This window comes from Phenylobacterium zucineum HLK1, assembly GCF_000017265.1.
In the GTDB taxonomy this organism is placed as follows: Bacteria; Pseudomonadota; Alphaproteobacteria; order Caulobacterales; family Caulobacteraceae; genus Phenylobacterium; species Phenylobacterium zucineum.
In genome coordinates, this window is record NC_011144.1 from 214,237 (window position 1) to 430,603 (window position 216,367).

The 216,367-nt window shown below is 72.0% G+C and carries 226 protein-coding genes, 1 other RNA gene and 2 pseudogenes (2 of these 229 running past the window's edge); 119 read left to right on the top strand and 110 right to left on the bottom strand.

Going from position 1 to position 216,367, the window contains the following annotated elements; genetic code table 11:
- Positions 1 to 690, bottom strand: partial view of a LytTR family DNA-binding domain-containing protein gene (locus PHZ_RS21400; RefSeq protein WP_012520778.1) — the 5' portion only. The gene continues 78 nt to the left of window position 1, outside the view; only the first 690 of its 768 coding nucleotides appear in the window; it begins with the start codon at positions 688 to 690; its stop codon lies off the left edge, out of view.
- A gap of 371 nt (positions 691 to 1,061) precedes the next feature.
- Between PHZ_RS21400 and PHZ_RS01185 the strand changes: the two genes are divergently transcribed.
- Positions 1,062 to 1,898 (top strand): terminase small subunit-like protein, encoded by an 837-nt coding sequence (locus tag PHZ_RS01185; protein ID WP_041372942.1) that lies wholly within the window; start codon positions 1,062 to 1,064, stop codon positions 1,896 to 1,898.
- Positions 1,899 to 1,986: 88 nt separating this feature from the next.
- The gene (locus PHZ_RS21405) at positions 1,987 to 3,072 is read left to right on the top strand and encodes a hypothetical protein (RefSeq protein WP_049758093.1); all 1,086 of its coding nucleotides are present in this window, start codon (positions 1,987 to 1,989) and stop codon (positions 3,070 to 3,072) included.
- A 262-nt stretch (positions 3,073 to 3,334) separates the two neighbouring features.
- Here PHZ_RS21405 and PHZ_RS22520 read toward each other — a convergent pair whose 3' ends face one another.
- Positions 3,335 to 4,315, bottom strand: coding sequence for a hypothetical protein (locus PHZ_RS22520; RefSeq protein ID WP_148216757.1), 981 nt, complete (start codon positions 4,313 to 4,315; stop codon positions 3,335 to 3,337).
- Between the two features lie 84 nt (positions 4,316 to 4,399).
- Between PHZ_RS22520 and PHZ_RS01210 the strand changes: the two genes are divergently transcribed.
- Entirely contained in the window at positions 4,400 to 5,251 is an 852-nt protein-coding gene (locus tag PHZ_RS01210) for a DUF4238 domain-containing protein (RefSeq protein WP_041372946.1), read from the top strand.
- Position 5,252: 1 nt separating this feature from the next.
- Here PHZ_RS01210 and PHZ_RS22525 read toward each other — a convergent pair whose 3' ends face one another.
- On the bottom strand, positions 5,253 to 5,876 hold the full coding sequence (locus tag PHZ_RS22525) for a hypothetical protein (protein ID WP_148216758.1): 624 nt from the start codon (positions 5,874 to 5,876) through the stop codon (positions 5,253 to 5,255).
- Between the two features lie 267 nt (positions 5,877 to 6,143).
- Entirely contained in the window at positions 6,144 to 8,459 is a 2,316-nt protein-coding gene (locus PHZ_RS01220; RefSeq protein WP_012520780.1) for a PAS domain-containing sensor histidine kinase, read from the bottom strand.
- 130 nt (positions 8,460 to 8,589) lie between these two features.
- Here PHZ_RS01220 and PHZ_RS01225 point away from each other — a divergent pair, with 130 nt between their 5' ends.
- From PHZ_RS01225 to PHZ_RS01255, 7 genes are all read left to right on the top strand, one after another.
- Positions 8,590 to 9,138, top strand: a complete 549-nt coding sequence (locus PHZ_RS01225; RefSeq protein ID WP_148216759.1) for a hypothetical protein — start codon at positions 8,590 to 8,592, stop codon at positions 9,136 to 9,138.
- Positions 9,139 to 9,145: 7 nt separating this feature from the next.
- Positions 9,146 to 9,538 (top strand): metallopeptidase family protein, encoded by a 393-nt coding sequence (locus PHZ_RS01230; RefSeq protein ID WP_236611922.1) that lies wholly within the window; start codon positions 9,146 to 9,148, stop codon positions 9,536 to 9,538.
- Between the two features lie 106 nt (positions 9,539 to 9,644).
- The gene (locus PHZ_RS01235; protein ID WP_012520783.1) at positions 9,645 to 9,980 is read left to right on the top strand and encodes an endonuclease domain-containing protein; all 336 of its coding nucleotides are present in this window, start codon (positions 9,645 to 9,647) and stop codon (positions 9,978 to 9,980) included.
- Positions 9,981 to 10,149: 169 nt separating this feature from the next.
- Positions 10,150 to 11,277, top strand: coding sequence for a ferritin-like domain-containing protein (locus tag PHZ_RS01240; protein ID WP_012520784.1), 1,128 nt, complete (start codon positions 10,150 to 10,152; stop codon positions 11,275 to 11,277).
- A gap of 173 nt (positions 11,278 to 11,450) precedes the next feature.
- Complete coding sequence (locus PHZ_RS01245) at positions 11,451 to 11,972, top strand: lipocalin family protein (RefSeq protein ID WP_049758094.1); 522 nt, start codon at positions 11,451 to 11,453, stop codon at positions 11,970 to 11,972.
- Between the two features lie 56 nt (positions 11,973 to 12,028).
- Entirely contained in the window at positions 12,029 to 12,484 is a 456-nt protein-coding gene (gene mmcB, locus PHZ_RS01250) for a DNA repair putative endonuclease MmcB (RefSeq protein ID WP_012520786.1), read from the top strand.
- On the top strand, positions 12,485 to 12,772 hold the full coding sequence (locus PHZ_RS01255) for a GIY-YIG nuclease family protein (RefSeq protein ID WP_012520787.1): 288 nt from the start codon (positions 12,485 to 12,487) through the stop codon (positions 12,770 to 12,772). It abuts the gene before it with no gap.
- A gap of 323 nt (positions 12,773 to 13,095) precedes the next feature.
- Here the strand turns inward: PHZ_RS01255 and PHZ_RS01260 are convergent, their stop codons facing one another.
- The 3 genes from PHZ_RS01260 to PHZ_RS01270 form a co-directional block, all read right to left on the bottom strand.
- Positions 13,096 to 13,446 carry an MmcQ/YjbR family DNA-binding protein gene (locus tag PHZ_RS01260; protein WP_041372949.1) on the bottom strand — a complete coding sequence of 117 codons (351 nt, stop codon included), beginning with the start codon at positions 13,444 to 13,446 and terminating at the stop codon, positions 13,096 to 13,098.
- 16 nt (positions 13,447 to 13,462) lie between these two features.
- Positions 13,463 to 14,020, bottom strand: coding sequence for an ActR/PrrA/RegA family redox response regulator transcription factor (locus PHZ_RS01265; RefSeq protein ID WP_012520788.1), 558 nt, complete (start codon positions 14,018 to 14,020; stop codon positions 13,463 to 13,465).
- An 85-nt stretch (positions 14,021 to 14,105) separates the two neighbouring features.
- Positions 14,106 to 15,476: an ActS/PrrB/RegB family redox-sensitive histidine kinase gene (locus PHZ_RS01270; RefSeq protein ID WP_012520789.1), complete on the bottom strand. Its 1,371-nt coding sequence runs from the start codon at positions 15,474 to 15,476 to the stop codon at positions 14,106 to 14,108.
- A 54-nt stretch (positions 15,477 to 15,530) separates the two neighbouring features.
- Here PHZ_RS01270 and PHZ_RS01275 point away from each other — a divergent pair, with 54 nt between their 5' ends.
- The 3 genes from PHZ_RS01275 (at position 15,531) to PHZ_RS01285 (ending at position 18,324) form a co-directional block, all read left to right on the top strand.
- A complete protein-coding gene (locus PHZ_RS01275) occupies positions 15,531 to 16,142 on the top strand; it encodes an SCO family protein (protein ID WP_012520790.1) in 612 nt (203 codons plus the stop codon).
- A gap of 162 nt (positions 16,143 to 16,304) precedes the next feature.
- A complete protein-coding gene (locus PHZ_RS01280; protein WP_041372951.1) occupies positions 16,305 to 17,576 on the top strand; it encodes a polyhydroxyalkanoate depolymerase in 1,272 nt (423 codons plus the stop codon).
- Between the two features lie 10 nt (positions 17,577 to 17,586).
- Complete coding sequence (locus PHZ_RS01285; RefSeq protein ID WP_012520792.1) at positions 17,587 to 18,324, top strand: M48 family metallopeptidase; 738 nt, start codon at positions 17,587 to 17,589, stop codon at positions 18,322 to 18,324.
- A 26-nt stretch (positions 18,325 to 18,350) separates the two neighbouring features.
- Here the strand turns inward: PHZ_RS01285 and PHZ_RS01290 are convergent, their stop codons facing one another.
- Positions 18,351 to 20,339 (bottom strand): transglycosylase domain-containing protein, encoded by a 1,989-nt coding sequence (locus PHZ_RS01290; RefSeq protein ID WP_049758096.1) that lies wholly within the window; start codon positions 20,337 to 20,339, stop codon positions 18,351 to 18,353.
- A 311-nt stretch (positions 20,340 to 20,650) separates the two neighbouring features.
- On the opposite strand from PHZ_RS01290, the gene PHZ_RS01295 reads away from it, so the two are divergent.
- Positions 20,651 to 20,992: a CC_3452 family protein gene (locus tag PHZ_RS01295; RefSeq protein ID WP_041372952.1), complete on the top strand. Its 342-nt coding sequence runs from the start codon at positions 20,651 to 20,653 to the stop codon at positions 20,990 to 20,992.
- Between the two features lie 76 nt (positions 20,993 to 21,068).
- Here the strand turns inward: PHZ_RS01295 and PHZ_RS01300 are convergent, their stop codons facing one another.
- Entirely contained in the window at positions 21,069 to 22,709 is a 1,641-nt protein-coding gene (locus PHZ_RS01300; RefSeq protein ID WP_012520795.1) for a calcium-binding protein, read from the bottom strand.
- 453 nt (positions 22,710 to 23,162) lie between these two features.
- Between PHZ_RS01300 and PHZ_RS01305 the strand changes: the two genes are divergently transcribed.
- The 7 genes from PHZ_RS01305 to sugE all read left to right on the top strand — a co-directional run bounded on the left by PHZ_RS01305 (position 23,163) and on the right by sugE (position 29,285).
- Positions 23,163 to 23,717: a F0F1 ATP synthase subunit delta gene (locus PHZ_RS01305; RefSeq protein ID WP_012520796.1), complete on the top strand. Its 555-nt coding sequence runs from the start codon at positions 23,163 to 23,165 to the stop codon at positions 23,715 to 23,717.
- A gap of 5 nt (positions 23,718 to 23,722) precedes the next feature.
- Positions 23,723 to 25,255: a F0F1 ATP synthase subunit alpha gene (atpA, locus tag PHZ_RS01310; protein WP_012520797.1), complete on the top strand. Its 1,533-nt coding sequence runs from the start codon at positions 23,723 to 23,725 to the stop codon at positions 25,253 to 25,255.
- Positions 25,256 to 25,287: 32 nt separating this feature from the next.
- Positions 25,288 to 26,160 carry a F0F1 ATP synthase subunit gamma gene (locus PHZ_RS01315; RefSeq protein ID WP_012520798.1) on the top strand — a complete coding sequence of 291 codons (873 nt, stop codon included), beginning with the start codon at positions 25,288 to 25,290 and terminating at the stop codon, positions 26,158 to 26,160.
- An 18-nt stretch (positions 26,161 to 26,178) separates the two neighbouring features.
- Entirely contained in the window at positions 26,179 to 27,714 is a 1,536-nt protein-coding gene (atpD, locus tag PHZ_RS01320) for a F0F1 ATP synthase subunit beta (RefSeq protein ID WP_012520799.1), read from the top strand.
- A gap of 6 nt (positions 27,715 to 27,720) precedes the next feature.
- Positions 27,721 to 27,984: an ATP synthase F1 subunit epsilon gene (locus PHZ_RS01325; protein ID WP_012520800.1), complete on the top strand. Its 264-nt coding sequence runs from the start codon at positions 27,721 to 27,723 to the stop codon at positions 27,982 to 27,984.
- 178 nt (positions 27,985 to 28,162) lie between these two features.
- Positions 28,163 to 28,876 (top strand): hypothetical protein, encoded by a 714-nt coding sequence (locus PHZ_RS22945; protein ID WP_012520801.1) that lies wholly within the window; start codon positions 28,163 to 28,165, stop codon positions 28,874 to 28,876.
- Positions 28,877 to 28,958: 82 nt separating this feature from the next.
- Positions 28,959 to 29,285, top strand: coding sequence for a quaternary ammonium compound efflux SMR transporter SugE (gene sugE / locus PHZ_RS01335; RefSeq protein WP_012520802.1), 327 nt, complete (start codon positions 28,959 to 28,961; stop codon positions 29,283 to 29,285).
- Between the two features lie 16 nt (positions 29,286 to 29,301).
- Here the strand turns inward: sugE and PHZ_RS01340 are convergent, their stop codons facing one another.
- From PHZ_RS01340 to PHZ_RS01375, 8 genes are all read right to left on the bottom strand, one after another.
- Entirely contained in the window at positions 29,302 to 30,063 is a 762-nt protein-coding gene (locus PHZ_RS01340; protein WP_012520803.1) for an alpha/beta fold hydrolase, read from the bottom strand.
- A 72-nt stretch (positions 30,064 to 30,135) separates the two neighbouring features.
- Positions 30,136 to 30,624 (bottom strand): RNA pyrophosphohydrolase, encoded by a 489-nt coding sequence (locus tag PHZ_RS01345; RefSeq protein WP_041372954.1) that lies wholly within the window; start codon positions 30,622 to 30,624, stop codon positions 30,136 to 30,138.
- Entirely contained in the window at positions 30,621 to 31,751 is a 1,131-nt protein-coding gene (locus PHZ_RS01350) for a divergent polysaccharide deacetylase family protein (RefSeq protein ID WP_083771003.1), read from the bottom strand. The genes PHZ_RS01345 and PHZ_RS01350 overlap by 4 nt, the downstream gene beginning before the upstream one ends.
- A gap of 60 nt (positions 31,752 to 31,811) precedes the next feature.
- Entirely contained in the window at positions 31,812 to 33,206 is a 1,395-nt protein-coding gene (locus PHZ_RS01355; RefSeq protein ID WP_012520806.1) for a S41 family peptidase, read from the bottom strand.
- A 76-nt stretch (positions 33,207 to 33,282) separates the two neighbouring features.
- Positions 33,283 to 34,131, bottom strand: coding sequence for a murein hydrolase activator EnvC family protein (locus tag PHZ_RS01360; RefSeq protein WP_012520807.1), 849 nt, complete (start codon positions 34,129 to 34,131; stop codon positions 33,283 to 33,285).
- Positions 34,131 to 34,595: a 23S rRNA (pseudouridine(1915)-N(3))-methyltransferase RlmH gene (gene rlmH / locus PHZ_RS01365; protein WP_012520808.1), complete on the bottom strand. Its 465-nt coding sequence runs from the start codon at positions 34,593 to 34,595 to the stop codon at positions 34,131 to 34,133. Before rlmH ends, PHZ_RS01360 begins: the two co-directional genes overlap by 1 nt.
- Before the next feature lie 22 nt (positions 34,596 to 34,617).
- The gene (locus PHZ_RS01370; protein ID WP_012520809.1) at positions 34,618 to 34,953 is read right to left on the bottom strand and encodes a cupredoxin domain-containing protein; all 336 of its coding nucleotides are present in this window, start codon (positions 34,951 to 34,953) and stop codon (positions 34,618 to 34,620) included.
- A complete protein-coding gene (locus tag PHZ_RS01375) occupies positions 34,950 to 35,474 on the bottom strand; it encodes a DUF4142 domain-containing protein (RefSeq protein ID WP_041372956.1) in 525 nt (174 codons plus the stop codon). Before PHZ_RS01375 ends, PHZ_RS01370 begins: the two co-directional genes overlap by 4 nt.
- A gap of 129 nt (positions 35,475 to 35,603) precedes the next feature.
- On the opposite strand from PHZ_RS01375, the gene PHZ_RS01380 reads away from it, so the two are divergent.
- Complete coding sequence (locus tag PHZ_RS01380; RefSeq protein ID WP_012520811.1) at positions 35,604 to 36,320, top strand: RNA polymerase sigma factor; 717 nt, start codon at positions 35,604 to 35,606, stop codon at positions 36,318 to 36,320.
- Between the two features lies 1 nt (position 36,321).
- Here the strand turns inward: PHZ_RS01380 and rsfS are convergent, their stop codons facing one another.
- The 9 genes and pseudogenes from rsfS to rplU form a co-directional block, all read right to left on the bottom strand.
- Complete coding sequence (gene rsfS, locus PHZ_RS01385; protein WP_012520812.1) at positions 36,322 to 36,783, bottom strand: ribosome silencing factor; 462 nt, start codon at positions 36,781 to 36,783, stop codon at positions 36,322 to 36,324.
- A gap of 36 nt (positions 36,784 to 36,819) precedes the next feature.
- A complete protein-coding gene (locus PHZ_RS01390; protein ID WP_012520813.1) occupies positions 36,820 to 37,479 on the bottom strand; it encodes a nicotinate-nucleotide adenylyltransferase in 660 nt (219 codons plus the stop codon).
- Between the two features lie 9 nt (positions 37,480 to 37,488).
- Positions 37,489 to 39,048: an aldehyde dehydrogenase family protein gene (locus PHZ_RS01395; protein ID WP_012520814.1), complete on the bottom strand. Its 1,560-nt coding sequence runs from the start codon at positions 39,046 to 39,048 to the stop codon at positions 37,489 to 37,491.
- Between the two features lie 91 nt (positions 39,049 to 39,139).
- Positions 39,140 to 40,276 (bottom strand): glutamate 5-kinase, encoded by a 1,137-nt coding sequence (gene proB / locus PHZ_RS01400; protein ID WP_041373783.1) that lies wholly within the window; start codon positions 40,274 to 40,276, stop codon positions 39,140 to 39,142.
- Complete coding sequence (gene obgE, locus PHZ_RS01405; protein ID WP_012520816.1) at positions 40,264 to 41,304, bottom strand: GTPase ObgE; 1,041 nt, start codon at positions 41,302 to 41,304, stop codon at positions 40,264 to 40,266. The genes proB and obgE overlap by 13 nt, the downstream gene beginning before the upstream one ends.
- Positions 41,301 to 41,870: a biotin transporter BioY gene (locus tag PHZ_RS01410; RefSeq protein WP_012520817.1), complete on the bottom strand. Its 570-nt coding sequence runs from the start codon at positions 41,868 to 41,870 to the stop codon at positions 41,301 to 41,303. Before PHZ_RS01410 ends, obgE begins: the two co-directional genes overlap by 4 nt.
- Before the next feature lie 73 nt (positions 41,871 to 41,943).
- Positions 41,944 to 42,489 carry a GNAT family N-acetyltransferase gene (locus tag PHZ_RS01415; protein WP_012520818.1) on the bottom strand — a complete coding sequence of 182 codons (546 nt, stop codon included), beginning with the start codon at positions 42,487 to 42,489 and terminating at the stop codon, positions 41,944 to 41,946.
- 141 nt (positions 42,490 to 42,630) lie between these two features.
- On the bottom strand, positions 42,631 to 42,906 hold the full coding sequence (gene rpmA, locus PHZ_RS01420) for a 50S ribosomal protein L27 (RefSeq protein WP_012520819.1): 276 nt from the start codon (positions 42,904 to 42,906) through the stop codon (positions 42,631 to 42,633).
- A gap of 217 nt (positions 42,907 to 43,123) precedes the next feature.
- Positions 43,124 to 43,594: pseudogene (gene rplU / locus PHZ_RS01425) on the bottom strand (50S ribosomal protein L21); the annotation flags it as partial.
- A 279-nt stretch (positions 43,595 to 43,873) separates the two neighbouring features.
- Here rplU and PHZ_RS01430 point away from each other — a divergent pair.
- Positions 43,874 to 44,536: a hypothetical protein gene (locus PHZ_RS01430; protein ID WP_041372958.1), complete on the top strand. Its 663-nt coding sequence runs from the start codon at positions 43,874 to 43,876 to the stop codon at positions 44,534 to 44,536.
- Positions 44,537 to 44,545: 9 nt separating this feature from the next.
- On the opposite strand, the gene PHZ_RS01435 is transcribed toward PHZ_RS01430, so the two are convergent.
- From PHZ_RS01435 to PHZ_RS01440, 3 genes are all read right to left on the bottom strand, one after another.
- Positions 44,546 to 45,172 (bottom strand): DUF2726 domain-containing protein, encoded by a 627-nt coding sequence (locus tag PHZ_RS01435; protein ID WP_012520821.1) that lies wholly within the window; start codon positions 45,170 to 45,172, stop codon positions 44,546 to 44,548.
- 66 nt (positions 45,173 to 45,238) lie between these two features.
- On the bottom strand, positions 45,239 to 45,412 hold the full coding sequence (locus PHZ_RS22950; protein ID WP_012520822.1) for a hypothetical protein: 174 nt from the start codon (positions 45,410 to 45,412) through the stop codon (positions 45,239 to 45,241).
- A 52-nt stretch (positions 45,413 to 45,464) separates the two neighbouring features.
- Positions 45,465 to 45,887 carry an MAPEG family protein gene (locus PHZ_RS01440; protein WP_012520823.1) on the bottom strand — a complete coding sequence of 141 codons (423 nt, stop codon included), beginning with the start codon at positions 45,885 to 45,887 and terminating at the stop codon, positions 45,465 to 45,467.
- A 137-nt stretch (positions 45,888 to 46,024) separates the two neighbouring features.
- Here PHZ_RS01440 and PHZ_RS01445 point away from each other — a divergent pair, with 137 nt between their 5' ends.
- From PHZ_RS01445 to PHZ_RS22955, 7 genes are all read left to right on the top strand, one after another.
- A complete protein-coding gene (locus tag PHZ_RS01445; protein WP_012520824.1) occupies positions 46,025 to 46,930 on the top strand; it encodes an EamA family transporter in 906 nt (301 codons plus the stop codon).
- Between the two features lie 63 nt (positions 46,931 to 46,993).
- Entirely contained in the window at positions 46,994 to 47,194 is a 201-nt protein-coding gene (locus PHZ_RS01450; RefSeq protein WP_041372960.1) for a hypothetical protein, read from the top strand.
- Between the two features lie 138 nt (positions 47,195 to 47,332).
- Positions 47,333 to 47,590, top strand: coding sequence for an alkylphosphonate utilization protein (locus PHZ_RS01455; RefSeq protein ID WP_201765286.1), 258 nt, complete (start codon positions 47,333 to 47,335; stop codon positions 47,588 to 47,590).
- Positions 47,591 to 47,671: 81 nt separating this feature from the next.
- Entirely contained in the window at positions 47,672 to 48,097 is a 426-nt protein-coding gene (locus tag PHZ_RS01460; RefSeq protein WP_012520826.1) for an OsmC family protein, read from the top strand.
- Between the two features lie 61 nt (positions 48,098 to 48,158).
- On the top strand, positions 48,159 to 48,425 hold the full coding sequence (locus PHZ_RS01465) for a hypothetical protein (RefSeq protein WP_012520827.1): 267 nt from the start codon (positions 48,159 to 48,161) through the stop codon (positions 48,423 to 48,425).
- A 195-nt stretch (positions 48,426 to 48,620) separates the two neighbouring features.
- The gene (locus PHZ_RS01470; protein ID WP_012520828.1) at positions 48,621 to 49,010 is read left to right on the top strand and encodes a glycine zipper 2TM domain-containing protein; all 390 of its coding nucleotides are present in this window, start codon (positions 48,621 to 48,623) and stop codon (positions 49,008 to 49,010) included.
- A gap of 213 nt (positions 49,011 to 49,223) precedes the next feature.
- Positions 49,224 to 49,382, top strand: coding sequence for a hypothetical protein (locus PHZ_RS22955; RefSeq protein ID WP_183280645.1), 159 nt, complete (start codon positions 49,224 to 49,226; stop codon positions 49,380 to 49,382).
- A gap of 21 nt (positions 49,383 to 49,403) precedes the next feature.
- Here the strand turns inward: PHZ_RS22955 and mtgA are convergent, their stop codons facing one another.
- A complete protein-coding gene (gene mtgA / locus PHZ_RS01475) occupies positions 49,404 to 50,120 on the bottom strand; it encodes a monofunctional biosynthetic peptidoglycan transglycosylase (RefSeq protein ID WP_012520829.1) in 717 nt (238 codons plus the stop codon).
- 74 nt (positions 50,121 to 50,194) lie between these two features.
- Here mtgA and PHZ_RS01480 point away from each other — a divergent pair, with 74 nt between their 5' ends.
- Complete coding sequence (locus PHZ_RS01480; protein ID WP_041372962.1) at positions 50,195 to 50,860, top strand: nitroreductase; 666 nt, start codon at positions 50,195 to 50,197, stop codon at positions 50,858 to 50,860.
- On the opposite strand, the gene PHZ_RS01485 is transcribed toward PHZ_RS01480, so the two are convergent.
- Complete coding sequence (locus PHZ_RS01485; protein WP_012520831.1) at positions 50,857 to 51,828, bottom strand: WD40 repeat domain-containing protein; 972 nt, start codon at positions 51,826 to 51,828, stop codon at positions 50,857 to 50,859. The genes PHZ_RS01480 and PHZ_RS01485 overlap by 4 nt on opposite strands.
- Positions 51,829 to 51,964: 136 nt before the next feature.
- On the opposite strand from PHZ_RS01485, the gene PHZ_RS01490 reads away from it, so the two are divergent.
- From PHZ_RS01490 to PHZ_RS01505, 4 genes are all read left to right on the top strand, one after another.
- A complete protein-coding gene (locus tag PHZ_RS01490) occupies positions 51,965 to 52,405 on the top strand; it encodes a biopolymer transporter ExbD (RefSeq protein WP_012520832.1) in 441 nt (146 codons plus the stop codon).
- A 123-nt stretch (positions 52,406 to 52,528) separates the two neighbouring features.
- The gene (locus PHZ_RS01495; RefSeq protein ID WP_041372963.1) at positions 52,529 to 52,870 is read left to right on the top strand and encodes a hypothetical protein; all 342 of its coding nucleotides are present in this window, start codon (positions 52,529 to 52,531) and stop codon (positions 52,868 to 52,870) included.
- 108 nt (positions 52,871 to 52,978) lie between these two features.
- Positions 52,979 to 54,091, top strand: coding sequence for an alanine dehydrogenase (ald, locus tag PHZ_RS01500; RefSeq protein WP_012520833.1), 1,113 nt, complete (start codon positions 52,979 to 52,981; stop codon positions 54,089 to 54,091).
- Positions 54,092 to 54,193: 102 nt separating this feature from the next.
- Positions 54,194 to 55,081, top strand: coding sequence for a dienelactone hydrolase family protein (locus PHZ_RS01505; protein ID WP_012520834.1), 888 nt, complete (start codon positions 54,194 to 54,196; stop codon positions 55,079 to 55,081).
- 37 nt (positions 55,082 to 55,118) lie between these two features.
- Here the strand turns inward: PHZ_RS01505 and PHZ_RS01510 are convergent, their stop codons facing one another.
- Positions 55,119 to 55,982 (bottom strand): bifunctional regulator KidO, encoded by an 864-nt coding sequence (locus PHZ_RS01510; protein ID WP_012520835.1) that lies wholly within the window; start codon positions 55,980 to 55,982, stop codon positions 55,119 to 55,121.
- Positions 55,983 to 56,151: 169 nt separating this feature from the next.
- On the opposite strand from PHZ_RS01510, the pseudogene PHZ_RS23500 reads away from it, so the two are divergent.
- Positions 56,152 to 57,009, top strand: a pseudogene (locus PHZ_RS23500) (XdhC family protein); the annotation flags it as partial.
- Positions 57,010 to 57,032: 23 nt separating this feature from the next.
- Here the strand turns inward: PHZ_RS23500 and PHZ_RS01515 are convergent.
- Genes PHZ_RS01515 through moaA form a run of 6 tightly spaced genes read right to left on the bottom strand, consistent with a single transcriptional unit; the run spans position 57,033 to position 60,945 of the window.
- Complete coding sequence (locus tag PHZ_RS01515) at positions 57,033 to 58,223, bottom strand: molybdopterin molybdotransferase MoeA (RefSeq protein WP_012520837.1); 1,191 nt, start codon at positions 58,221 to 58,223, stop codon at positions 57,033 to 57,035.
- Complete coding sequence (gene moaC / locus PHZ_RS01520; protein WP_041372966.1) at positions 58,220 to 58,687, bottom strand: cyclic pyranopterin monophosphate synthase MoaC; 468 nt, start codon at positions 58,685 to 58,687, stop codon at positions 58,220 to 58,222. The genes PHZ_RS01515 and moaC overlap by 4 nt, the downstream gene beginning before the upstream one ends.
- On the bottom strand, positions 58,684 to 59,229 hold the full coding sequence (moaB, locus tag PHZ_RS01525; RefSeq protein ID WP_012520839.1) for a molybdenum cofactor biosynthesis protein B: 546 nt from the start codon (positions 59,227 to 59,229) through the stop codon (positions 58,684 to 58,686). The genes moaC and moaB overlap by 4 nt, the downstream gene beginning before the upstream one ends.
- The gene (locus tag PHZ_RS01530) at positions 59,226 to 59,681 is read right to left on the bottom strand and encodes a molybdenum cofactor biosynthesis protein MoaE (RefSeq protein WP_012520840.1); all 456 of its coding nucleotides are present in this window, start codon (positions 59,679 to 59,681) and stop codon (positions 59,226 to 59,228) included. Before PHZ_RS01530 ends, moaB begins: the two co-directional genes overlap by 4 nt.
- Entirely contained in the window at positions 59,678 to 59,917 is a 240-nt protein-coding gene (locus PHZ_RS01535) for a MoaD/ThiS family protein (RefSeq protein ID WP_041372967.1), read from the bottom strand. Before PHZ_RS01535 ends, PHZ_RS01530 begins: the two co-directional genes overlap by 4 nt.
- A gap of 2 nt (positions 59,918 to 59,919) precedes the next feature.
- Positions 59,920 to 60,945 (bottom strand): GTP 3',8-cyclase MoaA, encoded by a 1,026-nt coding sequence (gene moaA / locus PHZ_RS01540; RefSeq protein WP_012520842.1) that lies wholly within the window; start codon positions 60,943 to 60,945, stop codon positions 59,920 to 59,922.
- Between the two features lie 31 nt (positions 60,946 to 60,976).
- On the opposite strand from moaA, the gene PHZ_RS01545 reads away from it, so the two are divergent.
- Both PHZ_RS01545 and PHZ_RS01550 read left to right on the top strand, forming a co-directional pair.
- On the top strand, positions 60,977 to 61,549 hold the full coding sequence (locus tag PHZ_RS01545; RefSeq protein WP_012520843.1) for a nucleotidyltransferase family protein: 573 nt from the start codon (positions 60,977 to 60,979) through the stop codon (positions 61,547 to 61,549).
- Positions 61,550 to 61,653: 104 nt separating this feature from the next.
- Positions 61,654 to 62,160: a DUF2231 domain-containing protein gene (locus PHZ_RS01550; RefSeq protein WP_012520844.1), complete on the top strand. Its 507-nt coding sequence runs from the start codon at positions 61,654 to 61,656 to the stop codon at positions 62,158 to 62,160.
- Between the two features lie 4 nt (positions 62,161 to 62,164).
- Here the strand turns inward: PHZ_RS01550 and PHZ_RS01555 are convergent, their stop codons facing one another.
- The 3 genes from PHZ_RS01555 to PHZ_RS01565 are packed head-to-tail and all read right to left on the bottom strand — an operon-like array spanning position 62,165 to position 64,571.
- A complete protein-coding gene (locus PHZ_RS01555; protein WP_012520845.1) occupies positions 62,165 to 62,962 on the bottom strand; it encodes an enoyl-CoA hydratase/isomerase family protein in 798 nt (265 codons plus the stop codon).
- Between the two features lie 11 nt (positions 62,963 to 62,973).
- A complete protein-coding gene (locus PHZ_RS01560) occupies positions 62,974 to 63,765 on the bottom strand; it encodes an SDR family oxidoreductase (RefSeq protein WP_012520846.1) in 792 nt (263 codons plus the stop codon).
- 32 nt (positions 63,766 to 63,797) lie between these two features.
- Positions 63,798 to 64,571 (bottom strand): SDR family NAD(P)-dependent oxidoreductase, encoded by a 774-nt coding sequence (locus PHZ_RS01565; RefSeq protein WP_012520847.1) that lies wholly within the window; start codon positions 64,569 to 64,571, stop codon positions 63,798 to 63,800.
- Between the two features lie 263 nt (positions 64,572 to 64,834).
- On the opposite strand from PHZ_RS01565, the gene PHZ_RS01570 reads away from it, so the two are divergent.
- Genes PHZ_RS01570 through PHZ_RS01580 form a run of 3 tightly spaced genes read left to right on the top strand, consistent with a single transcriptional unit; the run spans position 64,835 to position 67,446 of the window.
- Positions 64,835 to 65,185 carry a c-type cytochrome gene (locus PHZ_RS01570; RefSeq protein ID WP_012520848.1) on the top strand — a complete coding sequence of 117 codons (351 nt, stop codon included), beginning with the start codon at positions 64,835 to 64,837 and terminating at the stop codon, positions 65,183 to 65,185.
- A 10-nt stretch (positions 65,186 to 65,195) separates the two neighbouring features.
- Positions 65,196 to 66,080 (top strand): siroheme synthase, encoded by an 885-nt coding sequence (locus PHZ_RS01575; protein WP_012520849.1) that lies wholly within the window; start codon positions 65,196 to 65,198, stop codon positions 66,078 to 66,080.
- A gap of 43 nt (positions 66,081 to 66,123) precedes the next feature.
- Entirely contained in the window at positions 66,124 to 67,446 is a 1,323-nt protein-coding gene (locus PHZ_RS01580) for a dipeptidase (RefSeq protein ID WP_041372970.1), read from the top strand.
- A gap of 28 nt (positions 67,447 to 67,474) precedes the next feature.
- Here PHZ_RS01580 and PHZ_RS01585 read toward each other — a convergent pair whose 3' ends face one another.
- From PHZ_RS01585 to PHZ_RS01605, 5 genes are all read right to left on the bottom strand, one after another.
- A complete protein-coding gene (locus PHZ_RS01585) occupies positions 67,475 to 69,151 on the bottom strand; it encodes an MFS transporter (RefSeq protein ID WP_012520851.1) in 1,677 nt (558 codons plus the stop codon).
- Between the two features lie 93 nt (positions 69,152 to 69,244).
- The gene (locus tag PHZ_RS01590) at positions 69,245 to 71,611 is read right to left on the bottom strand and encodes a PAS domain-containing hybrid sensor histidine kinase/response regulator (RefSeq protein WP_012520852.1); all 2,367 of its coding nucleotides are present in this window, start codon (positions 71,609 to 71,611) and stop codon (positions 69,245 to 69,247) included.
- A 102-nt stretch (positions 71,612 to 71,713) separates the two neighbouring features.
- Entirely contained in the window at positions 71,714 to 72,901 is a 1,188-nt protein-coding gene (locus PHZ_RS01595) for an acyl-CoA dehydrogenase (protein ID WP_012520853.1), read from the bottom strand.
- A 63-nt stretch (positions 72,902 to 72,964) separates the two neighbouring features.
- Positions 72,965 to 73,648 (bottom strand): Fe2+-dependent dioxygenase, encoded by a 684-nt coding sequence (locus PHZ_RS01600; RefSeq protein ID WP_012520854.1) that lies wholly within the window; start codon positions 73,646 to 73,648, stop codon positions 72,965 to 72,967.
- A 96-nt stretch (positions 73,649 to 73,744) separates the two neighbouring features.
- Entirely contained in the window at positions 73,745 to 76,033 is a 2,289-nt protein-coding gene (locus tag PHZ_RS01605) for a TonB-dependent receptor (RefSeq protein WP_012520855.1), read from the bottom strand.
- Positions 76,034 to 76,228: 195 nt separating this feature from the next.
- Here PHZ_RS01605 and PHZ_RS01610 point away from each other — a divergent pair, with 195 nt between their 5' ends.
- A complete protein-coding gene (locus PHZ_RS01610; RefSeq protein ID WP_041372972.1) occupies positions 76,229 to 76,414 on the top strand; it encodes a hypothetical protein in 186 nt (61 codons plus the stop codon).
- A 34-nt stretch (positions 76,415 to 76,448) separates the two neighbouring features.
- Here the strand turns inward: PHZ_RS01610 and cysQ are convergent, their stop codons facing one another.
- Both cysQ and PHZ_RS01620 read right to left on the bottom strand, forming a co-directional pair.
- Positions 76,449 to 77,219 carry a 3'(2'),5'-bisphosphate nucleotidase CysQ gene (gene cysQ / locus PHZ_RS01615; RefSeq protein ID WP_012520856.1) on the bottom strand — a complete coding sequence of 257 codons (771 nt, stop codon included), beginning with the start codon at positions 77,217 to 77,219 and terminating at the stop codon, positions 76,449 to 76,451.
- Positions 77,220 to 77,237: 18 nt separating this feature from the next.
- A complete protein-coding gene (locus PHZ_RS01620; protein WP_041372973.1) occupies positions 77,238 to 77,435 on the bottom strand; it encodes a DUF3553 domain-containing protein in 198 nt (65 codons plus the stop codon).
- Positions 77,436 to 77,499: 64 nt separating this feature from the next.
- On the opposite strand from PHZ_RS01620, the gene chpT reads away from it, so the two are divergent.
- From chpT to PHZ_RS01635, 3 genes are all read left to right on the top strand, one after another.
- A complete protein-coding gene (gene chpT, locus PHZ_RS01625) occupies positions 77,500 to 78,159 on the top strand; it encodes a histidine phosphotransferase ChpT (RefSeq protein WP_012520858.1) in 660 nt (219 codons plus the stop codon).
- Between the two features lie 73 nt (positions 78,160 to 78,232).
- On the top strand, positions 78,233 to 78,631 hold the full coding sequence (locus PHZ_RS01630) for a response regulator (RefSeq protein WP_012520859.1): 399 nt from the start codon (positions 78,233 to 78,235) through the stop codon (positions 78,629 to 78,631).
- Positions 78,631 to 79,446 (top strand): CheR family methyltransferase, encoded by an 816-nt coding sequence (locus PHZ_RS01635; protein WP_012520860.1) that lies wholly within the window; start codon positions 78,631 to 78,633, stop codon positions 79,444 to 79,446. The genes PHZ_RS01630 and PHZ_RS01635 overlap by 1 nt, the downstream gene beginning before the upstream one ends.
- A gap of 81 nt (positions 79,447 to 79,527) precedes the next feature.
- Here PHZ_RS01635 and PHZ_RS01640 read toward each other — a convergent pair whose 3' ends face one another.
- From PHZ_RS01640 to nepR, 4 genes are read right to left on the bottom strand one after another with little or no spacing between them, the layout of a single operon-like run.
- The gene (locus tag PHZ_RS01640) at positions 79,528 to 79,665 is read right to left on the bottom strand and encodes an entericidin A/B family lipoprotein (protein WP_012520861.1); all 138 of its coding nucleotides are present in this window, start codon (positions 79,663 to 79,665) and stop codon (positions 79,528 to 79,530) included.
- 51 nt (positions 79,666 to 79,716) lie between these two features.
- The gene (gene phyK / locus PHZ_RS01645; RefSeq protein ID WP_041372975.1) at positions 79,717 to 81,450 is read right to left on the bottom strand and encodes a sensor histidine kinase PhyK; all 1,734 of its coding nucleotides are present in this window, start codon (positions 81,448 to 81,450) and stop codon (positions 79,717 to 79,719) included.
- 16 nt (positions 81,451 to 81,466) lie between these two features.
- Complete coding sequence (locus PHZ_RS01650; protein WP_012520863.1) at positions 81,467 to 82,063, bottom strand: sigma-70 family RNA polymerase sigma factor; 597 nt, start codon at positions 82,061 to 82,063, stop codon at positions 81,467 to 81,469.
- Positions 82,063 to 82,251 carry an anti-sigma T factor NepR gene (gene nepR / locus PHZ_RS01655; protein WP_041373790.1) on the bottom strand — a complete coding sequence of 63 codons (189 nt, stop codon included), beginning with the start codon at positions 82,249 to 82,251 and terminating at the stop codon, positions 82,063 to 82,065. Before nepR ends, PHZ_RS01650 begins: the two co-directional genes overlap by 1 nt.
- A gap of 229 nt (positions 82,252 to 82,480) precedes the next feature.
- Between nepR and phyR the strand changes: the two genes are divergently transcribed.
- Positions 82,481 to 83,281: an anti-anti sigma factor/receiver protein PhyR gene (phyR, locus tag PHZ_RS01660; protein ID WP_012520865.1), complete on the top strand. Its 801-nt coding sequence runs from the start codon at positions 82,481 to 82,483 to the stop codon at positions 83,279 to 83,281.
- Between the two features lie 92 nt (positions 83,282 to 83,373).
- Here phyR and PHZ_RS01665 read toward each other — a convergent pair whose 3' ends face one another.
- The 4 genes from PHZ_RS01665 to PHZ_RS01680 form a co-directional block, all read right to left on the bottom strand.
- Entirely contained in the window at positions 83,374 to 83,694 is a 321-nt protein-coding gene (locus PHZ_RS01665; protein ID WP_041372977.1) for a hypothetical protein, read from the bottom strand.
- 10 nt (positions 83,695 to 83,704) lie between these two features.
- Positions 83,705 to 83,938, bottom strand: a complete 234-nt coding sequence (locus PHZ_RS01670) for a hypothetical protein (RefSeq protein WP_041372978.1) — start codon at positions 83,936 to 83,938, stop codon at positions 83,705 to 83,707.
- Between the two features lie 432 nt (positions 83,939 to 84,370).
- The gene (locus PHZ_RS01675; protein WP_187149094.1) at positions 84,371 to 84,799 is read right to left on the bottom strand and encodes an OmpA family protein; all 429 of its coding nucleotides are present in this window, start codon (positions 84,797 to 84,799) and stop codon (positions 84,371 to 84,373) included.
- A gap of 106 nt (positions 84,800 to 84,905) precedes the next feature.
- Positions 84,906 to 85,247: a YMGG-like glycine zipper-containing protein gene (locus tag PHZ_RS01680; RefSeq protein ID WP_012520867.1), complete on the bottom strand. Its 342-nt coding sequence runs from the start codon at positions 85,245 to 85,247 to the stop codon at positions 84,906 to 84,908.
- Between the two features lie 147 nt (positions 85,248 to 85,394).
- Here PHZ_RS01680 and PHZ_RS01685 point away from each other — a divergent pair, with 147 nt between their 5' ends.
- From PHZ_RS01685 to PHZ_RS01695, 3 genes are read left to right on the top strand one after another with little or no spacing between them, the layout of a single operon-like run.
- Positions 85,395 to 85,742, top strand: a complete 348-nt coding sequence (locus tag PHZ_RS01685) for a hypothetical protein (RefSeq protein ID WP_041372980.1) — start codon at positions 85,395 to 85,397, stop codon at positions 85,740 to 85,742.
- Positions 85,743 to 85,761: 19 nt separating this feature from the next.
- Positions 85,762 to 86,628 (top strand): diacylglycerol/lipid kinase family protein, encoded by an 867-nt coding sequence (locus PHZ_RS01690; protein WP_012520868.1) that lies wholly within the window; start codon positions 85,762 to 85,764, stop codon positions 86,626 to 86,628.
- A gap of 3 nt (positions 86,629 to 86,631) precedes the next feature.
- Positions 86,632 to 87,426: a metallophosphoesterase family protein gene (locus tag PHZ_RS01695; RefSeq protein WP_012520869.1), complete on the top strand. Its 795-nt coding sequence runs from the start codon at positions 86,632 to 86,634 to the stop codon at positions 87,424 to 87,426.
- A 9-nt stretch (positions 87,427 to 87,435) separates the two neighbouring features.
- Here PHZ_RS01695 and PHZ_RS01700 read toward each other — a convergent pair whose 3' ends face one another.
- The 3 genes from PHZ_RS01700 to PHZ_RS01710 form a co-directional block, all read right to left on the bottom strand.
- Positions 87,436 to 87,618 (bottom strand): DUF1328 domain-containing protein, encoded by a 183-nt coding sequence (locus tag PHZ_RS01700; protein ID WP_012520870.1) that lies wholly within the window; start codon positions 87,616 to 87,618, stop codon positions 87,436 to 87,438.
- Between the two features lie 69 nt (positions 87,619 to 87,687).
- Positions 87,688 to 88,077, bottom strand: coding sequence for a hypothetical protein (locus tag PHZ_RS01705; protein ID WP_012520871.1), 390 nt, complete (start codon positions 88,075 to 88,077; stop codon positions 87,688 to 87,690).
- Positions 88,074 to 88,379 (bottom strand): glycine zipper domain-containing protein, encoded by a 306-nt coding sequence (locus PHZ_RS01710; protein ID WP_012520872.1) that lies wholly within the window; start codon positions 88,377 to 88,379, stop codon positions 88,074 to 88,076. The genes PHZ_RS01705 and PHZ_RS01710 overlap by 4 nt, the downstream gene beginning before the upstream one ends.
- 141 nt (positions 88,380 to 88,520) lie before the next feature.
- Here PHZ_RS01710 and PHZ_RS01715 point away from each other — a divergent pair, with 141 nt between their 5' ends.
- Positions 88,521 to 89,936: an HWE histidine kinase domain-containing protein gene (locus PHZ_RS01715; RefSeq protein WP_148216761.1), complete on the top strand. Its 1,416-nt coding sequence runs from the start codon at positions 88,521 to 88,523 to the stop codon at positions 89,934 to 89,936.
- Between the two features lie 181 nt (positions 89,937 to 90,117).
- On the opposite strand, the gene PHZ_RS01720 is transcribed toward PHZ_RS01715, so the two are convergent.
- Positions 90,118 to 91,329, bottom strand: coding sequence for a CaiB/BaiF CoA transferase family protein (locus tag PHZ_RS01720; RefSeq protein ID WP_012520874.1), 1,212 nt, complete (start codon positions 91,327 to 91,329; stop codon positions 90,118 to 90,120).
- 89 nt (positions 91,330 to 91,418) lie between these two features.
- Between PHZ_RS01720 and PHZ_RS01725 the strand changes: the two genes are divergently transcribed.
- The 4 genes from PHZ_RS01725 to PHZ_RS01740 all read left to right on the top strand — a co-directional run bounded on the left by PHZ_RS01725 (position 91,419) and on the right by PHZ_RS01740 (position 95,243).
- The gene (locus PHZ_RS01725) at positions 91,419 to 92,099 is read left to right on the top strand and encodes a fumarylacetoacetate hydrolase family protein (RefSeq protein ID WP_012520875.1); all 681 of its coding nucleotides are present in this window, start codon (positions 91,419 to 91,421) and stop codon (positions 92,097 to 92,099) included.
- The gene (maiA, locus tag PHZ_RS01730) at positions 92,099 to 92,737 is read left to right on the top strand and encodes a maleylacetoacetate isomerase (RefSeq protein WP_012520876.1); all 639 of its coding nucleotides are present in this window, start codon (positions 92,099 to 92,101) and stop codon (positions 92,735 to 92,737) included. The genes PHZ_RS01725 and maiA overlap by 1 nt, the downstream gene beginning before the upstream one ends.
- Entirely contained in the window at positions 92,737 to 93,351 is a 615-nt protein-coding gene (locus tag PHZ_RS01735) for a carbonic anhydrase (RefSeq protein WP_012520877.1), read from the top strand. Before maiA ends, PHZ_RS01735 begins: the two co-directional genes overlap by 1 nt.
- An 89-nt stretch (positions 93,352 to 93,440) precedes the next feature.
- On the top strand, positions 93,441 to 95,243 hold the full coding sequence (locus PHZ_RS01740; RefSeq protein WP_012520878.1) for a M2 family metallopeptidase: 1,803 nt from the start codon (positions 93,441 to 93,443) through the stop codon (positions 95,241 to 95,243).
- 164 nt (positions 95,244 to 95,407) lie between these two features.
- Here PHZ_RS01740 and PHZ_RS01745 read toward each other — a convergent pair whose 3' ends face one another.
- On the bottom strand, positions 95,408 to 96,361 hold the full coding sequence (locus PHZ_RS01745; RefSeq protein WP_012520879.1) for an isopenicillin N synthase family dioxygenase: 954 nt from the start codon (positions 96,359 to 96,361) through the stop codon (positions 95,408 to 95,410).
- Between the two features lie 125 nt (positions 96,362 to 96,486).
- Between PHZ_RS01745 and PHZ_RS01750 the strand changes: the two genes are divergently transcribed.
- From PHZ_RS01750 to msrA, 4 genes are all read left to right on the top strand, one after another.
- On the top strand, positions 96,487 to 98,346 hold the full coding sequence (locus PHZ_RS01750; protein ID WP_012520880.1) for a monovalent cation:proton antiporter-2 (CPA2) family protein: 1,860 nt from the start codon (positions 96,487 to 96,489) through the stop codon (positions 98,344 to 98,346).
- A 117-nt stretch (positions 98,347 to 98,463) separates the two neighbouring features.
- Positions 98,464 to 99,171 carry a CoA transferase subunit A gene (locus PHZ_RS01755; RefSeq protein WP_012520881.1) on the top strand — a complete coding sequence of 236 codons (708 nt, stop codon included), beginning with the start codon at positions 98,464 to 98,466 and terminating at the stop codon, positions 99,169 to 99,171.
- 4 nt (positions 99,172 to 99,175) lie between these two features.
- Positions 99,176 to 99,829, top strand: coding sequence for a CoA transferase subunit B (locus PHZ_RS01760; protein WP_012520882.1), 654 nt, complete (start codon positions 99,176 to 99,178; stop codon positions 99,827 to 99,829).
- An 87-nt stretch (positions 99,830 to 99,916) separates the two neighbouring features.
- Positions 99,917 to 100,486, top strand: a complete 570-nt coding sequence (msrA, locus tag PHZ_RS01765; RefSeq protein WP_012520883.1) for a peptide-methionine (S)-S-oxide reductase MsrA — start codon at positions 99,917 to 99,919, stop codon at positions 100,484 to 100,486.
- Between the two features lie 7 nt (positions 100,487 to 100,493).
- Here msrA and PHZ_RS01770 read toward each other — a convergent pair whose 3' ends face one another.
- The gene (locus PHZ_RS01770) at positions 100,494 to 102,026 is read right to left on the bottom strand and encodes an ArnT family glycosyltransferase (protein WP_012520884.1); all 1,533 of its coding nucleotides are present in this window, start codon (positions 102,024 to 102,026) and stop codon (positions 100,494 to 100,496) included.
- Positions 102,027 to 102,235: 209 nt separating this feature from the next.
- On the opposite strand from PHZ_RS01770, the gene PHZ_RS01775 reads away from it, so the two are divergent.
- The 3 genes from PHZ_RS01775 (at position 102,236) to aguB (ending at position 106,625) form a co-directional block, all read left to right on the top strand.
- On the top strand, positions 102,236 to 104,608 hold the full coding sequence (locus tag PHZ_RS01775; protein ID WP_012520885.1) for a TonB-dependent receptor: 2,373 nt from the start codon (positions 102,236 to 102,238) through the stop codon (positions 104,606 to 104,608).
- A gap of 140 nt (positions 104,609 to 104,748) precedes the next feature.
- Positions 104,749 to 105,747, top strand: coding sequence for an agmatine deiminase family protein (locus PHZ_RS01780; RefSeq protein ID WP_041373793.1), 999 nt, complete (start codon positions 104,749 to 104,751; stop codon positions 105,745 to 105,747).
- On the top strand, positions 105,747 to 106,625 hold the full coding sequence (gene aguB / locus PHZ_RS01785) for an N-carbamoylputrescine amidase (protein WP_012520887.1): 879 nt from the start codon (positions 105,747 to 105,749) through the stop codon (positions 106,623 to 106,625). Before PHZ_RS01780 ends, aguB begins: the two co-directional genes overlap by 1 nt.
- A gap of 49 nt (positions 106,626 to 106,674) precedes the next feature.
- Here aguB and PHZ_RS01790 read toward each other — a convergent pair whose 3' ends face one another.
- Complete coding sequence (locus PHZ_RS01790; RefSeq protein WP_012520888.1) at positions 106,675 to 107,460, bottom strand: acid phosphatase; 786 nt, start codon at positions 107,458 to 107,460, stop codon at positions 106,675 to 106,677.
- An 18-nt stretch (positions 107,461 to 107,478) separates the two neighbouring features.
- Positions 107,479 to 108,363, bottom strand: a complete 885-nt coding sequence (locus PHZ_RS01795; protein WP_012520889.1) for a MaoC/PaaZ C-terminal domain-containing protein — start codon at positions 108,361 to 108,363, stop codon at positions 107,479 to 107,481.
- 161 nt (positions 108,364 to 108,524) lie between these two features.
- Here PHZ_RS01795 and PHZ_RS01800 point away from each other — a divergent pair, with 161 nt between their 5' ends.
- On the top strand, positions 108,525 to 109,325 hold the full coding sequence (locus PHZ_RS01800; RefSeq protein ID WP_041372982.1) for a SapC family protein: 801 nt from the start codon (positions 108,525 to 108,527) through the stop codon (positions 109,323 to 109,325).
- A gap of 118 nt (positions 109,326 to 109,443) precedes the next feature.
- On the opposite strand, the gene PHZ_RS01805 is transcribed toward PHZ_RS01800, so the two are convergent.
- Entirely contained in the window at positions 109,444 to 109,836 is a 393-nt protein-coding gene (locus PHZ_RS01805; RefSeq protein WP_041372984.1) for a hotdog family protein, read from the bottom strand.
- A 144-nt stretch (positions 109,837 to 109,980) separates the two neighbouring features.
- Between PHZ_RS01805 and PHZ_RS01810 the strand changes: the two genes are divergently transcribed.
- The 6 genes from PHZ_RS01810 to hisG all read left to right on the top strand — a co-directional run bounded on the left by PHZ_RS01810 (position 109,981) and on the right by hisG (position 118,320).
- Positions 109,981 to 112,113, top strand: coding sequence for a protein-disulfide reductase DsbD family protein (locus PHZ_RS01810; RefSeq protein WP_148216762.1), 2,133 nt, complete (start codon positions 109,981 to 109,983; stop codon positions 112,111 to 112,113).
- A gap of 32 nt (positions 112,114 to 112,145) precedes the next feature.
- Positions 112,146 to 112,772, top strand: a complete 627-nt coding sequence (locus tag PHZ_RS01815; RefSeq protein WP_012520892.1) for a redoxin domain-containing protein — start codon at positions 112,146 to 112,148, stop codon at positions 112,770 to 112,772.
- Positions 112,773 to 112,794: 22 nt separating this feature from the next.
- On the top strand, positions 112,795 to 114,360 hold the full coding sequence (gene pgi / locus PHZ_RS01820) for a glucose-6-phosphate isomerase (RefSeq protein WP_012520893.1): 1,566 nt from the start codon (positions 112,795 to 112,797) through the stop codon (positions 114,358 to 114,360).
- A gap of 380 nt (positions 114,361 to 114,740) precedes the next feature.
- Positions 114,741 to 116,222 (top strand): histidine--tRNA ligase, encoded by a 1,482-nt coding sequence (gene hisS, locus PHZ_RS01825; protein ID WP_041372986.1) that lies wholly within the window; start codon positions 114,741 to 114,743, stop codon positions 116,220 to 116,222.
- Positions 116,222 to 117,373 (top strand): ATP phosphoribosyltransferase regulatory subunit, encoded by a 1,152-nt coding sequence (locus PHZ_RS01830; protein ID WP_012520895.1) that lies wholly within the window; start codon positions 116,222 to 116,224, stop codon positions 117,371 to 117,373. Before hisS ends, PHZ_RS01830 begins: the two co-directional genes overlap by 1 nt.
- Entirely contained in the window at positions 117,370 to 118,320 is a 951-nt protein-coding gene (hisG, locus tag PHZ_RS01835; RefSeq protein ID WP_012520896.1) for an ATP phosphoribosyltransferase, read from the top strand. Before PHZ_RS01830 ends, hisG begins: the two co-directional genes overlap by 4 nt.
- 285 nt (positions 118,321 to 118,605) lie before the next feature.
- Here hisG and PHZ_RS01840 read toward each other — a convergent pair whose 3' ends face one another.
- The gene (locus PHZ_RS01840) at positions 118,606 to 119,052 is read right to left on the bottom strand and encodes a copper chaperone PCu(A)C (RefSeq protein WP_012520897.1); all 447 of its coding nucleotides are present in this window, start codon (positions 119,050 to 119,052) and stop codon (positions 118,606 to 118,608) included.
- 147 nt (positions 119,053 to 119,199) lie between these two features.
- The gene (locus PHZ_RS23735; RefSeq protein WP_041372987.1) at positions 119,200 to 119,565 is read right to left on the bottom strand and encodes a DUF2946 family protein; all 366 of its coding nucleotides are present in this window, start codon (positions 119,563 to 119,565) and stop codon (positions 119,200 to 119,202) included.
- Positions 119,566 to 119,671: 106 nt separating this feature from the next.
- Between PHZ_RS23735 and PHZ_RS01850 the strand changes: the two genes are divergently transcribed.
- Positions 119,672 to 121,471 carry a cation:proton antiporter domain-containing protein gene (locus PHZ_RS01850; protein WP_012520898.1) on the top strand — a complete coding sequence of 600 codons (1,800 nt, stop codon included), beginning with the start codon at positions 119,672 to 119,674 and terminating at the stop codon, positions 121,469 to 121,471.
- A 533-nt stretch (positions 121,472 to 122,004) separates the two neighbouring features.
- Positions 122,005 to 123,198 carry an OmpA family protein gene (locus tag PHZ_RS01855; RefSeq protein ID WP_041372989.1) on the top strand — a complete coding sequence of 398 codons (1,194 nt, stop codon included), beginning with the start codon at positions 122,005 to 122,007 and terminating at the stop codon, positions 123,196 to 123,198.
- A 99-nt stretch (positions 123,199 to 123,297) separates the two neighbouring features.
- Here the strand turns inward: PHZ_RS01855 and PHZ_RS01860 are convergent, their stop codons facing one another.
- Positions 123,298 to 123,768 (bottom strand): winged helix-turn-helix transcriptional regulator, encoded by a 471-nt coding sequence (locus tag PHZ_RS01860; RefSeq protein ID WP_012520900.1) that lies wholly within the window; start codon positions 123,766 to 123,768, stop codon positions 123,298 to 123,300.
- Positions 123,769 to 123,846: 78 nt separating this feature from the next.
- Here PHZ_RS01860 and putA point away from each other — a divergent pair, with 78 nt between their 5' ends.
- From putA to PHZ_RS01885, 5 genes are all read left to right on the top strand, one after another.
- A complete protein-coding gene (gene putA / locus PHZ_RS01865) occupies positions 123,847 to 126,966 on the top strand; it encodes a bifunctional proline dehydrogenase/L-glutamate gamma-semialdehyde dehydrogenase PutA (RefSeq protein ID WP_041372991.1) in 3,120 nt (1,039 codons plus the stop codon).
- A 70-nt stretch (positions 126,967 to 127,036) separates the two neighbouring features.
- Complete coding sequence (locus tag PHZ_RS01870) at positions 127,037 to 128,818, top strand: SLC13 family permease (RefSeq protein WP_041372993.1); 1,782 nt, start codon at positions 127,037 to 127,039, stop codon at positions 128,816 to 128,818.
- Between the two features lie 244 nt (positions 128,819 to 129,062).
- Complete coding sequence (locus tag PHZ_RS01875; protein ID WP_012520903.1) at positions 129,063 to 130,922, top strand: ribonucleoside-diphosphate reductase subunit alpha; 1,860 nt, start codon at positions 129,063 to 129,065, stop codon at positions 130,920 to 130,922.
- Between the two features lie 94 nt (positions 130,923 to 131,016).
- Positions 131,017 to 131,775: a lipid A-modifier LpxR family protein gene (locus tag PHZ_RS01880; protein WP_187149095.1), complete on the top strand. Its 759-nt coding sequence runs from the start codon at positions 131,017 to 131,019 to the stop codon at positions 131,773 to 131,775.
- Positions 131,776 to 131,846: 71 nt separating this feature from the next.
- Positions 131,847 to 132,041 carry a hypothetical protein gene (locus PHZ_RS01885; protein WP_041372996.1) on the top strand — a complete coding sequence of 65 codons (195 nt, stop codon included), beginning with the start codon at positions 131,847 to 131,849 and terminating at the stop codon, positions 132,039 to 132,041.
- A 32-nt stretch (positions 132,042 to 132,073) separates the two neighbouring features.
- Here the strand turns inward: PHZ_RS01885 and PHZ_RS01890 are convergent, their stop codons facing one another.
- Positions 132,074 to 132,745 (bottom strand): glutathione S-transferase family protein, encoded by a 672-nt coding sequence (locus PHZ_RS01890; protein WP_012520905.1) that lies wholly within the window; start codon positions 132,743 to 132,745, stop codon positions 132,074 to 132,076.
- Between the two features lie 106 nt (positions 132,746 to 132,851).
- On the opposite strand from PHZ_RS01890, the gene PHZ_RS01895 reads away from it, so the two are divergent.
- Positions 132,852 to 133,904, top strand: coding sequence for a ribonucleotide-diphosphate reductase subunit beta (locus PHZ_RS01895; RefSeq protein ID WP_012520906.1), 1,053 nt, complete (start codon positions 132,852 to 132,854; stop codon positions 133,902 to 133,904).
- A gap of 427 nt (positions 133,905 to 134,331) precedes the next feature.
- Here PHZ_RS01895 and bla read toward each other — a convergent pair whose 3' ends face one another.
- Positions 134,332 to 135,177, bottom strand: a complete 846-nt coding sequence (bla, locus tag PHZ_RS01900) for a subclass B3 metallo-beta-lactamase (protein WP_012520907.1) — start codon at positions 135,175 to 135,177, stop codon at positions 134,332 to 134,334.
- Between the two features lie 124 nt (positions 135,178 to 135,301).
- Between bla and PHZ_RS01905 the strand changes: the two genes are divergently transcribed.
- Complete coding sequence (locus tag PHZ_RS01905) at positions 135,302 to 136,177, top strand: LysR substrate-binding domain-containing protein (RefSeq protein ID WP_012520908.1); 876 nt, start codon at positions 135,302 to 135,304, stop codon at positions 136,175 to 136,177.
- Here the strand turns inward: PHZ_RS01905 and PHZ_RS23510 are convergent.
- The 4 genes from PHZ_RS23510 to PHZ_RS01925 all read right to left on the bottom strand — a co-directional run bounded on the left by PHZ_RS23510 (position 136,174) and on the right by PHZ_RS01925 (position 140,861).
- Positions 136,174 to 137,181, bottom strand: coding sequence for a helix-turn-helix domain-containing protein (locus PHZ_RS23510; RefSeq protein WP_049758100.1), 1,008 nt, complete (start codon positions 137,179 to 137,181; stop codon positions 136,174 to 136,176). The two genes, PHZ_RS01905 and PHZ_RS23510, sit on opposite strands and share 4 nt — an antisense overlap.
- Before the next feature lie 79 nt (positions 137,182 to 137,260).
- Entirely contained in the window at positions 137,261 to 138,247 is a 987-nt protein-coding gene (locus PHZ_RS23515) for a helix-turn-helix domain-containing protein (RefSeq protein WP_041372998.1), read from the bottom strand.
- Positions 138,248 to 138,429: 182 nt separating this feature from the next.
- Positions 138,430 to 139,401, bottom strand: coding sequence for a zinc metalloprotease HtpX (gene htpX, locus PHZ_RS01920; protein WP_012520911.1), 972 nt, complete (start codon positions 139,399 to 139,401; stop codon positions 138,430 to 138,432).
- A gap of 77 nt (positions 139,402 to 139,478) precedes the next feature.
- Positions 139,479 to 140,861: a putative bifunctional diguanylate cyclase/phosphodiesterase gene (locus PHZ_RS01925; RefSeq protein ID WP_012520912.1), complete on the bottom strand. Its 1,383-nt coding sequence runs from the start codon at positions 140,859 to 140,861 to the stop codon at positions 139,479 to 139,481.
- Between the two features lie 148 nt (positions 140,862 to 141,009).
- Between PHZ_RS01925 and PHZ_RS01930 the strand changes: the two genes are divergently transcribed.
- A complete protein-coding gene (locus PHZ_RS01930) occupies positions 141,010 to 142,302 on the top strand; it encodes a dicarboxylate/amino acid:cation symporter (RefSeq protein ID WP_201765265.1) in 1,293 nt (430 codons plus the stop codon).
- 45 nt (positions 142,303 to 142,347) lie between these two features.
- Here the strand turns inward: PHZ_RS01930 and PHZ_RS01935 are convergent, their stop codons facing one another.
- On the bottom strand, positions 142,348 to 143,607 hold the full coding sequence (locus PHZ_RS01935) for a dicarboxylate/amino acid:cation symporter (protein ID WP_012520914.1): 1,260 nt from the start codon (positions 143,605 to 143,607) through the stop codon (positions 142,348 to 142,350).
- Between the two features lie 107 nt (positions 143,608 to 143,714).
- Here PHZ_RS01935 and PHZ_RS01940 point away from each other — a divergent pair, with 107 nt between their 5' ends.
- From PHZ_RS01940 to PHZ_RS01970, 7 genes are all read left to right on the top strand, one after another.
- Positions 143,715 to 145,163, top strand: a complete 1,449-nt coding sequence (locus tag PHZ_RS01940; RefSeq protein WP_012520915.1) for an AMP nucleosidase — start codon at positions 143,715 to 143,717, stop codon at positions 145,161 to 145,163.
- A gap of 58 nt (positions 145,164 to 145,221) precedes the next feature.
- Positions 145,222 to 145,995 carry a tyrosine-protein phosphatase gene (locus tag PHZ_RS01945; protein ID WP_012520916.1) on the top strand — a complete coding sequence of 258 codons (774 nt, stop codon included), beginning with the start codon at positions 145,222 to 145,224 and terminating at the stop codon, positions 145,993 to 145,995.
- A 223-nt stretch (positions 145,996 to 146,218) separates the two neighbouring features.
- Complete coding sequence (locus tag PHZ_RS01950) at positions 146,219 to 147,655, top strand: MFS transporter (protein ID WP_236611859.1); 1,437 nt, start codon at positions 146,219 to 146,221, stop codon at positions 147,653 to 147,655.
- Between the two features lie 224 nt (positions 147,656 to 147,879).
- Positions 147,880 to 148,056: a Flp family type IVb pilin gene (locus PHZ_RS01955; protein WP_012520918.1), complete on the top strand. Its 177-nt coding sequence runs from the start codon at positions 147,880 to 147,882 to the stop codon at positions 148,054 to 148,056.
- 93 nt (positions 148,057 to 148,149) lie between these two features.
- Positions 148,150 to 148,668, top strand: coding sequence for a prepilin peptidase (locus PHZ_RS01960; protein ID WP_012520919.1), 519 nt, complete (start codon positions 148,150 to 148,152; stop codon positions 148,666 to 148,668).
- Between the two features lie 36 nt (positions 148,669 to 148,704).
- Positions 148,705 to 150,096, top strand: coding sequence for an aminopeptidase (locus tag PHZ_RS01965; protein ID WP_012520920.1), 1,392 nt, complete (start codon positions 148,705 to 148,707; stop codon positions 150,094 to 150,096).
- Positions 150,093 to 150,929 carry a C40 family peptidase gene (locus PHZ_RS01970; protein ID WP_012520921.1) on the top strand — a complete coding sequence of 279 codons (837 nt, stop codon included), beginning with the start codon at positions 150,093 to 150,095 and terminating at the stop codon, positions 150,927 to 150,929. Before PHZ_RS01965 ends, PHZ_RS01970 begins: the two co-directional genes overlap by 4 nt.
- Positions 150,930 to 150,939: 10 nt before the next feature.
- On the opposite strand, the gene PHZ_RS01975 is transcribed toward PHZ_RS01970, so the two are convergent.
- A complete protein-coding gene (locus tag PHZ_RS01975) occupies positions 150,940 to 151,614 on the bottom strand; it encodes a c-type cytochrome (RefSeq protein WP_012520922.1) in 675 nt (224 codons plus the stop codon).
- A gap of 125 nt (positions 151,615 to 151,739) precedes the next feature.
- Here PHZ_RS01975 and PHZ_RS01980 point away from each other — a divergent pair, with 125 nt between their 5' ends.
- A complete protein-coding gene (locus PHZ_RS01980; RefSeq protein ID WP_012520923.1) occupies positions 151,740 to 152,498 on the top strand; it encodes a 3-deoxy-manno-octulosonate cytidylyltransferase in 759 nt (252 codons plus the stop codon).
- Positions 152,495 to 153,355 (top strand): prephenate dehydratase, encoded by an 861-nt coding sequence (locus tag PHZ_RS01985; RefSeq protein ID WP_012520924.1) that lies wholly within the window; start codon positions 152,495 to 152,497, stop codon positions 153,353 to 153,355. The genes PHZ_RS01980 and PHZ_RS01985 overlap by 4 nt, the downstream gene beginning before the upstream one ends.
- Positions 153,356 to 153,403: 48 nt before the next feature.
- Here the strand turns inward: PHZ_RS01985 and nudC are convergent, their stop codons facing one another.
- Together nudC and PHZ_RS01995 are read right to left on the bottom strand one after the other, a co-directional pair.
- On the bottom strand, positions 153,404 to 154,330 hold the full coding sequence (gene nudC / locus PHZ_RS01990) for an NAD(+) diphosphatase (RefSeq protein WP_012520925.1): 927 nt from the start codon (positions 154,328 to 154,330) through the stop codon (positions 153,404 to 153,406).
- Between the two features lie 47 nt (positions 154,331 to 154,377).
- Positions 154,378 to 155,376: a calcium-binding protein gene (locus PHZ_RS01995; protein WP_012520926.1), complete on the bottom strand. Its 999-nt coding sequence runs from the start codon at positions 155,374 to 155,376 to the stop codon at positions 154,378 to 154,380.
- Positions 155,377 to 155,549: 173 nt separating this feature from the next.
- Here PHZ_RS01995 and yghU point away from each other — a divergent pair, with 173 nt between their 5' ends.
- Positions 155,550 to 156,428, top strand: a complete 879-nt coding sequence (yghU, locus tag PHZ_RS02000) for a glutathione-dependent disulfide-bond oxidoreductase (RefSeq protein ID WP_012520927.1) — start codon at positions 155,550 to 155,552, stop codon at positions 156,426 to 156,428.
- A 7-nt stretch (positions 156,429 to 156,435) separates the two neighbouring features.
- On the opposite strand, the gene PHZ_RS02005 is transcribed toward yghU, so the two are convergent.
- Both PHZ_RS02005 and PHZ_RS02010 read right to left on the bottom strand, forming a co-directional pair.
- Positions 156,436 to 156,843 (bottom strand): OsmC family protein, encoded by a 408-nt coding sequence (locus tag PHZ_RS02005; RefSeq protein ID WP_012520928.1) that lies wholly within the window; start codon positions 156,841 to 156,843, stop codon positions 156,436 to 156,438.
- Between the two features lie 88 nt (positions 156,844 to 156,931).
- Positions 156,932 to 157,300: a glycine zipper 2TM domain-containing protein gene (locus tag PHZ_RS02010; RefSeq protein ID WP_041373003.1), complete on the bottom strand. Its 369-nt coding sequence runs from the start codon at positions 157,298 to 157,300 to the stop codon at positions 156,932 to 156,934.
- A 178-nt stretch (positions 157,301 to 157,478) separates the two neighbouring features.
- On the opposite strand from PHZ_RS02010, the gene ffs reads away from it, so the two are divergent.
- The 8 genes from ffs (at position 157,479) to PHZ_RS21425 (ending at position 164,496) form a co-directional block, all read left to right on the top strand.
- Positions 157,479 to 157,577: signal recognition particle sRNA small type (ffs, locus tag PHZ_RS22020), an RNA gene on the top strand.
- A gap of 315 nt (positions 157,578 to 157,892) precedes the next feature.
- The gene (locus PHZ_RS02015; RefSeq protein WP_012520930.1) at positions 157,893 to 159,710 is read left to right on the top strand and encodes a DNA polymerase III subunit gamma/tau; all 1,818 of its coding nucleotides are present in this window, start codon (positions 157,893 to 157,895) and stop codon (positions 159,708 to 159,710) included.
- Between the two features lie 37 nt (positions 159,711 to 159,747).
- Positions 159,748 to 160,071, top strand: a complete 324-nt coding sequence (locus PHZ_RS02020; protein ID WP_012520931.1) for a YbaB/EbfC family nucleoid-associated protein — start codon at positions 159,748 to 159,750, stop codon at positions 160,069 to 160,071.
- On the top strand, positions 160,071 to 161,213 hold the full coding sequence (locus PHZ_RS02025) for a M23 family metallopeptidase (protein ID WP_012520932.1): 1,143 nt from the start codon (positions 160,071 to 160,073) through the stop codon (positions 161,211 to 161,213). The genes PHZ_RS02020 and PHZ_RS02025 overlap by 1 nt, the downstream gene beginning before the upstream one ends.
- A 13-nt stretch (positions 161,214 to 161,226) precedes the next feature.
- On the top strand, positions 161,227 to 161,829 hold the full coding sequence (gene recR / locus PHZ_RS02030; protein ID WP_012520933.1) for a recombination mediator RecR: 603 nt from the start codon (positions 161,227 to 161,229) through the stop codon (positions 161,827 to 161,829).
- Between the two features lie 76 nt (positions 161,830 to 161,905).
- On the top strand, positions 161,906 to 163,126 hold the full coding sequence (locus PHZ_RS02035) for a DNA recombination protein RmuC (RefSeq protein ID WP_041373005.1): 1,221 nt from the start codon (positions 161,906 to 161,908) through the stop codon (positions 163,124 to 163,126).
- A 49-nt stretch (positions 163,127 to 163,175) separates the two neighbouring features.
- The gene (locus PHZ_RS02040; protein ID WP_012520935.1) at positions 163,176 to 163,685 is read left to right on the top strand and encodes a peptide deformylase; all 510 of its coding nucleotides are present in this window, start codon (positions 163,176 to 163,178) and stop codon (positions 163,683 to 163,685) included.
- 10 nt (positions 163,686 to 163,695) lie between these two features.
- Positions 163,696 to 164,496: a class I SAM-dependent methyltransferase gene (locus PHZ_RS21425; protein WP_049758102.1), complete on the top strand. Its 801-nt coding sequence runs from the start codon at positions 163,696 to 163,698 to the stop codon at positions 164,494 to 164,496.
- On the opposite strand, the gene PHZ_RS21430 is transcribed toward PHZ_RS21425, so the two are convergent.
- From PHZ_RS21430 to PHZ_RS02055, 3 genes are read right to left on the bottom strand one after another with little or no spacing between them, the layout of a single operon-like run.
- Entirely contained in the window at positions 164,497 to 165,021 is a 525-nt protein-coding gene (locus PHZ_RS21430; RefSeq protein WP_049758103.1) for a TonB-dependent receptor, read from the bottom strand. It abuts the gene before it with no gap.
- Positions 165,018 to 166,931 carry a TonB-dependent receptor gene (locus PHZ_RS02050; protein WP_148216764.1) on the bottom strand — a complete coding sequence of 638 codons (1,914 nt, stop codon included), beginning with the start codon at positions 166,929 to 166,931 and terminating at the stop codon, positions 165,018 to 165,020. The genes PHZ_RS21430 and PHZ_RS02050 overlap by 4 nt, the downstream gene beginning before the upstream one ends.
- A 59-nt stretch (positions 166,932 to 166,990) precedes the next feature.
- Positions 166,991 to 167,311 (bottom strand): hypothetical protein, encoded by a 321-nt coding sequence (locus PHZ_RS02055; RefSeq protein WP_012520938.1) that lies wholly within the window; start codon positions 167,309 to 167,311, stop codon positions 166,991 to 166,993.
- A gap of 110 nt (positions 167,312 to 167,421) precedes the next feature.
- Here PHZ_RS02055 and fmt point away from each other — a divergent pair, with 110 nt between their 5' ends.
- The 3 genes from fmt to PHZ_RS02070 are packed head-to-tail and all read left to right on the top strand — an operon-like array spanning position 167,422 to position 169,510.
- Positions 167,422 to 168,348, top strand: a complete 927-nt coding sequence (gene fmt, locus PHZ_RS02060; protein ID WP_012520939.1) for a methionyl-tRNA formyltransferase — start codon at positions 167,422 to 167,424, stop codon at positions 168,346 to 168,348.
- Complete coding sequence (truA, locus tag PHZ_RS02065) at positions 168,348 to 169,085, top strand: tRNA pseudouridine(38-40) synthase TruA (protein ID WP_041373007.1); 738 nt, start codon at positions 168,348 to 168,350, stop codon at positions 169,083 to 169,085. The genes fmt and truA overlap by 1 nt, the downstream gene beginning before the upstream one ends.
- Before the next feature lie 35 nt (positions 169,086 to 169,120).
- Complete coding sequence (locus tag PHZ_RS02070) at positions 169,121 to 169,510, top strand: hypothetical protein (RefSeq protein WP_041373009.1); 390 nt, start codon at positions 169,121 to 169,123, stop codon at positions 169,508 to 169,510.
- Here the strand turns inward: PHZ_RS02070 and dapE are convergent.
- Positions 169,498 to 170,640, bottom strand: a complete 1,143-nt coding sequence (gene dapE / locus PHZ_RS02075; protein WP_012520941.1) for a succinyl-diaminopimelate desuccinylase — start codon at positions 170,638 to 170,640, stop codon at positions 169,498 to 169,500. The two genes, PHZ_RS02070 and dapE, sit on opposite strands and share 13 nt — an antisense overlap.
- Before the next feature lie 44 nt (positions 170,641 to 170,684).
- Between dapE and PHZ_RS02080 the strand changes: the two genes are divergently transcribed.
- The 3 genes from PHZ_RS02080 to gloA are packed head-to-tail and all read left to right on the top strand — an operon-like array spanning position 170,685 to position 172,181.
- A complete protein-coding gene (locus PHZ_RS02080) occupies positions 170,685 to 171,143 on the top strand; it encodes a cupin domain-containing protein (protein ID WP_012520942.1) in 459 nt (152 codons plus the stop codon).
- A 4-nt stretch (positions 171,144 to 171,147) separates the two neighbouring features.
- Positions 171,148 to 171,624, top strand: a complete 477-nt coding sequence (locus PHZ_RS02085; protein WP_012520943.1) for a cupin domain-containing protein — start codon at positions 171,148 to 171,150, stop codon at positions 171,622 to 171,624.
- A 35-nt stretch (positions 171,625 to 171,659) separates the two neighbouring features.
- On the top strand, positions 171,660 to 172,181 hold the full coding sequence (gloA, locus tag PHZ_RS02090; protein WP_041373012.1) for a lactoylglutathione lyase: 522 nt from the start codon (positions 171,660 to 171,662) through the stop codon (positions 172,179 to 172,181).
- Positions 172,182 to 172,190: 9 nt separating this feature from the next.
- Here the strand turns inward: gloA and PHZ_RS02095 are convergent, their stop codons facing one another.
- The 4 genes from PHZ_RS02095 to argB are packed head-to-tail and all read right to left on the bottom strand — an operon-like array spanning position 172,191 to position 175,526.
- Entirely contained in the window at positions 172,191 to 173,120 is a 930-nt protein-coding gene (locus PHZ_RS02095; RefSeq protein ID WP_041373014.1) for a DUF481 domain-containing protein, read from the bottom strand.
- On the bottom strand, positions 173,120 to 173,938 hold the full coding sequence (gene dapD / locus PHZ_RS02100; RefSeq protein WP_012520946.1) for a 2,3,4,5-tetrahydropyridine-2,6-dicarboxylate N-succinyltransferase: 819 nt from the start codon (positions 173,936 to 173,938) through the stop codon (positions 173,120 to 173,122). Before dapD ends, PHZ_RS02095 begins: the two co-directional genes overlap by 1 nt.
- The gene (locus tag PHZ_RS02105) at positions 173,938 to 174,600 is read right to left on the bottom strand and encodes a pyrimidine 5'-nucleotidase (protein WP_012520947.1); all 663 of its coding nucleotides are present in this window, start codon (positions 174,598 to 174,600) and stop codon (positions 173,938 to 173,940) included. Before PHZ_RS02105 ends, dapD begins: the two co-directional genes overlap by 1 nt.
- The gene (gene argB, locus PHZ_RS02110) at positions 174,597 to 175,526 is read right to left on the bottom strand and encodes an acetylglutamate kinase (RefSeq protein ID WP_012520948.1); all 930 of its coding nucleotides are present in this window, start codon (positions 175,524 to 175,526) and stop codon (positions 174,597 to 174,599) included. Before argB ends, PHZ_RS02105 begins: the two co-directional genes overlap by 4 nt.
- 112 nt (positions 175,527 to 175,638) lie before the next feature.
- Here argB and PHZ_RS02115 point away from each other — a divergent pair, with 112 nt between their 5' ends.
- Positions 175,639 to 176,910 carry a Xaa-Pro dipeptidase gene (locus PHZ_RS02115; RefSeq protein WP_012520949.1) on the top strand — a complete coding sequence of 424 codons (1,272 nt, stop codon included), beginning with the start codon at positions 175,639 to 175,641 and terminating at the stop codon, positions 176,908 to 176,910.
- Positions 176,911 to 176,983: 73 nt separating this feature from the next.
- On the opposite strand, the gene PHZ_RS02120 is transcribed toward PHZ_RS02115, so the two are convergent.
- The 12 genes from PHZ_RS02120 to PHZ_RS02175 all read right to left on the bottom strand — a co-directional run bounded on the left by PHZ_RS02120 (position 176,984) and on the right by PHZ_RS02175 (position 188,424).
- A complete protein-coding gene (locus tag PHZ_RS02120; protein ID WP_012520950.1) occupies positions 176,984 to 178,126 on the bottom strand; it encodes an acyl-CoA dehydrogenase family protein in 1,143 nt (380 codons plus the stop codon).
- A 63-nt stretch (positions 178,127 to 178,189) separates the two neighbouring features.
- Complete coding sequence (gene yihA, locus PHZ_RS02125; RefSeq protein ID WP_012520951.1) at positions 178,190 to 178,831, bottom strand: ribosome biogenesis GTP-binding protein YihA/YsxC; 642 nt, start codon at positions 178,829 to 178,831, stop codon at positions 178,190 to 178,192.
- Positions 178,832 to 178,833: 2 nt separating this feature from the next.
- Positions 178,834 to 180,630: a membrane protein insertase YidC gene (gene yidC, locus PHZ_RS02130; RefSeq protein WP_012520952.1), complete on the bottom strand. Its 1,797-nt coding sequence runs from the start codon at positions 180,628 to 180,630 to the stop codon at positions 178,834 to 178,836.
- 32 nt (positions 180,631 to 180,662) lie between these two features.
- The gene (gene rnpA, locus PHZ_RS02135) at positions 180,663 to 181,037 is read right to left on the bottom strand and encodes a ribonuclease P protein component (protein WP_083770791.1); all 375 of its coding nucleotides are present in this window, start codon (positions 181,035 to 181,037) and stop codon (positions 180,663 to 180,665) included.
- 148 nt (positions 181,038 to 181,185) lie between these two features.
- Complete coding sequence (gene rpmH / locus PHZ_RS02140) at positions 181,186 to 181,320, bottom strand: 50S ribosomal protein L34 (RefSeq protein WP_012520954.1); 135 nt, start codon at positions 181,318 to 181,320, stop codon at positions 181,186 to 181,188.
- A gap of 137 nt (positions 181,321 to 181,457) precedes the next feature.
- Positions 181,458 to 182,207, bottom strand: a complete 750-nt coding sequence (gene map, locus PHZ_RS02145) for a type I methionyl aminopeptidase (RefSeq protein WP_012520955.1) — start codon at positions 182,205 to 182,207, stop codon at positions 181,458 to 181,460.
- Positions 182,208 to 182,225: 18 nt separating this feature from the next.
- Entirely contained in the window at positions 182,226 to 183,206 is a 981-nt protein-coding gene (locus PHZ_RS02150) for an NADPH:quinone oxidoreductase family protein (protein WP_012520956.1), read from the bottom strand.
- Complete coding sequence (locus PHZ_RS02155) at positions 183,206 to 184,252, bottom strand: alpha/beta hydrolase (RefSeq protein ID WP_012520957.1); 1,047 nt, start codon at positions 184,250 to 184,252, stop codon at positions 183,206 to 183,208. The genes PHZ_RS02150 and PHZ_RS02155 overlap by 1 nt, the downstream gene beginning before the upstream one ends.
- Before the next feature lie 3 nt (positions 184,253 to 184,255).
- Complete coding sequence (locus tag PHZ_RS02160) at positions 184,256 to 184,876, bottom strand: TetR/AcrR family transcriptional regulator (RefSeq protein ID WP_041373016.1); 621 nt, start codon at positions 184,874 to 184,876, stop codon at positions 184,256 to 184,258.
- 91 nt (positions 184,877 to 184,967) lie between these two features.
- The gene (locus PHZ_RS02165) at positions 184,968 to 185,792 is read right to left on the bottom strand and encodes a DUF72 domain-containing protein (protein WP_012520959.1); all 825 of its coding nucleotides are present in this window, start codon (positions 185,790 to 185,792) and stop codon (positions 184,968 to 184,970) included.
- 151 nt (positions 185,793 to 185,943) lie between these two features.
- Positions 185,944 to 187,599: a M28 family metallopeptidase gene (locus PHZ_RS02170; protein ID WP_012520960.1), complete on the bottom strand. Its 1,656-nt coding sequence runs from the start codon at positions 187,597 to 187,599 to the stop codon at positions 185,944 to 185,946.
- A 57-nt stretch (positions 187,600 to 187,656) separates the two neighbouring features.
- Positions 187,657 to 188,424, bottom strand: a complete 768-nt coding sequence (locus PHZ_RS02175) for a TetR/AcrR family transcriptional regulator (RefSeq protein WP_012520961.1) — start codon at positions 188,422 to 188,424, stop codon at positions 187,657 to 187,659.
- Positions 188,425 to 188,606: 182 nt separating this feature from the next.
- Here PHZ_RS02175 and PHZ_RS02180 point away from each other — a divergent pair, with 182 nt between their 5' ends.
- From PHZ_RS02180 to PHZ_RS02200, 5 genes are all read left to right on the top strand, one after another.
- Complete coding sequence (locus tag PHZ_RS02180) at positions 188,607 to 190,043, top strand: efflux transporter outer membrane subunit (RefSeq protein ID WP_049758105.1); 1,437 nt, start codon at positions 188,607 to 188,609, stop codon at positions 190,041 to 190,043.
- Positions 190,044 to 190,094: 51 nt separating this feature from the next.
- Positions 190,095 to 191,213 carry an efflux RND transporter periplasmic adaptor subunit gene (locus tag PHZ_RS02185; RefSeq protein WP_236611860.1) on the top strand — a complete coding sequence of 373 codons (1,119 nt, stop codon included), beginning with the start codon at positions 190,095 to 190,097 and terminating at the stop codon, positions 191,211 to 191,213.
- Positions 191,210 to 194,338 (top strand): efflux RND transporter permease subunit, encoded by a 3,129-nt coding sequence (locus tag PHZ_RS02190; protein ID WP_012520964.1) that lies wholly within the window; start codon positions 191,210 to 191,212, stop codon positions 194,336 to 194,338. The genes PHZ_RS02185 and PHZ_RS02190 overlap by 4 nt, the downstream gene beginning before the upstream one ends.
- Before the next feature lie 68 nt (positions 194,339 to 194,406).
- Positions 194,407 to 195,273: a hypothetical protein gene (locus PHZ_RS02195; RefSeq protein WP_012520965.1), complete on the top strand. Its 867-nt coding sequence runs from the start codon at positions 194,407 to 194,409 to the stop codon at positions 195,271 to 195,273.
- A 61-nt stretch (positions 195,274 to 195,334) separates the two neighbouring features.
- Complete coding sequence (locus tag PHZ_RS02200) at positions 195,335 to 196,429, top strand: alkaline phosphatase family protein (protein ID WP_012520966.1); 1,095 nt, start codon at positions 195,335 to 195,337, stop codon at positions 196,427 to 196,429.
- Between the two features lie 3 nt (positions 196,430 to 196,432).
- On the opposite strand, the gene PHZ_RS02205 is transcribed toward PHZ_RS02200, so the two are convergent.
- Positions 196,433 to 197,422: a threonine ammonia-lyase gene (locus PHZ_RS02205; RefSeq protein ID WP_012520967.1), complete on the bottom strand. Its 990-nt coding sequence runs from the start codon at positions 197,420 to 197,422 to the stop codon at positions 196,433 to 196,435.
- A complete protein-coding gene (locus tag PHZ_RS02210) occupies positions 197,419 to 197,838 on the bottom strand; it encodes a VOC family protein (protein WP_041373018.1) in 420 nt (139 codons plus the stop codon). Before PHZ_RS02210 ends, PHZ_RS02205 begins: the two co-directional genes overlap by 4 nt.
- A 144-nt stretch (positions 197,839 to 197,982) precedes the next feature.
- On the opposite strand from PHZ_RS02210, the gene PHZ_RS02215 reads away from it, so the two are divergent.
- Both PHZ_RS02215 and PHZ_RS02220 read left to right on the top strand, forming a co-directional pair.
- Positions 197,983 to 199,269 (top strand): adenylosuccinate synthase, encoded by a 1,287-nt coding sequence (locus PHZ_RS02215; protein ID WP_012520969.1) that lies wholly within the window; start codon positions 197,983 to 197,985, stop codon positions 199,267 to 199,269.
- A gap of 83 nt (positions 199,270 to 199,352) precedes the next feature.
- Complete coding sequence (locus tag PHZ_RS02220) at positions 199,353 to 200,162, top strand: response regulator (protein WP_041373020.1); 810 nt, start codon at positions 199,353 to 199,355, stop codon at positions 200,160 to 200,162.
- On the opposite strand, the gene rpoH is transcribed toward PHZ_RS02220, so the two are convergent.
- From rpoH to PHZ_RS02235, 3 genes are all read right to left on the bottom strand, one after another.
- Positions 200,159 to 201,055 carry an RNA polymerase sigma factor RpoH gene (gene rpoH, locus PHZ_RS02225; RefSeq protein WP_086003998.1) on the bottom strand — a complete coding sequence of 299 codons (897 nt, stop codon included), beginning with the start codon at positions 201,053 to 201,055 and terminating at the stop codon, positions 200,159 to 200,161. The genes PHZ_RS02220 and rpoH overlap by 4 nt on opposite strands.
- 207 nt (positions 201,056 to 201,262) lie before the next feature.
- Positions 201,263 to 202,243, bottom strand: coding sequence for an RluA family pseudouridine synthase (locus PHZ_RS02230; RefSeq protein ID WP_012520972.1), 981 nt, complete (start codon positions 202,241 to 202,243; stop codon positions 201,263 to 201,265).
- Complete coding sequence (locus tag PHZ_RS02235; protein WP_012520973.1) at positions 202,233 to 202,550, bottom strand: ferritin family protein; 318 nt, start codon at positions 202,548 to 202,550, stop codon at positions 202,233 to 202,235. The genes PHZ_RS02230 and PHZ_RS02235 overlap by 11 nt, the downstream gene beginning before the upstream one ends.
- A gap of 65 nt (positions 202,551 to 202,615) precedes the next feature.
- Between PHZ_RS02235 and PHZ_RS02240 the strand changes: the two genes are divergently transcribed.
- The 3 genes from PHZ_RS02240 (at position 202,616) to PHZ_RS02245 (ending at position 205,946) form a co-directional block, all read left to right on the top strand.
- A complete protein-coding gene (locus tag PHZ_RS02240; RefSeq protein ID WP_012520974.1) occupies positions 202,616 to 204,274 on the top strand; it encodes an alkaline phosphatase D family protein in 1,659 nt (552 codons plus the stop codon).
- Between the two features lie 534 nt (positions 204,275 to 204,808).
- Complete coding sequence (locus tag PHZ_RS22960; RefSeq protein WP_183280739.1) at positions 204,809 to 204,961, top strand: hypothetical protein; 153 nt, start codon at positions 204,809 to 204,811, stop codon at positions 204,959 to 204,961.
- An 82-nt stretch (positions 204,962 to 205,043) separates the two neighbouring features.
- A complete protein-coding gene (locus PHZ_RS02245; protein ID WP_041373022.1) occupies positions 205,044 to 205,946 on the top strand; it encodes a terminase small subunit-like protein in 903 nt (300 codons plus the stop codon).
- A gap of 270 nt (positions 205,947 to 206,216) precedes the next feature.
- On the opposite strand, the gene PHZ_RS22535 is transcribed toward PHZ_RS02245, so the two are convergent.
- The 5 genes from PHZ_RS22535 to folE all read right to left on the bottom strand — a co-directional run bounded on the left by PHZ_RS22535 (position 206,217) and on the right by folE (position 209,963).
- Positions 206,217 to 206,471 (bottom strand): hypothetical protein, encoded by a 255-nt coding sequence (locus tag PHZ_RS22535; RefSeq protein ID WP_148216765.1) that lies wholly within the window; start codon positions 206,469 to 206,471, stop codon positions 206,217 to 206,219.
- Positions 206,472 to 206,804: 333 nt separating this feature from the next.
- Entirely contained in the window at positions 206,805 to 208,124 is a 1,320-nt protein-coding gene (locus PHZ_RS02250; RefSeq protein WP_012520976.1) for a glycosyltransferase, read from the bottom strand.
- Between the two features lie 8 nt (positions 208,125 to 208,132).
- A complete protein-coding gene (locus tag PHZ_RS02255) occupies positions 208,133 to 208,759 on the bottom strand; it encodes a LysE family translocator (protein ID WP_012520977.1) in 627 nt (208 codons plus the stop codon).
- 7 nt (positions 208,760 to 208,766) lie between these two features.
- Positions 208,767 to 209,159, bottom strand: a complete 393-nt coding sequence (hisI, locus tag PHZ_RS02260; protein WP_012520978.1) for a phosphoribosyl-AMP cyclohydrolase — start codon at positions 209,157 to 209,159, stop codon at positions 208,767 to 208,769.
- 174 nt (positions 209,160 to 209,333) lie between these two features.
- Positions 209,334 to 209,963 carry a GTP cyclohydrolase I FolE gene (gene folE / locus PHZ_RS02265; protein WP_012520979.1) on the bottom strand — a complete coding sequence of 210 codons (630 nt, stop codon included), beginning with the start codon at positions 209,961 to 209,963 and terminating at the stop codon, positions 209,334 to 209,336.
- 174 nt (positions 209,964 to 210,137) lie between these two features.
- Between folE and cysS the strand changes: the two genes are divergently transcribed.
- The 6 genes from cysS to thrS all read left to right on the top strand — a co-directional run.
- Positions 210,138 to 211,550 carry a cysteine--tRNA ligase gene (gene cysS, locus PHZ_RS02270; protein ID WP_012520980.1) on the top strand — a complete coding sequence of 471 codons (1,413 nt, stop codon included), beginning with the start codon at positions 210,138 to 210,140 and terminating at the stop codon, positions 211,548 to 211,550.
- Positions 211,550 to 212,116, top strand: coding sequence for an SRPBCC domain-containing protein (locus PHZ_RS02275; protein WP_148216766.1), 567 nt, complete (start codon positions 211,550 to 211,552; stop codon positions 212,114 to 212,116). The genes cysS and PHZ_RS02275 overlap by 1 nt, the downstream gene beginning before the upstream one ends.
- 88 nt (positions 212,117 to 212,204) lie before the next feature.
- A complete protein-coding gene (locus PHZ_RS02280; RefSeq protein ID WP_012520982.1) occupies positions 212,205 to 214,439 on the top strand; it encodes an arylsulfatase in 2,235 nt (744 codons plus the stop codon).
- A 1,071-nt stretch (positions 214,440 to 215,510) separates the two neighbouring features.
- Positions 215,511 to 215,960 carry an iron-sulfur cluster assembly scaffold protein gene (locus PHZ_RS02285; protein ID WP_012520983.1) on the top strand — a complete coding sequence of 150 codons (450 nt, stop codon included), beginning with the start codon at positions 215,511 to 215,513 and terminating at the stop codon, positions 215,958 to 215,960.
- A 71-nt stretch (positions 215,961 to 216,031) separates the two neighbouring features.
- On the top strand, positions 216,032 to 216,289 hold the full coding sequence (gene yidD / locus PHZ_RS22025) for a membrane protein insertion efficiency factor YidD (RefSeq protein WP_012520984.1): 258 nt from the start codon (positions 216,032 to 216,034) through the stop codon (positions 216,287 to 216,289).
- Positions 216,286 to 216,367 carry the start of a threonine--tRNA ligase gene (gene thrS, locus PHZ_RS02290; protein ID WP_012520985.1) on the top strand. 1,895 nt of this gene lie beyond the right edge of the window, so the window shows 82 of its 1,977 coding nt (coding positions 1-82); its start codon is at positions 216,286 to 216,288; its stop codon lies beyond the right edge, outside the window. The genes yidD and thrS overlap by 4 nt, the downstream gene beginning before the upstream one ends.

Sequence of the window (216,367 nt, forward strand, 5' to 3'; positions counted from 1 at the left end):
CAGCTCGATCAGCGTCCGGTCGCCCTCGCGGCGCAATCCGCGGACCTCCCGGCGCGCGACCCACCAGCGCCGGTGCGCCTGAAGGCCGAGCTGCGGCGGCAGGATCTGCATGGCTTCGCTGAGCTGCATGGAGATGAGGGTCGACCCCCGCCGGGTGTGGACCATCAGGTAGTGGTCCTGGGCCTCGAGGGCCAACAGGTCCCGCCCCAGCCGCTCGGGCACGCGCGCGAAGAACCGGTCGGCGGCCCCGTCCTCCGCCGGCGGCGCCGGCCTGCGGGGCGCCAGAGACGGCCACAAGGCAAGCGCGGCGATGACCAGCTGGACCGACGCGACCGAGAGATAGAGCGACGCCAGGCGTCCCGGCGGGGTCGAGCGCGCGAACACGACCTCGAGCGCCCAGGCCGTGACGAACATCATCGGCACGGTCGAGACCGCCCCCAGGACGATGACGGCGGCGACGGTCGGCAGGCGGGCGAACGCCGCCGCCGGGCGCAGGATCTGCAGGGTGGCGAGCGCCAGCCCGTAGCCCGCCGCCACCAGGGCGAACCAGAAGGCGTAGCGCTCCGGGGGCGCGAGCGACTGGAACGAGCCGAACGGCCCGGCGAACCCCAGGAACACGCCCAGCGCGATCGCCCCGCCGAGGCTGGCGAAGCGCGGGGAGGTCCAGGCTCGAAGGACGGTCGATGGCATCTTGCGCGGCTGGCGAAAGGCGAAACGCTATGCGCCGGGCCCGGCGTTGTCGAGCGGGCCGGATGCGCGCGCCTTCCCCCACCTCCGCCGTCATCCTCCGGTCGCCCGACAGGGCGATCCGGGGGACCCATGCGGCATGGGCGGCTCCGCCGGCGCGCTCGCGCGCCCCGGCCCCTCTCCCCGCCCTCTCCCTCTCGGCCCTCTCCCTCTCCGCTGCGCGGGGGGGAGAGGGGGCGACGGCGCCGCCTCCACACCTCGTCATCCTCCGGTCGCCCGAAAGGGCGATCCGGGGGACCCATGCGGCCTGGGCGGCCCCGCCGGCCTCCACAATCGTTCTTGCTTTGTTCCGTTATCCGTGATACAGATCCATCATGCCCGCCGCCCTCCCGGACCGCGCCGGCCTGATGGCCCGGATCGAGGCGCTGCTGCGCAAGGGGGCGACGCGGGAATGGCTGGCCGCCCAGCCCGACCTGCCCTGCCGCCGGACGGTGCTCAACTGGGCCCTGGCCGATCCGAACTTCCGCTGGCGGCTGGACGAGGCCCAGCGCGCCGGCGCCGCGGTGCGCGCCGAGGCCCGCAAGCTCCACGGCTACACCTACGACAAGGCCGAGGCCTTCCTGCGCCGCGTGCGCCTGGGCGAGCGGGTCGGCGACCTCGTCCGCACGCCGGGGATGCCGACCCGCGAGGCCCTCGACCGCTGGCGGCGCGAGCATCCCGAGTTCCGCCAGGCCCTGACCGAGGCGACGCGCTTCGCCCGCTTCGACCGCCGCCGGGCGCCGCGCTATTCCGAGGCCATGAGCGACCGGGTGATCCTGGCCCTGATCCGCGGCGCGCCCGTCCGGCGGCTCGCCCGCGAGCCGGGGATGCCGGGGCCCACCACCCTGGCCGCCTGGCGCCGGCGCCATCCCGAGTTCGACGGGGCGGTGCGCATCGCGCTCTTCGCCGCGCACCGGGCGCGGATGAAGGCCCGCCGCGTCACCGAGGACGAGGCCGTGGTGGACGCGGTCTGCCTGCACATCTTCTGCGGCGGCACGCTGCACAGCGCCTCGCAGCAGCCCGGCCTGCCCCGCGCCGGCGCCCTCTACAAGGGGATGAAGCGCGACCCCGCCTTCGCCGCCCGCGTCCGCGAAGCCTACGCGGACCGCGACTTCTTCCTCCTGGGCAAGGCGAGGGGCACGGGCCCGAACGCACGGGGGTATCCGGGGTGAGGGGCTGCCCCTGAATGAAAGGCGCCCAAGCTTGACTTTGCGACTTTTCCGGGCTGGCCTCGGCCCTGTTCAATGACCGCGGGACCCGATGAGGCGCGACTACAAGGAATGGCTACACCGCCAAGGTTACGGTGACGGCACGATTGTCGCTCAGCTTCACCGCGTGGGCCGCGTCGAGGAACACTACGGTGATCTGGACGCTCATTTTGAGCGCGACCGGCTGCGCAGTCTCATAGAGACGCTGACCTATTCGACCGAAGATCAGCGGCGTGGGCGCCCGAACCCGACGAAGATCCCGTTCGTAGGCAACGTCCGCAACAATCTGGCGTCCTACAAGAGCGCGGTGCTCTGGTACCGGCGCTTTCGCGAGAGCGGCGCAGCCTCGCGGGCGCCGGCGGATGGCGCGTCGATCGGGGCGCCGGCGTCACCTTCTTCAGGGACCACGCGCTCCCTCCGGCGCGCCGTCCAGTCCGACGCCGCGCCGCGAGGAACCGCCCGCACCGTCTTGGCTCCGCGTGTCGGCCCTCGCACTCTGGTGGACTTCAACCTGAACGGCCGCGACGCGTTGGAAGCGATCATCGCCAGTTCCCAGTATCGGACCATCGCTCAGGCGGTCGCTTCGCTGACGCTCTTCTCTCATCCGCGGACGGTTCGTCAGACGGGTGGCCGCGCTCTGTTCCCGGCGATCCGGAATCCGCGCCGCGTCGGACAGATCGACACCCACAATGGCAAGCGCGTTCTGCTGGACGACAACAAGAGCGCGACGGATGCCTTCCTATGGGCCAACGGCTTGTCTCGGCGTGGCCCCGACACCCAGTTCAACCACGTGTATGCGACGAGCCTCGATCCCGAGGCCTACACCGCCTTGCCCAACATCTGCATGACGCCGGCATTCATCGCCAAGCTCACCGACACGAGTGAGGACGTCCGCAATCTCCTTCGCTATCGCAGTTACCAGCTCTACGAGTGGACGCCGGCCGGCCACGAGCCGCCGGAACGGCCTGAAGACTACGAGGCTCTCGAATGGGCTGCGCCGCTCCCTCCGGTTGAGGACGTCCGCGCCGCGATTACCGCGGCCATGGCGACCAAGCAGAAGGACCGCACTGTTGTGGCCGTGCGTCAGCTCGGCTGGCTCTTCAGTGAAGGCGACCCCGCCGCAACAGCGGCCGAGTAGCGCCGACTGCGGAGGGCGGTGCAGGCCCCATGGACGTGGGAGGCCACATGGGCTCTGCCGCCATTCATGCAGCTTCGGCCGCCTTCGCCGGCCGCGTCCGCCAAGCTTACGCCCACCGTGACTTCCTCCTCCTGGGCAAGGCGAGGGGGACGGGCCACACGCGCCGGGGTGTCCGGGGAGAGGGGCGGGGGCGGCAAGCGCCAGGAACGGAAGTTGGCTCACCTTCGGCTTGTGGACGTTGAGCCGAGCCGGTGAGGCCAAGCTAGGCTAGGAATTGCCGGCGATGCAGATTGATGAGGGGCGCGGCGTTCGTCGCCCGTAGATCGCCAACCTGTTCGTCGTAATCGAAGTCGATAGCCCGCTCGTCAGCAAGGCTCCAGCGGGACCCGACCTTGGCCACTGCCATCATTCCTTCGGTCTCCGCGGGCATGGAGGTGGCCGTGCGATAGGTCTCGACAGCCGCGCCAATCACACTCAGGCATTCCGTCTCCAAGCTGGCCAGCGCGTCCCTGGCGGCCTTGTGGACGTACGACGCCCCTTCGACGTATTCCCGTGCAAGCGGTAGCCACGCCACGCGACCTTTGTTGTCGGCCCGAGCCTCCAGCTCAGCGACAAGGGCCGGGTCAGCCTTGGCCACGTCCCCTATCGACGCTGGCCGCAGCCCGACGGTGTAGGTGGTCCGCATCACTTCCTTGCCTTCATGGGGAACCCAAGCGTTGCCCTGATTCCAGCCCTTCACAGGAAGAGACAGGTGGAGGACATGATTGCGCATTGCCTCCAGCGCCCTGACGCCGAGGAATTTGGCGCGCTGTTCTTCGGCAGCGCGTTCAACTGCGGCGATGGCCGAGGCCGGAAATGGCCTGCCGCAGGCCTTGGCCGCTCGCTGCCGCCGCTTAAGTATCCGCGGCAGATGCTCAGCATACATTTCGCCGCTCGCCAGAAGGTTTACGAGCTGACGATCAGCTTCGCGTCGCCGCCGCTCATAGTCCAGCCGGGACCGCGGACGCGTGACCATGAAGTCAACAAGCGTGCTTGCGTGGGCCTTCTCCAGGCTCAGGTAGTTCCGGACCAGAACGTCGTAGGCTTCCTCCAGCTCGATGATGGCCGTCAGGTCATCCGCGCGATGGGCTAGATCCTCGTATTCAGCACGGCTGATCGGATGTGGCATTGTTCCGAACACGCGCGCCGAAATGACGTACCCGGACGACGCCCATGTCGGTGCCTCAACCTCATCGTCACTCATCCCTCCGGGGCTCCACCAGCTTGAGAAACAGCGTTCCGTCACAATATCCACACTTCTCGACAAAGCAGAGCTTCCGGCACCGGCATGCGCAACCACTATGTCCCGCAGTTCTTGCAGCGCCCATGGACAGGAGCGGACGGCGCCTTGCAGGTCTTCCGGATGAAAGCCGGGCGCTTCGAAACCTTCCGCCAGGTTCCCAAAGGGAATGGTTACGAGGAGGACATGCTGTCCCTTACCAAGGACACGGTCGCCGGCATGGACAAGCACGCCATCGAGAAGGTCGTGCTGCAATCCATTGACAACGAAGCCAGCAAGGTTCGCGACAAGCTGGAGGCCGGCCAGTTGACCTCGCTCACGCTGGAAGAACGCTCCGCGTGGGTGCGCTTCATCATGTCTCTGCAACTGCGCCAGCCGAGCAACGTCCTCTACCTGCGGAACGAGTCCGAGTCCGTCCTCAGAAAGAACCTCGCGGAGGCGCCAGAGGAATATGAGGCCCTCGCCGGACAGAGCGCGCCAGCGACGCTGGAGGAATGGACCGAGCAGATATTCCCCGGGGCCATCGAGAACTTCGGCTTGTCCTTCTTTCACGAGTTGCTGAACGATCCCGGCGTCGGCAACAAGCTCCTGCGCCTGCGTTGGTGGGTCTACGACTTCAACGCGTGCAGCAACCACCTCCTGCTAGCTGACAACCCGTGCGTATTCGCCGGTGGGATTGACCATCCCAACCTGGCGGTGGTCCTACCGATTTCACCGCGCAAGGCCTTCTTGGCCACGCGCGGGGAATTGGGGGCGCGGGCGATCAGGGAAGCGGACCCGAAGGTGCTTGTCGGTCGCCTCAACGACGCCAGCGTGAAGCAGGCGAAGGAGCGCGTGTTCGCGCGGGATGAGTCGCCCCGACGCTTCATCGAGAACCGGTGGCCCTCTGTCGTAGCCTAGGCTAAGCCGCAGCCGGCTCCTTCTTGCGGTTCCTGGCCTTTTCCAGCGCGTCGCTGCGCTCGCCCGAGAACAGGAACGCCGCCAGCGGCTTCTCGACTGCAAAATACGCGGAATGGGAGCCGACTACATGGGCTGCGCAGCGGATGTTGCCGGGCACACGACCAAGGAGGGGAACGATCCTGCCGAACATCTCGTCCGTCCTGACGGACCTTCGCTCGTCGCCTCGGAACGGCTCTAAGTCCAGCAACATCGACTTCTGTTCCCCCGGTTCGAGGATGTACGGTGGGCTGTGAGAGTCCCTGCGGGAACCGTTGGTCTGTATGGCAAATTGATGCCGGGCCCACTTCGGTCCGAGGCGGCGCAGCCACCCTGTTCGCCATCCAATGGACATGACCCGAACGGGGCGTTGGCCAATATTGGTCACGGTGACGTTGATGACTTCTTCGGCCATCTCCGGGTGGCCAGGAACAAGCAGGAGGCGCAGCCCAGCAGTCACCGTCACGCGTGCGGCCCGTTCGGACAGTACGACCCACAGAGATACGATCACCGCCGCTGAGGTCGCGATTGCTCCGGCCACCTGCCCGAGAGCCGCAACCTTCGTCCAAAGGAGTGTCTCTGGGTCCATGCGTCAATTCTCTCTAATCTCTGACGGACGATATCGCTGTGATAGCGACGGTTGAAGCCGGTGAGCGTCGGAACTGGCGAGTGGCCGAAGAGCGGGCCTTCCGAAACGCCGAGATGAGGTCAGCAGCGGCCCTTCACCGCCTGACCACCCCCCCCCTGGGTCCCCCGGATCAGCCTTTGGCTGACCGTGGGATGACGGCGGGAGGGGCGGGGCGGGGGGCTGGCGGCGGCGCGTGGGCGCGGCGGGCGGCGGCGGGGCGCAGGCGCCCTAGAGCGCCAGTTCGCGTTGGGCGGTGACGGCTTCGGCGCCTTCGGGGAGGTGGCAGGTGAAGCGGGCGCCGGCGCCGGGCTCGCTTTCGAGGGCGACCCAGCCGCCGTGGAGCTCGGTGAGCGCCTTGACGAGGGCCAGGCCCAGGCCCGGGCCGCCGCGCTCGCGGCCGATGAACCGGTCGAAGATGTGCGCCTGGACGTGGAAGGGGATGCCGCGGCCGGTGTCGGAGACCTGGAGCTGGATCTCGCCCAGCGCCTTGCGGGCGGCCAGGGTGATCGTGCCGCCGGCGGGGGTCTGGGTGAGGGCGTTCTCGACCAGGTGGTCGAGGATCTGGGCCAGCCGCTTGGCGTCGCCGCGGATCAGGCCGATGTCGTCGGGCCGCTCGATGACCAGCGAGACGCGGGCCGCCTCGGCCGGCTTCAGCCAGCGGCCGGCGACGCCGATCATCAGCTCGGCCACGTTCACGTCGGCGAGGTCGAGGGCCATCTCGTCGGCGTCGATCTGGGCCATGTCGAGCACGTCGTCGATCGAGCGGGCGAGCTGGGTGGCGGCCGACTTGACCGACGCGGCGTGGGCGCGGGCGCGCTCGGGCAGCGCGTCGCCGGAATGCTCCAGCAGCTCGGAGTAGCCGATGATGGTGGTGAGCGGGGTGCGCAGCTCGTACGACACGTTTCCGACGAAGTCGCGCTTCAGCCGCTCGGCCTCGGAGAGGGCGGCCTCGCGGTCGGCCAGGGCGCTCTCCAGCCGGCGCGCGTCGGTCACGTCGGTGAAGGCGATCAGGGTGGCCCCGTCGGGCAGGGGCCGCGAGCGGTACTCGACGATGCGGTCGTCGGAGGTGCGCGCCTCGCCGGTCATCGGCGTGCGGGCGCCGGGGTCGGGATCGCCGACCCGGCCCTTCAGCTCGCGCCAGAAGCCGAGGTCGTGCAGCTTGGGCACGCAGAGCTGGACCACGGCCTCGAAGTCGGCGGCCTCGAGCTGGTCGTGGCCGATGCCCCAGAAGCGCTCGAAGCTCTCGTTGTGCAGGCGCAGGCGCCCGTCCGAGCCGAACACGGCGACCGCGTCGGACAGCTTGTCGAGGGTGGCCTGCTGGACCTGGATCAGGGCGTTGTACTGGGCCTTCAGCTTCAGCTCGCCGGTGATGTCGGCGAAGAGGACCAGCATGCCGCCCATGGGGTGCGGCTGGCGCACCACGCGCAGGGTGCGCCCGTCGGGCAGGCTCCACAGGTCGTCGGGCTCGGCGCCCAGCTTCTCGTAGCGGTCGAGCTCGGCGGCCTTCCACTTGGCGTAGTCGGCGGTCTCGGGCAGGCGGCGGCGCTGGCGCAGGCGGTCCAGCACCTCGCCGTGGGTGGGCCGCTCCTCGAGCCAGGCGGGCTCGATGCCCCACAGCTCGGCGAAGGCGGTGTTGTGGAAGATCAGCCGCTTGCCCTCGCCGAAGATGGCGACGGCGTCGTCGATGCGGTTCAGCGTCTGGTCGTGGGCCTCGATGTTGCGCTTGAGCTGCTCGCGCAGCTCCTCGACCTCGGTGACGTCGTCGGTCCAGACGGCGACGCCGCCGCCCTCCAGCGGCTGGGCCACGATGTGGAAGGCGCGGCGGCGGCCGTCGAAGGCGAGCCAGCGGACCGCCTCGCGCCGCTGGCCGAGGTTGGCGGCCTCGCTGGCCACGGAATCGGCGCCCCGGTCGAAGGCCGCGCCCCGGCGGGCGGCCTCGTCCAGCGTCTCGGCGCCCACGGCGCGCAGCCAGGCGGCGTTGACCCAGACGGGCGAGCCGTCGGCGGCCGCGATCCAGGCGGGGCAGGACCGGGTGTGCAGGAAGGCGGCGAAGCGCGGGGCGGTGGGCAGGCCGGCGTCCTCGCCCAGCATCCCCGACAGCCGCAGCCAGGCCAGGGCGCCGGCGGCCCGGCCCTCGACCGTGACCACGCCGGCCTCGCCCTGGACCTCGAAGGCGCAGGCCTCGCCCCGCTCGAACAGGGCGCGCAGGCGCCGGGCGTGATCGGGATCGGCGCGCATCAAGGCGTTGAGCACCGCCTGGGGCTCGCCGGCGGCAAGGCCCAGGGCCTCGGCGCAGACGGCAAGGCTCTCCTCGCCCGAGGCCAGCAGGGCCTGGCCGTCCTCGACCGCGAGCAGGGCGGAATCGAAGGCCTCGGCCGAGGCCTGGGCCGCCTCGGCGCGGATCTGCATGGACCGGATCTGGGCCGCCAGCGCCTCGAGCCGGGCCTGGTCGGCCCGGCGCTGGGCCAGGGCCCACAGCACCGCCGAAAGCGCCAGGCACACCGCGCCGGCCGCCGCCGCCAGGATCAGTTGGTCCGCGCTCATGGCCTCCCCGGCCCGAATCACCCGGCCCGAGCTTACGGCATGGAGGGCCGGCTGTGGCGAGCGGGCCTGCCCGAAATGTGGGGGCGCGGGGAGGTGTCGCAGGCGGCCCGCGGCGTCTAGAATGGCGGCGATGACGATCCTGTACCCCGTGGCGACCAACGCCGAGCAGGCGCTGTCGCGGCCGCTGGGCCGGGCCGCCCGCGAGAGCGAGGCCCGCCGCCGCGCGGGCGGGGCGGTGGCCTTCACGACCGACCCGGCGGGCCCGGCCTTCCCGACCCGCGAGGCGGCGATTGAGGCCTACGGCGAGCGGCTGGAGCCGGCCGAGCCCGCCGACCGCTTCTGCCAGCTGACCCAGCAGGTGGCGGCCGAGGCGGGCCGTGCGCCCGCCCCGGTCGAGCCGGCGTTCGAGGACGGCCGCCGCTGGCCCGCGCCCGGGCCGGCGCCGCGCACCGTCTGGCGGCTGACGGTCTCGTACTGGCGCATCCCCACGGCCGAGCGGCCGCTGGACCCGCCCCAGGCCCGCCAGGCCCGGCGCGGCAAGCAGGCGCTGGAGCCGCAGACGCTGCAGGCCATCGCCCGCGCCCCGCTGCGCCCCGTCAAGCCGCAGCAGCCGCTGGACATCGGCCTCTTCGAGGTCCGCCCGCCGGAGGCGCCCCATATCGTGATGCCCGATGAGTGACGCCGTCATGGGTCGCGCGCCCTCGCTGGACGACCTGGCCGAGATCGCCGAGCGGGCGTTCGCCGAGCTGCCCGAGGGCTTCCGCCGGCTGGCGGGCGAGGTGGTGTTCCGGGTGGACGACTTCCCCGAGCCCGAGGTGCTGGCCGAGCTGGGCATCGAGGACGCCTTCGAGCTGACGGGCCTCTACCAGGGCGTGGACCTCTCGCGCCGCTCGGTGCTGGACGGCTCGGCGCACCCCAGCCGGGTGTTCCTCTACCGCCGCCCGATCCTGGACGAATGGGCCGAGCGCGGCGACGTGACCCTGGAGGAGCTGGTGACCCACGTCCTCGTCCACGAGATCGGCCACCACTTCGGCCTCTCGGACGACGACATCGACGCGATCGAGGACGCGGCGGAGTAGTTCCTTATTTGTTCCGCCGCTGCTAGTCTCCTTCTCCCCTTGTGGGAGAAGGTGTCAGCCGCAGGCTGACGGATGAGGGGTCGCACCGACCCCGGGGAGCCGAGCGGTGACGACGGAGCGGGCGCGGCGTCTGCGCCGTGAAGCGACGGCCGGCGAGCGCCGCCTCTGGGCGCTGTTGCGGGACCGCCGTCTGCAGGGACTGAAGTTCCGCCGGCAGTTTCCGGTCGGACCCTATGTGCTGGACTTCGTCTGCCTTCGGCATCGCCTGGCCCTTGAGGCGGACGGGCCTCTGCACGATCCGGAGCGGGACGCTCGGCGCGACGCGTGGCTGGCGGCTCGGGGATTTCGCGTCATCCGCTTCGCCAATGCCGAGATCACCCGGGATCGAGTGCACGCGGCCGTGATCGCGGCCATTGAGCCAGGTCCTGGCGGAGAGGTCTGAGAGACCCCTCATCCGACGCCCTTCGGGCGCCACCTTCTCCCGCAAGGGGAGAAGGATTATAAAATGACGCCCCCGTCATTTTGTTTGACTGAACGCCGGTCCCGCCGCATGCTTCCGGGAAGACGACGGGGGCATCGTCGCGCGTATTGAGGTGGAGGAGCGAGAAGACATGGCCGCCGACGGCAACATCACCAAGGACATGATCTACGACGCCGTGGCTCCGGACGACTTCGAGTCGATGCTGGAGCTGGACCGGTACAACGCCCGCTCGACGGCGTTCGACAAGATCATCAGCGCCACCCACGACCACTTCTGGGATCCGCTGGACGCCAAGTACATCGACTTCTCCACGCCGTTCGACATGGAGAACGAGATGATCCTCCCCGAGGACATGGTCGTCTCGCTCCAGACCAAGTACGTCTCGGACCGCCTGTCCGACCGCAAGGACCGCGTGCGGTTCGTCAACCAGTTCGCGCTGCGGACCTTCTCCTCGATCCTGCACGGCGAGCAGGGCGCGCTGAACCTGTCGGCCAGCCTGTGCCACGTGCTGAAGGACCAGGGCGCCCAGGAGTACGCGGCCAACCAGACCCGCGAAGAGGCCCGCCACGTCACGGCCTTCGCCAAGTACATCAAGGCCCGCTGGGGCCGGCCGGTGGAATGCGGCCCGACCCTGAAGGCGCTGCTGGTCGAGATCATCAACAGCCCCGAGGTCTACAAGAAGATCATCGGCATGCAGATGCTGGTCGAGGGCCTGGCGATGGGCGCCTTCGCCACCGTCTTCAAGCTGACCAACGACCCGCTGGCGCGGCAGCTGACGCAGCTCGTCATGACCGACGAGGCCTTCCACCACAAGTTCGGGAAGATCTGGGCCGACCGGACCATCCCGCACCTGACGGAAGCCGAGCACGAGATCATCGAGACCTGGGCGGCGCACTGCTTCCAGACGCTGCTGTTCAACCTCGTGGGCCCGTCGCAGCAGCGCAGCCTGTACGAGGAGTTCGGCCTCGACCCCGACCGGGTGATCGCCGAGCTGGCCGAGATCATCACCGACGAGAGCCGCCGCGAGGGGATGAAGGAGCAGACCAACATCTTCCGCGTGCTGGTGAAGACGCTGGTCAACGCCGGCATCATCACCGACCGGACGCGGGCGTTCTACGCCATGTACGTCGACCTCGACGAGCTGAAGGCCGAGGGCGACTCCATGGTCGGCGACGAGATCGCCGAGGAGGGCATCAAGTTCCTCCAGGAGATCAACTTCAAGGACCGCGCCAAGCAGGTCCTGATCGCCGCGGAATAGACCCTCCGCCAGGGGGGCTGCGGGCGCCCGCCGGCCGAGGAGGCCGGCGGGCGTTCGCGTTTCTGCAACAGAAGCGCCCAACATTGGCCAAGAGGACGTTGCGTCTATATGTAGCGCCCGCGGCCGCCGCCCGGCCGTTCATATCCATTCGAGACGCGGGTATCGGTCCCGGCATGATCCAGCGCCTGATCCTTGCGGCGGCCGCCGCCCTCGCCATGGCCGCCCTGCCCGTCGCCGGCCCGCTCCACGCCGCCGAGCCCGTCCAGAAGGTCGAGCTGACCAAGATGATGGGCCGCTGGTACGAGGTGGCCCGGGTCCCGAACAAGCTGCAGAACGGCTGCGAGGCCGGCGCCTCGGACTGGACGCCCCAGGCCGGCGGCTTCGCCGTGGTCCAGCGCTGCTGGAAGGAGAAGGGCGGCCAGACGACCTGGAAGGCCAAGGCCACCGCCGACCCGTCGAACACCCGCATCAAGATGACGTTCTTCGGCGGCCTGGTGAGCCAGGACTACAAGGTGCTGGAGCACCGCGTGGACCAGGGCTGGCTGATCCTGGCGACCGCCAACGGCAAGTACGTGTGGCTGATGTCGCAGAAGCCGACCCTGCCGGCGCAGGTGAAGGCCCAGGCCGTCGCCCGCATCAAGCAGCTCGGCTTCGACCCCAACCGCCTCGAGTTCCCGGGCCCGCCGGAGACCTGAGGCCGCGACCGCCGGCCGCGCTTGCCTCCGGAACGGAGGCGGAACAGAGTGCCGGGATGGACGTCTCCGTCACCGTCGTTTCCGTCTCGCGGCCCGAGACAACCGCCAGCGTCACCCGCGGGGCGGCGCGGTTCCTGACCGCGCTGGGCTATGCCCCGCTGGCGGAGGTGACCCTGCCGAACGGCCGGCGCGCCGACCTGATGGCGCTGGGCCCCAAGGGAGAGATCTTCATCGTCGAGGTGAAGTCGGGCGTGGAGGACTTCCGCACCGACCAGAAGTGGCACGAGTACCTGCCCTACTGCGACGCCTTCGCCTTCGCCGTGGCGCCCGAGTTCCCGCGCGAGATCCTGCCGGACGAGCCGGGACTGATCGTCGCCGACGGCTTCGGCGGCGCCATCCTGCGCGAGGCGCCCGTGGCCCCGCTGGCCGGCGCGCGGCGCAAGGCGCTGACCCTCGCGTTCGGACGGCTGGCGGCCATGCGCGCCGGCGGCGCGGAGGCGTTCACGCTGTAGGTGGCGGGCTACGTCTACATCCTGGCGAGCGCGCCCTACGGGACGCTCTACATCGGCGTGACGAACGACATCGCCTTTCGGGTCTGGCAGCACCGCGAAGGGGCCGGGAGCGAGTTCTGCCGCAGGTACGGCGTCCATCGGCTGGTCCACTACGAGCTGTTCGACGACATCTCGAACGCCATCCACCGTGAGAAGCGGCTGAAGAAGTGGCCTCGGCGCTGGAAGATCAACCTGATCGAGGCGGGCAATCCGACCTGGCGCGACCTCTACGAGACGCTGAACCTGTAGGCGCCGCTTGGGTCCCCCGGATCGCCCTGGCGGGCGACCGGAGGATGACGGATCAAGGATGGGCGTCACTACAGCTCGTCATCCCACGGTCAGCCGAAGGCTGATCCGGGGGACCCAAGCGGCGGATCGTTGGGGCGCTGGCTCCTGCCGGGCCGGGGCCGGCGAAGCCGTCTTTTCGACACCAAGAGCACCAAGGGCACGAAGATCACCAAGAGGGGGCTCGGCGTCTTCGTGAGCTTGGTGGTCTTGGTGGTCGTGGTGTCGGATTGGTGAGCCGCCGCTGGCGCGGCGTCTCGGGGGCGCCATCCGGTTCTGGCTCTCCGCTACGCGGGAGCGGAGGCGGCCTGTTCAGCGGCGAAGGCCCGGCTGATCTTCTTGGGGACGACCTGGGTCCAGGCTTCGCGGGCGAGGTCGGCGGCTTCGGCGGGGGCGAGGGCGGAGAGGTCGACGAAGGACCAGCGCAGGGCCCCGGCGACGTAGGGGCTGAAGACGTCGGGGCGGGCCTCGAAGAGGAGCTCCTGGTGGTTCCTCTCCAGCTTCATGATCACCCGCCCGCGCCAGGTCTGGACGAAGCCCTTCCTGCCCACCCGGAACATGGGCTCGCCGTACCAGACGTCCTCCTCGGCGCCGGGAAGGGGCAGGGCGGCGGCGCGGATGTCGTCCCAGGTCGCCATGGCCGGCCGTCCGCGCCTAGCGGGGCGCCCGCTTGGCGAGGATCCGCTGCAGGGTGCGGCGGTGCATGTTCAGCCGCCGGGCGGTCTCGGAGACGTTGTGGTTGCAGAGCTCGTAGACCCGCTGGATGTGCTCCCAGCGCACCCGGTCGGCGCTCATCGGGTTCTCGGGGGGCGCGGGGGCGTCGCCGCCGCGGGCCAGCAGGGCGCGGGCCACGTCGTCGGCGTCGGCGGGCTTGGAGAGGTAGTCCACCGCCCCGGCCTTCACCGCCTGCACCGCGGTGGCGATGTTGCCGTAGCCGGTCAGCATGATGATCTTGGCGTCGGGGCGGGCGTCGCGCACCGCCTCCACCACCTTCAGGCCCGAGCCGTCCTCCAGACGCATGTCGAGCACGGCGTAGGCGGGCGGCTTGGCCCGCACCGCGGCGATCGCCTCGGCGACGCTGCCCACCAGCGTGGGCTCGAATCCCCGCTGCTCCAGCGCCCGGCCCAGCCGGTTGCGGAGCGGCGCGTCGTCGTCGAGCACCAGCAGGGACTTGTCGGGAAGCGCGGAAATATCGGCGGAGAGATCGGTCATACTCAAATCCCGGCGGGCTCCCTCACTGTGCTCTGCGGCAGTCTGTCGCACCTCAACGCATCAGGGCAAGCTTGGCTGCCGCCGTTCAGCCGGCCTCGATGGTCGATCGCGCCCAGCGCGCGGTGACGACCGCGCCGCGCGGCCGTCCGTTCTGAAACGACACCCGGGCGCCGGTTCGTTCCAGCAACGTTTTCGCGATGAAGAAGCCCAGGCCCATGCCGACGTGGCCGGTGCGGCCGCCCTCCACCCCCGGACGGCTGGTCACATAGGGCTCGCCCAGCTTGGCGATGATCTCGGGCGCGAATCCGGGGCCGTCGTCGCGCACCTCCATCGAGACGGTGTCGGCGTCGAAGCGGGCCGTGACGAGGACCTCGGAGGCGGCGAAGTCCACGGCGTTCTCCACGAACGAGGTCATGGCGTGGGTGATCTCGGGCAGGCGGCGGATGTCGGGCGCCTTCACGCCCTTGGCGCCGGTGACGATGGCCTCGACCCGCACGTCCTTCACCGCGGCGTGGGGCTCGATCACCTCCTGCACGAGCTGGCGCAGGGAGAGGCGCTCGTGGACCTCGTCGGAATGGGCGTCGGGGGTGGCGGTGAGCCGCCGCAGGATCTCCCGGCAGCGCTCGGCCTGGGCCATCAGCAGGTCGGCGTCCTCCTTCACCTGCGGCGTCGGCGCCTCGCGGGCCATCTCCTTGGCGACGATGGAGATGGTGGCGAGCGGGGTGCCGAGCTCGTGCGCCGCGGCCGCCGCCAGGGTCCCGAGGGCCGAGAGCCGCTGCTCCTTGGCCAGCACCGCCTGGGTGACGTCGAGGGCCAGGGCCATCCGCGCGGCCTCGGCGGCCGACTGGCGCACGTAGCTGGCGATCAGCGCGATGCCGGCGATGTTGGCCAGGCCCGCGGCCAGCCGGTACTCGAGCGACATGCGCGGGCCGGGCGCGGCCGCCGGGGCCGGCAGGGACACGCCGGCCAGCGCCAGGGAGGCGAGGGCGGCCAGCCCCGCGAGCAGCAGCGTGTGGCGCAGGGGCAGGGTCGCGGCCGCCAGGGTCACCGGCACGATCAGGAGGACGACGAACGGGTTCGCCGTGCCGCCCATCAGGCCCATGAAGATCGCGATCTGGAGGATGTCGAAGGCCAGGTGCGCCGTGGCCTCACGGTCGCCCAGCACCCGCTGCAGGGGCGAGGCCACGCCGGTGAGCAGGTTGACGAAGCCGCCGACGCCGATCGCCAGCGCGGCGAGCGCATAGGGGCCCGGATAGTCCAGCAGCAGGCCCAGGGCGAGGAGCAGCGCCGTCTGGCCGGCGATCACCAGCCAGCGCAGGGTCACCAGGGTGCGCAGCCGCAGGTGGCTGCGGTTCACCGCGTCGGCGTCCCAGACGCCTTGCACCCCGTTCGCCGCCGCCCTATCGAGGCGATGGGGGGCCGGGATCGCCGCCGTCTGCGCGCGCGCGTTCGCCATGGTCCTCCTCAGGCCCGCCCGCCGCGGCCGGGCCGCAAGACAAGGGAAGCTCGCATGTCCAGGCGCGTCCTCGCGCTCGTCGCGGTCTTGGCTCTGGCGCTCGCCATCCTCACCGGTCTCGCCGTCCGTAAAGGTGTCCTGGGTCCGGAGGAGCAAACCGCCGCCGTGGGCGGGGCGTTCCAACTGGTGGACCAGACGGGCGCCACGGTCGACGAGGACGTGCTGAAGGGCAAGTGGAGCGCGGTCTTCTTCGGCTTCACCCACTGCCCCGACGTGTGCCCGACGACGCTGTTCGAGATGGCCGAGGTCGAGCGCCTGATGGGCGAGAAGGCCGGGACCCTGCAGACCGTGTTCATCTCGGTGGACCCCGAACGCGACACCGTCCAGCAGGTGGCGGCCTATGTGAAGAACGACGCCTTCCCCAGGCGCCTGATCGGCCTGACCGGCACGCCGGAGCAGGTGGACCGGGCGGCAAAGGCCTATCACGTCTACTACCAGAAGGCCGGCGAGGGCCCGGACTACCAGGTCAACCACGCCTCCTACACCTATCTGATGAGCCCCAAGGGCCGGTTCGTCTGCGTTCTGCCCTACGACCTCGGCCCCGAGCAGGTCGCGGCGAAGATCGAGACCGCCATGCGGGCGGGTCCGAACGCGACGAGCTGCTGAGGCCTTCGCCGGCGTCGGCGGCGCGCCCTTCCCACCATTCGCTCTTCAGCCCGCCGACGGGAGCTTCGGCGAATGGTCCCCCCTTCCCGCTTCGCGGGACGGGCAGGGTGGAGCCAATTAACGCTTCACATGTTATGCTGCGGCGCACAAAAAGGGGGCCTGATGCTCTACACCCTCTATGAGGCCGGCTACTACGCCTCGACCCCGCTCCGTCTGGCCGCCCTGGCGACCCGGCAGTTCTGGGGCTCGCCGCTCAATCCGGCCGCCGACACCGAGCTGGGCCGGCGGCTGTTCGCCACCTCGGACCTGATCACCAACCTGACCCGGCGCTACGGCAAGCCGGCGTGGGGGATCGACCAGGTCGAGATCGGCGGGCAGGACGTGCGGGTGCGGCCGGTCAGCGTCTGGTCCAGCCCCTGGGCGAAGCTGACCCACTTCGTGCGCGACATGTCCGACCTGCGGCGGGCGGGCCGGCGCGAGCTGGAGCCGGCGGTGCTGATCGTGGCGCCGCTCTCGGGGCACTACGCCACCCTGCTGCGCGGCACGGTGCAGGCCTTCCTGCAGGACCACGAGGTGTTCGTCACCGAATGGGCGAACGCCCGCGACGTGCCGGTGCTGGAAGGCCGCTTCGACCTCGACGACTACATCGACCACATCCGCGAGATGCTGCGCGTGCTGGGCCCGCGCCCGCACGTGGTGGCGGTCTGCCAGCCGGGGCCCGCGGTCCTGGCGGCCGCCGCGCTGATGAGCGAGGACGGCGAGGAGAGCCGCCCGGGCTCGATGACCTTCATGGGCTCGCCGATCGACGCGCGGCTGTCGCCCACGGTGACCAACCGGCTGGCCGAGGAGCGGCCGTTCGCCTGGTTCGAGAGCAACATGGTCTACACCGTCCCCGGGCCCTATCCGGGGATGGGGCGGCGGGTCTATCCGGGCTTCGTCCAGCTCGCGAGCTTCATGTCGATGAACCTCGAGAAGCACCAGGAAGCCCACCTGCGCTACCTGCAGCACCTGATGGACGGCGACGGGGATTCCGCCGACAAGCACCTGGAGTTCTACGACGAGTACCTCTCGGTGCTGGACCTGACCGAGGAGTTCTACCTCCAGACCGTCGACGTGGTGTTCCAGCGCTACCTGCTGCCGAAGGGCGAGTTCTTCCACCGCGGCCGCCACGTGCGGCCCGACCGGATCGCCGACATCGGCCTGATGACCGTCGAGGGCGAGAACGACGACATCTCCGGGATCGGCCAGACCCAGGCGGCCCACGACCTGTGCTCGGGCATTCCGGCCGAGCTGAAGGAGGACTGGGTGCAGCCGCACGTCGGCCACTACGGCGTCTTCAACGGCAAGCGCTTCCGCGAGGAGATCTACCCGCGGGTGAGGGCGTTCATCCGCCGCATCGAAGAGGGCTTCGACAGGACCCGGGCGGCTGCCTAGATAAGGGGCGATGAGTCCCTTCGGCCGAGCCTTCACCGACGGAGACCGGCTGGAGGTGGCCGGGGCGGTCGTGCGCCTGCGCGTGAACCGCCGCGCCCGCCGCGTGTCGCTGCGGCTGGACCGGGCCCGGCGCGAGATCGTCGCCACCGCCCCGAGCCCCCGGCGCCTGGCCGAGGCCGCCGCCTTCGCCAACGACCGCGCCGCCTGGATCGCCGAACGCCTGGCCGAGCTGCCGGCCACGGCGCCCGTCGGGCCGGGCCTGGAGCTGGAGGTGTTCGGCGAGGCGGTGCGGCTGGAGGCCGGGACCGGCCGCGCCCGCTGGCTCGCCCCGGAGGACGGCTCCACGCCGCGCATCGTCGCCATGGGCGAGGGCGAGGGTTACGCCCGGGCGGTGATCCTGGTGCTGCGCCGCCGGGCCCTGGAGGTGCTGACCGAGCGCACCGCCTGGCACTGCGGCCGCCTGGGCGTGGCGGTCCCCAAGGTGACGGTCACCGACACCCGCTCGCGCTGGGGCTCGTGCCGGCCCGCGGTGGGCCGGCTGCCGGCCTCGATCCGCTATTCCTGGCGCCTGGCGCTCGCCCCCTTCGAGGTGGCCGACTACGTGGCCGCCCACGAGAGCGCGCACCTGCTGGAGCTGAACCACGGCCCCCGCTTCTGGGCCCATGTGCGGGGCCTGGTGGGCGACGAGCGCCGCCACCGCGAGTGGCTCCGCGCCGAAGGCGCCCGGCTCCACGCCTTCGGGCGGTGACGGACGCGTCCTAGAACAGCGGCTCCCTAGAACAGCGGTTCCTCGCGGGCGCGGCGGGGCGGGGCCGGCTCGTCGAACTCGGACGGCGGGGTCTCGTCGCGGCGGCCGCCGAAGAAGTCGGTGACCCCGTCGATCAGGTCGCCGATGGGGTCCGGCTCGGGCGGCGGCGGCAGGTCGCTGCCGGGGATCGGCTGGACCGCCAGGCGCGGCAGGGCCGCGGTCATGAAGTCCTTCCAGATGCCCGCGGGCGCGCCGCCGCCGGTCACCCGGCGCATCGGGGTGTTGTTGTCCTTGCCGACCCAGACCGCGGTGACGAAGCCGCCCGTGTAGCCGACGAACCAGGCGTCGCGGTAGTCGCTGGTGGTGCCGGTCTTGCCGGCGATGTCGTAGCCGGGGACGTTGGCCCTGGCGCCCGTGCCCTGCAGGATCACCTGGCGCATCATCTGGTTCATGTAGGCGAGCGCCGGCTGGCCGATCACCGCCTGGCGCGGCGCCTGGTCGACGCTGTGGTCGTAGAGCACCCGGCCGCTGGAGGTGCGGATGCGCTCGATCCCGTAGCCGCGGGCCAGGAAGCCGCCGTTGGCGAAGGGGGCGAAGGCCTGGGCCATCTCCAGCGGGCTGACCTCGACCGCGCCCAGCGCCATCGAGGGGTCGAGCTGGATGTTCGAGGTGATGCCGAGCCGGCGGGCGGTGGCCGCGACGTTGGAGGTGCCGACCTCGTTGGCCAGGCGCGCGGCGACGGTGTTGATGGACTCCTGCAGGGCGGTCTGCAGCGTCATCGGGCCGAGGTAGCGCTGGGTGTAGTTGCGCGGCTCCCAGTTGCCGATCTTGATCGGCTCGTCGACGACCGGGGTGTTCGGCGTGCGGCCCGCCTCGACGGCGGTCAGGTAGACGAACGGCTTGAACGCCGAGCCGGCCTGGCGGCGGGCCATGGTGGCGCGGTCGAACTGGGTCTGCAGGTAGTTGGTCCCGCCGACGTAGGCGCGCACGCGGCCCTCGCCGTCGATCGAGACGAGGGCGCCCTGCTCGACGCCCTGGTCCTTGGCCGCCTCGACGCCCCGCTTGAGCGCCTGCTCGGCGGCGGCCTGCAGCGGCAGGTCGAGGGTGGTCTCCACGACGAGGTCCTCGGTGGGCTCGCCCACCAGGCTGCGGACCTGGTCGTCCACCCAGTCGGTGAAGTACTGCGCCCGCTGGTTGGCCAGCACGGGATTGACCCGCACCTTGGTGCGGATGGCGGCCTCGCGTTCCTGGGGCGTGATGAAGTCCGCCTCGACCATCTTGTCGAGCACGACGGTGGCGCGGCGGGCGGCGCGCTCGGTGGCCGAGACCGGCGAGTAGCGCGAGGGGCCCTTCATCATCCCGGCCAGCAGGGCGGATTCGCCCAGGGTCAGCTTCTCGGCCGGCTTGCCGAAGTAGCGCTGGGAGGCGGCCTCGATGCCGTAGGCGCCGGCGCCGAAGTAGACCCGGTTCAGGTAGAGCTCGAGGATCTGCTTCTTCGAGAAGCGGGCCTCCAGCCAGACCGCCAGGATCAGCTCCTGGGCCTTGCGCCGGTAGTTCTGCGACGGCGTCAGGAAGAGGTTGCGGGCGAGCTGCTGGGTGATGGTCGAGCCGCCGCGCAGGGGGCCGCTCTCGCGGCGCATGTTGTAGAGCTGGCTGCGGACGATGCCCCAGGGGTTGAAGCCGAAGTGCCAATAGTACCAGCGGTCCTCGATGGCGATGAACGCCTCGGGCACGTGCTCGGGCAGGCGGTCGAGGTCCACCGGCGGGGCGTACTGGCTGCCGCGCACGGCGACGAGCGCGCCCGAGCGGTCGAGGTACGACACCGACGGCTGGCGCTTGACGTCGTAGAGGGTCGAGGTGTCGGGCAGGTCGACGGCGAAGACGGCGAAGAACGCCACCAGGAAGATCAGCCCCCAGACGCCCAGCACCAGGGTCCAGTAGATCAGCGCCTGCAGGGGCGAGCGTTTTCCGCGCGGCGGCCGGGGCGCCCGACCGCCCCCTCCGGCATTGGCCATTTCTTGCGTCGTCCTAACCGATTGCGGCCGCCCCAGCCCCGGCGGGCGAGCCATAACCCAGCGGCACGGAACGCCCAACAAGGTTTATGGGACATGAACGCCGCAGGCGCCCGCAGCGGCCCAGCTCTGCATTCCCGCATAGCGGCGTTGCGCAAATAGCGGTTGCGCGAGCGATCTTAACACCGTTATCTTTACGATGCTCAGTTCGTCGTGGGCCGTCGGGGGGGATACCGGCGGCCGACCCACGCGGCGGAAGGGGCCGGCGCCACGAGCAGGGCGCCGCATCTCCCCGAAACGCTGGAGGGCTCTCGATGAAGCTCCGTACGACCCTGGCCGCCTGCGCGGCCCTCACCACCCTCGCGGCCGGCTCGGCCTTCGCCGCCGAAGCCGTGACCGCCAAGCTGCAGGCCCCGGTGGCCGAGAAGACCAAGTTCATCGCCGGCGGCGCCATGTTCACCTGCGAAGGCGACGCCTGCGTGGCCGCGGCCCCGACGTCGCAGACCTTCGCCACCTCGACCTGCAAGACCATCGCCGCGAAGGTCGGCGCGGTGGCCTCGTTCGAGGGCCGCAAGGCGCTGGACGACGGCCGCCTGGCCCAGTGCAACGAGAAGGCGCTGGCCAAGGCCGACGGCGCCCAGCTGGCCAAGCAGTAAGCACTCCCAGCAGCTCTCTAGTCGAGCTCTGTTGCAGACTGGCCCGCCGGCTCGCCGGCGGGCCTTTTTCTTGCGCCTACTGGAAGATCCAGGCCGAGGCGCCGAGCGCCGCGGGCGCGACGTGCTCCACCTGGAAGACGTAGTTGGCCCAGACGGGGTCGGGACCCTCGGCGTCGCGGTCGAACAGCACCTTGGTCCCGCCCGCGCCGTCCTCGATCAGCCGCAGGTGGCCGTCGGCGAACGGATCGGTCCCGGCGTAGCCGATGGCGTCCAGCATGCCGCGCAGGTCGATGACGTCGGCGCCGGGCTCGAAGTCGGCGATGCGCGCCGGGGCCCAGTTCTCGGCCTCGAACACGAACCGGTCGGCGCCCGCCCCGCCCGAAAGCACGTCCTCGCCGCGGCTGGAGACCAGGGTGTCGTTCCCCGCCCCGCCGGTCAGGGTCGAGCCGGGCCCCGGCGAGACGATCAGCTCGCCCCCGGCGGCCGGCGGTTCGGGATCGGGACCCGGATCGGGCTCGGCAGGCGCCGAGCCGCCGCCGCCCGCCAGCGCGTCCCAGGTCAGGCCGTCGGCCGAGACCCCCTGCAGGTGCAGGACGTAGTTCGGCCATTCCTGGCCGTCGGCCGCGCCGTCGCGGTCGAACAGCAGCTTCGTCCCGCCCGCGCCGTCGTCCAGGAACCAGACGAAGCCGTCCGCCACCGGATCGGCGCCGCCGTAGGCCGCCTCCAGCGCCGGGAAGTCCAGCCGGTCGGTCCCGAGGGCGAAGTCGGCGACGACGTGCGGCGCCCAGGGCTCGCTCGGCAGGACGATGACGTCGGCCCCGTCGCCGGCCGTGATGGTGTCGCCGCCGGCGCTGGCGGTCAGGGTGTCGTTCCCGGCCCCGCCGGAGAGGGTGGCGTAGGGGCCGTCGGCCGCGATCGCCTGGCCCTCGCCGCCGGTGGGCGCGGACCCCCCGCCCTCCCGGATCGTGACCTCCAGCCAGGACATCCGCTCGTCGCCGTCGCCGTCCTGGGCCCAGTAGGTGAGGCGGTCGACCGCGCCCGCGGGCGCGTCCGCGCGCGCGGCATAGCTGTAGTCGCCGGCCGCGTTCACGCTCAGGGTCCCGTAGGCCCCTTCGAACACCAGCCGGCCCGAGGCGTCGGGCGTGGCGTCCCAGGCTCCGCCGCTGGCGTCGCCGATGCGGGTGATCCCGCCGAAGCCGTCGGCCGTGAAGCTGTCGGCCGTCCCGTCCGCGACGAGGTTGCCGGACGCGGTCCCGCCAGCCGCGGCGGCGGCCGCGTCGGGCGACAGGGCCACGGCCTCGTCGTCGCGGATCTGGACCACGAGGTCGGCCTCGGCGCGGTCGCCGTCGGGATCCTCGAGGACCACCTCGTAGCCGAGGATCGTGCCGTAGCGGGTCTGCGAGCCGCCGCCGCTGTCGATGGGCCCCGTCAGGCGGTAGTTCACGCTCACCGAGCCGTTGCCGGGCTCGAAGCCGGTGACCGACAGGACGGCGAAGCCGAGGTCGACCGAGCCCGGGGTGAAGACGCCGCCGCGGATCGCCGCGTAGCCGCCGACGGTGAGGTTCTCGATTCCGTCGGGCGAACTGACCGTGAAGGTCCAGCTGCTCTGGGTGCTCGCCCCGCCGGGGTTCGTGCCCTCAGGCAGGCCCGCCTCGCTGACGAACAGGTGTCCGCCGGGCGGGACGGGAAGGTTGATGCTGGGAACGGCGCCGGCCATGGCTCAGGCCTCCCCGTGCGCGTGGACAGTGATGGGCAGGGTGAAATGCGCCCGGGCCGGCCGGCCGCGGTCGCTGAAGGGGCGATCGACGAACATCGAGGAACTCCGAGAACTGCCCGGCGGCGCGCCCCGACTGACGCGCACGCACGGGGCCGCGGGGCTCCGATCCCGCGGCGGCCAACTCCAACCTCCGGCCCCGGACCAATGTTCCTGCGGCGCAGGTTCACAGGGACGTGTGCAAGGTGACGCTGCGGCGCCCGCGCGCGCATAATCGCCGCCCTTTCGGCCCCCTCGGTTGCAGCGCAAAAGATCGCGTGCTAACTGGCGCGCGGCTGTCGGTCAGGGGTCTTCGAGGCTCTTGGCTCACTGTGCTTTTTTTCAAGCACTTTCAGGCCTTTAGGCCGCGGCGGAAGCTCCGCTGGCGGCACGTGACACGCACCGGGCGAGTTTCAAGTGGCGGATGACTCCAAGTCTTCGAATGTGGGTTCCAGGTACGCCCAGGCCCTGTTCGACCTCGCAAGCGAGCAGAAGGAGGTCCCGGCCGTGGAGGCCGACCTCAAGTCGCTGAAGGCGGCGATCGCCGACAGCCGCGACCTGCGCGTCCTGCTGGCCTCGCCGGCGTTCGGCGCGGACGACAAGCGCAAGGGCCTCTCGGCCATCGCCGACAAGGCGAAGTTCAAGCCGACGACCAAGAAGTTCCTGGGGCTGCTCGCGGCGAACGGCCGCGCCGCGGCCCTGCCCGAGGTGATCTCGGCGTTCGAGCGCCTGGCCGCCGAGGCCCGCGGCGCCGTCTCGGCCGAGGTCACGACCGCCCTGCCGCTGTCGTCGGCCCAGGCCAAGGGCCTCGCCCAGGCGCTGCGCCAGGCGCTCGGCAAGGACCCCGAAATCACGACCCGCGTCGATCCCGCCCTGCTGGGCGGCATCAAGGTGAAGGTCGGTTCCCGCCTCTTCGACGCTTCGCTCCGTTCGAAGCTCGACTCCCTGAAATTCGCCCTCAAGAGAGCGTAAAGCCCATGGATATCCGCGCCGCCGAAATCTCGGCCATCCTGAAGTCGCAGATCGCCAACTTCGGCGAGGAAGCCGACGTCTCCGACGTCGGTTCGGTGCTGTCGGTCGGCGACGGCATCGCCCGCGTCTACGGCCTCGACAACGTCCAGGCTGGCGAGATGGTGGAATTCCCCTCCGCCGGCGTGAAGGGCATGGCCCTGAACCTCGAACGCGACAACGTCGGCATCGTGATCTTCGGCGAGGACCGCGCCATCCGCGAGGGCGACGAAGTCCGCCGCCTCGGCGAGATCGTGGACGTGCCGGTGGGCAAGGGTCTGCTGGGCCGCGTCGTGAACCCGCTGGGCGAGCCGATCGACGGCAAGGGCCCGATCCAGAACGTGGCCGAACGCCGCCGCGTGGACGTGAAGGCCCCGGGCATCATCCCGCGCAAGTCGGTGCACGAGCCAGTGCAGACCGGCCTGAAGGCCATCGACACCCTGATCCCGGTCGGCCGCGGCCAGCGCGAGCTGATCATCGGCGACCGCCAGACCGGCAAGACGGCCGTGGCCGTCGACACCATCCTGAACCAGAAGCAGGTCAACGCCGGCGGCGACGAGAGCCAGAAGCTCTACTGCATCTACGTGGCCATCGGTCAGAAGCGCTCGACCGTCGCCCAGATCGTGAAGACCCTCGAGGAGCGCGGCGCCCTCGACTACACCATCGTCGTGTCGGCCACGGCCTCCGAGCCGGCCCCGCTGCAGTTCCTGGCCCCGTTCGCCGGCTGCGCCATGGGCGAGTGGTTCCGCGACAACGGCATGCACGCCGTGATCATCTATGACGACCTGTCCAAGCAGGCCGTCGCCTACCGCCAGATGTCGCTGCTGCTGCGCCGTCCGCCGGGCCGCGAAGCCTATCCGGGCGACGTCTTCTACCTGCACTCCCGCCTGCTGGAGCGCGCGGCGAAGCTGAACGAGGACAACGGCCTGGGCTCGCTGACCGCCCTGCCGATCATCGAGACGCAGGCCAACGACGTGTCGGCCTACATCCCGACCAACGTGATCTCGATCACCGACGGCCAGATCTTCCTCGAGACCGACCTGTTCTTCCAGGGCATCCGCCCGGCGGTGAACGTCGGCATCTCGGTCTCGCGCGTGGGCTCCTCGGCCCAGATCAAGGCGATGAAGACCGCCGCCGGCCCGATCAAGGGCGAGCTCGCCCAGTACCGGGAAATGGCCGCCTTCGCGAAGTTCGGCTCGGACCTCGACGTCGCCACCCAGCGCCAGCTGGCGCGCGGCGAGCGCCTGACCGAGCTCCTGAAGCAGCCGCAGTACTCGCCGCTGGCGGTGGAGGAGCAGGTCGTGTCGGTCTACGCCGGCACCCGCGGCTACCTCGACAAGATCCCGACCGCCCAGGTCGGCCGCTTCGAGTCCGAGCTGCTCAGCTACATGCACGCCAAGCACCAGGACATCCTGGACGAGATCCGCACCAAGAAGGACCTCGGCCCGGTGGAGGATCGCCTGAAGTCGGCGCTCGCCGCCTTCGCCGACTCCTTCGCCTGAAGCTGACCGGACCCGGGAGCGAGTAGCAGGCGATGGCCAGCCTCAAGGAGATGCGCAATCGGATCGGAAGCGTGAAGGCCACGCAGAAGATCACGAAGGCGATGCAGATGGTGGCGGCGGCGAAGCTGCGGAAGGCGCAGGACGCCGCGCAGAACGCGCGTCCGTACGCCCAGCGGATGGCCTCGGTCATCGCCAACCTCGCCGCCGGCGTGTCCGGCGACGGGGCGCCCAAGCTGCTGGCGGGCACCGGCTCGGACCGGCGCCACCTGGTGGTCGTGGCCACCTCGGACCGCGGCCTGGCCGGCGGCTTCAACTCGGCCATCGTCCGGGCGGCGCGCGAGCGCATCAACGCCCTGTCGGCCGAGGGCAAGGACGTCCGCGTCATCACCATCGGCCGCAAGGCCCGCGACCAGCTCCGCCGCCTGGCCGGCGAGCGCCTGGTCGCCACCTACGAGGCGGGCTCGAACCCCTCGCTGGCCGTCGCCGAGGAGGTTTCGGCCCGGATCCAGGAGATGTTCGAGGCGGGCGAGGTGGACGTGGTCCACCTGGTGTTCTCGAGCTTCAAGTCGGTGGTCACCCAGCAGCCGACCGTGCGCCAGCTGATCCCGGCCGAGGTGGCCGCCGGCCAGGCGCCGCTGGACCTGAAGGGCGCGACCTACGAGTACGAGCCCGACGAGGAGCAGATCCTGGAGACGCTGCTGCCGCGCAACGTCACCACCCAGCTGCTCTCGGCCACGCTGGAGAACCAGGCCGGGTTCTACGCCGCGCAGATGACGGCGATGGACAACGCGACCCGCAACGCCGGCGACATGATCGCCAGCCTCACCCTGCAATACAACCGTTCACGCCAGGCGCAGATCACCAAGGAGCTGATCGAGATCATCTCCGGCGCCGAAGCGCTCTAGTCACCGAAAGAGCCCGATATGTCTGAAGCTGCTGTCGCCAAGAAGCCCGCTCGCCGCGCTCCGGCCAAGAAGGCCGCCGGCTCCGCCCCGGCCGCCGCCCAAGGTGTCGCCACCGGCAAGATCGTCCAGGTCATCGGCGCCGTCGTCGACGTCGAGTTCGAAGGCCACCTGCCGGCGATCATGAACGCGCTCGAGACGAGCAACACCGACCAGCGGACGGGCCAGCCCTTCCGCCTGGTGCTCGAGGTCGCCCAGCACCTGGGCGAGAACACCGTGCGCACCATCGCCATGGACACCACCGAGGGCCTGACCCGCGGCCAGCCGGTGACCGACACCGGCGCCTCGATCAGCGTGCCGGTGGGCCCGGCGACGCTCGGCCGCATCATGAACGTCATCGGCGAGCCGATCGACGAGGCCGGCCCGATCAAGACCACGGAATACGCCCCGATCCACCGCGAGGCCCCGAGCTTCGCCGAGCAGTCGACCTCGGCCGAAGTGCTCGTCACCGGGATCAAGGTCATCGACCTGATGTGCCCCTACACCAAGGGCGGCAAGATCGGCCTGTTCGGCGGCGCCGGCGTCGGCAAGACCGTGACGATGCAGGAGCTGATCAACAACATCGCCAAGGCGTACGGCGGCTACTCGGTGCTGGCCGGCGTGGGCGAGCGGACCCGCGAGGGCAACGACCTCTACCACGAGATGATCGAGTCCAACGTGAACGTGGACCCGAAGAAGAACAACGGCTCGACCGAAGGCTCCAAGTGCGCCCTCGTGTACGGCCAGATGAACGAGCCGCCGGGCGCCCGCGCCCGCGTCGCCCTGACCGGCCTGACCCAGGCCGAGTACTTCCGCGACGTGGAAGGCAAGGACGTGCTGCTGTTCGTCGACAACATCTTCCGCTTCACCCAGGCGGGCGCCGAGGTGTCGGCGCTGCTGGGCCGCATCCCCTCGGCCGTGGGCTACCAGCCGACGCTGGCCACCGAGATGGGCAACCTGCAGGAGCGGATCACCTCGACCAACAAGGGCTCGATCACCTCGGTGCAGGCCATCTACGTGCCCGCCGACGACCTGACCGACCCGGCGCCGGCCACCTCGTTCGCCCACCTGGACGCCACGACCGTTCTGAGCCGCGACATCGCCGCCCAGGCCATCTTCCCGGCCGTGGACCCGCTGGACTCCACCTCGCGGATCATGGACCCGCTGGTGATCGGCGAGGAGCACTACCAGGTCGCCCGCCGCACCCAGGAGATCCTGCAGCAGTACAAGGCGCTGAAGGACATCATCGCCATCCTGGGCATGGACGAGCTGTCGGAAGAGGACAAGCTGACGGTCGCCCGCGCCCGTAAGATCCAGCGCTTCCTCTCGCAGCCGTTCCACGTGGCCGAGCAGTTCACCAACACGCCCGGCGCCTTCGTCGAGCTGAAGGACACCATCCGTTCGTTCAAGGCCATCTGCGACGGCGAGTACGACCACCTGCCGGAAGCCGCCTTCTACATGGTGGGCACCATCGAGGAGGCCGTCGCCAAGGCCGAGAAGCTGGCGGCGGAAGCGTAAGGTCCGATGGCCGACAAGCTCCACTTCTCGCTGGTCTCTCCCGAGCGCGAGCTGTTCTCGGGTCTCGTGGACCAGGTCGACGCGCCGGGGTCGGAAGGCGACTTCGGCGTGCTGGCCCATCACGCCCCCTTCATGACCACCCTGAAGGAAGGCCAGGTCCGCGTGTACGTCGACGGCAAGGTGACGGTCTACGAGGTGCGCGGCGGCTTCGCCGACGTCACCCCCGAAGGCCTGACGATCCTGGCCGAGCACGCGCAGGAAGCGGCCTAGGCAGGTCGCGCAAGGCCTCGAAAGCGGCGCCTTCGGGCCTTGCCTCCGGCGCCTGCCTAAGGTTTGATGCCGCCCGACCGCCGGGCGCGCCCGGACGGGGGGATGCAGCCCGTCGTCCGCCGCGCTCACCATTCGTAAGCGTGCATTCCCGAGCGCGGGGATGAAGGGGGAACCGTCCATGCGTATCGCCATCTCGAGCCTGATCCTCGCCGCCGGCCTGGCCACGGCCGCCCACGCCCAGGAGCCCGCGGCGACCGCCCAGGCGACGCCGGCCCCAGCCGCCCAGGACCCGGCGACCGCCGCCCAGCCTGCGCCCGCGACGACCCCGGCCCCCGCGGCCGAAGCGCCCGCGCCGGCCCAGTCTCCGGCCCAGTCTCCGGCCCAGTCTCCGGCCCAACCCCCGCCCCAGCTGCCGACCACCGGCGACGGCGCCGTGCTGATCTCGGTGATCCAGAACGTCTGCGTCCCGGCCGTGCGCGGCCAGAACCTCGGCGACCTGGCCAAGGCCCAGGGCTTCAAGCAGAACCGCCGGGACCAGACCTGGGCCAAGCCGCTCGGCGGCCACAAGGCCTATCAGGTCGTCCTCTATCCGCAGGGTTCGAACCAGGACGTCTGCTTCGGCGAGATCCGCTTCGCCCACGGCCAGGAAGAGCCGATCGTGTCGGCTCTGAACATCTGGTCGTTCGTGCAGCAGCCGCCGCTGGACCCGACCGCCAACTACACCCAGCCGGTGGACCCGGACGGCCTGAAGCGCGTGCGCCGCTCGTGGGAGCACGTGTCCTCGAACCAGTCGATCGGCCTGAACATCTCGACGGTGCGCAAGCCCGACGACACGCCGGTGAACAAGGCCTACGACCTGGCCACCTTCCAGTACCAGGAACGCAAGTTCTAAGAGCTGCCCGCGCGCCGGGGACGACCCCGGCGCGTCTCCTTTCCCGGGAGGACGACCTCCGTCGCAAGAAGGAGGCCAGCCCATGGCCTGGGTCATCCTGTTCGTCGCCGGCCTGTTCGAAGTCGCCTGGGCCGTGGGGCTCAAGTACACCGAGGGCTTCACCCGGATCGGCCCCACGATCTTCACCGCCGTCAGCCTGGCCGCCAGCATGGGCCTCCTCGGCATGGCGGTCCGCAGCCTGCCGCTCGGCACGGCCTACGCCATCTGGACCGGCATCGGGGCCCTGGGCACCGTCATCCTCGGCATCGTGCTGTTCAAGGAGCCGGCCACGGTCGCGCGGCTGTTCTGCGTGGGCCTGATCCTGGCCGGCATCGTCGGACTGAAGCTGGTGACCAAGGACGCGGGCTAGGGCCCGTCCCAGGCCTCTAGGCGGCGGCGCGGGCCTGCCCCTCCAGCCAGTCCAGCGCCAGGTCCGCCACCGCCTCCCAGCCCGGCTCGGCGGGCAGCCAGTGGCTCATCTGCGGCATCTCGCGGTAGGCGGCGCCGATGCGCTCGGCCGTCCGGCGCGCCGTCGCCGGCGGGTGCACCACGTCCTGGCCGCCGGCCACCACCAGGCCGGGGGCGGGGAGGGGCCCCGGTCCGACGCTGGTGGTCATGAACGGGTCCAGCCACCAGTTCAGCACCTCGCGCAGGGCCCGGGCGCTCTCGGGCCCCACCCGCGCCAGCACCTGTTCGCGGTAGGGGCGGGGAACCCGGTCCAGGCTGTGGCGGCGCATCAGGGCGCGGTCCGGGGCGACGGCGCCCGAGAAGAACGGGTCCAGCAGGTTCACGCCCACCGCCGTGATCGCCTCCTCGACGGAGGAGCCCGCCACGCCCCACGGCGGCGAGGGCGCCAGCAGCACCATCGCCCGCGGGCGCACGCGCCGCGCCGCCATCTGGCAGACGAGGCCGCCCATGGAATGGCCCACCAGGACCGGCGGCTCGTCCAGGCGCTCGCAGAACCGGACGAGGTCGGCGGCGTAGTCGGCCATCGAGGCGCCGGCGACGCCCTGCATCGCCGCATGGCCGCCGTGGCCGCGCAGGTCGGGCGCCTCGACCCGCCAGCCGCGGGCCTCGAACGGCGCACGGAAGCGCTCGAACGCCCAGCCGCCGCAGAAGGCGCCGTGCGCCATCACCACTGTCGTCATTCCGCCTCGCTCCCCCCGGAGCTCTCGTCCGGGGCGCAGTCTAGACGGAAAGGCGGGAGCGCGGGGAGGGTTTCAGCCGCCGCCGTGGCGGGCGGCCAGCGGGGCGAAGGCGCGGGCCACCTGCTCGTAGGCCTGCCGCTTGAACGGCACGACGAGGTCCGGCGCCTCGGCCAGGTATCCCCAGCGCCATTCCTCGAACTCGGGCTCGTGGTGGGCGGCGAGGTCGAACTCGGACTCCTCGCCGTCGAAGCGGAAGGCGAACCACACCTGGCGCTGGCCCTTGAAGCCGCGCCAGGCCTTGGGCCCGCCCATCCCCTCCGGGAAGTCGTAGACGATCCAGCCGTCGGTGCGGCCGAGGTAGGCGATGCTGACCGCGCCGGTCTCCTCGGCGAGCTCGCGGCGGGCGGCGGCCTCCAGCTCCTCGCCGTCGTCCACCCCGCCCTGCGGGAACTGCCAGTTGTAGGGCGGGGCCGCGCCGGCGCGGCGGCCCAACCACACGCGGCCGTCGGGATGGAAGAGCACCACGCCGACATTGGGACGGTAGCGGGATAGGTCGGTCATCTCCGGGCCATGAGCGCCGAGGCGGGGGCCAGCTGATAGCCCCTCTGCTCCACCTCGTTCGCCCAACGCGCCACGGTCTCCAGGGTCACCGGATAGGCGAAGCCCGAGCCCAGCGCCTGGCCGCGCTGCAGGGCGCCGGCCTCGAGCGCCAGGAGCTGCTGGTCGATGGCGCCGGCCGAGAGCTGGTCGTCGATCACCCGCTCGGCGGTGGCCCGGGGCACGTTCCCGCCCCGGCGCGCGGCGGTTCCGTCGTCGACGAAGGCCAGGCCCCGGGCCCGCAGCGAGGCGGCCAGGGCCTCGTAGGCGCGGTCGTCGGCGAGGAAGCGGGAGCCGAGATAATTGGTCAGGCCGAAGTAGCCGCTGGCGCGCGAGAGGATCCACTCCAGCTTCTTCGCCGTCTCGGGCGGCGAGGCGTCGGTCATCAGGGTGTAGGGGCCGGGATCGTTGTCGGGATAGTCCAGCGGCTCCAGCGGGGTCTCCAGCAGCACCTCGTGGCCGTGGGCGCGGGCCATGTCGATCCAGCCCTGCAGGCCCTCGGCGTAGACCACGAACGAGAGCGTGATCTCGGGGCGCAGGGTCTCGATGGCCTGGCGGGTGGCGCGGGCGTTGAGGCCGAGGCCGCCGACGACGAGGCCGATCTTCGGCCGGCCGTTGGAGGTGAAGGGCCGGGCGTAGACCTCGGCCGGCGTGCGCCCGTCCTGGGCGATGATCGGCAGCGGGCCGCCGGGGCCCGGGGCGAAGAAGCCGGCGATCGGCGCGGCCGGCAGGGCGCCGCCGGCCAGGGCGCGCACCGGCGGGGCGGCCGGGGCGTTCCAGCCGGTGGCCGCCAGCGGGGCCAGCGGTCGCTCGGACAGGCGCACCACGTCGGGCTGGACGACGAGCGGGCCCTGCGCGGGCCGCAAGGCCTCGCGCCAGCCGGGCGGGGCGGCGTGGAAGGCCGCGTCCAGCGGCAGGCGGGCGTGCGGGGCGCCGCCCTCGAACGGGCCCATCAGCGCGACCAGGGCCACCGCCGCCCCCGCGAACAGCGCCGCGGCCGCGGCCACGCCGGCGAGCGGGCTCTTCAGCAGGCCGGCGAGGTCCGGCGCCGGAAGCTTGAAGGCGGGAGGCTTGAACTGGGGCAGTGCGATGTTCGCCACGCGCGGGAGGCTCCTTCCGGGGGAGCCTCCCGCACCATGGTTAACGGGCCGCTACTTCTGGGTGACCGACGGCGGCGGCTTGACGGCGGCGACCTTGTCCTTGGCCACGATGCCGGCGAGCTTGGCCTGCGGCTTCGGCAGCTTGGGCGTGGCCGCCACCGAGCCGAACTTCAGCACGTCCATGGCCCGGGCGATCTGGAAGTCCTTGGCCTCGTCGAAGCTCTCGGGCGGGGCCTCGGCCGGCTCGTGGGCGCCGCGGCGGGCCTTGCCCTCGTCGGCGTTCAGCGCGTTGCGGAACGAGGCCTCCGAGAACTGGTAGGCGCGGTTGGCGATGGCCTGGGCCTCCTCGCGGGTCGAGGCGACCTCGAGGTCGGGCTCGATGCCGGTCTGCTGGATCGAGCGGCCGGACGGGGTGTAGTAGCGCGCCGTCGTGAGCTTCAGCGCCCCGTCGATGCCGCCGCGCAGCGGGATCACGGTCTGGACCGAGCCCTTGCCGAAGCTGGTCAGGCCGACGATCTCGGCGCGCTTGCGGTCCTGCAGGGCGCCGGCGACGATCTCGGCCGCCGAGGCCGAGCCGGTGTTGATGAGCACCACGATGGGCAGGCCGCCGGTGATGTCGCCCGGCCGGGCGTTGTAGCGCTCGACGTCGCGCGGGTCGCGGCCGCGCTGGCTGACGATCTCGCCGCCCTCCAGGAACAGGTCCGAGACGCCGACCGCCTGGTCGAGCAGCCCGCCCGGGTTGTTCCGCAGGTCGAGGATCAGCCCCTTCATGGCGGGGTTCTTCATGCGGAGCTGGTGGAAGGCCTCTTCCGCCTCGTCCGTGGTCTTCTCGTTGAACGCCGAGACGCGCAGCAGGCCGTAGTCGCCCTCCATCCGCGCCGTCGCCGTGCGCGGCTTGATGACCTCGCGCACCAGCTTCACGTCGAACGGGTCGGCCTTCTCGCGCGCGATGGTCAGGGTGACCGGATCGCCGGGCTTGCCGCGCATCTGCTTGACGGCCTCGTTCACCGACAGGCCCAGCACGCTCTCGCCGTTGACGGCGGTGATGTAGTCGCCGGCCTTGATCCCGGCCCGGGCGGCGGGGGTCTCGTCCATCGGCGAGATCACCTTGACCACGCCGTCCTCGCTGGTGACCTCGATGCCCAGGCCGCCGTACTCGCCGCGGGTCTGGTCGCGCATGTCGTCGAAGTCGGAGGCGTCGAGATAGCCCGAGTGCGGATCCAGGGAGGTCAGCATGCCGTCGATCGCGGCCTGGATCAGCTTGGTGTCGTCGACCTCCGTCACGTACTGGTTCTCGACGGTGTTCAGCACGTCGCCGAACAGGCCGAGCATCCGGTACGTCTTGGCCCGCGGCTGCGCCGAGGCGATCGCCTGCTGGCTCACGTAGGCCATGGATCCGGCGCCCAGGATGAACGCGGACGCGCCGATCAGGAGGTACTTTCTCATCGCCTTCCTCAGGCTCCCTAGGCGGCCAGCGCCGCTGTTCTGTGTTCAGGCCCCGGACGCCCCTCTAAAGCAGCGCTCAGCCCGCCCTTTTGTTCAACCACCGGCCCGGATCGACCGGAGAGCCCTGCTCCCGAACCTCGAGATAGAGCTCGGACGTGGATTGTCGACCTTCCGCCGCCCATCCGACAGGCTGCCCCGCCGCGACGGATTGTCCGACCTCGACCGACGTTCTTTCGAGACCAGCAAGCACGAGATGATAGCCGCCCGCCAGCCTTAAAATAAGGATGACGCCCCAGCCTTTCACCGGGCCGACGTACTGGACCACCCCGTCGCCGGGCGCCGCGACCCGGGCGCCGCGGGGCGCGGCCAGGGTCACGCCATTGGCCTGTCCGCCGCCCGCGAGCGGCTCGCCGAAGCGGCGCACGATCGGCCCGGGCGTCGGGGAGAGCAGTGTCGCCGGCGCCTTCAGCACGCCCGGCGGCAGGGTCGCGACGGGACCGCGCAGCGCCAGACCCGCCTTCGACTGCGGCTCGGGCAGGGACTCGGCCTGCAGGCTCTCGCGCTCGAACAGCGCCTCGGACTGCACGGCCGCCAGACGGCGCTGGCGCATCACCTCGCCCGCGTCCTTGGCGTAGCTGCGGGCGCGGGCCTGCAACTCGGGCGTCACCGCCTTGACCAGGATGGCGGCGCGGACGGCGTCCTTGGCGTCGTCGGGCGAGACGAGCAGCGCCGGCGGCGGGTCGCGCCGCAGCTGCTCCAGCACCGACAGCATCCGGGCCAGCCGGTGGCGGTTGCGGGCCTGTTCGGCCGAGATCTCGGTCTCGGCCAGGTTCAGCCGGGTGAGCTGGTCGGTGGTCGCGGCGAAGGCCACGGCCGAGAGCGCCGCCGCCGCAAGTCCGCCGAAGATCAGGATCCGCCCGCGCATCAGTCCCTATGATACGGCGATCCGGCCAGAATTGAGACCGCCCGATAGACCTGCTCGGCCAGCATGGCGCGGGCCAGGGCGTGGGGCCAGGTCTGGGGGCCGAACGCCAGCTTGCCGTTCGCCTGGGCGACCAGCGCCGGGTCGAGCCCGTCGGCGCCGCCGATCAGGAACACCAACCGGCGCACCCCCTGGTCCCGCAGCCGGCCGATCTCCTCGGCGAAGGCGCGGGAGGGCCGCGCCGCCCCCCGCTCGTCGCAGGCGATCACGTGGGCGTCGGAGAGGTGCGCGCGCAGCGCCTCGGCCTCGGCCGCCTTGCCCGGCTTGCGGCTCTCGACCTCCACCACCTCGACAGGGCCGAGGCCCAGCGCGCGGCCGGCGTTGGTCGCCCGCTCGACGTACAGCTTCACGAGCTCGGTCTCGGGCGAGCGCGCGAGGCGGCCGATCGCGACGATGCTGATCCTCATGGGGCGTTCATAGCCCCATTCGCTAGCCGACCGTCAGGGCCGCCGTCATCCCGGGGTGGTAGCGGCAGTAGACGGCCGCGCGGCCGGCCTTGCCGACCGGGGCGCGCTTGCGGGCGCCGGCGGGCAGGTCCACGTCGAAGCGGCCGTCGCGCGCGGTGGCGGTGTGGGGGACGGGGTCGCGGTTGACCCATTCGATGGCGTCGCCGGGACTCACGCCGGCCGGCATCGGCCCGAACGCCATCCGGCGGATGGTCACCACATGCACCTTGGCCTGGGCCGCCGCCGCGGGCGCGGCGACGGCGGCCGCCAGTCCGCCCAGCAGGCGGCGGCGCGTCGCCGGCGTCACGGCCCCCATCATGGCCGGACCGCCTTCGAGAGCTGCTCGGCGTGGCCCTGGTGCTCGCGGAACAGCGCCAGCCCGGTCTGCAGCAGGTCCTTCAGCTCGGCGTTGCGGGCGCCGGGGATCAGCGTGCCCTGAAGGGCGCCGTTGACCGTCTGGTGGAAGGCGACCTCGTTGCGGACATAGGCCTGGTCGAAGGCGGCCCCCTGCAGGGCCGACATGGCCTTCAGCTTCGCCTGGGCGTCGGCCGTCAGCGCCTGGCTGGTGGGATTGTCCTGCGGCGTCACGCCCAGCTTCTTCACGAGCGCGAGCGCCTGCCGGTTCACCGCGGCGTGGTCGCGGACCATGGTCTCGGCGAAGGCGCGGACGGCGGGGTCCTTGGACTTCTCCAGCGCCTGCCGGCCCGCGGCGATGTCGAGCTCGCCGGCGGTGTAGGCGATGTGGGCGATCTGGGCGTCGGTGGGCGCGGGCGCCTGAGCCGCGGCGCCGCCGGACGAGAGCAGCGTCGCGGCGGCGATCAGGGCGAGGGTTCTGGACATGAGGGTCTCCTTGCGGGCCGCGGAGCCCAATCGGCCCGCCGGCGCCGATTGGATGGCGCCCGGCCGGCGAGGTTCCCGGGAACCTTGCGGCCTGCGCCGCATCCGATGAGAGTGACCCAGGAGCGCGCCATGACAGCCCAACCCCATCACCTCGACATGGGGGCCCCGGACATGGCGGCCCTGAGCGAGGTCGAGCTCGTCGGCCGGGCGCGCGGCGGCGATGCGGCCGCCTTCCGGGCCATCATGCAGGCCAGCAACCAGCGGCTCTTCCGGACCGCGCGCAGCATCGTGCGCGACGAGTCCGAGGCCGAGGACGTCGTGCAGGAGGCCTATGCGAAGGCGTTCCAGCACCTCGACGGCTTCCGCGGCGAGGCCCGGATCCTGACGTGGCTGACCCGGATCGTCGTCAACGAGGCGCGCGGCCGGCTGCGCAAGCGCCGCACGATGGTGGACCTGTCCGCGATCGAGCAGGCCCAGGGCGAGGCCGGGCGGGTGGTGATGTTCCCGGGCGCGCTCGCCGCGGGCGATCCCGAGCGCGAGGCGGCCAGGGCCGAGATGCGCCGGCTGCTGGAGCGGGCGCTCGACGGCCTGCCCGAGCCCCTGCGCCTGGTGTTCATCCTGCGCGAGATCGAGGACTGCAGCGTCGCCGAGACGGCGCAGGCCCTCGGCGTGCGCGCAGAGACGGTGAAGACGCGGCTGCACCGGGCGCGCCGGCAGCTGCGCCGCACGCTGGACGCCCAGCTGGCGGCGGCGGTCACCGAGGCCTTCCCGTTCCTCGGCGCCCGCTGCGCGCGGATCACCGAGGCGGTGGTCGCCCGGCTCCGGGCGGCGGGCCTGGCGGCCTAGATCAGACCGCGGCGCGGTTCGCCGGCGGCTCGACCGACCAGATCTTCTCGAGATTGTAGAAGGCGCGCACTTCGGGCCGGAACAGGTGGACGATCACGTCGCCCGTGTCGATCAGCACCCAGTCGGCGTGGGGCAGGCCCTCGACCCGGCACTTGCCGTAGCCGGCCTCCTTCAGCGCGCGCAGCAGGTGGTCGGCCATGGCGCCGACATGGCGCTGCGACCGGCCCGACGCCACGACCAGCGCGTCGGCCACGGGGCTCTTGCCCTTGAGATCGATGAGTACGACGTCCTGGGCCTTGTCCTCGTCGAGGCGGGCCAGGATCAGGTCCTCCAGGGCGCCGATGCGACCCTGGTCGTCCGATGAGGGCTCGGCGGCGGACGCCTGTCCCTCGTGCGCCGTAGGCGCAGGTTCACGTTGCAGCGGGGTAGCTCCTTTGTGTCCTCGCTCGCCGGACCCTATCACGGGCCCGCGGCCGGGTCAGCCGCTCTCACGAACACGTCAAGAGTTTGGGCTGTGGAGGCGTTCGCGCAAGGCCGTGGACGACTGGAAGTTGAAGCGGCCGAAGAGGAAGACCCAGGCCGGCGGCTTCAGCAGGGGCAGGATCGGCGCCTCCAGGGGCGAGCGGCGGGCGTGGGCGAAACGTCGCGCCGCGGGCGAGAAGCGGCTCTTCAGCGAGATCCAGGGCCGCGAGACCACGGCCACCGGCACCTCGCGCATGATCTGGGTCCAGCCGCGCCAGCGGTGGAAGGTCGACAGGCTGTCGGCGCCCATGATCCAGACGAAGTGCACGCCCGGGAAGCGGGTCTTCAGCGAACGGATGGTGTCGATGGTGTAGGCCGAGCCCAGCCGGCTCTCCAGGTCCGAGACGATCATCCCCGGGCCGGCGGCCAGCTCGCGGGCGAGCGCCATGCGCTCGGCCAGGTCGGCCGTCTCGCGGCCGGACTTCAGCGGGTTCTGCGGCGAGACCAGCCAGACCACCCGGTCGAGGTTCAGGCGCCGCTTGGCGGTCTCGGCGACGTGGGCGTGGCCCTCGTGCGGCGGGTTGAACGAGCCGCCGAACAGCCCGACGCGCATGCCGTGCTCCAGCTCGAAGCCGAGCTTCAGCGCCCTCGGCCGGCCGGCGGCGGGCGCCCGGCGGGCCGGACCTGCGAACCACATGGCCAGGGGTCAGCTCCCGCGCGGCGGGGTCGGCGCGCCCCCGCGGTCGAGGTGCGGGTCGGCCTGGGTCACGCGCGTGCGCACGGAGAACACGCCGTCGCCGGCCAGCACGCCGCCGCGGGCGAACAGGCGCCCGTTCTCCCAGTTGGACAGGCCGAGCTCGGGCTTCTTCAGCGCGTACTGGCCGTCCACCCAGCGGGTGAAGCCGTCGCCCACGAACGGGGCGTCCACCGCGGCGAAGAAGCGGGCGTGCGCGGCGGGGTCCTCGCTGATCAGGGCGGCGACGAAGCGCGGGCTGTGAGCGTTGAAGAGGGCCGCGGCCTCGGCCAGGTCGGCGACGATCCTCAGGCTGACCTCGGGGGTCTCCTCCCACTCCCACTCGCGGCCGAGCTCGGCGTCGGCGAGCGGCTCGACCAGCGGCTCCTCGCGCGGGCCCTCGGCGCGGACGACCACGCCGCGGCCGGCGCGCCAGGCCTCGGGCAGGCGGGACAGGTCCTGCTCGGCCACGTGCAGCTTGCAGCCCCGGCGGCGCTCGCCGGCCTTCCGCAGGGCCTCGAGGAAGACGGGGACCAGCTCGTCGGCGCGGGCCTCGACGATGCAGCAGGTGTTGAGCGTGTTGCAGACCTTGCGGTCCAGCGAGTGGTAGGCGGCGGCGAAGAAGCGGTCGGCGTCGGCGGCGGCGTCGGCCACCATCCAGGCCCCGCCCGTGCCGTGAAGGCTGACGGGCGTTCCGGCCTGGCGGGCGATGGCGCCCAGCTGGGCCACCGCCGCGCCCGAGCCGCGGGCCACGGCCAGCGACAGGCGCGGGTCGGCGAACATGGCCCAGCCGGCGGCGTGGGCGGGGGAGTCCACCAGCGCGGCGCAGCCCTCGGGCAGGCCCGCCTCGGTGATCGCCGGGTCCAGCGCCTCGGCCACGATGGCGCGAGCGGTGCCGAGCGCGTCCGAGCCGATGCGGAAGACCACGGTGTTGCCCGCCCGGATCACGCCGGTGGCGTCGGCGAAGACGTTCGGCCGGCCCTCGAAGACGAAGCCCACCACGCCCAGGGGCGCGACCACCTGCTCGACGGTCCAGCCGGGGTGCTCGACGCGCTCCAGCACCCGGCCGCGGGCGGCCTCGGCGCCGGCCCAGGCGCGCAGGCCCTCGATCATGTCCCGGCGCATGGCGTCCGAGACGGCCAGCCTGGTGGTGGAGCGGCCGCGGGCCCGGGCCTGCTCGACGTCGCGGGCGTTGGCCCCGGCGATCGCGGCCCAGACGGCGTCGTCGGCGAGACGGGCGGCGAAGGCCTCGAAGAAGGCGGTGACGGCGGCGTCCGGGACCTCGCCCATGCGCGCGAAGGCGGCGGCGGCCCGGCCCACGGCGCCCGCGGCCGTGGCCTGCTCGGCGGCGGGCACGTGCAGCAGGTCGCCGCTGTCCTGCACGACCAGCAGCCGGTCGCCGGCCCTGAACGCGGCGGCGAGCTGCGGGCTCACATGCGCGACGCGGTCGCCGCCGAACGGGATCGCCTGGCCGGGAGTGAGGGACTCCAGCCGGCCCGCCGTCCGCCTCGATGTTCCGCCGTCGTCCACCATGGGCCCCATTTGCTCAAGGTGAGCACTTCCTAGGCGTCTTTCCCGGGGTCAGCAAATGGCCTTCCGCCGGGCGTCGTAGATGACGCGGCGCTCAGGCCTCGGCGTGGGCCGCCAGCGCCAGGTCGTCGGCGTGGACCAGGGGGCCGGAGGTGTAGCCCAGGACGCCCTCGATCGCCTCGCTCTTCAGCCCGCAGATCCGCTCGGCGTCGGCGGCCTCGTAGCGGACCAGCCCGCGGGCGATCTCGCGGCCGGCCTCGTCGCGGACGAGCACCGCATCGCCCTTGTCGAAGCGGCCCTCCACCCGGCGCACGCCGGCGGCCAGCAGGCTCTTGCCCCGGCGCACCGCCTGGGCCGCGCCGTCGTCCACCACCAGCGCGCCGGCCGGGGCCAGGGAGCCGGCGATCCAGGCCTTGTAGGCGGCGGCCGGCGTGGTGGCGGGCTCGACGACCGTGGCGCGCTCGCCGCCCTCGACGGCGGCCAGGGGGCGCGTCCGGCTCCCCAGGGTGATCACGGTGGCGCAGCCGCCGGCCGCGGCGATCCGCGCCGCCGCGATCTTGGTGGCCATGCCGCCGGTGCCGACCCCGCCCTCGGCGTTCGCCCCGCCGGCCATCGCCTCGACCTCGGGCGTCAGGCGCGGCACGCGCGGGATGTGGCGCGCGGCCGGGTCCTTGCGCGGATCGGCGGTGTAGAGGCCGTCAACGTCGGACAGCAGCACGAGGACGTCGGCGCCGACCAGCTGGGCCACGCGGGCGGCCAGGCGGTCGTTGTCGCCGTAGCGGATCTCCTCGGTGACGACGGTGTCGTTCTCGTTGATCACCGGCACGACGCCGAGGCCGAGCAGGGTCTCGACGGTGGCCCGGGCGTTCAGCCAGCGGCGGCGCACCTCGGTGTCGTCGCGGGTCAGCAGCACCTGGGCGCAGGCCGCGCCGTGCGGCTCGAAGGCCTCCTCCCAGGCGCGCATCAGGGCCGACTGCCCCGCGGCCGCGGCGGCCTGCTTCTCGGGCAGGGTCAGGGCGCGCCGGGCGAGGCCCAGGCGGCGGCGGCCCAGGGCCACGGCGCCCGAGCTGACCACCAGCACCTGCTGGCCGCGGGCGCGCATCCGGGCGGCGTCGGCGGCGAAGTCGGCGAGCCAGTCCGCGTGCGGGGCGCCGTCCGGCCCCACCAGCAGGGCCGAGCCCACCTTGACGACGACGCGCCGGGCCTGCCCGAGGCCGCTCACGGCGTCCAGCCCTCGGAGGGCCCCGCCGCCTCTTCGGCCGCCGCGCGCTTGCGCTCGCGCACCAGGGCGAAGGCCTCGCGCAGCAGCTCGGTGACGTTCTCGCCGGTGAAGCCCGAGACGAGGCGCACGTCCATCCCCGCGGCCTCCGCCAGCTGCGCCTGCTTCTCGGCGCGGGTCTCCTCGTCCAGGGCGTCGATCTTGTTCAGCGCCAGGATCTCGGGCTTGTCGGCCAGGTCCGCGCCATAGGCCTCCAGCTCGTGGCGGACCGTCCTCCACGCGCCGACGATGTCCTCCTGCGTGCCGTCCACCAGGTGGATCAGCACGGCGGTGCGCTCGATGTGGCCCAGGAAGCGGGTGCCGATGCCGGCCCCCTCGTGGGCGCCCTCGATGAGGCCAGGGATGTCGGCCAGGACGAAGCGTTCGCCCACGGACAGGTCCACAACGCCGAGGTTGGGGGCCAGGGTGGTGAAGGGATAGTCGGCGATCTTCGGCTTGGCGGCGCTGGCGGCGGCCAGGAAGGTCGACTTGCCGGCGTTCGGCAGGCCGACCAGGCCCACGTCGGCGATCAGCTTCAGGCGCAGCCAGATGGCGCGCTCCTCGCCGGGCAGGCCGGGGTTGGCGTGGCGCGGGGCCTGGTTCACCGGGCCCTTGAAGTGGGTGTTGCCGAAGCCGCCGTTGCCGCCCTTGGCCAGCAGGTAGCGCTTGCCCGCCTCGTCCATGTCGACGATCAGGTTCTTGTCCTCGTCCAGCACCTCGGTGCCCACGGGGACCTTCAGCACCACGTCCTCGCCCGCCGCGCCGTGGCGGTTGCGGCCCATGCCGTGGACGCCGGTGCCGGCCTTGAAGTGCTGCTGGTAGCGGTAGTCGATCAGGGTGTTGAGGCCCTCGACCGCCTCGATCCACACGTCGCCGCCGCGGCCGCCGTCGCCGCCGTCGGGGCCGCCGTACTCGATGTACTTCTCGCGCCGGAACGAGACGGCGCCGGCGCCGCCGTTGCCCGAGCGGACGTAGATCTTCACCTGGTCGAGGAACTTCATGCGTCAGCCCTTAGCGCGGCGTGGCGGGCGAGGGCCAGCGCCACGAGGCGGACGAGGCCCGCCGCGGCGAGCGACTTGAGGGCCGCGCCCGGCAGGAAGGGCAGGACGCCGGCGACGAACGCCTCGCGCGGGGGCAGCCGCTCGAGGAGCCCGAGCCAGCCCACCGCCAGCACCACGGCGTGGCCCACGAGGAAGATGGCGAAGAGGCCGGCGACGTCCTGCCGCCGGGCCGCGGCGTGGCCCGCCAGGGCGCCGGCCACGGCCATGCCGAAGAGGTAGCCCTGGGCCGGCCCGAACAGCGCCGCGGCCCCGCCCTCGCCGTCGGCCAGCACCGGCGCGCCCAGCGCGGCGGCGGTCAGCCAGATCAGCACGGCCCGGAGCGTCAGCGAGCCGCCGAGGACCGCCGCCAGCACGAAGAGGGCGAGGGTCTGCAGGGTCAGCGGGACCGGCTGCATCGGGATCGCGGCCTGCGAGGCGAGCGCCATCACGCCCGCCCCGCCGGCCACGGCGGCGAGCCGGGCCCAGAACGGGGCGGTCGTCAGGCGAAGGGGAAGGGCGGCGGTCATGGGCCTGCAGCGGATAGCACGGAAGCTGATCTCTCCTCTCCCCTCGCGAAACGGGCGGGAGAGGAGGACGCCGTCACGCCAGCCAGACCATCTTGCGGCTCGGGACCTTCTCGCCGCGGGCCAGGCAGTCCTGCAGCTCGACGTCGCCGGTGTAGAGGAAGCCCGCCTTCACCAGCACCTGGGCCGAGGCCCGGTTGTCGGCGAAGTGGCCGGCCCAGACGACCGCCTTGCCCCAGTCCCGCCGGGCCCAGTCGAGCGCCGCCGTGGCCGCCTCGGTGGCGTAGCCGCGGCCCCAGAAGGGACGGCCCAGCCAGTAGCCGAGTTCGGGCCGGCGCGGCTGGTGCTGCCGAAAGCCCAGCATGCCGATCACGCCGAACTGGCGGTGCTCGATGGCGAACACGGCGTCGGTGCGCGGGTCGAGGGCCTCGCACCGGGCGAGGAACGCCTCGGCGTCGGCCAGGCCGTAGGGGTGGGGCATGCGCGCGATCATCCCGGCCACGCCGATGTCGTTGGCGAGTTCGGCGATCGCCGTGGCGTCGGCCTTCACCGGACGCCGCAGGATCAGGCGGCCCCTCCCGTCGGCCGTGCCGATCGCGGGCGCCACTTCCAAAGCGCACATGTCTCTAACCCTCCCGGCCCCTTCGTCGCGAGGAGCCAAAACGAAAGCGGGGAGCCCGGCTGACCGGACTCCCCGCTAGGATCGTCTTCTCCGGTCCGCCTTTAAGTGGAGAGGGCGGAACCGGATGGAAGGAGGTTCCGCCTATTCGGCAGCCATCACCTCGTTCGCCGGCACCACCGTCGCGTAGGTGCGGTTGTCGCGCTTGGTGACGAATTTCACCGCGCCGGTCGCGAGCGCGAAGAGGGTGTGGTCCTTGCCCATGCCCACGTTCTCGCCCGGCCAGAACTTGGTGCCGCGCTGACGCACGATGATGCCGCCGGCGTTGATGGCTTCGCCGCCGAACTTCTTCACGCCGAGACGGCGGCCCGCGGAATCGCGCCCGTTGCGCGAGGAGCCGCCGGATTTCTTGTGAGCCATAGCTCGCTCCTGTTCTCTCTAGAGGCCCGGCCGATTACTCGGCGGCGCCTTCGTCCTTCTTGGCGGCCTTCTTGGCGGCCGGCTTCTTTTCGGCGGCGGCTTCAGCCTTGGGGGCGGCGGCCTTCTTCGGCGCGGCCTTCTTGGCTTCGGCTTCCACCGGGGCGTTGGTCTCGGCCGACGCCATGGCTTCCTTCACCGCCGGATCCTCGACGACTTCCTTGGCGCTCTTGGCCTTGGGCGCGGCCTTGGCCTTCGGCGCCGGGGCGGCTTCGGCCTTGGCGCCAACGGGGGCCTGGAACGTCAGGCCGCGGGCGCGGGCGTCGAGCTCGGCCTTGGTGGTCAGGTCCACCTTGCCGTCCCACTTGGCTTCCTTGCCGTTGGCGGCGATGGCGGTGACGCGCAGGACGCTCTCGAGCTGGCGGTGGCCGCGGGTGCGGCGGTAGCCCTGGCGGCGGATCTTCTTGAAGATCTTCACCTTGTCGCCCTTGCGGGTCTCGATCAGGGTGGCCGCGACCGAAGCGCCGGCCACGGTGGGCGCGCCCACGGTGACAGCATCGCCGTCGCCCAGCATCAGAACTTCGCCGAACGCGACGTTCGCGCCAGGTTCGCCTTCGAGCTTTTCGACCACCAGCAGGTCGCCGGGCTGGACCCGGTACTGCTTGCCGCCGGTCTTGATCACCGCGTACATCGTCTCGCGCCTTTGTATTTCTTCTTGATTGAAAGCGTGTTTGCGCCCCCGAGCGGGCTCGGGAGCGAGGAGGCGCGGTTATACAGAGAGGCCGTGGAGAGTCAACGGCGCGGATGGCGCCCGCGCGCACGGAACGAGAACCTGTTTCACCTGGAGTCCTCCCGCGCGGCCGAAGCCTCCAGCCCCGCTTGACCCGCCGGACAGGCGAGGCCGCATGGCCTCATGGCGGGACGGCGAGCGGGATGGGGACGGCGCGCCGGCGCAGGGGCTGTCTGCGCGGTGCTGACGGCCTGTTCGCCGCCGCCGGCGGAGATGCCGGCGACGAGCCAGTCGCCCTCGATCTTCGAGCTTTCGCCGCCGGTCGTGCTGGACGCCGCGCCGCCGGCCGGCCTTGCGGGCCTGCGCGGCTACGGCGGGCGGGGCCGGGCCGAGTCCTGGCGCCTGCCGCGCGAGCGGATCCTCGTCGCCGGCCATGTGCTGCGGGCGATCCACATCGGCTCGTCCGACGACTTCGCCCGCTGGGAGCGGGGCGCCGGCGCGGTTCCGATCGTCCTGTGGTTCGACCGGGTCGGGCGCGGGCGGCCGGTGACCACGCCCGAGGACACGCTGCGGGTTCCTGACCTGACGGTCACGCCGTTCGCCGCCGCCTGGCGCCCCGAGCGGGGATTCGGGCGGGGGTTCGGGCCGGGCGCCTCCACCCTGGCGCTCGTCGCGCACCATCCGGACCTGGGCGAGCTGCGGCTGCAGCTGCGCGAGGTGCGGGCCCCGCCGGGCGGGCGGCGGGTCGGCGACTTCCCGCCGGGCGGCGTGGCGGTGATCGCCCTGAGCGGGGTGCTGCGCGCCGAGGGGCGCGAGCGGCGGGTGACCTTCGGCTATCTGGACTGGTGGCCGTGCCCGGGCGGGGCGAGTCTGCAGCTGGACCTGGCCTGCGCAAGGCCGTGACGCCGGCGCTCAGCGGCGGGCGGCGACCGTCCCGGCGAGGCGGGCGATCTCGCGGGCGACGTCCTGCGGCCCGTGGTCGTCGGTGAGCTCGACGAAGGCGACGCCCGCCTTGCGTAGGGCTTCCTTCTTGACCGCGTCGCGGGCGGCGGCGGTGCGGCCCAGGTGGTGGCCCGAGCCCTGGTGCTCGAGGGCGGCGATCGGGCGGCCGTCGCGTGCGACGATCAGCACGTCCACCCGCTTGGCGTTGATCGCCCGGAACGCGGCCTCGTCCGAGGCGGAGAGGATCTCCCCCAGGCTGACCTGGGCCATGACCCGCCAGCCGAGGCCCTGGTCGCGCACGGCGCGCTCGGCCGCGGCGAACACCTTCCACTCGCCCCGGTTCAGCAGGCGCTGGGTCTTGAACTCGGCCCCCATGACGAGGCGCAGCTGGTCGGCGGCGTCGAGCGGCGGGCCGAGCGGGCGCCCGTCGCGGCGGAACGGCGCCACGCGCCCGGCCGGCGAACCGGCGGGCGGCCGCCGGCGGCTCCAGGGCCTGCGGCGGCCGGTCTCCGCCTGGGTGAGGCCGAGGACGAGGCCGATCAGTCCCGCGCCCGAGACGGCGGTCAGGGTGACGAGGTCGGAGAGGTCGACGATCATAACGCGCGCTCCACAATCAGGGCGATTGTGGGCTGGGCGTCGCCACCTGGACGTTAAGCGACGTGGTTAGCGCTTCATCCAGGGCTTGGACTTGGAGGACGAGGCGTGCGCGGCGGCGCGCTCGCCCGGCAGGCTGCCCGCGCCGGGCGGCCGGGCCTTGGCGTCCTGGGCGGCCTTCTTCAGGCGCAGGGCCTTCTGCATCGGGGTCTCGGCCTTGGGGCCGTCGGCGGGATCGGTCATCCCGCCGACCTAGCACGCGCAGGCCAGCGGCGCGCCCCCTGGATCACCCTGCCTAGAACACCACCATGGCGGTGCGCACCGCCAGGACCGCCAGAACGATCGAGGCGATCATGAAGATGGCGAAGCGCAGCATGATGATGTTGGCGGTGGCCTGCACCAGGCTGTGGACCACCCGCAGGCCGACGTAGCCCCAGGCGAGGCCGACGTTGATCGGATCGCCGCCCACGCCCGCCACGGCCGCGGCCAGGGCGGCGGCGTAGAAGATCGTCGGCTGCTCCATCAGGTGGTTGTAGTTGTCGGCCTTCCACCGGACGTTCGGCGGCAGGCGGGACGCCAGGTCCGCGGCGGTGAGGCTGGGGTCGAGGGCGATCTTGGCCCTCTGCATGGCCGGGATGCGGGTGGCGTAGAGCCACAGCCACATGACCAGCGACCACAGCACCAGCGCGATTACGGGCCCAAGGATTGGGGACGCCATGAGGTTTCCTCCGACTCGTTGTTCTTGGACGGAGCATCGCCCGCAAGCTTGGCCGTGGCCAGTGTGTGGCGGGCCGGCCCTTTCGCGGCGCGCCGGGCGGTCCTACTCAGGACGTCTGGCAAGGGGGAGGGGGCGCCATGGCGCGAAACGCGGCCTGGCCCATGGGCGTCGTGGCGCCGCTGCTGGCGGTGACCGCCGCCATGGCCGCCTTCCAGGTCGGCGCGGCCTTCGCCAAGCAGCTCTTTCCAGCGGTGGGACCGCAAGGGGCGGCGGCCCTCCGCATCGTCCTGGGCGCGCTGATGCTGCTTGCCGTGGGGCGGCCCTGGCGCGCCTGGCCGGGCCGCGGGTCCATCGTCCCGCTGATCGGGCTCGGGATCTCGGTCGCCGGCGTCATCCTGTTCTTCTACCTGGCCATCGACCGCCTGCCCCTCGGCGTGGCCATCGCGCTGCAGTTCCTGGGGCCGCTGAGCGTGGCGGTGTTCGGGTCGCGCCGGGCCAGCGACCTGGTCTGGGCCGCCACGGCCGCGGCCGGCGTCTGGCTGCTGGTGGGCGTGGGCCGGCAGACCGGCGCCCTGGACCTGCTGGGGATCGGCTGGGCGCTGGCGGCGGCCGCCTGCTGGGCGGGTTACATCCTGGTGGGGCGGCGGGTGAGCCAGGGCTACGGGGTGGCGGTGGCGAGTCTTTCGATCGGCGTTGCGGCGCTGGTCGTTCTGCCGGTGGGGCTGGCGCACGCCGGCCCGGCGCTGTTCGCGCCGGCGATCCTGCCGTTGGCGCTGCTGGTGGCGTTGATGTCGACGGCCGTGCCCTTCGCCCTGGAGTTCTTCGCCATGCCGCGGATGCCGGCGCGCACCTTCGCCGTGTTCACCAGCCTGGAGCCGGCGTTCGGGGTGCTGTCGGGCCTGTTCCTGCTGCACGAGCGTCTCAGCCCGGCGCAGGTGGGCGGCGTCGCCATGGTCGTGGCGGCGGCGGCGGCGGCGGCCTGGTCCAGCGCCGCGGGCGCCCCGGCGGCCCATCCGGACCTCGCCGACGCCGCCCCCAACTGAGCGGGCGGCGTCGGCGAGGGCGCGCGGGGGAACCCGCCGGCGGCCAAGCTCGTTCGGCACGGCATGACCAGGGCTGAACTCTATCTCCAGGAAGCCGCCGAGGCCGAGGCCGCGGCGGCCGCGGTGCGCTCGCACACCAACCGCCTGCGCTATCTCGACCTCGCCGAAGGCTACCGCGCGCTCGCCGAGCGCGTGCGGACGCTGGAGGAGCCGCGGAGCTGGCAGGGCGCGGCCGGCCGGGGGCAGGCGCAAGCCCAGGCCTAGAGCCCAGGCCTAAAGCCCAGGCCTAATCCTTTGCTTGACCCCGAGCGGCGCGGCTTGCTTGAAGTCGCGCCTCATCGAGTGGGGGAAGCGGGCGTGAGCGGCGAAGATTTCGTCTACGACGAGGCGACCGGCGAGTGGATCAGCGCCGCCGAGGCGGCGGAAAAGTCGGCGAGCGCCGGCCAGGTCGAGGTCCGCGATTCCGCGGGGAACCTGCTGGCGGACGGCGACGCGGTGGTGCTGGTCAAGGACCTCGAGGTGAAGGGCGCCGGCCAGACGCTGAAGCGCGGCACGAAGATCCGCTCGATCCGCCTGACCGGCGATCCCCAGGAGATCGACTGCCGCTACGAGGGCATCAAGGGCCTGGTCCTGCGCGCCGAGTTCGTGCGCAAGGCCTGAGGGCCGCCGGAACGGAACGGCGAGGGGGCGCGCTTTCCCCGCGGGGCGGAACGGGTCCGCCCGCGAGGAGGAGCTTCCCACATGATCCGCAAGGCGAACGCCACGTGGCGCGGCACGGGCCGCGACGGCGCGGGGACCCTGGATTCGGCCTCGGGCGTGCTGTCGGCCACGCCCTACAGTTTCAAGACCCGCTTCGAGGACCAGCCGGGGACCAATCCCGAGGAGCTGATCGCCGCGGCCCACGCCGGCTGCTTCACCATGGCCCTCGCCTTCGGGCTGCAGCGGGCGGGCCTCGAGGCCGAGGAGCTGCGCACCGAGGCGGCGGTGTCGCTCGAGCAGGACGGGGCGGGGTTCAAGATCACCCGCTCGGCGCTGACGCTCCGCGCCCGCGTGTCCGGGATCGACGAGGCGAAGTTCCTGGAGCTGGCCCGCGAGGCCGAGCAGACCTGCCCCGTCTCGCGCGTGCTGAACGCCGAGATCAGCCTGGACGCCCGGCTGGAGGGCTGACGGGAACCGATCACGTCGCCGTGCGCTGAAGCTTGGAAGACTTCACCATGGAGAGACGCCCATGCGGATCGGACACGCCGCGCTCGCCGCCGCGCTGAGCCTGGCCGCCTGCGAGAGCCAGGCCGACAAGGCCGCCGAGCAGAAGGCCGACGCCGTCGAGGCCCAGGCCGAACGGGCCGCCGACGCGCTGGAGGCGCAGGCCGATGCGATGGACCGCGCCGGCGACGTCGCGGCGGCGGGCGCCCTGGAACGCAAGGCCGACGAGATCGAGGAGGCCGGCGACCGGGAGGCCGACGCCATCGAGCGCCAGGCCGGCAAGCAGAATTGACGAGCTTTCCCCGAACCGGGGAGAGAGTTGGCTAGCCTGAACGCCCCGCGGATCCCCGCCGCGGGGCGCTTTTTTTGCGCCCGGTTCTTCCGCGCCCCAGCGGCGGCCCGCCAGATGACCGGAACCTGAACGGCGGGGTTCAGGGGCGGTTCAAGCGGCCCCCTTTAGAACGGCTCCAACACAAGGAGCAGACCCATGAAGATGCAAGGAAAGTCGAAGGTCGCCGTCGCCGCCCTGGTCGCGGGCTCGATCGCCCTGCCGGCCGGCGCGGCCGCCGCGGGCGAGAAGACCGAACGGGCCATCATCGGGGCGCTGATCGGCGGCGTCGCCGGCGCGGCCATCTCGAAGGACGACACCACCGGCGCCCTGGTGGGCGCGGCGGCCGGCGCGGCCCTGGGCGCGGCCACGGCCAAGGACAAGAAGCACCGCTACTCGTACCGGACCAGCCAGCCCTACGCCCGCGACGCGCGCTACTCGAACTACGGCCGCTACGACCGGGCCGGCCGCTATGACCGCTACGACCGGTACGGCCGCTACGACACCCGCTACGGCGGCGGCTACGCCCCCTACGGCTACTATCGCTAAAGGCTCCGGATGCGGGCCGGGGCGCGCGGAAATCGCCGCGCGCCCCGGCCTTATCGGCGATCACCAATACTCGCGCTCTTCGGGAAATTCGCCTCTCAGGCAAGTAACCCTAACGAGTGGAGCTGAAGATTCGCGTCGCAAGCGAGTTCTGTGCTAGTGGACCCATGGCCGCGCTTGGGCGGCCGGCGCGTGACAGCCTCCGGGTCGCTGCGAATGCAGAAGTTCGTCATCCAGCAGAACATCCAGCACTTCGAGGATCTGCTGGAGACCGCCGTGGCCCCCGAGGACCGGCAGCGGCTCGAATCCCTGCTGGCCGAGGAACGCGCCAAGCTGCGCGCCCTCGACGACGGCGAGGATCCGGGCGCCGCGTAGGCGCGGCCGCCTAGAGCCGCGTCAATCCAGGACGCAGTGCGCCAGGCCCTGGCTGCGCACGGCCCCGGCGTTGCGGCGGATGCTGCCCGAGCGCCGCTTCACGTAAGGCCCCGGCTTGGCCGCCCGCCAGGACAGCGGCTTGGGCAGGATGGCCGCCATGCGCGCCGCCTGCGCCGAGGTGAGCCTGGCGGCGGGCACGCCGAAGTTCCGCTGCGCCGCGGCCTCCGCGCCGTAGACCCCGGGCCCCCATTCGATGGAGTTCAGATAGACCTCCATGATCCGCCGCTTGCCCCAGCCGGTCTCGATCAGGACCGTGAACCAGGCCTCCAGCCCCTTTCGCACCCAGTCGCGCTTCGGCCACAGGAACACGTTCTTGGCGGTCTGCTGGCTGATGGTCGAGCCGCCGCGAATCCTGCCGCCGCGCTCGTTGGCGGCCATGGCCTTGCGGATGGCCTCGACGTCGAAGCCCATGTGCTCGCAGTAGCGGGCGTCCTCGGCGGCGATCACCGCCCGCACCAGGTGCGGCGAGATCTGGTCCAGCGGGACCCAGTCGCGCTCGAATCCGCGGCCCTCGAACACCCGCTGGACCATCAGGAAGGTGATCGGCGGCGGCACGAAGCGGTAGACGGCCACGGTCAGCACCGGGCCGATCCAGAACACCACCAGCCCCGCGGCCAGGAGCCAGGTCAGCACCTTCCGGACTGCGCCGCCCCCGCGGCCCTTCGCGCGCCTCGCCACGTCCCTTGCCTTGACCTTGCGACCGGATGCTACTCCCCGGCCCCTAGAGGGTGCGAAAACAGGGTTGCCGCAAGATGAACGTCTCCGAGGCCGTGGCGCAACGCATGTCGGTGCGGGCCTTCAAGCCCGATCCCGTGCCGGCCGAGGTCGTGCGCGACATCCTGGAGCGGGCGGCCAAGGCGCCCTCGGGCGGCAACCTGCAGCCCTGGCGGGTCTATGCGCTGGCCGGCGCGCCGCTGGAGGCGCTGAAGGCTCAGGTGGCCGCCAACCCGTTCGGCGAGGAGCCCGAGTACGACGTCTATCCGCCGAACCTGTGGGACCCGTTCCGCACCCGCCGCTTCCAGAACGGCGAGGACCTCTACGCCACGATCGGCATCCCGCGCGAGGACAAGCCCGCGCGCCTGCGCCAGCTGGCCAGGAACGGCACGTTTTTCGGCGCGCCCGTAGGCCTCTTCTTCTGCCTGGACCGCAAGCTGGGCCCGCCGCAGTGGGCCGACGTCGGCATGTACATGCAGACCGTGATGCTGCTCGCGATCGAGCGCGGGCTCGACACCTGCGCCCAGGAGTACTGGGCCCGCTATCCGAAGACGGTGGCCGAGGCCCTGAAGCTGCCCGAGGACCACATGCTGTTCTCAGGGATGGCCCTGGGCCGCCGGGACCCGGACGCGCCGATCAACACCCTGAAGGCGGCCCGCGACCCCTTCGAGGCCTGGGGCGAGCTGATCGGGTTCGAGGGCTAGGCCACCTCGGCGACGCCGGCGTTCCCGTCCTCGTCGCCCCAGGCGACGCGCCTGGCGTCGGGGGTGATGGCCAGGGCGGTGATCGGCGAGCCCTTCTCGGCCTTCAGCGGGACGATCCGCTCGCCGGTGAGGTCGCAGGCCCAGACCCGGCCGTCGTCGAGCCCCGCCGCCAGCCAGCTGGTGGCCGGCGCGGTCGCCACCTTCGCCACGGTCGCAGCCTCGTCGTAGCCGACCTCGGCGGCCTGCTTGCCCATCGGCCCGGTCGCGCCGGCGAACGGCCAGACGACGACGCCGTTGGCGCCCGAGGTGGCCAGCAGGCTGCCCTTGGACAGGAAGGCCAGGCTGCGCGGCTTGGCCGGATAGCCGCCCATCCGCATGTTCTTCTCGTCGGCCACGCGCCAGCCGTGGAGCTGGTTCTCCTGCATGGCGCTGATCAGGAACTTGCCGTCCGGGCTCCAGGCCACGGCGATGTGACTGCCGGCCCACTTCAGGACCACCGGCTTCTGGTCGGCGATCCGCGCGTACCACAGCCAGGCCCCGCCGTAGGTCGCGGCGGCCAGGCGCCGGCCCTTGGGATCGAAGGCCACGTCGGCGACGGTCTTCTCGTGGACGAAGGCGCGCGCGAAGGCGGCGTCCTTCACGTCGCGCACGTGCAGCTCGCGGCCCGCGCCGAACGCGATCAGGCCCGACTCGGGCGAGGCGGCGACCGTCTCGATCCACTTGCCGGGCAGGCTGGCGAGCTCGCTCGCCGAGCCGTCGGGGCGGGCCCAGACGAGGCGGCCGTCGTCGCCGCCCGACACCAGGCCCTCGCCGCCCGGATGCAGGGCCGCGGCGAGGCTCGCGCCGTCGTGGGCGGACACGGTGGCGGCGCCGGAAAACCGCACCGTGCCGTCGCCCAGGGCGAATCCCGCGTTACCCGATCTGTCGAAAAGGGCGGCCGTGACATAGGCGTCGAAGCTGAAATTCATGGCTTCCCCCTAGTCGGAGGGCCCCCGCGCCGCAAGGCGGGCGCATTCAGCCTTTACAAGCCCAATCCGGCTTGCCAATGGTCGCGGCGAATGGGCCCCGCATAGTTTAAGGGCCCGAGGGAAGGATCCAGGACGCATGGGTGCTAAAGTCGGCGGCGGGGGCGGAAGCAAGTTCGACCTCGGCCAGAACGCGGACATGAACGTCACGCCCTTCGTGGACGTGATGCTCGTGCTGCTCATCATCTTCATGGTGTCGATCCCGGCCGCCACGGTGTCGATCAAGCTCGACCTGCCGCCGGCCATTCCGCCGCCGCCCGGCACGGTGGTGAAGGAGCCGACGCTGATCAACATCCAGCGCGGCGGCCTGTTCATCGGCGACCAGCCCACGGCGCTCGAGCGCCTGGCCGGCGACCTGACGGCGCAGTTCCAGCGCGACGACCCGAACACCCCGCCGACCGAGCAGCGCGTCTACATCCGCGCCGACCGCGACGTCCGCTACGGCGACTTCATGGCGGTGATGAACGACCTGCAGGGCAACGGCTTCTACCAGGTCGCGCTGATCAACGAAGAGCTCTAGGCCCTTCGGACACGACATACGGAAGGCCCGCCCGGGGAGACCCGCGGCGGGCTTTTTCGTGGAACCGCGCCATTCGTGGAACTGCCTCAGGCCGCGCCGCCTTCCGTACAAGGAGGCCCCGCCATGACCCACGATCCCCGGCAGAACCCCCGGCAGAACCCCCCGCAGAACCTGCAGCACGGCGTGCCGATCGGCGACGGCCAGCGCGACTCGGACGAGCGGGTGGCCACCGGCGACCGGCGCGAGGAGGTGCACTACGAGCGGCGCGCGAACGGCGAGCTGCGCGCCCAGCATCTGAAGCGTCCGGACGGGCCGCTGCCGCCGCACCTGGCCTCGGTCGACGGGGCCGGCGACGGCCGGGCCGACGCCACGCTGGACGTCGCGGTCGCGCCGGACGGCCCCAGCGTCTGGGACGCGCGCCCGCCGGATGACGACGATGTGCCCGAGCACCCGGGCCGCCGATAGCTTGCGGCCGGTCCCGGGACTGGCGCTCGCCGAACCCCGGTTGACAGCGCACGTCCATCCTCCCAAACCAGCCGCCTGCCGCAACAGCCTTGCCCGAAGGAGGCCTTCATGCGCGTCGGCGTGCCCCGCGAGATCAAGCCGGACGAATATCGGGTCGGGCTGACGCCCACCGCGGTCCGCGAGTACGTCACCCACGGGCACGAGGTGCTGGTGGAGGCCGGCGCCGGCGCGGGCGCGGGCTACGCCGACGACCTCTACGTTCGCGCCGGGGCGACGATCCTGCCGGACGCCGAGGCGGTGTTCCGCGAGGCCGGAATGATCGTGAAGGTGAAGGAGCCGCAGCCCCGCGAGTGGGCGCGGCTCACCGAGGCGCACATCCTCTTCACCTACCTGCACCTGGCGCCCGACCCGGCCCAGGCCGACGGCCTGCTGGCCTCGGGCTGCGCGGCCATCGCCTACGAGACGGTGACCGACGACGCCGGCGGCCTGCCGCTGCTGGCCCCGATGTCCGAGGTGGCCGGGCGCATCGCGGTCTTCTCGGCGGGGGAGACGCTGCTGAAGCACAACGGCGGCATGGGCCTGCTGATCTCGGGCGTGCCGGGCGTGCCGCCGGCGCGGGTCTGCGTCCTGGGCGGCGGGGTCGTGGGCGCGAACGCCGCCCGCATGGCCGCGGGCCTCGGCGCCGAGGTGGTGATCCTGGAGCGGTCGATCCCGCGCATGCGCTACCTGGACGACATCTTCGCCGGGCGGGCGATCACCCGCTATTCGACCATCGACGCGGTGGAGGAGGAGATCCTCAGGGCCGACGTGGTGATCGGCGCCGTGCTGACCGCCGGGGCCGCCGCGCCCAAGCTGGTCCGGCGCGAGCACCTGTCGCGGATGAAGCCGGGCTCGGTGCTGGTGGACGTCTCCATCGACCAGGGCGGCTGCTTCGAGACCAGCCGGCCGACCACCCACGCCGACCCCACCTACACGGTGGACGGGGTCGTCCACTACTGCGTGGCCAACATGCCGGGGGCCGCGCCCCGGACCTCGTCGGAGGCCCTGGTCCACGCGACCCTGCCCTTCGGCCTGCTGCTCGCCGACCAGGGCCTGGACGCCCTGAAGAAGAACCGCCACCTGGCCAAGGGGCTGAACGTCCTGAAGGGCCAGATCACCCACCCCGCCGTCGCCGACGCCCTCGGCAAGCCGTTCAAGGACCCCTACGGCGCCTGGAGCTGACGGCGCCCCAGGGAAGGGGACCGGCGGGGCTTTCCTCCCGCGCAATAACCCCGCAACAATCGCCCCCACGCTTGCGGGCGAGGACATAAGGGAGGACGCGCCATGTGCGACGAGGACATCAATCCGTGGCTGCCGGCCGATCCGGCGGTCTCGCGCCGGACCTTCGGCCTGGGCGCCGCCGCGGCCGTGGGCCTGACCGCCGCCGAGGCGCGGGCCCAGAGTTCGGCCCAGAGCTCGGCCGAGGCGAAGGTGGTCGAGAAGGACGTCACGGTGAAGACGGCCGACGGGGTCTCCGACGCGGCCCTCTTCCACCCCGCGGGCAAGGGCCCGTGGCCGGCGGTGCTGGTGTGGCCCGACATCGGCGGCCTGCGCCCGGTGTTCCGCCAGATGGGCCGCCGGCTGGCGGCGCAGGGCTATGTGGTGCTGGTCCCCAACCCGTTCTACCGCTCGGCCAAGGCGACGGAGACGCAAGGCCTCAGCTTCGGCACGCCCGAGGGGCGCAAGGCGCTGTTCGGCTACCGCGAGGCGCTGATCGCCGGCGAGAACCCGTTCGAGGACGCCCGCGCCTATATCGCCTTCCTCGACGCCCAGCCGCAGACCGATCGGAAGAAGATGGCCGGCGTGCAGGGCTACTGCATGGGCGGGCCGCTGGCCTTCCAGACGGCCGGCGCGGTCCCGGCGCGGATCGGGGCGGTCGCCTCGTTCCACGGCGGGGGCCTGACGACGAAGGACGCCGCGAGCCCGCACCTGCTCGTGCCGAAGACCAAGGCTGCCTACCTCGTGGCGGTGGCCAGGAACGACGACGCCCGCGATCCGGAATCGAAGGAGATCCTCAAGAAGACCTTCGCCGAGGCGGGCCGTCCGGCGACCGTGGAGGTCTACGACGGCGATCACGGCTGGACCGTGCGCGGCAGCCAGGTCTACGCCGAGGCCGAGGCGGAACGCGCCTGGGCCGCGCTGACCCAGCTCTACAAGTCGGCGCTGAAGTAGGGAGCTCCTCCTTCTCCCGTGCGGGAGAAGGGCGAGGCTAGGCCGCCGCCCAGGCGAGGGCTTCGGGATCGTCCAGGGCCATCTCGTCCCAGTCGAGGTCGGGCGGCGGGCTCATGGCCGCGGCCACCACGGCGCTCATCTCGGCCGCCGAGCCGACGCCTACCAGCACCGCCGAGGCCTCGGGGCGCGAGAGCGCAAAGCCCAGGGCCGCCTGCAGCGGGTCGGAGCGGCCTTCGGCGATCAGGCGACGGGCGCGGCTGATGCGGCCGGCGGCGGCCTTCAGGTGGCTGGGCGCCCGGTCGGGCGGCAGGAACAGCACGCCGTTCAGGAAGATCGAGCGCAGGTGCACCTCGACGCCCATCGAGGCGAGCTCGGCCAGGGTGCCGTCGATCAGCAGGCGCTGGTCCAGCAGCGAGGCCGGCGCCTGGACGACGTCGGGCTTGAAGCGCTTGGCCAGGCCGACCGGATCGTCGGAGGCGTAGACCGAGACGCCGATCCGGGCGCACAGGCCCTGGTCCTTCAGGGCGCGCAGGCGCTCCCACAGGTGGGGACCCATCGGCGAGAAGAGATCGGTGGCCGAGGGCGCGAGCACCGTGTCCACCCGCTCCACGCCCATGCGGCGCATCTGGGCGCGCAGTTCGGCCTCGACGAGATCGGGGCCTCGGTCGGGACGCACGGTGGTGAGGGTGACGCGGAACGGGCAGGGGCGCGGCAGCGCCTGGCCCAGCATGGCCTCGGCGGTGTGGCTGTGGCGGCCGATCTCGAGCACCCCCAGCCCCGCGCGCGCGGCGATCGACAGGATGTCACGGGCCTCGGCCTCGCGCGGCCGGCCGCGCAGGGCCGGCTGGTCGAAGCCGAATTGCCCGGAACCGAGGCCGAGCTTGCTGAGCGGAGATGTCATGGATGGGTCGAAGGCTTGGTGAAGTCCTCTTGAGCCGCCATCTTCACCTGGAAGGCCTAAGAAGCCGTGACCGAGACCTTTCGTGAGTCTTAAAAGCGTGATTCCGCCGCATATCGAGCCCCAGCCGGAGTCCTTGCCCGAATGGCCCGTGTTCGGGCTGTCGGACGACGTGCGTCCCGCGCTGAGGGCTGCCCGGGCGGCGGGGCAGGCGTGCGTGCTGGCGACCCTGGTCTCGGTGGAGGGCGGCGGTCCGCGCCCCGAGGGGACCCAGATGGTCTTCGCCCCGGGGATCGTCGCCGGCTACTTTTCGGGCGGCTGCGTCGAGGGCGACGTGGCGGGCCACGCCTGGGCCTGCCTGCAGGACGGGGCGCCGCGCACCCTGGTCTACGGCGAGGGCAGTCCCTGGCCCGACATCCGCCTCCTGTGCGGGGCGCGCATCGAGATCTTCCTGGAACGCGTGCCGGCGGATGATCCCGCCCTCGCCGAGCTGCTGGCCGCCGACGCCGAGCGGCGGTGCGTCGTCTGGTGCAGCGACGGGGAGGCCCGCGTCTGCGCCCCCGAGGTCTCGCCCTGGGCCGAGGCGCGCGTCTGGCGGCGCTACGAGCCGGTTCCCCGGCTAGTGGTGGTGGGCGGCGATCCCACCGCGCTGGCCATCGCCGAGCTGGGCGCCCGATCGGGCTTCCAGACGGCCCTGGTGCGGCCCAAGGGGCCGGAGACGCCGCCGCCGATCGCCGGCGTGGCCTACCACCGCGAGGATCCGGCCGCGGCGCTCGCCGCCATCGGCCTCGATCCCTGGACCCATGTCGCCGTGGCGACCCACGACATCGACACCGACCGCGAGGCGCTGCACGCGGCCCTTCCGTCCCAGGCGGCCTATGTGGGCCTGCTCGGGGCGCGCCGCCGGCTCGCGGGCCGGCTGGCCGAGCTGAAGGGGGAGGGGATGGCCGACGCGGTCCTCGCCCGCCTGCACGCCCCGATCGGCCTCGACATCGGCGGCAAGGCCCCGTTCGAGGTGGCGGTCTCGGTGATCGGCGAGATCACCGCCCTGCGCTACGCCCGCGACAGCGGCAGCGCCTCGGCCAGGTCGCCGGCCGACAGCGCCGGGGCGTCCGGCGCGCGGCGCAGCAGCGCGTCGGCGGCGGCGAAGACGCTGACCAGCGAGGAGTCCTGATCCCGGAAGGGCCGCACAGTCACGGCGCCGCCTTCGAACGAGAGGCTGGCGCGCATCCAGTGCTCGCGTGGGCCATTGGCCGGCAGGTCGTCGGCCAGGCGGACGGGGATCGTCCGCAAGGCCGCCGGGGCGCCCAGGCAGGCCATCAGGTAGGGCTTCAGGAACAGCTCGGCGCAGACGAAGGCCGAGGCCGGATTGCCGGGCAGGCCCAGCATCCGCCGCCCGTCTCCCAGCACCCCGAAGAAGGTGGGCTTGCCGGGGCGGATCGCCACGCTCGCCACCTTCAGCTCCAGCCCCAGGGCCTCGCCGGCCTTGCGCACCAGGTCGTGGTCGCCCACCGAGGCCCCGCCCAGGGTGACCACCAGCTCGCCGTCGGCCGCGCGCAGGGCCTCGACCGTGGCCTCCAGGTCGTCGCGCACCGGCCGGGCGCGGGAGACCTCGGCCCCCCAGCCGCGGATCAGCGCCGCCAGCGCGGGCGAGCCGGAATCGTAGATCTGGAAGGGGCCAGGCGCGGCCGGCGGCTCGACGATCTCCTCGCCGGTCGAGAACAGGGCCACGCGCGGCCGCCGCGCGACCGCCAGCTCGCCGCGGCCGGCCGCCGCGGCCAGCGAGAGCCGCCAGGGGTCGATCACGGTCCCTTGCGCCAGCAGCGCCTGCCCGGCGCGGAAGTCGCCGCCGGCCGGCCGCACGTGCCGCCCGGGGCTCGCCGCCGGGACCGTCACGGCCTCGCCTTCGCGAACGGCGTCCTCCTGGATCACCACGGCGTCGCAACCGTCGGGCAGGGCCGCGCCGGTGAAGATCCGCACCGCCTCGCCGGGACCCCCGGCGCCCTCGAAGCCGCGGCCGGCGGCGCTCTCGCCGACGACCCTCAGCGCGCCGGGCGTATCGGCGCTGCGCACCGCATAGCCGTCCATGGCCGAGGCCCGGAACGGCGGCTGGTCGCGGGTGGCGGCGACGTCCTCGGCGAGCACCCGGCCGATCGCTTCGGCGAGGGGAACCGTCTCGGCCCGCGGCGCCGGCGCCTGCGCCAGCATCCGCGCCCGGGCCTCGTCGACGCTCAGGAGCCTCACGCCTTCCAGTCCCCGCTCTTGCCGCCGGTCTTCTCGGTGAGGCGGACGGCCTCGATGACCATGCTCTTCTCGGCGGCCTTCAGCATGTCGTAGAGCGTCAGGCACGCCACCGAGACGGCGGTGAGCGCCTCCATCTCGACGCCGGTCCGGCCCGTGGTCTTCACTCGCGCGGTGACCGAAAGGCCGCCCTCGGCCGGCTCCACCCGCACCTCGGCCTTGGTCACCGGCAGCGGGTGGCACATGGGGATCAGGTCGGAGGTCTTCTTGGCCGCCATGACGCCGGCGATCTCGGCCACGGCGCGCACGTCGCCCTTCTTCCCCTCGCCCGAGAGAGCCAGCGCCAGCGTCTCGGGGCTCATCCGCACGAAACCTTCCGCCACAGCCTCGCGGGCGGTGACCGGCTTGTCCGAGACGTCGACCATCCGGGCCCGGCCGGTCTCGTCGAGATGGGTGAGCCTGCTCACGCCTCCATCAGCCTCGGCATGAGCTCGACCATGTTGCAGGGGCCGTGGCGGCTGTCGAGCTGGGCGGCGATCACCTTGTCCCAGCCGTCCTTCACCGCCCCGTTCGACCCCGGCAGGCAGAAGACGAAGCAGCCCTTCACGATGCCGGCCAGCGCGCGGCTCTGCAGGGTCGAGAGCCCCACCGACTGGTAGCTGACCAGGTGGAAGATCACCGAGAAGCCGTCGATCTCCTTGTCGAACAGCGGCCGGATCGCCTCGGGCGTCACGTCCCGGCCGGTGATGCCGGTGCCGCCGGTGGTGACGATGGCCTCCACGCCCTCGTCCACCCACTGGCGGATCTGGCGGCGGATCTCCTCGACGTCGTCGCGGACGATGCCCTTGCCGGCCAGCTCGTGGCCCGCGCCGGTCACCCGCTCGGCGAGCAGGCGGCCCGAGGTGTCGCTCTCCTCGTCGCGGGTGTCCGAGATGGTCAGCACGGCGATGCGCACGGGCTTGAAGGGCCGGGTCTCGTCGATGCGGCCGCCGGGGGTGAAGGCGTTCATGGCGGGGTCTCCTTTTCCCAGCGGGCGCGGTCGGCGTGGTCCTGGGCGGTGGGCTCGATCCAGCGGGCGCCGCCGGGGCCGTGCTCCTTCTTCCAGAACGGCGCCTTGGACTTCAAGTAGTCCATCAGGAAGTCGCAGGCCTCGAAGGCGGCCCGGCGGTGGCCGGCCGCCGTGGCGACGAAGACGATCGGCTCGCCCGGAGCGATCCTGCCCACCCGGTGCAGGATGGCGAGGTCGTGGAGCCCGAAGCGCCGCTTCGCCTCCTCGGCGATCTTGCCGATGTGCGCTTCGGTGAAGCCGGGATAGGCCTCCAGCTCCAGAACGGCGGTGGAGCCCTGCTCGGCCCGCGCGATGCCGGTGAAGGTGGCCACCGCGCCGGTCTCGGTGCGCGCGCGGCTGAACTCGCCGAGCAGGGCGCCGGGGTCGAAGGGCTGGTCGGTCAGCCGGATCATCCGCCGCTCATCGGCGGCAGGAAGGCGACCTCGGACCCCGCCGCCAGGGCCGGATCGCCGCGCACCAGCGCCTGGTCGAGGGCCACCTGCACGCCGGGGGCGTCGATGGCGCGGGCGAGGTCGGCGTCCTCGGCGGCGATCAGGGCCTTCAGGGCCGACAGCGAGGCCGCGTCCAGGGTCCGCTCGCGCCAGCCGGCGAGGTCGCGCAGGGGCCCGAACAGCAGCACGCGCGCCATGCTCAGCCCCCGGTCGTGGACATGTGCCGGGCGACGGCCGGGGCCGCGGCGCGGGCGATCTGGAAGTCGTGGCCTCTGGGCTTGGCGTCCACCGCCCCACGGATCGCCGCGATCAGCTCGGCCTCGCCGCCGCCGGCCCGCAGGACCGCGCGCAGGTCGGCGGAATCGTCCTGCCCCAGGCAGGTGTGCAGGGTCCCGGTGCAGGTCAGCCGCACGCGATTGCAGCCCTCGCAGAAATTGTGGCTGAGCGGGGTGATGAACCCCAGCCGCCCGCCGGTCTCGGCGACGCGGACGTAGCGGGCGGGGCCGCCGGTGTCGAGCGGCAGGTCCTCCAGCCGCCAGTAGCTCTCCAGCTCGCGCCGCACGTCCCTCAGCGACAGGAACTGGTCGGTGCGGTCGGCCTCGACCTCGCCCATCGGCATGGTCTCGATGAGGGTCACGTCGCAGCCGCGGCCGTGGGCCCAGGCGATCAGCTCGGGCAGCTCGGCGGCGTTGTCGTCCTTCAGGGCCACGGCGTTGATCTTCACCGACAGCCCCGCCGCCTGCGCCGCCTCGATCCCGGCCAGCACCTTGGAAAGGTCGCCCCCCCGGGTGAGCCGACGGAAGAGGTCGGGCTTCAGGGTGTCCAGCGAGACGTTCACCCGCCGCACGCCGGCCGCCGCCAGGCGCGGGGCGAACCCGGCGAGCTGGGTGCCGTTGGTGGTCAGGGTCAGCTCGGAGAGCGCGCCGGACGCCAGGTGCCGCGACAGGGCCTCGATCAGCTCCATCACGCCCTTGCGAACCAGGGGCTCGCCGCCGGTGAGCCGCAGCTTCCTGACGCCCAGGGCCACGAAGGCCGAGGCGATGCGGTCCAGCTCCTCCAGGGTCAGCACCTGCGCCTTCGGCAGGAAGGTCATGTGCTCGGCCATGCAGTAGACGCACCGCAGGTCGCAGCGGTCGGTCACCGACAGGCGCAGGTAGGTCACCCCGCGGCCGAAGCCGTCCACGAGCGCGGGGCCTTGCGGCGAAAGGTCAGGCGTGTGCGTCATAGGCTCGGACCAAGATAGAGGCGAACCGGTCGTGGCGACAGAGGCGGTTGTCCTGGCGGCGGGTGCGGGCTCCCGGTTCGGGGGCGGCAAGCTGCTGACCAGCTACGGCAGGGGCGTGCTGCTGGACGGCGCGCTGGCCGCGGCCTTCGCCGCGCCCGTGCGGCGCGTGAGCGTGGTGACCGGCGCCGACGGCTCCCAGATCGCCGAGGCGGCGCTGGCCCACGACCCCTCGGTCCAGATCGTCGACGCCCACGGCTGGGAGGAGGGCATGGCCGCCTCGCTGCGCGCCGGCATCGCCAGCCTGCCCGACGACACCGAGGCCTGCTTCATCTTCCTGGGCGACATGCCGCGCGTGCCGCACGCGATCCTGAAGCCGCTCTGCGAGGCGGTGCTGCAGGGCGCGCCCGCCGCCGCCCCGGTGTTCGCCGGCCGCCGCGGCCATCCGGCGGTGCTGTCGCGGACGCTGTTCCCGCAGGTGCTGGCGTTGCGAGGGGACGTCGGCGCGCGGGCGATCCTGGACGCGCTCGGCGAGCGCCTGGCCCTCGTCGAGTCCCCCGACGACGGCGTGCTGTTCGACGTCGACGCCCGGCGCGACCTCGCCTGATCCGGGCCTGATCCGGGCCTTACCGGAACTGCCACGCTCCGGCGCACGTTCGAAAATCGGCGTTCGTGCGGGCGCTCCGTCCGCCGCGCCGGGAGCGGACGGACATGACGGATCACAACCCCAACAGCACGGCGAAGGTGGCGGGGCATCCGCTGCACCCGATGATCATCCCCTTCCCGATCGCCTTCCTGGTCTCGGCCTTCGGGACCGACCTGGCCTATCTGTCGACCGGCGAGCCCGGCTGGGCGACCGCCTCGATGTGGCTGCTGGGGGCCGGCATCTCGATGGCGCTGCTGGCGGCCGTGCTGGGTTTCACCGACTTCATGGGCGACCGGCGGGTGCGCCGCATCCGCGACGCCTGGCTGCACATGATCGGCAACCTGATCGCCGTGGCCCTGGCGGCGGTGAACTTCTACCTCCGCTCGACCGGCGGGGCGGACGCCGCCATCGCCCCCGCGGGCGTGGTGCTGTCGGGCGCGGTGGTGGCCCTTCTGCTGTTCAACGGCTGGAAGGGCTGGGAGCTGGTCTACAAGCACCACGTGGGCGTCTCGGACGCCGACAGTCCCGAGCAGCTTCAGGCCGCGACGATCCCCATCGACCGCCGCGGCTGAGGCTTCAGCTGTCGGTGTAGACCGGCCGGCGCTTCTCGATGAACGCCCGCCGGCCCTCGGCGAAGTCGCGGGTGCGGGCGCAGAGCACCTGGTTGCGGTTCTCGATGGCCATGGCCGCCTCCAGGCTGGGCGCGTCCACCGCCAGGTTCAGCCCCTCCTTGGTGAGCCGAAGGCCCATGGGCGAGGTGGTCAGCATTTCGTCCACATAGGGCTCGGCCGCGGCCTCCAGCCGATCGTCGGGCACGACCTCCGAGACGAGGCCGGTCGCCAGCGCCCGTTGGGCGCCGATGAAGCGGCCGGTCAGCATCAGCTCGGCGGCGACCGAGGTCCCCACCAGGCGCGGCAGGAAGTAGCTGACCCCCATGTCGCAGGCCGACAGGCCCAGGCGGATGAAGGCGGCGTTCATCCGCGCGCTCTCGCCGGCGATGCGGATGTCGGCGGCCAGGGCGAAGGCGAAGCCGCCGCCGCAGGCCGCCCCCTGCACCAGGGCCACGATCGGCTGCGGGCATCGGCGCATGCGGATGTAGACGTCCGCCAGATGTCCCTGGAAGCCGAAGCCGCCGCCGAAGGGGGCGTTTTGGCCGGCGTCCGCCTCCTTGATGTCCAGCCCGGCGCAGAACGCCCGGCCCGCCCCGCGCATGACCACGATCCGGGTCGAGGGGTCGTTGTAGAGGCCGCCGAAATAGTCGCCGAGCTCGTCCACCATCTTCAGCGAGATGGCGTTCAGCGCCTCGGGACGGTTCAGCGTCAGCCAGTCCACCTGGCCGCGCTTCTCGATCTGGATGGTCTCGTAGGCCGTCATCGCCGCCTCCCCTAGGCCAGGCCCTTGCCGACGTCGCGGCGGGTGGCGTCGCCCAGCTGCGAGCCGCCGTCGCAGTCCAGGATCGTGCCGGTGACGTACTCGGCCGACGGGCTGCACAGGAACACCGCCGCCTCGGCCACCTCGGCGATCCGGCCCCAGCGGCGCATGGGGATCCGCTCGTGGTGCCTGGCGCGGGTGGTGGGGTCGGGCGCGAGCCGCGCCATGCCCTCGGTGTCCTCGATCGGGCCGGGGGAGATGCCGTTGACCCGCACCTCGGGGCCCCACTCCATGGCCAGCACCCGCACCACCTGGTTCACCCCGGCCTTGGCGGCGCAGGCGTGGATCTGCAGCGGCATGGCGTTCACCGCCTGGCCGGCGGTGATGGCGATCAGCGAGGCGCCCGGCTTGTTCAGGAGGTCGTAGCAGCCGCGGAAGACGTTGAAGGTGCCGTTCAGGTCGATGTCCACCACGGTCTTGAAGGCGTTGGCCGACATCGCCGCGGCGGGCGCCAGGAAGTTGCCGGCCGCGCCCGAGACCACGATGTCCATGGCCCCGAAGGCCTCGGTCACCTGCTCCATGGCCGCGCGGATGGCCGCGTAGTCGCGCACGTCGGCCGAGAGGCCGAGGGCGTCCGGCCCGATGGATTCCGCCGCCCGGCGGGCCTTGTCCGGGTCGCGGCCGGCCACCGCCACGCGGGCGCCCAGCTCGGCGAAGCGCTTGGCGATGCCCAGGTTGATGCCGCTGGTGCCGCCGGCGACGAAGGCCGTCTTGCCGGCCAGCAGGCCGTCCTTGAAGGCGCTCATGGGGTCTTCCTCCTCGTTGGGGTTGCGGCGGATCAGCGGCGGCCCTGGCCGTCGTCCACCTTGATGCAGGTTCCGGTGACCGCGTCGGACGCGGGCGAGACGAGATAGAGCAGGGTGCTGTCGAGCTGGGCCGGATCGCCGATCCGCTTGCGCGGGAAGTGCTGCGAGATGTCGCCCACCCGCTGCAGCATGCCGTCCATCATCTCGGAGGCGAAGGCGCCCGGGGCGATGGCGTTGACGTTGATATTGAACCCCGACCACTCCACCGCCAGCGCCTCGGTCATCCGGACCACCGCGGCCTTGCTGACCGAGTAGAGCGCCGCCCCGCCGCCGGAATAGTCGAAGGCCGCGATGGAGGCGATGTTGACGACCCGCCCCGGCCGCTTGGCCGCCATCAGCCGGCGGGCGACCTCGCACGACAGCACGAAGGGCGCGCGCACGTTCACGTCCAGGACGCGGTTGATCAGCTCGGGCGGCATCTTGGTGGCCCGCTGGGCGTCGGGGATGCCGGCGTTGTTGACGAGGATGGTGACGAGCCCGAGGGCCGCCTCCGCCCTGGCGACGGCGTCGGGCAGCGCCGCATCGTCGGACACGTCCACCTCGACGGGGAAGGCCTCGCCGCCGGCCGCGCGGATCTCGCCGGCCAGGGCTTCGAGGCGGTCGGCGCGCCGGGCGGCGATCGCCACCTTGGCCCCGGCGGCGGCCAACACCCGGGCGAAGCGGTTCCCGAGTCCCGAAGAGGCGCCCGTCACGAAGGCGGTCTGGCCCGACAGGTCGGTGGAGATGTTCGGCAGCGGATAGCTCATGGGGGCGGTCTCCGGATCGGCGTCCCCCAAGCTGAACAGGCTGACGCCGCGTCTGGCGAGGGGCGAATCCGCGGTCAGCCGCCGTTCATCCGCGCCGCGGGACAACGAAGGAGCGCGCCGCGTCCGCATTGACGCGGGGCGGGAGGGCCGGTCACATCCGGACGGGCCCCCGGAAGCGCCGGGCGATCCTCCGGAGAATCGCTCTGGCGGAACGCCGGCTCCGCCGCTATTCCGTACCGCCTTTACGAATTTCAGGAGACCCGATGTCCCGCGCCGCCCTCGCCCTTCCGGCCCTCGTCTTGGCCGCCGCCGCGCTCGCCGCCCCGGCCTCGGCCGCCGACGGGCAGCAGCTGTTCAACATGCAGTGCAAGATGTGCCACACGGGCGGGCCGATGGGGCCGAGCCTCGCGGGCGTGGCGGGGGCCAAGATCGCCTCGAAGGACTTCGCCTATTCGCCGGCGCTGAAGGCCAAGGAGGGGACCTGGACCCCGGCCAACCTCGACGCCTTTCTGAAGGCCCCGACGGCCTTCGCCCCCGGCACCAAGATGATGATCTCGGTGCCCGACGACGAGAGCCGCGCGGCGATCGTCGACTACCTCAAGACTCTGAAGTAGGCCCTCGGGGATGGACGCCTTCCCCGCCTTCTTCCCGCTCGCCGGCCGCACGGTGGTGATCGCGGGCGAGGGCGAGGGCGCCGAGGCCAAGGCCCGGCTGTTCGAGGGCTCGCCGGCCACGGTCGTGCGGCTCGCCGCCGACGAGGCGCTGGACCCCAAGGCCTACGCCGCCGCCGCGCTGGCCTTCGTGGCGGCCGAGGACGACGGCTTCGCCCGCGCCGCGGCCGAGGCGGCCCGGGCGGCCGGCGTACCGGTCAACGTCGTGGACCGCCCGGCGCTCTGCGACTTCACCACCCCGGCGGTGATCGACCGCGGCGAGGTGGTGGCGGCCATCGGCACCGGCGGGGCCTCGCCCATGCTGGCCACCCTGTTGCGGCAGGACCTGGAGGCGCGGGTGCCCGAAGGCGCCGGCCGGGTCGCGGCCCTGTTCCGCCAGATGCAGGACGAGGTGCGCGGCGCCCTGCCCGAGGCGCACCGCCGGCGCGCCTTCCTGCGCGGCGCGCTCGCCGGCCCCGCCGCCGAGGCGGCCCTGGCGGGCGACATGGACCGGGCCCGCGACCTGCTGCGCCAGGCCCTGGCCCAGGACGCGCCCCTGCCCGGATCGGTGCGCTACGTGGACGCCCGCGGCCCCGCCGACCTGCTCACCCTGCGGGCGGCCCGGGCGCTGGCGGGCGCCGACGTGCTGGTCTGCGACGAGGGCGTCCACGCGGACGTGCTGTCGCTGGCCCGCCGCGACGCCGAGCGCCTGGCCCCCCAGCCGGCGGAAGCGCTGGTCGACCTGGCCCGCGACGGGCGGCGGGTCACCCGCCTTATCGTCGGCTCGGGCTGGCGAACCGAGCAGGCCGCCCTGGACGCGGCCGGGATCGAGACCGAGATCCTGCCGATCGCCCGCTGAGCACGCCGTTGACCGCCACGGCCATGCTTGCGAAGCCTTGCGGATGACGAAGCTCTTCTGCTCGGCCGCCGCCCTGGCGCTGCTCGCCGTCGCCGCCCCCGCTCAGGCCCAGTCGCCTCAGACCCCGCAGATCGATCCGAAGATCGCCGCCCGCGTGGACCGGGTGCTGGCCCGAACGCCGCTGATCGACGGCCACAACGACCTGCCCTGGGCGGTCCGCGAGCGGTTCGAGAGCAAGCTGGACCGCGCGGACCTGTCGAAGGACACCGCCGCCCTGCCGAAGCCGGCGGACGAGCCGCCGCTGATGACCGACATCCCGCGCCTGAAGGCCGGCCGGGTCGGCGGCCAGTTCTGGTCGGTGTGGATCCCGGCCACCCTCGACGGGCCCGAGGCGGTGCAGACGACCCTCGAGCAGATCGACATCGTCAAGCAGATGGCCGCCCGCTGGCCGGCCGACCTGGAGATGGCCTACACGGCGGCCGACATCGTGCGCATCCACAAGGCGGGCAAGGTCGCCTCGCTGGTGGGAATCGAGGGCGGCCACCAGATCAACGACAGCCTGCCGGCGCTGCGCCAGATGTACGACGCCGGCGCGCGCTATATGACCCTGACCCACTCGCGGGCGACCCGCTGGGCCGACTCGGCCACCGACAATCCGCGCCACGACGGCCTGTCGCCCTTCGGCGAGGAGGTGGTCCGCGAGATGAACCGCATGGGCATGCTGGTGGACCTGAGCCACGTCTCGGAGGCCGGCATGAAGGACGCCCTGCGCGTCTCGGCCGCGCCGGTGATCTTCTCGCACTCGGGCGCCCGCGCCGTGGCCGACCATCCGCGCAACGTCTCGGACGAGGTGCTGGCCCTGCTGAAGGCCAACCGCGGCGTGGTGATGGTCAACTTCGCCACCCTCTATGCCTCGGACGAGATGGTGAAGTGGAGCGCCGACCGGGCGGCCGAGCGGGCCCGCTACAACGCCCCGCCGTTCGCCGGCCTCTACATCGGCCAGCCCGAGCGCGCCGCCGCGGCCCTGGCGGCCTGGGAGGCGGCCCATCCGCGACCGGTGGTGACCGTGGGCATGATCGCCGACCACGTGGAGCATATCGTGCGGGTCTGCGGCGCGGACTGCGTGGGGATCGGCTCGGACTTCGACGGCATCCCGGACACGCCCGCGGGGCTGGAGGGCGTGGACCGGTTTCCCGTGCTGCTGGCCGAGCTCGCCCGCCGCGGCTGGAGCGACGCCGACCTCGGCAAGCTGGCCGGCGGCAACGTCCTGCGGGTCATGCGCGAGGCCGAGGCGGTCGCGCGGCGCCTGCAGGCCGAGCGGCCGCCCTCCAGCGCCACCCTCGCCGAGCTGGACGGGAAGCGGTGATCCTTCCCCCGCAAGGGGGAGAAGGGGGCTAGGCGTCCAGCGGCCGGCCCCTGGTCTCCTTCAGGAACAGGAAGCAGATCACGACCGACAGCGCCGTGAAGGCGAAGGGGAACCACAGGCCCGAGTAGATGTCGCCCACCGCCGTCACGATTGCGAAGGCGCTGAAGGGGACGAAGCCGCCGATCCAGCCGGTGCCGATGTGGTAGGGCAGCGATAGGGCCGTATAGCGGATGCGGGTCGGGAACAGCTCGACCAGGCAGGCGGCCATGGGGCCGTAGAGCGCGGTCGCGGCGATCACGAACACCGCCATCACCCCCAGCGCGCCCCAGAAGTTCAGCCGCGCGGGGTCGGCCTTCTCAGGGTAGCCGGCGCGGGCCAGGGCCTGCCGGATGCGGCCCTCGACGCTGGCGCGCACCGCCTTGGTCGCCTCGGGCGCGAGCCCGCGCGCGTCGGCCGAGACGATGGTCGCCATGCCCACCCGCACCATCGCCGGCTGGCCGGCGGGGCCCGCCTCGTTGCGGTACGAGACGCCGGCGTTGGCCAGGGCGTTCTTGGCGATGTCGCACGACGAGGCGAACGAGGCCTTGCCGACGGGATCGAACTGCAAAGAGCAGTCGGCGGGGTCGGCGATCACCACCACCGGCGTCGTGGCCTCGGCTTCGGCGAGCGCCGGGTTCAGGGTCTTGGACAGGAGGTGGAAGCCGGGGAAGTAGGCCGCCAGCATCAGCGTCATGCCGAACAGCATCACCGGCTTGCGCCCGACCCGGTCCGACAGCCAGCCGAAGAAGACGTAGAGCACCGCGCTGATCGCGGTGGCCGAGAGCATCAGGGCGGTGATCGTCTCGGGCGGCGCCTTCAGGAACCGCTCCATGAACGTCTGGACGTAGAAGAAGGCCGTGTACCAGACCGCGCCCTGGGCCGACATGATGGCGAACAGGGCCAGGAGCACGATCTTCAGGTTGTCCCAGCGGCCGAACGCCTCGGCGAACGGGGCGTGCGGGACGTTGCCCTCGTCCTTCAGCTTCTGGAACGCCGGGCTCTCCGAGAGCTTCAGGCGCATCCAGACCGAGATGGCCAGCAGGCCCGCCGAGAACAGGAAGGGGATGCGCCAGCCCCAGGCGTCGAAGGCCTCGGCGCCGACGAATTCGCCCAGGATCAAGCGGGTGGCCAGGATCACCAGCAGGGCCCCGAACAGGCCCAGCGCCGCCGAGGTCTGCACCCAGCTCGTCGCCCAGCCGCGGCCGTTCGGCGGCGCGTGCTCGGCCACGTAGATCGCCGCCCCGCCGTATTCGCCGCCCAGCGCGAAGCCCTGCAGGATGCGCATCAGGATCAACAGGGCCGGGCCGATCAGGCCGGCCTGCTCGTACGAGGGCAGCAGGCCGATGGCGAAGGTGGCCCCGCCCATCAGCAGCACCGTGGCCAGGAACGCGCCCTTGCGGCCGGCCTTGTCGCCGATCCGGCCGAACACCAGGGCTCCCAGGGGGCGGAACAGGAAGCCCGCGCCGAACAGGGCCAGGGCCGCGGCCAGGCCCGCCGTCTCGGGCAGGCCGGTGAAGAAGGTGCGCGAGATGACACCGGCCAGGCTGCCGAAGACGAAGAAGTCGTACCACTCGAAGGCCGTGCCCGCCGACGAGGCGGCGACGACCGTCCGCAGCGAGGTTTCCTTCGCCGGCGCGCCGGCCCGCTCAGCGGTCGCGTCCGCCATGCCCGTCATCTCCCCCCAAGGTGTCGTTGCGCCTGCTGTAACACCGGTTCGCCGACGGGTGGAAGGCGTCGGGGCGGATCGGCGCGCGAGGGGTCAGGCCGCGGCGGTGTCGGCGTCGTCCGCCGCTTCGACCGCAGGTTCGACAGGGGCGCTCAGCCGGGCGATCTCGGAGAGCAGGGCGGCGGGGGAGATGGGCTTGCCGACCACCCCGTCCATGCCGGCCTCCAGGTAGGACTGCCGCTGGTGCGAGAGCACGTTGGCGGTGAGGGCCACGATCGGGATGGCGGCGACGTTCCCGCCCAGCGCGCGGATGCGGCGGGCGGCCTCCAGCCCGTCGATGCCGGGCATCTGCACGTCCATCAGGATCAGGTCGAAGCCGCCGCGGGCGGCCGCCTCCACGCCCAGGTAGCCGTCGGCGGCGGTCTCGACCGAGGCCCCCAGGTTCTCGAGCAGCTTGGTGGCGATCAGCCGGTTGGTGGCGTTGTCCTCGACCACGAGGACGCGCAGGCCCTCCAGCACCGCGTGCGGCGCCTCGCACGCCGGCGCCTGCGCCTCGGCCGGCTCGGCCGCCACCTCCAGCCAGAAGGTCGAACCGCGGCCCTCGGCCGAGGTGAAGCCCACCTGGCCGTTCATCATCTCGGCCAACCGCTTGGTGATGGCCAGGCCCAGGCCCGAGCCGCCGAACTTGCGGGTCGTGGAGGCGTCGGCCTGGTTGAACCGCTGGAACAGCCGCGCCTGCGCCGCCTCGGGGATGCCGACGCCGGTGTCCTCGACCTCGAAGCGCAGCACGCCCGCGTCGGCGAGGCGGCAGCGGATCACCACATGGCCCTTCTCGGTGAACTTCACCGCATTGCCGACCAGGTTGAACAGCGCCTGGCGCAGGCGCACCGGGTCCGAGCGCACCCAGCCCATCCGCGCGTCGGCGTCGACGATCAGCTGCAGGCCCTTGGCCTGGGCCTGGGGCTTCAGCAGGCGGGCGACGCCCTCGACCAGCGCCTTGGGGTCCACCGGCTCGCAGGCCAGCTCCAGCCGGCCGGCCTCGATCTTCGAGAAGTCGATGACGTCGTTCAGCAGCTCGGCCAGCATCTGGCCGCACGACAGCGCCTCGTCCAGCAGGCTGCGGCCCTCGTCGGTGAGCTGCTCGGACTTCAGGATATGCAGCACGCCCATCACCCCGTTCAGCGGGGTGCGGATCTCGTGGCTCATGTTGGCGAGGAAGGCGCCCTTGGCTTCGCCGGCCGCCTCGGCGGCGCGCTGGGCCTCCTTCAGGGCCAGTTCCTGGCGCTTGTGGGCGTCGCAGTCCTGCACCAGGCCCACGGCCTTCAGCCAGCGCCCGTTCCGGCCGACCTTGAGGTGGTGGTAGACGCGCACCCAGCGCTCGGCGCCGTCCGGCCGGACGATGCGCGCCTCGAAGGATTCGCCCGACTTCTTGTCCCCGCGATGCAGGGCGCGGAACGAGGCGCGCACGTGCGGCAGGTCCTCGGGATGGAAGCCCGGATAGCTGAGGTGGACGGCCTCCTCGTAGCTGGAGCCGCGCCGGCCGGTGATCCGCTCGAACTCGGGCGAGGCCCAGAACGTGCGGGCCACGTGGTCGATCTCGTAGACCCCGGCCTCGGCGGCCTCGAGCGCCATCTTCAGGCGCCGGGCGTTGACCTGGGCCTCGCGGCGGGCCTTGCGGGCCTGCTGCTCGCCGTGCCGCGCGGCGTCGCGGGCGGCCGCCAGCTCGGTGATGTCCTCGGAGATGCCCTTCAGGGCGAAGACCCCGCCCGGCCGCGGCTCGGTGGTGACCGTCACGCGCACCACCATCCAGCGCCCGCGGGCCCAGACGCGGTGCTCGCGCTGCAGCGGCTCGCCGTTCTCGACCGCCCGGGCGAAGGCCTGCATGGTCCGGGCGCGGTCGCGCGGATGCATCATCGCGCGGAAGGCCTCGGGCGTGTCGTTCTCGCGCGGGTCGAAGCCGACCATCGCGACGATCTCGTCCGACCACCAGATGCGCCCCAGCGCGGGCTCGTAGGTCCAGATGCCGATGCCGGCCGAGGCGCCCAGCGCCTTGCGGGTGCGGCGGGCGTTGTCGATCTCGTCGCGGTGGGCGCGCTGCTCGGTGGCGTCCCGCATGGACACGATGTGCGAGCCGTCCGGCATCATCTGGCGCCGCGCGGCGACCCAGCACGAGGAGCCGTCCTTCAGGAGGACGCGGGCCTCGGATTCATAGACCACGCCCACCTTCGACTGGGCCACGCGCGCCAGCATGTGCGGCCGGTCGTCGGGGTGGAAGACCTCGATGGCGCGGCGGCCGATCAGCTCGTCCTCGCGCCAGCCGGTGAGTTCGGTCCAGGCGGGATTGACGAGGCGGATGCAGCGGTCGGGGCCGACCACGTGCATGAGGTCGCGGCTGTGCTCGAACAGCCACGAGACCATCTCAGCCCTGTCGGCGGCGCGTGTCGCGCTCTTCCGGGCCATCCAAGGTTTCCCCCACGAAAGCGGGGCACGCTTACACTGTGGGGGTAAACGCAAAGTTGTGGAGGGCCTGCGGCCAATCTGCGCGGGCCGCCCTGGCCCGGGCTAGAACGCGCTCTCGCCGGTGATGGCCCGACCCAGGATCAGCGCGTGCACGTCATGGGCGCCCTCGTAGGTGTTCACCGTCTCGAGGTTCGAGGCGTGGCGCATCACGTGGTACTCGCCCGAAATGCCGTTGCCGCCGTGCATGTCGCGGGCGACGCGGGCGATGTCGAGCGCCTTGCCGCAGTTGTTGCGCTTCAGCATCGAGATGGCCTCGGGCACCCAGGCGCCCTCGTCGATCAGCCGGCCCAGCGCCAGGGCGCCCTCGAAGCCCAGGGCGATCTCGGTCTGCATGTCGGCCAGCTTCTTCTGCACCAGCTGGCGCGAGGCCAGGGTGCGGCCGAACAGGCTGCGGCTGGAGACGTAGTCGCGGCTGGCGTGCAGGCAGAACTCGGCGGCGCCCATGGCCCCCCAGGCGATGCCGTAGCGCGCCTTGTTCAGGCACGAGAACGGCCCGCGCAGGCCCTCGACGCCCGGCAGCATCATGTCCTCGGGGACGAAGGCGTCGGAGAGGGCGATCTCGCCGGTCACCGAGGCGCGCAGGGACAGCTTGTTCTTGATCTGGGGCGTCTCGAAGCCCTCGGTCCCCCGCTCGACCAGGAAGCCGCGGATCTTGCCGTCCAGCTTGGCCCAGACGAGGGCCACGTCGCTGATCGGGGAGTTGGTGATCCACATCTTCGCGCCGTTCAGCACATACCCACCGTCGACCTTTCGGGCGGTGGTGCGCATCGAGGCGGGATCGGAGCCGCCGTCCGGCTCGGTGAGGCCGAAGCAGCCGACGATCGTCCCCGCCGCCATGCCGGGCAGGAACCTGCGCTTCTGGTCTTCCGAGCCGAAGGCGTAGATCGGGTACATGACCAGCGAGGACTGCACGCTCATGGCCGAGCGGTAGCCGGAATCGATCGCCTCGATCTCGCGGGCGATCAGGCCGTAGGCCACGTGGTTCACGCCCGCGCAGCCGTACTCCTCGGGCAGCGTCGGGCCGAGGAAGCCCAGCTCGCCCATCTCGGTCATGATCTCGCGGTCGAACCGCTCTTCGGCGTAGGCCGAAACCACCCGCGGCAACAGCTTCTCGCGGGCGTACTGGCGGGCCGCCTCCCACACCATGCGCTCCTCCTCGGAGAGGCGCGAGGACAGGTCCAGCGGGTCGTCCCAGCGGAACGTCTTTTGCGGGGCTGTATCGAGCGGCATGGCGGGCTCCTTCGGGCAGAGGCGCGCGGCATACCGGCTTTTCGTCGCCGACGGTAGCCCGCGTCAGACCTCGGCCCACATCCGCAGCAGGTTGTGATAGCCGCCAGTCAGCGAGACCAGCTCGGGGGCGTCGGCGCCGATGCGCGCGCCGAGCTGCTGGATCGCCAGGTCCATCTGGAACAGCAGCTCGCGGCGGGCGTCCTCGCGCACCAGGCTCTGGATCCAGAAGAAGCTGCAGACCCGCGCGCCGCGGGTCACCGGCGTCACCTCGTGCAGGCTGGAGGCCGGGTAGAGGATCATGTCGCCGGCCGGCAGCTTCACCTCGTGGGCGCCGAAGGTGTCCTCCACCACCAGCACCCCGCCGTCGTAGTCCTCGGGCTCGGTCAGGAACAGCGTCGCCGACAGGTCGCTGCGGATGCGGGTGCGCCCGTCGCGGCTCTGGCGGATCGAGTTGTCCACGTGCAGGCCGAACGCCTCGCCGCCGGCGTAGCGGTTGAACAGCGGCGGGAAGACCACCTGCGGCAGGGCGGCGGCCACGAACAGCGGATTGCGCTCCAGGGCGTCCAGGATCGCCTCGCCCGCCTGCGTCGCCGCGGGCGAGCCCTCGGGGAGCTGGGCGTTGCGCTTGGCGAGCGCCGACTGGGTCCCGGAGGTCTCGTTGCCGTCGACCCACGGAGCGGCGTCGATCAGGGCGCGCAGCTCGGCGACCTTGGCCTTGGAGAGGACTTGCGGGATGTGCAGCATCATGGCGGGCGCCTTCGGGTCTCGCGTCGGATCACACACTAGGGCGGCCCCGCCTCCTTCCGGAAACGGGGCCGCGCGCGTCCGGCTACCGTGGGGAGGTCAGTAGCGGACGTTCAGGGTCAGGATCGCCTGCCGGGCCTGGCCGTAGTCGGCGTGGTGCACGCCGTTGGTGCGGACGATGTAGTCCTCGTCGGCCACGTTCTGGACGTTCAGCTGCAGGTCCACCTTGTCGGTCACGCGGTAGGCGGCGAAGAGGTCGAAGCGCCAGTAGGACGGGGCGTAGACGAGGTTGTTCCCGCCGCCGGCGCCGCCCTGGTTTCCGCCGAAGCTCTTCGAGACGTGGTAGGCCCCGCCGCCCACGATGAGCGCGTCGGTCACGTCGTAGGTCGTGAACAGGCTGAAGCTGTGCTTGGGCGTGTTGGCCAGCGGATCGCCGACGTTGACGACGTTGTAGGCGCCCCGGACCAGCTCGCTGTCCTGGTAGGTGTAGCCGCCGAACACCTGCCAGCGCTCGGTGACCGCGCCGCTGACCCCGACCTCGACGCCCTTCACCTGCGCCTCGCCGGCCTGGGCGTAGACCCCGGGGGAGACCTGGATCTGGGCGTTCTCGCGGGTCAGGTCGAAGTAGGCGACCGAAGCCGACAGCCGCTCGCCGAACAGGGCCCACTTGGCGCCCACTTCGAAGCTGGTGACCTCCTCGGGCTCCAGCAGCACGTTGGCGAGGTTGCCCTGACCCGTGCCCGTCCCGGTGTTCTGGTCGCCGGCCGCGATCGTGGGCGGGGTCGAGGTGGTGCCGTACGAGACGTAGAGGCTGGAGTGCTCGGTGGGCTTGTAGACGAGGCCCGCCTGGTAGTTGGTGAACTCCCACTCGCCGTCGCGATGGGTCAGGGTCTCGCCGGTGATCACGCCCGCGGCGCTGGTCGCCGAGACGTCCGTGCCCGACACCGAATAGCGGTCGTGCCGGATCCCGAGGTTCAGCAGCCACCTGTCGCCGAACGAGACGGTGTCGAAGGCGTAGACGCCGGTCGTCTTGGCGTCGTTCCGCGAGGGCGTGGGCCGGGCGAGCGTCCCCTGCCACGGATCGTCCGGGTTCGGCGCGAACAGGCGGGTGCAGTCGCCGACGCCGGCGTTGTTGCTGGCGCCCGCGAAGCCCGCCGGGCAGGGGCTGCCGGCCGCGGTGTAGACCACGTAGGACGCGTTCTTGTTCTGCTCGCGGGAGAGTTCGAGGCCGACCGCGTAGCTGTGCTCGGCGAAGCCGGTGGCGAACTTGCCGTAGACGTCGGTGACGTTGGCGATCGTGCGGGTGGGATTCCAGCGCGACTTGGTCCCGCGCTTCATCCACCACTCGCCGGCGACGAACTGGGCCGCGCCGCCGTCGCCGGGGTTGGTCACCACATAGTCGTTCAGGGTCCGGGAGGCGCGGAAGACGTTGCGGAGCCGGAAGGCTCCCGAGACGTCGTGCTCGGCGACGAAGGTCGCGATGTCGGCCTCGGTCTCCTGGTAGTCGCGGGCCTTCAGGCCGTAGAAGCTGTCGCGGGGCACGGGCAGCACGCCGCTGTCGGTGCGCGGCAGGTCACGGGCCTTGGTGAACAGCGGCACGCCGTAGTCCGGCAGGTCGTCGGTGCGCAGGCGGTAGTAGAGCAGGGTCGCCCGGGTCTCCGTGCCGAGGCCGGTGGCGATCCCGGCCAGCAGGCCGTAGCGGCTGGTCTCAGCGGCGTCGCGGCCGGGCGTGTCGGCCTCCATGCCCATCAGGTTCAGGCGCACGGCGCTCGTCTCGCCGATCTGGTGGTTCGCATCCACCACGGCCCGGTAGTAGGCGTCGGTCCCGGCCGAGGCCTGCACGCCCACGAAGCTGTCGAGGCGCGGGCGCTTGCTGGTCAGGTTGATGCTGCCGCCGCCCGAGCCGCGGCCGGAATAGGCGCTGTCGGCGCCCTTGATGACCTCGACCTGCTCCAGGCTGAACACCTCGCGGGTCTGGCCGCCGGTGTCGCGCACCCCGTCCACGAAGATGTTGTTGCCCGACGCCTGGCCGCGGATGAACGGCCGGTCGGCCAGCGGCTGGCCGCCCTCGCCAGCTCCGAACGTGATGCCGGGGGAGGTGCGCAGGATGTCCGTCAGCGAGGTGGCCGCGGTGCGCTCGATCACCTCCCGCGGGATCACCGTCACCGTGCGCGGCGTGTCCACCAGCGGCGCGGTGAACTTCGGCGACTCCGGCTCGCGATGCCGCGCGCCGGTCACGTCCACGCCCGACAGCTCGGGCGCGGCCTCGGCCGCCGCGCTCGCCGCCTCTTCGGCCTGGGCCGCGGCCCCCAGCGAAAGCCCCGCCACGCCCGCCACAAACGCCAGCGCGCGCTTCTTGCGGGCGACCACGCCCCGTACCGCCGACATGTCCCCGGTCCTCCTTGTTCCAGTAAGAATGAGAAGCGTTCTTAGTTGGCCGCCCGGGGCTGCGCAATGAGAATCATTCGCAAGAAGCGCCAACAGGCCGCCGCCTCGGGCGCGGATCGAGATTAATCCTTGAATTCCGCAACCTTAGCGCGGCGGGCGGGTTCTTCCGCAGGTATGCAACCCGGGAACACGACGATGGCCGCCGCCACCGCAGCCCTCCGCCCCATCCTCTGGCTGGCGGCGATCGCCTTTCTGGTCGGTTTCGCGAGCTATCTCGCCCTGCACCGGCCCGCCCTGGCCGCGCCGCAGCCCGAGCCCGCCTGGCCGTCGGCGGTGTCCGCGCCGGTCTCCGACGAGTGGAACACGCCCAAGCACATCTGACGCGATTCCGGCCAGCGGGGCGCCGGGGGCGGACCTAGCCGCCGCGCGCCACGAACCAGCCGTTGCGGAACCCCTGGTCGGCCTTGCCGTAGACGAACGGCTCGCCCTCGGGGGTGGTCACCTGGCCGCCCGCCGCCGCCAGCACCGCATGGCCCGCGGCGATGTCCCATTCCATGGTCGGCCCGTGGCGCGGGTAGACGTCGGCCGCGCCCTCGGCGATGCGGCACAGCTTGATCGAGGAATCCATCCCCTCGGTGCGCGAGAAGCCGTAGCGCTCGCGCAGGGCCTCGATCTGCTCGGGCCTGGCGGTCAGACTGGTCAGCGCCAGGGCCTCGCCCTCAGGCCAGGCGCGCACCCGCACCGGGGCCGACGCCCCGCCCTTCACCCGCTTCAGCGTGCGGCCGCCGCTCGTGAACCAGGTCTCCCCGGTCGGCGGGCAGCAGACCGCCCCGGCCACCGGCCGGCCGTCCTCGACGAGGCCGATGTTGACCGTGAAGTGGGCGTCGCCGCGCACGAAGGCCTTGGTGCCGTCCAGCGGGTCCACCAGGAAGAAGACCGGGCCGATCGCGTCGGGGGTCCCGAACTCGCTGGCGTCCTCCTCCGAGACCACCGGCAGGCCCGGGAAGGCCTCGGCGAGCTGCTGCAGGATCAGGGCCTCGCCCCGCCGGTCGGCCTCGGTCACCGGGCTCTCGTCCGACTTGCGGTCCACCGCGAGCCCCGAGCGCCAGAGCGGCAGGATGAGCTCGGCCGCGGCCTCGCAGATCTGCGCGAGCCGTTCGCCCACGTCCGTGTCGGTCAGTCTCAAGTCGCCCTCGAATCGCCGTCAGATCGCCCTGGGGTCGTCGCCCACGAACACCAGGCGCACGACGGCGGCGTCGATCACCTGCTTGCCCGCGTTCTCGAAGTTCACGGTCACCTTGCGGCCGGCCACCGACTGCACCTGGCCCACGCCCCAGTCGTCCTGGGTCGGGTGGCGGACCAGGACGCCGGGTTCCAGGAAGGGGTCCGAGAACGGCTCCATCGCGGGTCTCATAAGGAGCCGCGGCGGTTTTCCAAAGGCTCAAATCACGCCAAGGTCGCGCGCCATGACCGATAGCCCGAAGGCCGACCCGGCCGCCGTCCGCCCGGCGGAGCTCGCCGCCTTTCTCGCCGCCCGGATGTGCCATGACTTCATCAGCCCGGCGAGCGCCATCGTCTCGGGCCTCGACCTCCTGGAGGATCCCTCGGCGCAGGACATGCGCGAGGAGGCCATGGGCCTGATCGAGAGCTCGGCCCGCAAGCTCGCCGACCTGCTGGCGTTCTGCCGCGTGGCCTTCGGCGCCTCGGCCTCGGCCGAGACCTTCGACCCCCGCGACCTCGAGAAGCTGGCCCGGGGCGTCTTCGCCCACATGCGCGCCGAGCTGGACTGGACGCTGGAGACCCCGGCGGTGAACAAGCCGACCGCCCGGACGCTGCTGAACCTGGCCCAGATGGCCGGGGCGGCGCTGCCCACCGGCGGGACCGCCCGGGTCCGCGCCGTGCAGGAAGGCGCCCAGGTCGCCCTCGCCGTCGAGGCGACCGGCCCCCGCGCGCGGCTGCGGCCGGAGGTGCTGCGCGGCCTGCAGGGCGAGCCGCTGGGCGAGGGGCTGCACGGCCATTGGGTGCAGGCCTACTACGTGCACCTGTTCGTCGCCGACGCCGGCGGGCGGGTGTTCGCCGACGTCAACGAGGAGCGGATCGTCTTCGCCGCGACCTTGCCGGCCTAGAGGAGCGCCCTCCACCGGCCGTTAACCCTATCCGGCGACAAGTCGTCTCCTGGGAAGGAGGCCTCGACGAGCCTTGAAGACCTGTCTGGTGGTCGACGACAGCCGCGTGATCCGCAAGGTCGCGCGCCGCATCCTGGAGGACCTGGGATTCGAGGTGGCCGAGGCCGGCGACGGACTCGAGGCCATGTCGTGGTGCCATGCCGACATGCCCGACGCGATCCTGCTCGACTGGCGGATGCCGGTGATGGACGGGCTGGAGTTCGTCCGCCGCCTGCGCGCCGAGCCGGGCGGCGACCGGCCGCGGGTGGTGTTCTGCTCGGTGGAGAACGACCTGGAGCGCATCCGTGAGGCCCTCGACGCCGGCGCCGACGAGTACATCATGAAGCCCTTCGACGGAGAGATCGTGGCCTCCAAGCTGGCCCATGTCGGCCTGGCTCACGTGGGACCGGCTCATGTGGGGCTGGCCGCCTGATGGAAGCCGCCGATCGCGAGCTGGTGGCGGCGCTGTGCGCGGCGCGCGCGGGCCTGCGGGTCGATCCCGACCGCGCCTACCTCATCGAAAGCCGGCTCGCCCCGGTCGCGCGGCGCGAGGGCTTCGGCTCGCTTGACCAGTTCGTCGAGACGGTGCGGGTGCGCGGCGACGAGCGGCTGGTCTGGGCGCTCGTGGAGGCGATGGCGCCGCCCGAGACCTCGTTCTTCCGCGACCCCGCCGTGTTCGAGGTGATCGTGCGCGAGGTCCTGCCGGGCCTGGTCCGCGGCGCCGGCGGCGCGCCGGTGCGGATCTGGAGCGCGGCCTGCGGCACGGGCCAGGAGGTCTATTCCCTGGCCATGCGCATCGCCGAGGAGCCGGGCCTGGCCGGACGCGTGGAGATCTTCGCCTCGGACCTCTCCGAGCGCAGCCTGGAGAAGGCCCAGGCGGGGCTCTATTCCCAGTTCGAGGTCCAGCGCGGCCTGCCGGCGCGCCGGCTGGTGCGCCACTTCGAGAAGCGCGGGGATCTCTTCGCCCTCTCGCCCCAGGTCCGGCAGATGGTCCGCTGGCGGCGGGTGAACCTGCTGGACGACCTCTCGCGGCTGGGCCGGTTCGAGCTGATCCTCTGCCGTAACGTGCTCTCGTCGCTCACCGGCGAGGCGCGCGAACAGGTGATGGGCGCGCTGGCGGGCCTGCTGGCCCCGGGCGGGCGGCTGGTGCTCGGCCGCAGCGAGGCCGCCCAGGCCTGGCTCGACCCCGTGGCCGCCGAGGTCGGCGTGTTCGAGCTGGCGTCCGACGCCGCCCTAAGCGCGGCCTGACGGGGCACGAAAAAGCCCCGCCGCGGACGGCGGGGCTCCCGGCTCGCGCCCCTTGCGGAGGCGCGAGGATCGCGGCGAAGACTAGTTCTTCACGTCCTCGGCGGCGTCCGTCACGGCCGAGCCGGCGGCCTGCACGTCCTGGCCGGCGCCCGAAACGGTGTTGCAGGCCGAGACGGCCAGGCTGGCGGCGAACGCCGCCATGATCAGAACCTTGCGCATTGGGTGGAATCTCCGGGTTTTCTCAGTGAGGAACTGGCGTGGCGGCAACGCCTAGGCCGCAGCCTGGTTCCCCGCCGGTCCCCCGGAGGCGGCGCCGTGCGGCAGGTCGGCGGCCGGCGTCGGGAAGACCAGCCGGGCGGTGACCCCGCCGCGGCCGTTGCGCACCAGCTCGGCCCGGCCGCGCAGCTGGCGCGCGAAGGCGGTCATCAGCGTGCGGCCGACGCCGGCCGCCGCCAGGGCCTCGTCGCTGACCTGGCCGTCGTCCGAGATGGCGAGCTCGGCTTCGTCGCCGCGGACGCTGAAGCTCACGCTCAGCACGCCGCCGCGCGCGGCGAAGGCGTGCTTCTGGGCGTTGGTGATCGCCTCGACGGCGAACAGGGCGAGCGGGGCGAGGCGGTCGGGATCGATCACCAGCGGCTCGACGGCCATCTCGGTGCGCACCGCCGGGCCGTGCACCAGATCGCCCGAGACGAGCTGCGCCGTCAGCTCCTCGAGGAACGGGCGCAGGTCGACGCGCTTCAGGTCCGGGCCCTGGTAGAGCGCCCGGTAGATCAGGGCGAGGGCCGTGATCCGCTGGCGCGTGTCGCTCATCGCCGAGCGGGCGGCCGGGTCGGACAGCGACCGCTGCTGCATGTTCAAGAGGGACGAGATGACCTGCAGGTTGTTCTTCACCCGGTGGTGGATCTCGCGCATCAGCGCGTCCTTCTGCGCCAGGCTGTCGCGCAGGGAGGCGTCGCGCCCGACGATGGCGTCGGCCATGTCCTCCATGGTCTCGGCCAGGTCGCGGATCTCGGGCGGCATCTGCTCGGCCTGCACCGGGCGCACGCTCAGCCGGCCGCGGGCGTAGAGCGCCGCGATCCGCTGCAGATAGGCGATCCAGCGCACCACGACCCGGTCGGTCACCACGGACACCGCGGCCAGGGCGAGGGCGAAGGTCAGCAGCGGGAAGAGGATGCCGGTCAGCGGGTTCAGCCAGGCCCACGAGAGGATGCCCGGCGAGTTGGCCGACAGCACCACATAGACCTCGTCGCCCACCACCGGGGCGGCGGAATAGACCCGTCGGCGCCCCTCGGCGTCGCGGCCGTACCAGACGAGCGAACCCTGGGCCTTGACCTGCGCGCGCCAGTCCTGCGGCAGGGCCGGGAAGGCGCTGGGCTTGGTCATGGTGATGTAGCGCCCGGTGCGCTCGACCAGCCCCACCTCGGCGCCGCGCGGCAGCGAGGGGTCGGTCACCGAGGGCTGCAGGCTGGAGAGCGCGATCACCGCCACGAAGGCGCCGTCGAACCGGCCGTCCGGCGCGGCGGCGCGCACCGCGGTCAGCACCGCCGGCTCGGCCGCATAGGCCGAGCCGGGGTCGCGGGTGATGGCGAGCTGGTCGCCCGCCTGGAGCTGGAGGAACCAGGGGCGGGCGGATCGCTGCGGGTCGGCCGGGACCGAGCCGGCCGCGCAGACCACCCGTCCCTGCCGGTCGAACCGGACGAGGTTGAGGTAGCCGGGGATCCGCCGCGTCACCTGGTCGAGCCGCTGGGCGCACTGGAAGCCGACCGCGCCCGGGGCGAGCGTCTGCAGCAGCACGTCGGCGCTTTCCATTCGCGCGCGCGCCGTGGCCGCGCTCCGCTCGGCGGCGAAGCCGAGGTTCTCGCGCAGCACGCGGCCTTCGCGCTGGAAGCCGATCACCGACTGCAGCACGCCCAGCACCAGCACGGGCAGCAGCGCAGCCGCCAGGGCCGCGATCAGGCGGACCCGGATCGTGCTCAGCGATCCCTTGGACAGGCGGAGTTTCAACGGCCTGATCCGTCCCTTACCGGACGGTGCTTAGCCGCTCCGCATCCGCCAGGATAGAGCGCATGGCGTCGCTGGCGGCGGCGCCGTCGCGGTCGTACGCGCCCTCGTCCAGGATCGCGTGCAGCGCGCGCCGGGCGCGGCTGACCCGGCTCTTCACCGTGCCCACGGCGCAGCCGCAGATGTCGGCGGCCTCCTCGTAGGCGAAGCCGCCGGCGCCCACCAGGATCAGCGCCTCGCGCTGTTCCGGCGGGAGCATGGCCAGGCCCTGCCGCAGCTCGTCCAGGGCCACCGGGGCCTCGGGATCGTCCACGGCCACCAGGGTCCGCTCGGCGGCCTCCTGGTCGAGCTGGCTCTGCCGCCACGAGCGGCGCTTCTCGGAATAGAACTGGTTGCGGAGGATCATGAAGGTCCAGGCCTTCATGTTGGTGCCCATCTGGAAGCTCTGGCGCGCGTCCCAGGCCTTCATCATGGCGTCCTGCGCCAGGTCGTCGGCCGCGGCGGGATCGCCGCACAGCGTGCGGGCGAAGGCGCGCAGGTGCGGGATGAGCTGCACCAGCTCACGCTTGAAGGCCTCGTCGTCGGTGCGAGGTTTCGTCTCGTCGGGAGCGGCCATCAGTCGTTCCCCGCTCCGCGTTCGTCGGCGCGCCGGAGGATGTCCAGGAACTCGTCCGGAACCTTCTCGTTGACCACCTCGTCGAACATCTGGCGCAGGCGCACGCCGATGGCCTGCTGACGCAGGCGGGCTTCGTCCAGGGCCGCGGACGGCCGGGTGCGTTCCGGTGAAGGACGTTGTTCTATCATGTCGTCGGCGCTCCGCTCGCGCGGCGGCCGCCCCCTCGCTGGTTCCTTGTCGCTGCCCAACGTCCGACTCCGCGTCAGGTTCCAATACGGCCCGGACAAGATGCGGAAAACCAGCGGCCAAGGGAACCGGTTCCATCGGCTGGCGTTTTCGGATCATCATGTGCGCCAGGCGGGGGGCCAGCCCTCCGTTCGGGCTGCCGTTTTCTCCGAGATACGGGAGGGGTCACCTTTGAGTCTTCTAGCCCGACTGGCGCCGCATCTGCCCTACGTGCGCCGTTACGCCCGCGCGCTGACGGGGGATCAGGCCACCGGCGACCATTATGTGCGGGTCGCCCTCGAGGCGCTCGCCGCGGGCGAGCGGGTCCTGGAATCCAGCATGACCCCGCGCGTGGCGCTGTACCACGTGTTCCACGCCATCTGGTGCACCTCGGGCGCCCAGCTCGAGGGGCCGCAGGAAGAGGACGTGTCGGCCGACGACACCACGCGGCGGCTGATGCGCATCGCCCCGCGCTCGCGCCAGGCCTTCCTGCTCACCGCCCTCGAGGGCTTCACCCCGTCCGAGGCCGCCCAGATCCTGGGCGCCGAGTTCCCCGAGGTCGAGAAGCTGATCGCCGAGGCCCAGGCCGAGATCGACGCCGAGCTGGCCACCGACGTCCTGATCATCGAGGACGAGCCGGTGATCGCCGCCGACATCGAGGCGCTGGTCAAGGAGCTGGGCCACACGGTGGTGGACATCGCCGCCACCCGCACCGAGGCGGTGGACGCCGTCGCCCGCAAGACGCCGGGTCTGGTGCTGGCCGACATCCAGCTCGCCGACGGCTCGTCGGGCATCGACGCGGTGAAGGACATCCTCGCCCGCTACGACGTGCCGGTGATCTTCATCACCGCGTTCCCCGAGCGCCTGCTGACAGGGGAGCGGCCCGAGCCGACCTTCCTGATCACCAAGCCGTTCCAGCCCGAGACGGTGAAGGCGGCCATCGGCCAGGCGCTGTTCTTCCATCCGCGCAAGGCGAACAAACAGGCCGCCTGATCCCGCGGACGGAACGCTAAGGAAAAAAGAGGGCCCCGCTCCTGGCTGGAGCGGGGCCCTTCTTCTTGGCTGTCCCTCTGGGACCTCGCCGATCAGGAGGGGGGCGAGGAGGGGTTGGGCTGCTGGCCGCCGGCCGGGGCCAGGTTGTCGGGGGCGTCGTTGCCTTCCACGGCCGAGTTGATCGGGGCCGGCTCGGGGGCGGTGAACAGCTCGGACGTCGCCGCCGAGCGGCGGCTGTCGGTGCCGGTGGAGGCCAGGTCGTCGGCCTTCCAGGCGTAGGCGGCCACGAAGCCCAGGATCACCAGCAGCAGACCGAACACCAGCACCCAAAGGACGTGCCGTCCGGGGCGGCCCTGGCGGGCGCGGGTGGCGCCGACGGTCGGCCTTGAAGTCTCGCGCGTCGAAAGCGCCATGAGGGTCTCCTTACTGATAGGGGAAATAGCTGAAGGGGCCGGTTTCGGGGCCGCTCTCGGCGACGGGCGGCGTCCTGCGCTCGGCGAGCGCGCCGACCACGGCCCCGGCGAGCGCCAGGCCCAGCATGCCGCCCAGCACCGTCCACCGGCCGCGGGCGATCCGCTGGCGATGGCTGGGCGTCCGGACCAGCGGCGGGCCGCTGCGGGCGCCGCTTTGGGGGGCGTAGATGTTTCGCATGGGCATGGCCCTTCCTCGCGGGCGGGCTCGAAACCCCCCGCCAGAGAAGGAAACGTGCGGACGGCGAGCGGCGTTCCCCGTTCCGGTCAAGCTTGCGAAGATTATGAAATGACTTGAAAATCGGCGCCTGGACCGGCAGATTGCGGCTCCGGTTCCCAGCGTCTCCGCCCGGCGTCGGGCGCGGCCTTCAGGCTGGCCGAAAAAATCCGAAAAAATTCGAACGGCGCGCGGAACGCATAGGGCGTCCGGGTGTTCTTAGACATGCGGAGGCGGCGACGCCCCCCCCGACTTGAGACTGGCGAGCATGCCAGTCTGCCGTCTCCGCACCCCTTTTCTCGATGATGCACACTGGGGCGGGTCCGACGGACCCGCCCCTTCTCTTTGTGGCGCTTGGCGTCGGGCGGCGGGTCCGGACGACCCGCCATTCCCCTTGCCCCGCTAGGGTCGTTCCAGGTGCAGGGTCACGTCGGCGCGCCGGCGCAGCGGCGCGGCTTGGCCGGCCGGGGTCGTGGCCCCCTGCTGACCCGCCGCCGCCACCTGGAACTCGGCCGCCGGCAGACGCGCCTGGGCCAGGGCCGCGGTGACCGACTGGGCCCGCTTCTTCGACAGCTCGAGGTTGGCGCTGGGGTCGCCGGCGGCGTCCGCCAGGCCCAGCACGCTCACCCGCCGCACCGCGCAGCCGCGCGCCTGGGCGGCGGCCTCGGCGATCACCCGTCGCCCCTCGGGGGTCACCTCGGCCTGGCCGGGCTCGAAATAGATCTGCACCGTCTGGTCCTCGCAGCGCGGCGGCGCCTTCACCAGCCGATCGCGGGCGTCGCGCACCGTCTGGCAGCCCGCCAGGGCCACTCCCGCTGCCGCGATCGCCACGATTGTCGCCTTCGTCCCCATCAGCCCCTCCAGTCCTTCCATCCGCACGGAAAAGGGCGGCCGGAAGCTCCGACCGCCCTCGCCGTAGTTCTCAGGCTTGCGCCCGTCAGCGGGGCGAGCCGTTCTCCCAGTAATAACGGCCCGTGCCCGGGTCGTAGTAATAGTACCGGCCCGCGCGCTCGTCGTAGTACTGGCGGCGGTTCGCCGGCGCCGCGCCGCAGCCGCCGTCTTCGCGGCAGCCCTTCACGGCCCCGGCCACGGCGCCCACGCCGGCGCCGACCGCAGCGCCCGTGCCGACGCCGACGTCGCCCGACACCGCGCCGATGGCGGCCCCGGTCAGGGCGCCGAGCGCAGCGCCGCCGACGGCGTTACCTTCGGTGTTCCCAGTGGCGGTGCAGGCGCTGGCCAGCACGCCTGCGCCCGCGAGGGCGATAAGAGGCTTGAGCATTCCTTGGCTCTCCTTAACGTGTCCCCCGCCGCACCAAACGCATCCCAAGCTTCACAGTTCCTCCGGAACCAAGCCACGGTCCCGCCGTTGCATGGCCGGATCACCCCACGAATGGGCCCAGACTGGGCCGGAGAGGGAGCCGGAGCGGTGGCTGCTCATCCTATCGAAAACGACCCCGCCCGTCGCGAGGCGCTGGACCGCGCCGACCTGCGCGAGGCCTACGAACGCGGCCGCAGGGACGCGCGGGCGAGCCGCAAGCGCCATCCGGTGCTGATGACCGTCCTCGTCGTCGCGGCCCTGGTGGGCCTGGCGCTGCTGGCGCTGGCCGCCGTCAACGGCTCGTTCGGCGGCGCGGGCCAGGTGGTGGACCAGAACCTGTCGGTGGCGGCCGAGCGGGCCGAACCCGTCGTGCGCGACGCGGCCTCGGACGCCAGCCGGGCGATCAGCGAGGTGACCGACCCCGATGGAGGCCAGGCGCCTGCCGATCCCCGCTGACGCGGCCGCGAGGGGGCCGATGACGGCGATCCGCCGCGTCGAGGTCATCGTCAACGTCGCCTCGGGCAGCGTCGACGCGGACGCCCCTCAGGAGGCCGAGAAGATCCTCGCCGACGCCGGCGTGAGCGCGAACGTCTGCGCGCCCGCGACGGACGAGCTGGGCGACTGCCTGCGCCGCGCCGTCGACTCCGCGCCCGACCTGCTGGTCGTGCTCGCCGGCGACGGCACGGCCCGCGCCGCGGCCGAAATGTGCGGGCCCGAGGGGCCGGTCCTCGCGCCCCTGCCGGGCGGGACGATGAACATGCTGCCGCATGCGGTCTACGGCGCCCGGCCGTGGCAGGACGCCCTGACCATCGCCCTCGCCCAGGGCGAGCCGCGGCTGATCGGCGGCGGAGTGGTCGAGGACCACAAGTTCATGGTGGCGGCGATCCTCGGCTCGCCGGCCCTGTGGGCCCCGGCCCGCGAGGCCGCGCGCTACGGCCGGAAGAAACTGGCCTGGGTCCGCGCCAAGCGGGCCTTCCGCAGGGCGTTCACCGGCCGGCTCCGCTACGCCCTCGACCAGGGCCCGCGCGAGAAGGCCGAGGCGCTGATCTTCATGTGCCCGACCACGTCGCGGGCGCTGGCCGACGAGGAGCAGGCGCTGGAAGCGGCCGCGGTCAACGTCAACAACGCCGCCCAGGTCTTCCGCCTGGGGATCAACGCTCTCGTCCGCGACTGGCGCGACGACCCCGCGGTCGAGAGCCGGCGCTGCCGCCTGGCGCGGATCTGGTCGGCCCAGGGCGTCCCGGCGGTGCTCGACGGGGAGTCCGTGCGGCTGAAGGCGGTCACCGAGGTCCGCTACGAGCCGGCGGTCGCCCGCATCCTCGCGATTCCGAAGGACGTCTGAGCCGTGACCATCCGGTTGGCGCACCTCTCGGACATCCATTTCGGAGGCGAGAACCCCGAGGCCGTCGCCGCGGCGGCCGACATGCTGCGCGGCGAGCGCTTCGACCTCGTGGTCGTCTCGGGGGACCTCACCCGCTACGGCGAGGCCTGGGAGTTCGAGCAGGCCAAGGCCTGGCTGGACGGCCTGCCCGAGCAGCGGCTGGTGACCCCGGGCAACCACGACGCCCCCTACCTTGCCTGGGCCGAGCGGATCTTCGCCCCCTTCCGCCGCTTCGAGCGCTGGATCGGCGCCGCCCCGGCCCAGACCTGGCTCGCCCCCGGCGTCGCCGTGCGCGGCATCAACACCGCCCGCGGCGCCCAGCCCCGGCTGAACTGGTCCAAGGGCCAGATCGCGCGTCGCCAGGCCGAGGAGGCCGCGGCCTGGTTTGATACGGCGCCGCCCGACGCCGTCCGGATCGTGGTCGTGCACCATCCGCTGATCGAGATGCTGGGCGGGCCGATGACGGCGAGGGTCTGGGGCGGCGAGGCGGCGGCCGCGGCGTTCGCCGGGGCCAAGGTGGACCTCGTCCTTTCGGGCCACATCCATGCGCCCTTCACCTGGCCCTACCCCTATGGCGACGGGCGAACCTATGCGGTGGGCGCGGGCACGCTGTCGGTGCGCGAGCGGGGCGTGCCGCCCGGCTTCAACATCGTCGAGGTGGAGGCGGACTGTTTCCGGGTCACCGCCCTGGCCTGGACCGGCTCGCGCTACGAGCCGTTCCGGACCTGGGCGCTCGATCGGCGCGCGGCGGCGCCTTAGGCGGGTTCCTTAAGGCAGCGGGCCTGCGCCGCGTCCCCGGACGAAGTGCATCACGATCGAAACCAGGAACAGCACCAGGAAGACGACGAACAGGATCTTGGCGATCTCGACCGCCGCGCCGGCCACCGTCGTGAAGCCGAGCACGCCGGCGATCAGGGCGACCACCAGGAAGGTCAGGGCCCAACCGAGCATGGGACATCTCCAGCACAGGCCCAGCTTGGCCTGCGCCAAGGCAACGCCTCGGCCGCGCCGGATGTTCCGCTACTTGGCGTCGGGCTTGGCCGCGTTCCCGGCGATCACCGCGCTGAGGATCGCCGACAGCACGGCCGGATTGCGCACGATCAGGGTCACGACCGCGGCGGCCGCGCCGGCGGCCATCAGCGGCCGCTCCTTGGCCATCTGCAGCAGGCGCTCGACGACCGGGACCTCCTCCTGCGCCTCCTCGGGAGCGGCCTTGCGGGTCGCGAGCCAGGCCACGCCCACGGCGATCCCCGCGAACACGGCCGCGGTCACCGCCGCCCCGCCCGCCGGTCCCAGCCAGATGCGCGCCAGGGCGTAGACCGCGAAGGCGGCGGCGATCACGCACGCCACGGCCGCGGCGGCCACCGCGGCGAGGGCCGCGGCCAGGCGGAAGAGCCGGTCGAGGTTCAACGGCGGCTCTGCTGGGCCAGCAGCAGCCCGATCACCACGCCGACGCCGAGCGCCAGGCCGGTGGCGGCCAGCGGGCGGGCGCGGACCTGCTCGCTGACGTACTCGCCCGCCTCCTCGATCTGCTGGCCGGCGGCGTCGGCGTAGACGCGCGACTGGGCGCGCAGCTGCTCGAGGCCTTCCTGCACGGCCGCCTCGATGCGTCTGGCCGCGTCGGTCATGACGCGCTGGGCCTCGGCGGAGATCTTGGCCACGTCGTTGGCGGCGGCCTCTTCGGGCGTGGGTTCGGGGGCCTTGGCGGGCATGGGCGCCTCCCTTCCGGGGCTGGTCTTGGAGAGCTTGGCTTTGGGCCCCTAACCTAGGCGCTTCCGGGCCCCGCGCAAAGGCGGACCGGCGTTGCGCCGAAACCGGTCGCGCGGAACGTGTGGTTTGCCTATCTTCGAATCATGACGCGCCGAGAGCGGGCCCGCAGCCCCGACCGCCGCCGGCTCGACCTGGCCTTGCAGGCCGCCGGCCTGGGCGAGTTCGAGTGGGACCTGGACCGCGATGTCTTCGTGGTCAGCGAGCGCATGGCCGCGATCACCGGCATGCCCGCGGGCGAGATGGAGGCCCGGCGCGGCGAGGCGATGGACGCCTACGTGCATCCCGAGGACCTGGAGGCGCTGCGCCGCCGCCGCGCCGAGGACCTCGCCCGGCACGACAGCTTCGAGGCCGAGTTCCGCCAGATCCGCCCCGACGACGGGCGGGCCATCTGCGTGCGCGCGGCCGGGATCGTCGAGCGGGACGCGGCGGGACGGCCGGTGGGCGTCACCGGCGTCGTCGAGGACGTCACCGCCCGCCGGCGCGAGGAGGACCAGCGCCAGGAGCTGATGGCCGAGCTGGACCATCGGGTGAAGAACGTGCTGGCGACCGTCCAGGCTCTGGCGATCCAGACCGGCAAGCGCACGACCTCGCTGCCGGCCTTCCTGCAGACCTTCGGCGGCCGGCTGAAGGCCATGGCCTCGGCGAACGAGTTGCTGACGGCGGCGCGCTGGCGCGGGGCGGCGGTGGATCACCTGGTGGCCGGCGCCCTGTCGGCCCTGGCCCCCGGCCAGACCAGCGCCGAGGGGCCCGAGCTGTTCCTGACCCCGCGGGCCGCCAACGCCCTGTCGCTGGCCTTGCACGAACTGGCGGCCAACGCGGTGAAGTTCGGCGCCCTGTCGACCGACGTGGGCCGGGTGGACGTCCGCTGGGTGCGGCTGCCGGGCGGCGGATTCGAGCTCACCTGGACCGAGACCGGCGGCCCGCGCGTCAAGCCGCCGGCCCGCCGCGGCTTCGGCTCGACGCTGATCGAGCAGGTCACCGGCCGCGAGCTGAACGGCGAGGCCTCAGTGGCGTACGAGCCTGCGGGCGTGCGGGCGCGGCTGCGGGCCGGTCCCCAGGCGATCGCGCCGCGGCCCGAGACCGTCCCCGAGGTCGCCGCCCCGCGCCCGGTGGAGACGGTGGTCACCTCCTCCGGGCCGGCGAGCCTGAAGGGCGCGCGGGTGCTGATCGTCGAGGATGCGGTGCTTCTGGCCCTGGAGCTGGAGACGGGTCTGTCCGAGGCCGGCGCCGAGGTCGTGGGGCCGGCCTACGAGCTGGAGGAGGCGATGGCCCTGCTGGACCGGCCGATCGACGCGGCGGTCCTCGACGCCAACCTCAACGGACGCTCGGTCATGCCGGTGGCGGAGGCCCTGGCGCGGCGCAAGGTGCCCTTCGTCTTCGCCACCGGCTACGGCGACGCGGGCGGCGCTCCCGGCGGGTTCGCGGCCCCGGTGATCCGCAAGCCCTACGACGTCACCCAGGTGGCCGCGGCGGTGGCCGAGCTGCTCGCGACGACCTGACGCGCGGCAGGACGCCCTGAGACAAGGCGCCGCCTCGGCGCCCCCACAGCTATGCCTTACACCGGTATCGGGACCTGCGGCGTGTCGCAGGGGCCGGACCGGCGGCCACGGGACATCGCCCGGAAACAAGCGACCCGACCCCACGTGCGGTCCGCGGCTCAGTCGCGGGCCGTTCGCGCTTTCAGACCACGCCCTTGCGGCGCAGCTCGGCCAGCCGCTCGGCCGTGCAGCCGGCCCGCTCCGCCAGCACCTCGTCGGTGTGCTGGCCCAGCTCGGGCCCCGGCCAGCGCACCCGCCCGGGGGTGTCCGACAGCTTCGGGAACACGTTCTGCATCTTCACCTGGCCGAACACCGGGTGGGGCGTCTCCACGATGGCCTCGCGGGCGCGGTACTGCGGGTCCTCCAGCATGTCGGGGGCGCGGAACATGCGGCTGGCCGGCACGCCCTTCTCCTCCAGCAAGGCCAGCAGGTCGGGCAGGGCCTGGCCGCCGGTCCACTCGGCGATGATGGCGTCCAGCTCGGCCTGATGTTTTCCGCGGCCGGCGTGGTCCGCGAACCGCGGATCGGTCCTCAGGTCGGGCCGGCCCATGGCCTCGGTCAGGCGGGCGAAGACGGTGTCGCCGTTGCCGCCGATCAGGATCAGCTCGCCGCCCGCGCAGGGGTAGGCGTTCGACGGGGCGATGCCGGGCAGGACCGAGCCGGACCGCTCGCGCACATAGCCCGTCAGGTCGTATTCGGTGACCAGGTTCTCCATGACGGCCAGGACGCTCTCGTAGAGGGCCGCGTCGATCACCTGACCGCGTCCGGTGCGATCGCGGTGGTGCAGCGCCATCAGGACGCCCATGGCCGCGTGCATGGCCGCCAGGGAATCGCCGATGGAGATTCCGACGCGGGCCGGCGGACGGTCGGGCTCGCCGGTGACGTAGCGCAGGCCGCCCATGGCCTCGCCGATCAGGCCGTAGCCGGCGCGCTGGGCGTAGGGGCCGGTCTGCCCGAACCCAGAGACCCGGGCCATGATCAGCCGGGGGTTCTGCGCCGACAGGGCCTCGTACGACAGCCCCCACTTCTCCATCGCGCCGGGGCGGAAGTTCTCCACCACCACGTCGGCGCCGGCGATCAGGGCGCGGGCGATCTCCTGCCCCTCGGGGGTGCGCAGGTCGAGGCCGACCGACTTCTTGTTGCGCCCGATCACCGGCCACCAGGGGGACAGGCCCTTGGGCAGGCTGCGGCCCCACTGGCGCATGGGGTCGCCCTTGCGCGGGTCCTCGATCTTGATCACCTCGGCGCCGAAGTCGCCCAGGATCTGCCCGCAGAAGGGACCGGCGATCAGGGTCCCCATTTCGATCACCACCAGCCCGGCCAGCGGACCGCGCGCGGCTTCGGTTTCGCTCATGGTTCCGCCATACCGCCGCCGGAGGCCCTGCGCGAGACTAACCTTACGTAGGGTTCCCTTCGCCGCGCGGGGGGCCTAAATGCGCGGCCATGGCCGAGTTCGCGATCGCACCCGCCCCCGTCCCCACGGTCCCGGTCGAAGGGGAGGCGGCGGCGTTCCCGGTCCGGCGGATCCTCTGCGTGGGCCAGAACTACGCCGCGCACCGGGCCGAGATGGGCGGCGACGACCGCAACCCGCCGTTCTTCTTCTCCAAGCCCGCCGACGCCGTGGTCCCGCCCGGTGGCGATCCGGCCTATCCGCCGGCCACGTCCAACCTGCACCACGAGATCGAGCTGGTGGCCGCCATCGGCAAGGCGGGCCGCGACGTCAGCCCCGCCCAGGCCCTGGATCTCGTCTTCGGCTACGCCGTCGGCGTCGACCTGACCCGCCGCGACCTGCAGGCCGCCGCCAAGGGCAAGGGCCAGCCCTGGGACAGCGCCAAGGGCTTCGACCAGTCGGCCCCGGTCTCGGCGATCCGCCGCTGGACCGGCGCCCCGCCGCAGGGCCGCATCCGCCTCTCGGTCAACGGCGAGACCCGGCAAGACGCCACGGTCGCCGACATGATCTGGAACGTCGCCGAGATCGTCTCCGAGGCCTCCAAGCTCTGGGCCCTGGCGCCCGGCGACCTGATCTTCACCGGCACGCCCGAGGGCGTCGGCCCGCTGGTCCGCGGCGACGGGGTCGAGGGCGAGGTCGACGGCGTCGGCGCCCTGCAGTTCCGGGTGGTCTGATGGCGCTCTCGCTGCACAGCTACTGGCGGGCCGGGGCGCCCTACCGGGTCCGCATCGGCCTGAACCTGAAGGGCCTGTCCTACGACTACGTCCCGGTGAACCTGCTGGCCGGCGACCAGCACCGGCAGGCTTACAAGGCGCTCAACCCCCAGGGCCTGACGCCGGCCCTCGTCGTGGACGAGGCCCTGGTGCTGACCCAGAGCCTGGCCATCCTCGAATGGCTGGAGGAGACCCATCCCGAGCCGCCGCTGCTGCCCAGGGCGGCCGCCGACCGCGCCGTGGTGCGCGCCATGGCCGGGATCGTGGCCTGCGACATCCATCCGCTGAACAACCAGCGCGTCCTGAAGGCCCTAGCGGGCCTGGGCGTGGACGAGGCGGGCCGCAACGCCTGGGCCGGCCGCTGGATCGCCGCCGGCTTCGACGCGCTGGAGCCGATGATCGCCCGCCACGGGCGCGGCTTCGCCTTCGGCGAGACGCCGACCCTGGCCGACTGCTGCCTCATCCCGCAGGTCTATTCCGCCGGCCGCTTCGACGTGGACATGGAGCCTTGGCCCGCGATCCGCGCTGTGGCCGAGGCGGCCGCCGTTCACCCGGCCTTCGCCGCCGCCCGACCCGAACGCCAACCGGACGCCGCCTGATGCTCGACGAACTCAAGGAAAACAACCGCAACTGGGCCCAGGGGAAGGTCGCCGTCGACCCCGGCTTCTTCAAGCGCCTCGAGGGCCAGCAGGCGCCCGAGTACCTGTGGATCGGCTGCGCCGACAGCCGGGTGCCGGCCAACGAGATCGTCGGCCTCGACCCGGGCGAGCTGTTCGTCCACCGCAACGTGGCCAACCTGGCCCCGCCGCAGGACGCCAACTACCTCAGCGTGCTCCAGTTCGCCGTCGACGTGCTGAAGGTGAAGCACATCATGGTGGTCGGCCACTACGGCTGCGGCGGCGTCGCCGCGGCGGTGGACGGCCAGCGCCGCGGCCTGGTCGACCACTGGCTGCACCCGATCCGCGAGGTCCACCGCGAGCACCGCTGCGAGCTCGAGGCGATCGGCGACGACCGCGCCCGCTGGGACCGGCTGGTCGAGCTGAACGTGATCCGCCAGGTGCGCAACGTGGCCTCGGACGTCTTCGTGCGCGAGGCCTGGAAGCGCGGCCAGCCCCTGTGCGTCCACGGCTGGGTCTATTCGCTGTCCAACGGACTTGTGAACGACTTGAACGTCACGGTGTCGGGCCCCGAGGAGGCCGAGCGCCTGGCCTGAGCTCCGCCGCGCGCTTGACGGGCGGGGCGGGGGCGGCTTGTGTCGCCCCCAACGGCGGGAACGCCGATGAAAACGCTCAGGAACCGTCCATGAAATCCATGCTTATGGCCGCCGCCGCGGCGGCCGTGCTCGTGGCCGCCGGACCTTCGGCCGCCCAGACGGCGAAGCCGACGGCGGCCGAGGCCAAGGCCTTCGTCGAGAACGCCGAGGCCCAGATCGAGAAGGCCAACGCCTTCGCCGCCCGCGCCGCCTGGGTGCGGGCCAACTTCATCACCGAAGACACCCAGTGGCTCGAGGCCAAGGCGTCGGCCGAGCAGAACGAACTGGCGACCCGCTTCGCCATGGAGGCCGCCCGCTTCGACGGCGTGCCGGTGGACGCGGTCACCGCCCGCAAGCTGAAGCTGCTGAAGCTCTATCTGGTCTCGCCGGCCCCCAACCGCCCCGGCGCGGCCGAGGAGCTGGCGAACCTGCTGACCAAGCTCGATTCCACCTATTCGACCGGCAAGTTCGAGTTCAAGGGCAAGCAGATCACCCTGAACGACGCCGAGGACGTGCTGCGCTCCAGCCGCGATCCGGCCGAGCTGAAGGCGGTCTGGGAGGGCTGGCGCACCGTCTCGCCGCAGATGCGCGCCGACTACGCCACCTTCGCGGGGCTCTCCAACGAGGGCGCCAAGAGCCTGGGCTTCAAGGACACCGGCGCGCTGTGGCGGTCCAACTACGACATGGATCCCGACGCCTTCGCCGCCGAGACCGACCGGCTGTGGAAGCAGGTGGAGCCGTTCTACCGCAACCTGCACTGCTACGTGCGGGCCCGGCTCAACGACCAGTACGGCGACGCCGTCCAGCCGCGCACCGGCCCGATCCGCGCCGACCTCCTGGGCAACATGTGGGCCCAGCAGTGGGGCAACATCTACGACATCGTCCAGCCGAAGGGCGTGACCTCCAGCTACGACCTCAACAAGCTGCTGGTCGAGAAGGGCTACGACCCGGTCAAGATGGTGAAGACCGGCGAGAACTTCTATTCCTCGCTCGGCTTCGCGCCGCTGCCGGAGACGTTCTGGAACCGCTCGCTGATCACCCGTCCGCGCGACCGAGAGGTCGTCTGCCACGCCTCGGCCTGGAACCTCGACGACAAGGACGACATCCGCATCAAGATGTGCACCAAGGTGAACGCGGAGGACTTCTCCACCGTCCACCACGAGCTCGGCCACAACTACTACCAGCGGGCCTACAAGGATCAGCCGGTGCTGTTCCGGAACGGGGCCAATGACGGCTTCCACGAGGCCATCGGCGACTTCGCGGCCCTGTCGGCCTCGACGCCGACCTACCTCAACCAGATCGGCCTGCTGGAGAAGGTCCCCGGCGCGGACGAGGACATCCCGTTCCTGCTCAAGATGGCGCTCGACAAGATCGCCTTCCTGCCCTTCGGCCTGCTGGTCGACCGCTGGCGCTGGCAGGTGTTCTCGGGCGAGACCACGCCCGAGGAGTACAACGCCGACTGGTGGAAGCTGCGCCTGCAGTACCAGGGCCTGATGCCGCCGGCGCAGCGGCCGGCCGACGCCTTCGATCCCGGCGCCAAGTACCACGTGCCCGGCAACACGCCGTACACCCGCTACTTCCTGGCCCACATCTACCAGTTCCAGTTCCACCGGGCCGCCTGCCAGCAGGCCGGCTGGAAGGGCCCGCTGCACCGCTGCTCCGTCTACGGACAGAAGGAGATGGGCGAGCGGTTCAACCGGATGATGGAGCTGGGCCAGTCGCAGCCGTGGCCGCAGACGCTGAAGGTCTTCACCGGCGAGACCCGCACCGACGCGAGCGCCGTGGCCGACTACTTCAAGCCCCTGAACACCTGGCTCGTCCAGCAGAACAAGGGCGAGAACTGCGGGTGGTAGATTCGCGATCCTTCTCCCCATGTGGGAGAAGGTGTCGGCCACAGGCTGACGAATGAGGGGTCGGACCGCGGGCGCGGCCCCTTCGTCATTTGTCGGGGGCCCGGGAAACCCCTCATCCGACCGGCTCCGCCGGCCGCCTTCTCCCGCAAGGGGAGAAGGAACAGCTACGCCAGCTTGATCTCGCGCAGGCGTTCCTGGAGGTAGTCGTCGGCCGTGATCGGTTCGGGGTAGCGGTCCGGGTGGGCGGCGTCGACGCAGCCGGGCAGGGTGCGGATCAGGTAGTCCGAGTTGAAGTGCAGGAAGAACGGCGTCGAGTAGCGCGGAAAGCCACGGCGCTCGGGCGCCGGGTTGACCACCCGGTGGGTCGTGGACGGCAGGCGGTGGTTGGTCAGCCGCTGCAGCATGTCGCCGATGTTGATGACGAGGGCGCCCGGCGGCGGGTTGATCGGGATCCAGCGGCCGTCGTGGTCCTTCACCTCCAGCCCCGCCTCCTCGGCGCCCAGCAGCAGGGTGATGACGTTGATGTCCTCGTGGGCGCCGGCCCGGATGTGCGGCCCGTCCTTGGGCACCGGCGGATAGTGCAGCAGCCGCAGGATCGAGTTGCCGAAGTCCACCGTCGGCTCGAAGAACCGCCGCTCGAGGCCGACGTAGGTCGCGATCGCCTCCAGCACCTTCAGCCCCATCGCGTCGAGCGCGCCGTACAGCCAGCCCACGCGCTGGCGGAACTGCGGCAGCTCGGCGTCGGGCCAGACGTTGTCGGGCATGTGGCTGCGGAACCGGTGGCCGGGCGGCAGGTCGCGGCCGACGTGCCAGAACTCCTTCAGGTCGTAGTGCTGGTGGCCCTTCGCGGTCTCGACGCCGAAGGGGGTGTAGCCGCGCTGGCCGGCCACCGGCAGCTTGTACTTCAGCTTGGTCTCCTCCGGCAGGGCGAAGAAGGCCTTGGTCTCGCCGATCGCGGCGTCGACCTTCTCCTGCGGCAGGCCGTGGTCGCAGATCACCGCGAAGCCCCAGCGCCGGAAGCTGTCGCCCAGCTTGCGGGTGAAGGCCTCGAAATCCTGGTCGAACAGGGCGTAGGAGACGGGCTCGATGGTCTCGGGCAGGGCGGCGGCTTGGCTCATGGCCCTCCTCTACACCCGGCCGCCGCGCGCCTCCAGCGGGCGCGGCGATCAGCCCTTCGCCCGCTCGCGTGTTGCCTCCCGGGGGCGTTAGCCGCCACATAGCGCGGCGGGGAGCAGGAGCGGCGATGGCGGACGCGGCGGCGGGCATGGACCTGGGGCACGGGGTGGCCCTGCTGGCGGCCGCGGTGGTCGCCGTCCCGATCTTCCGCAAGCTCGGCCTGGGCTCGGTCCTGGGCTACCTCGCCGCGGGCCTGGCCATCGGGCCGTTCGGCCTGCGGCTCTTCGCCGATCCCGAGGCGATCCTGCACTTCGCCGAGCTCGGGGTGGTGCTGTTCCTGTTCCTGATCGGGCTGGAGATGCGGCCGGCGCGGCTCTGGAGCCTGCGCAAGGAGATCTTCGGCCTGGGCGCGACCCAGGTGCTGGCCTGCTGCGCCCTGCTGTCGGGGATCGCGCTGCTGGCGGGCCTGCCGTGGCAGGCGGCGGTGATCGGCGCCAGCGGCTTCGTGCTGTCGTCCACCGCGGTGATCATGAAGATGCTGGACGAGCAGGGCGAGACCGCCACCGAGGCGGGTCAGCGGGCGATCTCGATCCTGCTGCTGGAGGACATCGCCGTCGTCCCGCTGCTGGCCCTGGTGGCCGTCCTGGCCGCCGCGTCCGGCTACGCCGACGCCGACGCCCGGCCCGCCTGGCAGGCCCTCGCCGTCGCCGCCGGCTGCATCGCCGTGGTGGTGGCCGCCGGCAAGTGGCTGCTCAACCCGTTCTTCCGGGTGCTGGCCCGCTCGGGCGCGCGGGAGATCATGACCGCCGCCGCCCTGCTGGTGGTGCTGGGGACGGCGCTGTTCATGCAGTGGGGCGGCCTCTCCATGGCGATGGGCGCCTTCCTGGCCGGCGTCCTGCTGTCGGAGAGCGTCTTCCGCCATCAGCTGGAGGCCGACATCGAGCCGTTCCGCGGCATCCTGCTGGGCCTGTTCTTCCTCAGCGTCGGCATGTCGCTGGACGTCGCGGTGGTGGTCGCCGAGTGGGGCCTGGTGGTCGCGGGCCTGGCCGCCTTCATGGTCGCCAAGGCCGCCGGCATCTATCTCGTGGCCCGCCTGTTCCGCGCCCCGCCGCGCGAGGCGGTCCAGCGCGCGGCCCTGTTCGCCCAAGGGGGCGAGTTCGCCTTCGTCCTCTACGGCGCGGCGACGGCCGCGGGGGTGATGGCGCCTCGGGTCGGCGCCCTGATGAGCGCCGTCGTCATCCTCTCGATGGCGGTGACCCCGCTGGTGGTGATCCTGCTGAACCGGCTCATGCCCCCGCCGAAGGTCTCCATGGACGGGGTGGAGGCGCCCGACGGCCTGGAGGGCCGCGTCCTGCTGATCGGCTTCGGCCGCTTCGCCCAGGTGGTCAGCCAGCCGCTGCTGGCCAAGGGCTTCGAGATCTCGCTGATCGAATCCGACGTGGAGATGATCCGCGCGGCCGGATCGTTCGGCTTCAAGGTCTACTACGGCGACGGCACCCGCCTGGACGTGCTGCGCGCCTCGGGCGCGGAGCGGGCCGAGGCGATCCTGGTATGCGTCGACAAGCCCGACGCGGCCGATCGGATCGTCGAGCTGGTCAAGGCCGAGTTCCCGCTCGCCAAGGTGTACGCCCGCGCCTACGACCGCGGCCACTCCATGCGGCTGGTCCAGGCCGGCGTCGATTTCCAGATCCGCGAGACCTTCGAGTCCGCCATCAAGATGGGCCGCCACGTCCTGCACGGCCTGGGCGTGGACGAGGCCGAGGCGGCCGAGATCATCCAGGACGTGCGCGAGCGCGACAACGAGCGCTTCCAGCTCCAGCTCACCGGCGGGCTCGCCGCCGGCCGCTACCTGATGCGCGGCAACATGCCGACCCCGACGCCCGAGCCGTTCTCGGTCCCCCGCCGCGGCGGCGAGGCGCTCAACCCCGAAGCGGCCGAGGCGCTGGCCCAGCGCAAGGCGGGCCGCGTTCCGCACAAGGCGAAGTAGGATCCCTCGGCGAGGCGGCTGCGTCCCAGGCTCCGAGCGGGGCCTTTGTTCATCGATCGATGAATTTTTTGGTCGACCCCGGTTCTCAACCGGACGTTTGCGTCGTATTGCGGCGTCATGGCTGACAAGGTTCGCAAGGACGCGGTCGAGGCGCTGGCTGGCCTGCTCTTCGACGGCATGACCATCATGGCGGGGGGCTTCGGCCTCTGCGGCATCCCGGAAAACCTGATCGCGGCGATCCGCGCGGCGGGGACGAAGGACCTGACCGTCATCTCCAACAACTGCGGCGTGGACGACTTCGGCCTCGGCGTGCTGCTGGCCGGCGGCCAGATCCGCAAGATGGTCAGCTCCTACGTCGGCGAGAACAAGCTGTTCGCCGAGCTGTACCTGTCGGGCAAGCTGGAGTTGGAGTTCAACCCGCAGGGCACCCTGGCCGAGCGCATCCGCGCGGGCGGGGCCGGCATCCCGGCCTTCTACACGAAGACCGGGGTCGGCACGCTGGTGGCCGAGGGCAAGGAGGTCCGCGAGTTCGACGGCGAGCTCTACGTGATGGAGCGGGGCCTCACCGCCGACCTCGCCATCGTCAAGGCCTGGAAGGGCGACCACGAGGGCAACCTCGTGTTCCGCAAGACCGCCCGGAACTTCAATCCGATGATGGCCACCGCCGGCAAGGTGACGGTCGCGGAGGTCGAGCACCTGGTCGAGACCGGGACGCTGGACAAGGACCACATCCACACGCCGGGCGTCTACGTCGACCGGATTCTTCAGGGGACGTTCGAGAAGCGCATCGAACAGCTCACCGTCCGCAAGCGCGAGGAGGCGTAAGGCCATGGCCTGGACCCGTGACCAGATCGCCGCCCGCGCCGCCCAGGAACTGCGCGACGGCTTCTACGTGAACCTCGGCATCGGAATCCCGACGCTGACCGCCAACTACATCCCCGCGGGCATGCAGGTGACCCTGCAGTCCGAGAACGGCATGCTGGGCATGGGCCCCTTCCCCTACGAGGGCGAGGCCGATCCCGACCTGATCAACGCCGGCAAGCAGACCATCACCGAGCTGCCGATGAGCAGCTACTTCAGCTCGGCCGACAGCTTCGCCATGATCCGCGGCGGCCACATCGACCTGTCCATCCTGGGCGCGATGCAGGTGGCCGCCAACGGCGACCTCGCCAACTGGATGGTCCCCGGCAAGATGGTGAAGGGGATGGGCGGCGCCATGGACCTGGTGGCCGGCGTCAAGCGCGTGGTCGTCGTCATGGAGCACGTCGAGAAGTCCGGCGCGCCCAAGCTGGTGAAGGCCTGCTCGCTGCCGCTGACCGGCGCCGGCGTGGTGGACCTCGTCATCACGGACCTGGCCGTATTCGACGTCGCCCGGGGCCGGAAGCCGCTCACCCTGCTGGAGCTCGCCCCCGGCGTCACGCTCGACGAGGTGAAGGCCAAGACCGAGGCCCCGTTCGAGGTCGCCGAGACGGTCGCCGCGTAGGGGGCTCAGGCGGCCGGCTGCATCCGCCAGGCGGCGGGGCGCGTACCTCACGTGACCCCTGCCTCCGGGAGTGGCATCCTGCCGACCATGAGACCCCGCATCCTCCTCCTTACCGGAGCCGCGGCGTTCATCGCCGCCGCCCCGGCCGGCGCGGCCACCAAGACCGCGGTCTTCGCCGGCGGCTGCTTCTGGTCGGTCGAGAAGTTCTTCGAGGCCAAACCCGGCGTCGTCTCGGCCGTCTCGGGCTATTCGGGCGGGACCCTGCGCCAGCCCACCTACCGCAACCACCCCGGCCACCTGGAGGCCGTGCGGGTCACCTACGATCCGGCCAAGGTCTCCTACGCCCAGCTGGTGGACCACTTCTTCCACAACATCGACCCGACCGATCCCAAGGGCCAGATCTGCGACAAGGGGCCGAGCTACCGGACGGCGGTGTTCGTCGCCACGCCCGAGGAGCGCCGCATCGCCCAGCAGGCGAAGGCGGGGGTGGCGAAGGAGCTGCGGGCCAAGGTCGCCACCGAGATCCGCGCCGCCGCGCCATTCTGGCCCGCCGAGGCCTACCATCAGGACTACGCGAAGAAGAACCCGGCCGCCTACGAGCGCTACCGCGTGGGCTGCGGCCGCGACCGGTGGCTGGGGGTCGTCTGGGGGCGGTGAGCCCGCCTCACATCGCCGGCAGGCCGGTCGCCGGATCGCGCGGGCGGGGGGCGTAGTCCTCGGCGACGAACATCTCGATCCGCCGCTTGCGCTTGCGGTCCAGCCAGACGCTGGCGATCTCCAGGCCCGAGGCCTGCCGGAAGTCGGCCTCCATCTGCGGCCGGTAGACGCCCTCCAGCGCGACGGCCAGCACGCGCCGGCCCTCGGCCGCCGTCAGCGGGGCGCTGGTCTCGGCTTGGTTCTGCGGCGTCTCCATCAGCAGCCAGCTGCGCAGCGGCGGGGCGCCCGCCGCGAGCGCGTCGCGGCCGTAGTAGGAGAGGGCGTAGAACAGGAACCGGTCGTTGACGGCGATTGCCGAGAGCCCCGGCTCCAGCGCCGCCCGCCGCAGGATGACGTCGGTGGTCTCGCCCCAGCCCTTGGCCCGCTTGAAGGCGTTGGCCATCCCCGCCCGCTCGGCCAGGGGCGGCGAGATGACGAAGGCGAAGAACGCCGCCGCGACCGCCGCCTGCAGGGACAGCGCGCCGATCAGCCAGCTCCTGGCGCGCCAGCGCATCAGCCAGGCGGCGACCAGCACCGAGCCGGCGAGATAGCCCGCCCCGGACCAGTTGGCGTTGGCCCGGCTGATGAACGACTGGCCGGTGACGATCAGCAGCGGCGGCAGGGTGAAGCACAGCAGCAGAAGGTCCTGCCGCGACAGCCGCCGGCGCAGCGCCGCCAGCGCGAGGCCCACCAGCAGGACGCCCATGGGGATCGGCCCGAACACCCCGAACTGGGAGGCGAGGAATTCCCCGAGCTCGCCGAAGTTGAACAGCTTGCGCCCGCCCCAGGCGGCGTTGGCGGCCGTATGCTGGAAGGTGGCGAACCCGTGCGCGGCGTTCCAGGCGAGGTTGGGGGCCAGCATCAGGGCGAAGGCCCCGGCGGCGGCGGCGGCCCGGGGCAGGCTCCAGGCGGCCCGCGCCTGCCGCGACAGCGCCAGGTGCAGCGCAAGGCCGACGACGAAGTAGACGGCCGCGTACTTGCTGAGGAAGGCCAGCCCCAGCGCCGCGCCGAGGCCCGCGGCGACGCGCACGCCGGCCCGGCCTTCCGCCGTCTGCAGGGCGGCGTAGGCCAGGATCGTCAGGGCAAGGAAGAACAGCAGCGGCGCGTCGGTGGCGGCGACCAGCGACGAGAGCTGCACGCCCGGCATCAGGCCGTACAGCGCCGCCGCCGCCAGGGCCGTGCGCGAATCGTACAGCCGCCGGCCGATGGCGAAGACCGTCAGCATGGCGCCGGCCTGGAACAGGCCTGCCGAGAGCCGCACCCACGGCTCGGCGTTCCCGCCGATCGCGGTGGTGGCCCAGATCGCCCAGGCGACCATCGGCGGCTTGGAGTAGTAGCCGAAGTCGAGCGTGCGCGACCAAAGCCAGTACTGGGCCTCGTCCGGGTAGAGCTCGAGGGGGCTGGCGAACAGGACCACCAGGCGCACGAGCGTCAGTCCCGCGGTGAGCAGGATCGCCGCCCGCCAGTCGTCGGGCGCTCGCAGGCGCGCGGTGTCTGTCATGCCAGGTCCTTCGAAGGGACGCGGACGGTAACCCTGTGGCGTGTGCTGTAAAGCACACTGGCGCCGCCTTTCGACGCATCCGGACGGAGTCCGGCGAACCGTAACAAAAGCGTCACCCACTCCTCCAAATTTGGCGTTATAGGGGCGCCCAAGACTCGCGGCCTCCGGAGGGGCGAAGGCCCGCGGCAGTCGATCGAGAGGGGATTTCGATGAAAATGCATCTGAGCCGCGCGCTCTGCGCGACGACGGCGCTTGCGACCGGCCTGCTGATGGCGGGCTCGGCCATGGCGCAATCCACCGGCACCGCGGTGGTCGAGGAACTGATCGTGACGGGCTCGATGGGCCCGCGCAACATGGACGGCGTGATCGTGGCCGAAAGCGAGCCCAAGTCTCGCGCCTCGATCACCCAGGAGTTCATCAGCCGGATGGCCCCGGGCCAGACGATCCTGGACACCATCAACCTGCTGCCGGCCGTCAACTTCACCAACAACGACGCCTTCGGCTCGGCCGGCGGCGACGTCGTGCTGCGCGGCTTCGACTCGCAGCGCATCGCCCTGCTGCAGGACGGCGTGCCGCTGAACGATTCCGGCAACTACGCCATCTACCCGAACCAGCAGCTCGACTCGGACCTGATCGAGCGCGTGACGGTCAACCTCGGCACCACCGACGTCGACAGCCCGACCGCGGCGGCCGCGGGCGGCACCATCAACTACATCACCCGGCGCGCCGACGACGAGTTCGGCGTCCGCACCGAGGTCGGCCTGGGGTCGGTGAACTTCCAGCGCTACTACGCCACGGTCGAGACCGGCCGGGTCGGCCCCTGGGGCACCAAGGCCTGGATCAGCGGCCTCTACACCAAGAACGACATCTTCCGGCCGCATGACGCGACCCAGGATCCGGAAGGCAAGATCGAGAAGAAGCAGTTCAACTTCCGCATCGACCAGGATCTCGGCGAAGACAGCTTCGTCAGCCTGATCGGTCACTGGAACCAGAACCGCAACAGCTTCATCAACCGCATCAGCCTGGCCAACTACCGCGCCCGCGTCGCGCCGGTGAACGGCTTCCAGGCCGCCAACGAGAACATCAACCCGTCGAACACCGGCAACCTGCGGGCCCTGTCGAGCTTCAAGCTCAACGAGACCCTGACGCTGACCGTCGACCCGTCGTTCCAGTACGTGCTGGCCAACGGCGGCGGCGCCGGCAACTGGGCCGAGACCGACCTGCAGCTGCGCGGCAACTCGGGCGCGGCCGGCGTCGACCTGAACGGCGACGGCGACCTGAACGACACCGTCCGCCTCTATCGTCCGAACACGACGAACACCCGCCGCTACGGCGTCACCTCGTCGCTGATCTGGAAGTTCGCCGACAACCAGAACGTCCGCCTCGCCTACACCTACGACAAGGCCAACCACCGCCAGACCGGCGACGTGGGCTACATCGTGGACGGCAAGCCGGAAGACGTGTTCGGCGGCAAGGACGGCCGCGGCCGTCCGGTCCTGCTGCCCGACGGCACCAACCTGCGCCGCCGCGACCGCGCCTCGGTGGCCTACCTGAACCAGATCGCCGTCGAGTACCGCGGCCGCTTCCTCGAAGACCGGCTGCTGTTCAACGCCGGCCTGCGCGCGCCATTCTTCAAGCGCGACCTGAACAACTTCTGCTACCAGAACAACACGTTCAACGCCTACTGCACGACCCAGGTCCCGACCATCGTGCCCGGCACCGACGACGGCACGGGCCGTCCGCTGGTCCGCTTCCCGGCCAGCGCGCTGAACTCGAACGCGAACAACCTCTACGGCCAGCCGCGCGAGTTCACCCGCAAGTACGACGACGTGCTGCCGAACGTGGGCGTCAGCTACGACCTGACCGACGACCTGACGATCTACGCCAGCTACGCCGAGACCCTCTCGGCGCCGCGCACCGACGACCTGTACGACCGGATCTCGGTCGATCCGGGCCCGGAAAGCGCCAAGGCCTATGACGCCGGCTTCCGCTTCAACCGCGGCGGCCTGATGGCTCAGGGCGCGGTCTGGTTCAACTCGTTCACGAACCGGATCGAGCGCGTGTTCGACGAAGCCTCGGGCATCGCGTTCTCGACCAACGTCGGCGACGTCGAGCTGTTCGGCGTCGACTTCCAGGCCGGCTACGACATCAGCGAGAAGCTGAACGTCTACGGCGCGGCCTCGTACATCGAATCCGAGATCCAGGACGACATCGTGGACGGCTCGACCGTCCTGCCGACCGAGGGCCGCTCGCTCTACGAGACCCCGACCTGGCAAGGCGTCTTCCGGGTCAACTACTACCCGACCGAGGACCTCTCCTTCGGCTGGCAGACCAAGTACACCGGCGCGCGCTGGTCGAACCTGGTCAACACCGAGAAGTTCCCCGACTACGTCCTCACCGACGTGGACGTGCGCTTCAAGCTGGACCGCTTCGGCATGGAGAACACCTACCTCCAGGCCAACGTGCGGAACCTGTTCGACGAGCGCTACCTCGGCGACATGACCTCGAACCTGACCGGCACGGGCCTCGGCCAGCCGGGCTACCGCCGGACCTTCATCCTGACCCTGCACGCCGAGTTCTAAGGCGCGCTCGGGTCCGGACGGACCGATGCGAGGGGCGGCCGCGGCGACGCGGCCGCCCCTTTCTCTTTGTCGCGGGATGCTTGACGGGGGGGTCCCGGGGGGCCATGTGCGCGCGGCTTTTCGAAAAGGGGGCCTTCACGTTGAGCTTCACCGTTCCCGCCGAGTGGGCGCCGCACAAGGCCATGTGGCTGGGCTTCCCGAGCCACGCCGACCTGTGGGAGGCCGACCTCGATGAGGCCCAGGCCGAGGTGGCCGCCCTGGCCCGCGCCCTGGCGGGGCCCGGGGGCGAGCGCGTGCGGCTGATGACCGGCCACCCAGACGGCGAGGCGGCCGCCCGCCGCCTGCTGGGCGACGTCCCGAACGTCGAGATCACGGCCGGCCGCTTCGGCGACATCTGGCTGCGCGACACCGGCCCGATCTTCGCGGGCGGAAAGGCGCATGGCTTCCGCTTCAACGGCTGGGGCGGCAAGTACGACCTGCCGCACGACGACGAGGTGGCGGCCCAGATCGCGCAGGCTTCGGGCGTCCCGCTCGTCGCCCACGACTTCATCCTGGAGGGCGGCGCCGTCGACCACGACGGCTTCGGCACGGTGCTGACCACCGGCCAGTGCCTGCTCAACCCCAACCGCAACCCCGGCTGGACCGAAGCCGCGGCCGAGGCGGCCCTGGCCAAGGCCCTGGGCGCGAAGAAGGTGCTCTGGCTGGGCGAGGGCCTGCAGAACGACCACACCGACGGCCACGTCGACAACCTGGCCCGCTTCGTGGCGCCCGGCGTCGTCGCCGTGCCGGTGGCCTGGGGCCGGGGCGATCCGAACGCCGAGGCCTACGACGACGCCGCGCGGCGGCTGGCGGGGGCCACCGACGCCCGCGGCGAGCCCATCGTGGTCGTCCGGGTCCCCTCGCCCGGCTGGGTCGAGGGCGAGCCCGGCGAGGGACCGATCCCGGCCAGCCACATGAATTTCCTCATCGCCAACCAGGCGGTGATCGTGCCGATCTACGAAGCCCGGCCGGGCGAGCTCGCCGTCCAGGCGCTGGAGCAGCTGTTCCCCGGCCGCGCGATCGTCGGCCTTCCGTCGCTCGCCATTCTGACCGGCGGCGGGTCCTTCCACTGCATCACCCAGCAGGAGCCCGCCCTCTGATGACGCGCAAGCTCTCCGTCGCCGCCATCCAGACCTCGTACGGCCAGGACATGGCGGCCAACATCGCCAAGACCGAAGGCTTCATCCGCCAGGCCGCGGCCGACGGCGCCCAGGTGATCCTCCCCTCCGAGCTGTTCCAGGGGCCCTACTTCTGCGTGGCCCAGGAGGAGCGCTGGTTCGCCACCGCCTATCCCTGGCGCGAGCATCCGTGCGTCACCGCGCTGGCGCCGCTGGCCAAGGAGCTGGGCGTCGTGCTGCCGATCTCGATCTTCGAGCGCGAGGGGCCGCACTACTTCAACAGCCTGGTGATGGTGGACGCCGACGGCTCGCTGATGGGCGTCTATCGCAAGAGCCACATCCCCGACGGACCGGGCTACATGGAGAAGTACTACTTCCGGCCCGGCGACACCGGCTTCAAGGTCTGGGAGACGAAGTTCGGGCGCATCGGCGTCGGCATCTGCTGGGACCAGTGGTACCCCGAGGCCGCCCGCGCCATGACCCTGATGGGCGCCGAGGTCTTGCTCTATCCCACCGCCATCGGCTCCGAGCCGCACGACGCCACCCTGGACACCGCCGCCCCCTGGCGCCGGGCGATGCAGGGCCACGCGGTCTCGAACGTGATCCCGGTGGTGGGCGCCAACCGCACGGGCTTCGAGCCGTGGGACGGCTATCCGAACGGCGGCCAGGAGTTCTACGGCTCCAGCTTCATCGCCGACCACCGGGGCGACCTCGTCGCCGCCTTCGGGCGCGAGGACGAGGGGGTGCTGAAGGCCGAGTTCGACCTCGACTTCCTGGCGACCCACCGCGCCGCCTGGGGCTTCTTCCGCGACCGCCGCACCGACCTCTATGGGTCGCTGGTGAACGGCCGGCCCGCGTAAGTCGTCTCCTCTCCCCTCCGACTACGCCTCGGGGGAGAGGAGAGGGGGATCAGCAGCCCGTCGCGGCGGGCGCGCCGGCCAGTTCCTGCTTGGCCTCCGCCAGGTCGGCCATGAACGCCGGATCGGCGTGCAGTCGCGCGACCATGCCGGCGGCCAGGGTGCGGCCCGCCTCGACGTCCGAGGGGTAGTGCACGCCGCAGACCACCCGGCTCTCGCCCGCCTCTTGGCCCAGCTTGAGCAGGGCGTCGGCGCTGGCCGGCTGGGCCTCGGTGAGGATCAGCGCCCAGGCCCAGGCGACCATCGAATGGCCCGAGGGGTACGAGGCGTTGGTCTCGAGCCAGGGTTCGCGCTTGATGCAGATCGGCTTGTCGTTGCCCAGCGCCGGGCGGCGGCGGGCGAAGTGGTTCTTGGCCGGCGTGCCGATGGTGCGCACGTCCAGCTCGATCTTGTGCAGCAGCTTCCAGGCGACCGGGGTCGCCTTGGGGCTGACGTCCTTGCCCATGGCGCAGGCGAACCGCCTCAGGCCGCCGCCCTGCCACAGGTCGTTGTCCTGCTGGGCGAACTTCCAGCGGGGCGAGCCCTCCAGCGCGCGCGTCGCCTCGTAGTTGGCGCGGTCGGCGGCGTCGTACGGCGATCCGGGCGCCGGCGGTCCGGGCAGGATGTCCTTGCCCGACAGGGTCGAGGCCGACAGGTAGCCGCTGGTCTGTCCCCCCGGCGCGGCGTGGACGAGGGCGGTGGTCTCTGGCGCGGGCGAGGCGGCGGGCGAGGCGGCGCAGGCGGCCCACAGGACCGAGGCGCCCGCGACGGCGCCGGCGGTGATCAGTTTACGGAGCAATGAGGTATTCCTTCGAGGCTAGCGCAGGACGGTCTTGCCGTTCTTGATGACGGTGACGCCGCGCTCCTTAACCCGCGCCTCGAACGAGATCACCTTGCCGTCGCGCCACAGGTCCACCGTGACCACGTCGCCGGGGAACACCGGGGCCGAGAACCGCGCCTCGTGGCTCAGGATCGCCGCGGCGTCCCAGCCGGTGATCTCCTGCAGCACCGCCCGGCAGGTGATGCCGTAGGTGCACAGGCCGTGCAGGATCGGCCGGTCGAACCCGGCCATCTTCGCCACGTCGGGGTCGGAGTGCAGCGGATTGCGGTCGCCGTTCAGGCGGTAGAGCAGGGCCTGGTCCGGCCGGGTCGCGAAGTCGGCCGAGACGTCCGGCGCCCGGTCCGGGACCTTGTGCGGCTCGGGGGCGCCCTCGGTCGGGCCGCCGAAGCCGCCGTCGCCGCGGGCGAAGATCGAGCTCGTCAGGGTGGCGACCTTCTCGCCCTTCTGGTCGGTCCAGACGGTCTCGTTGAGGACGACCGCGCCCTTGCCGGCGCCCTTGTCGAACGCGCCGATCACCCGCTGTTCGGCGGTGAAGGTCCCGTAGTCCGGCAGCGGCTTGTGCAGCTCGACCTTCTGCTCCCCGTGCACGACCATCAGGAAGTTGATCTCGCTCTCGCGCCAGCCCTCGCGCGGCGGGGTCTCGTCACGCTTGCGCAGCGCCGCGCCCGCCGAGGACAGCACCGTCGCCGCCGTCGGCACGACCTTCAGCTCGCGCTCGTAGACGAACGGCAGCTCGTCCCGGTTCATCGGGTCCGCCCCCAGGCCGATCCCCAGGGCGTAGAGCATCACGTCCTTGTCGCCGTAGGTGAAGGTCCAGACGGTCGGCGGCTGCTCGAGGATGTCGGGATAGTAGATGGGCATGGGCGCTCCCTGCGATGGGGCGGGATTGAAGAGGCTTGGCCGTCCGGGCGCAAGCGGCGCGCCGTGATTTGCCGCTGTTCTTCGGATCGGCTAGAAGCGGCCCCTTCGCGCGAGGCGGGCCGGGAGGGCGCGTCGGCGCTCCAGAGATTCGAAGGTTTTCGATGTCCGAAACGACCCAAGTGCCCGCGGGCGGCGAGCTGACCGGCAGCGTCCTCTTCTACAACAAGCCCGAACCGCTGGCGCGCGAGCTGCACGGCAAGCTGGGCGTCAAGCGCATGGACGGCCCGTTCAAGTTCGCCAGGACCGGCCACGCCATCCCGCTGACCGTGGGCGAGTTCCCGCTGGCCGCCGTCAGCGGCCCGATCATCTTCGTCGGCGACGAGAAGCTGCCGATCGCGGTGATGGGCCTGAACGCCAACGAGAACATGTTCGTGCAGGACAACGGCCTGTTCGAGCCCGGCGTCTACATCCCGGCCTATGTGCGCCGCTATCCGTTCGTGTTCGCCAACGACACCCAGAACAACCAGATGGTGCTGTGCGTCGACCGCGCGGCCGAGTTCGTGGTGGAAGGCGGCGACATGCCGTTCTTCGACGAGAAGGGCGAGCCCTCGGACTACACCAAGCAGTGCATCGAGTTCTGCAACAACTTCGAGGTCGAGCGTCAGCGGACCATGAGCTTCGTCCAGCTCCTCAAGGACCTCGACCTGTTCGAGACCAAGACCGCCCAGTTCACCCCCACCAACCCCGACGGCACGCCGGGCCAGCCGCAGAAGATCGCCGAGTACTTCGGCGTCTCCGAAGACAAGCTCGCCAAGCTGCCGTCCGAGAAGCTGGTCGAGCTGCGCGACAACGGCGCCCTTGGCCAGATCTACGCCCACCTGCTGTCGCTGGTCGGCTGGGACCGCCTGGTGGCCATCGCCATGGCCCGCCAGGCCCAGCGCCCGGTGGCGGCGAACGGCTGATCCCGATCCTCCCCTCCGAGGGAGGGGGACCACGAAGTGGTGGAGGGGGCTTCCGCTACGGCGCGCCCCCTCAGTCCCTTCGGGACAGCTCCCCCAGAGGGGGGAGCACTCTCGCGCTTCACCGCGTGAACACGCTCCGGGTCAGGCACGAGAAGACCAGCCGGCCCGCCTCGTCCAGCAGGTCGTGCTGGGCGATGACGACGCCCTTGTCGTCGCCGACCGCGTCCTTGGCCATGATCGTCATCCGCCCGCGCAGCAGCTCGCCGGCCGGCGGGTTGCGCATCCAGCGCAGAGCGTCGACCCCCAGGCGCTTGGTCTGCGGCCAGTCGGTGTGCGCCACCGCGTCCAGCTTGGCCCAGATGGCGTAGACCATGGCGTCGGGCGCGCCCCGCTCCACCGTCCAGCCCGGCGTGAACGCCCGGCAGAACGCCTCCAGCGCCCCCGGATCCACCGCGCACGCCCCCAGGGACACCACCTGGCCGATCCGGATGTCGTCGAACGGTGCGGGCACCCTCTGGTCCTCTTCGCATGGCGGGATTCGCCGAATGATGGCCGTGCGCCGCGGGCGGAGTCGAGGCCCCGCTTTGCGGCCGTGACATCCGTGGGCCATAAAGTCGCGTACATTGGTAATATCGGGTTCCTCGAAGGGGTGACGATGCGGTTCCTCGCGGGCGTGGTGTTCGCCCTGGTCTCCATGGGGGTCTTCGCCGGCGCCGCCTTTGCGCAGCCGGTCAACACCGGCCATCTCGTCGCCGAGTTGGCGCCCCGGGCGCAGGGGATCGCCCCCGGCCAGACGCTGCACGTGGCCCTCGTCCAGAAGATCCAGGACGGCTGGCACACCTACTGGCGCAACCCGGGCGATTCCGGCGAGCCGACCCGCATCGAATGGACCCTGCCGCCGGGCTGGAGCGCCGGCGAGTTCGTCTGGCCGACGCCGCACCGCCTGCCGGTCGGCCCGCTGGTCAACTACGGCTACGAGGGGCAGGTGATCCTGCCGGTCCCGGTGACCGCCCCCGCCGACGCGGCGCCCGGCCAGACCGTCACGCTCAAGGGCCGCGCCACCTTCCTGGTGTGCGAGGAGATCTGCATCCCGGAGAGCGCCGACCTGACGCTGTCCCTGCCGGTCGTCGCCGCCCCGGCGCCCGCCCATCCGCAGTGGGACGGGCCCATCCGCAAGGCCCTGGCCGAGGCGCCGAAGCCCGCCGGCCTGACCGCCGCATTCCAGAAGGACGCCGCCGGCGTGAAGCTGGCCATCGTCGGCGCCCCGCTGAAGGGCGCGGATGTCTCGGACGCCTACTTCTTCCCCTTCTCCGGCACGGCGATCGACCACGCCAAGCCGCAGCCGATCGAGCGCGGCGCCGAGGGTCTGACGCTCACCCTGACCCCCGGCGTCGATTTCCAGACCGGGGATCCGCAGGACCTCTCCGGCGTCCTGTCCCTCGGCGAGACGGCCTACGAGGTGACCGCCGCCGCCGGCCCGCTTCCGGCCGCGGCCGCCGGGCTGGGCCCGCCGCCCGCCAGGGTTTCGGGTGGCGGCGCGGGCGCGCTGAACCTCGCCACCGCCGCCCTGTTCGGCCTGCTGGGCGGGCTGATCCTCAACCTGATGCCCTGCGTCTTCCCGGTGCTGGCCATGAAGGCCGCCTCGCTGGCCGGCCACGGGGGCGGGGCGCACGCCGAAGCCCGCCGCCAGGGTCTGGCCTTCGGGGCCGGCGTGCTCGTGACCTTCCTCGCCCTGGCGGGAGTGCTGATCGCCCTGAAGGCGGCCGGCTCGGCCGTCGGCTGGGGCTTCCAGCTCCAGTCCCCGCCGGTCGTCGCCGCCCTGGCCCTCCTGATGCTGGCGGTGGCCCTGAACCTCTCGGGCGTGTTCGAGGTCGCCGGCTCGCTGCAGAACGTCGGCTCGGGCCTCGCCCGCCGCGGCGGGACCACTGGCGCCTTCTTCACCGGCACGCTGGCGGTGGTCGTGGCGGCCCCCTGCACCGCGCCCTTCATGGGCCCGGCGCTGGGCTGGGCCCTGACCCAGAGCGCCGCCGCCGCCCTGACCGTATTCCTGGCCCTCGGGATCGGCTTCGCAGCGCCCTTCGTCGCCGTGGCCTTCGTCCCGGCCCTGCTGGACCGCCTGCCGACGCCGGGCGCCTGGATGGAGACCTTCCGCAAGGCCCTGGCCTTCCCGATGTACGCCGCCGCCGCCTGGCTGGTGTGGGTGCTGGCCCAGCAGACCGGGCCCGAGGGCCTGGCGCGCCTGCTGGCCGCCGCCATCGTCGTCGCGCTCGCCGCCTGGCTGGCCGGCATCGCCCAGCGCCGCGCGCTCCAGGGCGGACGGCCGCTCGCCTACGGCCTGGCCGCCGGGGTCCTCGCCGTCCTGGCGCTCGCCGCGGTGGTGGGCCCCAGGTACGCCGAGGCCGCCCAGGGGCCGGCGACCGCCTCGGCCGGCGGCGTCCCCTACGAGACCTACAGCCCGGCCCGGCTGGCCGAGCTGCGCGCCGCCGGCACGCCGGTGTTCGTCAACTACACCGCCGCCTGGTGCGTGAGCTGCCAGGTGAACGAGCGCGTGGCCCTCTCCACCCGGGGCGTGGCCGAGGCGCTGGAGCGCACCGGCGCCGTCTACCTCAAGGCCGACTGGACGAAGAAGGACCCGCAGATCGCGGCCGAACTGGCCAGCTTCGGCCGCGCCGGCGTCCCGCTCTATCTCGTGTATGGCGCGGGCGGCGGCGAGCCCGCTATCCTTCCAGCCCTCCTGACCGAAGGCCTCGTCGTGCGCGCCATCGACGCCGCCGCGAAGCCGAGCTGACCCCAAGAAGAAACCTGAAGGGAGCCCTGCCGATGCCCGGAATCCTCGACCGCCGAACCGTCCTGGCCTTCGCCGCCGCCGCGGCGCTCGCGGCGCCCGCCGTCGCGGCCCCGGTCCTCGGCCAGCCGGCCCCCGCCTTCAGCGTCAAGGACGCCGACGGCAAGACGCGCTCCCTGGCCGAGTTCAAGGGCAGGACCGTCGTGCTGGAATGGACCAACGAGGGCTGCCCGTATGTGAAGAAGCACTACGACTCCGGCAACATGCAGCGCCTGCAGTCGCAGGCGGTGAAGGACGGCGCCGTCTGGCTGACGGTCATCTCCTCGGCCCCGGACTTCCAGGGCTACAAGACCGCCGCCGAGGCCAAGGCCTGGAAGGCCAAGGCGGGTGCGGCCTCCACCGCCGTCCTGCTCGATACCACCGGAGTCGTCGGCCGGGCCTACGAGGCCAAGACCACCCCGCACATGTACGTCGTCGATAAGGCGGGCAAGCTCGTCTACATGGGCGGCATCGACGACAAGGCCTCGGCCGACCCGGCCAGCCTGAAGGGCGCCAAGAACTACGTCGCCGCCGCCCTCGCCGACGTGAAGGCCGGCCGCGCCGTCGCCCAGGCTGCAACCCAACCCTACGGCTGCAGCGTTAAGTACGCCTCGGCCGACTAGCTTTGCTGCTGAAGGGGGATGCTTGACCGACACCGACGCCGCCGCGTCCTGGCGGGCGCTTGACGCGGCCGGGGAGGCCGCCGCCCAGCGTTCGATCGCGGGCCTGTTCGAGGCCGAGCCGGACCGGGCCTCCCGCCTGACCTTCGAGGCCGCGGGCCTGGTCCTCGACCTCTCCAAGCAGCCCTGGTCCCAGGCCGACGTCGGGACCATGCTGGACCTCGCCCGCGCGTCGGGAGTGGAGGCGGCCCGCGCGGCCCTGTTCGCCGGCGAGGTGGTCAACCGCTCCGAGGGGCGGCCGGCCCTGCACATGGCTCTGCGCGCGCCGGAGGGGGCCGGCTTCGCCGCGGCGGGCGTCCCCGTTTCGGGCGAGGTCGAGACCACGCGCGCGAAGATGAAGGCCTTCGCCGGGGAGGTCCGCTCGGGCGCCCGGCGCGGGGCGACCGGCCGGCCGTTCAAGGCCATCGTCCACATCGGCATCGGCGGCTCCGACCTCGGGCCGCGGCTCATCTGGGAAGCGCTGCGGCCGCTAGAGCCCGCCCTCGACCTGCGCTTCGTCGCCAACGTCGATCCGGCCGAACTGGCCCAGGCCCTGACCGGCCTCGATCCGGCGGAGACGCTGGTGGTCACCGTCTCCAAGACCTTCACCACCCTCGAGACCCTGACCAACGCCGAGGCCGCGCGGGCCTGGCTCCGCGCCGCGCTCGGCGAAGCGTCGGACAGCCACCTCGTCGCCGTCTCGGCCGCGCCCGACAAGGCGCGGGGGTTCGGCGTCCCGGAGGACCAGGTGTTCGCCTTCTGGGACTGGGTCGGCGGCCGCTATTCGCTGTGGTCGGCGGTGGGCCTCTCCTGCGCCGTCGCCCTGGGCTGGGAGGCGTTCGAGGCGCTGCACGCCGGCGCGGCGGCGATGGACGTCCACTTCCGGGACGCCGCCCTGGACGCCAACCTGCCGGTCCTGCTGGCGCTCGCCCACGTCTTCAACCGAAACGGCCTTGGCCGGCCGATCCGCGCGGTGGTCCCCTACGCCCAGCGCCTTCGCCTGCTGCCCCCCTTTCTCCAGCAGCTGGAGATGGAATCGAACGGCAAGCGGGTCACCGCCGACGGCCGCCCGGTTCCGCGCCCGACCGCCGCCAGCGTGTTCGGCGACGCCGGCACCAACGGCCAGCACGCCTTCTTCCAGCTCCTGCACCAGGGAACCGATGTCATCCCCGTGGACATCGTCGCCGTCCGCCAGGGCTCCGAGGGCGATCCGGCGGCCCAGCGGAAGCTGCTCGCCAACGCCGTGGCCCAGGCCGAGGCCCTGATGGTCGGCCGCGCGATGCCGGACGATGCCCAGCGGGACTTCCCCGGCAACCGTCCGTCCAGCTTCCTGCTGCTGGACCGCCTGATCCCGCAGGCCCTCGGCGCGCTGATCGCCCTCTACGAGCACAAGACCTTCGTCGAGGGCGTCCTGTGGGGGATCAACAGCTTCGACCAGTGGGGCGTGGAGCTCGGCAAGACCCTCGCGGCCCGCATCCTCGAGGACCTGGAAGGCGCGGCCCAAAATCCCCACGACCCGTCGACCCAGGCGCTGATCGAGCGGCTGCGCTGACCGCCCTCCTCTCCCCCCGCGAAGCGGAGAGGGAGAGGGTAGGGAGAGGGCGGCGCGCAGCGCCGTGCGGCCGCTCCCTCGCTCTGCTCGGGGGAGAGGAGGGGCGTGCGTGACTCTCCGCATCGTCTCCGCTATAGCCCCGCCCGTCATGACGCGGTTCGCGCACCACCACGGCCATCACCACCATCCGACCCCGGCGGGTTCGGACGGCGGCCGCGTGGCTTAGAGAGCGCGACCTCCCCGAAGCCCCGCCGATGCGGACGGGGCTGTTCTTCTGACAAGCGCCGTCCGTCCCTCAGACTTCCCGAGAGACGACGATGACCGAACCTTCCCCAACTGCCTCCTTGAGCGCGCAGGCCGCAGCCGGTAAGCGCCCAGCCATGGCCCAAGACCCGCAACGCCCCGAAGCCCGCACGCCGCGCGGCTTCGTCGACCGCCGAGCCCGCGACGTGGTCGCCGAGCGGCAGATCCTGACCGCCGTCTCAGGAGTCTATGAGCGCTGGGGCTTCGAGCCGCTGGAGACCGGGGCGTTCGAATACGCCGACGCCCTGGGCAAGTTCCTGCCCGACGCCGACCGTCCGAACGAGGGCGTCTTCGCCCTGCAGGACGACGACGAGCAGTGGATGGCGCTGCGCTACGACCTGACTGCGCCGCTGGCCCGCTTCGCCGCCCAGAACTGGGAGACCCTGCCCAAGCCGTTCCGCCGCTACGCCTACGGGCCGGTCTGGCGCAACGAGAAGCCGGGGCCGGGGCGCTTCCGCGAGTTCGTCCAGTGCGACGCCGACACGGTGGGCTCGGCCCGTCCCGAGGCCGACGCCGAGATCATCGCCATGGCCGTGCAGGGCCTGGAGGCCGCGGGCCTGCCGGCCGGCTCGGCGGTCATCAAGATCAACAACCGCAAGCTGCTGAACGGCCTGATGGCGGCGGCCGGGGTGACCGACGAGGCCCAGAAGCTCGGCGTGCTGCGCGCGGTCGACAAGCTGGACCGCCTGGGCGCGGACGGCGTGCGCCTGCTGCTGGGCGAGGGCCGCCTCGACGAGTCCGGCGCCTTCACCAAGGGGGCGGGGCTCTCGGCCCAGTCCGCCGAACGGGTGCTGGCCTTCACCGCCGCCGGCGTCGGCGGCCGGGCCGAAACCCTGGCCAAGCTGGCCGAGGTCGTCGGCGGCTCGGCCGAGGGCGACGAGGGCCTGGCCGAGCTGGCCGCCATCGACGCGGCCCTGTCGGCGCTCGGCGTCGGGCCCGACCGGGCGCTGTTCGACCCGGCCGTCGTGCGGGGCCTGGAGTACTACACGGGCGCGGTGTTCGAGGCCGAGCTCTTGCTCTCCACCACGGACGAGAAAGGACAGAAGGTCACCTTCGGCTCGATCGGCGGCGGCGGGCGCTACGATGACCTCGTGGCCCGCTTCACCGGCGAGCGGACGCCCGCCACCGGCTTCTCCTTCGGCGTCTCGCGCCTGGCCGCGGCCCTGCGCGCCGCCGGCCGTGACGCAGCCCGAAAGGGTCCCTGGGCCGTCCGCGGCCCGGTGGTGGTCATCGCCTTCGACCAGGCGCGCATGGCCGACTACTTCGCCCTGGCCGGCGAGATCCGCGCGGCGGGCGTCCCGGCGGAGGTCTACCTGGGAAGCTCGGGCATGAAGGCCCAGATGAAGTACGCCGACCGGCGCCTGTCGCCCGCGGCGGTCATCCTGGGCGAGGACGAGATCGCCGCCGGCACGGTCACCGTGAAGGACCTCGACCTCGGCCGCGAGCTGGCCAGCAAGGTGACCGACAACGCCGAGTGGCGCGAGCAGCGGCCCGGCCAGCAGACCATCGCCCGCGCCGAGCTGATCCCCGCCCTGCGCCGCATCCTGGACGCCGGCTGATGCGCGTCGAGCCGCCCGTGCCGGAGGCGGCGCTCGCCGCCATCCGCGCGCCCCTGGAGGCCGCCGGCGCGACTCGCGCCGACGCGCCCCTGCTGCAGCCGCTGAACCTCTTCCTGGACTTGGCCGGGGAGGCGATGCGCGCGCGGCTGTTCGTGGTGCAGGCCGAGGGCGGGGCCGAGGCGTGCCTGCGCCCCGACTTCACCGTCGCCATCGCCCGCGCCCACCTGGAGTCGGGCAGGCGCGACGGGCGCTATCTCTACGAGGGCGCCGCCTTCCGCGCCTCTGCCGGCGCCGAGCGGCCCGAGGAGTTCCTGCAGGTGGGGTTGGAGCTGTTCGCCCCCCAGAGCCAGGGGGGCGACGGTGCGGCCGAGGCCGCCGACGCCGAGATCGCCGGCCTGGCCTGGCGCGCGTGCGCGGCCGGCGGGCGGGCCGACCTCTCCCTGCGGCTCGGCGATGTCGGCCTGTTCGGCCCGTTCATCGAGAGCCTGTCCCTGGCCGAGGGGCTCGCCGCGCGGCTCAAGCGGGTGGCGGGCCGGCCGCGCCTGCTGCAGGCCGAGCTGGCGCGCACCGGCGAGACGGCCGGCGGCGCGCGCGGAACCCTGGCCAGCATCCTGTCGGGCCTGTCGCAGGCCGAGGCCGGCGCCCTGCTGGAGGAGGTCTGGGCCTTGGCCGGCGTCGAGCCCGTGGGCGGCCGCGGGCCGGCCGAGATCGCCGCGCGGCTGGTGCGCAAGGCCGAGGCGGCCGCCGCGCCGGCGCTCACCGACGACCAGGCGGGCGCCATCCGCGCGTTCATGGCCATCGACGATTCGCCCGACGCGGCCCTCGCCCGGGTGGGCGAGCTCGCCGGCCGCAACGACAGGGCGCTGAATGCGGCGCTGGAGGGCTGGGCGCGGCGCTTGGCCGAGCTCGCCAGGGTCGCCGACCCGCACCGGATGCGGTTCGCCCCCGCCCTCGGCCACGCCTTCGACTACTACGACGGCCTGACCTTCGAAGTGGTCAGCGAGGCCCTCGGCCCCGAGCGGCCGGTGGCCGTCGGCGGCCGCTACGACGGCCTGCTGGCCCGCCTTGGGGCTGGCCTCGGGGGCGGCGAAGGGAGGGCGGTGGGCTGCATGGTCCGGCCCTGGCGCGCATGGGACGGAGGCGAGCAATGAGCGAGCTGGTCATCGCGGTCCCGTCCAAGGGCCGCCTGAAGGAGCAGGTGGAGGCCTGGCTGGCCGACGCCGGCCTCGACCTTTCCGTCACCGGCGGGGCGCGCGGCTACATGGCGGGCCTCAAGGGGCTGCCGGGCGCCCAGGTGCGCCTCCTGTCGGCCGGCGACATCGCCGAGGCCCTGGACGCCGGCGAGGTCCACCTCGGGATCACCGGCGAAGACCTGCTGCGCGAGCGCGGCGAGGACCTCGACTCCCGCGTCCTGCTGTTGCGGCCGCTGGGCTTCGGCCGCGCCGACCTCGTCGTCGCCGCACCGAAGAGCTGGCTCGACGTCGAGACCATGGCCGACCTCGAGGAGGTCGCCGCCGAGCACCTGGCCCGCACCGGCCGGCGCATGCGCGTGGCGACCAAGTACCTCTCCCAGACCCGGGCCTTCTTCGCCCGCCACGGCATCGCCGATTACCGCATCGCCGAGTCGGGCGGGGCGACCGAGGGCGCGCCGGCGGCCGGCGCGGCCGAGCTGGTGGTGGACATCACCACCACCGGGGCGACCCTGGCCGCCAACGGCCTGAAGGTGCTGGCCGACGGGGTGATCCTGAAGAGCCAGGCGCAGCTCGCCGCCAGCCTGCGGGCCGAGTGGGGCGAATCGGCCCTCGCGGCGGCCGAGCGCCTGCTGCGGGCGGTGGAGGCCCGGGCCGCGGCCCGGCGCAGCGCGACCCTGATCTGGCCATCCCGTGGCGACGCCGCCGAGGCCGAGGCGGTGGACCGTCTCGTCGCCGCCGGCGCCTCGCGCCGACCCAACGGCCTGCTGGTCGAGATGGGGCAGGTGGCCGAGGCCGCTCAGGCGCTTACCGCCGCGGGCCTCGGGCCGGTCACAGCCGCCCAGCCCGAGTTCGTCTTTGACGTGAGCTGCCCAGCGCTTACAACCCTCAAGTCCCGGTTGTTTTGACGACAGCGTCAAAAATTTGAGGCAAATCGCAATTTTATGAACTGACTTTGCCGGGAACCCCGTTTGGGCCCGTTGACTCGGCCAGAAAATTGCCGTTCTGTCATCAGGCGAGAGACATGACGGCGCAAGTCCGAAGGTCTCCGGCGTTTCGGGGAGGAAACGCCCGCTCAATCAGAGCGACTGCTCAAGACGGCCCGCTGCGATTATCCCCCGCAGCGGGCCGGTTCTTTTTGAGGGCCCCCGCGGTTTTGACTCAGGCGTCAAAACCGCGGGGGCTTTTCCACATCAGTGATGCGCGTGTCCGGCCGGCGGGGCGACCCGCACCTCGAACTCGGCGCTGAGCTTGGCGCCGCTGGCGAAGACCAGAGTCGCCGGGACCCTGTCGCCGGTCTTCAGCGCCCGCGTCAGCCCCATGAACATCAGGTGATAGCCGCCGGGGGCGAAGGTCACCCGCGCGCCGGGGGCCAGGGCCACCCGGTCCTGCCTTTCCATCTTCATGATCCCGCCGGCCATGCTGGAGCGGTGGATCTCGGTCCGCTTGGCGGCGGGGCTTTCCACCGCCACCAGGGCATCGGCGGTCTTGCCGGGATTGGTCAGGGTCATGAATCCGGCGCCGGTGGAGCCGGCCACGGCCGGGCGGCTCCAGGCGCCGGACACCTGGGGCGCCGCGTGGGCCTGGGCGGCGGCGGCGAGGGCGAGGGTCAGCCCGAGGGCGGGCGGGATGAGCTTCATGGGACGCACCTTAGCGATGATCGTGGCCGGGCCGAGGCGCCGGGCGAGGCAAGGGGGAGTCCGGAGAACGGCTTCACTTCTCGATCTCCAGACGCATGAGGATGCGCGCGGGCGGGCCGCGCACGGATGTCCCGGATGGGGTCCGGGTCAGGCGTTCGGAGGCGGAGGTCCCTGGCCGGGCGGCCGCGGCGGGGCGCGGGCCGGCGGAGGCGGCTTGGCGCGGGGAAGCGGCGCGGCCGCCGCGACATAGGTCACCCGCGGGAGGGCGGCGTCGACGGCGGGGGGCGGCGGTGCGGCCCCCGCCGCGGGGCAGACGCAGTGGTCGCAGCGGCCGACGTGGCCGGGCAGGCTCCCGTCCGCGGGGGCCGCCTCCATGCCCGCGCTGGTGCAGATCACGCCTTGAGCGAGAGGGGCCGGCGCGGCCCCGGCGATGGACGGGATCAGCGCCTGGACCAGCAGCGCGAAGACGGCCAGCAGGGCGATCACCGCCCTGCGTTCGGCGCGCGCGCCCATGGCTCTGTCCCGCGGCGTGGTCACGGAACGCCGTCGTAAGGCCGTGGCGGGATTACGCAAGCCCGCCCGCTGCGTCATAGTCCGCGGGAATCAACCCGGAGAGCCGATGGAAGGCCACGTCGAGACCGGCGCGTACAAGGACGTGGTCCTGTTCCTGGCCACCGCCGGCGTCGTGGTCCCGCTGTTCCGCCGCTGGCGGATCAGCCCGATCCTGGGCTTCCTCGTGGCCGGCGTCCTCCTGGGCCCGTTCGGCCTGGGCAGCCTCTCGCACCAGTTCGGCTGGCTGCGCGCCATGACCATCGACGAGCCCGAGCAGCTCTCGGTGCTGGCCGAGCTGGGCGTCGTCTTCCTGCTGTTCATGATCGGGCTGGAGCTGTCGTGGGAGCGCCTGCGCGCGATGCGCCGCTACGTCTTCGGGCTGGGGGCGCTGCAGGTGGGCCTGTGCCTGGCCGGCGTCGCCGGCGCGGCCCTGCTGCTGGGCCAGCGGCCGCTGGCGGCCCTGGCGATCGGCGCGGCCCTGGCGCTGTCCTCTACCGCCATCGTCATGCCGATCCTGGCCGAGCAGAAGCGCCAGCATTCGCAGGCCGGCCGCGCCACCTTCTCGGTCCTGCTGTTCCAGGACCTGGCCGTCGCCCCGATCCTCGTCACCCTCACCCTGCTCAGCCGGCAGGAGGACGCCGTCTTCGGCCCCGCGCTGCTGCTCTCGTTCGCCCCGGCGGTGCTTGGCCTGGCCGCCCTGTTCCTGATGGGCCGGCTGCTGTTGCGGCCGATGCTGCGCTCGGTGGCCAAGGCCAAGAGCGAGGAGCTGTTCGTCGCCGCCAGCCTCCTAGTGGTCATCGGCGCCGGCCTGGTCAGCGCGCTGACCGGCCTGTCCATGGCGCTCGGCGCGTTCATCGCCGGCCTGCTGCTGGCCGAGACCGAGTTCCGCCACGAGGTCGAGGTGCGGGTGGAGCCCTTCAAGGGCCTGCTGCTCGGCCTGTTCTTCCTGTCGGTGGGCATCGGCCTCAACGTGCCGCTGCTGGTGGAGCGGCCGGCGGCCATCCTCGGCATCGCCCTGGCGATGGTGGCCGGCAACGCCCTGGTGGTCTTCGGCCTCGCGCGGCTGTTCGGCCTGCGCTCGCGGCCCGCCGCGGAGGCCGCCCTTCTGCTCGCCGGCGCGGGCGAGTTCGCCTTCGTCATCCTGGGCCAGGCCATGGGCGGCGGCATCGTCGACCGCACGACCGGCGAGACGGTGCTGGTCGCCGCGACCGTCTCGATGTTCTGCATCCCGCTGCTCTCCCTGCTCAGCGTCCGGGTCGGAGGGCGCAAGGTCGCCCCCGCCGAGACCCCGGCGGAACCCGAGGGGGCCGAGCCCGGGGGAACCGAGCCTGGGGGGACGCCGCGCGTGCTGGTGGTCGGCTACGGCCGGGTCGGCCGCCTCGTCGGCGACATGCTGAACCGGCATCAGGTCGCCTGGGTGGGGGCCGAGAAGGACGCCCGCATGGTCGACACCGGCCGCCGCGCGGGCCAGCGGATCTACTTCGGCGATGCGGCCCGGCCCGAGTTCCTCGAGCGCTGCGGTCTGGCCGAGGCCCCGGCGCTCGTGGTGACCATGGACGATCCCGAGGGGGTGGAGGCGATCGTCGGCCTCGCGCGTTCCCTCCGTCCGGACCTGACGATCGTCGCCCGCGCCCGCGACGCCCGCCATGCCCAGCGGCTCTACGAGCTCGGCGCCACCGACGCCGTGCCCGAGACGGTGGAGGCCAGCCTGCAGCTCTCCGAGGCGGTGCTGGTAGAGATCGGCGTGCCGATGGGCCTGGTGATCGCCTCGATCCACGAGCGGCGCGACGAGTTCCGGGCGGCGCTCAACCGGCCCGAGGCGCTCGGCGGCCGCGCCCGCCGCTTCCGCCGCGAGCGCGGCGCCTGACCGGCGCCGGGAATTTGGCGGCGGAAATATTGTCAGCTTGCGTTCATGTGTCGGGAACCAAGCGTTGCCATGCACGTTGAGGCCCCGAGCGCGAAAGGGGCGCAGGGTCGGACGAGGGGTGAGCCGTTGCGAGGCCAGGAAGGCCAAGCTGGGATGCTAGCGGTCGCGGACGTGCGTCCGCCGCACCCGCCTGCGTCGCCGTTCCCGCTTCACAAATATTTCCAACAGTTTCGGCGAGCATTCGCCGCCCATCCGGCCAAGGTTGGCGTGGAACAGCGGAGGTGCTCGACTTGAGTTTTCCGGCGGACTCGGCTGAAGCCGGGCCCGAGGCGGGGAGAGGCGGTCTGTTTTTCTCGGATCGCACCGTTGATCACTGTCAAGGTTGTGTTCAGCGTCCTCGCCGAAGCTGGAAAGGGGGCCAGATTGGGGTCGGAGTGTGGCTTCGGCGACACTTACGCATCGCATCGGCCTTGTTATAACGGCGGCTGGGTCAAATGGCCGCACCACCTGAGGGCAACGAGAGGGCTCTGATTATGAAGTTGAAACTCCTGGCAGGGGCTGCGATGGCCGCGGCCTTCGCCGCGTCCGCCGCCCAGGCGCAAGTCGGCTGGTACGGCGCGGTCGATCTCGGGTACCACTGGCCCGAGCAGTTCGAGATGGACTCCTCGAACAACGCGCCGAACGGCAATCCCTACGTCTGGGATTTCAATCAGGAAGAAGACTGGGCCGGCTTCGCCCGTCTCGGCTATCAGGTGACCGACAACTGGCGCGTCGAGCTCGAGCTCGGCTACCGCGGCGGCGACCTGGAGTCGGTGCGCGGCGGCTCGAACCAGGCGGTCCTGGGCCTCTGCACCCCCGGCGTGGTGCGCACCGCGGCGGCCCCGACCTGCGGCTCGCCCGACGGTGACGTCACCTCGTGGACCGTGATGGGCAATGTCATCTACGACATCATGCCCGGCTCCTCGATCAACCCGTTCATCGGCGGCGGCATCGGCATCAACCACGTCTCCATGGAGACGCTGGGCCAGTTCTCGAACGTTCCCGGGATCACCGCGGCCAACCCGGCGATCCAGAACCTGACGATCGACGACGACGACACCGCCTTCGCCTGGCAGCTGCTGGCCGGCGTGGCGTGGCGCGCCACCGATCGCCTGAACGTCGACCTGACCTACCGCTACCTCGGCGGTTCGGATCTCGACTTCGACTCGACCGGCTCGAACGCCGGCGGCCTGCAGCCGGGCGTGTTCAGCGGCGAATACCGCGACTCGTCGGTGACCCTGGGCCTGCGGTACTCGTTCGCGGCCCCGCCGCCCCCGCCGCCGCCGCCCCCGCCGCCGCCGCCTCCCCCGCCGCCGCCTCCGCCCCCGCCGCCGCCTCCGGCGCCGGCCTACGAGGCCAAGCAGTTCATCGTCTACTTCCCGTTCGATCAGTACGTGCTGACGCCGGAAGCCCAGCAGGTGGTCACGGAAGCCGCCAACTACGCCAAGGGCGGCAACGCCACCCGCGTCGTGGTGGTCGGCCACGCCGACACCTCGGGCTCGCAGGCCTACAACGTGCGTCTGTCCGAGCGCCGCGCGAAGGCGGTCGCCGACGCCCTGGTGGGCTCCGGCGTGAACCAGACCTCGCTGTCGGTCGACTGGAAGGGCGAGACCATGCCTGCGGTCGCCACCGGCGACGGCGTCAAGGAACCGCTGAACCGCCGTTCGACGATCGACATCAACTTCTGATCTCGATCGCCGGCTTCGGTCGGACACTAGGCGAGGGCCCGGCGGAAACGCCGGGCCCTTTGCTTTTGGGGAAGGCGGGCGTTCGCTCGCGGCTGGAGATCAAACCGGCAGCTGGGTCGTGCTCTTCACCTCTTCCAGCACGGCGTAGGTGCGCGTCTCGCGCACGCCGGGGATGCGCACCAGCACGTCCTCCAGGAACGTCCGCCAGGCGGCCAGGTCGCGCACCCGCGACTTGATGAGGTAGTCGAAGCCTCCCGCCACCATGTGGCACTCCAGCACGTCGGGCGAGCGGCGGGCCGCGGCGGCGAAGGTCTCGAACACCTCGGGCGTCGTGCGGTCCAGCACCACCTCGACGAAGATCAGCACCCCGCGCTCGACCTTCTCGGGGTCCACCAGGGCGGTGAAGCCGGTGATGTAGCCGCCCTCGCGCAGCCGCCGCACCCGCTCGGAGCAGGCGGAGGGGGACAGATGGCACCGCTCGGCGAGCTCGGCGTTGCTGATCCGCCCGTCCGCCTGCAGCGCCCGCAGCAGCCGCCGGTCGGTCTCGTCCAGTCGCAGATTGTTCGCCATCGCCCGTTTCCGCCGTGGAAGCTGCGGCGACCTCGCCGCCGAACCGTGATACATTCGGCGCTAAGTACCATATCCCGAATGCTGTCGCAGCAGGAGGCTCCCTTGCCGTTCGATCATCTGGATGCCGGCAAGTTCGCCGACGAACGTACGGTCCTGACCAGGGCGCTGGCCGCCCGGCCGCTCAGCCCGCAGGACCGCGAGGCGGTCCGGCAGGAGGCCGAGGCTCTGGTCCGCGCCGCGCGCAAGGCGGCCCGCAAGCAGGGAGTGGTCGAGAGCTTCCTGCAGGAGTTCAGCCTCTCCACCCGCGAGGGCCTGGCCCTGATGTGCCTGGCCGAGGCCCTGCTGCGCACCCCCGACGAGGAGACCCGCGACCGCCTGATCGCCGAGAAGATCGCCTCGGCCGACTGGGCCAGCCACGCCGGCCGCTCGGACTCGCTGCTGGTCAACGCCTCCACCTGGAGCCTGATGCTCACCGGCCGGCTGATCGACCCGGACGAGGAGGCCAGGAACGACCTGCCGGGCTTCATCAAGCGCCTGGCCGGGCGCCTGGGCGAGCCCGTCATCCGCAAGGCCGTCGGCGCCGCCGTCCGCATCATGGGCGAGCAGTTCGTCCTGGGCGCCACCATCGAGAAGGCGATCCGCCGGGCCGCGGCCGACGGCTTCGTCTGCTCGTTCGACATGCTGGGCGAGGGGGCCCGCACCGACGCCGACGCCGACCGCTACGAAGCCGCCTACGCCGAGGCCATCCGCGTCGTCGGCAAGTCCGCGACCGGTCAGGGCCCCGAGGCCGGGCACGGCGTCTCGGTGAAGCTGTCGGCCCTGTCGCCCCGCTACGAAGCCCGCCAGGCTGAGCGGGTGTTCGCCGATCTCTATCCTCGGATCCTGCGCCTGGCTCAGATGGGGGCGGAGGCCGACATCAACCTGACCCTCGACGCCGAGGAGGCCGACCGCCTCGTCATCTCGCTCCAGCTCCTGGATCGGCTCGCCCGCGAGCCGGCCCTGCGAGACTGGAAGGGCCTCGGCCTCGCCGTCCAGGCCTACCAGAAGCGCGGCCCCGAGGTGATCGCCGCCGTCGCCGACATCGCCCGCTCCAGCGGCCGCCGGCTGATGGTTCGCCTCGTGAAGGGCGCCTACTGGGATTCCGAGATCAAGCGCGCCCAGGTGGCCGGCCTGTCCGGCTATCCGGTGTTCACCACCAAGGCGGCGACGGACCTGTCCTATCTCGTCTGCGCCAGGGCCCTGCTGGCCGCCGCCCCCGCGCTCTACGCCCAGTTCGCCACCCACAACGCCCACACCCTGGCCGCCGTCCGCCAGATGGCCGCCCAGGCCCAGGTGAAGTTCGAGTTCCAGCGTCTGCACGGCATGGGCGAGGCGCTCTACGGCGCCGCCCAGGAGCGCTATGGCGACTTCCCGCTGCGCGTCTACGCCCCCGTCGGCAGCCACGAGGACCTCCTGCCCTACCTCGTCCGCCGCCTGCTGGAGAACGGCGCCAACACCTCCTTCGTCCATGCCCTGCTCGACGAGAAGACCCCGGTCTCCAAGGTCGTCGTGGACCCGATCTCGGCCGTGGAGGCCGCCGGCGGCGCCCCGCACCCGCGCATCCCGCTGCCGCGCGACCTCTACGGACCGGCCCGGAAGAACTCCGAGGGCCTCGACCTGTCGATCAAGGCCGTGCGCGACGACCTGACCGCCGCCGTCGCGCGGCTCGACGGCGAGTCGCTCAAGGGCGCGCCCATCGTGTCGGGCCGCCTGCTGACGGACGGGGAAGGCGCCGAGGCCCGCTCGCCCGCCGAGCTCTCCCGCGTGATCGGCCGGACCTGGCAGGCGAGCCCCAGGCAGGTGGACGAGGCTTTCGCCGTCGCCCGCGAGGCGCAGCCCGGCTGGGACGCCCTCGGCGGCGAGGGCCGCGCCAAGGTGCTGCGCGCCATGGGCGATGCGCTGGAGGCCCATCGCGAGCGCCTGATCGCCATCTGCGTGCGGGAGGCCGGCAAGACCCTGGCCGACGCCATCGCCGAGGTGCGCGAGGCCGCCGATTTCTGCCGCTACTACGCCCACCTCGCAGAGCGCCAGTTCGCCAGCCCTGAGACCCTGCGCGGGCCCGTCGGCGAGACGAACCAGCTCCAGCTCCACGGCCGCGGCGTGTTCGTCTGCATCAGCCCCTGGAACTTCCCCCTGGCCATCTTCACCGGCCAGGTCGCGGCGGCGCTCGCCGCCGGCAACGGCGTGCTGGCCAAGCCCGCCGAGCAGACCCCGATCATCGCCGCCGAGGCGGTCAGGCTGTTCCACGCCGCCGGCGCGCCAGCCGGCCTGCTGCACCTGCTGCCCGGCGACGGCGCCGTGGTCGGCCAGGCCCTCGTCTCGCATCCGGGCTGCGACGGCGTGGCCTTCACCGGCGGCACCGACACGGCCTGGGCGATCAACCGCACCCTGGCGGCCCGCCAGGGGCCGATCGTGCCGTTCATCGCCGAGACCGGCGGGCTGAACGCCATGTTCGTCGACACCACGGCCCTGCGCGAACAGGTCATCGACGACGTGTTGCTGTCGGGCTTCGGCTCGGCGGGCCAGCGCTGCTCGGCCCTGCGCATCCTGTTCCTGCCGCACGAGACCGCCGACGCCCTGCTCGACGGCCTGAAGGGGGCCATGCGGACGCTGGTGGTGACCGATCCCGCCGACCCGCGCGCCGATGTCGGGCCGGTGATCGACGCCGAGGCCAAGGCCGCCCTCGAGGCCCACGTGCAGCGGCTGGAGGCCGAGGCGCGGGTGCTGGCCCGGTTGGACGTCCCCGCGGGCGGGCATTTCTTCGCCCCGACACTGGCCGAGATCCCGGACGCGAGCTTCCTGGGCAAGGAGGTGTTCGGCCCGATCCTGCACGTGGTCCGCTACGATCCCGCCCGCCTCGCCGAGGCCGCCGCGCCGCTGGTCCAGGCCCGCTACGGCCTGACGCTGGGCGTCCATTCCCGCATCGAAGCCTTCGCCGAGGAGGTCCAGCGGGCGGTCCCGGCCGGCAACGCCTACGTCAACCGCTCGATGATCGGCGCGGTCGTCGGGGTCCAGCCGTTCGGCGGCGAAGGCCTCTCGGGAACCGGCCCCAAGGCCGGCGGGCCGCACGCCCTGCTGCGCTATGCGGTGGAACGGGCGGTCAGCGTCAACATCACCGCCCAGGGCGGCGATCCGGCCCTGCTCAACCTCGACGCCTGACGGCGCAGCCGGACGGCCCGAGCCGCGTTCTACATTCCTGAGCCGGCCCGCGCCGGCGCGAGGGATGCCTATGACATTGCAGCAGGCCCTGGCCTTCGGGCTGGTGGGCGCGACCATCGTGGCCTTCATCTGGGGGCGGTGGCGTTACGACGTGATCGCGCTTTCGGCCCTCGGCCTGGGGCTCGTCCTGGGCGTCGTCCCCGCCGAGGACGCCTTCTCGGGCTTCGCCAACGATGTCACCGTCATCATCGCCTGCGCCCTGGTGGTCAGCGCCGCGTTCGCCCGCTCCGGGATCGTCGAGGCGGCCCTGCGGCCGCTTCTGCCCCGGCTGACCAGCGCCCGCACCCAGGTCCCCTTGTTCGCCGGCGTCGTGGCCCTGCTCTCCATGGTGACCAAGAACGTCGGCGCCCTGGCGCTGATGATGCCGATCGCCCTGCAGACCGCCCGGCGGACGAACGTCTCCCCGTCCTGCCTGCTGATGCCCATGGCCTTCGCCTCCCTGATCGGCGGGACCGTGACCATGGTCGGCACCTCGCCGAACATCCTGGTCTCCGAGGTCCGCCAGCAGGTCCTGGGCGAGCCGTTCCAGATGTACGACTACGCGCCGGTGGGTCTGGCGCTGACGGCGCTGGGGCTCGTTTTCCTGGCCTTCGCCTACCGCCTGCTGCCGACCACCCGGACCGCCACCGAGACCCTCGACACCGCCATCGAGACGGCGCCCTACGTCACCCAGGTCTCCGCCCCCGAGGACTGGACCCTGGAGAAGCGGGCGGTCCGCAATCTCCAGGCGCTGGGCCAGGGCGAGGTCCGCATCTTGGCGCTCATCCGCGACGGCGAGCGGCGGGCGCAGCCGCACCCGAACGTCCGCGTCCGCCCAGGGGACAAGCTGCTGGTCGAGGGCGAGCACCAGGCGCTCGACACCTTCATCACCCGGGCCAAGCTCAAGCACAGCCGCGCCGATCGCCCGGTCGCCACCGAGGAGCCCACCGAGGAGACCCGGGTCGTGGAGGCGATCGTGGGCTCCGACTCCATGCTGATCGGCCGCTCCGCCAAACAGGAGGACCTCTACGGCCAGCACGGCGTGAACCTGCTGGCCGTCAGCCGCTCGGGCTACCGCACGACCGTCGAGCTCAAGGGCATGCGGCTCCGCGCCGGCGACGTGGTGGTCCTGCAGGGCGGGGAGCGCACCCTGCCGGGCGCGCTGAAGACCCTCGGCCTGCTGCCGCTCGCCGAGCGCGACGTGCGTCTGGGCGGAATCCGTCGCCGGGTCGCCCCGGCGCTGATCCTGCTCACGGCCATGGTGCTGGTGGCGGTGCAGGCCGCGCCGGTGGCCATCGCCTTCTTCGCCGCGGCCGTGGCCATGGTGCTGGTCGGCGCGATCCGCATGCGCGAGGCCTATTCGGCGCTCGACGGCCCGGTGCTGGTGCTGATCGCCGCCCTGATCCCGGTGTCGGACGCGATCCGCGCCACCGGCGGCGCCGAGCTCATCGCCTCGGCCCTGGCCCAGGCGTTCGAAGGCCGCCCGCCGATCCTGGCGCTGGGCGCGGTGATGGCCGTCTCCATGGCCGCCACGCCCTTCCTGAACAACGCCGCCACGGTCCTGATCGTGGCTCCGGTCGGCGCGGCCCTGGCCCGGCTGCTGGGCCTGCATCCCGATCCGTTCCTGATGGCGGTGGCGGTCGGGGCGGCCTGCGACTTCCTCACGCCCATCGGCCACCAGTGCAACACCCTGGTCATGGCGCCGGGGGGCTACCGCTTCGCCGACTACCCCAGGTTGGGGGCGCCGCTGACCGCTCTCGTCCTGCTTGTCGGAACCCCGCTGATCGCCGCCGTCTGGCCCCTCCAGGGTTGAGTTCACACTCTCGTGAGTCCGGCCGCCGCCCGGCCGGCCAAACGATTGATCTGCCGAGGGGCCGCTCGCCGTGTTAACCTCTGGTTTACGAAAAAGCCTGTGGGCGGAGGGCTCGCCTCATTGACGAGTCATTAGCCAAGTGTCCCCATATGTGGGTTGTTCGGGCTGGGGGCCCACAACATGTAGGGGCTCGGGACGGCGACCAGGGAGGTCGAGGTTCCGCAGAGGCATAGGTTCGAGGGAAATGAGCGAAGCGGCGAAGGTTGGGATTGCCGACAGTGCGGAACGGGTCCAGGCGCAGCCGGCCAAGCCGCAACTCCAGCTCGTGCGCAAGGTCCAGGTGGACCGCAGCCGCGACGCGAACCTGACCGATTTCGGCAAGACGACCCTCGAGGACCGCTATCTGCTGCCCGGCGAGTCCTATCAGGACATGTTCGCCCGCGTGGCCACGGCCTTCGCAGACGACGCCGACCACGCCCAGCGCATCTACGACTACATCTCGAACCTGTGGTTCATGCCGGCGACGCCGGTGCTGTCGAACGGCGGCGCGAGCCGCGGCCTGCCGATCTCGTGCTTCCTGAACGCGGTTCCCGACAACCTGGACGGCATCGTCAGCGTCTGGAACGAGAACGTCGCCCTGGCCTCCAACGGCGGCGGCATCGGCACCTACTGGGGCGGTGTCCGCTCGATCGGCGAGAAGGTGAAGGGCGCCGGCCAGACCAGCGGGATCATCCCCTTCATCCGGGTCATGGACTCGCTGACCCTCGCCATCAGCCAGGGTTCGCTGCGCCGCGGCTCGGCGGCCGTCTACCTCGACATCCACCACCCGGAGATCGAGGAGTTCCTCGAGATCCGGAAGCCCTCGGGCGACTTCAACCGCAAGAGCCTGAACCTCCACCACGGCCTGTCGATCACCGACGAGTTCATGGAGGCGGTCCGCGACGGCGCCATGTTCGGCCTGCGCTCGCCCAAGACCGGCGAGGTGATCCGCGAGGTGGACGCCCGCTCGCTCTGGCAGAAGATCCTCGAGATCCGCCTGCAGACGGGCGAGCCCTACCTGATCTTCTCCGACACCGTGAACCGGGCCATGCCGCAGCACCAGCGCGAGCTCGGCCTGCAGGTCCGCCAGTCGAACCTGTGCTCGGAGATCATGCTGCACACCGGTCAGGACCACCTGGGCCAGGAGCGGACGGCGGTCTGCTGCCTCTCGTCGGTCAACGCCGAGAAGTTCCTGGAGTGGCGCGACCACCCGACGTTCATCGAGGACGTCATGCGCTTCCTCGACAACGTGCTGGAGGACTTCATCCACCGCGCGCCGCCCGAGATGAAGAACGCCGTCTACGCGGCCAAGCGCGAGCGCTCGGTGGGCCTTGGCCTGATGGGCTTCCACTCGTTCCTGCAGCAGCAGAACGTGCCGTTCGAGAGCGCCCTGGCCAAGAGCTGGAACATGCGGCTCTTCAAGACCCTGCGCCGCCAGTGCGACGCGGCCTCCCGCACCCTCGCCGCCGAGCGCGGCCCGTGCCCGGACGCGGCCGAGCGCGGAGTCATGGAGCGATTCAGCCACAAGCTGGCCATCGCCCCCACCGCCTCGATCTCGATCATCTGCGGCGGCACCAGCGCCGGCATCGAGCCGATCCCTGCCAACATCTACAGCCACAAGACCCTGTCGGGCACCTTCGCGGTGAAGAACCCCTACCTGGAGCGCCTGCTCGACGAGAAGGGTCAGAACACCGCGGCGGTGTGGGATTCGATCCTCGCCAACGAAGGTTCCGTCCAGCACCTCGAGTTCCTGAGCCAGGACGAGAAGGACGTCTTCAAGACGGCGTTCGAAATCGACCAGCGCTGGATCGTAGAGCTTGCAGCAGACCGCACGCCGGATATTTGCCAGTCCCAGTCCGTGAACCTGTTCCTTCCGGGCGATATTGATAAGTGGGACCTGCATATGCTTCACTGGACTGCGTGGGAGCGGGGGTGCAAGTCGCTTTACTATCTGCGTTCGAAGTCCGTGCAGCGGGCGGCGCACGCGGGGGGCGAGGCCGCGCAGGCGGTGGAGATGCAGGTCGAAGGCAAGACCGACTACGAGGAATGCCTCGCCTGCCAGTGAGTTAACCATCTGATCTTTTGGGGCTTGCCCGCCGCCCCGATCGTGGAACTATGGACCCAGGACCCGCGCTCCAGACGCGGGCTGGGAGATGCGCATGATGCGGCGGGCGGCTGCAGCGGCCATGGTGCTGGCGAGCACGGCGACGGCGCCGGCGCTCGCCCAGGCGCCCGACACCGCCGCCCAGGCGCTGAAGGGCGCCGCATTCCTTGACAGAGAGACCTTCGAGCCCGGCCACGGCGTGGTCCGCTGGCGCTCGAACGAGGTCCGCCTGGGCCCGGCGAGCACCCTGCGCATCCAGGTGGGCGAGACCCTGCGTGGCCCCCTGCGGCCCGACGCCGACCTGTTCGACGCCGGCGACCTGGACGTCACCCTGCTGCGGTCGTGGCCGCGGGCGGTCAGCTTCGCCGAGGGCGGGCTGGAGTTCGACGTCTCGCCGCACGCGGGGCTCGGCGTGGGCAGCCGCGGCGGCTCGGCCGAGGCCGGCGCCATGCTCACCGTCGGCCAGCGCCGCGAGCGCCAGGCGGTCGAGGCCCTGAAGGACTTCGGCGTGCGCGACGGGCTGGAGTACGGCGACCGGGGCCGCTGGTACCTGTTCGCCGCCGCTAGCGGCCGGGCCGTGGGCCTCAACATGCTGCGCAACGAGGGCGACTGGGACCGGGCCGGCTGGTCCACCGACACCACCGGCGCCCTGGTCGGCGACGCCCAGGTGGGCGTGGGCTGGCGCAAGGGCGACATGCAGAGCTCGTTCGGGGTGATCCACCGCGAGGTCCGCGGCGAGCACATGGTGTTCGGCCAGCACACCCGCGACGACACCGTGGCCGCCTTCACCTTCTCGATCCGTCCGCAACGCTGAGCGCCGGCGCCGAAATCCCGTCCGAATCCTGTGATGGTGCAGCTTCTCCAACAGCGGAGGCGTGATCCCCCATGTCGAAGGTCCTGTCCAAGGCCGTCCTGATCCCCGCGACGGGCGCCCTCGCCCTCGCGCTCGCCGCCTGCGGGCACGGGGTGGAGCAGCGCGCCGCCACCGGCGCCGTCGCGGGCGCGGTGGTCGCCGGCCCCGTCGGCGCGGCCGTGGGCGCCGGCGTCGGCACGATGGTCAGCAAGTCGGTGGACAAGTAGGGGCGGCGCGTCCTCCCCCTGCGGGGATCAGTTCAGCCTTCCCACCCCTCCGTGAAGGGCATGCGCTCGGCCCAGAAGGCGGCGAGGGGCGGGTGGGCGTCGACGCGGCGGACCACCTCGGCCAGGCCCGGGGCGGCGGCGTAGAAGCCCCGGCGCCGGGGCCCCCAGCGCGAGACCACGGCCAGGTAGAGGTCGAGCACCGAGACGTCCTGCCCGAACAGGAACGGCCCCTCGGGCTTCGCCTGGGCGTCCATCATCCGCCAGCAGTCGAGGATGCGGGCGGCGGTGCGCTCCTTCAGCACCGGCTCGTGCGCCGGCTCGGCGGCGAGGCGCGAGAGGTCGTCGCGGATCCAGTAGAGCGAGTAGATCTGGGCCGAGATGAAGGCCATCCAGCGCAGGAACCGCGCCCGGTGGGGATGGCCCGGGGGCGGGGCGAGCCGCGCCTTAGGGTGCGCCTCGGCCAGCCAGATGAGGATCGCCGCGCTCTCGGTCATCAGCTCGCCGGCCGATGATCCGTCGGACGGCAGGACCAGCGCCGGGATCTGGCGCATCGGATTGACCTTGGCCATCTCGTCGGCGGCGGCCCGGTCGGCCCAGACCACCCGCTCGACCACCGAGAAGGGCGCGCCGATCAGGGTGAGCGCCGCCTCGACCGGGACCGAGCCCGAGCCGGCGGCGCCGTAGACGACATAATCCCCAGCCATTCACAACCTCGTGGAAAACTCTAGATGCGGCGTACCGGCCCCTTTACGCCCACAAGATGTTGCGTCACCTTTGGCTGACGCGAGAGCCAGGGGCAGGATGAACGAGATGAGCGCGAGCGCGACCTCCAACGTGAAGGCCCTGCCGGGCCTCTTGACGCCGTCCTTCGCCTACAAGCCGTTCCGGTATCCGTGGGCCTACGACTACTGGAAGAAGCAGCAGCAGGTTCACTGGATGCCCGAGGAGATCCCCCTCGGCGAGGACCTGAAGGACTGGGCCTCCAAGCTCAACGACCGCGAGCGCAACCTGCTCACCCAGATCTTCCGGTTCTTCACCCAGTCGGACGTCGAGGTGAACGACAACTACATGGAGCGCTACGCCAGAGTCTTCAAACCCACCGAGGTGAAGATGATGCTGGCGGCGTTCTCCAACATGGAGACGATCCACATCGCCGCCTACGCCCTGCTGCTCGAGACGATCGGCATGCCCGACGCCGAGTTCACGGCCTTCCTCGACTACCAGGCGATGCGCGACAAGCACGACTACATGCAGAGCTTCGGCGTGGACACCCACGCCGACATCTGCCGGACGCTGGCCATGTTCGGGGGCTTCACCGAGGGCCTGCAGCTGTTCGCCAGCTTCGCCATGCTGATGAACTTCCCGCGCCACAACAAGATGAAGGGCATGGGCCAGATCGTGTCGTGGTCGGTGCGGGACGAGAGCCTGCACTGCGAGGGGATCATCAAGCTCTACCACGCCTTCAACAAGGAAACGGGCGCGGTGACCCAGGCGGTCGCCGACGACATCGTCGACTGCTGCAAGACGGTGGTGGGCCTGGAGGACAAGTTCATCGACCTGGCCTTCGAGGCCGGCGAGGTCCAGGGCATGACCCCGGACGACATCAAGCAGTACATCCGCTTCATCGCCGACTGGCGCCTGAAGCAGCTCCACCTGCCGCAGGTGTACGGCATCAAGGAGAACCCGCTGCCCTGGCTGCAGTCGATGCTCTCGGGCGTCGAGCACGCCAACTTCTTCGAGGCCCGCGCGACCGAGTACTCCAAGGCCGCGACCAAGGGCCAATGGCACGGCGAGGCCGGCGTCTGGGCCGAATTCGACCGGATGCAGGCCAAGCGCGCCGCGAACGAGATCCCGGCGGAGTAGGCGGCGAGCCGTCCCGGGGCGGCGCATCCATCTTTCCCGCCGTCATCCCGGAAAGCCGCGGCGCGGCTTGTTCGGACCCGTCCGCGCCGGGAGGCGCCGGGTGGGGCGCGGCGTTCCGGCCGGCAAGGATCCGGCGATGATAGGTCCCGGTCTTCGGCTGTCGCCGAAACCGGGATGACAAGGGGGGGAGGTGCGAGGCCCCTCTCCCTAGCCCTCTCCCTCTCCGCTACGCGGGGGGAGAGGGATAAGGTTCGCGTTACGTTCTCATCCGCGCTATCAATTGACAATGGGCTGGGCCTCCCAGGCCCAGGTTCTGGAGCGCATCCGCGACGGCGCCTCGCTGCGCCAGCTGGGCGCCGAGCCGGGCATGCCGTGCGCCCGGACCCTCCCCGCTTCACGGGGGAGAGCGGGAAGGGGAGAGGGGGCGTCAGCGGGCGGCCTGGCGGGCGAGTTCGCGTTCGAACATGGCTTCGGCGCGGTCGACCTGGCGGGCCAGCTCGGCGGGGTCGCGGAAGGGATCGGGCTCGCCCGCCGCGCGCCTGGCCCGCTTGCCGGCCATGTCGAAGAACTCGGGGTGGAAGTTGAGGAAGTAGTCGGCGTGCAGCGTCCGCAGGCGGGCGAAGGTGCGCCGGAAGTCGGCGGCGGCGTCGGGATAGGCCGGATCGCCGTGCAGCTTCTGGCCGGCCACCGTCAGGCTGCAGGCGAACAGCACCGTTCCGGACGGGCCGGCCAGCGACCAGCTGGTGCAGCCGCGGGTGTGGCCGGGGGTCACGTGGGCGGTCAGCGACGCCTGGCCGAGCCGCAGGGTGTCGCCGTCGGCCACGACCTGATCCACCGCGACCGCGGGGAAGCCGTCCAGCTCGGGGCGGCCGAGGGTGCGGCCCGCCCCGAGGTCGGGCGCATCGCCGGCGCTGGCGACCAGCGCCGCGCCCGTGCGGCGCTTCAGCTCGGCGAGGCCGCCCGCGTGGTCGAAGTGGGCGTGGTTGACCAGCAGGTAGCGCACGTCCTCCAGCTTGAAGCCCAGCGCCTCGATGTTGGCGGCGATCAGCGGCGCGCTCTCGGGCAGGCCGCCGTCGATCAGCGCGTGCCCGCCGGGGTCGGCGACGAGGTAGGCGCCCAGGCCCTCGGTCCCGACGTAGTAGACCGGGCCAGCGATCCGGAACGGCGCGGCGGGCCGGTTCCACTCGGCGCGCTGGGCCGCGTCCTGGGCGATCGACACGGACGGGGCGGCGGTCGCCGTCGCCAGGGCCAAGGCCAAGAAAAGGTTTCGCATCAGGGTCCCTCCCGCGTCAGCCGGGCGGCGCGCCGGGCCGACGGCCGCCCTTTGATGGCGCAGGCGCCGGGCGCAGTGCAAAGGACCTTTCCTGGCGGGAGCCATAAGCCTAGGTAATGGCGCGATGGTGCGACCCTACCTTCCCCTGAACGGCCTACGCGCCTTCGAGGCGGCGGCGCGGCACCTGTCGTTCACCAAGGCCGCTATCGAGCTGTGCGTCACCCAGGCGGCGGTCAGCCAGCAGGTGAAGGCGCTGGAGGGGCGGCTGGGGCGGCGACTGTTCCGCCGACTGCCGCGGGGTCTGGCGCTGACGGACGAGGGCCTGGCCCTGCTGCCGGCGGTGGCCGAGAGCCTGGACCGGCTGGGCGAGGCGGTGGAACGGGTGGGCCAGGCCCGCCCGCGCGAAGTGGTCAACGTCGGCGTGGTGGCGACCTTCGCCCTGGGCTTCCTGCTGCCGCGCCTGCCGGCGCTGGCGGCGGCCGCGCCGCAGATCGACCTGCGCCTCTTCACCAACAACAACCGCGTGGACATGGCCGGAGAGGGCCTGGACTGCGCCATCCGGTTCGGCGACGGCGCCTGGCACGGGACCCACGCCGAGCGGCTGATGGACGGGGCGATGACGCCGCTGTGCGCCCCGGGCGTGGCGCGGCGGCTGGAGACGCCCGCGGATCTGTTGGGCGAAACCCTGCTGCGCTCGTACCGGGCCGAGGAATGGACCCGCTGGTTCGCCCTGGCGGGCGTGCCGGTCCCGCCGCTGCGGGGGCCGGTGTTCGACTCCTCGCTGGCCATGGCCGAGGCGGCCGAGCAGGGCCTGGGGGTGGCGCTGGCGCCGGCGGCGATGTTCCGCGCGCGCATCGACCGCGGGGCGCTGGTGCAGCCGTTCCGGCTGGACGCGCCGGTCGGCGGCTACTGGCTCACCTGGCTGAGGTCGAAGGCGCCGACCGAGGGGATGCTGGCGTTCCGCGCCTGGCTCTCCGAGGCCTGCGGCGAGGCGCCCTAGCCGGCGGCCGCGGCGTCCACGGCGGGCGGGCAGGTCTCACGCACGCTGTCCCAGACGGCGAGGACGCCCAGCTGCGACAGGGACGCCATCAGCCGCTGGAGGTTGGCCGCGCTGACGGCGAGCGACGGGAAGACGGCGGGGCGGGCCAGGGCCTCGGCCGGCACGATGAGGCCGCCCGCGGTGCGGACGATGAAGCCGCGCTCGATCATCCCCAGGACGTGCCGGCGCACCGTCTCTGGCGACATGCCGAGGCGGCGGGCGACGAAGCCCACCGAGACCGGCCGGCGCATCGCGTCGGGGGGCATGTCGGCGGCGGCGGTCCCCTCCTGGCCGCGCACGTCGGCAGACCAGTGCTCGGTGTTGCTGCGGAACACCTCGAAGAGGATCAGGCCGTCCCACAGGTCGCCGATCCGGGCGATGGCCTCGGCCACCCGCAGGACGTAGGCGCCGACCAGGCGGGCGACGGCGCGGACCGGCACGACGCCGGGGGCGAGCTCGACGGTCGGCGGCGGCAGCTCGCCCAGCAGCCCGAGGTCGGACAGGTCGTAGTAGAACGCCCGCAGGCGCTCGTAGCCGCGGTAGGCGTCGACCGCGTAGCGCGGCTCGGACAGCGCCTGCGCCGGCACGATCACCCCGCCATCGACGAAGCGGACGAAGCCGTCCCGGGCCATGGCGCCGATCCGGCGGCGCACCGTCTCGAACGGCAGGTTCAGCGAGGCGGCGACGGCGTTGATGCTGACCGGCCGGCGCAGGGAATCGGGCGGCGGGGCGTCGCTCTCGGCGAACGCCACCAGCACGTCGGCGTGGCGCTGGATGTCGGCGACATTGGCCTGGATGATCGCGCTGGCCAGCAGGGTGTCGAGCGGGTCGGACGCGCCGCGGGCGATCTGGACGGTGTCGAGCAGGAAGGCGCCGGTCAGGCGGCTGAGCACGCGCAGCCGGCCGATCGCGCCGTCCCCCGCGGGGAGCGCGCCGCCTGCGGGCGGGGCCTGCGGTCCTGTCATGGAGCCCGAGCATGGGCAGGGCGCCGGCGGGCCGCAAGGCTGCCGCCCCGGAAGGGCCCCCTGCGGCGCGCTGTCGCGCTCACCCCACGGCGGCGGCGTGCTCCTGGCCGTGGTCGCCGGCCTCTTCCGCGTCCCACAGGCGCAGGACGCCGAGCTGGGAGAGGGCGCCCATCATCCGCTGGAGGTTGGCGGCGTTGGCGGCGAGCGCGGGGAAGACGTTCTGCCGGGCCAGGGTCTCGGCCGGCAGGATCAGGCCGCCGGGGACCCGCGCCAGCAGGCCGCGGTCGACGAGGCGCAGGGCGTGGCGGCGGACCGTCTCGGGCGGCAGGCCGAGGCGCCGGGCGACGCCGCCCGGGGTCACCGGGCGGCGCATGGTGTCGGGAACCATGTCGGCGGCGGTGGTCCCCTCCTCGCCGCGCACCTCGGGCGGCCAGTGCTCGGTGTTGCTGCGGAACACCTCGAACAGGATGATCCCGTCCATCAGGTGGCCGACGCGGGAGAGCTCCTCGGCGACCCGCAGCATGTAGGTCCCGATCAGGCGCCAGACCGCGCGGGCGGGCGCGCCTCCGGGGGCGATCTCGGCGGTCGGCGGCGGCATCTCGGCGAGCAGGCCGAACTCGCGGAGCTGGCGGTAGAAGGCCCGGGTGCGCGCGTAGCCGAGGTCGTCCTTGGCGAAGCGGGGCGAGAGCAGGGCCTGGGCCGGGACGATGACGCCGCCCTCGACGAACCGGCAGGCGCCCTGGGCGGCCAACGCGCCGATGCGGCGGCGCGCGGTCTCGAACGGCAGGTTCAGCGAGGCGGCGATGGCGTTGACGCTGACCGGGCGCCGCATCGCGTCGGGCGGCGGCCGGTCCAGCCGGGCGAAGGCGAGCTGCAGGTCGGCGTGCTGGCGGATCTCGGCGGTGTTGGCCTGGACGATGGCCGCGACGATCAGGGTGTCGAGCGGGTCGTCGTCGCCGCGGGCGATGGCGAGGAGGTCGAGCAGGAAGGCGGCGGTGATCCGGCCGAGCACGCGCAGACGGCGGACCGGATCGTCCGCGGCGGATATGTCATCCGCGCCGGTCACGGTAGTTGGGCCGAACGTGCCATTGCGGGACAATGAGCCGGGCGGCGGACGCCCACAAGCGCGCCGCGCGCGGGCCTGCGCGCCCGGAGGTTGAGCGGCGGGCGGCGGGCCGCCGCGGCATCCCGGTCCCAGGGGGCGGTCCCAGGGGGTGCTCCTAGGGGGCGCTCCTAGAGGGGGCGGGCCTAGGACCAGGGACCGCTGCGGGCGCCCGTCACCGGCACCGCCGTGCCGGCCCGGCGGCGGGGCGGGGCCTCTTGAGTTTCGGCGAAGGCGCGGGCCTCGGCGGCGATTCCGGTCATGCCCATCAGGGCGGCCACGCGGTTGTGGGTCGCCGGGTGGGTGGAGAAGAGGCTGTCGCCCCTGCGGCCCGGCCCGCCGGCCAGCGGGTTGATGATGAACATGTGCGCCGTGGCCGGATTGCGCTCGGCGTCGGGATTGACGTAGCCGCCGCGGGCGTAGGCCTCGATCTTCTGCAGGGCCGAGGCGAGCGCCTGCGGATCGCCGGCGATCTCGGCGCCGATGCGGTCGGCCTCGTACTCGCGGCTGCGGCTGATGGCGAACTGCACCAGCGAGGCGGCGATCGGGGCGAGCAGGGCCACGGCGATCATCGGCACGATCCCGGCGGGGCGGCCCTCCTCGTCGCGGCCGCCGAAGAAGAAGGCGAAGTTGGCGAGCGCCGAGATCGCGCCGGCGACGGTCGCCGTGATCGTCATGGTCAGGGTGTCGCGGTTCTTCACGTGCGCCAGCTCGTGGGCCATGACGCCGCGCACCTCGCGCCGGTCGAGCATGGCCAGGAGGCCGCGGGTGGCGGCGACGGCGGCGTGCTGGGGGTCTCGGCCGGTGGCGAAGGCGTTCGGCTGGTCCTGGTCGATGACGTAGACCTTCGGGCGCGGCATGCCGGCGCGGTCGGCCAGCTCGTAGACGTCGGCGGCGTAGTTGCGCAGCAGGGGCTCGGCCGCGTTCGGGTCCACCTCGCGGGCGCGGTACATCCGCAGCACGATCTTGTCGGCGTTCCAGTAGCTGACGAGGTTCATGCCGGCGGCGAGGACGAAGGCGATCGCCATGCCGGTGGGCCCGCCGACCAGATAGCCCACGCCCACGAACAGGGCGGTGAGCGCGGCGAGCAGCATGAAGGTGCGAAGGTGGTTGCGCATGGTCTCCCAGGTCTCGACGTGGCCGGAATGGCCCTGGCGGGAATGTGGGGATTCGGCGCGCCCGGTTTAAGCGGGGCTCAGCGCGCGGCGCGGCGGCGGGCGGGCTGGGGCCGGGCCTCGAGCAACTGGGCCTCCATGGCGTCCGCGGACATCGGCCGGGCGAAGAAGTAGCCCTGCATCCGGTCGCAGCCGGCCGAGCGGAGGAACAGCGCCTGGCCCTCGTCCTCGACGCCTTCGGCGATGATCGAGACGCCCAGGGCGCGGGCGGCGTGCAGCAGCGAGGCGACCAGCTTGGAGACCCGCGCGTCGCGGCCGACGTCGGCGATCAGCGAGCGGTCCAGCTTCACGGTCTGGATCGGCAGGTGCATGAGCGCGCGCAGGTTGGAGTAGCCGGTGCCGAAGTCGTCGAGGGCCACGCGCACGCCCTTGGCGGCCAGGCGCTCGATGTGCCGGCGGGCCAGCGCCATGTCCTGTAGCAGGAAGGTCTCGGTGATCTCGACGGTGAGGGCGGTGGCGGGCAGGTCGGTGCCGGCGAGGCGGCCGATCAGCTTGCGCGAGAAGCCGGGGTCGAGGAGGTCGCGCGGGCTGACGTTGCAGGCCACGTGCTCGATGAGGCCGTCGGCGACCCACGGGGCGGCCCGGGCGCAGGCGGCGTCGAACACCGCCTCGTCGATCGCCCGGATCAGGCCCAGCTCCTCGGCCATGGGCACGAAGGCGGCGGGCGAGAGCAGCCCCTGTTCGGGATGGTTCCACCGGGCCAGCACCTCGACGCCGGTGATCCCGCCGGTGGTGGAATCGATCACCGGCTGGAACCAGGGCTCGATCTCGCCGGCGGGAATGGCGCGGCGCAGCTCCTCCTCCAGGGTGCGGCGGCGCTCGTTCTCGGCGCGCAGCTCGGCGTCGAACGCCGACCAGCGGCGCCCGCCGCGGGTCTTCACGCGGTAGAGCGCCAGGTCCGCGAAGCGCTGCAGGTCGGCGGCGTCGCCGGCGTCCTGCGGGAAGACGGCCACGCCGACCGAGGCGCCGGGCGAGACCTGGCGGCCGTAGATCATCTGCGGCTGGGAGACGACCGAGACCAGCCGGGCGGCCCGGCGGCCCACCTCGCGCGCGTCGGAGATGATCGCGAACTCGTCCCCGCCCAGGCGGGCGGCGACCTCGGCGGGGCCGCACTCGGCGCGCAGCCGCTCGCCCAGCTCGGCCAGCAGCAGGTCGCCGGCGTGATGGCCGAGGGTGTCGTTGAGGTGCTTGAAGCGGTCGAGGTCGACGACGAACAGCGAGACCGTCCCGCCGCTCTCGCGGGCCGCGTCCAGCCGGGCGCACAGCAGGGTCGTGAAGGCGCCGCGGTTGAGCAGGCCGGTCAGGGAATCGGTCTGGGCCAGGCGCAGGGTGAGCGCGCGCTCGGCCTCGAGCGCGGCGACGCGTGCGGCCAGCTCCGCATGACTGTAGTTCTTGTCGGCCACGGCCCGGCGTTCTGCCTCAGCTCCACGGAACGGGCAGATTCCGCGAACGGGGCGAACGCCCGGTTAAGCCCTATGGCTAACGGAGCCTTGCGGCCGTAGCGGTGTTAGCCTTGCGCTTCGAACGCCCGCCAAGGACCGGAGGCCCGCATTGCCGCCAACCCGCCCCGCGCCGCCGCCGGCCGCCCGCCCCAGCCTGCTGCGGCGCTGGTGGTTCGACATCGTGCTGTGGAAGCGGATTCTGGGGGCGCTGGTCCTGGGGATCGTCGCCGGCCTCGTCCTGGGCGAGGCGGCCGAGGGCCTGAAGTGGCTGGGCGACCTGTTCGTGCGGCTGATCCGGATGATCGTCGTGCCGCTGGTGTTCGTCTCGATCGTCTCGGCGGTGGCGGCCATGCGCGAGGTCCGCCGCCTGGGCTCGATCGGCGGGCGCACCCTGCTGCTCTACCTCGGGACCACGGCCTGCGCGGTGGCGATCGGCCAGGCGGTCGGAGCGCTGTTCCGGCCCGGCGTCGGCGTGGATTTCGCCGGCACGACGCCGCGGGTGGTGGGCGAGGCGCCCTCGGTGGCCGACCAGCTGCTGGGGATCGTGCCGCTCAACCCCTTCGAGGCCCTGGCCGAGGGCGACATGCTGGGGGTGATCTTCTTCGCCATCCTGGTGGGGGCGGCGGTGCTGGTGCAAGGCGAGGACGCCGCGCCCGTCCGGCGCCTGTTCGACGCGGGCGCCTCGCTTATGCTGTTCATCACCCGGGTGGTGATGGAGGCGGCGCCCTTCGGCGTCTTCGCGCTGATCGCCTGGGTGACGGGCACGGTGGGTCTGGGCGTCTTCGGCCACGTGGCGCTGATCGCCGCCGCGCTGGTGACCGGCAGCCTGCTGCAGGTGCTGGTCGTCCACGGAGGGCTGCTGCGGCTGGCGGCCAGGCTGCCGGTCGTGCCGTTCTTCCGCGACATCGGCGAGGCGGTGCTGGTGGCGTTCTCCACCTCCTCGTCGGCCGCCACCCTGCCGGTGGCCATGCGGGTGGCGCAGAAGAACCTCGGCGTCGGCCGGACCGTGGCGGCCACGGCCCTGCCGATCGGCGCCACCGTCTCGATGGACGGCACGGCGCTCTACATCGGCATCCTGACGATGTTCTCGGCCCAGGCCTTCGGCCTCGAGCTCACCCTGGCGCAGATGATCTTCGCCGGGGTCACGACGGTGCTGGTGGCGGTCGGCACCGCGCCGGTGCCCTCGGCCTCGCTGTTCATGCTGGCCGCCGTGCTCAGCACCCTGGGCGTGAGCGCCGAGCAGACGGCCCTGGTGGTCGGCTTCATGCTGCCGTTCGACCGGCCGCTGGACATGACCCGGACCATCCCGAACAACACCGCCGACCTGGCGGTGGCGGTCACGGTGGCCAAGTGGGAAGGCGAGCTGGACGCGGAGGTCTACCGCGCCCGCCCTTCCGAATAACGGCCCGCCGAATAGCCGCCCCACTTAGTAGGGCGTCCGGACGGCCTACTCGGCCGGCGCCCCCGCGGCCCGGGCTTCGGGCTCGGTGATCTGCCCTTCCCACTTGGCGACCACGGCGGCGGCCACCGAGTTGCCGACCACGTTGGTGGCCGAGCGGCCCATGTCGAGCAGGTGGTCCACCGCCAGGATCAGCAGCAGCCCCGCCTCGGGCAGGTCGAAGTAGGTCAGGGTGGCGGCGATCACCACGAGCGAGGCCCGCGGCACGCCCGCCATGCCCTTCGAGGTCACCATCAGCAGGCCCAGCATGGTGATCTGCTGGAGGATCGACATCTCGATCCCGTAGACCTGGGCGATGAACAGCACCGCGAAGGTGCAGTACATCATCGAGCCGTCGAGGTTGAACGAGTAGCCGAGGGGCAGGACGAAGCTGGCCACCTTGCGGCTGATCCCCCACTTCTGCAGCTCCTCGAGCGTCCGCGGATAGGCGGCCTCGGACGAAGCGACCGAGAACGCCAGCAGCGCCGGGCTGCGGATCGCCCCGATCAGCTTCATGGCGCGCGGCCCGACGATCAGCACCACGGCGCCGATCAGCAGCGCCCAGAGCAGGCCGAGCGAGAGGTAGAAGCCGCCGATGAACGCCGCGTAGGTGCCGAGGATCTCGATCCCCTGGGTGGCGATGCTGGCGGCCAGGGCGGCGAAGATCGCCAGCGGGGCGGTCTTCATCACATAGCCGGTGACCTTCAGCATGATCGAGGCGACCTGCTCGACGAGCACCAGCACCTGGGGCGCCTTGTCGTCGATGGCCGAGACGGCGGTGCCGACGAGCACCGAGAACACCACGATCTGCAGGATCTCGTTGCGCGCCATGGCGTCGAAGATCGAGCTGGGGACCAGGTGGGTGACGAACTCGCGCAGGGTGAACTTGGCGGTGTCGAGCGCGGGGCCGGCGGTGTCGGCGGCCGGTGCTGCGAGCGACAGGCTGGCGCCCGGCTGCAGGATGTGGACCATCACCAGGCCGATGGTCAGCGAGACGATCGAGGCGACGATGAACCAGCCGATGGTCTTCACGCCGACGCGGCCGATCTCGGAGGCGTCGCCCATGTGGGCGATCCCGGCGACCAGGGTCGCGAAGACGAGCGGGGCGATGATCATCTTGATCAGCCGCAGGAAGACGTCGGTGATGATCGAGAGATTGTCGGCCGTGGCGGCGGCCTGTTCGGCCGGCAGGAACTGGTTCAGGGCCCAGCCCACGGCGACGCCGAGCACCATGGACCCGACGATGAAGGCGGTGAAAAGGCGGTTCATTAAGCCCCCGGGCATTTTCGAGAGGCGCCTTTGTCGCGAAGAACCGCCCCACAGTCCAGCGCGGCGGATTCGCAAGCGTCACGGAGGGCGTCTATAAGGCGGCGATGATGAAGACGGACGCAGCCGGCATCGTCGATCGGCTGGAAAACGAATATCGCGCGAGCGTCGGCTCGCTCCGCACCGCCCTCAAATCGTTCCTGGCCGGCGGTCCGCCCCCGGACCCGGTCGCCCGGCGCGCCGGCGCCTACGTCTATCCCGAGCTGCGGCTGCGCTGGCCGGAGGGCCGCCCGTATCCCAGGATCAGCCGCGCGTTCGCGCGAATCGGCCTGCCCGGCCGCTATGCGGTGACGGTGACGCGGCCGGACCTGTTCCGCGGCTACCTGACCGAGCAGCTCACCCTGCTGCAGCAGGACTTCGACGTGGAGCTGGACGTTGGCCGCTCGGCCCAGGAGATCCCGTTCCCCTACGTGCTGGACGGCGCCCGCGACATCGCCCTGGCCGACGTGGGCGCGGCCGAGATCGCCCGGCACTTCCCCTCGACCGAGCTTGCCCACATCGGCGACGAGATCGCCGACGGCGCCTGGCTGACCCCCGAGGACAGCCCGCGGCCGCTGGCGCTGTTCGACGGTCTGCGCACCGACTTCTCGCTGGCCCGGCTGGCCCACTACACCGGCACGCCCGCCGAGCACGTGCAGCACTATGTGCTGTTCACCAACTACCATCGCTACGTGGACGAGTTCGTCCGCTGGGGCTGCGAGCAACTGCGGCGGCCGGACAGCCCCTACACGGCGCTGTCGGCGGCGGGCCACGTGATGGTCACCCGCGAGACGCCCGACCCCGAGGAGACGATCGCCGCCGGGCCGTGGCGCAGGCACCAGATGCCCGCCTACCACCTGATGGCCGAGGGCCGGACGGGGGTGACGCTGGTGAACATCGGCGTCGGCCCGTCGAACGCCAAGACGATCTGCGACCACCTGGCGGTGCTGCGGCCGCAGGCCTGGCTGATGATCGGCCACTGCGGCGGCCTGCGCGGCAGCCAGACGATCGGCGACTACGTTCTGGCCCACGCCTACCTGCGCGACGATCACGTGCTGGACCGCGTGCTGCCGCGGGAGATCCCGATCCCGCCGATTGCGGAGGTGCAGGTGGCCTTCTTCCGCGCCGCCGAGGCGGTGACCGGCGAATCGGGGGAGGTGCTGAAGCGCCGCCTGCGGACCGGCACGGTGGTGACCACCGACGACCGCAACTGGGAGCTCCGCTACTCGTCCAGCGCCATCCAGTTCAACCAGAGCCGGGCGGTGGCCATCGACATGGAGAGCGCCACCATCGCCGCCCAGGGCTACCGCTTCCGGGTGCCGTACGGGACGCTGCTGTGCGTCTCGGACAAGCCGCTGCACGGCGAGATCAAGCTGCCCGGCCAGGCCAACGCCTTCTACGAGCGGGCCATCGGCCAGCACCTGCAGATCGGCCTGGCGACCGTGGACCTGCTGCGCCAGGAGGGCACGCGCCTGCACTCGCGCAAGCTGCGCAGCTTCGACGAGCCGCCGTTCCGGTAGGAGGCGGCCGTGCCGGCCGTCTCGATTCCGCCACCGGGTCGGGGTAGAGGCTGGAGCCATGACGCGCAGGATCCCTTTCGAAGGCATCGAGAACTTCCGCGACTTCGGCGACTACGCCGCGGGCGGGCGGCGGCTGAGGCGGGGGATGCTCTACCGCTCGGCGCACCAGGCCGAGGCGACGGACGCGGATCTCCGGAGGCTGGCCGAGCTGGGCCTGGCGGTGATCGTCGACCTGCGGCGCAGCAACGAGCGGCAGAGCCAGCCCTCGCGCCGGTGGGAGGGCTTCGCCGCCCAGGTGATCGAGAACGACATCGGCCAGGAACACGCCGACGAGTGGCATACGTTCATCGAGAGCTCGGACCTGACCGCGGCCTCGTTCCACGCCTACATGATCGACTACTACCAGGGCGCGCCGCTCGCCCGGCGGCACATCGACCTCTACAGCCGCTACTTCCACACCCTGGCCGAAACCGAGGGCGCGGTGCTGGTGCACTGCGCGGCGGGGAAGGACCGGACCGGAATCCTCTGCGCGCTGACCCACCACCTGGCCGGGGTGCACGACGACGACATCGTGGAGGACTACCTGCTGACCAACGATCCGGTGCGGATGGAGAAGCGGCTGCCGACGATCCGCGCGCGCATCGCCGAGGCCACCGGCCGGACGCCGGACGATGCGGCCCTGATGACGGCGATGCGGGTCGAGGCCGAGTACCTGGAGACCGCCTTCGCGGCCATGCGCGACCGCTACGGTTCGCTGGACGGCTATCTGGAGCAGGAGCTGGGGCTGACGGGCGCGCTGCGCGAGCGGCTGCACGACCGCCTGCTGGGGTGATCCCGGAGTCCCTAAGCGGAGTCCCTAACGCCCGCCGCAGCCTCCGCAAACCGCGACGGGCGCCTCAGGGACAGACCTCAAGAGAAGCCTGAGACGACTGTGCGCCCAACCCCCGCGCGGGCCGAATCACCTGCGCGTGAATCACGGAGTGCTGATCGGGCCGGGCGCCGCTAACCTGGGGCGAGCCGCCGGCAGAGCGGCCGTGAACCAGGAGGGGACGACGGTGCAGACATCCGAGGCCGCCGACGCGCGCGGGCCCGCCGGCATGGCCGGGCTGCCGAGCGGGGAACGCCTGAACCGCGGCGGCCTTTCCTGGGCGCTGTTCCAGGGCGGGCGCGACCCGTTCATCATCCTGGTCACCATCTACATCTTCATGCCCTACGTCGCCTCGACGTTGGTGGGCGACCCGGTGCGCGGCCAGGAGGTGATCTCCCGCTGGGACCAGTACATCGGCTGGACGGTGATGCTGACCGCGCCGTTCCTGGGCGCCTCGATCGACAAACTGGGGCCGCGCAAGGGCTGGCTGGCGCTGACGGTGGGGCTGATGGTCCCGGCGATCGCGGCGCTGTGGTTCGCCAGGCCCGGCGGGCCGCTGCCGCTGACGGCGGTGCTGCTGCTCGGCTTCTTCGCGCGGGTGCTCTACGTCTACTCGGAGGTGCTGCACAACTCGCTGCTGGTCCGCGCCGCGGGCCTGGCCGGGGCGCACCGGGCCTCGGGCCTGGCCCTGTCGCTGGCCAACCTGTTCTCGGTGGTCGCCCTGGCCTTCACCGCCTGGGCCTTCGCCCTGCCGGGCAAGGTGGACTGGGCGTTCGTGCCCGACGCGCCGCTGTTCGGCCTCGACCCCGACGCCCACGAGCCCGAGCGGGTGGTGACCCTGATGGCGGCCGCCCTGATGCTGCTGGGCGCGATCCCGCTGTTCCTGTTCACGCCCGACGCCCCGCCCACCGGCGTGCCGGTGCTGCGCGCGTTCAGGGAGGGGGCGGGCGAGCTGTGGCGGATGGTGCGGACGGTCGGGCGGTTCAAGGACGCGGCCGTCTACCTCGTCTCGCGGATGTTCTTCGTGGATGGGATGAACGGAGTGCTGATCTACGCCGGCGTCTTCGCCGTGGGGGTGATGAAGTGGGGCCCGCTGGAGATGCTGGCCTACGGCATCCTGCTGTCGGTGTTCGCCGTGCTGGGCGGCTATGTGGCCCGCTGGCTGGACGGCGCCCTGGGGCCCAAGACGGCGCTGAAGATCGAGATCGCCGCGGCGATGCTGGGCCTGCTGGCCGTGCTGGGCATGGCGCCCGACCGGATCCTGTTCTTCTGGCCGCACGATGCGGCGGCGCACGGGCCGATGTGGGACGGGCCGGTGTTCCGCACCCTGCCGGACTGGTTCTATGTCGGCGCGGGCTTCGTCTGCGCCGTCTTCATCACCGCCCAGTACGCCTCCAGCCGCACGCTGCTGACGCGGCTGGCTCCGCCCGAGCAGACCGGGGCCTTCTTCGGCGTCTACGCCCTGTCGGGGGTGGCCACGGCCTGGCTGGCGCCCACGCTGGTGAGCCTCGGCACCGCGCTCACGCGGACCCAGCAGGGCGGCCTTGCGACCCTGCTGGTGCTGCTGGCGGCGGGGCTGGCGGGACTTTTCTTCGTCCGCGGCGGCGGGCGCATCGTGCGCTGAACCGCGCGTGCGGGCCGGATTCCCTCAATGTTTTCAGTGCAACCGCCTGGTGTAGTTAACGGGCGTCAATGCTGAATTCCAGTAAACCATAGAATATTCGAGTCGAATTCTCGGACGTTTACTGCGGATTAAGCGCGATCTGCGAAGTTGTCGGTGCAATCGGGGCGAGCAGGCGGATGTCTGAACCCCTCGACCGTCTGCTCGCGACTTCAAGGAGAGTGAAGATGTCGAAGTTCGTTACCCGCTTCCTCAAGGACGAATCCGGCGCCACGGCCATCGAATACGGCCTGATCGCCGCCCTCATCGCGGTGGTGCTCGTGGGCGCCCTGCAGCTGGTCGGCACGAGCCTGGACACCAAGTTCCGTGACATCAGCACCAAGGTCAGCACGGCCGGCAGCTAAGCCGCCCCGACCTTTCTGCGTGACGAGGGCCCCCGGCGGAAACGCCGGGGGCCTTTTCGATTCCTTCACGCCTGCCGCGGCAGGATGGCCGCCATGATCGAACTGCTCGCCGCCGGCCTCGCGCTGGCCTTTCCAGCCCTGGTGATCGCCGGCGCCGTGAAGGACGTGGCGAGCTTCACCATCCCCAACTGGATCCCGCTGGCCCTCGCCGGCGCCTTCGTCCCCGCGGCCCTGGCGGCCGGCCTGCCGCCGGCGGCGCTGGCGGCGCACGCCGGACTGGGGGTCGGCGCCCTCGTCCTCGGCATGGTCCTGTTCGCCGTGCGGGCGATCGGCGGTGGCGACGGCAAGCTGATGGCCGCCGCCGTGCTGTGGCTCGGCTGGCCGGCCCTGCCGACCTTCCTGCTGGTGACGGTGATCGCCGGCGGGGCGCTGAGCCTTGGCCTGCTCGCCCTGCGCGCGCCGGCGCTGCGGGTGCTGGTGCTGTCGGGACCCGCGTGGTTCGTGCGCCTGGCCGAGCCCAAGGAGGGCGTTCCCTACGGCCTGGCCATCGCGGCCGGCGCCCTGGCGGCCTTCCCCCTCTCGCCGTTCCCCACAGTGTTCGGAGCGCTCTAGGTTGCGGCGCCTTCGGACATGCGCGACAGGTGGATCATGTCCGACGTGATCCTCGAGGCCTGGGACGGGCCCGTCGTCCCCGTGCACGCCCTGACCGAGGGCGAGGCGCAGGCGCTGTTCGAGGCCGAGCCCTTCGTGGGCGCGCTGGCGCGGACCGCCGAGTTCAAGGGCAAGGCCGGCCAGGCGCTGGCCGTGCCCGCCGCCGACGGGAGCCTGGACCGGGTGCTGTTCGGCCTGGGCGCCGAGCCCGCCTGGACCGCCCTGCGCGCCCTGCCGGCCAAGCTGCCGGCGGGCGTGGTCTGCCGCATCGCCCAGGCGCCGGACTCGATCACTCCCGCCCAGGCGGCCCTGGCCTTCGCCCTGGGGAGCTACCGGTTCGACCGCTACAAGGCCCGCGAGGGCGAGCGGCCGCGGCTGCTGGCCGAGGGGGACGAAGGAGCGGCCGAGGCGCGCCAGGTGGCCCACGCCTGCGCCCTGGCCCGCGACATGGTCAACACCCCGGCCAACGACATGGGCCCGCAGCAGATCGAGACCATCGCCCGCGAGATCGCCGAACAGCACGGCGCCCAGGTGACGGTGCTGGAGGGCGAGGGCCTGCTGGAGGCCGGCTATCCGGCCGTCCACGCGGTGGGCCGCGCCGCCCATCCCGAGCGCGCGCCTCGGATGATCGAGCTGTGCTGGGCGCCCCCCGGGGGAGAGGACCGGCCGCTGGTGGCCATCGTCGGCAAGGGCGTGGTGTTCGACACCGGCGGCCTCGACATCAAGCCCTCGGCCGGCATGCGGCTGATGAAGAAGGACATGGGCGGGGCCGCCCACGCCCTGGCTCTGGGCCGGATGGTCATGGCCGCCAAGCTGCCGGTGCGGCTGGTCGTGCTGGTCCCGGCGGTGGAGAACGCCATTTCCGGCGACGCCATGCGGCCCGGCGACGTGCTGGCGACCCGCAAGGGGCTGAGCGTCGAGGTGGGCAACACCGACGCCGAGGGGCGGCTGATCCTCGCCGACGCCCTGGCCCGCGCGGCCGAGCTGGAGCCGGCGCTGACCATCGACCTGGCCACCCTGACCGGGGCGGCGCGCATCGCCCTGGGGCCGCAGGTGATCCCGTTCTACACCGACGACGACGAGCTGGCCGGCCAGATCGAGGCGGCGGCGAAGGCCGAGGCCGACGCCGTCTGGCGGATGCCGCTGTGGAAGCCCTACGCCGAGGCGCTGGAGTCCGAGGTCGCCGACCTGAAGAACGACCCCGACGCCTGGGCCCAGGCCGGCTCGGTGACCGCGGCGCTGTTCCTGCAGAAGTTCGCGCCGCGCGGGCCGTGGGTCCATTTCGACATCTTCGCCTGGAACCCTCGCGGGAAACCGGGCCAGCCCGCGGGCGCCGAGGTCCAGGCGATCCGCGGCCTCTACCGCATGATCCGGGAGCGATTCGCATGAACCTCGATCCTCGGGTGACGCCGATCCGCGACGGGATCGCCGCCCGCAGCCTGGAGGGGATCGTGGCGGCCGAGGTCTATCTGGACCCGACGCCGATGACCTGCGCCCTGGCGGCGACGGGCGTCCACCGCGAGCCCAGCCTGGGCTCGGAGCAGGTGGACCAGCTGCTGTTCGGCGAGCGCTTCGAGGTGCTGGAGGAGGAGGGCGCCTTCGCCCTCGGCCAGGCGACCCGGGACGGCTACGTGGGCTATGTGGCGGCCGCGGCCCTGGCCCCGCCGGCGCCGGCCCCGACCCACCGCGTGGCGGCGCTGCGCACCTATGCGTTCGAGGGGCCCAGCATCAAGAGCCGCGCGATGAGCCTGCTGTCGCTGAACAGCCTCGTCGCCGTGGAGGCGCAGGAGGGCCGGCTCGCGAAGGTCGCCGGCTCGGGCTGGGTCACGGTGGAGCACCTGTCGCCCATCGGGGTGTTCGAGGACGATCCCGCCGCCGTGGCCGAGCGCTTCGTCGGCGCGCCCTACCTGTGGGGCGGGCGCGAGAGCCTGGGCGTGGACTGCTCGGGCCTGGTGCAGCAGGCGCTGTTCGCCTGCGGCCGGGCCTGCCCGCGCGACGCCGACCAGCAGCAGGCCCTGGGCCGTGAGATCGACCGCGCCGACTTCGGCCGCGGCGACCTTGTGTTCTGGAAGGGGCACGTGGCCATCGGCGTGGACGCCGGACGCATCGTGCACGCCAACGGCCATCACATGATGACGGTGGTGGAGCCGCTGGAGGCCGCCGTGGAACGCATAAAGGCCGCGGGCTACGGCGAGCCCACGGCCTTCAGGCGGATCCTCTAAGAGGTCCGGACTACTTCTTGGCGGGCGCCGCTTCGGGAGCGGCGGGGGCGGCTTCGCCCTCGGCCGGGGCATCGGCGGGCGCCGCGCCCTCGGCCGGGGCCGCGCCTTCCTCGGCGGGCGCGGCTTCCGGCTCGGCGGCGACCGGGTTCGGGGCCGGGATCGGCAGCGTGCCGCCCTTGGAGCGCAGGAAGGCGATCATGTTGATCCGGTCTTCGCGCTTCTTCAGGCCGACGAAGGTCATCTTCGTGCCGGCGATGTACTTCTGCGGGGCCGCCAGGAACTCGCTGAGGTGCTCATAGTCCCAGACGGGGTTCTGGGCGCCGAACTCGGTCATGGCCGGCGAATAGGCGAAGCCCGGGTGGGCGCCCGGCTTGGCGCCGACGACGCCCCACAGGTTCGGGCCGGTGCCGTTGGCGCCGCCCTGGGCGACGTTGTGGCAGGATTGGCACTTGGCGAAGGCGGCCTCGCCCGCGGCGAGGTCGGCGGTCGGCAGCACCGTGCCCCAGTCGATCGGAGCCTCGGCCGCCGCGGCGCCGCCGGTCTCCTCGGCGACCTCGATGAGGTAGCCCATCTTCTCCGGCGGATGCGGCGCGAACACGCCGTTGGAGAGTTCGCGAAGGCCAACAATGGCCAGGCCCGTCGCCAGCACCGCGCCGGCGACCTTGTTGAACGTAAGGTCGCTCATAGTCCCTAGATCACGCCTCTCTCCGGCCGACGCCGCCGTCGGCGAACGACGCGGGAAACCCGCCCCTTGTTGCGTGCGGCTCTCTTACACGGTACCGGCGCTGGCGCAACCGCCCAGAAGCCCGCATGAACCCCATCGTCCTCATCCCGGCGCGACTGGCCGCCACGCGCCTGCCGGGCAAGCCCCTGGCGGACATCGGCGGCGTACCGATGATCGTCCGCGTGCTGCGGCAGGCGCAGGCCGCAGGCGCAGGACCGGTGGCGGTGGCGGCGGGCGATCCCGAGATCGTGGAGGCCGTGGAGCAGGCGGGCGGGCGCGCGGTGCTGACCGACCCCGAGCTGCCGTCGGGCTCGGACCGGATCCTGGCGGCCCTGGCCGTCCTCGACCCCGAAGGGCGGCACGACGTGATCGTCAACCTGCAGGGCGACATGCCGTTCGTGGAGCCGGACGTGATCACCGCCTGCGCCGGGCTGCTGGCCGAGATCCCCGACTGCGACATCGCCACGGTGGTGGCGCCCGAGGCCTCGCCCGAGGACCGGACGAACCCGGACGTGGTGAAGGCGGTTCTGTCGATGCAGCCGGGCGGCCAGACGGGAGGGCGGACGGGACGGGCGCTCTACTTCACCCGCTCGACCCTCTACGGCGACCATCCGGTGTGGCGGCACGTGGGCATCTACGGCTACCGGCGCGAGGCGCTGGAGGCGTTCAACGCCGCCGAGCCGTCGCCCCTGGAGCGCCGCGAGAAGCTGGAGCAGCTGCGGGCGCTGGAGCTGGGCCTTTCCATCTGGGCCACGGTGGCCGACGCCGCGCCCATCTCGGTGGACACGCCGGCCGACCTGGCCGCCGCCCGCCATTTCGTCAGCACGATCGGGGGACCGCAATGAGCCAGGCCGGCAGCGGGGGACGCATCGCCTTCCAGGGCGAGCTCGGGGCCAACAGCCACGAGGCCTGCTCGCAGTTCTTCCCCGATCACGAGCCGGTCCCCCACGCCAGCTTCGAGGACGCCTTCGAGGCGGTGAAGTCGGGTGACTGCCAGCTGGGCCTGATCCCGGTGGAGAACTCGATCGCCGGCCGCGTGGCCGACGTCCACCACCTCCTGCCGTCCTCGGGCCTGAAGATCGTCGGCGAGCGGTTCAAGCCGATCCACTTCCAGCTGATGGTCAATCCGGGCGTGACCCTGGAGCAGGTGACGACGGCGGTCTCGATGCCGATCGCGCTCGGCCAGTGCCGCAAGACCCTGCGCAAGCTGAAGCTGAAGACCCAGGCCGCCGGCGACACGGCCGGGGCGGCCAAGGAGCTGGCCGAGAGCCCCGACCCCACCAAGGCGGCGGTGAGCCCGGCCCTCTGCGCCGAGCTCTATGGGCTGGAGATCCTGGTCCGCGACATCGAGGACGAGCACAACAACACCACGCGCTTCCTGGTGATGACGGCGCAGAAGGACCCGCCGCCGCCGCCGTTCACCCAGCCCTGCGTGACGAGCTTCATCTTCCGGGTGAAGAACCTGCCGGCGGCGCTCTACAAGGCGCTGGGGGGCTTCGCGACCAACGGCGTCAACATGACCAAGCTCGAGAGCTACATGGAGAACGGCGCGTTCACCGCGACCTTCTTCTACGCCGAGGTGGACGGCCGGCCCGAGGACATCGGCGTGGCCCGCGCCTTCGACGAGCTGAGGTTCTTCTCGGAGAAGTTCGAGATCCTCGGCGTCTATCCGGCCGACCCGTTCCGCACGAGCCGGGGGTAGCGCCGCGCGGCCGCTCCCTCGCCCCGCTTCGCGGGGGGAGAGGAGGGGTCAGCCTTCCTCGACCCAGGCCTTGAGGAGCTGGTGGGCGATGGCGAGCGGGGGCGGGCAGAAGAGGCCCTCGACCTGCCCGGCGAGCAGGGCCTTCGCCTCCTCGCGGGTGAACCAGCGCACCTCGGACAGCTCGGTCTGGTCGGGGGTCCCCTCGTCGTCCTCCACCTCGGCCAGCAGGCCGATCATCAGCGAGGAGGGATAGGGCCACGGCTGGGTCGAGTGGTAGCGGACCGTCAGGGTGCGCAGGCCGGCCTCTTCCGACAGCTCGCGGGCGCAGGCCTCCTCGATGCTCTCGCCGGGCTCGAGGAAGCCGGCGAGGGCCGAGAACATGCCCTTGGGCCAGGCCTCCTGGCGGCCAAGCATGCAGCGGCCGCCGTGATAGGGCAGCATGATGACCACGGGGTCGGTGCGGGGGAAGTGCTCCGTCTCGCAGGCCGGGCACTGGCGCTTCCAGCCCGCGTCCTTCACGTCGGTCGGCTCGCCGCAGTTGGCGCAGCGGCGGTGCTTGCGCCGCCACTCGAACATCGACTTGGCGGTGGCGCAGATGGCGGCCTCGGGACCGGGCAGGGCGAGGGCGACCTGGCGCAGGTCGGCGAATTCGCCAAGGCCCTGCAGCGGGCCCTCGGTGGGATCGGAGAAGCCCTCCAGGTCCACGGCGAAGACGGCGGTCTCCTTCCACAGGCCCAGGAACAGCAGCCGCTCGGGCCCGCCCGAGAGCTCGCCCGCCAGGCGCGCCGGCAGATAGGCGATCTGGACCCCGCCGCCGGAGGTCTTCTCGACCAGCGGGCGGCCGTTCCAGACGGCCAGGGCGAGGGACTCGGCCGAGGCGAGCTGGCTCGAGAGCCAGGCCTCGTCGGACCGGCGGTCACTGGCCCGGTCGAGCGGGTTGCCGGCGAAGGTGTTGGTGAAGGCGGAGAGCGGCATGGCGACTACATATCGCCGTCACCGCCTCCGACCCAAGGCTGAACCGATCAGCCGACCGTGATCCAGCCGTCCCCAAGGGCGGAAAGCTGCACTCCCTGCAGGGTCAGGGTCGCCCCGCCGCTGATGCTGACCACCACGTCCCCGCCCACCTGGGCGGCGCTGTAGGTGTAGCCGGCCTCCACCCGGACACGGTCGCCCTCCGCGAAGTCGAAGTCGCGGATGTGGTCGATGCCGGCCTCGCCGAACACGAAGAACGTATCCGCGCCCGCGCCGCCTTCGATGGTGTCGTTCCCGCGGTCGCCCCAGATCCAGTCGTCGCCGGCGCCGCCGTAGAGCGCATCGTCGCCCTGACCGCCGCGGACCCAGTCGTTCCCGCCGCCGCCGTGGCAGCTGTCGTTGCCGAGATTGCCGTAGACCACGTCGTAGGAGTCGTCCGAGCCGCCCAGCAGGTAGTCGTGCCCCTGGCCGCCCACGACCCAGTCCGTGCCGGGCCCGCCGTCGACGGTGTCCTCGCCCAGGTTGCCGTGCAGGTCGTCGAATCCGGCCCCGCCGTAGAGGCTGTCGCTCCCGGCCTCGCCGCGGACATAGTCCTGGCCGTCGCCGCCCGTGAGGGTGTCGGCCCCGTCGCCGCCCATCAGCCGGTCGGCGCCCTCGCGGCCGTCAAGGGCGTCGTCCCCGGCGTTGCCGATGAGGATGTTGTCGCGCCAGTCGCCCAGCAGGGTGTCGTTGAACCCGGTGCCGACGAGGTTCTCGATGCTGTCGAAGCTGTCCACATAGACGCCGGCGTTGCGCCAGGCGCCGGCGTAGAGGTCGGCGCCGATGCTGGTGGACAGGTCGGAATAGTCGACGGTGTCGAAGCCCTCGCCGCCCACCAGGGTGTTGAGGCCGTCGCCGGGCGCGAGCCAGTCCTCGCCCGCGCCGCCGTCGAGGCGATCGTCGCCGACGCCGCCGAGCAGCACGTCGTTGCCGCCCAGGCCCGTCAGGGTGTCCGCCTCGGGCGTGCCTTCCAGCCGGTCGTCCCCGGCCGTACCCGTGATGATGGCCATCAAACCGCTCCCAGCTCCGAGCGCTGCGCGAAGGCGCAGCCGTCATGGCCGGGAGAAAGCGGAACCGGCCGCAGCGGTTCCGCTCGCCTCAAGCGAAGGGCTGGCGAAACCGGCCCGCCTGGGCCACATCGGAGGGGCGCCCGGCCCGGGCGCCAGCGCTGGAGGAGCCGCACATGGCCGATGACGCCGCCTACGTCCCGCCGAAGGTCTGGACCTGGAACAAGGCCAACGGCGGCCGGTTCGCCAACATCAACCGCCCGGTCGCCGGCCCGACGCACGACAAGGAGCTGCCGGTCGGCCGCCATCCGCTGCAGCTCTATTCGCTGGCCACGCCCAATGGGGTGAAGGTCACCGTCATGCTGGAGGAGTTGCTGGCCGCCGGCCATCCGGGCGCCGAGTACGACGCCTGGCTGATCACGATCGGCGAGGGCGACCAGTTCGGCTCGGGCTTCGTCGAGGTGAACCCCAACTCGAAGATCCCGGCCCTGATGGACCGCAGCGGCCCCGAGCCGGTGCGGGTGTTCGAATCCGGCTCGATCCTGCTCTACCTGGCCGAGAAGTTCGGCGCCTTCCTGCCCAAGGACCACAAGGGCCGCACCGAGGCGCTGAACTGGCTCTTCTGGCAGATGGGCAGCGCGCCCTACCTCGGCGGCGGCTTCGGCCACTTCTACGCCTACGCGCCGGTGAAGATCGAATACGCCATCGACCGCTTCGCCATGGAGGTGAAGCGCCAGCTGGACGTCCTGGACCGCCACCTGGCCGAGCACGAGTACATGGCCGGCCAGGAGTACTCGATCGCCGACATGGCGATCTGGCCCTGGTACGGCGCCCTGGTGAAGGGCCTCGTCTACGACGCCGCCGAGTTCCTCTCGGCCGACGAGTACAGGAACGTCCAGCGCTGGACCGACCAGGTCGCCGCCCGCCCGGCGGTGAAGCGCGGCCGGATGGTCAACCGCACCTGGGGCGAGCCGGCCAGCCAGCTTCCCGAGCGGCACGAGGCCTCGGACTTCGAGACCAAGACCGGGGACAAGACGGGCGCGGCCGCGAGCTGAGGGCCGGTCAGGCCTCCCGGCGGCGGATCGTCCCTTCGACGGGCGCCGCCGCCGAGACCGTATTGAAGATGGTCCCGTACTTTCGCACGTTGGTGTGCAGGAGCTCGAGGCGGCGGTCCGGCTCGGGCGTGTCCACCACCAGTTCGTAGTCGATCCGGATGATCTTCGGCGGGGCGTCCTGACGCTGCGCCGTGAGGCGCACCTCGACGCCGCGGACATCGAACTCGAGCATCGGCGAGATGCGCTCGATGCCCTTGATCATGCAGGCGGCCACGGCGGCGAGGAGCAGTTCGGCCGGGTTGAAGGCGTCGGTTCGCCCCTTCACGTCCGTGTCCAGGACGAGCCGCGCCTGCTTGGCCTCGGCCTCGCTGCCGTGGGCGTCTATCCGGCGGGCCTGGACCACGTACTGCTGCATCGTCGCCTCCGAGGTGGATCGGCGCGCAGCATAGCGCCGGCCGGACCCGGCGCCTTGCGGTCGGTCAAGGCCGCGGCCCTGGGGCGCCTCAGCGGCAGCGCAGCTCGCCCTTGTCGATCTCCCGACCCAGCAGCGCGCCGCCGGCGGCGCCGAGGATCGTGCCGGTGGTGCGGTCGCGGCCGCCGTCGAGCTCGCGGCCGAGCAGGGCGCCCACGGCGGCGCCGATCACCAGGCCGGTCGTGCCGTTGTCGCGCTTGCAGTAGTAGCGGCCGTCGTCGCCCCGCCAGACGCGATCGTAGGAGACCGGCCGGGGCTCGTAGTAGCGGCCGCGCTCGTCGTAGATCCGCTCCTTGTGGCGCCGCCCGTGCGCCGGCGCGTGGTGCGGCGGGTCCGCCGCGGCGGGAAGAGCCGGAACGGCGATGGCCGCGAGAACGGCGGTGAGCACGAGCTTGCGCATGAGATTGGCCCCGAGAGGATGGATGACGGTCCCTCGGGGGCTTCGTTCGCCACCCGGTGTGGCGGGACTGGGGCGGCGCTGCGGCGGGAAAAGGGGCGGCGGGAAAAGGGGCGGTGGAAAAAGGAGGGGCGGGGACCTGCCCCTTGCCCCCACGGTCCCTTGCCGCCATATAGCGCCTCGGAGATCGGCGGCGGACGAGCGCCTCGCCAACCTGGTCAGGTCCGGAAGGAAGCAGCCACAACGGGTCCCGCTTCGGGTTGTCGTTCGGTCTCCACCTTTCCCTTCGAGCATTCGGAAGCCTGGACGGGCGGCGGCGTGGCGTCGCTGGCCACGAACCAAGCGCCTGAGGCGTTGCGCAAGCGGCGGCTCCGGATTTCCCCGACACCAAGACCACAAAGATCACCAAGGACACGAAGGGCGTCCTGCCTCGTGATCGTCGTGCGCTTCGTGGCCTTCGTGTCGAAGGACGGCTTCGCCGTCGCCCTTGCGCCTGCGGGAGAGCGGCCGGTCCCGGTTCGTGTTTGTTCGTGGCCATGGACAGCGGGGCGTACGCGCGCCTTTCCCCTTCCGTTCACCGGGCCCGAACCGTTAGATGGCCGCGATGGTGGACGACGAAGAGATTCCCGAGCGGGATCCCAACACCGGCGACATTTTCGGGGACGCCGCGCCTGCGGCGCCGGCGGCGTCCGCGCCTGCCTCCGGCGAGGAGTCGGCCGCCTACACCGTCATCGCCCGCAAGTACCGGCCGCGCACCTTCGAGGACCTCTACGGCCAGGAGGCCATGGTCCGCACCCTGCGCAACGCCTTCGCCTCGGGGCGGATCGCGCACGCCTTCATGCTGACCGGCGTCCGCGGGGTGGGCAAGACGACCACCGCGCGCCTGCTGGCCCGGGCCCTGAACTACGAGACCGCCACCGTCCACGAGCCGACCCTGGACCTGAAGGAAGAGGGGCTGCACTGCCGGGCCATCATCGAGGGCCGGCACATGGACGTCCTCGAGCTGGACGCCGCCTCGCGCACCGGGGTGAACGACATCCGGGAGCTGCTGGACGGGGTGCGCTATGCGCCCGTCGAGGCCCGCTACAAGGTCTACATCATCGACGAGGTCCACATGTTGTCGACGGGGGCGTTCAACGCGCTCCTGAAGACGCTGGAGGAGCCGCCGCCGCACGCCAAGTTCATCTTCGCCACGACCGAGATCCGCAAGGTGCCGGTCACCATCCTCTCGCGGACCCAGCGGTTCGACCTGCGCCGGGTGGAGCCCGAGATGCTGGTCAAGAACCTGGAGATGATCTGCGAGAACGAGGGGGCGCGGGTCGAGGCCGAGGGGCTGATGCTGATCGCCCGGGCCGCCGAGGGCAGCGTGCGCGACGGCCAGTCGATGCTGGACCAGGCCATCGTCCAGGCCGAGCCCGGCCAGACGGTCACCGCCGCCACCATCCGCGACATGCTGGGCCTGGCCGACCGGGCCCAGACCATCGGCCTGTTCGAACAGCTCATGCGCGGCCAGGCGGGCGAGGCCATCGAGACGTTCCGCACGCTCTACGGCTACGGCGCCAATCCCGACCAGGTGATGCTGGACCTGCTGGACCATGTGCACGGGGCCAGCGTCGCCAAGGCCATCGGGCCGCAGGCGCTGGTGATGCCCAAGGAGCAGGCCCAGCGGCTGGCGGCGATCGGCGCGGCGGTCTCGGCGGGGGTGCTCTCGCGCCTATGGCAGCTGACCCTGAAGGCCTACGAAGAGGTCCGGCGCGCGCCCGACGCGGCCGCGGCCGTGGACATGGCGCTGATCCGGATGGCCTACGCCGCCGACCTGCCCGGCCCCGAGGAGGCGCTGAAGAAGCTGCAGGCGGGCGAGCCGGTGACCGGCGGGCCGGGAGGCGGCGGCGGAGGCGGCGGCCGGGCGGTCCAGGCGCCGGGCGGCGGCGGGGCGAGCGCGGTGGCGCGCCAGACCATGGTCCAGCCGCAGGCGTCGGCCGAGCCGATGGCGCAGCTCGCCAGCTTCGAGGACATCCTGGCGCTGATCGAGAAGAAGCGGGACATCACGCTGAAGCTGGATATCGAGCGCTTCGTCCGCCCGATCAGCGTGCGGCCCGGCGCCATCGAGTACGAGCCGGCGCCCGGCGCGCCGCGCGACCTGGCGCAGCGGCTGGTGGCGCGCCTGCGCGAATGGACCGGGGAGCGCTGGCTGATCTCGGCCCAGGGCGGCGGCGGCGCCGAGAGCCTGTGGGAGAAGCAGAAGCGCGAGCAGCGCGAGGTGCGCGCCGCCATCGAGCAGGACCCCTTCGTGCAGTCGGTGATGCAGGCCTTCCCCGGCGCCGAGATCGTCGGCATCCGCCAGGCGGTCCAGCCCGCCGCGGCCGAGGGCGAGGCCCCGCCGGTCGAGGCCGACGACGAGGACGAGGACTAGCCAAGCTGAGCGCCTGCGGCGCCGGGAGTGAGTTGCGATGAAAGACCTGAATTCGCTGATGAAGCAGGCCCAGGCCATGCAGCAGAAGCTGGCCGACGCCCAGGGCCGGATCGCCGAGATGGAGGTCGAGGGCACCTCGGGCGGCGGCATGGTGAAGCTGGTGCTGAAGGGCACGGGTGAGCTGGCCCGCGTGGACCTGGACGAGAGCCTGATGGCGCCGGGCGAGGGCGAGGTGGTGGCGGATCTGATCGTCGCCGCCCACGCCGACGCCAAGCGCAAGCTGGACGAGAAGCAGGCCGAGGTGATGCGCGAGGCCGCGGGTCCCTTCGCCGGCATGCCCGGAATGCCGAAGCTGTTCTGATGCGGACGATGCTGGGGGCGCTGGCGGCGACGCTGCTGGCCGGTGCGGCGGCGGCCGAGCCGTCGGTGGTCCCGCTGGACGTGCTGGCGCCACCGCGGGCGAGCGCCGTGCCCGGCGGTGAGCGGCTGCACCTGCTCTATGAGCTGCGGCTGACGAACTTCGCGCCCCGGCCGGTGACGCTGGAGTCCCTCGAGGTCCTGGACCCGGCGGGCGCCGCGCTGGCGGCGTTCGATGCGGCGGCGCTGAAGGACATGGTGGCGCACCGCGGCGCCTCGCCCGCCGAGGGCGGCGAACTGACTGTGCCGGCGGGCGGGTTCGTCACCGTGTTCGTGGGCGTCGAGACGACCCCCGGCCAAGCGCCGGCCAGGCTGTCCCACCGCATCAGGGTGCGCGCCGCCGCCCCTGACGCGCCGGCCAGCCGCACGATCCTGCGGGGCGGCGAGCTGGCGGTCGGCGGAGCCCCGCTGAGGCTCGGCCCGCCCCTGAGGGGCGGCGGCTGGCTGGCGGCCAATGCGCTCTCGAACGAGGCCGATCACCGGCGCACGATCGCGGTGGTGGACGGCAAGGCGCGCATCTCCCAGCGCTACGCCATCGACTTCGTGCGGCTGGACGCGCGGGGGCGCGCGTTCGTCGGCGACCCGGCCCGCAACGAGTCCTGGCCCGGCTACGGCGCCGAGGTGCTGGCCGTGGCCGACGGGACCGTGGCGGCGGTGAAGGACGATCTGCCCGACAACGCCCCCGGCGGGGCGCCGGCCGTGCCGATCAGCCTCACAACGATCGGCGGCAACCACGTGGTGCTGGACCTGGGCGGCGGCGCCTACGCCTTCTATGGCCACCTGCAACCCGGCGGCGTGCGCGTGAAGCCCGGCCAGAAGGTCCGGCGCGGCGAGGTGCTGGGCCGGCTCGGCAACTCCGGCCAATCCGACGCGCCGCACCTGCATCTCCACGTCTCGGACGGGACCAGCGCCCTGGGGGGCGAGGGCCTGCCATACGTCTTCGACGGGCTGGTGGTGCGCGGCCAGGTCCCCTCGCTGGAGGTGCTGGAGCGGCCCGAGGGCTGGACCGGCATGGCAGGGGCGAGGGCGCGGGCGGCAGCCGGCGAGCTGCCGACCGCCAACGCCGTCGTCGATTTCGCGCCGTGAGGGGGGACTGACCATGGCCGCCTCCGCCGGACCCGAGATCGAGCGGCTGATCGGGCTGCTCGCCAAGCTGCCGGGGCTGGGACCGCGGTCGGCGCGGCGCGCGGCGCTGGCCCTGCTGAAGCGGCGCGACCAGCTCCTGGCGCCGCTGTCCGACGCCCTGGCCGAGGCGGCGGCGCGGGTGAAGACCTGTTCGACGTGCGGCAGCCTCGACACCCAGGACCCCTGCGCGATCTGTTCCGACGGGACGCGGGACGCCAGCCTGATCTGCGTGGTCGAGGAGGTCGGCGCGCTGTGGGCCATGGAGCGGGCGGGCGCGTTCCGCGGCCGCTACCACGTGCTGGGCGGGCTGCTGTCGGCGCTGGACGGCGTGGGGCCGGACGCCCTGCGGGTCGGGCCCCTGGTGGCGCGGGCCAGCGAGCCCGGCGTGCGCGAGGTGATCCTGGCCCTGCCGGCGACCGTCGATGGCCAGACGACGGCGCACTACCTGGCCGAGCGGCTGGCCGGCGCGGAGGTGACGGTCAGCATGCTGGCCCGCGGCGTGCCGGTGGGCGGCGAGCTGGACTGGCTGGACGACGGCACCATCGCCCAGGCCATGCGGGCGCGCCGGCCGGCATAGACATCCGACGTCATCCCTCTGATCGCTGCGCGACCGTGGGATGACGGGGATGGGGGACTCGCGCTAAGAACGCAGCATGAACGCCATGCTGATCCTCGCCATCGTCGCCGTGATCGTGGCCGCGGGCGCGATCGCCTTCGCCCTGCGCGAGCGGGTGCGGGCCGCCACCGCCGAGGCGCGAATGAAGCTGCTGGAGGAGCAGGGCGACCTGCTGCGGGCCCAGCTCACCCAGTCGGCGACCCAGGTCGCCGAGGAGATCCTGCGGAAGAACGAGGAGCAGGCGCGCGGCCGCGAGCAGCTGGTCCAGGCGCGGCTGGAGGCCCAGCTGAAGCCCGTGGCCGAGACCCTGCAGAAGTTTCAGGAGCAGGTCGCCCAGGTGGAGAAGCAGCGCGCGGAGGAGAACGGCGGGCTGAAGCAGCAGATCCAGCAGCTGCTGCAGGCCTCCACCGCCACCCAGGAGGAGGCGCGCAAGCTGTCGGCGGCGCTGCGCCGCGGCGCCGGCGTGCAGGGCCGCTGGGGCGAGCAGACCCTGCGCAACGTGCTGGAGGCCGCGGGGCTCTCGCACCGCTACGACTTCGAGGAGCAGTCCTCGACCGACACCGAGGAAGGTCGGCGCCGGCCCGACGTGACCGTGCGCCTGCCGGGCGGCGGGGTGTTCGTGATCGACGCCAAGTGCTCGCTGAACGCCTTCCTGGAGCTGCAGGAGGCGCTGGACGAGGCGGCCCGTGACTCGGCCGGCCTGCGGCACGTGCAGAGCGTGAAGGGGCACATCCAGGGGCTCTCGGCCAAGGCCTACTGGGACCAGTTCGAGGCCTCGCCCGACTTCGTGGCCATGTTCGTGCCGCTGGACTCGGCCCTGGCCGCGGCGCTGGACCGCGCGCCCGACCTGATGACCGAGGCGATGGACCGCCGTGTCGTGATCGTGACGCCGACGACCCTGTTCGCGCTGTGCAAGGCGGTGGCCTACGGCTGGCGGGTCGAGGAGCAGGCGGCCAACGCCCAGAAGATCGCCGACCTCGGCAAGGAGCTCTACAAGCGCATCGCGGTGATGGGCGAGCACGCCGGCTCGGTGGGCAAGGCGCTGTCGGCCGCCGTCGAGCGCTACAACCGCTTCGTCGGCTCGCTGGAGACCCAGGTGCTGACCCAGGCCAAGCGCTTCGAGGAGCTGAAGGTCGACCACCAGGGCAAGGAGATCGCCGAGCTGCCGGCGATCGAGCTGGGCGTGCGCCCGCTGGCCAAGCTGACCGACGAGCCTCAGCCCAGCGTGCGGCTCGCCGCCGCCGGCAAGCCCGACTGAGGCCTTCTCCCACCTTGACGCTCAGGCATTCCGAACCTACCTCGCGCCCATGGCCATCCGAGAGATCCTCGTCGTCCCGCACCCTGCCCTGAAGCAGGTCTCCCAGCCCGTCGAAAAGGTCGACGACGAGCTGCGCGCGCTGATGGACGACATGCTGGAGACCATGTACGCGGCCCCGGGCATCGGCCTGGCCGCCATCCAGATCGGCGTGCCCAAGCGCGTGATCGTCATGGACCTGGCCCGGGAGGGCGAGGAGAAGCAGCCCCGCTACTTCGTGAACCCCGAGATCCTGTGGGCCTCCGACGATACCGCGCCGTACGAGGAGGGCTGCCTGTCGGTTCCCGAGTACTACGACGAGGTCGAGCGGCCGGCGCGCGTGAAGCTGCGCTACCTGAACTACCAGGGCGAACAGGTCGAGGAGGACGCCGAGGGCCTCTTCGCGGTCTGTATCCAGCACGAGATGGACCACCTGGAAGGCGTCCTGTTCATCGACCACCTGTCGCGCCTGAAGCGCGAGCAGGCGATCAAGAAGGTGAAGAAGCACGCCAAAGCGGCCTAAAAGCCGCTTCGTGGCCAAGCATCCGCTCATCCGTTTCGTCCGCCGGGGCCTCGAGGTCACCGGCCTGATCGCGCCCATCTACCGGGCGAAGGAACGCAAGCTCGTCGAACAGCCCGAGGAGGCGGTGGACGACGGCCGTCCGATGCCGCCGGCCGAGCTGCGCGTCGCCGTGGCGGGGACCGCGGGCCAGCGCTGGTTCTCCGAGCGCGGCCAGGCCGACGCCGCCGACGTCCTGCGGCTCGCCGCGAAGCACGGCCTTCCGGCCCCGGCGCTGCGGATGCTGGACCTGGGCTGCGGCTGCGGCCGGATCGCCCGCTGGCTGGCGCCGCAGATCGAGGCGGCCGGGGGGGAGTTCCACGGCAGCGACCTCAACCCGAAGCTCGTGGCGTGGTGCCGCGCGAACCTGCCCGGCCGCTATGGGACCAACGGCCTGAAGCCGCCCCTGCCGCACGCCGACGGGGCGCTGGACCTCGTCTACGCCTATTCCGTGCTGACCCACCTGCGCGAGCCGGTCGCCGAGGCCTGGCTGGCCGAGGCCGCGCGCGTGCTGCGCCCCGGCGGCCTGGCCCTGCTCACCTTCCACGACGAGGACTACGCCGCGGTCTGGGGCCCCGAGGCGGTGAAGGCGCGCGGGCCCCGCGACGACTGGTTCGTGCTGAACGACGCCATGCAGGGCTCGAACTACATGTCGAGCTGGACCAGCCGGGCGCACGTCTCGCGCATGGCCGGGCCCTGGTTCGAGGTCGCCGAGATCATCCCGGGCGGCCGGGAGACGCCCGTCCAGGCGATGGCGGTGCTGCGGCGGCGCTGATCAGGACCCCGGCGTCGGGGCCGTCGGGGTCTGCACGGGACGGACCGGCCTTGGCGGCAGGAACAGCTTGCGGAAGCTGATGCTCACCGTGCGGCCGACGGGGTCGATCAGGTCCGGCTGGTAGCTGAGCGGGGTGAGGCCCGCCTCGTCGCGGACGGCGATCCGCTCGTCGAACAGGTTCTTCACCTCCAGGCTGACGCGGGCGCCGCGCATCCAGGTGTGCTCGCGGGCCATGGGCTGCAGGCCGAGGTCGGCGAACAGCCGCAGGTCCACGGTGGTGAGGTCCGAGAAGCGCAGGCTCTCGCCCGAGGGGCCGCCGTCGACCCGCGAGCCCTCGCGCCAGCGGGCGTTCAGCCGCGCGCCGAGGCCGTTCTTCGAGACCCCCGCCTGGACGTCCACCTGATGGCGCGAGGCGCCGCCGCTCTGGCTGAGCGCCGCGCCGTCCAGCAGGTCGAGCACCGGCACGCCGGGTCGGATCAGCACCTCGTCCTCGATGCGCCAGGTGTGGAACACGGCGAAGGTCATGTTCCCGCCCGAAAAGCGGCCGCGGCCGCCGCGGAAGCCGCCCGGCGGTCCGCCGCCTGAAGGCCCGGCGCCCTCGGCCCGGCGCCCTCGGCCCGGCGCTGCGTTCCCGGCGCGCCGGCGGGGGTGCGGGTGTTCTGCAGCGGCCGGCTGTAATGGAAGCCCCAGCGCAGCTGCTCCTCGTCGTGGCGGTCGAAGTTCACCGGCCGCACGTCCACCTGCACCAGCCGGCCCGTGGCGTCGCGCACGAAGCGATCCTGGAACGCGGCCTCGATCTGCGGCGTCGGCGCCGGGAAGCTCGCGATCTCGTCGCGGGTGCGGGTGCGGGTGTAGTCGGCGCGGATCGTGAAGTCTGTCTCGTCGAACGGCTTCAGGGTCAGGCCCAGCTTCACGACCCGGCGGTTGTCGGCCAGGAGGCCCCGATTGCCGCCCGAGAGCTGCAGAACCTCGACCGTCTCGCCGCGGGTGAAGTCGAACACCCGCACGCCCGGCGTGGCGGTCTCGGGATCGCCGAGCTGCTGGACGCTGGGCGCGCCTTCCTCCTCGGTGACCGAGGCGATCAGGCGCACGGCCTCGACCGGCGACCAGGTGACACCGCCGCCGAGGGTCGTGAGCGTGCCGAAGTCCGACAGGCGGTCCACGGCGGCGTTGAAGTTCACCGACAGGTCGCCGACGCCCTCGAATCCCCCCCGGCGGCGGCTGGCCAGCGGGACGTCGAGGTTCGCCTGGGCCCGGGCGATGTGGCGGCTGAGGTCCGAATCGCGCCGGACCCCGAAGCGGTCGGATTCGCTCTCCAGCCGGCGGGTGTCGCCGCCGACGGTGAAGGCGGCGTTCACCGGCCCGGCCGGCAGGGTCAGCAGCGTGCCGTTGGCCAGGGCCTCCAGGTCGGCGGAGGTGACGGTGGAGCGGGCGCTGTTGGCCGGACGCCAGGCGCCGGTCGCCGGATCGACCGCGACCTCGGTCAGGGTGCGCGAGCGGCTGACGTCGGCGTTGCCGGTGACCGACCAGCGCCAGCCGGACCAGGCGCCGTTCACCGCCCCGCCGAGGTGCGCGGCGCTGGTGTCGGAAAGCCGGCCCAGGGCGTCGCGCTCGGCGCCGCCGGAGAGGCCCAGCAGGGCGTTGGATTCGTTCCACTCCAGGCTGCCGTTCAGCGTGCCGGACATGCCCTCGCCGAAGGGGCGGGCGTAGACGCCGTTCAGCGAAAGGCCCTGGGTCTGCGGCGACAGCGTGCGGAACGGCCCCTCGTCGGGCGTGCGGACGATGTCCCGCTCGGACTCCAGGAGGCGGGTGGCGTAGGTCGCCTCGAACTCGAACTGCTGGCGCGCGTCGTCCTGGATGCGCAGGGCGTCGAGGTCGAGCTCGTAGGCCGACCGCCCGCCGGCCGTGGGCGCGACGACCTCGCCCTCGACCGTGACCGCCCGGAAGCGGCGGCGCAGGACGAGGTTCACGACCCGCTGGTCGGCCCGGTAGCCGTACCGCAGCGCCACCTCCTCGGGGAGGATCTCCATGCGGACGATCGCCTCGGGCGGCAGGTCGCGGATCTCGCGGAAGCTGGAGATGCGCATGCCGTTGACGAGCATGACGGGCCGGCCGCCGGCCCGGCCGCGGCCGCTGGCGAGCTGCGGCTCGAGCGCCGCCAGCAGCTCCTCGACCGAACTGACGCCGAGCGCGCGGATCTCGCGCTGGTCGAGGGTGATCTCGGGGACCGCGTCGCCCACCACCGATCCGCGCGGGACGAGGCCGCGCGTGGCGGTGACGACCAGCTCCTCGACCTCGTAGCCCTCGTCGTCGAGCACGGGCGTCTCGGCCGCCTGATCCCCTTGGGTCTGGGCGAAGGCGGCCGGCGCGAGCGCCAGGCACACGGCGGAGGTTGCGAACAGGCCCGCCCACCGGGCGCCTTGGCTTCGGATCACGCTCATACTCCCTGGCCGTACGGACCGGCGACAAACGCCTTGAACGCGGCCGGGATCAGCTACCGTCGCTCGTTTTCCGAAGTATGTCGGTCGTCCGCCACATTTTCGGCCTCGGATTCGACCTTGGCCGCGCCTTCGCGGGCGCCCTCGGCCGCGCCGCGGGCGGTTTCCTTGATCACCTGGCCGGCGTCGCCCGCGGCCTCCTTGATCTCGGACCCCACCTCCTTCAGCTCGGGGCTGTCGACCGCATCGCGCGCCTCGGCGGCGATCTTCTCGGCGGCGGCCTCCACGTCGTTCCCGGCGTCGGCCCGCTCCTCGCGGGTGCAGCCGGCGACCGCGACGGCGAGGCCGAGGACGGACGCGGCGATGAGCTTGTTCATGGCGGGGCTCCTGTCTTCCTCAAGAGTGGCGTCGGGCTGGCGCTGGGGCAGCAACGGCCACGCTTGCGGCGAAGTTCCCTTGAGGCCCCGGGGCCGCTAAACCGCCGCCCATGCGTCTCGCCTTCCTCGGCACCCCCGACTTCGCCGTCCAGGCCCTCGCCGAAATCGTGGAGGCCGGCCACGAGGTGGCCTGCGTCTATTCCCAACCGCCCGCCCCGCGCGGGCGCGGCCACGAGCTGAGGCCCTCGCCGGTCCACGCCTATGCCGAGAGCCGTGGCATCCCGGTGCGCACGCCGGCCTCCATGCGCGATCCCGCCGAGATCGAGGCCTTCCGCGCGCTCGGCCTGGACGCGGCCGTGGTGGTCGCCTTCGGCCAGATCCTGCCGCGCGAGGTGCTGGAGGCGCCGCGTCTGGGTTCGTTCAACGTCCACGCCTCGCTGCTGCCGAGGTGGCGGGGGGCCGCGCCGATCCAGCGGGCGATCATGGCCGGCGACGCCGTCACCGGGGTCCAGGTGATGCGGATGACCGAGGGGCTGGACGAGGGGCCGGTGCTCTCCACCGCGACGGTGCGGATCGACGCCCTGGAAACCGCCGCCACCCTGCACGATCGGCTGGCCGCCGCCGGCGCCGGCCTGATCGTCGAGACCCTGGCCCAGATCGCGGCCGGGCGGGCGGTCGAGACGCCCCAGGCCGAGGCGGGCGTCACCTACGCCAAGAAGATCCGCCCGAAGGAGGCGCGGATCGACTGGACGCGCCCGGGTCCCGAGGTGGACCGCAAGATCCGCGGGCTCTCGCCCTTCCCGGGCGCCTGGTTCGAGTTGCCGACCGAGAAGGGCCCGGTGCGGGTGAAGGCGCTCTTGTCGGCGTTCGAGGACGCCGAGGGGCCGGCGGGCGAGACGCTGGACGACCGGCTGCTGGTGGGGACCGGGCACGGCGCGGTGCGCCTGCTGCGCGTGCAGCGCGAGGGGCGCGGGCCGCAGGACGCCGAGGCCTTCCTGCGCGGGACCGCCGTCCCCGCGGGCGTGAAGCTGTCCTGATGCCCCGCTACCGCCTCCTGATCGAATACGACGGCCGGCCGTTCAACGGCTTCCAGGCGCAGGACGGGCTGCCCACGATCCAGGGCGCCATCGAGCGGGCGGTGAAGGCGTTCTGCGGCGAGGACCTGCGCCTGCAGGCGGCGGGGCGGACCGACACCGGGGTGCACGCCCGGGGCCAGGTGGTGCACGTGGACCTCGCCAAGGACTGGCCGGCCGAGACCGTCCGCAACGCGCTGAACGCCCACCTCGTCCCCCAGCCGATCGCGGTGCTGGAGGCGAGCGTCGCGCCCGAGGGGTGGCACGCCCGCTTCTCGGCCAAGGAGCGGCGCTATCTCTACCGCATCCTCAACCGCATGGCGCCGCCGGCCCTGGACCAGGGGCGCGTGTGGCACGTGAAGAAGCCGTTGGACGCCGAGGCCATGCACGAGGCCGCCCAGGCGCTGGTGGGCCACCACGACTTCACCACCTTCCGCGACCTCGGCTGCCAGGCGAAGTCGCCGATGAAGACGCTGGACCTGGCCAGCGTGCGCCGCGAGGGCGACGAGGTGCTGCTGGAGTTCGCCTCGCGCTCGTTCCTGCACCGGCAGGTGCGCTCGATGACCGGAACCCTGGCCGAGGTCGGCGTCGGCCGCTGGACCAGGGCCGACCTCGTCGCGGCCCTGGAGGCCCGCGACCGCCGCGCCTGCGGGCCCGTGGCGCCGGCCGAGGGGCTCTATTTGACAGGGGTGGCCTACTGACCGAGGGTCGCGCCCGCGCCGCCCGGAGGACCGCCTTGACCCGTACGCTCGTCCTCGCCGCGCTCTGCGCCCTGGCTGCGGCGCCCGCCGTCGCGGCGGACTGCCTTCCGCTGGGACGCACGGCGACCCTGACCGGCCAGGTCTACGCCTTCGAAGCCTTCGACGAAGCCGACGGCGACACCGCCGCCCGCGCCCGGGAGGTGGACTACCACGCCCTCGTCCTGCCCGCGCGGACGTGCATCGGCGGGGACCCGCACGTCTCCATCGTGCGCCTGGAGGGCGACGCCGGGATCCTGGCGGGCCAGGTGCAGCAGAAGGTGAGCGCCACCGGCGTCGTCTCGCGCAGCGCCGACCCGGACGCCGACCCGCCGTTCGTGATGCGGCTGGAGCGCCTGGCGCCCGCCGCGGCCCCTCAGGCGAAGTAGCGGGCGATGATGGCGGCGTAGACGGCCTGCAGGCGGCGGATCTCGTCCACCGGCGCGCGCTCGTCCACCTGGTGCATGGTGCGGCCGACGAGGCCCACCTCGACGACGGGGCACAGCGCCCGGATGAAGCGGGCGTCGGACGTCCCGCCCGAGGTGGAGAGCTCGGGCTCGGCGCCGGTGACGTCCTTGACGGCCGCCGCCACCAGCTCGGTGAACGGGCCGCGCTCGGTCAGGAACGCCTCGCCGCTGATCTGGGGCGTGACGGTGACCTTGCCCTTGAAGCCGTCGGCCGCCTTCCGCGCCTCGGCCGCGATCCAGTCGGCCAGCGCCTGGCCGGTGTGGTTCGGATTGAAGCGGATGTTGAGCCGCGCCTTCGCCGTGCCGGGGATCACGTTCGTCGCCGTGTTCGGCACGTCGATCATGGTCACTTCCAGGTTCGAGGGCTGGAACTCGGGGTAACCCTCGTCCAGCGCCCGATCCTGCAGGGCCGCCAGCAGGCGAACCAGCACCGGGACCGGGTTGGCCGCCCGGTGCGGATAGGCCACGTGCCCCTGGATTCCCTCGACAAGGATCTCGGCGTTGATCGAGCCGCGCCGGCCCACCTTGACCATGTCGCCGAACGACTCGGCCGAGGTCGGCTCGCCCACCACGCAGTGGTCGATGGCCTCGCCCTCGGCCAGCAGCGCCTCGACGACCTTCTTGGTGCCGTGGGTGGCCACGCCCTCCTCGTCGCCGGTGATCAGGAACGAGACCGAGCCCGTCACCCGGCCGGCGGCGATCGCCTCGGCGGCGGCCGCGGCGAAGGCGGCGATGGCGCTCTTCATGTCGACGGCGCCGCGGCCGATCAGGACCCCGTCCACCACGTCGGCGGCGAAGGCGTCCTTGGACCAGGCGGCCGCGTCGCCCACCGGCACCACGTCGGTGTGACCGGCGAAGCAGAGGTTCGGCCGGGCGGTCCCGTAGCGGGCGTAGAGATTCTCGATCTCGCCGAACCGCATCCGGCGGCAGGCGAAGCCCAGCCCTGCGAGGGTGCGTTCGACCACGTCCATGGCTCCCTCGTCGGCGGGCGTGACGGAGGGCTTGCGGATCAGCTCGCGGGAAAGCTCGACGGCGTCTATGGCGGCGCTCATGCCGCCGCATTACCTGCCATTGGGACGCGAGGCGAGGGGGGACCATGCCGAGGATCGACATCGAGACGCTGGAGACGCGCTCGGGCTGCAGCTATCCGCACCCGTTCAAGGAGGTCTGCCTGGGGGCGACATGGCGCAAGCTGGGGGACGCGGCGGGTCTGACCGACTTCGGCGTCAACCTCGTGCGCCTGCCGCCCGGCAAGTGGGCCAGCCAGCGCCATTGGCACACCCACGAGGACGAGTTCGTCTGGGTGCTGGAGGGCGAGGTGGTGCTGGTCGAGGACGGCGGCGAGACCGTGCTGCGGGCCGGCGACTGCGCGGCATGGAAGGCGGGCGTTCCCGACGGCCACCATCTGCAGAACCGCAGCGGCGCGGACGCGGTCTATCTGGAGGTCGGCTCGCGCCGCCCCGACACCGACGCCTGCGACTATCCCGACATCGACATGGTGGCGGGCCCCGACGGCTATCGGCATCGCGACGGCCGGCCCTATCCGGAGGACTGAGTCCATGCCCAGGATCGACATCGAGGCCGCCCCGACCCGGTTCGGCACGGCCTATCCGCCGCCTCACGACACGCCGTGCCGCGAGCGCCGCCGCTGGAAGCTGGGGGACGCGGCGGGCCTGACCCAGTTCGGCGTGAACCTGATGCGCCTGCCGCCCGGCGCCTGGACCAGCCAGCGCCACTGGCATACGGCCGAGGACGAATTCGTCTGGGTGGTCGAGGGCGAGGTGGTGCTGGTGGACGATTCCGGCGCGCACGTGCTGCGGGCCGGCGACTGCGCGGGCTTTCCCGCCGGCGCGCCGAACGGCCATCACATCCAGAACCGCTCGGACCGCGAGGCGGTGCTGCTGGAGGTCGGCTCGCGCCGGCCGGCCGAGGACCATTGCGACTATCCCGACCTCGACATGATCGTCGGGCCCGACAACGTCTACCGCCATCGGGACGGGACGCCGTACGAGACGGACGCGGGGCGAAAGCGTTAGGAGCCCGACCTCTTCCGCCACCCGAAGGACGACAGATGACCCCCGATCCGCGCGATCCGGCCACGGCCGGCTTCACCCTCAACCAGACCATGCTGCGCGTCCGCGACCCCGAGGCCTCGGTGGCCTTCTACCGCGACGTGCTGGGGATGACCCTGCTGCAGAAGCTGGACTTCCCGCCGATGAAGTTCTCGCTCTACTTCATGGCCTATCTGGCGGACGGCGAGATGATCCCGGACGATCCGGCCGAGCGGGCGCGGTTCATCTTCAGCCGCGAGACGACGCTGGAGCTGACCCACAACTGGGGGACCGAGAGCGATCCGGACTTCGCCGGCTATCACAGCGGCAACGACGCGCCGCGCGGCTTCGGGCACCTGGGGATCAGCGTGCCGGACGTGGACGCGGCCTGCGCCCGCTTCGAGACCCTGGGCGTGCCGTTCCGCAAGCGGCCGAACGACGGGGCGATGAAGGGCATCGCCTTCATCACCGACCCGGACGGCTATTGGATCGAGATCCTGTCGCCCAACTCGATGACCGGCGTGGTGCGCGCGGGAGCGTAGGCAGCCCCCTCAGAACGTGTACAGGATCGAGGCGCGGGTCGTGGTGTCGAGGTCGGAGCGGGCGACCCGGGCGTCGCGCTCGTACTGCATGTTGTAGGAGAGCCGGCCCTTCAGGGGGCCGAACAGCAGGGTCTCGAGGGCCGTGATCGACTTGGCGCTGGTCTGCTGCTCGTCGGCGTAGACGGCCGCCTCCTGGGAGAGGGTGACGCGCTCGGTGGGCAGCCAGCGGATGTTGAGGCTGGCGCGGCCGGCGGCGGCCCTCTCCTCGCCGAACTCGCGGGTCTCGGTCAGGCGCAGGGCGGGGCCAAGGTCGACGGCGATCTTCAGCTCTTCGGAACGGGCGAGCTGGACGCCCAGGCCCGCGCCCACCGTGTAGCGTCGCTCCACGCCCAGGAACCGGTCGTGCTCGTACTGGGCGAGGCCGAAGGCGTAGCGCTGGGGCGAGAGCCGCGCCCGGGGTTCGTAGGCCAGGCTGAGGCGCTGGGTGCTCGCCCGGCCGTCGGTCTCCTGGTAGTCGCCGCGCCAGGTCAGCCGCTGGGACCACCCGGGGGCGAGGCGCGAGACGTCGATCACGCCGTAGCCGCCCACCGTCTCGGTGCGCCCCTGGGCGATCGCTCCGCCCAGCTCGATCGAGCCCTTCCAGACGGCTTCGTCGAGGGAGGCGGCGGCCGGCGCGGCCGCCGCGGCGACCTCGAGCGCAGGTTCGGGTTCAGGCCCGGCGGGTCCGGCGGCCAGATCGGCCGCGAGGGCGTCGATCTCGTCCAGGCTGTCCGGATTGGCCTGCCGGGCGACCGACAGCACCGTGGCGAGCACCGCCGGGTCCTCCCGTGCGGCGGCGCTGGCGATCATCGCCCGCACCGGGTCCGGCAGGGGCGCGGCGTCGGCGGCGGGGGCGGCGAGGACGAGGAGGCTGGCGGCGACGGCGGCGGTGCGGCGCATCAGTCCCGGAGCAGCTCGTTGATCGAGGTCTTGGAGCGGGTGCGCTCGTCCACCCGCTTCATGATCACCGCGCAGTAGGTCGAAGGCAGCGACGGGTCGGTGGGGTTGGGCCGCGAGCCCGAGACCACCACGGAATAGGGCGGCACCTCGCCGGTGAAGGTCTCACCCGTGCGGCGGTCGACGATCGGGGTGGTGGAGGTGATGAACACGCCCATCGAGAGCACGCTGCCCTCGCGGACGATCACGCCCTCGGCCACCTCGGCCCGGGCGCCGATGAAGCAGTTGTCCTCGATGATGGTGGGGTTGGCCTGCAGCGGCTCCAGCACGCCGCCGAGCCCCGCGCCGCCCGAGATGTGGCAGTTCTTCCCGACCTGGGCGCACGAGCCGACGGTGGCCCAGGTGTCCACCATGGTCCCTTCGCCGACGTAGGCGCCGACGTTCACGAAGGACGGCATCAGCACCACGCCCTTCGAGATGAAGGCGCTCTTGCGGACGATGGCGCCGGGCACGGCGCGGAAGCCGGCCTGCTCGAAGCGCGCGGCGTCCCAGCCGTCGAACTTCAGCGGGACCTTGTCCCAGTAGGGACCGGGCTCCATCACCACGTTGGGGTTGAGGCGGAAGGACAGCAGGATCGCCTGCTTCACCCACTGATGGGTGGTCCAGGCGCCGTCCGCGCCGCGCTCGGCCACCCGCAGGCGGCCGGAATCGAGCTGTTCCAGGACTTCGCGCACCGCGTCGGCGACGGCGCCGGTGGTGGCGGCGGAAATCCCGTCGCGGGCCTCCCAGGCCTGTTCGATCGTGCTCTTCAGGTCGGACATCAGGCGGCCCCCTTCACGTGCGCGCCCATCAGGAAGGGCGCGAGCCTGTCGGTCTTGTGGTGGACGAACGGCGCCTCGCAGGCGGGCGCGTGCGGGCCGACCAGCACGGTGGTCATGCCCAGGCCCGCGGCGGGCTCCAGGTTGCGCTGGGAATCCTCGAAGAAGGCGGTCCCGGCCGGGTCCACGTCGTGGGCCGCGCTCATCCGGGCGAAGGCCTCGGGGCTGGGCTTGGGCTCGTAGCCGGCCCGGCCGATGTGGAAGACGTCCTCGAACAGGTCGGCCAGGCCCAGGCGCTTCAGCACCCGCTCGGCGTGGACGTCGTCGGCGTTGGTGAAGATCAGCCGCCGGCCCGGCAGCCGCTCCAGGGCGCGCAGCATCTGCGGATCGTGGGCCAGCATCTCGAGCGAGATGTCGTGGAAGATCGCGTGGAACTCCAGCGGGTCGACGCCGTGGTTCAGCATCATGCCCTTCAGGGTCAGCCCGTGCTCGGCGAGATAGGCCTTCTGCAGCGCGAAGGCCTCGTCGTGCGGCAGGCCGGTGACCTTCTGCACGAAGCCGGTCATCCGCCGGACCACCTCGTCCATGAAGCCGGAGTCGGCCGGGTAGAGGGTGTTGTCCAGGTCGAACAGCCAGGTGTCGACATGGGTGAGGTCGGCGCTCACCGGCAGATCAGGGTCCCCGCCCCGTGCTCGGTGAACAGCTCGACCAGCATGGCGTGGGGGCGGCGGCCGTCCAGGATGACCACGGCCTCGACGCCCGCCTCGACCGCGGCGATTGCGGTCTCGAGCTTGGGGATCATGCCGCCGGTGGCGACGCCGTCCGCGATGGCCGCCCGGGCCTCGTCCACGGTGAGCTGGCGCATCAGCTCGCCGTCCTTGTCGAGCACCCCGGCGACGTCGGTGAGCAGCAGCATGCGCTTGGCGCCCAGCGCCCCGGCCAGGGCGCCGGCCACGGTGTCGGCGTTGACGTTGTAGGTCTCGCCCGTCGCCGAGACGCCGATCGGCGCCACGACCGGGATGTAGTCGTCCTCGGCGTGGATCAGGGCCTTGAGCAGGGTGGTGTCCACATGCTTCGGCTCGCCCACGTAGCCCAGGTCGACCACCTTCTCGATCTGGGAGCCGGGGTCCTTCTTGGTGCGGGCGACCTTCTCGACGGTGAGCAGGCGGGCGTCCTTGCCCGACAGGCCCACGCCGCGCACCTCGGCCTCGGCGCCGGCCTGGGTGATCCAGTTGGCGATTTCCTTGTTGATGGCGCCCGACAGCACCATCTCGGCGACCTCCATGGTGGCCGCGTCGGTGACCCGCAGGCCGTCCACGAAGGTGGACTTCACCCCCGCCCGCTCCAGCATGGCCGAGATCTGCGGGCCGCCGCCGTGGACGACCACGGGATGCAGGCCCAGCATCTTCAGCAGGACGACGTCGGCGGCGAACAGCTTGGCCACCTGTTCCTCGCCCATGGCGTGGCCGCCGTATTTGATGACCACGGTCTCGCGGTCGTAGATCTGGATGTAGGGCAGGGCCTCGGCCAGCGTCTTGGCGGTCGCCCAGCCCTGACCTTCGTTGGCTTGGCCCTCAGTGGTCTCGCTCACCCGTCCGCCGCTCCGCCTGGAAATCGTGCGGGTCCCGATAGCGGACGCGGGTTCCCCTGTCACGCAGCCCGGGGCGTGCTAAGCGGGAAACGGACCTGAAACGGGGGATCGCATGCGCAAGGGATTCGGAATGGCGGCGCTGGCCGCCGCGGCCATGCTGGCGGGCGGCGCCAGCGCGGGGACGGTGGCGGTGACGGCGGACCGGCTGCTCGACCCGGCCAGCGGCCGCTATGTCGAACGCCCCATGATCGTCATCGTGGACGGCAAGGTGGCCCAGGTCGGCAAGGCGGGCGACGCGGTCCCGGCCGGCGCCGAGCGGGTGGACCTGCCGGGGGTGACCCTGCTGCCCGGCCTGATCGACATGCACGTCCACCTGACAAGCGTGGCCAGCATCGGCGGCTACAACTACCTGCAGTACTCCGACGCCTTCTGGCCGGTGGTGGCGACGAAGCACGCCAGGGACACCCTGGAGGCCGGCTTCACGACGGTGCGGAACGTGGGCTCGGAGTTCTATTCCGACGTCGGCCTGCGCGAGGCGATCGACGAGGGCTATGTGCCGGGCCCGCGCATCGTCAGCGCCGCCTATGCGATCAGCGCCACGGGCGGCCACTGCGACTCCACCTTCTTCCCGCCGTCGATGGACGAGAAGAGCCCCTACCTGGCCGACAGCGTCGAGCAGGGGCGCGAGGCCGTGCGGCGGCTGAAGAAGTACGGCGCCCAGGTCATCAAGGTGTGCGCCACGGGCGGGGTCTTCTCGCGCGGCGCCTCGGTGGGCGCCCAGCAGCTGGCGGTGGAGGAGCTGAAGGCCATCGCCGACGAGGCGCACATGGCCGGCATGAAGGTCGCCGCGCACGCCCACGGCGCCGACGGCATCAAGGCCGCGATCCGGGCCGGCATCGACACCATCGAGCACGTCAGCCTGGTGGACGACGAGGGCATCCGCCTCGCCAAGGAGCGCGGGACCTGGTTCGGCATGGACATCTACAACACCGACTACACCCAGGCCGAAGGCAAGAAGAACGGCGTGCTGGAGGCGAACCTGGCCAAGGATCGCGAGGTGGCCGAGATCCAGCGCGAGAACTTCCGCAAGAGCCTGAAGGCCGGGGTCCGCCACGTCTATGCGACGGACGCAGGGATCTATCCGCACGGCCAGAACGCCCGCCAGTTCGCGGTGATGGTGCGCTATGGGGCCACGCCCCTGCAGGCCATCCAGGCCGCCACGGTCAACGCCGCTGAGGCGCTGGGCCGGAACGACGTGGGCCTGGTGGCGCCCGGCCGCTTCGGCGACCTCGTGGGCGTGAAGGGCGACCCGCTGGCCGACGTGCGGGTGCTGGAGGCGCCGGTGTTCGTGATGAAGGGCGGCGAGGTGGTGAAGCGCCAGTAGCCTCGCAGGTCGTCATCCCGGGTGCGCTGACGCGAACGGCGGGATGACGCGCCAGGGGAGGCAGCCAGGGCCGCTAGATCGTCCGCGCCACCACTTCCTTCATGATCTCGGACGTGCCGCCGTAGATCCGCTGGACGCGGGCGTCGCGCCACAGGCGGGCGATGGGATACTCGTTCATGTAGCCCGCGCCGCCGTGCAGCTGGAGGGCGGCGTCGCACACCTCCCACTGCAGCTCGGTGTGGAACAGCTTGGCCGCCGAGGCCTCGGCCGCGGTCAGCTTGCCCTCCAGATGGCGGGCGATGCACCAGTCCAGGTGCGCCCAGCCGGCCTGCAGCTTGGCCTTCAGCCCGGCCATGGTGAAGCGGGTGTTCTGGAATTCGAACACCGCCTGGCCGAAGGCGCGGCGCTCCTTGGTGAACTTCGCGGCCTCGTCGAAGGCGCGCTGGGCGCCCGCCTGTCCCGAGACGGCGATGCCGAGGCGCTCCTGCGGCAGCTGGCTCATCAGGTAGACGAAGCCCTTGCCTTCCTCGCCCAGGCAGTTGGCCAGGGGCACGCGCACGTCCTCGAAGAACAGCTCGGAGGTGTCCGCCGAGTTCTGGCCGATCTTGTCGAGGTTGCGGCCGCGCTTGAAGCCCTCGCGGGTCGCCTCGACCAGGATCAGCGAGATGCCCTTCGACCCGGCGTTGGGGTCGGTCTTGGCGACCACGATGATCAGGTCGGCGTTCTGGCCGTTGGTGATGTAGGTCTTGGACCCGTTCACCACATAGTGGTCGCCGTCCTTCCTGGCCGTGGTGCGCACGCCCTGCAGGTCGGAGCCGGTGCCGGGCTCGGTCATGGCGATGGCGGTGATCGCCTCGCCCGAGACCATCTTGGGCAGCCACTGCCGCTTCTGCTCTTCCGAGCCGTAGTTGACGAGGTAGTCGGCGACGATGTCCGACTGCAGGGTGATGCCGGCCGACGAGCCCGCGTAGGACAGCTCCTCGTCGATCACGGCGTTGTAGCGGAAGTCGAGGCCGAGGCCGCCGTACTCGGCGGGCACGGTGGGGCACAGCAGGCCCGCCTCGCCGCAGGCCAGCCAGAAGGCGCGGTCGACGAGGCCTTCCTCCTCCCACCGGTCGAGGTTGGGCGTCAGCGCCCGCTCGAAGAATTTCCGGACCTGGTCGCGGAAGACGTTCAGGTCCTCGTCGTAGACGGTGCGGGTGTCGGTCTGCAGCATCGCGGTCTCCGGGCGTTTCCGTCCCGAGTTAGCGGGCTGACGCCGCGTCGGGGAAGAGGGCCGTTACGCGAAACAGGCCGCGAGGATCTCGGCGCGCAGCTCGGGAATGCCCGTCCCCTTCTCGGACGAGGTGGCCAGCACCCGCGGGAAGGCGGCGGGGCGCTTGGAGACCTTCTGCAGCGTCTCGGCGACCACCTTCTCCACCTCGGCGGCCCGCAGCTTGTCGGCCTTGGTGAGTACGATCTGGTACGAGACGGCGGCCACGTCGAGGGCGTCCAGGGCCTCCTTGTCGACGTCCTTCAGGCCGTGGCGGGCGTCGATCAGCAGGTAGACGCGCTTCAGGTTCGGCCGGCCGCGCAGGTAGTCGCGGCCGAGGTTCTGGAACTTCCTGGCCACCGACTTGGAGGCCCGGGCCCAGCCGTAGCCCGGCAGGTCGACCAGCCGCAGCTTCTCGTCGGCGACGAAGAAGTTCACCTCGCGGGTGCGGCCCGGCTCGTTGGAGGCGCGCGCCAGGTCCTTGCGGCCGGTGACGGCGTTGATCAGCGAGCTCTTGCCGACGTTCGAGCGGCCGGCGAAGGCCACCTCGGGCAGGTCGGGGTCGGGCAGGCCCGAGATCGCGACTGCCCCCATCAGGAAGCGCACCGGGTGCGCGAACAGGACGCGCGCGGCCTCCAGCTCTTCGGCGTCGAAGACCGCGTCCGTCATGCTCAACCCGCCGGCTTCGGCTTGCCGGTGAGCTTCCGGATGATCTGGTCGATCGGGTTGTCCACCTTGAAGCGGCGCATGATCACGTACTGCTGCAGCAGGGTCAGCACGTTGGACCAGGTCCAGTAGATCAGCAGGCCCACGGCGAAGGGCGCCATGATGAAGGTGAAGATGATCGGCATGAGCTGGAAGATCTTCTGCTGGATCGGATCGCCGGCGGGCGGGCTCATGGCCATCGTCAGCCACATGGTGAAGCCGTAGAGGATCGGCAGCACGCCCAGGTGCAGCGGCCCGTTCAGGAACGCGCCGATCAGCGGGGCCGAGGCCGGATCCCACGGGATCAGGCCGAACAGGTTCCAGATGGTCGTCGGATCGCGCGCCGACAGGTCCTGGATCCAGCCCATGAAGGGGGCGTGCCGCATCTCGATGGTGACGGTCAGCACCTTGTAGAGGGCGTAGAAGACCGGGATCTGCAGCAGCAGCGGCAGGCAGCCGGCGAGCGGGTTTACCTTCTCGCGCTGGTAGAGGGCGAGCAGCTCCTGCTGCTGCTTGGCCGGATCGTCCTTATATTTCTTGCGCAGCTCCTCCATCTGGGGCTGCACCTTCTTCATCTTGGTGATCGACTCGTACTGCTTGTTGGCGAGCGGGAAGAAGATCAGCCGCACGACGACGGTCAGCGCCAGGATGGCGAGGCCGAAGGTGCCGATGTAGCGGTGGATGAACTCCAGGAACTGGAAGATCGGCCGGGTCAGGAACCAGAAGTTGCCCCAGTCCACGGCGTTGTCGAAGTGGGCGACGCCCAGCGACTGCTCGTAGTCGCGCAGGATCGGCACCTGCTTGGCGCCGGCGAAGAAGCGGGTGGTCTCCGAGACCTGGCGGCCGGCGGGGATGGTGACCGGCGCGCCGACGAAGTTGGCGTCCAGCACGTCGACGCCCGGCGCCTGGGTGCGGCGGAACTGGCCGGTGACGGCCTCCTGCTGGCCGGGGATCAGGGCGGCGAGCCAGTACTTGTCGGTGATGCCGAGCCAGCCGCCGGTCGAATTGTAGGCCGGGCCGCCGCCTTCCTTGCGCCACTTGCCGTACTTCACCTGCCGCAGCTTGCCGTCGAGCCAGCCGATGGCGCCCTCGTGGACGATCTGGTTCTTGCCGAGGTCGGCGGGGACGCCCTGGCGCTGGACGGTGCCGTAGGGGGCGATGGTGACCGGCTGGCCCGTCGTGTTGGCGACGGTGTCGGTGATCGTGAACAGGTAGCGGTCGTCGACCTCGATGCGACGGGTGAAGGTCAGGCCCTGGCCGTTGGCGTAGGTGAGGACCACGGGCTGGCCGGGAGCCAGGGTGGAGCCCTGGGCCAGGGTCCAGACGGCGCCCGAGTCGGGCAGGCCCGGGACGTTCGCGCCGACCCAGCCGACCTCGGCGAACCAGGGATACTGGGCGCCCTCGGGGCGCAGCAGCTCCACCGGCGGGGAGTCCTTCTCCACCGTCTGGCGGAAACGGTCGAGATAGAGGTCGTCGATGCGGGCGCCGCGCAGCGACAGCGAGCCGGTCAGCATCGGGGTGTCGATCTTCACCCGCGGCGTCGCGGCGACGGCGGCCTGGCGGGTCATGGCCTGCGGGACCTGGGGCGCGGCGGGCGCGCCCGCCTGTCCGGCCTGGGCGGCGGCGGCCGGCGGCGCCTGGCGCGCGAGCTCGGCCTGGCGGCGCTTGTCGGCCGGCCCGATCACGAAGACCTGGTACAGAACCAGCAGGAGGGCCGCGCACACGAAGAAGATGATCGTGTTGCGGGTGTTGTCGTCACGCATTCGGGGGACGGTATCCGTAGAGGGGGCGGGCCCTAGCCTTCGGGGGCCTCACGGTCGGCGGCGAGCCTTATCAGCGCGCTTTTCACATCGTCAAGCAAACGGGCCCAGGGCCGGGTGGTCACACCGCCGCGGGCGATGAAGACATAGTCGACGCCGGGACGGGCGTGTTCGGGCAGCAGCAGGCGCGCGGCCTCGCGCATCCGGCGCTTGGCGCGGTTGCGCTGGACGGCGCCGCCGATGCGCTTGGTGGCGGTGAATCCGGCCCGGACGAGGGGCGCGCCGTCGCCGCGGGGCCGAGCCTGGACCACCACCGCCCCCTTGGCGCAGGACGGCGCCTTGGCGCAGGCCAGGAAGTCGGCGCGCTTCTTCAGGCGTTCGATGGGCAGGTCGGGCATCGCGGCGCCCATCCTTAAGCGTCGTGGCCGGGCTTGTCCCGGCCATCCGGACGCGCGAATGCAGCGGAATTGCGCGAGGCGCAGCCGCTGCGGGTCACTGGCGAATTCGGTGTGCAGGGACGGCCGGGACGGGCCCGGCCGTAAAGTGGCCGTGTCGCGCTTAGGCGCTCAGGCGCTTGCGGCCCTTGGCGCGGCGGCGCGCGAGGATCTTCTGACCGTTCTTCGTGGACATGCGAAGACGGAAGCCGTGACGGCGCTTGCGCACGAGACGCGAGGGCTGAAAGGTCCGCTTCACTGGTTAGCTCCGGGTCGAAAATCGAGGCGCGGTGGATAGTGGAACGGGGAGGGCCTGTCAACCGCGCCCCGTTCGATCGCTCGGCTCAATCGGCCAAATTGACCGGCTAAGTCAATGGGCGAAGTCGGTCGGCCAAGTCACTCAGCGAGCGTGACCACCACCGGCCCGCGGCGGGTGGCGACCAGGGTGTGCTCGTACTGGACCGTCGGCTGGCCGCCGGGCGGGCGCAGGGTCCAGCCGTCGCCGGCCTCTTCGACCCAGTCCGCCCCGAGGGACAGGAAGGGCTCGATGGTGAAGACCAGGCCCTCGGTGATCGTCCGGCGGTCGGACGGCTCCCACCAGGTGGCGATCTCGGTCGGCTCCTCGTGCAGGCTCCTGCCCACGCCGTGGCTCGCGAGGTTGCGCACGAGGCTGTAGCCGTTGCGGTCGGCGAAGGCCTCGATCGACTTGCCGATGGCGTTCAGCGGCCCGCCGGGGCGGACGGCGCGGATGCCGGCCCACATGGCGCGGCGCCCGTCGCGGCACAGGCGCTCCACCTTCGGCGCCGTCGGCGGCACGGCGAAGCTGGCCCCGGTGTCGGCGAAGAAGCCGTCCAGCTCGGCCGAGACGTCGATGTTGATCAGGTCGCCCGCCTCGACCTTGCGGTCGTCCGGGACGCCGTGGGCCACGTCGGGGCCGATCGAGATGCAGGTGGCGCCAGGGAAGGCGTAGGTCAGCTCGGGCGCCGAGCGGGCGCCGGCGTCCTCCAGCATCTTGCGGCCCAGGCGGTCCAGCTCGCGGGTGGTGATCCCGGGCTCCAGCGCCTCGCCCATGGCCTTCAGCGTGCGCGCCACGAGGCGGCCGGCCGCCTTCAGCTTCTCGAGGTCGTCTTCGCTGCCGATGGTCATGGTCTGGAGGTCCGGAAACTAGAGGTCTGGGCGGATGATCGTCTTGCCGACGACGGTGCGGTTCGCCAGCGTCTCGAACGCGGCGCGCCAGTCGTCCAGCGGATATTCGCGGTGCACCCGGGGCCGCACCCTCCCCTCGGCGGCGAGCCGCCAGATGGCCTCGATGTTCTCGCGGCCCTTGTCGGGGAACTGGCGGCCGTACTCGCCGGCCCGGACGCCGTGGACCGAGAAGCCCTTGATCAACGCGATGTTGGCCGGCAGCGTCGGCAGGCGGCCCGAGGTGAAGCCGATGACGAGCAGCCGGCCGCCGAAGGCGATGCAGCGGGTGCTCTCGTCGAACACGTCGCCGCCCACCGGATCGTAGATCACGTCGGCGCCGCGCCCCGCGGTGATCTCCTTCACCCGCTCGCGGAAGCCGCCCGTGACGTTGACCACGGCGTCGGGGGCGTACTCGTCGGCGATCACCTTCAGCTTCTCGTCCGAGGCCGAGGCGGCGATCACGCGGGCGCCCAGGACCTTGGCCAGGTCGACGGCGGCCAGGCCGACGCCCCCCGCCGCGCCGTGGACCAGCACCCATTCGCCCGGCTGGACGTTGGCCGCGCGCACCAGGGCCACATAGGCGGTGAGGTAGGCGACCGGATAGCCCGCCGCCTGGGCGAAGGAGAGATGGCCGGGCTTGGGCCGCAGCTGCGAGGCGTGGACGAGGGCGTACTCGGCGCAGGCGTTGCGCGCCCCGCCGGCCACCGGATCGCCGAGCGCAAAGCCCGTCACGCCCTCGCCCAGGGCGTCGACCTCGCCGGCCAGCTCGAGGCCGGGGGTGAAGGGCAGGGCCGGCTTGTGCTGGTGTTCGCCCCGGGTCTGCATCAGGTCGGGGAAGTTCACCGCCGCGGCCCGCACGCGCACGCGCACCTCGCCGGGACCGGGCTCGGGGACCGGGACCTCCTTGACGACACAGCCCTGGTAGTCCGGCGCGAGCCGCTCGACGACGAGGGCCCGCATCAGGCGAGGCGGCCTTCGTAGGCCTCGCGCACCAGGCCGGCGATCTCGCGGCAGGCGATGTCGGCGGCCGGCACGGCGCCGGTGAAGGCGGTGAAGGCGTGGGCCAGGCTGTCGTAGCAGCGGTAGGCGGTGGGGACGCCCGCATCGCGCAGCCGCTTGGCGTAGGCCTCGCCCTGGTCCACCAGCGGGTCGAAGCCGGCGGTGACCACGACCGCCGGCGCCAGGCCCTTGAGGCTCTTCTCCTTCAGCGGCGACAGGCGCGGGTCGGCCGGATCGTCGCCCGGGCCGAGGTAGTGGCGCATGAACCAGTCCATCATCGGCCGCGAGAGCGGGAAGGCGTCGGCGTAGGTGGTCATGGAGGCCGTCTGCGACGCCACGTCCGTGCAGGGATAGACGAGGAGCTGCAGCACCGGCTGATCCTCGCCCGCCCGCTTCAGCATCTGGCAGGCGGCGGCGGTGAAGTTCCCGCCCATGGAATCGCCGCCCAGGGCCGCCTTGCCCGCGGGGGCGCCGAAGCGGCCGGCGTTGTCCCGGCCCCAGCGGTAGGCGGCCAGCACGTCGTCGAGGCCGGCGGGAAAGCGGTGCTCGGGCGCGAGACGATAGTCCACCGACAGGACCGGCCCGCGGGCGATCTTCGCCAGCAGGGTGCAGAAGGCGTGGGTGGTCTCGATCGTCCCGATCACGCCGCCGCCCATGTGGGCCCAGACCATCAGCGGAGCCTCGGGGTCCTGCCCCTGCGGCCGGTAGGCGCGGGCGGGGATCTCTCCGGCGGCGCCGGGGACGGCGAGGTCCTCCCAGGTCACGCCGGGCTCGGGCGAGCCGGCCACCGCGGCGATGGCCTGGGTCTCGCCCCGGCGGGCTTCCTCGGGCGAGAGGCTCTCCATCGGCGGGGCGCCGCGCGCCTGCGCCGCCAGGAACTGGAGCCGCGGGTCGAGGGTGCGCCCGCCCTTGTAGACGACCCCGCCGCCCGACATCAGCCGCAGCACGGGGGCGGGCAGGGACAGGAGGGTGCGGGCGATCAGGCGCTGGGCCCCGGCCGGCGGCATCTCCTACTTCGCCCCCGGCAGGCCGCGCAGGCCGTTGAGGATCATGGCCACGGCGAAGTCGGTGGCGGCCTGGGTGTCGATGGGGCGGCGCTCGATCATCTTGTCCCCGACGTCGCGGGCGATGGCGATGCAGGCGGCCGCCATGTAGTCGGGGTCGGCCACGGGCCCCCGGCCGGCGGCGATGGCCTCCATCAGGGCGTCCCGCACCTCGGCGAAGACGGCGGCCATCTCGGGGGTCTCGCCGTGGACGTGGGGGTGCGGCTCGCCGGGCGGACGGCGGGCCAGCCAGCTGGTGTGCTCGTCGGCCATGAAGCCGAAGTAGGCGGCGATCGCCTGGCGCACGAAGGTCTCGAAGTCGTCGCTGGAGGCGCGGATCTTCTTCAGGATTGGGCCGAAGCGCCGCGCGCCGTCGTCGGCGAGGGCGGCGAACACCTCCTCCTTCGAGCGGTAGTAGTTGTAGAAGGTGCCGGCGGCCAGGCCGGTGCGGCGGATGATGTCGCGCACCGTGGCGGCCTCGTAGCCCATCTCGCCGAAGACCTCGCGCGCGGCGTCGAGGATCGCCTGGCGGTTCTGGACCTTCGTCTGCTCGCGCTTGCCGACGGGAAGATAGGCGACCTGGGCCATGGAGGGTGTGCAGACTCGTTCTACGAAAATGACGCGCGTCATTCTCGCGGGTAACGCGGGGGCCTGCAAGCGTTCCGTGGCGTGACGGTGGTTACAGGTCCTGCGGCCGGAACTCCGGATCGACCCGGCGGATGAACTCCATGGCCGCGGCCGGGGCGCGGACCTTCCCCTCGTGGATGACGAAGGCGTAGACGTCGCGCGGCTCCTCGGGCGGGCCGGTGCGGTCGATCGGGCGCATGTCGTCCGGGATGCGGCCCTCGGCGTAGGCCCGGAACCGGCCGGCCCACAGGTCGAGATCGGCGGGCGAATAGCCGGTGGGGATGTCGTCCGAGGCCGACAGCAGCCGCAGGTAGACGAAGTCGGCGGTCACGTCAGGGATGAAGGGATAGTTCTCGTTCTCGGAGTTGCAGATCGCCACGTTGTGGTCGCGGCAGAGGGCGACGAACTTCGGGTCGGCGAAGCTTGCGTTGCGGACCTCGACCACGTGGCGGAGCCTGAGGTTGTCCAGGCTCTTCGGCAGCAGCTCGAGCCAGCCGGCGAAGTCGTCGTAGTCGAACTTCTTGGTGGGGGCGAACTGCCACAGGATCGGCCCGAGCCGGTCGCCCAGCAGGGCCAGGCCCTGGTTCAGGAAGATCTCCATCGAGCCCTTGCCGTCGGCGAGGACCTTGCGGTTGGTGCAGAAGCGCGAGGCTTTCACCGAGAACTGGAAGCCCTCGGGCGTGGCCGCGCGCCACTTCTCCCAGCTGTCGGGCTTGAAGCTGGAATAGTAGGTGCCGTTGATCTCGATGACGGTCAGGCGGCGGCTGGCGTAGGCCAGCTCGTCGGCCTGCCGCAGGCCCGCCGGATAGAACACCCCGCGCCAGGGCTCGAACGTCCAGCCGCCGATCCCGCACCGGATCCTGCCTGCCGCCGCCATGGTGGGCCTCCCGCCTTGATCGCGCCTTTAGCTAACGTCGATCCGCGAAGTTCTCAAGATGTTCCAGCTGGGCTGGGCTGGGCTGGGCTGGGCGGCGGCAGGCCGGGATAGAGAAAGGGCGGCGCGTTGCGGCGCCGCCCTCCGGAGGACCTTACTGCCGCTCCGCCTTGGTCTCGTCGCGGGCTGCCTTGAACTCGGCGCCTTCCTTCCACTCGGGCCAGGTGCGGCTGTTCGCGAGCTCGTGGCCGAGCTGGTAGTAGAGGCCGATCTCCTGGACGGCGCCCGACATGTCCCAGTTGGGATCGAACTCGTCGGCCGGCTGGTGGTACTTGTCCTTGGTGTAGGCCTCGGAGGCCGCGCGGCCGGCGGCCTTGCCGCCCTTCTCCAGCGTCTCGCCGGAGCCGAACGAGATCGCCGGCACCCCGCGCTTGGCGAACGGGAAGTGGTCCGAGCGGTAGAAGCTGCCCGCCTGCGGATTGGGATCGGGGCTGAACGTCAGGCCGCCCGCCTTGGCCACCCGGATCATGTCGTCCTGCAGGGTCATGGGCGCATCGCCGGACATGGTCACGTCCTTGAACCGGCCCAGCAGGTTGACGCCGTCCATGTTGATGACCGCGACGGTCTTCGACAGCGGATAGAGCGGGTTGTCGGCGTAGTACTCCGAACCCAGCAGGCCTTTCTCCTCGGCCGTCACCGCCAGGAAGGTGACCGAGCGCTGGGGCTTCGGACCCTTGGCGTAGATGCGGCCGAGCTCCAGCAGCGCGGCCGTGCCCGAGGCGTTGTCGAGCGCGCCGTTGTAGATCTTGTCGCCGCGGGCGTCGGGCAGGCCCACGCCGAGGTGATCCCAGTGGGCGGTGTAGATCACCCGCTCGTCGGGGCGCTCGGCGCCGCGGACCTCGCCCACGACGTTCTTGGAGACGACCTTCTGGGCGTCGATGGCGTAGTCGGTGGAGAAGGTGACGCCCTTCAGCTCCACGGGCCGGAAGTCGCGGGTCTGGGCCTGCTTCTTCAGCGCGTCGAAGTCGAGGCCGGCGGTCTTCATCAGGCTCACCGCCACGTCGCGCTGCACCCAGCCCTCCAGGGGCGCGTGGGCCTCGGCGGGGTTCTTGCGGATGACGTCGAAGATCTCGTTGGTGTTGGAGTTCTTCACGGTCGCCCAGCCGTAGGAGGCCGGGTCGGTCTCGTGGATCACCAGGAAGCCGACGGCGCCCTGGCGGGCGGCCTCCTCGTACTTGTAGGTCCAGCGGCCGTAGTAGGTCATGGCCTTGCCGCCGAAGTCGCCCTCTCCGGCCTCGAAGTCCGGATCGTTGACGAGGACGAGGGCGATCTTGCCCTTCAGGTCATAGCCCTTGAAGTCGTCCCAGTTCTTCTCGGGGGCCTTCACGCCGTAGCCGGCGAAGACCACCGGGACGTCCTTCAGGACCAGCCGGTCGGCGCCGGTCTGGGCGGCGCGGATGGCGACCTGCTCGCCCTGGGTCCACTGCTGGGTCGCACCGCCGGCGGTGACGCTGACCTTCACCGGGCCCTTGGTGGCGAAGCGGGCGAGCGGCACGTCCTGGGTCCAGGCGCGGGTCCCGTCGGCCTTCAGGTCGCCGGCGGGCGAAAGGCCCGCGGCCTTCATCTGCTCGATCAGGTAGGCGACGGTCTTCTCCTCGCCGGCCGAGGCCGGGGCGCGGCCCTCGAACTCGTCGGAGGAGAGCACCTTGATGTCCTGGGTCAGGCGGGCGGCGTCGATGGCGGCCGGAGCCGCGGCGGCGGCCGTCGCGAAGGCGATCGAGGCGGCGGCGCACAGGAGGAGTTTTTTCATTCAGGCACTCGGACTGGCTAAGAGTGGCGCGACCCTAATGGCCGGCGTCCGCCTCCGCTAGGCCTCGGACCGCCGCCTGGCGATGAACGCCTCGATTCCGTCCAGCACCACCTCCAGCCCCTGCTCGAAGCGGACGGTAGGGTCGTTCGCGCGTCCGCGGGCCTTCCGCCAGGTCTCCCGCAGGCGGACCAGGGTCGGGCGCCGGGCCGGGTCGAGGCGCGTCTGCAGCGCCGGCTCGACCAGCGAGAACCACTGTTCGTCGGTCAGCCCGCTCCGCTCCTCGGCCTCGCGCGCCTCGCGCAGCTCGTGCAGGGCGCCGCGGACATAGTTGACGATCACGCCGGCCACGAGGTCCTTGTCGAGCTCGGGAAGGCCGGTGGCGTCCAGGGTCCGGATCACCCCCTCGAGCCGCGCCACAAGGTTGGGGCCCAGCGGCAGGCGATGGTGGGCCACGTCCAGCAGCCAGGGCCGGTGCAGGCCCAGGCGCCAGCGTTCGCGCGCCATGAAGGTCAGGGCCGCGCGCCACTCCAGGTCCGGCGGCGGGTCCTGCATCTCGCCCATCACCTGGTCGAACATCAGGGCGAGCAGCTCGGTCTTGGAGCGCACGTAGGTGTAGAGCGACATGGGCGAGACGCCCACCGACTGGGCGACGGCGCGCATGGAGATGGCGGCGAGGCCGTCGCGGTCGGCGATGGCGATCGCGGCCAGAACCACGTCGGCGGTCGAGAAGCGCGGCTTGGGTCCGCGCCTGCCGGGTTCGTGCTGGCCCCACAGCAGCTCGATGCTGCGTCTGGGATCGTCGTCCCCGGGAAGTTCCTTGCCCATGCGGCTCCAGTTTTTTCGCTACTACACTTTACATCATACGGAGTTTGCGGCAAAGGGCGGACTGCACGGAACCCGCCAGAGGCTCCGGCGAGGCGACGCTAAGGATTGTGCAAGGGGCGGCGGTCACCGTTGCGCCGAACGCCCAAACTTTGTTCAAACAACGCCGGTCGCCCAGCCTCCAGATGAGCCGCATGCGATACGCCTCTTCAGCAGCCGTCCTGGCCGCACTGGCGCTGGCCGCCTGCGCGAGCCCGCGCGCGGCCGACGTGCGCCTGCCCGGCGCCTACGAGGCGCCTGCCGGCGCGCCCGTCGGCGCGGTGGCGCTGGACCAGTGGTGGACCGCCTTCGGCGACGCCGAGCTCACCGGCCTCGTCGAGCAGGCCCTCGCCCGCAACCCGGACGTCCGCACCGCCGCGGCCCGCCTGCAGGAGGTCCGCGCCCAGCGCACGGGCGCCATCCTGCGCTACCTGCCGCAGGGTGACGCCACAGGCTCGGCGAGCCGGACGCGCACCGAGCAGCTCGACGGCACCGAGATCAACATTCCCGGCTTCTCCACCAGCGGCACGTCCGAGAGCTACCGGGCCAACTTCGACGTGAGCTGGGAGATCGACCTGTTCGGCCGCTCCCTCGCCGCCCTCGGCTCGGCCAACGCCGAGGTCGCCGCCGCCCGCTTCGCCTGGGAGGGCGCGCGGGCCGCCATCGCCGCCCAGACGGCGGACGCCTACTTCCAGGCCAAGGGCCTGGCCATCCAGCTGGCCGACGCGCGCGAGACGGCGCGGATCCAGCGCGAGCTGTACGACCTGGCCAGCCGGCGCGCGGGCCTGGGCCTGGCCGCCTCGTCCGAGGCCGACCGCATCTCGGGCGAACTGGCCCAGGCCGACGCCCAGGCAGCGGCGCTGGAGGCCGAGCTGCAGGCCCAGAAGCGGGCTATCCTCATTCTGGCCGGCCGGGTGGTGGAGCCCACCGCCAACGTCGCCGCCCCGCCGGTGGTGGGCGCCGCCCCGCCCGTGCCCGCCGCCCTGCCGTCCGAGCTGCTGGAACGCCGGCCCGACGTGCGCGAGGCCCAGGCGCGGGTCCGCTCGGCCGCCGGCCAGCAGCGGCTGGCGCAGCTGGCGTTCTTCCCGACCTTCACCTTCAGCCCGGGCGTCGGCTGGTCGCGGCAGGAGCAGCCGGGCTTCTTCTCCGAGAGCCAGAGCTGGACCATCGGCGGATCGGTGCTGCAGCCGATCCTGTCGATCCCGCGCCTGATGTCCGAGCTGAAGGTCCAGAACGCCCGCACCGAGCAGGCGGTCACCCAGTACGAGAAGACGGTCCAGACCGCCTTCCAGGAGGCCGAAGGGGCGCTGGTGCGGCTGGACGCCGACCGCCGCCGCGTCGCCCTGCTGACCGAGGGCGAGCGCCGCGCGGCGCGGGCCTTCGAGGCGGCGCGCACCGGCTACCAGCGCGGCCTCACCGACCTCACAACGCTCCTGAACGCCGAGCAGTCCTGGCGGGCCACCCGCGCCCAGCTGACCTCGGCCCAGGTGCAGGCGCTGCGGCGCGCGGTCCAGGCCTACAAGGCCGTGGGCGGCGGCTGGCCTGCCCAAAGCTACGCCCAAACCGGCCCGCAGGCCGGATGAGACTGGCTGGATGAGACTGGCCGGATGAGACAGGCCCCGATGAGAGACGGCATGCGACTGAAGCTCACCCTCGTTCCGGTCCTCGCGGCCCTGGCGCTGGCGGCCTGCCACAAGCCCCCGCCCCCGCCGCCGTCCGACGACCAGCAGGCCCGCTCGGTCCGCGTCGTGCGCCTCGAGCCCCGAGCGATCGCCGGGTCGCTGTCGGCCTCGGGCGACCTCGTGCCCCGGGAGGAGGCGGCCGTCGCGCCCGAGGTGACCGGCTTCCGCGTGCTGCGGGTGATGGCCGATGTCGGCGACTACGTCCGCGCGGGCCAGACGCTGGTCCAGCTCGACCCTGCCCTGCTGCAGGCCCAGGTGGCCCAGGCCGAGGCCCAGGCGGCCCAGGCCGAGGACCAGGCCCGGCGGGTGGAAGGCCTCGACGGCGAAGGGGTGCTCTCGCAGGAGCAGATCGCCCAGCGGCGGTTCCAGGCCCAGGCGGCCCGGGCGAACCTGCGCGACCTGCAGACCCGCATGCGCAAGCTCTCGGTTGCGGCGCCCGTCTCGGGCCTGGTGCTGGAGCGGACGGTGCGGCCGGGCGACCTGGCCGCCGGCGCCGGCACGCCATGGTTCCGCATCGCCCGCGACGGCCAGATCGAGCTGTCGGCCGACATGTCCCAGGACGACCTCGCCCGCATCCGGCCCGGCCAGACGGCCACCGTCACCCTGCCGAACGGGCCCGCCGTGCAGGGCCGCGTGCGCCTGGTCAGCCCGCAGATCGACCCGCAGACCAAGCTGGGCGAGGTGCGCATCCTGCTGCCGGTGCGCAGCGACATCCGCGCGGGCGGCTTCGCCCGGGCCGAGTTCGACGACGCCGTGGGCGCGGTTCCCGCCCTGCCCGAGACGGCGATCCGCTACGACGCCGACGGCGCCAGCGTGATGGTGGTGGGCGCCGACAACCGCGTGCGCCGCGTCCCGGTCCAGACGGGCCAGCGCGGCTCGGGCCTGGTTGAGATCGTCCGCGGCCCGCCGGCCGGCTCGCGCGTCGTGCAGAACGCCGCCGCCTTCCTGCTCGACGGCGACCGCGTGCGGCCCGTCGAAGGCGCCGCCGCCCAGCCGGACGGCAAGGCGGCCGGCAAGGCGGCTGCCCCGGCCCAGACCTCGGCCGCCAACACCCAGGCGACCCGCCGATGAGCCAGCCGCACGCGCGCACCGACTTCCCGATCTCGGCCTGGGCGATCCGCAACCCGGTCCCCGTGGCCGTGCTGTTCATCGGCCTGGTGGTCGCCGGCCTGATCGCCTACGCGGGGCTGCACATCAAGCAGTACCCCAACATCCAGTTCCCGATGGTGGCCGTCACCGTCACCCAGAGCGGCGCCGCGCCCGGGGAGATGGAGACCCAGATCACGCGTCCGGTGGAGGACGCCATCGCCGGCATCTCCGGCGTCAACAACGTGCAGTCGGTGGTCACACAGGGGGTCTCCACCACGTCCATCGAGTTCGAGATGGGCGAGGACCTGCAGAAGAAGACCGACGAGGTCCGGGCCAAGATCGACCAGGTCCGCCAGAACCTGCCGCGCGACATCGACGAGCCCACTGTCACCCAGGTGGAGATCGACAGCGCCTTCCCGATCGTGACCTACGCGGTCGCCGCGCCCGCCATGTCGGACGAGGAGCTGTCTTGGTTCGTGGACGACACCGTCGCCCGCACCCTGCAGACCGCCAACGGCGTGGCCCAGGTCAGCCGCGTGGGCGGGGTCAGCCGCGAGATCAACGTCATCGTCGACCCCGACAAGCTGGCGGCGCGCGGGCTCACCGCGGCCCAGCTGAACAACGCCCTGCGGGGATTCCAGGTGGACGCCCCCGGCGGCCGGGTCAAGGTGGGCGGCCGCGAACAGACCCTGCGGGTCCTGGGCTCGGTGGAGACCGTCGCCCAGCTGCGCGAGATGACCATCGCCACCGGCGACGGCCGGTTCGTCAAGCTGACCGACGTGGCCGAGGTGGGCGACGGCGGCTCGGAGGTGCGCGGCTTCGCCCGGCTGAACGGGCGGCCCGTGGTCGGCTTCCAGATCAGCAAGACCCGCGATTCCAGCGACGTGGCCGTCGAGGACGCCGCCGCCGAGAAGCTGGCGGACCTGGAAAAGGCCCATCCCGGCGTGACGTTCACCAAGATCTTCTCCTCGGTGGACGAGACCCGAGCCAACTTCCGCGCCACCCAGCACGTGCTGCTGGAGGGCATGCTGCTGGCGGCGCTGGTGGTGCTGTTCTTCCTGCGCGACTGGCGGGCGACGCTGATCACCGTGCTGGCCATGCCGGTGTCGCTGATCCCGACCTTCTTCGTGATGAAGATGGCGGGCTTCTCGCTGAACGTCGTGACCCTGCTGGCCCTGACGCTCGTCATCGGCATCCTGGTCGACGACGCCATCGTCGAGATCGAGAACATCGAAAAGCGGGTGCAGCGCGGCATGCGGCCGTTCGAGGCCGCGCTGGAGGGCGCCGACGCCATCGGCCTGGCGGTCGTGGCGACCACCATGGCCATCGTGGTGGTGTTCACGCCGGTCAGCTTCATGCCCGGCATCCCGGGCCAGTTCTTCAAGGAGTTCGGCCTCACCGTCTCGGTGGCGGTGCTGTTCTCGCTGCTGGTCGCCCGGATGCTGACGCCGCTGCTGGCCGCCTATTTCCTGAAGCCGACGGCGAAGCCGCACGAGCGCAAGCCGTTCAAGGGCTTCTACCGCGACGCCCTGGAGTGGGCGCTCGGCCACCGGATCCTCGCCTCCCTGGCGGGCGGCCTGATCTTCATCGGCTCGGTGGCGCTCGCCGGCCTGCTGCCGCAGGGCTTCCAGCCCGCGGGGGACCCCGACTACATCTACGTCAACGTCCAGGGGCCGCCGGGCGCGACCGTCTCCGACATGGAGCAGATCGCCCAGAGCGTCACGGCGGTGATGAAGCGCCAGCCCGAGGTGACGGACGTCTTCTCCCAGGTGGGCACGACGGTGGCCAACTTCGGTCCCGGCGGCGGGCCGGGCTCGTCGGACCTGCGCTCGGGCACCATCACCGTCCTGCTCAGCCCCGACCGTCGGGTCTCGGGCGCCGAGCTGAAGGACCGGGTGCGGGACGACCTGCGGGCCATCCCGGACGCGCGGCTGAACTTCCTCGACTTCCAGGGCTCGGCCGGCTTCCAGCAGGTCCTGACGGGCGACAATCCCGAGGCGCTGGAACGGGCCTCGCTCGAGCTCGAGCGCCAGATGCGCACGCTGGACGTGGTCGCCGACCCCAGGCCCTCCAACCCGCCCGTCGGGCCCGAGGTGGTGATCCGCCCGCGCACCGCCGAGGCCGCGCGCCTGGGCGTCTCGGTGGACGTCATCGCCCAGATCGCCCGCGTCGCCACGACCGGCGACATCGAGGCCAACGTGCCGAAGCTGAACGAGGGCGAGCGGCGGATCCCGATCCGCATCCGCCTGCCCGCCGACGCGCGCGCCGACCTCGAGCGGATCCGCCAGCTGCGCGTGCCGACCGCCACCGGCGGCGTCACCACGCTGGACAGCGTCGCGGACGTGGAGTTCCAGGCCGGCCCCGCCCGGATCGACCGCCTGAACCGCCAGCGCCAGATCACCATCCAGGCCGAACTGGCCGACGGCGTGGAGCTGGGCGAGGCCAACCAGGCGGTCATGGACCTGCCGATCATGAAGAACCTGCCGGCGGGCGTGCGCCCGGGCGCCGTGGGCGACGCCGAGGCCATGGCCGAGATGTTCGCCGGCTTCGGGGTGGCGATCTTCACCGGCGTGGGAATGATCTATGCGGTGCTGGTGCTGCTGTTCCGCAGCTTCTTCAAGCCGCTGGTGATCCTCTCGGCCCTGCCGCTGGCCGTGGGCGGGGCGTTCATCGGCCTCCTGATCTTCAACCTGTCGCTGTCGATCCCCTCGCTGATCGGCTTCCTGATGCTGCTGGGCCTGGCGGCCAAGAACTCGATCCTGCTGGTCGAGTACGCCATCGAGCGCGAGCGCGAGGGGGTCAGCCAGCACGACGCCCTGATCGACGCCTGCCGCGAACGGGCCCGGCCGATCGTCATGACCACCCTCGCCATGGCCGCCGGCATGCTGCCCACCGCCCTGGCGCTGGAGAAGGGGGCCGAGTTCCGCCAGCCGATGGCCGTGGCGGTGATCGGCGGCCTGATCACCTCGACGCTGCTGTCGCTGGTGCTGGTGCCGGTGGTCTACGAGTTCGTCGACGATTTCGAGAACTGGCTGAAGCCCAAGCTCGCGCGCCTCGTCACCCCACGGCACGCGCCGCGCGGCCCCGTCCCGGAGGACCGGCTCTAGGCGCCCTGTGCAACCTGGGCGTTTGCAGCCTATGCTCACGCCGTCCACGTGACGAGGGGGGGTGTCGGATGGGCGGTTTTTCGATCGAGGCTGCGCTGAAGAGCGGGTTCGGCCTCGCCAGGCGCGAGCCGCTGGCGGTGCTGGCGTGGGGCGCAGGCTACATGCTGTTCGGCCTCGTCATGCAGGCGCTGTCGCTCGGCGGCGACCTGCCCGAGTACCTGCGCCTGATGACCGAGGATCCCGAGGCCGCGGCGGCGCTGGTGGACAGCCGGGCCGAAAGCCGCGCCCTGCTGGTGCTCCCCGTCATGCTGATCCTGTCGCTCCTGCTCAACGCCGCCTTGTACGGCGCGGTCGCCCGCGCGCTCCTGCGGCCGCAGGAGCGGAGCTTCTTCTTCCTGAGGCTCGGCCGGGGCGAGCTGTGGCTGATGCTGACATCGATCGCGCTCGCCCTGCTGGCGATCCTCGTCGTGCTGCCGGTCGCCGGCCTGGCGGCCTTCGCGACCGGGCTGCTCTCGGGGGCGACCGGCGCGACGCCCCTCATCTGGGGCCTGCTGCTCGGCCTGCCTCTCCTGGCGGCCTGCCTCTACTTCGCCTCCCGCTTCTCCCTGGCTTGGGTCCAGGCGTTCGACGAGGAGCGGTTCGTGCTGTTGGACGCCTGGCGGCTGACCCGCGGCCAGGGGTGGCGCATCGTGCTGACGATGCTGGCCCTGGCGTTCCTGCTGCTGATCATCGCGGTGGTGGTGGTCATCCCGGCCGTGATCGTCGGCGGCATCGTCCTGTCGGTGGCCGGCGCAACCGGGGGCGGCGTCGTCATGCTCGTGGTGCTCGGCCTCGCGGCGCTGGCCTTCTTCAGCGCCCTCTACGGGCTGCTCTACACGGTGATGGCCGCCGCCTATGTGGAGATCTATCGCAGTCTCGCAGTCAGGGCCGCCTGAGCCCTCACGGAACTGTCAGATCGCCCTGCTAGTCACCGGGCCGGATGAAGGGGGCTTGCGGATGACGGGTCTGTCGTGGGGAAACATCGGCCGCTGGCTCGCGGGACTGGCGCTCGCGGCCGCCCTCGGTCCGCCGGCCCTGGCGGCGGACGACCGCCGCCTCGTGCTGGTCACGCTGGACGGTCTGGACTGGACCGAGGTTTTCCGGGGCGCCAACCCGGCCCGCGCCGCCGACCGGGCCTTCGTCCACGAGCCGCAGGATGTGCAGGCGCGCTTCGTGGCCCCGCCGGACCGGATCATGGCCCTGACGCCGTTCCTGACAGGCGTCGTCGCCCGGCAGGGCGTGCTGCTGGGCGACCGCGACAAGGGCTCGTGCTTCGCGGTCTCGAACGAGATGTGGTTCTCGTATCCCGGCTACAACGAGATCCTGACCGGGAGGCCCGATCCGAAGATCCGCTCGAACGAGCATGGCCCGAACGCCAACGTCACGGTTCTGGAGTGGCTGAACCGCCAGCCGGGGTTCGCGGGCCAGGTGCGGGCGGTGGCCTCCTGGGACCGGTTCGAGGACATCGTCAACGAGGCCCGCAGCGGCGTGCCGGTGAACGACGGTTGGGACGACCTGCCGGCGCGCACGCCCGCCGAGGCGAAGGTCGCGGAGTTCGCCCGCTGGAGCCCGCGGCTGTGGTCCACCGTGCGGGTGGACGCGGTCACCCACGGCTATGCGCTGGAGGCCTTGCGACATGACAAGCCGCGCGTGCTGTTCGTCTCCTACGGCGAGACGGACGACTTCGCGCACGAGGGGCGCTACGACATGACCCTGGACGCGGCCCGGCGGACGGACGGGTTCCTGGCCGAGCTCTGGGCGGCGCTGCAGGCCGACCCGGCGTACCGGGGGAGGACCACCCTGATCGTCACCACCGACCACGGACGCGGCAAGGGCGGGGCCGAGGCCTGGAAACACCACGGCAAGGCGGCGCACGCCGGCTCGGACGCCACCTGGTTCGCAGCGATGGGTCCGGATGTGCTCCCGGGCGCGCGGCCGCCGGGCGACTGCGCCCACGCCGATCAGGTCGCGGCGACGGCGCTGCGGGCGCTCGGGCTGGACTGGCGGGCGTTCGATCCGCAGGCCGGGGCGCCGCTGGAGATCTTCCGCTAGGCGCTAGAGCTCGCCGCGGATCACCCGGGCGAACTGGTCGGGATCGACATTGCCGCCCGACAGGACGAGGCCGACGTCGCCGGAGGGCGCCACCTTGCCGCTCAGAAGGGCGGCGAGGCCGACCGAGCCGCCGGGCTCCACCACCAGCTTCAGCGTCTGGAAGGCGTAGCGCATCGCCTCCGCCACCTCGGCGTCGGTGACGGTGACGATGTCCGACACCGTCCGCTGCATGATCGGGAAGGTGATCTCGCCGACGAAGGGGGATTCCAGCGCATCGCACATGGATCGGCCGGTGGCCTTCCGGACGACGATCTCGCCCGTCTCGAGTGAGGCCTTCGCATCGTCGAATCCTGCGGGCTCGACGCCGACGACCGCCGTTTGCGGCGAGAGCGCCTTCACCGCCGTGCCAACGCCCGCGATCAGGCCGCCGCCGCTGATCGGGGCGACGACGACGCCCAGCGTCGCGCCCGCGGCCTGGGCCTGGCGGGCCAGCTCCAGGCCGGCGGTCCCCTGGCCCGCCACCACGTGCGGGTCGTCGAAGGCCGGAACGACGGTGGCGCCGCGCTCCTCGGAGATCTTGGCGGCGATCGCCTCGCGTCTCTCGGTGAGGCGGTCGTAGAACAGCACCTCGGCCCCGTAGCCCTTCGTGGCCGCGACCTTCACCGCCGGCGCGTCCTTCGGCATCACGATGACCGCGGGAATCCCCAGCAGCTTCGCCGCCAGGGCGACGCCCTGGGCGTGGTTGCCGGAGGAGAACGCCACGACCCCGCGGCGGCGCTCCTCGGCGTCCAGCTGGACGAGGCGGTTGTAGGCCCCCCGGAACTTGAAGGCGCCGACCCGCTGCAGGGTCTCGGGCTTGATCAGCACCCGCCGCCCGACCCGCTCGTTGAGCGCCGGGCTCTCGATGACCGGCGTCTCGACCGCATGGCCCTTCAGCCGCGCCGCGGCGGCCTCGATGTCGGCCAGGGTGACGCCGGGAGGGGTGACGCTCATCTGGCGAAGACCATCGCGTCGTCGGCGAAGGCCTTGAACTCCAGGGCGTTGCCCGAGGGGTCGAGGAAGAACATGGTGGCCTGCTCGCCGGGCTGGCCCCTGAAGCGGATCTGCGGCTCGATGATGAACTTCACGCCCGCGGCCTTCAGCGTCTCGGCCAGCTCATGCCACTCGGGCAGGGTCAGGATCACGCCGAAGTGGCGGACCGGCACGTCCTCGCCGTCGACGGCGCTCGTGTCGCGGTGACCCACCTCGTCCGGCGCCAGGTGGGCGACGATCTGGTGGCCGCGGAAATCGAAGTCGATCCAGGCGTCGCTGGAACGCCCCTCGGGACAGCCCAGGAGCCCGCCGTAGAAGGCGCGCGCCTCGGCCAGGTCGCGGACGGGGAAGGCGAGGTGGAAGCGCGGCATGCTCATGGACCGGCGTGATAGCCCCGGCGGGCCTTGAGGGCGAGGGCCAGTTGGTCTAAACGGGCGCCCGCAATCGATCTCCGCCTCCCCGCCGAGCACCTGTCGAAGGGCCGGGAGGCGTCTTCCGGGCAGGTGGGGAGATCGTATCTCATGGCCAACGTGACGGTGATCGGCGCCCAGTGGGGCGACGAGGGCAAGGGCAAGCTGGTGGACTGGCTGTCCAACCGCGCCGACGTGGTGGTGCGTTTCCAGGGCGGCCACAACGCGGGCCACACCCTGGTGGTGGGGAACCAGACCTACAAGCTCTCGCTGCTGCCGTCGGGCGTGGTGCAGGGCAAGCTGTCGATCATCGGCAACGGCGTGGTGGTCGATCCCTGGCACCTGCTGAAGGAGATCGAGACCCTGGGCGCGCAGGGCGTGTCGATCGGGCCGGATCTGCTGGTGCTGGCGGACAACGCCTGCCTGATCCTGCCCCTGCACCGCGACCTCGACCAGGCGCGCGAGGCGGCCGCGACGAACAAGATCGGTACGACGGGCCGCGGCATCGGGCCCGCCTACGAGGACAAGGTCGGCCGCCGCGCCATCCGGGTCGCCGACCTGCACGATCGCGAGGCGCTGGAGGCCAAGATCGACCGCCTGCTCGCCCACCACACCCCGCTGCGCCGCGGTCTCGGGCTGCCCGAGTACGACGGCCCGGCGCTGCTGGCCGAGCTGGAGGCCCTTGCGCCGAAGATCCTGCCCTACGCGCGGCCCGCCTGGCTGATGCTGGACGAGATCGTCAAGGCCGGCAGCCGCGTGCTGTTCGAGGGCGCGCAAGGGGCGCTGCTGGACGTGGATCACGGCACCTATCCGTACGTGACCTCCTCGAACACCGTGGCCGGCCAGGCCGCGGCCGGCTCGGGCCTGGGGCCGAAGGGACCGGGCTACGTCCTGGGGATCGTCAAGGCCTACACCACCCGCGTGGGCGAGGGACCGTTCCCGACCGAGCTGAACGACGAGGTCGGCCAGCACCTGGGCACGGTGGGCCGCGAGTTCGGCACCGTCACCGGCCGCTCGCGCCGGTGCGGCTGGTTCGACGCCGCCCTGGTGCGCCAGTCGGTGGCCCTGAACGGCATCGCCGGAATTGCGCTGACCAAGCTCGATGTCCTCGACGGCCTGCCGACGCTGAAGATCTGCACGGGCTACCGGCTCGGGGACCGCGAGATCGGCTACCTGCCCGCCGGCCTGAAGGCGCAGCGCGAGCTCGCGCCGGTCTACGAGGAGATGGAGGGCTGGTCCGAGACCACCCAGGGCGCCCGCTCGTGGAAGGACCTGCCGGCCAACGCCGTGAAGTACGTCCGGCGCATCGAGGAGCTGATCGGCGCGCCGGTGGCCCTGCTCTCCACCAGCCCGCAGCGCGACGACACGATCCTGATGCGCGACCCCTTCCAGGACTGACGCTGCGACGATCGGCGTCACGCCGCGTCAAGCGGTTCTTTACCGGAACGCGTTATGCGGGCCCCCAGGGAGCGGAGCCCGCCGTGTTCGACGACGAGAAGAAGACCATCGCCCGGATGGCGCCCATGCTGCGGCGCGTGCTGATCGCCGATCCGCAGGCGGCCAGCGCGGCGCTGATCGGCGAGGCGATGCGCAACATCTCCCGCGCGCAGACCTGGACGGCGCCCACGTCCGAGCGGGCGCTCAAGCTCTGCGAATCCGCCGACCCGCAGATCATCTTCGTCGAGATGCAGATCGGGAAGATGAACGGCGTGGAGTTCACCAAGAAGCTGCGGCGCAGCAGCCTGGCCTGCCGCCAGGCGCCGGTGATCATGGTGACCGGCACGGCCACCGCCGCCGGCATCCTGGCTGCGCGCGACGCCGGCGTGCACGAGTTCCTGCGCAAGCCCTTCACGATGAAGGACCTGCTGCGGCGGCTGGAGGCGGTGACGCTGCGCCAGCGGGACTGGATCGAGGCCGTGGGCTACGTCGGGCCCGACCGGCGCCGGTTCAACTCGGGCGACTACACGGGCCCGCTCAAGCGCCGCTCCGACACCCGGCAGACGCCCGACGCGGCGCGCATCTCCCAGGCGCTGAAGATCCTGCGCTCGGCCGTGGCGGCGTTCGAGAGCGACCCGTCCCAGGCCTCCCGCGCCATCGAGACCCAGGTCGTGCAGATCCAGAAGCTGGCCACCGCCGCCGCCGACCTGAAGCTGGCCACCGCGGCGGCGGAGCTGCACCGCTACATCGTGCTGTCGCGCAAGACCGGCGTCGCCATCAGCGCGACCGACGTGGCCAGGCACGCCGCCTCGCTGATGGCCTACATGCCCAAGGACGAGGGGGTCGCGGCCTAGGCCTCGACCAGGTTCCGCTCCTCGGCCGCCGCGCGCATCGACTTCTGCAGCTTCTCGAAGGCGCGGACCTCGATCTGGCGCACCCGCTCGCGGCTGACGCCGTACTGCGAGGCGAGCTCCTCGAGGGTCGTGGGCTCGTCCTTCAGCCGCCGCTCGGTCAGGATGTGGCGCTCGCGGTCGGTGAGCTCGGCCATGGCCTCCTGCAGCAGCTCCATGCGGATGCCGCGCTCCTCGGCCTCGGCGACGACGCTCTCCTGCGAGGGCGTGTCCTCGTCGACCAGCCAGTCCTGCCACTCGCTCTCGGAATCGGCCCGCAGCGGCGAGTTCAGCGAGGCGTCCCCGCCGGCGAGGCGCCGGTTCATGGAGATGACTTCCTCGTCCAGCACGCCGAGCTTGGTGGCGATCTGGCGGACCTGCTCGGGACGCAGGTCGCCCTCCTCCAGAGCCGAGATTTCGCTCTTGGCCTTTCTCAAATTGAAGAAAAGCTTCTTCTGGGCGGCGGTCGTGCCCATTTTGACCAGCGACCAGGAGCGGAGGATGTATTCCTGGATCGAGGCGCGGATCCACCACATGGCGTAGGTGGCCAGGCGGAAGCCCTTGTCGGGGTCGAACTTCTTGACCGCCTGCATCAGGCCGACGTTGCCCTCGGAGATCACCTCGCCGATCGGCAGGCCGTAGCCGCGATAGCCCATGGCGATCTTGGCCACGAGCCGCAGGTGGCTGGTGACGAGCCGGTGCGCCGCCTCGGGATCCTGGTGCTCCTGCCAGCGCTTGGCCAGCATGAACTCCTCGTCCTTCGCGAGCATCGGGAACTTGCGGATTTCAGTCAGATACCGGCTGAGGCCGCCTTCCGGCGACATCACGGCGAGCGCATTGGCGGCCATGGACACTATCCCCTCTCGGACCGGACTTCAGGCCGGCGCGCGACACCCGCGCGCAAGGACCGTCGCCCCCCAACCTTTCAGATAGGCGCCAGGTTGCAGGGAAGCTAGGCCGTGGGAGGACGACCTGAAAGCCCGACTACTCCAGTGGGGCATTAAGTACCCCCCGACTTGGGCGCCATCAAGGCAGGCTTTCTGACGACCGCTGTTAGCGAAGCTCTACAGGCGCCCCAGCAGGACCTCCAGCGCGGCCATGTCGGCGGGCAGGGGGCTCTCGAAGCGCAGCGCCTGCCCGCTCACCGGATGGCGGAAGCCGAGCACCGCGGCGTGCAGGGCCTGGCGCGCCAGCCCGGCCTGGCGGATCGCCTCGCGCACCGCCTCGGCCGGCGGTCCCGAGCCGTAGGTGGGATCGCCCAGGCACGGCGTCCCCTTCGAAGCCAGGTGGACGCGGATCTGGTGGGTGCGGCCGGTCTCCAGCCGGCAGGCGACGCGGGCGGCCAGCGGCCGCTCTTGCGGGCCGAACACGCGCTCGACGGCGTAGTGGGTCACCGCATGGCGGCCGCCGGACTTCACCAGCGCCATCTTCTTGCGGTCATGCGCCGAGCGGGCGATGGCGCCCTCGATCACGCCACGCTCGGGGCGCGGGGCGCCGCGGGTGAGGGCGATGTAGACGCGCTCGATGTCGTGGGCGGCGAAGAGGGCCGAGAGGCCCTGGTGGGCGGCGTCGGTCTTGGCCGCCACCACGACCCCCGAGGTCTCCTTGTCGATCCGGTGGACGACCCCCGGCCGGGCGACGCCGCCGATGCCCGAGAGGCTGTCGCCGCAATGGGCCAGCAGGGCGTTGACCAGGGTGCCGCGCTCGCTGCCGGGCGCGGGGTGCATGGCCATGCCGGCCGGCTTGTCCACCACGATCAGGTGCGCGTCCTCGAAGAGGACCGTCAGCGGGATCGCCTCCGGCTGCGGCTCGGCCGGCTCGGGCGGCGGGACGGCGATGGCGTAGGCGCCGGCCTGCGCCTTGGCCTTGGCGTCCACGGGCGCCCCGCCGCGGGTCACCCGTCCCTCGGCGAGCAGGGCCTGGAGGCGGGCGCGCGACAGCGTGGGCAGGAGGCCCGCCAGCGCCTTGTCGATCCGCTCGCCCGCCAGCTCGGCCGGGACCTCGGCGGTCAGGACCTCGGACTCCTCGTCCGCCTCAGAGGCCATGCTTGTCGCGGGCGCCTTCCTCGTGGCCGGCGATGGAGCCGTCCTTGAAGAGGTATTCCTCGAACTGGGCGTGGGTCTCCTCGTCGTTGCGGCGCAGCCACTCCAGCACCATGGCCGCGTGCTCCAGCTCCTCCTTGGCGTTGTGCAGCAGGATGGCGCGCAGCTCGGGATCGTCGCAGTCGTCGGCCCGCTGGCGGTACCAGTCGACGGCCTCCAGCTCCTCGATGATCGAGGTGATGGCGTAGTGCTTGTTGAGCGTCTCGCGCTTCAGCTTCTCGCGCGGGACGTGGAGGCCTTCCTTCGACATCGGTTGTCATGCTCCTGTGGCGTTCGACGGACTAATACGTGCCGGACGCAACGGGGGAAACGGCCATGCGGATCGATCGACGCAAAGCGCTTGCGCTGCTGGGGATGGGGGCGGCCGCGCCGACGGGCGCCAAGGCGCGCACGGCGCTGGGCAAGGTCGCCTTCGCGCACGGCGTCGCCTCGGGCGACCCGCTGCAGGACAAGGTGGTGCTGTGGACGCGGATCACGCCGGCGCAGCTGGGCCGGCCGGTGGCCTACCGCTGGCGGCTCAACCCCGTGGACCGCCGGGCCGGCGGCGCCAAGGCCGGGGAGGGCGTCACCGGTCCCGACCGCGACTACACGGTGAAGGTGGACGTGGAGGGCCTCGATCCCGGCCGCGCCTACACCTTCGAGTTCGAGGCCGAAGGGGTGACCTCGCCCATCGGCCGCACCCGCACCCTGCCCCAGGCGGGGGTGAAGGACGTGGTGCTGGCGGTGGCCTCGTGCAGCCTCTACCCGAACGGCTGGTTCAACGCCTACCGGGCGATCGCCGACCTGCCGCGCGTGGACGCGGTGCTGCACCTGGGCGACTACATCTACGAGTACGGCGGTCCGGGCAGCTACGGCATGGACTCGGCCGTGGCCGGCGAGCGGCCGCACGATCCCCCGCGCGAGATCGTCAGCCTGGCCGACTACCGGACCCGGCACGCGCAGTACAAGTCCGACCCCGACCTGCAGGCGGCCCACGCCCGCGCGCCCTGGATCGTCGCCTGGGACGACCACGAGACCGCCAACGACAGCTGGCTGAACGGGGCGCAGAACCACCAGCCGGCCGAGGAGGGCGACTGGGCGGCGCGCAAGGCCGCGGCGCTGAAGGCCTATTACGAGTGGATGCCGATCCGCGAGCCGGCGGCGGGCCAGTCGCTGACGCAGGCGGCGGCGCGCAGCTTCCGCTTCGGCGACCTCGCCAGCGTGATCATGGTCGAGACCCGGATCGGCGCGCGCGACCAGCAGCTCGACCTGAAGCGCGACCTGCCGATGGTGGACGGCAAGCCCGACGCGGCGGCGTTCCGCGCGAAGCTGAACGACCCCGAGCGGCGGATGATGGGCCCGGCCCAGGAGGCCTGGATCGCCCGCGAACTGGCCGCCTCGGTGGAGGCCGGCCACGCCTGGCAGGTGATCGGCAACCAGGTGGTCATGGCCCGGGTGGACGGGAACCTGCGCGCGGCCCTCAAGCCCGAGGAGGCCGCGCGGATCGGCCCGATCCCCATGTCGCGCCTGAACCGCCGCGACCAGGCCGCCGAGCTCGGCGTGCCGGCGGCGCTGGACATGTGGGACGGCTACCCCGCCGACCGCGAGCGGCTGTACGGCCTGTTCCGGCAGGCCAAGGCGCGGCCGATCGTGGTCTCGGGCGACAGCCACTCGTTCTGGGCCAACGACCTGCACGACGCCGAGGGCCGGCGGGTGGCGGCCGAGTTCGGCACGACCGGGATCACCAGCCCGGGGGCCGGCGAGATCGTGGACGGCCTGGACTGGGGCGAGGTGATCGCCCGGGCCAACCGCGAGGTGCTCTACAACAACCAGACGGCCAAGGGCTTCGTGCTGCTGACCCTCAGCCGGGAGGCGGCCACGGCCGAGATGGTGGGGGTCTCCACGATCACCGCCCGTGAGTTCACGGCCGCGCCCGTGAAGCGGTTCGTGGTGCGGCCGGACGGGACGGGCCTGAGCGCGCCGGCGGAGGGGTAGGGGGGCTCCCTCGCTGCGCCCCCGTTCCCTCGCTCGGGCCCTCTCCTCGATCCTCTCCCTCTCCGAGCTGCGCTCGGGGGGAGAGGAGGGGGCGTCTTCTCCTCTCCCCCGCGAAGCGAGAGGGAGAGGGTCGGGGAGAGGGGCCGCGCCTTCTGAGCGGAAGCCCCCTCCACCGCTTCGCGGTCCCCCTCCCCCGGTGGGGGAGGATGGGGCGCTGCTTCCAAAACGGCAGAACAGCTCTGCGGAAATGGGTGGATGCGGGGACGGGGGCGGACGCCTACATGGGCAGGGTCCGTCGGAGGCCCTCCCCATGAACATCCTGCCCGTGGCCCTCTCGCTGCTGAGCGTCGGCTTCGCCGTGATGATGGCGATCCCGATCGTCGGCCCGCACCTGCTCGGCCTGTAGGTCCCCGGGGCCCGTCTCCCGCCAGGGGGAGGAGGCCGCGATGGCGGGGGGCTGCAACGTCCGCGAAGCTGGCGTATTGTCTTCCATGCAGGGAGCTCATCAGAAGCCCCGCATGGGAGTGAAACGCCATGGCCGACGTGCCGCTGAGGGATCCGCGGGATCGCGAGTCCGCGTCCTGCGCGATGGAGATCGCGACCCTGGTCGCCCCCTTCCTGCTGATCGCCGCCCTGATGCCCGTGATCGGCTGGATCGTGGACGCCCTGTTCCGCCTGATCGGTTGACCGGCCGGGCCGCGAACGCCGCCCGAGGGCCGGTTGTTCGCGAAATGTTCTCTTTTTCCGCCGGCTGGGCTATGCTGCCGGCATGGACGCCCGGTATCGCGCCCGCTGGCCCGAGCTGAAGGCCGAGATCGCCCGGCGGACGGCGCGGGGCGAGCGGCTGAAGGACATCTGCGCGCCCGAGGGCATGCCGTCGGCCGCCACCGTGCTGGGCTGGCGCCGGCGCGATCCGCTGTTCGACCGCGAGATGGCCGATGCGATGGCCCTGGGGCGCACCCGCCGGGACGCCTTCGACCCGGCCGTGGCGAAGGCGCTGCTGGACCGGCTGAGCGCCGGCGAGGCGCTGGCGGCGGTGGTGCGCGACCCGGCCATGCCGAGCTGGCGGCGGCTGCGCCTGTGGCGGGCGACGGCGCCCGGCTTCGCCGAGGCGCTCGGGCTGCAGGCGGAGGGCAAGGCCGGGATCCGGATCCAGCGGCTGCGCGAGCGCCGCCGCGCCTTCGACCAGGCCGCCGCCGACCGGATCATCGTGGGCCTGAACCGCGGCGAGGGGCTGCGCGCCCTGCTGAACGGCGACCCGTCGCTGCCCAGCGCGGCGACGGTGGCGCGGTGGCGGCGGGAGAACCGCGAGTTCGACGCGCTGGTGCGCCTGATCCTCGCCGCCTGGGCCCGCAAGCGCGCGCGGGCGCGGCTGTTCTCGGAGGACCTGCAGGAGGCGGTGCTGGCGCGGATCGTCGAGGGCCACTCGTTCAACAGCCTCTCGCGCCTGCCCGGGATGCCGTGCCGCAAGACCCTGGGCAAATGGGTGCGCACCCGGCCCGACTTCGCCCGGGAGGTCGCCCAGGCGTGCGAGGACCGCGAGGACATCTTCGCCGACCAGGCGCTGGAGATCGCCCTGGCCGGCGGGCCCGACGCCGGGCGCCGGGTCGGCCGGCTGCGGCGCCAGGCGGTGCGGCTGCGCAACCGGCCGGGGCGGCGGCGGGGCGCCTAGCGCGCAGGTCCGGGAGGGGGCGTGCGCAGCCGCACGGCTCCAGGGCGATGACGAAGGGGATGGGGGAGCGGGGCGCATGCACCCCCAAGTCCGTCACGGCCCGACTTGTTCGGGCCACCCATCCTGGTGTCGTTCCGCAGTTGGTGTGGAGAGGCGTTGGGCTGGGTCGCCCGGACGAGCCGGGCGATGACGAAAGGGGGGAGCTGGCCGTTCCACCGTTGATGCGGAGAGGTCTTGGACTGGGTCGCCCGCATGAAGCCGCTGCGGACTTTATTGCGACGGTGGCTCGTTAGGCGAAGCCTGGGCGGGCGCGGCGCCAGCAGCGCGCGCGCGCTTATGCTCTCGCCAGAAAATAAGCGCGCCGGCCCCAAACAGCCCCAACTGAACGAGCTGCCAGAACCAGCCTGTGCCGCTGACGAAATCAATCGTCGCCAGCGCGGTGGCGGGAACGAAACAAGCCAGCGCCGCCAAGCTGCGACTGCGACGAAACCTATAGCCTTCAGGAGAACGGGACTGGGCCGCCATCAAGCCAAGCTAGATTAGGCGCGGGCGCACGCCAACATTCATTTCCCACCCCTCAGTTCAGTTCGGAGCGTCGGGTCTCGGGCTCGGCGCTGGCGTCCGCTATCGACCGAGGCTGTGTAAAAACGTCAAAAGATAAGAAATCCGGTCCAGTGTTTGGACTGAAATCGCGGCTTTCGCGCTCTGACGCGCACGGAGCCGCGGCCGGACCCGAACGGTTTCGACCACGCCAAGCAAAGCCGGTGAGTTTTTGCACAGCCTGGACCCGTTGCGGACGCGCCATAGGACGAAGGCTCTTTGGCTCACAGCTGACGCGCCCGGAGCGCTCGGCGGGCGTCAGTCCGGGAGGCGTTCGGCGGGGACGGGGGCGGGGCGCTCGCCCGCGACCCAGCGGTCGAAGCGGGCGAGTTCGGCCTCCAGGCGGGCGACCTCGGCGGGGCTGCGCAGGGCGTCGCCGAGGGCGAGGGCGGCGTCGAGGGCGGCGGGGAGCTGGTCGGGCCGCTCGATCTCGATCCAGCGGTGCAGGGGCAGGCGGAAGCGCGCCAGCGGCGGCTGGTCGTGCGGGACCGGCAGGATCATCGGCAGGTGGGCGGCCATGGCCTCCAGGCTGGCCTTGCCGCCGGGCTCGGGGAAGCTCGAGAGATAGACGTCGGTCTCCAGCTCCAGCAGGGCCGCGTGCAGGCTGGGCACGAAGCCCTGGAAGACGTAGCGCGCCGGGTCGACGCCGGCCCCGGCTAGGGCCTGGCCGACCTCGTCCCTCAGCCAGTCGTGGGCCGGGCCGATGTGGACGATCTCGGTGTCGGGACGACGCAGGGCGGCGACGGCGAAGTCGGTCCAGCCGTAGCTGAGCCGGCCCTTGAACTTGTGCGGATTGCCGGAGGTGGCGATGCGGATCGGCCGGCCGGGAGGGCGCGGCGGCCGCGCGGACGGCGGCGTCCGGGGCGCGGCCATGCCAGCGTAGACGGCGTCCAGCCCCTCGCCCCGGCACGCCAGGTGGCAGGTGTAGGTCACGTCCACGTGGCCCGAGAACGGCAGGGCGGCCCCCACCGCCGGGACATGGTCGACGTGGTGGATGAAGTCGACCACGTCGCGGAAAGGCCAGCAGCCGGCGACGGCCACGATGTCCATCGGGTGGCACATCAGGACGATGCGGGTGGGCCGCAGGGCCGCGAGCATCGCGTAGAGCTCCAGGATCCGCGCGCTGGGGCTCGCCGCGTCGAGGATCAGCGTGGCCCGCTCGCCGAGGTCGGAACGCAGGCCGGGGAAGGCCTGCAGCGCGTGGTAGCGCAGCTCGCTGTAGACGTCGGTGTAGATCGCCGCCGTGGCGTCGGCCGGCAGGCGGGCGACGATGTCGCGGGCGATCTGGGTGTGGCCGCCGGTCCCGTAGAACTTGGTGGCGACGATGACCGGGTTGTCGTTGGACTTCCCCGGGGCCGGGCGGTCGAGCAGGTTGAGGCCCCTCGCCACGCGGGGCACGAGGGCGTCGATGCCCGTGCAGTAGAGCGTGCGGGCGTAGATCTCGGGCTCGCGGAAGCCCTCGCGCAGGTTCATGACATCGGCGAGCGCCTGGTCGAGGGCGGGGAACTCGCGGGCCTCGGCCAGCGCCCGCTCGACCTCGGCGGCGGCGTAGGTGAACCTGGTCGGCGGCCCCCTCATGGACTCCCTCATCGGCGTTCCAGGGCCAGGCGCAGGCCGAAGGCCAGGAAGACGCCGCCGGTCAGCCGGTCCAGCCAGCGGACGACGGCGGCCTTCTGCAGCGCCCCGGCGATGGGACGGGTGGCGGCGATCAGCGCGGCGAACCAGGCGATCCCCATCAGGACGTGCAGGCAGGCGAGGCCGAACATGAACGGCGCAGCGGGGGCGTCCTTCGGCACGAACTGGGGCAGGAAGCTGATGTAGAAGACCCCAGCCTTGGGGTTCAGCAGGTTGTTGAGCGCGCCGCGCCAGAACCAGCCGGCGTCGCTGCGCGGGGCGACCGCGCCGTGCGCCAGGTCGAAGCGGGCCCGGGGCCGCAGGACGAGGCTGAGGCCCAGCCACACGAGGTAGGCCGCGCCCGCCCAGCGCAGGATCTCGAAGGCCAGCTCCGAGGCCGCCAGCAGGGCGCCGAGCCCGAGGGCGGCGATCGCCCCCCAGCAGAGCGTGCCGAGACAGACGCCCAGGGCGGCCATCCACGCCTTGCGCGCGCCCTCGGCGGCGGCGGTGCGCAGGACGAGGGCCACGTCCAGGCCGGGCGTGATGGTGAGCAGGCCGGCCGCCAGGGCGAAGGCGACCAGCGCCTCCAGCGTCGTCATGGGGTCGTCATGGACGGCGGACCAGCTTGCCGTTCTCGACGGTGCGGTAGAAGCACGAGCGCTGGCCCGTGTGGCAGGCGCCGCCGTCGCCCTGGGGCCAGACCTTCAGCCAGACCGCGTCCTGGTCGCAGTCGATGCGCAGCTCCTCCAGCACCTGGACCTGGCCCGAGGTGGCGCCCTTGTGCCACAGCTCCTGGCGCGAACGGCTCCAGTAGTGCGCCTCGCCCGTCTCCAGGGTCCGCTGCAGGGCCTCGGCGTTCATCCAGGCCAGCATCAGCACCTCGCCCGTCTCGGCGTGGGTGGCGACGGCGGCGATCAGGCCGTTGTCGTCGAAGCGCGGGGCGAGGACCTTGCCGTTCTCGAGGGCGTCGGCGCTGGGGGCGGTGGGGAAGGCGGTCATGGCGCGGTTATGCCGCGAACCGGCGGCGGCGTCACCGGGCCGGGTCGGGCGAAGGCGCGGCGGCTCCCGCGCTGCGCGCGGGCCCTCTCCTCAATCCTCTCCCTCCCTCTCTTCAATCCTCTCCCTCTCGGCGCTGCGCGCTAGGGGGAGAGGAGAGGGGGAGAGGAGGGGGCGTCAGCGGCGGTTGACGAAGTCGAGGAAGCGCTGGCGCAGGGTGGGGTCAGTCTTGAAGACCCCGGTGAACTGGGTGGTGATCGTCGAGACGTGGCGGTGGTGCACGCCGCGCGTGGTCATGCACTGGTGCGCCGCGTCGATCAGCACGGCGACGCCGGCGGGGCGCAGGCTGTCGGTGATGGCGTCGGCGATCTGCTGGGTCATGGTCTCCTGGGTCTGGAGACGGCGGGCGAAGATCTCGACCACCTTGGCCAGCTTGGAGATGCCCACCACGCGGTTCGTCGGCATGTAGGCGACGTAGGCCTTGCCGAGGAACGGGGCCATGTGGTGCTCGCAGTGGCTTTCCACCTCGATGTCGCGGAGCATGACGATGTCGTCGTAGCCCTGGACGTCCTCGAAGGTGCGCGACAACTCCTTGGCCGGATCGAGGCTGTAGCCCTCGAACCATTCGGCGTAGGCGTCCACCACGCGCTTGGGCGTGTCGATCACGCCTTCGCGGCGCGGATCGTCGCCGGCCCAGGCGATGAGCGTGCGGACGGCCTCCATGGCCTCCTCGCGCGTCGGGCGCTTCACGGGTTCGAGGTCGACGTCGGACCCGATCAGGGTGCGGTCGCGAGCAGGAGCATCCATCCAGAAGGTATCCCAAGGGCTGAGTTGCGCCGGGACGAAGGTCCCGGAGATGACGCGTGCCACCCTGTGTTGGATGAAGGTACGGGTCAGGAGTTCCCGTGGCCTCGCATCCGGGCGAAATGTATATGGGCCTGGCCGCGCCCGCGGCAACCGTTCCCCAGCGTCAGCGTGACAATGACCCTCAAGCTCTACGACACCATGACCCGCGCCAAGCGGGACTTCGTCCCCTCCGATCCCGAGCGGGTGACGATGTATGTCTGTGGGCCGACGGTCTACAACTACGCCCACATCGGCAACTTCCGGCCGGTGGTGGTGTTCGACCTGCTGTTCCGGGTGCTGCGCGCGCTCTACGGCGAGGACCACGTCCTCTACGCGGCCAACGTCACCGACGTGGACGACAAGATCAACCGCAAGGCCGCCGAGGAGGGCGTGCCGATCGGGGTGGTCGCCGAGCGCTACCTGGCCGCCTACAACGCCGACGCGCGGGCGCTGGGCGCGCTGGCCCCCACCTTCCAGCCGAAGGTCACCGAGACGATGGACGCCATCGTCGGCATGATCGGCCGGCTGGTGGACAACGGCGCGGCCTACGCCGCCGAGGGCCACGTGCTGTTCTCCACCGAGGCCTTCCCCGACTACGGCAAGCTGTCGGGCCGCCCGCTCGAGGACCTGATCGCCGGGGCGCGGGTGGATGTGGCGCCCTACAAGAAGGACCCGCGCGACTTCGTGCTGTGGAAGCCCTCGAAGCCCGGCGAGCCCGAGTGGGAGAGCCCGTGGGGGCCGGGGCGGCCCGGCTGGCACATCGAGTGCTCGGCGATGATCGAAGAGGCCCTGGGGCTGCCGATCGACATCCACGGCGGGGGCATCGACCTCGTCTTCCCGCACCACGAGAACGAACTGGCCCAGGGGGTGTGCGCGGCGCATCCGCACGGGCATGGCCAGACGTATGCGAGGTACTGGCTGCACAACGGGTTCCTCAACATGGCCGAGGAGAAGATGAGCAAGAGCGTCGGCAACGTCGCCCTGGCCCACGACCTCCTGAAGACCTGGCCGGGCGAGGCCCTGCGCTGGGCGCTGCTCTCGGGCCAGTACCGGCAGCCGCTGGAATGGACGGACACGCTGATCGAACAGGCCAAGAGCGCGCTCGACCGGCTGTACCGGGTGCTGGACGACGCCGCCCGGCCGGGCGATGCAGCGGCCGAGCCCTTCGTCGACCCGCGCGTAGAGGCGGCGCTGCACGACGACCTCAACACCCCGGCGGCCATGGCGGCGCTGTTCCAGATCTCGGACGAGCTGCGCTCTGCGATCATGCGCAAGGACGCGGCCGCGGTGGCCGAGGGGCGGGGCCGGCTGGTCGGCTCGGCGAACCTGATGGGCTTCCTTGCCCAGGCGCCGCAGGCCTGGTTCCAGTCGGGCGCCGACGAGGACCTGAAGGCCCGGGTCGAGGACCTGCTGGCGCAGCGGCAGGCGGCGCGGGCGGCCAAGGACTGGCCAAGGGCCGACCAGATCCGCGCCGAGCTGGCGGCGCTGAACGTCGAGGTGATGGACGGACCGTCCGGCGCCACCTGGCGCATCAAGGAGCAGGCCTGATGGCGCTGAAGACCCCTGACTACAAGGCGGGACCGTTCGGCCGCGGCGGCGGCATGGGCCCCAAGACCATGAGCCTGAAGACCGAGGGCAAGCCGCCCCCGCCCAAGGGGCCCAAGGGCTACCGGGTGGAGGACCGCATCGGCATCCAGGCGCCGGCCGAGGTGATCTGGGAGGTGCTCTACGACCTGGAGCGCTGGTCCGAGTGGAACCCCACCTACACCAAGGCGGCGGGCGTGATCCGCATCGGCGAGCCGCTGACCCTGACCCTTCAGCTGCCCGGCCAGGCGCCGCAGGAGATCCGGCCGCGGGTGCTGGAGTGGGTGCCGAACGAGCAGCTGCACTGGCAGCTGTCGCTGCTGGGCGGGCTGATCAAGACGTTGCGCTACGTCGAGATCCAGCAGCTGGCGGAGGCGGGCTGCATCGTCGACAACGGCGAGATCTTCGGCGGGCTGATGGGCCCCTCGCTGGGCCGCCGGATGGCGGGGCCCGTCCGCCGCGGCTTCCGGGCGATGAACGAGGCCCTGAAGGACCGCGCCGAATCCATCTGGAACGCCCGCCGGGCCTAGCCGAACTAGCGGGCCGAACTATTGGCACGGCCTTTGCCAATATCCCGGCCGGACCCTATGGTCGCCCCCTGACTGAAGGAGGGCGGCCATGACGGCGAAGATCGGACGGACCGTGGCGGAGTCCACGCCGGAGTGGCCGCAGGCCCCGCGCCCGCCGAAGGGCGCGCCGAACATCCTGGTCGTGCTGTTCGACGACGTGGGGTTCTCGGACTTCGGCTGCTACGGCTCGCCGATCCGGACGCCGACGATCGACCGGCTGGCGGCCGAGGGGCTGCGCTATTCCGGCTTCCACACCACGGCCATGTGCTCGACGACGCGGGCGGCGCTGCTGACCGGGCGCAACCACCACTCGGTGGGCGTGGGCTGCCTGGCCAACTTCGATTCCGGCTATCCGGGCTACCGCGGCAAGATCGCCCGCGAGGCGGGGACCCTGCCCGAGATGCTGCGGCCGCACGGCTACCGCAGCTACATGGTCGGCAAGTGGCACGTCACCCCGCTGACCGAGACGGGGCCGTCGGGGCCGTTCGACGGCTGGCCGCTGGGCCGCGGCTTCGACCGCTTCTACGGCTTCATGGACGCCGAGACCGACCAGTATTCGCCCGAGCTGGTGCGGGACAACACGCCCGTCCCCGCGCCGGGGACCTACGAGAGCGGCTACCACCTGACCGAGGATCTGGTGGACCAGTCGATCCGCTACCTCGCCGACCACGTCGCCGACGCGCCGGACACGCCGTGGCTGCTGTGGCTGGCGCCGGGGGCGTGCCACGCCCCGCACCAGGCGCCGGCCGAACTGATCCGCAGCTACGATGAGGTCTTCAAGGACGGCTGGGACGTGGAGCGCGAGCGGCGGCTCGCGCGCCAGAAGGCCCTGGGGATCGTGCCCCCCGACACCCGGCTGCCGCCGCCCAACGACGGGGTGCGGCCCTGGGACAGCTACGCGCCCGACGAGCAGCGGCTGTTCACCCGCCTGCAGAGCGCCTTCGCCGCCATGCTGGACCACGCCGACCGGCACCTCGGGCGGCTGGTGGACTTCCTGGAGCGGGCCGGCCTGCGCGAGGACACCCTGATCCTGGTGCTGTCCGACAACGGCGCGAGCCAGGAGGGCGGGCCGCAGGGCTTCGTCAACGCCATGGGGCCGTTCAACTTCCGCGGCGAGCCGATGGCCGAGAAGATCGCCCGGATCGACGACATCGGCGGGCCCGACACCCACTCGAACTTCCCGCAAGGCTGGGCGATGGCGTCGAATACGCCGCTGAAGCGCTACAAGCAGAACACCCACGGCGGCGGCATCCGCGACCCGCTGGTGGTCTCATGGCCGAAGCGGATCCCGGCGCGCGGCGAGGTGCGCGAGCGCTTCGCCCACGCCTGCGACCTGGTCCCCACGCTGCTGGACCTGATCGGGATCGAACCGCCGCAGACGGTGCAGGGCGTGGCCCAGGCGCCGCTGGAGGGCGAGAGCTTCGCCGCCAGCCTGACCGACCCGGCCGCCCCGCCGCGCAAGGCTGCGCAGTACTTCGAGATGTTCGGCCACCGGGGGCTCTGGCAGGACGGCTGGAAGGCGGTGGCCTTCCACCCGCCGGGGACGCCCTTCGAGGAGGACCGCTGGGAGCTCTACCGGCTGGACCGGGACTTCTCGGAGACGGAGGACCTGGCGCAGGCCGAGCCCGGGCGGCTGGCGGCGATGGTGGACGACTGGTGGCGGATCGCGGAGGCCTGCAAGGTCCTGCCGCTGGACGACCGCTTCGGGCCGAGGTTCGCCGAGAACGCGGCGCGCTTCCACGGCGCGCGGCGCCGGTTCGTGTTCCACGCCGGCATGGGCCACCTGCCGACCGACGTGGCGCCCGACGTGCGGGCCCGCACCTATCGGATCGAGGCCGAGGTGCGGCTGCAGGGCGGGGAGGCGGGCGTGCTGATCGCCCACGGCGACGCCACCAGCGGCTATTCGCTCTACATCCAGGACGGGCGGCTGAAGCACACGCTGAACATCGGCGGCGAGAAGACCACGGCGGTCTCGGACCGTCCGGTCCCCGCCGGCGCGACCCGGCTGGGGGTGGTCTCGCGCCGCGTGGGCGAGGGGCCCGAGCGGACGTTCACCCTGACCATCGACGGCGCGCCGGCGGGCGAGGTCACGGCCACGACCGGCTTCCACACGCTGATCTCGTGGTCGGGCCTGGACATCGGCCTCGACCGGGGCAGCCCCGTCGCCGACTACGCCGCCCCGTTCGCCTTCACCGGCGCCTTGCGGAAGGTGACGGTGAGCATGGACGAGGACCAGGCGCTGGACGGCGAGGCCGTGGGCGCGGCGGAGATGGCGCGGCAGTAGGGGGGCGAGGCGGCGCGCGAGCGGCGGCTCTGCATCGGGACACGAAGCGCATGAAGGACTCGAAGGGCGCGAAGGGGGCCTTCTTCGTGAGCTTCGTGGTCTTCGTGGCCGTTGTGTCGAGGGACCGCTTCGCCGTCGTTCGTGTGGTTCGTGGACAGATCGGCGGCGGAAGCCCCCTCCACCGCTTCGCGGTCCCCCTCCCCCGGCGGGGGAGGATTTTTTAGCCACGAACGAACACGAACCAGCACGAACGGGTGGGGCGCCCGAGACGGCGCGCGAGCGGCGGCTCTGGATTGGGGACACGAAGCGCACGAAGGACTCGAAGGGCGCGAAGGTAGGTCTTCTTCGTGAGCTTCGTGGTCTTCGTGGCCGTTGTGTCGAGGGACGGCTTCGCCGTCGTTCGTGTTTGTTCGTGCTGGTTCGTGGACAATCTTGCGGCGGAAGCCCCCTCCACCGCTTCGCGGTCCCCCTCCCCCGGCGGGGGAGGATTTTTTTAGCCACGAACGAACACGAACCAGCACGAACGGGTGGGGCGCCCGAGACGGCGCGCGAGCGGCGGCCCTGGTTTGGGGACACGAAGCGCACGAAGGACTCGAAGGGCGCGAAGGTAGGTCTTCTTCGTGAGCTTCGTGGTCTTCGTGGCCGTTGTGTCGAGGGACGGCTTCGCCGTCGTTCGTGTTTGTTCGTGCTGGTTCGTGGACAATCTTGCGGCGGAAGCCCCCTCCACCGCTTCGCGGTCCCCCTCCCCCGGCGGGGGAGGATTTTTTTAGCCACGAACGAACACGAACCAGCACGAACGGGTGGGGCGCCCGAGACGCCGCGCGAGCGGCGGCCCTGGTTTGGGGACACGAAGCGCACGAAGGACTCGAAGGGCGCGAAGGGGGGCCTTCTTCGTGAGCTTCGTGGTCTTCGTGGCCGTTGTGTCGAGGGACGGCTTCGCCGTCGTTCGTGTTTGTTCGTGCTGGTTCGTGGCCAATCTTGCGGCGGAAGCCCCCTCCACCGCTTCGCGGTCCCCCTCCCCCGGCGGGGGAGGATTTGACTTGGGGGCCGGCAGGCACGACCTATGGCCGCATGATCGACGAGCTCTACTCGGCCAGGCTCCTGCGGCTGGCGGCGGAGATTCCGCACGCCGGGCGCCTGCCTGCGCCCGACGCCTCGGTCGAGAAGGTGGCCAAGCTGTGCGGCAGCCGAGTCGTGGTGGACGTGAAGGTCGAGGACGGGCGGGTGGCCGACTTCGCCCAGGACGTGAAGGCCTGCGCCCTGGGCCAGGCGGCCGCCTCGGTGCTGGGCGCGCAGGTGATCGGCGCCAGCCTTTCCGAGCTGGAGTCGGCCCGCGACCAGTTCCGTGCTATGCTGAAAGACGGCGGACCCCCGCCCGAAGGACGTTTTTCGGACCTGGCCATGCTCGCGCCCGTGAAGGACTACCCGGCCCGCCACGCCTCCACGCTGCTCGCGTTCGAGGCCGCCGCCGAGGCTGTCCGCCAGGCCGGGGCGCGAACTAGCCCCGCCGGCGCGGCGTGATCCTCTCGGCTTGATCCTTTCGGGACCCCGGCGTAACGCAGGCCCGAACCCAAGAAGCTTCCGCAGCCGGCATGAACCTCTACGAGAGCTGCGTCAGAGGGGCCTTGCGGGCCTACAAGCTGACGCTTTCGCCTTTGATCGGGCGCCAATGCCGGTTCTTTCCGACCTGTTCGGAATATGCGGCCGAGGCCCTGATCGGGCACGGACCGGTGCGCGGATCCTGGCTGACCGTGCGCCGCCTGTGCCGATGCCATCCCTGGGGGCCGTCGGGCTGGGACCCGCCGCCGCCCCCGCGCCGCAAAGGCGCGAAATGGACGTGTGAGACATGATCGAACTGGTTTTCCCCGACGGCTCCAAGCGTGAGTTCCCGGACGGGGTTACGGGCCGCGAGATCGCCGCCGGCATCT

Bases quoted from the DNA above. Each gene is read 5' to 3' on its own strand.
- atpA (WP_012520797.1), top strand. From the start codon at position 23,723: ATGGATATCCGCGCCGCCGAAATCTCGGCCATCCTGAAGTCGCAGATC.
- gloA (WP_041373012.1), top strand. From the start codon at position 171,660: ATGACCCCCGATCCGCGCGATCCGGCCACGGCCGGCTTCACCCTCAAC.
- truA (WP_041373007.1), top strand. From the start codon at position 168,348: ATGCCCCGCTACCGCCTCCTGATCGAATACGACGGCCGGCCGTTCAAC.
- PHZ_RS02190 (WP_012520964.1), top strand. From the start codon at position 191,210: ATGAGCCAGCCGCACGCGCGCACCGACTTCCCGATCTCGGCCTGGGCG.
- PHZ_RS01770 (WP_012520884.1), bottom strand. From the start codon at position 102,026: ATGACAGACACCGCGCGCCTGCGAGCGCCCGACGACTGGCGGGCGGCG.
- PHZ_RS01980 (WP_012520923.1), top strand. From the start codon at position 151,740: ATGAACCCCATCGTCCTCATCCCGGCGCGACTGGCCGCCACGCGCCTG.
- PHZ_RS01850 (WP_012520898.1), top strand. From the start codon at position 119,672: ATGGAAGGCCACGTCGAGACCGGCGCGTACAAGGACGTGGTCCTGTTC.
- PHZ_RS02150 (WP_012520956.1), bottom strand. From the start codon at position 183,206: ATGCGGGCCCTCGTCGTCGAGCGGCTCGCGCCGGACTACCAGGGCTGT.
- PHZ_RS01945 (WP_012520916.1), top strand. From the start codon at position 145,222: ATGACGCGCAGGATCCCTTTCGAAGGCATCGAGAACTTCCGCGACTTC.
- PHZ_RS01750 (WP_012520880.1), top strand. From the start codon at position 96,487: ATGGCGGACGCGGCGGCGGGCATGGACCTGGGGCACGGGGTGGCCCTG.
- PHZ_RS02020 (WP_012520931.1), top strand. From the start codon at position 159,748: ATGAAAGACCTGAATTCGCTGATGAAGCAGGCCCAGGCCATGCAGCAG.
- PHZ_RS01490 (WP_012520832.1), top strand. From the start codon at position 51,965: ATGGGTGCTAAAGTCGGCGGCGGGGGCGGAAGCAAGTTCGACCTCGGC.
- sugE (WP_012520802.1), top strand. From the start codon at position 28,959: ATGGCCTGGGTCATCCTGTTCGTCGCCGGCCTGTTCGAAGTCGCCTGG.
- PHZ_RS01550 (WP_012520844.1), top strand. From the start codon at position 61,654: ATGACGGATCACAACCCCAACAGCACGGCGAAGGTGGCGGGGCATCCG.
- PHZ_RS01590 (WP_012520852.1), bottom strand. From the start codon at position 71,611: ATGGCCCGGAAGAGCGCGACACGCGCCGCCGACAGGGCTGAGATGGTC.
- PHZ_RS02040 (WP_012520935.1), top strand. From the start codon at position 163,176: ATGGCCATCCGAGAGATCCTCGTCGTCCCGCACCCTGCCCTGAAGCAG.
- PHZ_RS02215 (WP_012520969.1), top strand. From the start codon at position 197,983: ATGGCCAACGTGACGGTGATCGGCGCCCAGTGGGGCGACGAGGGCAAG.
- PHZ_RS01795 (WP_012520889.1), bottom strand. From the start codon at position 108,363: ATGCCCATCTACTATCCCGACATCCTCGAGCAGCCGCCGACCGTCTGG.
- PHZ_RS01375 (WP_041372956.1), bottom strand. From the start codon at position 35,474: ATGTCCAGAACCCTCGCCCTGATCGCCGCCGCGACGCTGCTCTCGTCC.
- PHZ_RS02280 (WP_012520982.1), top strand. From the start codon at position 212,205: ATGACGGCGAAGATCGGACGGACCGTGGCGGAGTCCACGCCGGAGTGG.
- PHZ_RS01240 (WP_012520784.1), top strand. From the start codon at position 10,150: ATGGCCGCCGACGGCAACATCACCAAGGACATGATCTACGACGCCGTG.
- PHZ_RS23510 (WP_049758100.1), bottom strand. From the start codon at position 137,181: ATGACAGGACCGCAGGCCCCGCCCGCAGGCGGCGCGCTCCCCGCGGGG.
- PHZ_RS01585 (WP_012520851.1), bottom strand. From the start codon at position 69,151: ATGGCGGACGCGACCGCTGAGCGGGCCGGCGCGCCGGCGAAGGAAACC.
- PHZ_RS01830 (WP_012520895.1), top strand. From the start codon at position 116,222: ATGCGCGTCGAGCCGCCCGTGCCGGAGGCGGCGCTCGCCGCCATCCGC.
- PHZ_RS01270 (WP_012520789.1), bottom strand. From the start codon at position 15,476: ATGGCGAACGCGCGCGCGCAGACGGCGGCGATCCCGGCCCCCCATCGC.
- rlmH (WP_012520808.1), bottom strand. From the start codon at position 34,595: ATGAGGATCAGCATCGTCGCGATCGGCCGCCTCGCGCGCTCGCCCGAG.
- PHZ_RS01510 (WP_012520835.1), bottom strand. From the start codon at position 55,982: ATGACATCTCCGCTCAGCAAGCTCGGCCTCGGTTCCGGGCAATTCGGC.
- PHZ_RS01895 (WP_012520906.1), top strand. From the start codon at position 132,852: ATGAGCGCGAGCGCGACCTCCAACGTGAAGGCCCTGCCGGGCCTCTTG.
- nepR (WP_041373790.1), bottom strand. From the start codon at position 82,251: ATGATAGAACAACGTCCTTCACCGGAACGCACCCGGCCGTCCGCGGCC.
- ald (WP_012520833.1), top strand. From the start codon at position 52,979: ATGCGCGTCGGCGTGCCCCGCGAGATCAAGCCGGACGAATATCGGGTC.
- atpD (WP_012520799.1), top strand. From the start codon at position 26,179: ATGTCTGAAGCTGCTGTCGCCAAGAAGCCCGCTCGCCGCGCTCCGGCC.
- PHZ_RS02010 (WP_041373003.1), bottom strand. From the start codon at position 157,300: ATGCGCAAGCTCGTGCTCACCGCCGTTCTCGCGGCCATCGCCGTTCCG.
- PHZ_RS01390 (WP_012520813.1), bottom strand. From the start codon at position 37,479: ATGTGGTTCGCAGGTCCGGCCCGCCGGGCGCCCGCCGCCGGCCGGCCG.
- PHZ_RS01565 (WP_012520847.1), bottom strand. From the start codon at position 64,571: ATGAGCTATCCGCTGCCGAACATCTCCACCGACCTGTCGGGCCAGACC.
- PHZ_RS02175 (WP_012520961.1), bottom strand. From the start codon at position 188,424: ATGGGCAAGGAACTTCCCGGGGACGACGATCCCAGACGCAGCATCGAG.
- PHZ_RS01605 (WP_012520855.1), bottom strand. From the start codon at position 76,033: ATGTCGGCGGTACGGGGCGTGGTCGCCCGCAAGAAGCGCGCGCTGGCG.
- PHZ_RS01560 (WP_012520846.1), bottom strand. From the start codon at position 63,765: ATGAGCGCCTTCAAGGACGGCCTGCTGGCCGGCAAGACGGCCTTCGTC.
- PHZ_RS01875 (WP_012520903.1), top strand. From the start codon at position 129,063: ATGAGCGAAGCGGCGAAGGTTGGGATTGCCGACAGTGCGGAACGGGTC.
- PHZ_RS01300 (WP_012520795.1), bottom strand. From the start codon at position 22,709: ATGGCCGGCGCCGTTCCCAGCATCAACCTTCCCGTCCCGCCCGGCGGA.
- PHZ_RS01575 (WP_012520849.1), top strand. From the start codon at position 65,196: ATGGACGCCTTCCCCGCCTTCTTCCCGCTCGCCGGCCGCACGGTGGTG.
- PHZ_RS02055 (WP_012520938.1), bottom strand. From the start codon at position 167,311: ATGAACAAGCTCATCGCCGCGTCCGTCCTCGGCCTCGCCGTCGCGGTC.
- PHZ_RS01710 (WP_012520872.1), bottom strand. From the start codon at position 88,379: ATGCCCGCCAAGGCCCCCGAACCCACGCCCGAAGAGGCCGCCGCCAAC.
- PHZ_RS01935 (WP_012520914.1), bottom strand. From the start codon at position 143,607: ATGAACCGCCTTTTCACCGCCTTCATCGTCGGGTCCATGGTGCTCGGC.
- PHZ_RS01435 (WP_012520821.1), bottom strand. From the start codon at position 45,172: ATGATCGTCGACCTCTCCGACCTCGTCACCCTGACCGCCGTCTCGGGC.
- PHZ_RS02165 (WP_012520959.1), bottom strand. From the start codon at position 185,792: ATGGCGGCGGCAGGCAGGATCCGGTGCGGGATCGGCGGCTGGACGTTC.
- PHZ_RS02210 (WP_041373018.1), bottom strand. From the start codon at position 197,838: ATGAGCATGCCGCGCTTCCACCTCGCCTTCCCCGTCCGCGACCTGGCC.
- PHZ_RS02185 (WP_236611860.1), top strand. From the start codon at position 190,095: ATGCGACTGAAGCTCACCCTCGTTCCGGTCCTCGCGGCCCTGGCGCTG.
- PHZ_RS01555 (WP_012520845.1), bottom strand. From the start codon at position 62,962: ATGACGGCCTACGAGACCATCCAGATCGAGAAGCGCGGCCAGGTGGAC.
- PHZ_RS02255 (WP_012520977.1), bottom strand. From the start codon at position 208,759: ATGACGACGCTGGAGGCGCTGGTCGCCTTCGCCCTGGCGGCCGGCCTG.
- htpX (WP_012520911.1), bottom strand. From the start codon at position 139,401: ATGCGCAACCACCTTCGCACCTTCATGCTGCTCGCCGCGCTCACCGCC.
- PHZ_RS01580 (WP_041372970.1), top strand. From the start codon at position 66,124: ATGACGAAGCTCTTCTGCTCGGCCGCCGCCCTGGCGCTGCTCGCCGTC.
- PHZ_RS01755 (WP_012520881.1), top strand. From the start codon at position 98,464: ATGGCTGACAAGGTTCGCAAGGACGCGGTCGAGGCGCTGGCTGGCCTG.
- PHZ_RS01600 (WP_012520854.1), bottom strand. From the start codon at position 73,648: ATGATGCTGCACATCCCGCAAGTCCTCTCCAAGGCCAAGGTCGCCGAG.
- PHZ_RS01265 (WP_012520788.1), bottom strand. From the start codon at position 14,020: ATGACCGATCTCTCCGCCGATATTTCCGCGCTTCCCGACAAGTCCCTG.
- PHZ_RS01345 (WP_041372954.1), bottom strand. From the start codon at position 30,624: ATGACCGACCTATCCCGCTACCGTCCCAATGTCGGCGTGGTGCTCTTC.
- PHZ_RS01410 (WP_012520817.1), bottom strand. From the start codon at position 41,870: ATGACCGCCGCCCTTCCCCTTCGCCTGACGACCGCCCCGTTCTGGGCC.
- yidC (WP_012520952.1), bottom strand. From the start codon at position 180,630: ATGCGTGACGACAACACCCGCAACACGATCATCTTCTTCGTGTGCGCG.
- PHZ_RS01495 (WP_041372963.1), top strand. From the start codon at position 52,529: ATGACCCACGATCCCCGGCAGAACCCCCGGCAGAACCCCCCGCAGAAC.
- PHZ_RS01640 (WP_012520861.1), bottom strand. From the start codon at position 79,665: ATGCGCAAGGTTCTGATCATGGCGGCGTTCGCCGCCAGCCTGGCCGTC.
- PHZ_RS01970 (WP_012520921.1), top strand. From the start codon at position 150,093: ATGAACCTCGATCCTCGGGTGACGCCGATCCGCGACGGGATCGCCGCC.
- mmcB (WP_012520786.1), top strand. From the start codon at position 12,029: ATGGACGTCTCCGTCACCGTCGTTTCCGTCTCGCGGCCCGAGACAACC.
- yghU (WP_012520927.1), top strand. From the start codon at position 155,550: ATGGCCGATGACGCCGCCTACGTCCCGCCGAAGGTCTGGACCTGGAAC.
- PHZ_RS01840 (WP_012520897.1), bottom strand. From the start codon at position 119,052: ATGAAGCTCATCCCGCCCGCCCTCGGGCTGACCCTCGCCCTCGCCGCC.
- PHZ_RS02115 (WP_012520949.1), top strand. From the start codon at position 175,639: ATGCGCAAGGGATTCGGAATGGCGGCGCTGGCCGCCGCGGCCATGCTG.
- PHZ_RS01355 (WP_012520806.1), bottom strand. From the start codon at position 33,206: ATGAGAAAGTACCTCCTGATCGGCGCGTCCGCGTTCATCCTGGGCGCC.
- yidD (WP_012520984.1), top strand. From the start codon at position 216,032: ATGAACCTCTACGAGAGCTGCGTCAGAGGGGCCTTGCGGGCCTACAAG.
- PHZ_RS01885 (WP_041372996.1), top strand. From the start codon at position 131,847: ATGTCGAAGGTCCTGTCCAAGGCCGTCCTGATCCCCGCGACGGGCGCC.
- bla (WP_012520907.1), bottom strand. From the start codon at position 135,177: ATGCGAAACCTTTTCTTGGCCTTGGCCCTGGCGACGGCGACCGCCGCC.
- PHZ_RS01665 (WP_041372977.1), bottom strand. From the start codon at position 83,694: ATGGCGCTTTCGACGCGCGAGACTTCAAGGCCGACCGTCGGCGCCACC.
- PHZ_RS01480 (WP_041372962.1), top strand. From the start codon at position 50,195: ATGAACGTCTCCGAGGCCGTGGCGCAACGCATGTCGGTGCGGGCCTTC.
- PHZ_RS01225 (WP_148216759.1), top strand. From the start codon at position 8,590: ATGACGATCCTGTACCCCGTGGCGACCAACGCCGAGCAGGCGCTGTCG.
- PHZ_RS01810 (WP_148216762.1), top strand. From the start codon at position 109,981: ATGCGGTTCCTCGCGGGCGTGGTGTTCGCCCTGGTCTCCATGGGGGTC.
- PHZ_RS22955 (WP_183280645.1), top strand. From the start codon at position 49,224: ATGCAGAAGTTCGTCATCCAGCAGAACATCCAGCACTTCGAGGATCTG.
- PHZ_RS01905 (WP_012520908.1), top strand. From the start codon at position 135,302: ATGGTGCGACCCTACCTTCCCCTGAACGGCCTACGCGCCTTCGAGGCG.
- folE (WP_012520979.1), bottom strand. From the start codon at position 209,963: ATGGATGCTCCTGCTCGCGACCGCACCCTGATCGGGTCCGACGTCGAC.
- PHZ_RS01735 (WP_012520877.1), top strand. From the start codon at position 92,737: ATGCTCGACGAACTCAAGGAAAACAACCGCAACTGGGCCCAGGGGAAG.
- PHZ_RS02035 (WP_041373005.1), top strand. From the start codon at position 161,906: ATGAACGCCATGCTGATCCTCGCCATCGTCGCCGTGATCGTGGCCGCG.
- hisS (WP_041372986.1), top strand. From the start codon at position 114,741: ATGGCCCAAGACCCGCAACGCCCCGAAGCCCGCACGCCGCGCGGCTTC.
- PHZ_RS01185 (WP_041372942.1), top strand. From the start codon at position 1,062: ATGCCCGCCGCCCTCCCGGACCGCGCCGGCCTGATGGCCCGGATCGAG.
- PHZ_RS01360 (WP_012520807.1), bottom strand. From the start codon at position 34,131: ATGCGCGGGCGGATCCTGATCTTCGGCGGACTTGCGGCGGCGGCGCTC.
- PHZ_RS01740 (WP_012520878.1), top strand. From the start codon at position 93,441: ATGAAATCCATGCTTATGGCCGCCGCCGCGGCGGCCGTGCTCGTGGCC.
- PHZ_RS01245 (WP_049758094.1), top strand. From the start codon at position 11,451: ATGATCCAGCGCCTGATCCTTGCGGCGGCCGCCGCCCTCGCCATGGCC.
- msrA (WP_012520883.1), top strand. From the start codon at position 99,917: ATGAGACCCCGCATCCTCCTCCTTACCGGAGCCGCGGCGTTCATCGCC.
- PHZ_RS01670 (WP_041372978.1), bottom strand. From the start codon at position 83,938: ATGCCCATGCGAAACATCTACGCCCCCCAAAGCGGCGCCCGCAGCGGC.
- PHZ_RS22520 (WP_148216757.1), bottom strand. From the start codon at position 4,315: ATGAGTGACGATGAGGTTGAGGCACCGACATGGGCGTCGTCCGGGTAC.
- PHZ_RS01700 (WP_012520870.1), bottom strand. From the start codon at position 87,618: ATGCTCGGTTGGGCCCTGACCTTCCTGGTGGTCGCCCTGATCGCCGGC.
- PHZ_RS01445 (WP_012520824.1), top strand. From the start codon at position 46,025: ATGGCGCGAAACGCGGCCTGGCCCATGGGCGTCGTGGCGCCGCTGCTG.
- PHZ_RS01985 (WP_012520924.1), top strand. From the start codon at position 152,495: ATGAGCCAGGCCGGCAGCGGGGGACGCATCGCCTTCCAGGGCGAGCTC.
- fmt (WP_012520939.1), top strand. From the start codon at position 167,422: ATGCGTCTCGCCTTCCTCGGCACCCCCGACTTCGCCGTCCAGGCCCTC.
- PHZ_RS01715 (WP_148216761.1), top strand. From the start codon at position 88,521: ATGACGCGCCGAGAGCGGGCCCGCAGCCCCGACCGCCGCCGGCTCGAC.
- PHZ_RS02170 (WP_012520960.1), bottom strand. From the start codon at position 187,599: ATGAAAAAACTCCTCCTGTGCGCCGCCGCCTCGATCGCCTTCGCGACG.
- PHZ_RS22960 (WP_183280739.1), top strand. From the start codon at position 204,809: ATGGCCGACGTGCCGCTGAGGGATCCGCGGGATCGCGAGTCCGCGTCC.
- PHZ_RS01290 (WP_049758096.1), bottom strand. From the start codon at position 20,339: ATGGCCAATGCCGGAGGGGGCGGTCGGGCGCCCCGGCCGCCGCGCGGA.
- PHZ_RS01315 (WP_012520798.1), top strand. From the start codon at position 25,288: ATGGCCAGCCTCAAGGAGATGCGCAATCGGATCGGAAGCGTGAAGGCC.
- PHZ_RS02250 (WP_012520976.1), bottom strand. From the start codon at position 208,124: ATGAGGGGGCCGCCGACCAGGTTCACCTACGCCGCCGCCGAGGTCGAG.
- PHZ_RS02205 (WP_012520967.1), bottom strand. From the start codon at position 197,422: ATGAGCGTCACCCCTCCCGGCGTCACCCTGGCCGACATCGAGGCCGCC.
- PHZ_RS01965 (WP_012520920.1), top strand. From the start codon at position 148,705: ATGTCCGACGTGATCCTCGAGGCCTGGGACGGGCCCGTCGTCCCCGTG.
- PHZ_RS01440 (WP_012520823.1), bottom strand. From the start codon at position 45,887: ATGGCGTCCCCAATCCTTGGGCCCGTAATCGCGCTGGTGCTGTGGTCG.
- moaB (WP_012520839.1), bottom strand. From the start codon at position 59,229: ATGAACGCCTTCACCCCCGGCGGCCGCATCGACGAGACCCGGCCCTTC.
- hisI (WP_012520978.1), bottom strand. From the start codon at position 209,159: ATGACCGCCTTCCCCACCGCCCCCAGCGCCGACGCCCTCGAGAACGGC.
- recR (WP_012520933.1), top strand. From the start codon at position 161,227: ATGGCCGCCTCCGCCGGACCCGAGATCGAGCGGCTGATCGGGCTGCTC.
- PHZ_RS01940 (WP_012520915.1), top strand. From the start codon at position 143,715: ATGAAGACGGACGCAGCCGGCATCGTCGATCGGCTGGAAAACGAATAT.
- PHZ_RS01975 (WP_012520922.1), bottom strand. From the start codon at position 151,614: ATGAGCGACCTTACGTTCAACAAGGTCGCCGGCGCGGTGCTGGCGACG.
- yihA (WP_012520951.1), bottom strand. From the start codon at position 178,831: ATGACGGACGCGGTCTTCGACGCCGAAGAGCTGGAGGCCGCGCGCGTC.
- aguB (WP_012520887.1), top strand. From the start codon at position 105,747: ATGACGCGCAAGCTCTCCGTCGCCGCCATCCAGACCTCGTACGGCCAG.
- PHZ_RS01485 (WP_012520831.1), bottom strand. From the start codon at position 51,828: ATGAATTTCAGCTTCGACGCCTATGTCACGGCCGCCCTTTTCGACAGA.
- PHZ_RS01610 (WP_041372972.1), top strand. From the start codon at position 76,229: ATGGCCGCCGCCACCGCAGCCCTCCGCCCCATCCTCTGGCTGGCGGCG.
- PHZ_RS02200 (WP_012520966.1), top strand. From the start codon at position 195,335: ATGACGGGTCTGTCGTGGGGAAACATCGGCCGCTGGCTCGCGGGACTG.
- PHZ_RS02015 (WP_012520930.1), top strand. From the start codon at position 157,893: ATGGCCGCGATGGTGGACGACGAAGAGATTCCCGAGCGGGATCCCAAC.
- PHZ_RS02285 (WP_012520983.1), top strand. From the start codon at position 215,511: ATGATCGACGAGCTCTACTCGGCCAGGCTCCTGCGGCTGGCGGCGGAG.
- chpT (WP_012520858.1), top strand. From the start codon at position 77,500: ATGACCGATAGCCCGAAGGCCGACCCGGCCGCCGTCCGCCCGGCGGAG.
- PHZ_RS02025 (WP_012520932.1), top strand. From the start codon at position 160,071: ATGCGGACGATGCTGGGGGCGCTGGCGGCGACGCTGCTGGCCGGTGCG.
- PHZ_RS22945 (WP_012520801.1), top strand. From the start codon at position 28,163: ATGCGTATCGCCATCTCGAGCCTGATCCTCGCCGCCGGCCTGGCCACG.
- PHZ_RS01725 (WP_012520875.1), top strand. From the start codon at position 91,419: ATGGCCGAGTTCGCGATCGCACCCGCCCCCGTCCCCACGGTCCCGGTC.
- PHZ_RS22950 (WP_012520822.1), bottom strand. From the start codon at position 45,412: ATGACCGATCCCGCCGACGGCCCCAAGGCCGAGACCCCGATGCAGAAG.
- PHZ_RS01230 (WP_236611922.1), top strand. From the start codon at position 9,146: ATGGGTCGCGCGCCCTCGCTGGACGACCTGGCCGAGATCGCCGAGCGG.
- obgE (WP_012520816.1), bottom strand. From the start codon at position 41,304: ATGAAGTTCCTCGACCAGGTGAAGATCTACGTCCGCTCGGGCAACGGC.
- PHZ_RS01815 (WP_012520892.1), top strand. From the start codon at position 112,146: ATGCCCGGAATCCTCGACCGCCGAACCGTCCTGGCCTTCGCCGCCGCC.
- PHZ_RS01450 (WP_041372960.1), top strand. From the start codon at position 46,994: ATGACCAGGGCTGAACTCTATCTCCAGGAAGCCGCCGAGGCCGAGGCC.
- PHZ_RS01460 (WP_012520826.1), top strand. From the start codon at position 47,672: ATGATCCGCAAGGCGAACGCCACGTGGCGCGGCACGGGCCGCGACGGC.
- PHZ_RS02245 (WP_041373022.1), top strand. From the start codon at position 205,044: ATGGACGCCCGGTATCGCGCCCGCTGGCCCGAGCTGAAGGCCGAGATC.
- PHZ_RS02155 (WP_012520957.1), bottom strand. From the start codon at position 184,252: ATGCCGCCGGCCGGGGCCCAGCGCCTGATCGCCCGCACCCTCCTGTCC.
- PHZ_RS01960 (WP_012520919.1), top strand. From the start codon at position 148,150: ATGATCGAACTGCTCGCCGCCGGCCTCGCGCTGGCCTTTCCAGCCCTG.
- PHZ_RS02120 (WP_012520950.1), bottom strand. From the start codon at position 178,126: ATGCTGCAGACCGACACCCGCACCGTCTACGACGAGGACCTGAACGTC.
- PHZ_RS01955 (WP_012520918.1), top strand. From the start codon at position 147,880: ATGTCGAAGTTCGTTACCCGCTTCCTCAAGGACGAATCCGGCGCCACG.
- PHZ_RS01995 (WP_012520926.1), bottom strand. From the start codon at position 155,376: ATGGCCATCATCACGGGTACGGCCGGGGACGACCGGCTGGAAGGCACG.
- PHZ_RS01530 (WP_012520840.1), bottom strand. From the start codon at position 59,681: ATGATCCGGCTGACCGACCAGCCCTTCGACCCCGGCGCCCTGCTCGGC.
- PHZ_RS02180 (WP_049758105.1), top strand. From the start codon at position 188,607: ATGAGCCGCATGCGATACGCCTCTTCAGCAGCCGTCCTGGCCGCACTG.
- PHZ_RS02085 (WP_012520943.1), top strand. From the start codon at position 171,148: ATGCCCAGGATCGACATCGAGGCCGCCCCGACCCGGTTCGGCACGGCC.
- PHZ_RS01800 (WP_041372982.1), top strand. From the start codon at position 108,525: ATGTCCGAAACGACCCAAGTGCCCGCGGGCGGCGAGCTGACCGGCAGC.
- PHZ_RS01680 (WP_012520867.1), bottom strand. From the start codon at position 85,247: ATGCTCAAGCCTCTTATCGCCCTCGCGGGCGCAGGCGTGCTGGCCAGC.
- PHZ_RS02160 (WP_041373016.1), bottom strand. From the start codon at position 184,876: ATGGCCCAGGTCGCCTATCTTCCCGTCGGCAAGCGCGAGCAGACGAAG.
- PHZ_RS01595 (WP_012520853.1), bottom strand. From the start codon at position 72,901: ATGCCGCTCGATACAGCCCCGCAAAAGACGTTCCGCTGGGACGACCCG.
- PHZ_RS02095 (WP_041373014.1), bottom strand. From the start codon at position 173,120: ATGCGCCGCACCGCCGCCGTCGCCGCCAGCCTCCTCGTCCTCGCCGCC.
- PHZ_RS01775 (WP_012520885.1), top strand. From the start codon at position 102,236: ATGAAAATGCATCTGAGCCGCGCGCTCTGCGCGACGACGGCGCTTGCG.
- nudC (WP_012520925.1), bottom strand. From the start codon at position 154,330: ATGCCGCTCTCCGCCTTCACCAACACCTTCGCCGGCAACCCGCTCGAC.
- PHZ_RS01570 (WP_012520848.1), top strand. From the start codon at position 64,835: ATGTCCCGCGCCGCCCTCGCCCTTCCGGCCCTCGTCTTGGCCGCCGCC.
- rnpA (WP_083770791.1), bottom strand. From the start codon at position 181,037: ATGGGCGCCGCGATGCCCGACCTGCCCATCGAACGCCTGAAGAAGCGC.
- PHZ_RS01635 (WP_012520860.1), top strand. From the start codon at position 78,631: ATGGAAGCCGCCGATCGCGAGCTGGTGGCGGCGCTGTGCGCGGCGCGC.
- PHZ_RS01870 (WP_041372993.1), top strand. From the start codon at position 127,037: ATGACATTGCAGCAGGCCCTGGCCTTCGGGCTGGTGGGCGCGACCATC.
- PHZ_RS02235 (WP_012520973.1), bottom strand. From the start codon at position 202,550: ATGTCGAAGGAAGGCCTCCACGTCCCGCGCGAGAAGCTGAAGCGCGAG.
- PHZ_RS01280 (WP_041372951.1), top strand. From the start codon at position 16,305: ATGCTCTACACCCTCTATGAGGCCGGCTACTACGCCTCGACCCCGCTC.
- PHZ_RS01260 (WP_041372949.1), bottom strand. From the start codon at position 13,446: ATGGCGACCTGGGACGACATCCGCGCCGCCGCCCTGCCCCTTCCCGGC.
- PHZ_RS01505 (WP_012520834.1), top strand. From the start codon at position 54,194: ATGTGCGACGAGGACATCAATCCGTGGCTGCCGGCCGATCCGGCGGTC.
- PHZ_RS01395 (WP_012520814.1), bottom strand. From the start codon at position 39,048: ATGGTGGACGACGGCGGAACATCGAGGCGGACGGCGGGCCGGCTGGAG.
- dapD (WP_012520946.1), bottom strand. From the start codon at position 173,938: ATGTCCGACCTGAAGAGCACGATCGAACAGGCCTGGGAGGCCCGCGAC.
- PHZ_RS01285 (WP_012520792.1), top strand. From the start codon at position 17,587: ATGAGTCCCTTCGGCCGAGCCTTCACCGACGGAGACCGGCTGGAGGTG.
- PHZ_RS02230 (WP_012520972.1), bottom strand. From the start codon at position 202,243: ATGGCCTCTGAGGCGGACGAGGAGTCCGAGGTCCTGACCGCCGAGGTC.
- PHZ_RS01860 (WP_012520900.1), bottom strand. From the start codon at position 123,768: ATGGCGAACAATCTGCGACTGGACGAGACCGACCGGCGGCTGCTGCGG.
- PHZ_RS01535 (WP_041372967.1), bottom strand. From the start codon at position 59,917: ATGGCGCGCGTGCTGCTGTTCGGGCCCCTGCGCGACCTCGCCGGCTGG.
- PHZ_RS01340 (WP_012520803.1), bottom strand. From the start codon at position 30,063: ATGACGACAGTGGTGATGGCGCACGGCGCCTTCTGCGGCGGCTGGGCG.
- PHZ_RS01220 (WP_012520780.1), bottom strand. From the start codon at position 8,459: ATGAGCGCGGACCAACTGATCCTGGCGGCGGCGGCCGGCGCGGTGTGC.
- PHZ_RS01380 (WP_012520811.1), top strand. From the start codon at position 35,604: ATGACAGCCCAACCCCATCACCTCGACATGGGGGCCCCGGACATGGCG.
- PHZ_RS22535 (WP_148216765.1), bottom strand. From the start codon at position 206,471: ATGGCGGCCCAGTCCCGTTCTCCTGAAGGCTATAGGTTTCGTCGCAGT.
- PHZ_RS01880 (WP_187149095.1), top strand. From the start codon at position 131,017: ATGATGCGGCGGGCGGCTGCAGCGGCCATGGTGCTGGCGAGCACGGCG.
- PHZ_RS02005 (WP_012520928.1), bottom strand. From the start codon at position 156,843: ATGCAGCAGTACGTGGTCCAGGCCCGCCGGATAGACGCCCACGGCAGC.
- putA (WP_041372991.1), top strand. From the start codon at position 123,847: ATGCTGTCGCAGCAGGAGGCTCCCTTGCCGTTCGATCATCTGGATGCC.
- PHZ_RS01620 (WP_041372973.1), bottom strand. From the start codon at position 77,435: ATGGAGCCGTTCTCGGACCCCTTCCTGGAACCCGGCGTCCTGGTCCGC.
- PHZ_RS22525 (WP_148216758.1), bottom strand. From the start codon at position 5,876: ATGGACCCAGAGACACTCCTTTGGACGAAGGTTGCGGCTCTCGGGCAG.
- PHZ_RS01855 (WP_041372989.1), top strand. From the start codon at position 122,005: ATGAAGTTGAAACTCCTGGCAGGGGCTGCGATGGCCGCGGCCTTCGCC.
- hisG (WP_012520896.1), top strand. From the start codon at position 117,370: ATGAGCGAGCTGGTCATCGCGGTCCCGTCCAAGGGCCGCCTGAAGGAG.
- PHZ_RS01465 (WP_012520827.1), top strand. From the start codon at position 48,159: ATGCGGATCGGACACGCCGCGCTCGCCGCCGCGCTGAGCCTGGCCGCC.
- PHZ_RS01470 (WP_012520828.1), top strand. From the start codon at position 48,621: ATGAAGATGCAAGGAAAGTCGAAGGTCGCCGTCGCCGCCCTGGTCGCG.
- PHZ_RS21405 (WP_049758093.1), top strand. From the start codon at position 1,987: ATGAGGCGCGACTACAAGGAATGGCTACACCGCCAAGGTTACGGTGAC.
- PHZ_RS01210 (WP_041372946.1), top strand. From the start codon at position 4,400: ATGCGCAACCACTATGTCCCGCAGTTCTTGCAGCGCCCATGGACAGGA.
- PHZ_RS01295 (WP_041372952.1), top strand. From the start codon at position 20,651: ATGAAGCTCCGTACGACCCTGGCCGCCTGCGCGGCCCTCACCACCCTC.
- map (WP_012520955.1), bottom strand. From the start codon at position 182,207: ATGACCATCGGCAGCGAAGACGACCTCGAGAAGCTGAAGGCGGCCGGC.
- maiA (WP_012520876.1), top strand. From the start codon at position 92,099: ATGGCGCTCTCGCTGCACAGCTACTGGCGGGCCGGGGCGCCCTACCGG.
- rpmA (WP_012520819.1), bottom strand. From the start codon at position 42,906: ATGGCTCACAAGAAATCCGGCGGCTCCTCGCGCAACGGGCGCGATTCC.
- PHZ_RS01650 (WP_012520863.1), bottom strand. From the start codon at position 82,063: ATGGCCGCTCCCGACGAGACGAAACCTCGCACCGACGACGAGGCCTTC.
- PHZ_RS01275 (WP_012520790.1), top strand. From the start codon at position 15,531: ATGTCCAGGCGCGTCCTCGCGCTCGTCGCGGTCTTGGCTCTGGCGCTC.
- cysS (WP_012520980.1), top strand. From the start codon at position 210,138: ATGACCCTCAAGCTCTACGACACCATGACCCGCGCCAAGCGGGACTTC.
- PHZ_RS01720 (WP_012520874.1), bottom strand. From the start codon at position 91,329: ATGAGCGAAACCGAAGCCGCGCGCGGTCCGCTGGCCGGGCTGGTGGTG.
- PHZ_RS01370 (WP_012520809.1), bottom strand. From the start codon at position 34,953: ATGATGGGGGCCGTGACGCCGGCGACGCGCCGCCGCCTGCTGGGCGGA.
- PHZ_RS01745 (WP_012520879.1), bottom strand. From the start codon at position 96,361: ATGAGCCAAGCCGCCGCCCTGCCCGAGACCATCGAGCCCGTCTCCTAC.
- PHZ_RS02240 (WP_012520974.1), top strand. From the start codon at position 202,616: ATGCGGATCGATCGACGCAAAGCGCTTGCGCTGCTGGGGATGGGGGCG.
- PHZ_RS23735 (WP_041372987.1), bottom strand. From the start codon at position 119,565: ATGGGCGCGCGCGCCGAACGCAGGGCGGTGATCGCCCTGCTGGCCGTC.
- PHZ_RS01760 (WP_012520882.1), top strand. From the start codon at position 99,176: ATGGCCTGGACCCGTGACCAGATCGCCGCCCGCGCCGCCCAGGAACTG.
- moaA (WP_012520842.1), bottom strand. From the start codon at position 60,945: ATGACGCACACGCCTGACCTTTCGCCGCAAGGCCCCGCGCTCGTGGAC.
- PHZ_RS01325 (WP_012520800.1), top strand. From the start codon at position 27,721: ATGGCCGACAAGCTCCACTTCTCGCTGGTCTCTCCCGAGCGCGAGCTG.
- PHZ_RS21430 (WP_049758103.1), bottom strand. From the start codon at position 165,021: ATGACCTTCGCCGTGTTCCACACCTGGCGCATCGAGGACGAGGTGCTG.
- PHZ_RS02275 (WP_148216766.1), top strand. From the start codon at position 211,550: ATGGCGCTGAAGACCCCTGACTACAAGGCGGGACCGTTCGGCCGCGGC.
- dapE (WP_012520941.1), bottom strand. From the start codon at position 170,640: ATGAGCGCCGCCATAGACGCCGTCGAGCTTTCCCGCGAGCTGATCCGC.
- PHZ_RS01890 (WP_012520905.1), bottom strand. From the start codon at position 132,745: ATGGCTGGGGATTATGTCGTCTACGGCGCCGCCGGCTCGGGCTCGGTC.
- PHZ_RS02195 (WP_012520965.1), top strand. From the start codon at position 194,407: ATGGGCGGTTTTTCGATCGAGGCTGCGCTGAAGAGCGGGTTCGGCCTC.
- PHZ_RS01415 (WP_012520818.1), bottom strand. From the start codon at position 42,489: ATGTGCGCTTTGGAAGTGGCGCCCGCGATCGGCACGGCCGACGGGAGG.
- PHZ_RS02080 (WP_012520942.1), top strand. From the start codon at position 170,685: ATGCCGAGGATCGACATCGAGACGCTGGAGACGCGCTCGGGCTGCAGC.
- PHZ_RS01690 (WP_012520868.1), top strand. From the start codon at position 85,762: ATGACGGCGATCCGCCGCGTCGAGGTCATCGTCAACGTCGCCTCGGGC.